The following is a 226,157-nucleotide window of genomic DNA, read 5'->3' on the forward strand; positions in this document are numbered from 1 at the left end:
CTGCGTAGCTGGCGGCATTAAATCCATCGACGATGCGGCGCGCATTCTCTCCTTCGGGGCGGACAAAATCTCCATCAACTCCCCGGCGCTGGCCGAACCGGAGCTTATCACCCGTCTGGCGGACCGCTTCGGCGTGCAGTGCATCGTGGTGGGCATTGATACCTGGTATGACGCCGACACTGGTAAATATCATGTAAATCAGTATACCGGAGATGAAAGCCGTACCCGCGTCACGCAGTGGGAAACACTGGACTGGGTGCAGGAGGTCCAAAAACGCGGCGCGGGCGAAATCGTCCTGAACATGATGAACCAGGACGGCGTACGTAACGGTTATGACCTGGAACAACTGAAAAAAGTACGTGACGTTTGCCACGTCCCGCTGATTGCCTCCGGTGGCGCGGGCACCATGGAACACTTTCTCGAAGCCTTCCGGGATGCCGACGTTGACGGCGCGCTTGCCGCCTCCGTCTTCCACAAACAAATTATCAATATTGGCGAATTAAAAGCGTACCTGGCAACACAGGGCGTGGAGATCAGGATATGTTAACGAAGCAACAATGCCGCGAGCTGGACTGGGAAAAAACCGACGGACTGATGCCAGTCATCGTGCAGCATGCGGTTTCCGGTGAAGTATTGATGCTGGGTTATATGAACCCGGAGGCGCTGGATAAAACGCTCGAAAGCGGCAAAGTAACCTTTTTCTCGCGGACCAAGCAGCGCCTGTGGACCAAAGGAGAGACCTCCGGTCACTTCCTGAATGTGGTGAGCATTGCGCCTGACTGCGACAACGACACCCTGCTGGTGCTGGTTAACCCGATTGGCCCGACCTGCCATAAAGGCACTTCAAGCTGCTTTGGTGACGCCAGCCACCAGTGGCTGTTCCTGTATCAGCTGGAGCAACTGCTGGCCGAACGTAAAACCGCTGACCCAGCCAGCTCCTACACCGCGAAACTGTATGCCAGCGGCACCAAACGCATCGCACAGAAAGTGGGTGAAGAAGGCGTAGAAACCGCGCTGGCCGCGACGGTGAACGACCGTTTTGAGCTGACAAATGAAGCTTCTGATCTCATGTATCACCTGCTGGTGCTGCTGCAAGACCAGGATCTCGACCTGACGACGGTGATTGAGAATTTACGCAAACGTCATCAGTAAGTTGCAGATATGAAAAACCGGGCACTGCCCGGTTTTTTGTTGTCAACTTTAGACTTACTCAGCTTTGGCTTTGTAACCACGCAGAGCATTTCGCCCCAGCACCACGCCTGCACCAATCATCCCACCGAGCAGAACCGCCAGCACGAGGGTAATCGCTTTTTTCGGGCTGTCACGACGAATCGGTAACGTTGGTTTCATCACATAGCGGTAGGCGTGTAACTCAGCCCCTTCAAGCTTAAGGCTTTCGATATCCAACAGCTTTTGTTTGGTCTGGAAGTAGTTATCAGACAATATCAAAGGGCGTGTAGATTCGTGCTCAATCATGGACTTCAGGGCATCACTACCCAACAGGAACATACTGTCCTGCGTCACATCCTGCGTCTGCTGAATTTGCGGCTTAATCACCCCGGCCTGCTCTGCATAACGCAGCGCTTCCTGAATTTGCTTAATTCGCAGATCTTTTTGCTCCTGAGCGACCACTTCCTGAGTTTTCAGAGAGTCTTGCAACGTGGTTGTTTGCAACTTGATATTATCAACCAGGTCAAGCTCCAGCTCTTTAGCAACCTTTTCATCTGTTTGTTGAATGTATTCGGCGAGCTGACGCTGAGCGTCTTCTGGTGAGCTACCCACATAAGAAACCGCCAACGGCAGCGGTTGGCCTTTAACAGATTGTTCAATTGACAGTTTCTGTGGTTCTTCCTGATTATCAAGCGTTTCAGCCAATGCAGAGAGAGAAGTACTGAAACGACCAACCACGTTTGTCTGCAGTTCAGTAGCCTTGGGGGCGCTGACACCATACAACACATTGAGGGCGTTGTTATATGTGGCGATCTGACCAACATCCGGTTGAGTAATAATGGCTGTTGAGGTCCATTTCTCCTTAGCAACTGCCAGATAGCCCACAGCAAGCACTATGGCAATAACAATCGCGATAACGATTGTTACTTTCCCACGCCATAACTGTACCAGTAAATCAATCAGATCAATCTGTTCCGGATCGTGACTGCGCCCGGACATGTTGTTATCACTTACAGACATAGAAACCCTAGATAAGGAAAGACTTAAACTGGGATTAGTTTAGCTATAAATTGAGGCAATGCCATAGGATTAATGATAAAAAAATCAAATTGTTTCAGGGATTTTGATTGGTTTTTCAAACACTACTGGAATACGATACGTTTAAAAAGTGGACTGATGCAGACACGCAATGGACCGTAGTGACGCGCAAGCCCGCGGCCAGCATGCGCCCTATCAGGTCGACAATATCGGCAATAGTTAACCGGTTGAGCTAATGGACTATATCCAAGCTCTGGAAGATGCACTGAGTATTGAAGCGAAGAAAAATATGCTACCGCTACTGCCAGGTGATGTGCTGGAAACCAGCGCGGACACTAAAGCACTGTATGAGGTAATTGGTTTTAAACCTGAAACCACGATAAAATATAGGGTGAAGAACTTTGTTGACTGGTACCGTGATTTCTACAAAATTTGATTACTGGCCTGATTAAAATAAAAAAGGCCTTATATTAAGGCCTTTTTTATGGAGACGAGATTAATCACTACCAAACAAATCGCGGGTATATACTTTTTCTGCAACATCAGCTAATTCTGACACCATGCGGTTAGAAATAATAATGTCTGCTTCATTTTTGAACGTATTAAGATCACGCACTACCCGAGAGTGGAAAAATTCGTCCTCTTCTACGACAGGTTCGTAAATAATCACGGGCACGCCCTTTGCCTTAATGCGCTTCATGATGCCCTGAATGGATGATGCACGGAAATTATCGGAACCGCTTTTCATAATTAAACGGTATACGCCAACTACTTTAGGTTGACGGGCAAGAATAGAGTCTGCAATGAAGTCCTTACGCGTACGGTTAGCATCAACGATTGCGCCAATAATGTTATTCGGCACAGAAGCATAATTCGCCAACAGCTGCTTAGTATCTTTCGGTAGACAGTAGCCGCCATAGCCGAATGACGGATTGTTGTAGTGATTACCGATACGCGGATCCAGGCACACTCCTTCAATAATCTGTCGTGAGTTCAGACCAAGGCTTTCGGCATAGCTATCCAGCTCGTTAAAGTAGGCCACACGTAACGCCAGATAGGTGTTAGCAAACAACTTGATGGCTTCGGCTTCAGTCGAGTCAGTAAATAAGGTCGGGATATCTTTCTTCACCGCCCCTTCCAGCAGCAACCCGGCAAAGCGCTCGGCACGTTCAGAACGTTCACCAATAACAATACGGGACGGATGCAGGTTGTCGTATAGAGCTTTACCCTCACGCAGGAATTCAGGGGAGAAGATGATATTATCTGTTCTATATTTTTGACGCATTGATTGAGTAAAACCGACAGGAACTGTCGATTTTATTATCATTATGGCATCTGGATTTATTTCAATAACATCCCGTATGACTGACTCGACACTGCTAGTATCAAAGTAATTAGTTTTAGGATCGTAGTCTGTTGGGGTTGCAATAATAACAAACTCTGCACTCTGATAAGCGTAGTATTTATCTAGTGTAGCTTCGAATTTTATATCTTTTGATTGCAGATACTGTTCAATTTCTTGATCAACTATCGGAGATATCCTATTATTTAGCATCTCGACACGTGAGGGAACAATGTCCAGAGCAATGACCTTATGATGTTGGGCGATAAGAAGACTATTTGACAGACCAACATACCCAGTACCAGAAATGGTGATTTTCATTTCATGCTCTCAGTATTATCTTAATATTTAATCATGATGCCGTACATCTTGATAAGAGGATAATGTTTTAACTTTTTTTTGAATATCATGTCAACGAAGGTTAAAACAATTAAGATTTTCTTTATCAGATTACGCCAGGAATATTAAGAAAAGATTAAGCAATCAACTTAAATCAATAGAATTTGAGATAAAAAAAAGCCCGGTCAAAAAACCGGGCTAGTGTACGTCAGAAGACTTACTCCATCCATTCGGTGTGGAATACACCTTCTTTATCTGTGCGTTTATACGTATGTGCACCAAAGTAGTCACGCTGGGCCTGGATCAGGTTAGCCGGCAGTACCGCAGAACGGTAGCTGTCGTAGTAGGCTACCGCTGCTGAGAAGGTCGGTACCGGAATACCGTTCTGCACAGCATAAGCCACTACATCACGCAGCGCTTGCTGATATTCATCAGCGATATTTTTAAAGTACGGAGCCAGCAGCAGGTTCGCGATGCCTTTGTTTTCAGCATACGCGTCAGTAATTTTCTGCAGGAACTGCGCACGAATGATGCAGCCCGCGCGGAAGATCTTGGCGATTTCACCGTAGTTCAGATCCCAGTTGTACTCGTCAGACGCGGCACGCAGCTGAGAGAAGCCCTGCGCGTAGGAGACGATTTTGCCCAGGTACAGCGCGCGGCGTACTTTCTCAACGAACTCGGCTTTATCGCCAGCCAGTTTAGCCTGCGGGCCGGACAGCACTTTAGATGCCGCAACGCGCTGGTCTTTCAAAGAAGAGATGTAGCGCGCGAATACAGACTCAGTGATCAGCGACAGCGGTTCGCCCAGATCCAGAGAGCTCTGGCTGGTCCATTTACCGGTGCCTTTGTTCGCCGCTTCGTCAAGGATCACATCAACCAGGTATTTACCCTCTTCATCTTTTTTGGTGAAGATGTCTTTAGTGATGTCGATCAGGTAACTACTCAGCTCGCCTTCATTCCACTCGGTGAAGGTGGTAGCCAGCTCTTCGTTAGACAGGTTCAGGCCGCCTTTCAGCAGGGAATAAGCTTCAGCAATCAGCTGCATGTCGCCGTATTCAATACCGTTATGCACCATCTTCACATAATGACCTGCACCATCAGCACCGATGTAGGTTACGCACGGTTCACCATCTTCGGCAACAGCGGCAATCTTGGTCAGGATAGGCGCAACCAGCTCATACGCTTCTTTCTGGCCACCAGGCATGATAGATGGTCCTTTCAGAGCGCCCTCTTCACCGCCGGATACTCCGGTACCGATGAAGTTAAAACCTTCCGCGGACAGTTCACGGTTACGACGGATAGTGTCCTGGAAGAAGGTGTTACCACCATCAATGATGATGTCGCCTTTATCAAGGTACGGCTTCAGGGAATCGATAGCAGCATCAGTTCCCGCCCCTGCTTTTACCATTAACAGGATACGACGTGGGGTTTCAAGAGACTCGACGAACTCTTTCACCGTGTAATAAGGAACCAGTTTCTTACCCGGGTTCTCGGCAACAACTTCTTCAGTTTTCTCGCGGGAGCGGTTGAAGATGGAGACGGTATAACCGCGGCTTTCGATGTTGAGCGCCAGGTTGCGCCCCATCACTGCCATACCGACGACGCCGATCTGTTGCTTGGACATTACATACTCCTGTCAGGTGTGGTACTGCGATACTTAACGCAGCTCAATATAGTATTAAAATAGCTCAGGATATGGAAATTAAATAACTAATTTTTTATACAGCAGATTAATATAGGAAGGACATAGTTCAATTTCATATCATTTGTATAAAAAATTTCAATTCTCTTTGCAAATGCCCTATAATGATTTCTTCAGATGAAATTATCAAAGCATCACTTACACATAGAAACTTTAAGAAACTTAAATGAAAAAAGCTGTAGATATTTAATTTCATTAATAGTCTATATATTTTAGACTATAGGCATAGTACTATTTAAATGAATCCACATGGAATAAAGACATAAGATAAAGCACTAAAATCGATGTAAACCACAATATAACCTCGTTATGAATCATTAAGATTAAGTCAATTACTAATAATCATACATAAACAGTTATATTATTGATATGGTCTTTTTATTTTTTAAAAAAAGATAAATGAATATACTTTTTATGTGCCATACAAAATTTTTTGAGAAAAATGAACGACTCGCTCTCTGTGCCAAATGAATAGCATAGTAATCAGTCAAGCAAGCTAATTGAATACCATTCGATTTAGCCCTATAGCAAATGTCAATATCTTCACAATACATAAAGTAGCGTTGATTAAACCCTTTAAGCTTCGAAAACAAAGGTGCAGTAAAGATCAAAAAAGAACCAGCAGCCCAATCGGCAGAAGATATACCATCTGAAATAGTTCTAAGAGTTACAGCATTTCTCTTTCCTAAAAAAAATGACTTTAGGAAATCAATAAAAACAGGAAAATTCCTAATCGATTCATCTCTCAGTGTTTTGTTTTCATCCAAATATAATGGAATAGTACATAATTGATGATTATCACGTTGCATTATAGAAACCAAGTCTAATATGGTAGTGCCATCCACAATAATATCCGGATTTATTACACAAAAGTAATCATCTCTATCAATTCCTATTTTATCACTTATATATTTAAACACATAGTTATTATTATGACCGAACCCTAACCCATAATCGCCATCATCAATAATAATGATATTTTTATTAAGGCGAAGCTTCGTTAATTTCCCTTTTGATAGTTGTCGATTATTTTTAATAATTACCGTTGCAACTTTAGATATTTCATCAAGAAGTGATGTACTAGATAGAATATCCTCATGCCCATGAGATATAATAGAAACAAATATAGTCATCTAACTATTAAACCTCTAATAACTCTTTAACAAGCAAACCATTACTATCTTTTTCAGAGATAATCAAATCATTTTCTGAAATAGGCCATTCAATATTAATCAAAGGATCATTCCAAATTAAACAGCATTCATCCGAAGGATTATAATACTCTGAACACTTGTATGAAAAATAAACACGTTCAGATAATGTTAAAAAACCATGGGCAAATCCAGGTGGTATCCATAATTGTTTATGTGTTTCTCCATCCAAATAAAAACCTTCCCAACCCAAATAAGTGCTAGAGTTTTTGCGCAGATCAATAATAACATCATAAATAGAACCTGACATCACTTGAATTAATTTACCTTGCGGGTTATGTTTTTGAAAATGCATCCCCCTTAGAACATTTTTAAATGAAAATGAAATATTATCCTGAACAAAATGATGGGAACCGAGAATATCCTCATATTTTCGGCGATTAAAGCTCTCCAAAAAGAAACCGCGTGTATCATGATAAACTTTCGGAGTTATTAGTTTAACATCATTAAGGGTACATTCAACTACGTCCATTATTTTTCCTTAAAAAGTAATCATCTAGAGATGAAAACAAATTATTATGGCCTTCAACGAATTTAGCACTAGTAAAAATTTGCTCAAACGATGTTTTTGCATTTTTGTTAAACCTATTATAATATATTTTATCTGAGCTTAACTTTTTAAGTAGATTACTTAACTCACCTTTTTCCAAATTAAATGGAATTGCAGCCTGAGTAAGATCGCATAATTTTTTATTACCACCTATAAAGGAAACTGCAACGGGACGTGATAAAGAAAGACATTCAAGTGGTAGTAAATCAAAGTATGTATGACGATTAGGAATCACAACAATATCGCAGGCATAAATCAATTCATTGATATCTGTTCTCCAACCATAATTCTTATAATTAGTCCTTTCCTCCTTTGTAATAGGACCAATACCAGCGGATATAAATAGAATATTTTCATTTTTCGTTAACTCTAACTCATCATAAAAATAATCATAACCTTTATGATAATTATATCTACCAAAAAAACCAACAACAAATTTATCACGTGGGATATCTAAACGTTCCCTGATCTCATTTTGCGGTATATCACACATCAATGGTGGTAAACCTGTTGTGACCTCAAACAATTTATGTTCATAGCTAACCTTTATGTCGGAATAGGATTCCAACCCTTCTTTCGCAGCGACAACTATAAAATCAGCAAGATAAAATATCCGATTCTCAAGATAACTCATTATTCTGAAATAGACAAATCTAAATAATAACGCGCCGTATTTTGCTTCAATATCATCCAGAGTTTCAACAGTATAGCTAACAGGGCCATGGGGCATAAAACCTATTTTCACTTTATCTTTCTTATAGCGTTTCAATATACGAGCGGCAACAGGGGCAGAGTGACATAAAACATATTTATAGTTATTAACGTTACCTTCCCCTGCAGTTGCTTTTAATCCAAGCAACGAGATTATATATTTAATACATAATAAATTTTTTAGCAAAAAATGAGGGATATTTTTTATTTTATTGTAAGAGGTATTACTTCTAATTTTACTTTCATTACTGTCATCGACAATGAAATTAGCATGAATGGATTTAGATGACTGATGAAGATTATAAAGATATCCTGCTGGCCCACCGCCGGGCCTTATACCCGAACAAAGGTGAAATATTTTATGCTCCATTTTTTTTTCCTCTCCTCTTGATTAAACTATATATTGTTCTTATATATGGATGTACACGTAAGATACCTAGCAAATATTTATAGTTATGTGTAAGCAAAAACTCCGAGAATAAAAAAGCACTTATTTGACAATAATTTTCTTTCGACTTAGATAGATCAGTTATTTGTAACTCATGACGACGGTAAGAATACAGTCGTTCAACCATATTCATAAATATAATTTTATTATCTCTAGCAAGCCTAATAAATAACTCATGATCTTCTGACATTAGCCCATATTTATAACCACCAACCGACATTAATATACTTTTCTTGCACATGATTGAAGCATGCACTATCGGATTTTTGTATGGTAGACAATTTCTTATAGACTCATTATCAGTGATTGATTTAAACTGTCTATTAGGCAGTTCTTCATCGTCTGGACCAATAAACTTACATGCAGTTCCCAATAATGAAATCGATTGATTTTCATTTAGAATAGAATATTGTTTTTCTAACCGATCAAAAGAACATATATCATCACCATCCATTCTGGCAATATACTCTGCCTTTGCTATGTTTATGCCATAATTTAATGCAAACGCAAATCCACCTAGTTTTGTACGATGTAGAACAATTCGTTTATCCATCTGTTCATATAATTTTAGCTCAGAAAACAAGTCATCATCACAACCGTTAGCAATAATTATAAACTCAAAATCTGTAAAAGATTGATTTAAAATACTATTTATTGCCTTATGTAAATAAGGAGTATACTTATTTATAGCCATTACAACTGATACTTTCGGCATTTAAGACCACCGTATTTTGTTTATACCAAATAAGGAAAAAAATAAAACACCAATAGATTGCGTAGGTGGGAGTAGAAAGCTTCAACAAAACAACGTTTATCAATAAAAAATCTTTAATTGAAAATTTGAGAATAAACATAAAAGTAACCAAATTAACAATCAAACCAACAACAATCCCATATAACGTAAAATTCGCGCCCCAAAATGTTAGATCGTATAATCCCTGATAATACAGTGGAAATGATTGGTTATAACCAACCAAACCATATCCAAACAACCATTTAAATCCTAAAAACAAATTTTTAATAGTATCTAGCTTTGTATTATTACTACCATCATCGCCACTTACAAACTGAATGTAACGCTCATGAATATTATCTTTAAAAAGAAAGATAACAATAAAACAAATAACACATGGAACAATTAAATTTCTTTTATTTTTGATAAAAAGACAACTTAAGAGTATAGCCTGGATGACTGCGATAAATGAAAAAGATAAAAACAAACTTGCTAATGTGACTGAAATTAAACCTGAGAACTTCCTTTCTTGCATATAAAGCATAACAAGTAACGCAACCATATGTAGAGAATATACTGCAGGCTCATCAAAAAATCCTGCAGCTCGAAACAGCTCTCCCCAATAAAAACGCCCCCCCAAGCCACCACTTAATAAATTGTAGTCAATCACATAATGAAAGAAATAATAGGAAACAAATTGTATATAAAAAGCCAGAAGATTTATAACGATAACAAATTTTATAGCGCTACTAAAAACATTATGATTAATTGAATTATCTTTATAAAACATGACTGCCATAAACATTCCAATCAATGACAGACATACATTATTAATAACCCTTGAATTATATATATCAAGAAAATAGCCAGACAAGCCAGCCATAGATATAATAAAAACCCCAAAGCTAGCGATTAAAAAATTCTTCCTATGAACAACTGGCTTTTTTAACAGAAAAAGACATAATGTTATCAATGGAATGGTTAACCAACTGATTATCACTCCCAATTTACTGGTTAATGCCACACCAGAAAATAACAAGTATAAATAGTTCATATGATGGCTTTTTAGTGATTTTTATTAATATAATTCAACGCGGATTTAATCACTTGATGCATATCATAATACTTATACTCTGCTAGGCGACCGCCAAAATGAACATTCTTTTCTTGCGAGGCTAACTCTCTGTAACGGGCAAAGAGCTCCATATTTTTCTTATCATTTATAGGGTAATACGCATCATCACCTCTCTTCCATTCAACAGGGTATTCCTTCGTAATAATAGTATGAGGGGTGTCTACATAATCAAAATGCTTGTGCTCAATAATTCTTGTATAGGGGATAGTACTCTCCGTATAGTTTATAACAGCATTCCCTTGGTGATTTTCAACGTTAAGTTCAGTATGTTCGAATTTTAGAGAACGATACTCTAATTCACCATGAGCATAATCGAAATACTCATCAATAGCACCAGTATAAATAATATTATTTGCTATTTTATTATACTCATTTTTATTTCTTAAATAATCTACACCTAATTCAACTTTAATACCATCCAGAAGTCCTTTGAAAATTTCCGTATAACCTCCAATTGGAATACCTTGATATCGATCTGAAAAATAATTGTTATCAAATGAAAATCTAACTGGCAGACGGCTAATAATAAAAGGTGGTAGTGTGGTTGCCTTACGCCCCCACTGTTTCTCAGTATAGCCCTTAATTAAAATGTTATATATATCCTCACCCACTAAAGATATAGCTTTCTCTTCTAAATTCGAAGGCGTCTTACCTAACAGTTTTGCACGCTGTTCATTAATAACCTCCATCGCCTCATGCGGTGTTTTTACCCCCCACAGTTGATAGAATGTATTCATGTTAAACGGTAAGTTATATAACTTATCTTTATGTATTGCTATTGGTGCATTAGTAAATCTATTGAAATCAGCATATTGGTTAACATAATCCCAAATCAACTTATCATTTGTATGAAAAATATGAGCTCCATATTTATGAACTTGTATGCCCTTTATATTATCAGTAAATGCATTTCCACCAATATGCTCTCTCTTCTCCAGAACTAAGACTTTTTTCCCTTTTTTATGTAATTCCCTAGCGCATACAGCACCATAGAAACCAGCTCCAACTATCAAATAATCATACATATGGCTTTACCTTTTAGATTAGATTTATTTTCTTCTTTTTTAAGAAAAAATACATCATTATTGTTACAAAAGACTCTGTTAGTAGCAGTGAAATGGCAGCGCCATTTTCTTGATAAAAATAAACAAGTGGAAAAATTATTGTAATGTTCATTACCCCGCTATAAATTAGAATCCTTCCAAATTCTTTTTTATAGCCATGAGTCAACATGGTTTGCACTCCAAATACATTACTTATAGCAACAATAAAGGGAATAAATGCCATCCATCTCAACACAGATACTGAATTTATATAACTACTACCAGCTACAATTTGAATGATTGGAGATGCAAAAAAGAATAAACATAAAGAACAAAAAAATGAAATACCACAAAAATATTTAAAAGTCTTTTTTATTAATTGCAATGCATTATTATAGTTATTACTAATCATAAAACATATTCGAGGATAGATTGCCTGGGCTATAGGATTTAATAATCCTTGAGTAGCACCTCGAATAGTATTCGCCGCATTATAGTAACCTACCGCAATGGGACTAATCATGGCTCCCAAGATTATTGCCGTGCTCGTTGTATATAAACTTATTGCTGATGTAGATACAAAAAGATGCCATCCATCAGTTAGACATTTTTTAATAATTAAAAAATCAAAATCAAAACCAGAAATCCATTTACCTCTAGCTATAATATATATTGAAATAAGTCCAGATAAAAACACTGCACAACTTTGAATTAGTGCAGCAATCCAAACATCACCCATATCTCTGACAAATACAAATGTCATTGGTATAACTATTATTCTAGCCAGTAAGGTAGAGATTGTAATCCACTTCATTTCTTCTATACCTTGAAAAAACCATACTGGATAAATTACATTCCCAATAATCAAAGGTAAAAAAGCAATAATCACAATAAAATTCTGATTAAAAATATCAAAAAGCATGCATATTACAAATAATAGAATTACTGAAATTATCGCCAATAGAGACTTTGCCCAAAAAAAACCCCAGAATAACTTTGTAAGAACAATTGTGTTATTTTTATTTTTTGCAACTGTTTCTGTTGCTGTCCAATTAAAACCGTACTCAATAAACAATATGAAATATTGAATAGTAGCTTGAAAAAAACCAAATAACCCGAAAGACACTGGACCTAATACCCTGAGCAAATACGGGAATGTTATCAGTGGAATAAGATAATTCCCGCCCTGCACAATAAAAAGGTAAAAAATATTTTTTTTCAACACTTGATTATACCTTTTTATTAACTATCAGCAATAAAAAACACAGCAATTAATATAATGATGATTTTGTCTATTCATATAATTTGCATATCCAAATATATAAAAACTATCTTTTACAACAATGATAGATATATGCCATATGCGCTTTTACCAAATTTTGAAGCAGCCATGTCTAACTGTTCCTTTGTAATATAACCTTTTCTGTAAGAAATCTCTTCTAAACAAGCGACTTTGAGCCCTTGACGCTCTTCTATTGTAGCAATAAAATTACTTGCCGCGATTAAACTCTGATGAGTACCCGTATCCAACCAAGCATACCCCCGTCCCATCATTGCAACAGATAATCTTCCCTGTTCCATATAAATTCGGTTAATGTCGGTAATTTCAAGCTCACCACGTGCAGAAGGTTTTAAGTTCTTTGCCATTTCAACAACATCGTTGTCATAGAAATACAACCCGGTTACTGCATAATTACTTTTCGGTTCGAGTGGCTTTTCTTCAAGGCTAACTGCTGTACCACTTTTATCGAACTCAACTACACCGTAACGTTCAGGATCGTTGACATGGTAGGCAAATACTGTTGCACCGCTTTCTTTATTTACGGCAGTATCCATTAATTTTGGTAAGTCATGTCCGTAAAAAATGTTGTCACCCAGAACCAGAGCACAATCATCATTACCGATAAACTCTTCACCAATAATAAATGCCTGGGCTAGGCCATCCGGCGTCGGTTGTACTTTATATTGTAAATTTAGTCCCCACTGGCTACCGTCACCCAATAACTGTTCAAATCGTGGGGTATCCTGAGGAGTACTAATAATCAAGATGTCTCGAATCCCTGCCAACATTAGCGTCGAAAGCGGATAATAGATCATTGGTTTATCATAAATCGGCAGCAGTTGCTTGCTTACAGCCATAGTGACAGGATAAAGACGAGTACCTGATCCCCCAGCTAAAATAATCCCTTTACGCGTTTTCATTTCATCATCTCTTTGTGTACAAAATGCCCGCTCACGGGCATTAAAAAGGTTCAAATCGCCGTCGTCGTGAACAACTCATTCAGCATACGTTTTACACCAACGTCCCACTGCGGTAATACCAGACCAAAGTTATTCTGGAATTTGTCGGAGTTCAGGCGAGAATTTGTTGGGCGGCGTGCGGGTGTAGGATACGCACTGGTCGGCACTGCATTTAACTGGGTCAATGCCAGTTCAATTCCTGCTTTACGGGCTTCGTCGAACACCAGTGCAGCATAGTCATGCCAGGTCGTGGTTCCACCCGCAACCAAGTGGTAGAGTCCAGCCACGTCGGGTTTGTTCATCGCAACACGGATAGCATGCGCCGTACAGTCAGCGAGAAGTTCAGCCCCGGTTGGCGCACCGAACTGGTCATTAATCACCGAAAGCTCTACGCGCTCTTTTGCTAGTTTCAGCATCGTTTTCGCAAAATTATTGCCTTTACCTGCATACACCCAGCTGGTTCTGAAAATCAAATGGTTGGCGCAGTGCGTCTGAAGCGCCTTTTCTCCCGCCAGTTTGGTTTCACCGTAGACATTAAGCGGCGCTGTAGCGTCCGTTTCGCGCCATGGTGTTTCGCCGGTGCCAGGAAAAACATAGTCCGTGGAGTAGTGCACCACCCACGCCCCGATTTCTGCGGCAGCTCTGGCAATTGCCTCCACACTGGTCATATTAAGCAACCGGGCAAATTCAACTTCGGACTCAGCCTTATCTACTGCTGTATGGGCAGCTGCGTTGACGATAACGTCAGGCCGGATACTACGTACGGTGTCTGCCACGCCCTGTGGATTACTAAAGTCACCACAATAATCAGTCGAATGTACATCTAACGCAATCAGGTTCCCCAGCGGGACTAGCGCACGTTGCAATTCCCAACCCACCTGGCCCGTTTTACCAAACAGCAGAATATTCATTACTGGCGTTCTCCGTAATTCTGTTCGATCCACGTCTTGTAGGCGCCGCTTTTCACATTTTCAACCCATTGCGTATTCGACAGATACCATTCAACAGTCTTACGGATCCCGCTCTCGAAGGTTTCCTGCGGCTTCCAGCCCAGTTCACGGCTGATTTTCTCAGCATCAATCGCGTAGCGACGGTCATGCCCAGGGCGATCCGCGACATAAGTAATCTGATCGCGGTAGGAACCTTCCTTCGGTATGATTTCATCCAGCAGGTCGCAAATAGTATGTACCACGTCCAGGTTTTTCTTCTCGTTATGACCACCGATATTGTAGGTTTCACCTACAACTCCCTGAGTCACAACTGTGTACAACGCTCGGGCGTGATCTTCGACATAAAGCCAGTCGCGAATCTGGTCGCCTTTGCCATAAATTGGCAATGCTTTACCTTCCAGCGCATTCAGAATCACCAGCGGGATTAGTTTTTCAGGGAAGTGATATGGCCCGTAGTTATTGGAACAGTTGGTGACAATTGTTGGGAAGCCGTAGGTGCGCAACCATGCGCGAACCAGATGATCGCTTGAGGCCTTTGAAGCAGAATATGGGCTACTCGGCGCATATGCTGTCTTTTCCGTAAACAGAGACAACACGCTACCGGCAGATACTTCGTCAGGGTGTGGCAGGTCGCCATATACTTCATCTGTGGAGATATGATGGAAACGAAATGCCTGTTTTTTATCTGCATCCAGCTCGTTCCAGTAGCCACGAGCAGCTTCCAGCAGTACATAAGTACCGACGATATTCGTTTCGATAAATGCTGCTGGCCCTGTAATGGAGCGGTCAACGTGACTTTCAGCTGCCAGGTGCATCACCGCATCCGGTTGATGAGTGGCAAAAATACGCTCCATTGCCGCTTTATCACAGATATCCGCGTGTTCAAAATAGTAGCGATTATTTTCGCTGACTTCGGCAAGGGACTCCAGGTTACCGGCGTAGGTAAGTTTATCGACATTAACAACGGTATCCTGAGTATTTTTAATAATATGACGAACTACTGCAGATCCAATGAAACCCGCTCCACCAGTAACTAGTATTTTCACGTTTAATTCCGAATATCGTTTATACGAATACTATTAATATGCTGGCACATAATGCACGTTTCTGGGCATTACGCACGCTACCGCCCCTGGCTTTGCAGCAACCAGAGCACTACTTAATGATAATGATGTAACTAGCCTCACCAGTTAGCGCGAAGCTATCTAAAATTCAAACGCTAATTGTCTTACCAAATGCGACCAGAAACAAGAAAAAATCCAACAAAAAACAGATTAAACTTGGTAGGTTAACTTATTGTAATCCTTCATTTTTAATATAAAAAACGACAGTAACATTCCATTGCTTAAAGCATAGAAGCTGGGATGTTAACTGCCGCTATTTTTTCTGGCTTGCCGTCACAAAGACGTGAACTTCTATTCGCTCAGTAGATTCTCGATGCTCTTACGGAACTTCGGACCTTCCTTCAGATTACGCAGTCCATACTTAACGAATGCCTGCATGTAACCCATCTTCTTGCCGCAGTCGTAGCTGTCGCCTGTCATCAGCATAGCATCAACAGACTGTTTTTTAGCCAATTCTGCAATAGCATCAGTTAACTGAATACGCCCCCAAGCACCTGGTTCAGTTTTTTCCAGTTCTGCCCAAATATCAGCCGAAAGCACGTAGCGCCCTACGGCCATCAGATCGGAATCCAGCGTTTGCGGTTGGTCGGGTTTTTCAATGAACTCAACGATACGGCTGACTTTACCTTCGTTGTCCAAAGCCTCTTTGGTTTGAATAACAGAGTATTCAGACAGATCACCTTCCATACGTTTAGCCAGCACCTGACTGCGCCCGGTTTCATTGAAACGTGCCACCATGGCAGCGAGGTTGTAGCGCAACGGATCCGCACTTGCGGTATCCAGAACGACGTCAGGTAATACCACGACAAACGGGTTATCGCCAATGATAGGGCGAGCACAAAGAATGGAATGCCCCAGACCCAGCAACTGAGCCTGACGAACGTTCATGATAGTCACGCCCGGAGGACAGATAGACTGAACCTCGGCTAATAACTGGCGCTTAACACGCTGCTCAAGGAGTGATTCGAGTTCGTAAGAGGTGTCGAAGTGGTTCTCAACCGCGTTCTTAGACGCATGAGTCACCAGAACGATTTCTTTGATACCGGCAGCTACAATTTCGTCGACAATGTACTGAATCATCGGCTTGTCTACGATCGGCAGCATCTCTTTAGGGATTGCCTTCGTGGCTGGCAACATGTGCATCCCCAGACCTGCTACCGGAATAACTGCTTTCAAATTAATCATTAAGTCATTCACCTATTCAATTGTTGCTGAATTATAGCTTTTTAGCTTGTTTTAGCCAGTATGAATTACATTACTCCGATGCCGCGTATGTTACGCCGCTTAACTGCGGAATGCAGTAATCTTAATCCCAGGCGGGTATAACTTTTGCCAGGAATGGTCGCAAAGTTACCTCCCCTGCCCCGGCAGTCGAAAATTCACCGCTTCGACATTCACCACCTGATGGTTTACCCGATCGATGTCAACTGAACTTTGCCCGCTTTCGTTTACCGCATGTACGTTGGCCAGTGAGAGTAGTGTGTCCTGTCTGGCCATAAACTTGCCGCGCACATCCTGGCGTAGATCGAAGTGCATCTTTAGCGCGGGTCCTGTTGCGGATTGCTGCATCACTCTGATGTTACGTAAAAAAAGGTGCTGCGGTTGGTTGTGCAACTCAAGCGTGGCTCGCTTCATCTCAACGTTGGTGATGGCCACGAACGACGTTGCATTACCTGATGAGATCTGAATGCCGCGTAATTTATATTCAAGTTTTGTGTTATCCAGATGGATATTATTTAACTTAAAGTTCTGCGGAATGGATAAATATCGTCCTTTAATAACACCGTAGCCAATGAGCATACCTGCGCTATTTTCCATATTGATATTATCAATCACGAAATTATCACAGCCATAAATAGCGATCGTCGCATTATCGATGCCCGCTTTCTTACTAAAATCTGGGGTAATATTTCGTGCAGTGATATTACGAATGATAAAATGTTTGCCGTTCTCTACATGGACTAGCTGTCGACAGTCGGTACCGGTGATATTCGCCACGACAAAGTTTTTTACCGCCAGTTCATCGGGATAGGTATTGTCATAGGTACTGCCCGCCAGTCCAATGCCGATGCCCCAGTTCACATTGCCGTTGGTACAGTTAATACGTTCAATGACATGATCAGAAATGAGGATGTTGCTGTCGTTGATCGCCACATTCCACTCAATGGCATCTCCCTGTAGATCGCTAAAACGGCAGTTTGTAATCTTTACGCCGTCCATCCGATTATGAAAGCCCTGACGCAGAATCCCATAGTTAGCACGTGTGACGGTAATATCCTGAATAGTCAGATTGCGCATCAGCCTCGGTGTTTTGCCGCCGATATAGATTTGCGTCACTGGCCCGAAACCACTCATGGCAATCCCTTTTATTACGCAGCCCGAACCGCGCACATCGAGGGTAACGTTCCTCAGGCTCCCGCCCTGCTCGCCCATCACCTTACATCCATCCTGCAGAATAAAGCGCCCTCGGCCATTGCCGCTTATTCGCCCTTGGAGGTGTAGCGTTTTGCCAGGAGGAATAACGATAGCGGTATTGAGATCCTTACATTCCAGTCCTTTGGGTACGACTACCGTTTGTCCTTCTTTGAACGCCTGCCTGAAAGAAGCGACCCAATCCTTTGGGTTGTAATCCTGAATGTTGACGCTGTCCGATGATTCAAGCGCCCGGACAACGGGAGAATGCAGCACGACAAGCGCAGAGCCTGCCGTCAGAAAAGTACGGCGTGAGAGTTTGTTCTCTGACATACAACCTCGATTTACATCGTTTGCAGCAGGCTGGCTAACTGTTTATTGATAGCTAACTGATTAAATTCAGTTTCAATTTTTTCGCGCGCGCACTGCACAATCGGCTGTACCTGCTCACTGTCGAGCAGGCTAAATGCCGTTAAACGCTCTGCCAGTGCCTGCGCGTCATTTTCCGGTGCCAGCCAGCCAGACTTGCCCGACTCGACCAGCTCAGGGATCCCACTGTGAACGGTAGAAATCACCGGAATACCTACCGCCATCGCCTCCATCAGCGCCACCGGGATCCCCTCCATATCGCCGTCTCTTCCGGTAATCGACGGCAGTAAAAATACATCCGCCTGCTCAAGCATCTCCTTTACCTGATGACTGGGCTTAAAGCCAGGCATCTCAATCACGTCATCAAGTTGATATTGCTCGATCAGCGTACGTAAACGACGCTCCCAAGGGCCGATACCCAGGATGCGATAACGAAATGAGACGCCCTGCTCTTTTAACTGTCGACAGGCTTCGATGGCGACGTGCAGTCCTTTTTTCTCGGTTAACCGGGCGACAGAGATAATTTCCAGCGGTGCAGCTGGTGCTTTCAGTTGGCGAGGGGTAAAACGCGTCATGTCGATACCCATACGCGAAACCGCGATTTTTTGCGGCGGGCATCCCATGTTTTTTAAACGTCCGGCCCAGAGATTGCTGATGGGTAACATCAAATCTCCACGTTGAAACAGTTGCTGATACTCAGGGGTATAGCGGGTAAGCACATCCCGATGCGAAACATCGACGCCGTGAAAAACCGTGGCGATTTTTCCGCGGATCATCCCAAGCTCACGCAGCTTGGCGGCGGTTACGCCTGCCGGCCCAAAATGAGCAATAAAGACATCTGCCTGAAACGCCTGCGGATTCCCGCCGCAAATAGCCGCCAAAATCAGATTGCGCGCCTCCTCGCCATAGCGTGCAACATTAAGCGCCTTCCAGGTCGCTGCGCGGGTGAGACCGTGCAGAGCCGCCGCGGCCCTATATTTCAGCTTCGCCAGTTTGCTTTCCGGTTCATTGAGCAACCAGCGCGTTTTTTCACCCAACCGGTAGGTATTAAATGAGGCATGCGTATTTTCAAGATCGCCCTTCTGCAAAGCGACAATCTCCACGTCGTAGCCCATATCGATAAATGCGGTTATCTGATTGAGTACAAAGGTCTCAGAAGAGAGCGGAAATTTAAGCAGGAAAAAGCCAATCTTCATTTTTCCCCCTCAATACGCGTTAAAACCGACTGCACCATGTGTACCCCGCGTTCGCGTTCGCGTGTCACAGCATCCCCAAGCCGTATGTTCAGATCAGGTAACTGTCCGAGGGTATCGGCGACCTTTCCTTCCAGACTGCCATCGAGCAGGTGGCGAATATCGACAGCCATCTCCGGTAACCCCAACTGTTGCATAATCCCTGCCGATTTATGCTCGTAGTTAATGGCGATGGCTGGCGTCATAAAATTCATCGAGATGATGGCCGAGTGCAAGCGAGTACCCACCGTCAGATCGCATGCTCCCAGAATCTTCCCCATCTCCAGATCGTTAAGTTCATCCATCACCACGTGATATCTGGACGAATCGTTAACATACTGGCGCAGGTTTAACGCCACCATGCGATCATCTTTGTTGTAACTATCAATACCGGTGCAGGTTGACAGTGCAATCACCTGGTAACCTTCATCGAGGATGCGGTTCACCACCCCGGCAAAGGCTTGCTCATAGGCCTGCTGCGTTGTCCCCAGACGCTTATCAAAAGGGGCCAACTCGCGTAATGTAATGGCAACGGTCTTCTGTTTAGCCGCCATATCTAACCAGTGCTGTACCGCATAACCTGGCTCAAAATCCTCATGATGATTGTCGACCAGCCAGGCCGTATCCACGCCTGTTTCAACTTTATCCGTGGTAATTGCGCTGCGCTTCATCAGATCAAGACTGACGGATTCACGTAAAATCAACGCATTACAGTGACCAAACACGTAGTTCGCCAGTTGATTAAACTGCTCATCCTGGAATGGCCCCACGCTGTGACCAATCATGTACAACGGTTTTTTCGCCATAAACGAACACAGGGCATGTTCAAACTGCGGTACGCCATACAGATCGACAAAGAACGATCCGCCGACCTGGATGATGGCGTCATAGCGCGACAGCAGACGAACAAAATCGGTAAAACCCTGGGCGATAGCGATATTGCGCAGATTACCGGAGTCGGTAACACGCGAGAGCAGTACCTGATGCTGATAGCGGCGACGCAGCACTTTCTTCACGCGCCCCATAACACCCGCTGCGTTGTTGTGTTGCTTCATCTGCGAATACAGCGGATCGCCCATCACCGGGCGGTTCAGCAACCATGAGGAGCTCACCGGGTAACGGCTCATAACATCCACTTCAGTCTCAGGACGCAACGCGTTAATGGCATCCAGCAAACCGCGCAGGATCGCGCTATCCCCTCGGTTCCCGCAGGTATGGTTGCCCAAAATTAATAGTTTCATTATGACCTCTTAAAGCGTTGTTCTTATCCTGCACGGAGCAAGGTTTTCATTTTTTCACTGCGACAGAGCTGGCGTTTTATTTCCACCACCAGCGGATGACGCGACAGCACCATCATTAGCGCAAACGCCAGCGCCCCTGCCGCTATCTGGCTCCCCAACAACACGCCCAACGACAGTTGCCCATGCAGCAACACACCCAGCGCATAACTCACCACAAGGGTTGGCAAGGAGAGATACAACGGCAGCCAAAGACTGAGCATGTACTGGCGGTAGCTGGGGCCAAGAACAGGTTTAATCATCACGAAATAGCTGAGGACTGTGTTAATCACCTGGACCAACAAAAAGCCCAGCGTCACGCCAATTGCCCCGGCCAGATGTCCACCGATGAAAATGGCGGGAATAAACAGAAAGGTTTTGAACACATTGAATTTAAAGCTGATATCAACCCGCGCTTTCGCCATCAAAAGCGATCCTATTGGATTCCCCACCGAGCGCAGCAGCCCAACAATGCACAGCAGTTGCAGGATGGGGATAATGCCGTTCCACTTCTCGCCGAATACCAGCGGCACCACGTTATTCGACACCACCATCAGTCCCAGCAGCGCCGGGAAGTTGATAATCCCAACCACCGACAGCAGCTTGTAAAAATTCACTCGCAGCTTTTCACTGTCGTCCTGGATTTTGGCAAACGCCGGAAACAGCACGCGGGTGATAATCGGGTTCAGTTTGATCGGGGGGACAACCGCCACATTCCAGGCGAGATTGAATCCGCCCGCCACGCCAGCTCCCAACGTGCGGGCTAAAACCAGCGTGGAAAGGTTGGTATTGATGTAATTGATGATGCTGTCTGCCGTCAGCCACGCACCAAAACACAGATTCGACGAAACCGATGCCAGAGAAAAATGCAGCCCCGGACGGTAAATCCAGCGACCAAAATAGCCGAACAGCAGCGTACGTAGCGTACTGTTTACCAGATACCCGAGAATGGCCGTCAGTGCGAGCGGCCAGAAATGGGCGCTGACTACGGTAAAGGTAAAACCGGCCAGTACCGAACTGGTTTCAATCATGCCAATTTTGTTGAAGGCCAGCTCTTTTTGCATCAGCGCGCGAAACTGCTGCCCGTGCGGTATCACCACAAACGCCAGTGATAAGGTTTTGATGAGCGGTGCCAGTTCTGGGTTATTGAGCACATGGGCAATCGTCTCGCTCAACAGAAACATCGCCACGCATACCACGATACCCATCCCAACGTTGAGCCAGTACAGCGTGGTCAGTTCAAGATAGCCAATCTCTTTACGCTGAATAATTGAGTTGGCGATACCAAAGTCAGACAACGTATCGGCCAGCGCGATGATCACCAGCGCCACGGTTAACAACCCGAACTGGTGGTTATCAATAATCCGTGCCAGTACGGTCATCTGGATAAGCCCCAGACCAATGATGATCACCGTGGCAATCGCCGACCACTTTGCGCCGTTAAGCGTTTTTTCTCGTAAACTCATGTTAATACGCCGCTTTGTTGACAAAGCCTTTGAATACCGTCAGAAAAACAATTTTGATATCGAACCACACGCTCCACTCGCGAATGTATTCGAGGTCAAATTCCACACGTTTTTCCATTTTTTCCAGCGTATCGGTTTCACCCCGCCAGCCGTTGATTTGCGCCCAGCCGGTAATCCCCGGTTTCACCTTATGGCGTAACATGTACCCCTCGATCAGTTGGCGATACTGTTCGTTATGCGCTACCGCATGTGGGCGTGGCCCGACGATAGACATGCCTCCGGTCAGCACGTTAATAAACTGCGGCAGTTCATCGAGCGATGTTCGGCGCAGGAAATTCCCCACAGGGGTAACGCGCGGATCGTTTTGCGTCGCCTGCGTCACCACCGCGTCGTTTTCCATCACTTTCATCGAACGAAACTTCCAGACTTTGATCGGTTTGCCGTCCATGCCATAGCGGGTCTGGCGGAAAATCACCGGTCCTTTGGAGGTCAGTTTTACCAGTAGCGCTATGCCACACAGCACCGGAGAAATAAGCAGCAGGATCAGCGAAGCCAGCACGATATCTTCCGCGCGCTTTAACAGACGATTAATCCCCGAGAGCGGCGTGTCATACAGCGGCACCACCGGAACGCCATTCATCTCCTCAATCCGTGAATGCAGAATGTTAAAGGTAAAGACATCAGGAATAAGGATCACCGAACAGGTGGTGTCGGCCAGCTCACGAACCAGTTTTTTGACGCTGGCGCCATCGCTCATCGACATGGCGATATAAACGTTATGAATACGAGAGGCTTTGGCGTCGTCCACCAGCTGTTGCAGATTACCGGCCCAGTCGCGGGAGTTTTTTCCAGGGATAGGATCGTGATAGACCCCCGCCACTTCAAATCCCAGCCAAGGTTCATGGCGAAAACTGTCCAATAGCATTTGTCCGGCGGGCAGGTCCCCTGCCACCGCCACCCGGCGCGTGTTATAACCGCGATTACGCAACCATCCCGCGCCGTAGCGAATAAACGAACGGCTCAACACCAGGCCAACGCTGGATAGCAGATACCACGCCAGCCAGACAGCGAGACGGTTATCAAAATCGTTATTAAAGGCGATCAGACCTGCGCAAAAAATCAGACTCAGCGTCCAGTTTTGCAGCAACAGCACCAGCTCAGTGGAAATTTTGACACCGCGCCAGGAGCGATAAAAATCCGTTATGCCACCGAGCATCTGAAAAACGACCAGCGTGATCAGCGCCACCAGCAGGTGCATGTACAGGAAAGGCAAACCGCTTAATTCGCAGATTACCCACAACCCGCCAAACATGATGGTGATATCTGAAAAGCGTTGCACCATCGAAATTAACGACGCATTGGTTTTGGCGCGTTCGCGCTTTTTTAGATGTGTCATCGTGGTTCCTGTTAGTCACCCTTTGCCCAGCTTCGGGCAAAGGAAGCACCAGCATTACTGATTCAGTAATGCCAGAAGAGTGCGCGTTCGCGCTTCCATCAACGGAATATCTCCGCGCGATTCCACGTTCAGGCGCACCACCGGTTCGGTATTGGATGAGCGTAAATTAAAGCGCCAGTCGACAAACGACATGCTGATACCGTCCGTTCTGTCCACCGACAACGCCTCACGGGAAAAATGCTGCTCCACGCGCGCAATCGCCGCCGTCGGCTCTGCCAGTGTACTGTTTATTTCTCCGCTCGCCGGGTAGGCCACCATCCGGTCACGAACCAGTTCGCCCAGCGACTGCCCTTTCAGACACAGCAGCTCCGCCACCAGCAGCCACGGGATCATTCCGCTGTCGCAATAGGCAAAATCGCGGAAATAGTGGTGCGCGCTCATTTCACCGCCATAAATGGCATCTTCACGGCGCATCCGCTCTTTGATAAACGCGTGCCCGGTTTTAGACATCACCGGTTTACCGCCTGCCGCCGTCACCACATCCACGGTGTTCCAGGACAGGCGTGGGTCGTGGATAATTTTCGCCCCCGGATTCTTCTCCAGAAACGCTTCCGCCAGCAGGCCGACAATGTAGTAGCCTTCAATGAACTGACCTTTTTCATCGAACAGGAAGCAGCGGTCAAAATCACCGTCGAAGGCAATCCCCATATCCGCGCCGTGTTCAATCACCGCATTGCGCGTGTCGGCCCGGCATTCCGGCAGCAGAGGATTGGGAATACCGTTGGGGAAGTTGCCATCCGGCATGTTGTGAATTTTGATGAACTCGACCGGCACGCCCAGCGCCTTAAAACGGTCTTCAATGGCGTCAACCACCGGACCTGCCGCGCCGTTGCCGGAATTGAGCACCAGCTTCATCGGTTTCAGATTGGCTGGATTGATGTAACCCAGCAGGTGGTCAATGTAGGCATCACGGGTAGTAATGCGCTGGTAGCGGCCACGTTTTGTCTCATCAACCGCCGGGAAGTCATTGGCTTGCGCCAGGCGCTGCACGTCGCGCAGACCGGTATCACCGCTGATGGGCCGAGCCCCTTCCCGCACCAGCTTCATGCCGTTGTAATCCATCGGATTATGGCTGGCGGTCACTTCAATACCGCCGTCAATGCCCAGGTGGAAAGTGGCAAAATAAATCTCTTCGGTACCCGACATGCCAATATCCAGCACATCCACGCCTGCATCCTGCAGTCCTTTCGCCAGCGCCAGCTTCAGCGTCTCACTGGTCAGGCGCACATCGCCGCCAAGGACAATCGTTTTTGGCTTCAGGTACTCGCCATAAGCGCGGCCAATACGCCACGCGATATCTTCATTCAGCTCTTCGCCCAGCCTGCCGCGAATATCGTAGGCTTTGAAACAGGTTAATTTCGTCATGATTTACCCTTCTTCAGGCAACAGTTAGCCCTCTCCTGAATGGAGATATTTTTCAAAAAATGACTAACCGTTCGTTTGTAGGCCGGATAAGGCGTACACGCCGCCATCCGGCAACGATGATGTTGTGTTAAGCGCGCCCGTATCTGTCCGCAAACCGCACCACATCATCCTCATCGAGGTAAGATCCGGAGCGCACTTCAATCAGATCGAGCGGGATTTTCCCCGGGTTCTCCAGACAATGGGTCGCCCCCAGCGGAATATAGACAGACTCGTTTTCAGCGAGCAGTTTAATGTCGTTATTGATTGTCACCTTCGCGGTACCAGCCACCACAACCCAGTGTTCAGCCCGGTGATGATGCATCTGCACGGACAATCCCTCACCGGGTTTAACGGTAATTCGCTTCACCTGGTAACGGTCTCCGGCATCAATAGAGTCGTACTTGCCCCATGGACGGTAAACTTCACGGTGAATATGGTGTTCATGGCGTCCGTCAGCTTTAATTTGCTCCACCACTTTTTTGACGTCCTGCACCGCGTTGCGATCGGCTATCAGCACCGCATCTTTGGTCTGCACCACCACCAGATCCTTCACCCCGACGGTCGTCACCAGGCCAGACTCGGCATACACGTAGCTGTTTTCCGTTTTATGGCTAATGACGTCACCATGATGCACATTGCCTTCAGCGGTATGGGCGCTGATTTCCCACAATGATGACCAGGAGCCAACATCGCTCCAGCCTGCGTTCATGGGCATCACCACCGCATCGGCCGTACGTTCCATTACCGCATAGTCCACAGACTCTTCCGGGCAGGCGAGAAACGCCTGTTCATCAACGCGGATAAAATCAAGATCGGGGTCAACCGTACTCATGGCGTTTTCGCAGGCCTCAAGAATGTCGGGGCGATATTTTTTCAGTTCTTCCAGATAGCGCCCGGCCCGGAACAGAAACATGCCGCTGTTCCAGTAGTAGTCGCCGCTCGCCACGTAAGCCTGCGCGGTTTCCAGATTGGGCTTTTCAACAAACTGCGCCACCTGAAAAGCCACGGCGTCAGTATTGGATGGCGAAACCTCGCCGCGACGTATATAACCATAGCCGGTCTCCGGCTGGTCCGGCACGATGCCAAACGTCACCAGCTTACCCGCGCTGGCGTAGGGTATTGCATTGCGAACCGCCTCGCGAAATGCCTCCTCGTCGGCAATCATGTGATCGGCCGCCAATACCAACAGCAGCGGATCTTCCCCCGGACTTTGACGTTTTGCCGCCAGCGCGGCCAGTGCTATCGCCGGTGCCGTATTGCGCCCGGCGGGTTCGAGAATAATATTCTCAGTCAGCTTGTGCAGTTGTCGTAGCTGTTCCGCCACAATGAAACGGTGTTGTTCATTACAGATAACCACCGGGCTTTCGCACTCCACGCCGTTCAGACGACAAATCGTTGTCTGCAGCATGGTGAGGTCGCCTTTCAGGCACAGGAACTGCTTTGGATACAACACGCGGGACAGAGGCCATAAACGGCTACCCGAGCCACCGGCCATCACCACCGGAAAGAGTTTGCTTTGACTCATCATGTCCCCCGAATATCTGCAATAAATTGGCTCAGCACGTTTTCTTTATCCAACGTGCGTTCGGCATACTCACGTGCCACCGTATTAACTTTTGGTATGGTTAGCGTCTGTTGAATCCCGCCAACCAGCGCATTCACTGATTCAGGCTCGACACACACCGCGATGCCTGGGTGAGCGTCACACAGCTGACCCAACTCGGTCTCCGGTTCGGCGGTAATCACCGCGTTACCGCCAACGGCGAGGATATTGGTCAGTTTGGAGGGCAATACGGCATCCGCCGCACCGCGCTTTTGTACCACCAGATGGCAGTCCGCCATCTTGAGCAGCGCAGGCAGCGCGTCATAAGATTGCAGCGGAAAGAACATCACATTGTTCAGGCCGCGTTCACTAGACATACTCTCCAGCCGCGCTTTCCCCCCGCCCTGCCCGACAATCACAAACAGCCAGGGCTGTTCGCTCAACAGGGCCGCTGCGTCGATCACACTCTCCAGCCCTTGCTTTTCACCGATATTGCCTGAATAGAGAATGATTTTTTTATCATCAGGCAAGCCCAGTTGCTGGCGCAACGCCAGAGCATCGGCATCGTTCACGTCACGAAAACGCGCTACTTCTGACCAGTTCGGAAAGAAAATGACCTTCTGTGCATCAACGCCCTTCTCCTGCGCTTTATTCATCATTGAGCGAGAAATGGTCGAAATATGATCCATATTCAACAGCCCACTGCGCTCAAAGGCGCTGGCCAGTTTTGCCACCGCGCCACGCTTGCCTTTGCCCGCCATGCCAAGCCCCAGCATGGCATCGACTTCGTAATCCTGAATATGCAGCAGCGTGCGCGCCCCGGACAGCTTCGCCAGCAGACGCATGCCCGGCGTACAAAACAGCGTCGGTACTACCCCAATGATGCGATCCGGCTTCCAGCGACGCTGCGCCAGCAGCGGAAAGAAACTACTCAGAGCGAAACTGCCTAGATGCAGCACACGCTTGAGCGTAGAAGGCTGCTCAGGCACATACAGCGGACAACGCCAGACGATGGCATCGCCCTCTTCACGACGATAGCGCCAGGATGAATAGCGACCGTTGACCTTCCACTGCGGATAATAAGGCGGCGCAGTGATCACCCGTACGTCATGCCCCTGTTGCGCCATCCACTCCACCATTTCACCGGTGTATTTACCGATACCGGTCAACTCCGGCGAATAGTTGATGCCATACACAAGGATCTTCATAGCCCGGGTACTCCGGCCTGACTCTTCTCACAGAAGTAAGCCCGGCTGTTGTCGTGCACGTGGTCACTGGTCAGAATCTCTTCAATTGCCAGCCAGCGGTACGCGTCATGTTGAACGTCAGGCAGCTGCAGGTCGTTTTCCGACACCCGCAGACGAAATCCCAGCACGATGTAATGCGTTGAGAAATCTTCCCCGGAAAAGTTGTCGTCATAGAAGTGCTGCCAGACCCCGTAAAACTCTGCAGCGGACAGCGGTAAACGTAACCCCAGCTCAGCGCCAGTCAGCCGCTCAAAGGCCGCGCGCAGCGGTTCATCTTTTTGCACCCGACCGCCGGGCACGAACCAGTACCCCTGCGCCGGACGATTGAGGCGCTTGCCAAGCAGAAATTCGCCGTGGGCGTTTTCCACGATCAAATCGATGGAAATCAGCGGAGTTGAACGTACAACGGTGGCAAAATCCTCATGACGTAAAAACATGCTTACCCCCGGTAACGCTGCTGGTTTTCAAGGAACCACTGATATGTACTGGCAAGCCCCGCTTCCAGAGATATCTCGTGATACCAGCCCAACTGATGCAGACGCGTAACGTCGAGCAATTTGCGCGGCGTGCCGTCCGGTTTGCTGGCGTCAAACACCACGCGCCCCTTGTAACCCACAACCTGCGCGATGGTCTGGGCCAGTTCACGGATGGTGCAGTCCACGCCAGTGCCCACGTTGATATGCGACAGCATTGGTTGGGTATATTCCTGCAACACTTCCTGAGCCAGCTCCATCACGTGGATACTGGCCGCCGCCATATCGTCGACATGCAGAAATTCACGCATTGGCGTCCCGCTTCCCCACACCACCACATCCGGCGTATTTTGCTCGCGAGCCTCATGAAAGCGGCGCAGCAGAGCCGGGATCACATGCGAATTACTCGGATGAAAGTTGTCATGCGGTCCGTACAGATTGGTCGGCATCACCGAGCGATAATCACGGCCATACTGCCGGTTATACGATTCGCACAGCTTGATACCGGCAATTTTGGCAATCGCATACGGTTCATTGGTCGGTTCAAGAGTCCCCTGCAACAGTTCACTTTCAGCGATTGGCTGGGTGGCTTGCTTGGGATAAATACAGGATGACCCGAGAAACAACAGTTTATTCACGTTATGCAGATGCGCTGCATGAATAATGTTGCTCTCAATCATCATGTTTTCATAAATAAAATCAGCAGGATAAGTATTATTTGCCACAATCCCCCCTACTTTTGCCGCCGCCAGATAAACCTGATCAATGTGTTCAGTGGCGAAGAACGCCTGCACCGCACCGGCGTCCAGCAGATTAAGCTGGTCGCGGGTACGCAGCACCAGCTCTACGTTATTTCGCTGCGACAATTGTCTGACGATGGCGGCCCCCACCATCCCGCGATGGCCCGCCACAAAAATACGTTGTGTCTTCATCCTTAGTACTCCAGCGCGATAGCGACCTCGTAACCGTGCGACTTGAGCAGGGAATGTTTCTTCGCCGCATCAAGATCGTTGGCAACCATTTCCGAGATCATCTGGCGCAGTGTGATTTCCGGTTTCCAGCCCAGTTTTTCATGGGCTTTGGCCGGATCGCCCAGCAGCGTTTCCACCTCAGCCGGACGGAAGTAGCGCGGATCAACGGCAATCATGACATCCCCGGGTTTCACCCCCGGCGCATCGTGTCCGGTCACAGAAACCACGATGCCTTTCTCATTCACGCCCTCACCTTCAAAGCGCAATTTAATCCCCAGCTGAGCGGCCGCCATTTCTACAAACTGGCGCACGGAATACTGCACGCCGGTGGCAATCACGAAATCTTCCGGCTTATCCTGCTGCAGCATCATCCACTGCATCCTGACGTAATCTTTGGCATGCCCCCAGTCGCGCAGTGAATCCATGTTGCCCAGGTACAAGCAAGACTCCAGCCCCTGAGCGATGTTGGCGATCGCCCGGGTAATTTTGCGAGTAACAAAGGTTTCGCCGCGGCGCGGAGACTCGTGGTTGAACAAAATGCCGTTACAGGCATACATCCCGTAAGACTCGCGGTAGTTGACGGTTATCCAGTAGGCGTACAGCTTGGCAACGGCATACGGCGAGCGCGGATAGAACGGCGTGCTCTCTTTCTGCGGGATTTCCTGTACCAGACCGTACAGCTCAGAGGTGGACGCCTGATAAAAACGGGTCTTTTTCTCCAGACCAAGGAAGCGGATCGCCTCCAGCAAACGCAAGGTGCCGATCGCATCAACGTCTGCGGTGTATTCCGGTGAATCAAACGACACCGCGACATGGCTCATGGCGCCCAGGTTATAGACTTCATCCGGTTGGACTTCCTGTAAAATACGGGTCAGGTTGGAGGAGTCGGTCAAATCGCCATAGTGCAGATGAAATTTGGGATTGCCTGAATGCGGATCCTGGTAGATGTGGTCCACACGTTCGGTGTTGAATGATGAAGCGCGACGCTTAATACCGTGTACTTCATACCCTTTTTCCAGCAGAAGCTCTGCCAGGTAAGAACCATCCTGCCCGGTTACGCCAGTAATGAGAGCGACTTTTGACATGTTATAACCTCTTCAGTGATCCCCTCAGGGAGTAACTTTCTCGACGCGTTCGCGCGTGACTACTGCGGGATTTCCCCGACAAATGACATTTGCTGGCAGCGATTTAAATACGCTGCTTCGTGCTCCAACGACGGTGCCATCGCCAATCGTCACGCCAGGCGCGACAAAGACATCTGTCGCCAACCAGCATTTAGCGCCAACCACAATCGGCGTGGCGTTAATATCAAAATGTTGACTGGCATAATCATGACTCCCGGTGCATAAATAACTTTTTTGTGAAATAACCGCGTGGGCGCCAATCGTAATATCACCTAACGTATATAAAACCGCGTCGTCACCCACCCAGGCATAATCTCCCAGGGTTAATTTCCACGGATAAGTAATTCTTACTGAAGGCCGAATGACTACGTTTTTTCCTATTTTTGCGCCAAACATTCGTAATAAAAATGCACGCCAGCGATACATGACCTGTGGAGACCAGCGAAATAATGTTGCTTGCACTGCCCACCATAATTGCACTTTAATAGCACCACCGCCGCGAAAACCTCCAGGCACTTCAAATCCGCTTAAATCTTGCATACTATGCCCTTACGTTTTCCCATATAAGGTTTTAGTTTTACCAGTTGTGCGCAGACGTAAATATTCTGACAATCCGGTCCAAAAACCTGGCATGTGTAATATCTGGCGCTGTACTTTTTTGGCATCCCGACACAATTCCAGATTATTCGTCGTTGACACTCCGCCCATGGAAAACTCCGATACCAACCCGCTCAGCTTTTTAAAAGCGTAACCGGACTTGTATAATTGTGCTGCCAACGCGTAATCAGACGATATTTTATATTGCAAATCATAATGCCAGACATTCAGTCCTGAGAGCGGAAAGAATATCGCCTGGTGGCTGGCGGGCAGGCTGTGATAAATATACCAACCTGGTTTTGCCCGGCGCTTAATTTTGTTGCCATTGCCGAAATCCAGCAACGCATCGCCAATGACCATGGTTTGGTCGCTCTGCGTTTTTAACTGGCGGATAAAATGTGCCGCATCCGCATGCAGAATATCCCCGGAGTTGAGGAACAGCGCGAACCGCCCGCGCGCCATCGCGATGCCTTTGTTCATCGCATCATAGATGCCGTTATCCGGCTCGCTGACAAACCGTAACCGGTGTTCCCCACTGAGTCCTTCAAGAAACGCCGATGTACCATCCGAGGAGCCGCCATCAACAACAATCCACTCAAAACTGATATCACCCGCTTGCGCCAGATGTGCCAGCGATGCGTGAGTTTTGACGATCCCTTCCAGATTGCGAAAGGCGACGGTAATGATACTGAGCAGCATGTGAGTTACCTCGCGATATTCAGCGCCTTGCGCAATATAAACGGACACACAATTAAAAATGCGTATTCCGGACTAAATACTGAACCTGTAAAAAACAGTGACAACGGTGTAAAAAGATAAAGCTGCACCCGATAATTCTGATTATCGCCAAACGCATTGATCATCATTTTCATGACCTTCCCCATGTACCACAGGGCTAATATCACCGCGAACCATGAAAAATAAATAATCAGCAGATACAAACCATTGTCTATTGTTTTACCGACATCTGCACCGTTAAAAATTCCGAATGACGCAACGTATTCATAAAGTGAGCCAAATCTCACTACGCCATCAACATTCAGTAATGAATAACCGACCATCACCAATGGTCCTACGATACGATAATACGATGACGAACCTTCAGTTCCTAAATCACCAAGCCGCGTTGCGATGTACGGAAAAGCAAATATCACCCCAACTAAAAACACGCTTAATGAGATTATCGCCAGCGGTAGCTTCTTTTTTATCGCATCCTTATTCAGGTACTGGAATGCCCACTCCAGGAGATAAAACAAAATAAACGTCATTACCCCTGAAAAAGATCCTGATAATATTACCCCTGCCAGAATCATAGCATCGGACTTAGGTGTTTTGATACCAAACTGTTTGATACTGAGCCAAATTGAGATTAACGCCAGAGCGAAGAATGCCGGTTCGAAATAGAGTGCGGTGGTACGTTTCCCACCAAACTTAATAAAATTCAGAACATAGCTGTTACTGTAAATAAGATATTTCGAAATAACTTCCATTAAACTGCTGCCGCCGCTGAGAATTATTTGTGCCATTTCAACCGCAGCTAACCCCACCACCAGCCCCACCACCAGCCAGAAAAAACGCAAAATCTTAATGTAGTTATGCGGTGAAATGGTTTTGAAGCGAATACTCCACACCATGCCAATAATCACCACGGTATAAACAAACAGCATCGCTGACGTTACGTACTTGCTGGCATCCAGTGATTGACCGAACAGGTAGTTAAACGCCGTCAGCCCGCCCCCCACACCCAGTGCGATCATTAATTTTTTGATATTGATGCGCTCGACAAACAGCAACAGCAGAACGGGCAAGAACGTGACGATGGTTATCGGGAAGCTCTCGCCAAGCTGGGCAAGTTTGACGTTAACCAGCAGATAAAGCAGTGGTAGCACCAGATAGCTACAGATTCTGATAGAACGAGACATATTCCTCCAGCATCTGTTGCCCACTGTATGCCACCCGACTGCGCTGGCTGAACGCGGTAAGGGACGTGTCAAATACCGCCTGCGCAATGTCTGATTTTTTCAGCTGCACCAGCTGCAATACGTCCGCTTCGCTGAACGTTTTGCCGCCTGATTTAGTCAGCACTTCCTGCGCGGCATCGCTGTGTGTGGCAATTACCGGTACGCCGATGGAAAGTGCTTCGCACAGAATCAGCGGGTAGTTATCGACACGGGAGCTGAACACCAGTCCATCCATCTGGTTAAGCGCACTCATCAACGTGCGCTTATCGCTCTCAAAACCGTGGTTGATGACGTTATCTCCCGCAAATGGCGAAAATTTGCCGAAGGTATGCAGCTCAATTTTGTCCCCAAGCGCGGCAATCGCTCGCACCAGTTGTTGACTGGTTTTGCCGTCATAGCGCAGGTCATGAGCCACCACGGCAATTTTCGGCCGACCGCTCTCCGCAGGCATCGCGGGCAGTTCGCCAAGAATGGCTTCAGTTGCCACATCAATGCCATTATTGATAATACGGCAGCGTCCCACGCCATACAGGCTGTTGAATGCGTCGGCCACATGTTGACTGGGCGAGATAAACTGGCAACCCAGCGCCAGCATGGCGCGAAACATCTGCCGCTTACCGGGCAACTGCTGATGGGCTTTATCGACTTTTACCGGCGGATAGTTGCTGAGCGTTGGGCATTTCTGACAGCCCGTTTTCCAGCCTTCGCAGCCATCGGTAAAGGCACAGCGCCCGGTCACGCTCCAGTGATCGTGCAGCGTCCAGACGAAAGTGATATCCGGTTTATGCGCCTTCACTTTTTGGCAAAAGGTCACCACCTCTTCCAGGTTCAACCAGTAGCTGTGCAACACGTGAAAATGCAGTACCAGCGGGCCGGAGGTGCGGGTAACTTCACGATATAACTTGTTGAGATTGCCAAACATGTCGCGGTTCGCGAAACGAAACAGCGCAATGTTCGCCGCCGACGTCAGGCGCGGCGTATATTTGATAACCTGCGGGAAATTCGCATGACTGGCGCTTTTTTTACCGCCTTTGCCATAGCCATAGACAAACCGCGACGACAGCCCTTTTTCCAGCGACCTCAGATGCAAATCTAACGCCACGCCTGCCGCCCCACCTTCTGCGAGTCGGACATTAAACTGTAATATCTTCATTTTATTACCTTCACCCGTGCCTTCTCGCCCACGACCAGCGTATTGTCCGGGACGCTATCCACCACAACGCTCCCGGCGCCAATCGTCACGTTATCGCCAATAGCAACGTCGCCGAGCAGGGTGACATTGGCCCCCAACTCAACGCCGTTACCGATGACCGGACAGGATGGATCGTTGGCACCAAGATTGCCGATAGTGACGCCGTGGCGTAGGGTAAAATCATCCCCCGCCACCACGTGTTTATTGATAACCACCCCATAGCCATGATGGATGGTGAAACGACGACCAATTGATGCAGCAGCCTGAATTTCATAGCCAAACAGGCATTCGGTGATAAGACGGTACATCACCAGCACCGGGGCGGCCCACAGGTTGTTTATGATATTTTTTTTACGCCAGACGGAGCAAAAATGGGCAATCCGATAGGCCGCCACCATGCAGCAGGGGCGCAGACTCCAGCCGTTCGCGCGTAAATCTTCCAGCATAATTAGCGTCCTCGCAGTCCGTCGGCCAGACGCTTACTGTTGCGAACAGAAAGCAGCGTCAGCAGCGTGCGCCAGTTCATCCGTTTGTTGCGGATCTGATAGAGGGTAAACAACTGATATTTCTTGCTGGCCCGGTCAAATTTGCCTTTGTGCTTGCGGTAAAACTGAAAGTAGCCGGAGAATTTATTCGGCGATGAGGTAATACGCATCTCGCCGTGATTCACATGCAGGATCTGCGTCGCCTCTTTGACCTTCCACGGTTTGCCATACGCCACCACCATGCGCAGGAAGATGTCGTAATCCTGCGCCGCTTTCAGCGTGGTATCGAACAGGCATGCTTTAAACCGCCATGCCCAGGTAAATACCTGATTACCAATGATGTTGCGCTTATAAAACCTGCGGCGTGAATAAACGGACTTCGGATAGAGCGGCAGACTGGTCGGCTGCGAATACACTTCGCCCTCACAGACATAGTCATTGGCATACAGAAACGCCCGTGTGACCAGTTGATGCCGATACTGCAGGAACACGCTCAGGCGGTTCGGCGTCCATTCATCATCATCATCAATCCCCGTAATGTATTGCCCGTTGGCCTGCATAATGGCCTGATTACGCACCGCACAGGCCCCGGAGTTGGTGGAATTATGTGTATACGACACGCGCGGATCGTTGAGTTCCTCAACAAACTGCTGCAACTGCTCATATGAGGAAGAGCAATCATCCACAATGATCATCTCCCAGTGAGGGTAGTCCTGGCGCAACACCGATTTAATCGCCCGAATGGCCAGCTGCTGGCGGTTCCAGGTTGGCATATAAATTGAAATTAGCGGGTTTTCTGTCGTCATTTTCGTTTCCGGATAGATACGCTTTTGTAGGCCGGATAAGGCGTTTTTGCCGCATCCGGCAGGGTTGGTGATTTATTTCGCATCCGACGTGTATTCGTATTCGTAGTAGCCGTAATCCTGATACCCGCTGGCACGACGGAAGATCGAGTTGAGGATCACCCCTTTAACCTGAATGCCATTTTGCTCGAAGCGACTCAGGCTGGTTTCCACCTCTTTCAGCGTGTTGACCGCATAACGCGCCACCATCAGCGTGGTGCCGACATGACGGCCAACAATCGCCGCATCGGTCACCGCCAGAATTGGTGGAGTGTCAATCAGCACCAGGTCATAGTGCGAGCTGGCCCAGGCAATCAGTTCGCCGAAACGCTCGCTCATCAACAGCTCGGAAGGATTGGGAGGGACTTGACCGCGAGGGATCAGATCAAAATGCGGAATCGATGTCGGTTTGGCGCTGGATGAGATATCCCCCTTGCCAATCAGGATCTCAGACAGGCCGTTGACGTTATTGGTCCCCAGTAGTTCGTGGGTATAGCCTTTGCGCATATCGCAGTCGATCAACAGCACGCGTTTGTTGGTCTGGCTGATGACTGCCGCCAGGTTGGCGCAGACAAACGTTTTACCAATCGACGGGCTGACGCCGGTCAGCATCAACACGTTGTTACGCGCCTGCATCATGGCAAAGTGCAGGCTGGTACGCAGGCTACGGACCGCTTCTATCGCGAGATCCGTTGGATTCCCCACGGCCAACAGCTGGCTTTGCTTGTAGCGTTTCACACCTTTAATGGTCTGAACGTTATCACGCGCTTTTTGCCATTCAGATAGCGGAATACTGGCATACACGCTGATACCATGCTCTTCCAGCGCCTGCGGGCTTTCAATACCGCGATTAAACAGAGAACGCAGCAGTACGCCCACCACCGAAAGCATTAAACCGAGAATGATACTGCCGAGAATAATCAGCGCCGTTTTCGGCTTCAGCACGCCAGGTTGGGCAATCGCGGGATCGACAATGCGCACATCACCGACCGTACTGGCCTCGGTAATCTTCAGTTCCTGTTGCTTGTTCAGCAACTGCATATAGACCTGCTGACCGGACTCCACATCACGCGTCAGACGAACAATTTCCTGCTGCGTTTTCGGCATCGCCGTTACGCGCCCGTTCAGCTTACTTTTCTCATCTTCCAGCGCCTGGCGTTTTTCCAGCAGCGTGCGGTACGCCGGATGCGCTTTGGTGAACAGCTTGGAAATCTCCGCTTCTTTGAAGGTCAGTTCATTCAGCTGCGCATCGATATTCACCATCGAATCCAGCACCGCTTTGGCTTCCAGCGGCAAATCCACGGAGTCTTTATCCTGACGAAAGGCGTTCAGCTTGTTTTCAGCAACGTCCAGCCGATTACGCACCTCAGGCAGTTGCTTTGCCAGAAACGCCAGACTTTTGGCAGCCTCTTCGGATTTACGTTCCACGTTTTGTTGCAGATAGTTGCGGGTAATACTGTCGAGAATCTGGCGGATTTGCTCGCGGTCTTCACCGGTAAAGGTCAGGCTCAATACGCCGGTGTCTTTGCCCGTTTCCGTCACCATCAGATTATTTTGCAGGGTGTTTATCATGCCCAGCGTGGAGAATTTGCTGACGGTAAATTGGCTCTCCGGGCTGGCATGAATCGCCTCAACCAACATCGTCACGCCATCGTGTTCCAACACTTTGCCGACTTGGCCCCGGGCGCTAAAACCCCCGTCACTCACCAGTTGATAGCTTTTGTCATTCAGCACATTGAGCGTGAAGGTCTGTTCATTCATTGCCTTTGGCAGCGTGAAGGTGGTCACATTAACCGTTTCGTTCTGGCGGCCCATCAGCCGGTCCCAGCCCGCGCCAAAAATAGGGAATGTATCTTTGGTAACGGCGATATCGAGGTTAAGATCGTCTACCGTTTTCCCTAATACCAGACGCGACTGGATGAGCTGAATTTCCGCTTCCGAGGCCGGCGGTTTGTTCGACAACGCCGAGCCAATATCCTGCACCAGTGAATTTCCGGTATTTTGCTCAATTTGCACCAGCGCGTCCGCACTGTAGATGGGTGTGGCGAACAGCGTGTAGACCGCGGCGCACAATGCAAAAGCCGCGGTAATGCCAAGTACCCACCAGCGGGCTTCCACCACCGTTGCAACCAGACGACCAATATCGATTTCATCATTGCCCGTTACCGGCGCAGCAGACTGTTTAACTTTTTCTGTCATTGTTTTCCCTGCTCTGCGTTCAGTGCCTGAGCCCATTGGCGGGCAGACCGTTCAAGTAATGCGTACACCGCGTCAAACGCATCACGGCTTTTACGATACGGATCGGGAATTTCGCGCTCGCTATCCCAGTGACCAAAAAGCATCACTTTGCCGCGCATCTCCGGCACCATTTCACACAGGGCAGAGATATGGCGCTTCTCCATGGTCAGGATCAGGTCATACTCCCGGCACATTCGTCCCGAGATCTGCCTGGCACAATGATTATCCAGTGACAGGTTGTGCGCCTGCGCCACGCTAATAGCACACGGATCCGCGCCTTTTCCGACCAGCGCCCCAAGACCGGCTGAAGAGACCGTTAACGCCGGATGAAATTGCCTTAATAAACGCTCTGCCGTCGGGGAACGACAAATGTTCCCCACACAGACAACTAAGATTTTGTTAAACATGATGATTACCAGTTGTGAAGGTCGCTGGCCGTGTCCGTCATATAGCGAACACCGCTAATAGTCGGCAGCAACTGATTGATCAAACGGTTCCAGCGAGCAACCGGCGCGGTAGTGACATACACCACATCGTATGGCTGGAGTCGGAATGATGTTGCCATCACCAGCGACGTCGCATCGGACATATCAAGCTGATAGATATTGGCGATCTTGCCGTTGTTCCCGCCCTCGCCTTTCAATGGTCGAATAACGAAAATGCCGCTGGCATTGGAGGTGGTCAGGTCGATACCTTCGGCATTGCCCAGCGCTTCGGTAAGCGTCATGCCGCTGAAGTCCATTTTGAGGGTGCTCTGTTTTTTTACTTCCCCCATTACGAAGACTTTCAGATCGTCATTACGCGGAACAAACAGAATGTCGCCAGGATAGAGCAGCCGGTTCTGGCTCAGGTCGCCATTTTGCATCAGCGCTTGCAGTGAAATACGTTGCTCCTGCCCTTTATGAGTCAGCACAACGTTGCGCCAGTCTGCTGCCTCGGTGAGACCGCCAGCGGCGTTAATGGCATCGAGAACGGTAAGCGGCACGTTGGTGATGGCCTGCTGGCCGGATTTGTTCACCTGCCCGGAGACATAGGCCTTCTGCGAGCGGAAAGCGGCGATATTAACGTCCACCTGCGGGTCAGCAATGTACTTCGCTAAGCGCCCGGTAATATCACTACGAATCTCTGCCAACGTTTTCCCTACCACGCTGACTTTGCCGATGTAGGGGTAAAACATGGTGCCATCAGGCTGCACCCAGTTGCCGGTATCGCTTGAGCTACGGTACTGCCCGGCTGGCGTGGTGAGTTCAGGATGGTCCCAGACGGTCACATTCAGGACATCCCCCGGGCCGACCCGGTACTGATATCCGGAAATCTCCTGGTCCAGCGACATATTAGGCTGTGCAACATTTGGTCGAGGACGTAATTGTTCGACCAGCCGTGGCGTGAGTGGATAAACATTCACCATGCGATCGATATCAAAATCAGCGTCCTGCTGTTTAATCACATCTTTGCCCATCGTAGACATATTGCTGCCCGGAAGCACGGTACAACCGTTTATCAAGATCACCGATACCAATACTGGCATCAATTTAAGTTTGGATTTCATCATTGATTATTTATCACTTTGGCAGAGTATTTATCACATGCAATCTAAATAGCGACTTCGCCTGTACGTATTTACCTTGCCGTTAATTGAAATGGAATTTAACTGGCATCAGTCCTAAAAAAAATGAATTCATCTGCGGTCTCTTGACAGAATAATTTAGGCTTGTTTCAGGCGACCAGACACGCTACCGCCCCTGGCTTCACTAGCTACCAATGCACTGATTAATTTAAATTTTTATCTTCTCCTTTATTTTCATCACATTTACAGCGTTAACGCATCGGGAATGGCGCCACTGATTGATGAGGAAATATTTATCTTTTGATTATTACCGCAAGAATTGTTGCAGCTATGCGAATATCAGGCAAGATAACAAACCGCCGATAGCTGGCTTTTAAGATTAATATTAAGCGTCGGATTTATATATTTTTAGGATTTTATTGATATTGACAATATTGATATAAAAATATTCCACCTGCGATATTTCCTAAATATGTTTAGATTAATAAAATCATTTCCTGTAGTTACATTAAGGCTATTATCCTGCGTCTGTTCTGATATAACCGACAGAGAAATCCCTTCTCGCCATTGCATTTTTCGCCAGTTTTACCCATGATCGAATTGTGACAATTGTCATACAACTATGGGTATAGCATTTACTATGGAATGGATTGCCGATCCGTCAATCTGGGCCGGACTGGTCACGTTAATCGTGATCGAACTTGTTCTTGGCATTGATAATCTTGTTTTTATTGCCATCCTCGCGGAGAAATTGCCTCCTGCCCAGCGGGATAAGGCGCGTATTACCGGGCTACTGCTGGCGATGGTTATGCGCCTGCTGCTGCTGGCATCAATATCCTGGCTGGTAACGCTGACCACGCCGCTGTTCAGTATTCGCGATCTCAGCTTCAGCGCCCGCGATCTGATCATGCTGTTCGGTGGTTTCTTCCTGCTGTTTAAAGCCACTATGGAGCTCAACGAACGGCTGGAAGGGAAAGACAGCGATAACCCCACCCAGCGTAAAGGCGCTAAGTTCTGGGGGGTGGTCGCGCAGATCGTGGTGCTGGACGCCATCTTCTCTCTGGATTCCGTCATTACCGCTGTTGGCATGGTCGATCACCTGGCGGTGATGATGGCGGCAGTCATTATTGCCATCAGCCTGATGTTGCTGGCCAGCAAGTCGCTGACGCGCTTTGTTAACAGCCATCCAACTATTGTTATTCTGTGTCTGAGCTTCCTGCTGATGATTGGTTTCAGTCTGGTGGCCGAAGGGTTTGGTTTCCATATCCCGAAAGGTTACCTGTACGCGGCCATCGGCTTCTCGGTCATGATCGAAGCATTGAACCAGTTGGCTATCTTTAACCGTCGTCGCTTCCTCTCAGCCAACCATACTCTGCGCCAGCGCACCGCCGAGGCGGTAATGCGACTGCTGAGCGGGCAAAAAGAAGATGCTGAACTGGATGCCGAAACCGCGGCGATGCTGGCGGATCATCATGAAGGTCAGATTTTTGCGCCTCAGGAGCGGCGGATGATTGAACGTGTGCTGAACTTCAATCAGCGTACCGTCAGCAGTATCATGACCTCGCGCCACGATATTGAACATATCGACCTCAATGCGCCAGAAGCAGAAATCCGCGCCTTACTGGAAAAAAACCAGCATACGCGTCTGGTGGTCACCGGCGAAGACGAGCAGGAGGAACTGCTGGGCGTGGTGCATGTCATCGATTTGCTGCAACAGTCTCTGCGCGGCGAGCCGCTCGACCTGCGCGTATTGATTCGCCAGCCGCTGGTGTTCCCAGAAACTCTGCCGCTGCTTCCTGCGCTTGAGCAGTTCCGTAATGCCCGCACGCATTTCGCGTTTGTAGCCGATGAATTTGGTTCCGTCGAAGGGATTGTGACGCTGAGTGATGTGATGGAAACCATCGCCGGCAATCTGCCAAACGAGGTAGAGGAAATCGACGCCCGCCATGATATTCAGAAAAACGCCGATGGTTCGTGGACCGCTAACGGACATATGCCGCTGGAAGACCTGGTGCAGTACGTGCCCATCCCATTAGATGAAAAACGTGAGTATCACACTATTGCCGGGCTGTTAATGGAGTATTTGCAACGCATTCCAAAAACCGGGGAGGAAGTCCAGGTTGGTGACTATCGGCTAAAAACCCTGCAGGTGGAAAATCATCGCGTGCAAAAGGTCCAGCTGATACCGCTACAAGGTGAAGAAGAGATGGATTACGAGGTGTAAGTCACGAGCCGGATGGGGCATTAGCCACCATCCGGCAATATGAATCAGAGCTTATCCAGCAACTTTTTAACATCTTTGCCGTTGCGGGAATCTTTATTGCGATCTGCCCAGTCATTCAGACGACGTTTTGCTTCATCCTGCAGATGCTTACGCAAAAGCTGATCAACTTGCAGACTGTAGTTCAGTGATTGCCACTGGCCATAGACCCTGAGAGGAACTGGGGTGGCCTTCAGGAAACTAATCAACTTACTTTCGCCATCCCAACCGCCCAGCACGCGAATGTTAAACAGCGTGTCGCAATTCTGCTTCACCAGATCTAACGTTCCTTTGCCGGTTAGCGCCAACATCGCGGACTCCCCTGCCATGTTATCCAGCGTCACCTCTCCGTTATCCAGCGTCATATCGGTTACAAAATGATCCAACCGGGTCACGTTATCGAGGTTTTGCTGAGATTTAACATCCCCACCGCTGCGTTCTACAGCCTGTTGAATCATCTGCTGGAAGTTCATCCCTTCCATTCGCGTATCGTTCATTTCGACATGAGCCTGCCCTTGCCAGCTATGGCGAAACGCCCGGGCATCAATATCTGAGCCGGAAAAATCCCCTGCCAGCGACAGCTTGCCGGTGAGTGCGATGGGGTAATCAAAGGCCTTCAAAATAGAGCCAATTTCCACACCTTCCAGGCGCGGATGAAAGACCGCTCGCGGTTCTCCCTTTCTGGCATCCAGTGTGCCGGGCAGTGAGATCAGCCCGCCATCACTTTTTCCCTGCAACTGCGCAATGTTCAGTAAGCCGAACCGGTTGTCTATTTTTGCCGAGACATTCTCAAACGCCATTTTCCGCCACAGCACTTTGTCAGCCTGCAAAGCGATGTCTGCCGAAAAACCTTTGAGTCCTTGATACGAAACGGCATCAACCTGGGAAGCAATGACGGGGCGCACCAGCGTTGGCTGACTCTGACCTTGCTGAACGTCACCGTTTGCTGTCGCCGCTGCGTCATGTTGTACGAGCAGATTATCCAGATTGAGCTGGCCAAATTTTAGGTCGACGGCCCATTCCGGTTTTTCCAACAAGGCCACATGCGCTTGCCCAGAGAAAGAAGAGTCATTAGCGGTCAAATTTATCTGGCTAAACGAAAGCTGTTTTTTCTCTTCCAGCCATTGCGCCTGAAGATGTCCCTGACCGTTGATTCCCTGCGGCGGCAGATCGGCCCCCTGCAGTTGCCAGCTTAACTGCGCAATATTCGCAGATAAGTTGTGCGGATAATCGGAGGCATCGACCGTGCCGTTAAAGGATAACGCGAGATCGCGCTGATCGCGGTTCACACGCCCGGAAAAATCAAACGTGCCGCGGTGCTGGCTATCTTGTTCCATCTCCAGACGAATATCACGAACGGTAACTTGTTCGTCGTCTTCATGCTGGAATACCAGAACACTGTCGGCAACCCGCAAACGGGCGATATCAAACGACCACCCTTTGTCTTCCGCCAGATCGGGCAACATATTGTCTTTTGGGGCAACGGGCGCATCTTTACCGCGCACCGCCTCAGTTTGCGGGGTCAGTTGAATCACTGCGCCTTTGAGCATCACCTGCTTCACGCTGAGCTGGTGGCTCAACAGCGGCCATAACGCAACGTCAAGACGCATATTGTCGGCACGAACCAGAGGTTCGCTGGCACCTTCAGCCGTTAACACCACTCGCCCTGAGAGGATACTCAGTTGCGGCCATACGTGCCAACGCAGGGGGCCATCCAACTGCAGCTGATATCCGCTACGTGCGGAAACTTGCTTGACCATATACGCGCGGAAATCATTCGGATTAACCAACAGTACTAACGCAGAAAAGCCGGCCACCAGCACGACCAGAAGAATCATCAGCGTCGTCAGAAATCGTCTCATGCTATCCCCAATGGACTGAAAAACACTCAGTCTTTATCGATCCGGCTGGCAACGGCGCCCTGCTGGTCGCGATACTTCGCATCCTGACGACGGTTGTATGGCCGCGCTGCCGGACCGGAAAGCGGTTCGAAACTTAACGCGCCAATCGGCATGCCCGGACGCAGAGCCAGGGGTAATTTTCCGGAGTTGTAAAACTCCAGTACGATACAGCCAGACCAGCCCGGATCGATACGGTGTGCGGTGACGTGTACCATCAGTCCCAGACGAGCCAGCGAAGAACGGCCATCTAACCAACCGACGAGATCGGAAGGCAGCGTCACAGATTCAAATGTTACTGCCAGCGCAAGCTCACCCGGATGCAAGAAGAATGCCTCGCCGTCCTTGAGGACGATTTCATCACTCATCACGCGATCCAGCGCGGCGCTGACTTCATCTTTCGGTCCGCTCAAATCGATATACGCCGCTGTATGACCGCGGAACGTACGGAATTTGTTGCCAAGACGCACATCTACCGTGGCGCCATTGATTCGCTCGACAGGAGGGCGTGGAGTGATCGACAGGCGACCTTCATCCAACCAGGTTTCAATATCTCGGTCACATAAACGCATGGCACTTTCTCCTTTCGTGCTTCAAACCCTTAATGCCAGGTGCGTTAAGGGTGAACCAGGTTATCACTGAACGGTACACAATTCGCTGAACTTATTCAAAGAACTGACTGATTTTAGCCTTCAGAATATCGATGGCGATGCGGTTTTTACCCCCGCGCGGCACAATGATGTCGGCGTATTGTTTTGAAGGCTCAATAAATTGCAGGAACATTGGGCGGACGGTTTTCTGGTATTGCGCCATCACCGAATCCATTGAACGACCACGTTCATTCACATCGCGCTTGATACGGCGCATCAGACAAATATCCAGCGGCGTATCAACAAAAATAGAAAAGTTCATCTCATCGCGCAAACGCGCATCCGTCAGCAGCAAAATGCCTTCCAGGATGATGACTTTCTTCGGTTCGATATGAATAGTGTCTTGCGTACGCGTGTGCTCAACATAGCTATAAACCGGCAGCTCAATGGCAGAGCCGCGTTTCAGCGTTTGCAGATGTTGAAACAGCAGGCTGTGGTCCATCGCGTTCGGATGGTCGTAGTTGGTTTTTACGCGTTCTTCCATCGACAGATGGCTTTGATCTTTGTAATAGCTGTCTTCGGGAATAACGCCAATATGTTCGTCACCGACTTGTTCACGCAATTCGCGATAAAGAGTACTGGCAATAAGGCTCTTGCCGGAAGCCGATGCGCCGGCAATGCCGATAATGACGCACTGATGGGACTGATCAGTCATAAATTTAGCGACCTGATTAACCTGGATGTAAGGAAGGGCGGCGCCGAAACGCCAAACGCGGCAATTATAGGGATTTCAGCGGCGCGATGCCACCCCAGGCTGCACCAATGCTGTCCCTGTCGCAAATTAAAATGGTCAGATTTAGAACAGCCGCTATATTTATTCACCTGCCTTAGGAATTAATAGCTTGGGAGTGTTAATTTATGAGCAGCTGGCGTATAAATTGTAAATTGTTTGTACTAGCATAATCCCAGATTAAATGTGATGCGTTCGGCATCTCTGCTGGGCGACAACGGCTATTTGGGTAGAGTGGTAATGAGTAAACAATCCCAACATGTTTTAGTTACCTTACCCCATCCTCTACTGCGCCTGGCCAGTTTAGGTCTGGTGGCTTTCATCTTTACGTTGTTTTCGCTGGAACTGTCACGTTACGGCGCACAGCTTGCACCGCTGTGGTTTCCAACCTCTATCATGATGGTGGCTTTTTACCGTCACGCGGGAAAGATGTGGCCAGGGATCGCGCTGGCTTGCTCATTCGGTAGCATCGGCGCCTCTTTACTTTTTTTCCCCGGACAGTCGCTTAATTTCTCCTATACGGTCATTAACATTATTGAGGCTGTTGTTGGCGCAATGTTATTGCGTAAACTGCTGCCCTGGTACAATCCCTTACAAAATTTGAATGACTGGGCGCGCCTGGCATTTGGTAGCGCGGTTGTTCCGCCACTGTTGGGCGGCATATTGATGTGGTTGTTGCTGCCGAAGGACACATCATTAAATACCTTTCTCATTTGGGTACTGTCAGAATCCATTGGCGCACTGGCGTTGGTGCCGTTAGGTTTACTGTTTAAACCACATTACCTGTTGCGCCATCGCGACCCGCGATTATTGCTTGAGACCCTGATCACCCTGCTGGTGACCTTAACGCTCAGTTGGCTGTCCATGATGTACATTCCATGGCCATTTACCTGCGTTATTGTCCTGCTGATGTGGAGCGCTGTCCGTCTGCCGCGTATGGAGGCGTTTTTAATATTCCTCAGCACCGTGATGATGGTTTCGCTGATGCTGGCTGCCGACCCTTCGCTGCTTTACACCCCGAAACCGAACATGATGACGGACATCCCCTGGTTGCCGTTTTTGATGATCCTGTTGCCCGCTAATATGATGACCATGGTGATGTACGCGTTTCGAGCCGAACGCAAGCACATTTCAGAAAGCGAGTCACGCTTTCGTAACGCCATGGAATATTCCGCGATTGGCATGGCTTTAGTCGGTACCGAGGGACAATGGTTACAGGCCAATAAAGCCTTGTGCCAGTTTCTGGGCTATAGCCAGGAGGAGTTACGTTCACTGACCTTCCAGCAATTGACCTGGCCGGAAGATTTGAACAACGACATTGAACAGCTGAACATGCTGGCACGCGGAGAGATTAATAGCTATTCCATGGAAAAACGCTATTACACCCGCGCAGGCGACGTCGTCTGGGCGTTGCTGGCGGTTTCGTTAGTGCGTCATAGCGACAATACCCCACTCTACTTTATTGCGCAGGTTGAGGACATTAACGACCTGAAGCATACCGAATGGATCAACAAACGGTTGATGGAGCGCATCACCCTCGCCAATGAAGCCGGGGGGATTGGGATTTGGGAATGGGAACTCCAGCCTGACGTGATCAGCTGGGATAAACGGATGTTCGATCTCTACGAAGTTCCTGCGCATATCAAGCCCAGTTGGCAAGTCTGGTATGAGTGCTTGGTACCCGAAGATCGTGAGTACGCCGAAAATGTGATTCGTGATTCACTGGCCGCACGGGCTCCGTTTAAGCTTGAGTTTCGTATCGCGGTAAAAGATGGCATACGCCATATCCGTTCGTTGGCCAACCGGGTACTGAATAAAGACGGCGAAGTTGAACGCTTACTTGGTATCAATATGGATATGACCGAAGTCAAGCAGCTTAACGAAGCGCTGTATCAGGAAAAAGAACGCCTGCACATTACGCTGGATTCAATCGGCGAAGCGGTGATTTGTATTGATGTCGATATGAACGTGACCTTTATGAATCCGGTCGCTGAGAAAATGAGCGGCTGGCAGCAGGACAGTGCCATCGGCATTCCGCTATTGACGGTACTACATATTACTTTTGGCGAGAACGGTCCGCTGATGGAAAATATCTACAGTGCTGACATGTCGCGTACGGCAATCGAACAGGAAGTGGTCCTGCATTGCCGTAACGGCAACAGTTATGACATTCAGTACAGCATCACGTCTCTCAGCACCCTCGACGGCGGCAGCATTGGCTCAGTGTTGGTTATTCAGGACGTCACAGAGTCACGGAAGATGCTCCGCCAGCTTAGCTACAGCGCCTCGCATGATGACCTGACGCAGTTGGCAAACCGGGTCAGTTTCGAAAACCATCTAAAACAATTGCTGCATTCGGTACACGATACGCACCAGCGTCATGTGCTGGTTTTTATCGATTTGGATCGTTTTAAAGCGGTGAACGATAGCGCGGGTCATGCCGCTGGCGATGCCCTGCTGCGTGAACTCTCAGCGCTTATGCTCAGCATGTTGCGATCCAGCGATATGCTGGCGCGCCTGGGCGGCGACGAGTTTGGTCTGTTGCTACCGGATTGTAATATCGAAAGCGCCCGCTTTATTTCAGGTCGCGTCATCAGCGCCATTAATGATTACCACTTCATGTGGGAAGGCCGCTTACACCGTATTGGCGCCAGCGCAGGGATTACGCTCATTGATGAGAAAAACCATGTCGCGACCGATGTGATGTCTCAGGCCGATATTGCCTGTTATGCGGCGAAAAACAGTGGGCGTGGACGCGTCTGCGTTTATGAACCGCAGCAAAGCCAGGGTCATGCCGCGCGTAGTCAACTGACATTGGATGAGCAAAGACACACCATTATGCACAACCCAATGCTGATGATCGCCAGAGGTGTGGCTTCCCCGCGTATACCGGAGACGTTTAGCTTCTGGCTTCTCTCGCTTCGCTTAGGCACCGCTGAAGGTGAAGCCATTGAGGAGCAAGCCTTCCGCGCCGGGCTGGTCGATCCCGCGTTAAGCAAGGCGCTTGACCGTCGGGTATTTAGCGAGTTCTTCCAGAATGCTGCCCAAGCAGTAGCCAGTAAGGGCCTCAGTATTGCCCTGCCCCTTTCCGCCGCCGGCCTGCTCAACACAGAACTTATCGATGAGCTGCTGGAGCACTTGCAACACAGTCCACTACCGCCGCGATTGCTGCATCTGACCGTTCCGGCAAGCGTCATCAAAACCAACCCAACGCAGGCGATATCCGCCCTGCATCGACTGCGTCAGTACGGTTGTCGAATTGTGTTAAGTCAGGTTGGTCGCGATTTAGAGCTTTTTGACAACCTGAAATATCACATTGTCGATTACCTGTTGCTCGACAGCGAGCTAAGTGCCAGCGCTCCCGGCAACCTGATCGACGAAATGTGGGTGTCCATTATCCAGGGTCATGCCCAGCGCCTGGACATAAAAACTATCGCCGGCCCGGTGCAGTTGCCACTCATCATGGATACGCTTTCTGGCATCGGTATTGATATGATTTATGGCGATATTATTGCCGATGCCCAACCGCTGGATCTGCTACTGAATACCAGTAATTTCGCCATCAACTGACGGCTGCCAGCCATCCGTATACCAGATATGCAACAGCGCATAGGAGCGCCAGGGTTTCCAGCGCTCTGCATACCGTCGGATCTGGGCCGGTGTCATGCCGGGAAAACGCTGCTTAATCAGATAATCATCCGGCAGAAAAACGTCCATCGCCTGCCAGCCGCGCAGTGCAAAGTAGTTGGCGGTCCAGCGTCCTATCCCGGGAAACGTTTGTAGCTGCTTAACGCCTTGTTCGATATCGGTAGGGGCTGTTGTCGCGAGCGCTCCCTCAAGCATTGCGCGAGCCAGATGAATCAACGCTTCAGCGCGTTTGAGCGGCATTCCTAACGCTTTCAGGTGCAGCGGATCGGCATTGGCAAGCGCTTCCGGCGTAGGAAAACACACATACTCGGGTGCATCCTCCAGCGCTTCCCCGTAAGCATGCGCCACTTTCGCCGTCAGTTTCGCGGCCATCAATACGCTGACTAACTGCCCTAAAATCGCCCGCACCCCTTGCTCAAACGCATCGACACATCCCGGTAGGCGCAGTCCAGGACGCGCCGCACCGAGGCTACCCAGCGCGGCGATAATTTGCTGCGGGCAACAGCCAAGATCGAACAAGCGCGTTATTTTTGCCAGGCACTCGGAAGCTACCGGCTGTAACCCTGTGCTCAATGTCACGTGTAGCACGTTGGCGTGCAGATCCGGGACAACGCGCACCAGACCACGATGTCCCCCTACGGACAGGCTTCTGACATAATCCAGCTTTCCTACGGTTTCGACACCTTCCACCGCACGGGCGGCAAGAAACCCCAGCATCCAGGGCCAGTCATAAGGCGGTTGCCAGCTCAGCGTGAACATTCAGTTTTCCTTTTTACGCAAACCTACAGCATAAACGGTATTCAATCAGTACGCCTTGCTTTCATATTCCAGTTGTCGGGGCGTCAACTATTCGTTAAAGTCACGCCCCTTCTTCACTGGCATGGGGATTTTACGGTGTTTATTGGTTTTGACTACGGTACGGCAAACTGTTCAGTGGCCGTTATGCGTGACGGGCAGCCTCACCTGCTCAAAATGGAAAATAACAGCACGCTGCTACCCTCAATGTTGTGCGCACCAACGCGCGAAGCGGTTAGCGAGTGGCTGTATCGCCATCACGACATCCCAACTACGGACGATGAAACGCAGGCGCTGCTTCGCCGCGCGATGCGCTACAACCGCGAAGAAGACATCGACGTTAACGCCAACAGCGTGCAGTTCGGTCTGGCATCGCTGGGTCAGTATATTGAAGACCCGGAAGAGGTGTACTTCGTTAAATCGCCAAAATCATTTTTGGGTGCCAGCGGTCTGAAGCCACAGCAGGTTGCGCTGTTTGAAGATCTGGTCTGTGCAATGATGCTGCACATTCGCAACCAGGCGCAAAGCCAGCTGCCGGAAGCTATCACTCAGGCCGTGATTGGTCGTCCCATCAACTTCCAGGGATTAGGTGGCGATGACGCCAACACCCAGGCGCAGGGTATTCTTGAACGTGCAGCCAAACGTGCCGGTTTTCAGGATGTCGTCTTCCAGTACGAGCCGGTAGCCGCGGGACTGGATTACGAAGCCACACTGCAGGATGAGAAACGCGTGCTGGTGGTAGATATTGGCGGGGGTACGACCGACTGTTCACTGCTGCTGATGGGGCCGCAATGGCATCAGCGCGCCGATCGCGAAAACAGCCTGCTGGGACACAGTGGCTGCCGCGTAGGCGGGAACGATCTGGATATCGCGCTGGCGTTTAAACACCTGATGCCACTGCTGGGTATGGGCGGTGAGACTGAAAAAGGGATCGCCTTACCGATTCTCCCCTGGTGGAACGCGGTCGCGATCAACGATGTTCCCGCGCAAAGTGATTTCTACAGCAGCGCCAATGGTCGTTTACTGAACGATCTTGTCCGCGACGCGAAAGAAGCCGATAAAGTCGCTTTTCTGCTTAAAGTCTGGCGCGAGCGTCTGAGCTACCGCCTGGTGCGCAGCGCAGAAGAGAGCAAAATCGCGCTTTCTGACCAAACCATTGTAACGGCGGCGATACCGTTTATCAGCGACACGCTGGCAACCGATATCAATCAACACGGACTGGAAGCCGCGCTCAATCAGCCCCTGGCGCGCATTCTGGAGCAGGTCCAGCTGGCGCTGGACAACGCGCAGGAAAAACCGGACGTGATTTATTTGACCGGCGGCAGCGCGCGTTCACCGCTGATTAAAAAAGCCCTCGCCCAGCAGCTTCCCGGAATCCCTATCGCGGGTGGCGATGATTTCGGTTCAGTTACCGCCGGACTGGCCCGCTGGGCTGACGTTGTTTTCCGCTAAGCCACTCGCATGGTGAAAAGTGTGCATATTGACATCATCCTTGCTGTGGCTTATTTTCAGGAGTGAGGGTTAGGGAGGGTTTCCCCTCCCCCTGGTGTCTTAGTAAGCCGGTAAGCTAATGACTAAGAGTATCACCAGTATGATGACGTACTTCATCATAACCCTTTCCTTATTTTGGCCCCTTCCTCGGGAGGGGCTTTCCCGTTCCAGCGTCCCGCTGAAATCTCTGGCTTTCCTCCTTTTTGCCTTGTCAGCACTCTATCGCACAATTGCGCATTCGCTATCTTCACCACCGATTGTTGCGTAACACCTCGCAAAGCCGCGTCAGCATTCAGACGAATCCCGACAGTGTTTCATAATTCCTCCATTTTTCTCCCTTGTTCACTGGCTAAACTAGTATCATTCCGCGAATCGTTTCAGGATGAGAAACTCATAACAATGAAAGGCAGTAATAAATCCCGCTGGGTGATAGCAATCGTGATCGTCGTGGCCGCCATCTGGTTCTGGCAAAGCCGCAGTGCATCCCAGGGAACCGCACCGGGCGCGACCAAACCCGCGCAGCACACGGCGGGGTCAGGACGGCGTGGAATACGCTCCGGACCGTTGGCTCCCGTGCAGGCTGCCACCGCCACCGAGGAAGCCGTGCCACGCTATCTGACAGGGCTGGGGACCGTTACTGCCGCAAATACCGCCACGGTGCGTAGTCGGGTGGATGGTCAACTCATCGCCTTACACTTTGAGGAAGGACAACAGGTGAAAGCCGGCGACCTGCTGGCAGAGATAGATCCCAGCCAGTTCAAAGTTGCTCTGGCTCAGGCGCAGGGACAACTGGCAAAAGATAAAGCCACGCTGGCGAATGCCCGTCGCGATCTTGCCCGCTATCAACAGTTGGTTAAAACCAATCTGGTCTCCCGCCAGGAACTGGATGCCCAGCAGGCGCTGGTCAACGAGACGTTAGGCACAATCAAAGCGGATGAAGCCAGCGTCGCCAGCGCTCAGTTGCAGCTCGACTGGAGTCGGATAACCGCGCCTGTCGATGGTCGTGTCGGCCTGAAACAGGTCGATGTCGGTAACCAAATTTCCAGCGGCGATACCACCGGAATTGTCGTCATTACGCAAACGCATCCCATCGACCTGATATTTACTTTGCCTGAAAACGACATTGCTACCGTGTTGCAGGCACAAAAATCGGGGAGCCAGCTGAAGGTCGAAGCCTGGGACCGAACCAATTCGCAAAAGCTCAGCGAAGGCGTCCTGCTCAGTCTCGACAATCAGATTGATGCCACCACCGGAACAATCAAAGTTAAGGCTCGTTTTTCCAATCAGGATGATGCCTTATTCCCTAACCAGTTCGTTAACGCCCGCATGCTGGTCGACACACAACAAAATGCCGTTGTGATCCCAACTGCCGCCCTGCAGATGGGCAACGAAGGCCACTTTGTCTGGGTACTGAATAGCGATAACAAAGTGAGCAAACATCTGGTGAAACCGGGTATTCAGGATAGCCAAAAAGTGGTGATCGCCGCCGGGCTGTCTGCGGGCGATCGAGTCGTGACCGACGGTATCGATCGTCTGACGGAAGGCGCAAAAGTCGAAGTCGTTGAGGCGCACGACGCCTCTGTTTCCGATGAGAAAACAGCGCCACGCGGATACGGCAAAAAAGGAGCCAACTCCTGATGCAGGTGTTACCTCCGGACAGCACAGGCGGACCATCGCGCCTGTTTATTCTGCGCCCCGTCGCCACCACTCTGCTGATGGTCGCGATTTTGCTTGCCGGTATTATCGGCTATCGCTTTCTGCCAATCGCCGCCTTACCTGAAGTGGATTACCCCACGATTCAGGTCGTTACGCTCTACCCCGGCGCCAGCCCGGACGTCATGACCTCGGCGGTCACCGCACCGCTTGAACGTCAGTTCGGGCAGATGTCTGGCTTAAAACAGATGTCATCACAAAGTTCCGGTGGCGCATCGGTCGTTACGTTACAGTTTCAACTGACGCTCCCGTTGGATGTTGCCGAGCAGGAAGTTCAGGCCGCGATTAACGCCGCCACCAATTTATTACCCAGCGATCTCCCTAACCCTCCGGTCTACAGCAAGGTAAACCCGGCAGATCCGCCGATCATGACACTGGCGGTCACTTCCAGCGCCATGCCGATGACGCAGGTGGAAGATATGGTCGAAACCCGCGTCGCGCAGAAAATCTCTCAGGTATCCGGCGTGGGTCTGGTAACACTTTCCGGAGGGCAACGTCCGGCGGTCCGCGTGAAACTTAACGCTCAGGCCATTGCCGCACTCGGTCTGACCAGCGAAACCATCCGTACGGCCATTACCGGTGCCAACGTCAATTCAGCAAAAGGGAGTCTTGATGGCCCAACGCGTGCCGTTACCCTTTCAGCCAACGACCAGATGCAGTCCGCAGACGAATATCGTCAGCTCATTATTGCCTATAAAAACGGTGCGCCGGTTCGTTTGGGCGATGTCGCCACCGTCGAACAAGGAGCAGAAAACAGCTGGCTGGGCGCATGGGCCAATAAGCAACAAGCTATAGTGATGAATGTTCAGCGCCAACCTGGCGCGAACATCATCTCCACGGCAGACAGTATCCGCCAGATGCTGCCGCAGCTTACCGAAAGCCTGCCCAAATCGGTTAAGGTAAGCGTACTTTCCGATCGTACGACCAATATCCGTGCGTCCGTAGCGGATACCCAATTTGAGTTGATGCTGGCGATTGCGCTGGTAGTCATGATTATCTACCTGTTTTTGCGCAATATTCCGGCAACCATTATTCCTGCGGTCGCCGTACCGTTATCGTTAATCGGTACTTTCGCGGTGATGGTATTCCTCGATTTCTCCATCAACAACCTGACCCTCATGGCGCTAACCATTGCGACAGGTTTTGTGGTGGATGACGCTATCGTGGTTATCGAGAATATTTCACGCTATATCGAAAAAGGCGAAAAACCGCTGACTGCTGCCCTGAAGGGCGCGGGCGAGATTGGTTTTACCATCATCTCTCTGACATTTTCACTGATCGCCGTACTGATCCCACTGCTGTTTATGGGAGATATCGTAGGTCGATTGTTCCGTGAGTTCGCTGTGACGCTGGCCGTAGCGATTCTGATTTCCGCCGTTGTCTCGCTCACTCTTACGCCGATGATGTGCGCGCGTATGCTGAATCAGGCCTCATTACGTAAGCAAAACCGCTTCTCCCGTGCCTCAGAGCGAATGTTTGATCGCGTTATTGCCGGGTACGGACACTGGCTGGCGAAAGTGCTCAACCATCCGTGGCTCACGCTCAGCGTAGCGCTCGGCACGCTGGCGCTGAGCGTTATGCTATGGGTCTTTATCCCCAAAGGCTTCTTTCCGATCCAGGATAACGGCATTATCCAGGGAACGCTGCAGGCGCCACAGTCCAGCTCATTTGCCAGCATGGCCCAGCGCCAGCGTCAGGTTTCAGATGTCATTCTGAAAGATCCGGCAGTAGAAAGCCTGACCGCTTTTGTCGGTGTGGATGGCACGAATACGGCATTGAACAGCGCGCGCTTACAAATCAACCTTAAGCCGCTGGATGAACGTGACGATCGAGTGCAGAAAGTGATTGCGCGCTTACAGGACGCGGTTGACAGAGTTCCCGGCGTTGACCTCTATCTACAACCCACTCAGGACCTGACGATTGATACCCAGGTCAGCCGGACGCAATATCAGTTCACGCTGCAAGCGACATCCCTTGATGCCCTCAGCACCTGGGTTCCACAGCTGATCGCAAAACTAAATCAGCTACCGCAACTGTCCGATGTTAGTAGCGACTGGCAGGACAAAGGGCTGGTGGCGTATGTAAACGTCAATCGCGACAGCGCCAGCCGTTTGGGTATCAGCATGTCAGATGTCGACAACGCCCTGTACAACGCTTTCGGCCAGAGACTGATTTCAACTATCTACACCCAGGCAAATCAGTATCGCGTGGTGTTAGAACATGACACCAACAATACACCAGGGCTTGCGGCACTGGATACAATACGTCTTACCAGTAGCGACGGTGGCATAGTACCGCTCAGCGCGATCGCCAGCATTGAACAGCGTTTTGCCCCGCTGTCGATTAACCACCTCGATCAGTTCCCGGTCACCACCATCTCGTTCAACGTGCCAGACGAGTGGTCGCTGGGTGATGCGGTACAGGCCATTCTGGATACCGAAAAAACGCTTAACTTGCCCGCAAATATTACCACCCAGTTCCAGGGCAGTACGCTCGCCTTTCAGGCCGCGCTGGGAAATACCATCTGGTTGATTGTGGCTGCGGTTGTCGCGATGTATATCGTCCTCGGCGTGCTGTATGAGAGCTTTATTCACCCAATTACTATTCTCTCCACGTTGCCGACGGCGGGTGTCGGGGCGCTTCTGGCGTTAATGATTGCCGGCAGCGAACTGGACGTCATCGCGATTATCGGCATAATTTTGCTCATCGGTATCGTCAAGAAAAACGCCATCATGATGATCGATTTTGCCCTTGCCGCGGAGCGCGAACAGGGAATGTCACCACGCGATGCCATTTTCCAGGCCTGTCTGCTGCGTTTTCGCCCGATCCTGATGACTACACTGGCGGCACTGCTCGGCGCGTTGCCGCTGATGTTGAGTACCGGCGTGGGCGCAGAGTTACGTCGCCCATTAGGTATTGGCATGGTCGGTGGGCTGCTGGTGAGTCAGGTATTAACCCTGTTTACCACCCCGGTGATTTATCTGCTGTTTGACCGTCTGTCGTTGTACGTGAAAAGCCGCTTCCCGCGTCAGGAAGAGGAAGCGTAAATGAAATTTTTCGCGCTTTTCATTCATCGTCCAGTGGCGACCATTCTCATTTCGGTAGCCATCACCCTGTGCGGCATACTCGGATTTCGTCTGCTGCCGGTCGCTCCGCTGCCGCAGGTGGATTTTCCGGTGATCATGGTCAGCGCATCGTTACCGGGTGCCTCACCCGAAACGATGGCGTCCTCGGTCGCAACTCCGCTGGAGCGCTCGCTGGGGCGCATTGCGGGCGTGAACGAAATGACATCAAGCAGTTCACTTGGCAGTACGCGTATTATTCTCGAATTCAAATTCGACCGTGACATCAATGGCGCGGCGCGGGACGTTCAGGCCGCGATTAACGCCGCGCAAAGTCTGCTACCCAGCGGGATGCCGAGCCGACCAACATATCGCAAAGCCAACCCTTCCGATGCGCCAATCATGATCCTGACGCTAACATCGGACACGTACTCGCAAGGTGAATTGTACGATTTCGCATCAACCCAGCTGGCGCAGACCATCGCACAAATCGACGGCGTGGGCGACGTGGACGTTGGTGGCAGCTCACTGCCTGCCGTGCGTGTAGGGCTTAATCCGCAGGCGCTGTTTAACCAGGGTGTGTCGCTGGATGACGTGCGTAGCGCAATTGACAACGCCAACGTGCGTAAGCCGCAGGGTGCTATCGAGAATGATACTCACCGCTGGCAGGTCCAAACCAACGATGAGCTGAAAACCGCCGCCGAATACCAGCCGATCATCATCCACTACAATAACGGCGCGGCGGTGCGACTGGGCGACGTTGCGTCTGTAACCGACTCGGTGCAGGACGTACGCAACGCGGGGATGACCAATGCCAAACCGGCCATTCTGTTGATGATCCGCAAGCTACCGGAAGCCAATATCATTCAGACGGTAGACAGCATTCGCGCCAAATTACCGGAGCTACAAACGCTGGTACCGGCCGCCATCGATCTGCAAATCGCCCAGGACCGCTCGCCGACCATTCGCGCTTCACTGGAGGAAGTCGAACAGACGCTGATTATCTCCGTGGCGCTTGTTATCCTGGTGGTCTTTGTTTTCCTGCGCTCCGGGCGTGCGACGCTGATCCCCGCGGTAGCAGTCCCGGTCTCGCTGATCGGTACCTTTGCCGCCATGTATCTGTGCGGATTCAGCCTGAACAACCTGTCGTTGATGGCGTTAACCATTGCCACGGGATTTGTCGTCGATGACGCCATCGTGGTGCTGGAAAATATTGCCCGCCACCTGGAAGCAGGAATGAAGCCGCTCCAGGCGGCGTTACAGGGTACGCGCGAAGTAGGATTCACCGTGCTTTCCATGAGCCTGTCGCTGGTAGCGGTGTTCCTGCCGCTGCTGTTAATGGGCGGATTGCCTGGGCGCTTGCTGCGCGAGTTTGCCGTCACGCTGTCGGTTGCTATCGGCATCTCACTGCTGGTGTCGCTGACATTAACGCCAATGATGTGCGGCTGGATGCTCAAATCCAGCCCCCCACGCGAACAGTCTCGCAAACGGGGTTTTGGTCGTGTGCTGGTTGCGCTGCAACAGAGTTACGGCACCTCGCTTAAATGGGTGCTGCGCCATACGCGACTGGTAGGCGTGGTGTTGCTTGGCACCATTGCGCTGAATATCTGGCTTTATATTTCCATCCCCAAAACCTTCTTCCCGGAGCAGGATACGGGTGTATTGATGGGTGGGATCCAGGCCGACCAGAGCATCTCATTTCAGGCCATGCGCGGAAAACTGCAGGACTTTATGAAGATCATCCGCGACGACCCGGCGGTGAATAACGTCACCGGTTTTACCGGTGGTTCGCGGGTTAACAGCGGGATGATGTTTATTACCCTCAAGCCACGCGATGAACGCCGTGAAACCGCTCAGCAGGTGATCGACCGCCTGCGCGTCGCGCTTTCAAAAGAGCCAGGTGCGAATCTGTTTTTAATGGCGGTGCAAGATATTCGCGTTGGTGGACGCCAGGCCAACGCCAGCTATCAATACACATTGCTGTCCGACGATCTCGCGGCGCTGCGTGAGTGGGAACCGAAGATCCGTAAGGCGCTTGCCGCACTGCCCCAACTGGCAGACGTCAACTCCGATCAGCAGGACAATGGCGCGGAGATGAATCTGATTTACGATCGCGACACCATGTCTCGTCTGGGGATCGACGTGGCAGCCGCCAACAGCCTGTTGAATAATGCTTTCGGACAACGACAGATCTCAACCATCTATCAGCCGATGAACCAGTACAAAGTGGTGATGGAGGTCGATCGACGTTACACCCAGGACATCAGCGCACTGGACAAAATGTTCGTCATCAACAATGACGGTAAAGCGATCCCGTTATCGTACTTTGCCAAATGGCAGCCGGCGAATGCGCCACTGTCTGTGAACCATCAGGGCTTGTCTGCCGCCTCAACCGTGTCGTTTAACCTGCCGACAGGTTCTTCACTGTCAGAAGCGACAGAGGCCATCAACAGAACCATGACCCAGCTCGGCGTCCCTTCCACGGTTCGCGGTAGCTTTGCCGGTACCGCACAGGTATTTCAGGACACGATGAATTCGCAGGTGATCCTGATTATCGCCGCCATCGCCACGGTCTATATCGTGCTGGGTATGCTGTATGAAAGTTATGTCCATCCGCTGACCATCCTCTCCACGCTACCTTCGGCTGGCGTCGGGGCGTTGCTGGCGCTGGAACTGTTCAATGCCCCGTTCAGCCTAATCGCCCTGATAGGGATCATGCTATTAATTGGCATTGTGAAGAAAAACGCCATCATGATGGTCGATTTTGCGCTGGAAGCGCAGAGAAACGGCAAGCTACAGCCGGAAGAAGCTATTTTCCAGGCCTGCCTGTTGCGCTTTCGCCCAATAATGATGACCACGCTGGCGGCGTTGTTTGGCGCGTTGCCGTTGGTGTTATCCGCAGGAGATGGCTCTGAACTGCGTCAGCCCTTGGGGATAACCATTGTCGGTGGGCTGGTCGTGAGCCAACTCCTGACGCTGTACACCACGCCCGTGGTCTATCTCTTTTTCGACCGTCTGCGTCTGCGTTTTTCGCGTAAAAACAGCAAACCGGTAGCAGAGTTATGACAGAACTTCCCGACAGCACCCGCTGGCAACTTTGGATTGTGGCATTTGGCTTTTTTATGCAGTCGCTGGATACCACCATCGTTAACACCGCGCTTCCCTCGATGGCGGCAAGCCTCGGGGAAAGCCCGTTACACATGCATATGGTCATTGTGTCATATGTTTTAACCGTTGCCGTGATGCTGCCCGCCAGCGGATGGCTGGCGGACAAAGTTGGCGTGCGTAATATCTTCTTCACCGCCATTATCCTGTTTACGCTTGGCTCGCTGTTTTGCGCCGGGTCCAGCACGCTCAACGAGCTGGTGATGGCGCGCGTCTTACAAGGCGTTGGCGGCGCGATGATGGTGCCGGTCGGCAGGCTAACGGTGATGAAAATCGTCCCGCGTGAGCAATATATGGCGGCAATGACGTTTGTCACTTTACCCGGTCAAATCGGCCCGCTGCTGGGCCCGGCGTTAGGCGGAATTCTGGTTGAATACGCCTCCTGGCACTGGATATTTTTGATTAACATTCCGGTTGGTATTGTCGGTGCGATAGCGACGTTAATGCTGATGCCCAACTACACCATGCAAACCCGACGTTTCGACCTCTCTGGGTTCGCGATGCTGGCGGTCGGCATGGCGGTACTGACGCTGGCGCTCGATGGCAGCAAAGGAACCGGCCTCTCCAGTATCACGCTGGCGGCGTTGGTTATCTGCGGGGTGTTGGCTATTGTGCTGTATCTGAAACACGCCCATCGTAATCCGCGTGCGCTATTCAGCCTGAATCTGTTTCGCACACCAACCTTCTCGCTAGGTCTGTTCGGCAGTTTTGCCGGACGCATCGGCAGCGGCATGTTGCCGTTTATGACACCGGTGTTTTTACAGATTGGCCTCGGTTTTTCACCTTTTCATGCCGGGCTGATGATGATCCCGATGGTGCTGGGCAGTATGGGCATGAAGCGCATTGTGGTGCAGGTCGTTAACCGCTTTGGTTACCGTCGTGTGCTGATTACTACTACGCTTGGCCTTTCGCTGGTCAGTCTGTTGCTAATGACCACGGCACTGCTGGGCTGGTATTACGCCCTGCCCTTCGTGCTGTTTTTACAGGGAATGGTCAACTCAACGCGTTTTTCATCCATGAACACGCTTACGTTAAAAGATCTGCCTGACGATCTGGCCAGCAGCGGTAACAGCCTGCTGTCGATGATCATGCAGCTATCGATGAGTATTGGTGTGACCATCGCAGGCCTGCTGCTGGGCATGTTCGGCCAACAGCATATCGCCATCGACAGCGGAAGTACGCATACCGTCTTTATGTATACCTGGCTGTGCATCGCCTTCATTATTGCGCTGCCCGCCATTATTTTTGCCCGCGTGCCGAACGACACGCAAACCAACGCGGTGATTTCACGGCGCAAAAGGAGCACCTGATGAAGTTCTGGCGGCCCGGTATCACCGGCAAACTGTTTCTGGCAATTTTCGCCACCTGCATTGTGTTACTGATCAGCATGCACTGGGCCGTACGCATTAGCTTCGAACGTGGTTTTATTGACTATATCAAGCACGGCAACGAGCAGCGGCTGCAAATGCTCAGCGACGCATTAAGCGAGCAGTACGAGCAGCACGGCAACTGGAGATTCTTACGCAATAACGATCGTTTTGTTTTCCAGATCCTGCGCTCTTTTGAACACGATAACGACGATGATAAACCGGGCCCAGGCATGCCGCCACACGGCTGGCGTACACAGTTTTGGGTTGTCGACCAAAATGCCCGCGTGCTGGTCGGCCCGCGCGGCCCAGTTCCTCGCGACGGCATGCGCCATCCCATACGCGTTAACGGTAGCGAAGTGGGCGCCGTGATCGCCTCTCCTGTAGAACGCTTAACGCGGAATACGGATATCAATTTCGACATGCAGCAAAGACGATCCAGTTGGCTTATCGTTGCGCTCTCCACGATCCTGGCCGCGCTGGCGACGTTTACGCTGGCGCGCAGCCTGCTGGCCCCGGTTAAGCGGTTGGTGGAAGGCACGCACAAACTGGCAGCGGGCGATTTCACCACTCGCGTTACGCCAACCAGTACGGATGAGCTGGGCAAGCTGGCGCAGGACTTCAACCAGCTCGCCAGTACGTTGGAAAAAAACCAGCAGATGCGTCGTGACTTTATGGCCGATATTTCTCACGAACTGCGTACGCCGTTGGCGGTGTTGCGCGGTGAACTGGAGGCCATTCAGGATGGCGTACGCCAGTTTACCCCTGACTCCGTTGCCTCGTTGCAGGCTGAAGTCGGTACGCTCACCAAACTGGTTGACGACCTTCATCAGCTCTCCATGTCAGATGAAGGCGCGCTGGCCTATCAGAAAACATCGCTGGACCTCATCCCCCTATTGGAAGTGGCAAGCGGCGCATTTCGTGAACGCTTCGCCAGCCGTGGATTGACCATACAGCTTTCGCTCCCCGACAGCATGACGGTATTTGGTGACAGGGATCGTCTGATGCAGCTGTTCAACAACCTGCTGGAAAACAGTCTGCGCTACACCGATAGCGGTGGCGGGTTGCATATCAGCGCCGAACAACGCGAACGCATGGTGTTATTAACCTTCGCAGATTCCGCTCCTGGCGTAAGTGACGAGCAGTTACAGAAGCTGTTTGAACGATTTTATCGCACCGAAGGCTCGCGCAACCGCGCCAGCGGAGGTTCTGGATTGGGGCTGGCGATTTGCGTCAATATCGTACAGGCGCATAATGGTCTGATTCGTGCCGCCCATTCGCCTTTTGGTGGGGTTAGCATTACAGTAGAGTTACCGCTGGAACGCGATTTACAGAGAGATGTATGACTGAGTTACCCATTGATGAAAACACACCGCGTATTCTGATCGTGGAAGATGAGCCTAAGCTGGGGCAACTGCTGATCGATTACCTGCGGGCAGCGAGCTATGCCCCTACGCTGATCAACCACGGCGACCTTGTTCTGCCTTACGTGCGCCAAACGCCGCCCGATCTGATCTTGTTGGATCTGATGCTGCCCGGTACCGACGGTCTGACCCTGTGTCGGGAAATCCGCCGCTTCTCAGAAGTCCCCATCATGATGGTAACCGCTAAAATCGAAGAGATTGATCGCCTGCTGGGGCTGGAGATCGGTGCTGATGATTATATTTGTAAACCTTACAGCCCGCGCGAAGTTGTCGCGCGCGTAAAAACGATCCTGCGCCGATGCAAACCGCAGCGCGAACTGCAACAAATGGATGCAGAAAGCCCGCTTATCGTCGATGAAGGCCGTTTTCAGGCCTCCTGGCGTGGGAAGATGCTCGATTTAACGCCCGCCGAATTCCGCTTACTTAAAACGTTGTCACATGAGCCGGGAAAAGTGTTCTCCCGTGAACAGTTGCTCAATCATCTCTATGACGATTACCGCGTCGTTACCGACCGCACCATCGACAGCCATATTAAGAACCTGCGACGCAAGCTGGAGTCGCTGGATGCCGAGCAGTCGTTTATCCGCGCGGTCTATGGCGTGGGGTATCGCTGGGAAGCCGACGCCTGCCGAATTGCTTAAACTCTCCTGCCCTTCAGGGCTCCGTGAGCCCTGGTAACTAGCAACTCTCCAAATATCGCTCATACTGTTTCTGACAATACTGTCGTCAATAACTGTTTGATATAAAACTTTTAATCAAGGAGTTCATATGGCTGGTTGGTTTGAATTAAGTAAGAGTAGCGATGATCAGTACCGCTTTGTTCTTAAAGCTGGGAACGGGGAAATAATCCTTACCAGTGAGCTTTACACTACAAAAGGCGCTGCAGAAAAAGGGATCGCATCTGTCCAGGCTAACAGCCCTCTGGATGAGCGTTATGAGAAAAAAACAGCGGCTAATGGCAAATTACATTTCAACCTGAAAGCTGCAAACCACCAGATTATTGGTAGCAGTCAACTGTATGCGAATGAACAGTCACGCGAGACCGGTATTGCTTCAGTTAAGACCAATGGTGCCAGTCAGACGATAAAAGATAAGACCTGATAATTACTCGCTCAGCCGGGTAACGCAACGCTGTCGCCCGGCGTTTTTCTTTACCTGACTTCCTCGCAGCGCTACAATGCCCGCCCTTAATATGGGGGCACTCCCCTAACCGCCTCATTGAGTGAGGCGAGTCTGACCTGTCATCAGAACGAGATAATTATGTTTAAACCGGAACTCCTTTCCCCGGCGGGAACGCTGAAAAACATGCGTTACGCTTTCGCCTATGGCGCAGACGCTGTGTATGCGGGCCAACCGCGTTACTCACTGCGCGTACGCAACAACGAATTCAACCACGAAAACCTGCAGCTCGGCATTAATGAAGCTCATGAACTGGGTAAAAAATTCTATGTGGTGGTTAACATTGCCCCACACAATGCCAAGCTGAAGACCTTCATTCGTGATCTGAAACCGGTGGTGGAAATGGGGCCGGATGCACTGATCATGTCAGACCCTGGTCTGATTATGCTGGTGCGCGAAAACTTCCCTGACATGGACATTCACCTTTCAGTACAGGCTAACGCCGTAAACTGGGCGACGGTGAAATTCTGGAAGCAGATGGGGCTGACCCGCGTGATCCTCTCCCGCGAGCTGTCGCTGGAAGAAATCGAAGAGATCCGCACCCAGGTGCCGGATATGGAGCTTGAGATCTTCGTTCACGGTGCGCTGTGTATGGCCTACTCCGGCCGTTGTCTGCTTTCTGGCTATATCAACAAACGTGACCCTAACCAGGGTACCTGCACCAATGCCTGCCGCTGGGAATACAACGTGCAGGAAGGCAAAGAAGACGTGGTGGGCAATATCGTGCATAAGTACGAGCCTATCCCGGTACAAAACGTTGAGCCTACGCTGGGTATTGGCGCACCGACAGACAAAGTCTTTATGATCGAAGAAGCCCAGCGCCCGGGCGAGTACATGACCGCGTTCGAAGACGAACACGGCACTTACATCATGAATTCGAAGGATTTGCGTGCCATTGCCCATGTTGAACGTCTGACGCAGATGGGTGTGCATTCCCTGAAGATCGAAGGCCGCACCAAGTCATACTATTACTGTGCACGTACCGCGCAGGTCTATCGTAAAGCCATTGATGATGCCGCAGCCGGTAAACCGTTCGACCCGCAACTGCTGGAAACGCTGGAAGGTCTGGCGCATCGTGGTTACACCGAAGGATTCCTGCGCCGCCATACACATGACGACTATCAGAACTACGAATACGGCTTCTCTGTTTCCAAGCGTCAGCAGTTTGTCGGCGAGTTTACCGGCGAACGTAAAGGTGAACTGGCAGCCGTACTGGTGAAAAACAAATTCACCGTCGGCGACAGCCTGGAGCTGATGACCCCACAGGGCAACATCAACTTTACTCTCGAACAGATGGAAAACGCGAAAGGCGAAGCGATGCCGGTTGCGCCGGGCGATGGTTACACCGTGTGGATGCCTGTACCGGAGGATATCGATCTGAATTATGCATTGTTGATGCGTAATTTTACCGGTGAGTCCACGCGCACCCCGCATGCTAAGTAGTTAATTACGGTTATTTTTCAGCGTTCGGAAGATTCTTAGAAATCGATCACATACCGTTTCGTTCATTAAGGGTATTATCCCCTCCGCTGAAAAACATAACCCATAAATGCTAGCTGTACCAGGAACCACCTCCTTAGCCTGCGTAATCTCCCTTACGCAGGCTTATTTTTTGCCTGCCGTTTAAACTCCCTGAATATCCCAATTCAAATCACTTTTATCAGGCGAAAAAAAACCGGGCATTACGCCCGGCTGATTAGGTGATTAAAGATTAATGTGCAGCTTCTGGCTTGTGCTTTTGCGCACTCTGGAAACCATAAGTCAGCTCATTTTTCTCTTTATCCAGCGCAACGGTCACCTGGCCACCATCCACCAGCGAACCGAACAGCAGTTCGTTAGCCAATGGTTTTTTCAGGTTATCCTGGACAACACGCGTCATTGGACGTGCGCCCATTGCGCGGTCGTAGCCTTTCTCTGCCAGCCAGTCACGTGCTTCCTGGCTCACTTCCAGAGAGACACCTTTCTGATCCAGCTGAACCTGAAGCTCGACGATAAACTTATCAACAACCTGATGAATCACCTCGGTAGAGAGATGATCAAACCAGATAATGTTGTCGAGGCGGTTACGGAATTCCGGCGTAAACACTTTTTTGATTTCGCCCATTGCATCAGTACTATTGTCCTGATGAATCAACCCAATCGATTTACGCTCAGTTTCACGCACACCGGCGTTGGTGGTCATGACCAGCACCACATTGCGGAAATCCGCTTTACGCCCGTTATTGTCGGTCAGCGTGCCGTTATCCATCACCTGCAACAGCAGGTTAAAGACATCCGGGTGTGCTTTTTCGATTTCATCCAGCAGCAGTACCGCATGCGGATGCTTAATAACAGCATCGGTCAGCAAACCGCCCTGGTCGAAACCGACATACCCCGGAGGCGCACCAATCAGGCGGCTGACGGTGTGGCGTTCCATATATTCGGACATATCAAAACGCAGCAGTTCAATGCCGAGTGCTTTGGACAACTGCACCGTGACTTCGGTCTTACCGACGCCAGTTGGTCCGGCAAACAGGAACGAACCGACCGGTTTATGCTCGTGTCCCAGACCGGCACGGCTCATTTTGATCGCTTCAGTCAGCGCCTCAATGGCTTTATCTTGTCCGAATACCAGCATTTTCAGACGGTTGCCCAGGTTTTTCAGCGTGTCGCGATCGCTCTGCGAAACGCTCTTCTCCGGGATCCGCGCAATGCGGGCCACAACGGACTCGATATCCGCCACGTTGACGGTTTTCTTGCGCTTGCTGACCGGCATCAGACGCGCACGCGCGCCCGCCTCATCAATCACGTCAATCGCTTTATCCGGCAGATGACGATCGTTAATGTATTTCACCGCCAGTTCGACCGCTGCACGCACCGCTTTGGCGGTATAGCGGACGTCATGGTGCGCTTCGTATTTCGGCTTCAGACCGTTGATGATCTGCACGGTCTCTTCTACCGATGGCTCAGTGACATCGATTTTCTGGAAACGGCGCGCTAAGGCACGATCCTTTTCAAAGATATTGCTGAATTCCTGATAGGTTGTGGACCCTATCACACGAATCTTCCCGCTGGAGAGCAGCGGCTTGATCAGGTTAGCCGCATCCACCTGGCCGCCCGATGCCGCACCCGCACCGATAATGGTGTGGATCTCATCGATAAACAGAATGCTGTTAGTATCCTGTTCCAGCTGTTTCAACAGCGCCTTAAAGCGTTTTTCAAAATCACCGCGATATTTGGTGCCTGCCAGCAGCGAGCCGATATCCAGGGAGTAAAGAGTACAATCAGCCATAATTTCAGGCACATCACCCTGGACGATACGCCAGGCGAGACCTTCGGCAATGGCGGTTTTACCGACACCAGACTCTCCCACCAGCAGCGGGTTGTTTTTTCTGCGACGGCACAGTACCTGAATGGCGCGCTCCAGCTCTTTGTCCCGGCCAATGAGCGGATCAATTCCGCCCACTCGGGCAAGCTGGTTAAGGTTAGTCGTGAAGTTTTCCATACGGTCCTCCCCGCCAGCTTGCTCTTCATTATTTGGCTGATTCCCAGAGTCAGAAGACTGGCTGGGTTCGTCTTTGCGCGTGCCATGAGAAATAAAATTCACCACATCAAGACGACTTACTTCATGCTTACGCAGCAGATAAGCCGCCTGAGATTCCTGCTCGCTGAAGATAGCGACCAGCACATTTGCGCCGGTAACTTCATTGCGCCCGGAGGACTGAACATGAAAGACCGCGCGTTGCAGTACACGCTGAAAACTCAACGTTGGCTGCGTGTCGCGCTCTTCCTCACTGGCAGGCAATACAGGTGTGGTCTGTTCAATGAAGGCTTCGAGTTCCTGACGGAGCGCCACCAGATCCACAGAACACGCTTCCAGCGCTTCGCGGGCCGATGGATTACTGAGCAACGCCAGTAACAAGTGCTCGACGGTCATAAACTCATGTCGGTGCTCGCGCGCTCTGGCGAAAGCCATGTTTAAACTGAGTTCCAGTTCTTGATTGAGCATAGGCACCTCCCCCAATGTTTATGCCTGCATTCAGGCTTTTTCCAGCGTACACAGCAACGGATGCTCGTTCTCCCTCGCATATTTGTTCACCATCGCTACTTTGGTTTCAGCCACTTCGGCAGTGAACACACCGCAGATAGCTTTACCTTGATAGTGAACTGCAAGCATCAGTTGCGTTGCACGTTCTACATCATAAGAAAAGAATTTTTGTAACACGTCAATAACAAACTCCATCGGAGTGTAATCATCATTGACTAATATCACTTTATACATAGATGGCGGTTTTAGCGCGTCGCGCAATTTGTCTTCCGCCAGCAGATCGAAATCCAGCCAGTCGTTCGTCTTACCCATTGTCAGTCGTCATCTTCAGTTACGGTTTCCGGCAGAAAATCTTGCCGCTGACAAGCAGCCTATGCGCACAATCAATCTACCTCAAGTATTAGATAACTATCATCTATTAGTGCCATCCGCGACATCTGTCACATAACCGACAATAGCGTTAACTGCTTCAAATTTTGATGCATTTTTACCCTATTCCGTCTGTATGGCGCTTGACGCCCCGCCTGATTTCTCTAAATTGTAGTTTCGAGAGTTGGCGAGGTTTTGAACAGCCCCCACTCCGCCACCGGTTCATTCCATCTTACTTATATAAGATTTACGAAGGATGTCGAAGTATGGAAACGGGTACTGTTAAGTGGTTCAATAACGCCAAAGGGTTTGGTTTCATTTGCCCCGAAGGCGGCGGCGAAGATATTTTCGCCCATTACTCCACCATTCAGATGGATGGTTACAGAACGCTAAAAGCCGGACAGTCTGTCCAGTTTGATGTCCACCAGGGGCCAAAAGGCAATCATGCCAGTGTCATCGTGCCTGTCATTGAAGCAGAAGCTGTCGCATAGCTCTTCTGTCTCATTGTGTACATCCCGCAGTCAAAATGCCAGCCCTTGCGGCTGGCATTTTTATCTCTGTGGCATTATTCCCGCGCCAGAGCATCTACCGGATCCAGACGAGCCGCATTCCGCGCCGGTAGCCAGCCAAACAACACCCCGGTTGCAGTCGAACACAGGAAAGCCGTCAACAGCGCGACGGGTGAAAATCCAATTTCCCAGCCCGGCAGAAATAGCTGTAGCGTAAAGGCGATCAGCATCGACAGGCTAATGCCCAACGCGCCGCCAACCAGACACACCAACACTGCTTCAATTAAGAACTGTTGCAGCACGTCACTGGCGCGAGCGCCAACCGCCATACGAATGCCAATCTCACGCGTTCGTTCGGTTACCGAAACCAGCATAATATTCATCACGCCAATCCCACCGACCACCAGCGAAATCACCGCCACCAGCGTCAGGAAGAGTTGTAATGTACGTGTGGTCTTTTCGGCGGTTTTCAAGATACCGTCCATATTCCAGGTGAAGAAATCCTTCTTACCGTGGCGCAACGTCAACAGTCGGGTCAGTTGCTGTTCGGCCTGGGCACTGTCAAAACCATCCTTCACCCGCACGGTGATCGAGTTCAGCCACGACTGTCCCATTATGCGCCCGGACATAGTGCTGTAAGGCAGCCAGACACGCAGGATCTTGCTACTGCCAAACATCGACTGTTTCTCTTCTGCAACACCAATCACCGTGGCAGGCATATTCCCCACCAGCACGACCTCGCCAACAACTTTCGCTTTGTTGGGGAACAACTGACGACGGGTATTGCTGTCGAGCACCACCACCTGAGCACGCCCCGCCAGTTGCTCGGCGTTAAAGGTGGTCCCTTCGCTAAATGTCATGCCGTAGACGTTGAAATAGTCGCCGCTAACGCCATTAGCACTGGCAGCAACATCGATGTTGCCATAGCGTAACCGCAGGTTCTTCGACACTGCAGGCGTTACTGAACTGACCCAGGGCTGCTTCTGTAGCGCCGTCAAATCGTCATACTTCAACGCCTGTTGATATTGCGGATCGTCGTCGCCGAAATCTTTGCCTGGATAGATATCAATGGTGTTAGTACCAATAGCGCGAATATCTGCCAGTACCAGCTGTTTAGCCGCATCGCCTACCACCACAATCGACACCACCGAAGCAATACCGATGATGATCCCAAGCATGGTCAGAAGCGTTCGCATTTTATTCGCGGCCATTGCCAGCCAGGCCATGGTAAGCGCTTCACGAAAACCGCTGACAAATTGGCTCCAGCCGGATGCCGTTTTCACCGTTGGCTCCGCGATATCGCGTCCGCCAGAGGGTTTCTGTGGCGGTGGATTGCGCACAATCTCGCCGTCACGAATTTCAATGACCCGTTCGGCCTGCGCGGCGACCTGGCTGTCGTGAGTAACGATAATTACCGTATGCCCGCGATCGCGCAGCTGATGCAAAATCGCCATCACCTCTTCGCCGGAATGGCTATCCAGTGCACCGGTGGGTTCGTCGGCAAGAATAACCTGCCCCCCGTTCATCAGCGCACGCGCGATACTGACCCGCTGCTGCTGACCACCGGAAAGCTGGGAAGGTTGATAGTCAACCCGGTCACCCAACCCCAGCCGCTGGAGTAATTCCTGCGCACGCGCCAGGCGCTGCTTACGTTCAGTGCCAGCGTAGACCGCGGGTACCTCAACGTTTTGTGCGGCGGTTAAATGCGACAGCAGGTGATAGCGCTGGAAGATAAAACCAAAATGCTCACGACGGAGTTGCGCTAGCGCATCGCTATCCAGCGTAGAGACATCGCGTCCGGCAACGCGATACGTACCGCTGGTTGGCTTATCCAGACAGCCGAGAATGTTCATCAGCGTCGATTTACCCGAACCCGACGCCCCGACAATCGCCACCATTTCCCCGGCCTGAATGCTCAAGGATACGTCCTTCAACACCTCAACCTGGCCTTCACCTGACGGATAGCTGCGGCGGATATGGCTCAGCTCAAGCAATGCTGTCATTTTGCAGCTCCAGCGTTGCCCTCACCGGTAATGACTTCATCCCCCTCTTCCAGCCCTTTCACGATCTCCACATCGGTGTCATTACGCGCGCCGATAACCACTTCACGTTCGCGGGTTTCGCCGTTACGCAGCAGCCTGACGTTATAACGATTATTGCCAATAGGATCGCCCAGCGCCGACAGCGGGATGGTCAGGACATTTTTGACATCCGTGAGCTGGATATGGACCTGCGCGGTCATATCCAGACGCAGGATCCCTTTCGGGTTTGGAACTTCGAAGCGGGCATAGTAGAAAATCGCATCATTCACTTTCTCTGGCGTCGGAAGAACATCTTTGAGTTTACCTTCATAGCGTGTTTGCGGATCGCCCAGCACGGTAAACCAGGCCCTTTGCCCTGGATGCAGGTGAATTACATCAGCCTCAGAAACCTGCGCTTTTACCAGCATGGTGCTCATATCCGCCAGCGTCAGAATATTAGGGGCCTGCTGGGCGGCAATAACGGTTTGCCCTTGCAGCGTAGTAATTTGCGTTACTTCGCCAGCCATTGGCGCAACGATGCGGGTGTAATCAAGGTTGGTTTTTGCCGTATCGAGTGAGGCCTGATTACGTTTAATTTGCGCGTCAATTGTGCCAATTTGCGCCTGTTTGACCGCCATTTCGGTGGCCGCCGTGTCGAGATCCTGCTGTGAAACAGCCTGGGTTTTCGCCAGCTGTTGTTGGCGGGAAAGAGTAACCCGCGCCAGCTTCCACTCAGCTTCGGCTTGTAAACGCTGGGCGCGCAATTCCATCAGCGTTGCTTCAACCTCTTTGATTTGGTTTTGCGCCTGTTCAGGATCGATAACGCCGAGCAACTGATCCTTTTTTACTTTATCGCCAATCGCAACCGACAGCGTTTTTAACTGCCCGCTGACCTGCGCCCCGACGTCAACTTTACGCAGCGCATCCAGCTTACCGGTAGCCAACACGCTTTGCTGCAGATCGCCAGGACGAACAATTAATGTTTGATACTGAGGTAAAGGCGCATTAAGCGTTCGCCAAAGTGCAATTACCGCCACAATAAGGATGATGGCGAACAGAAAATAGCGTTTTTTGATTTTTCCCTTGAGCTTCATAAATGTCCCAATTCCCCCAATACGTCCACCAGAGTGGAGTGCTAAACATCAACGTTAAATAAATCGCCGTTGAAAAGCGCAAGAATAACAGAGTTATTGATGAATGGTTAAGATCCGCTGTGCTGAAATTAGTACAAGGGTATCAATCGGATTTATATTATGAGCCAGCTAACTGAAAGCACTTTTCATTCTTCAAAACCAGTTACAAGTTTTAGCCTCTTTTGTAGCCTGATGACCGGACATTGGCGCCCCGGACAATTTTGGCATCAGCGTAGCTTTCGTCGTAAGTTTTTGTTGCGCTCAGCGCTTATGCCGCGATTAACGCGTGAATGGATGACCGAGTTGGCGCAATGGCCTGACCTTGATAGCATACTTGCACGCCAGCCACGATTGCCGGTTCGTTTGCATCGCGCCTATCTCGCGAAAAATCTTGACCACAAAACGAAACTGGATGCCGTGCGTTATCATTACAATGCTATCCGTAGCTTTTTTTCAGCCACTGAATTTAAGAATTATTTAAGTGAAGATGGATTACAACTAGCACAAATTGAGGGAAAAAATAGCGAAGTATTTAGCGTAATAATGACTTCATTCATCATACTGGATAAAGAAGGTGAAAGCACCATTCTGGTACGCAATTGCACTGGCGAGACTTTAGCGGAAATGACGTTTACGCTGTGCAATTATGAAGGGAGCAGTACACTGTTTATTGGCGGGTTACAGGGAGGCAGCCGATTACTGCCACATGAAGAAATTCAAAAAGCGACCAAATCATGCCATGGGATTTTCCCAAAACGTATTGTGATGGAAGCCATTTGCTGTTTTGCGGAACAATTAAATATCGAACAAATTCTGGCTGTAAGCAATGAACAGCATATTTTTCGCAGCCCGCGCTACGACGATAAAAACAAGGTAATCCTTTCCGACTACAACACTTTTTGGGAGTCGGTTGGCGGTGAGTGCGACAGCAACGGGTACTATCATATTCCGCGCACGCTGGCGCGAAAAAGCGAGGCGGATATTGCGAGCAAAAAACGCGCAGAATACCGCCGCCGCTATCAGCTACTGGACAGCATCCATTCGCAGCTGTCGTCGATGTTTCGCCACTAATCCGCTCTGCCGCGTGCCAGCCACAGCACGCGGGAAAACATTTTTCGCAGCAGCGTTGGCACCGCATCAACGCCCCGCCGCCCGGCTTCCATCGCCACCTCGATCGCCAGATCCGGTTTTGACGACCGATGAATCGCCTTGGAGATTATTTTGCGCATATTCATAGGCACGTTCTCCGGAATTTGCGCCACCCGGTGAAAGACGTCAGCAAACCCCTGGCGATACATAAAGTGTTCCATATCCAGCGCGGGGAGCATGGTCAAATGCTCGCGCTCTTCCTCTCTGTCGTCATTCAATAAGCTACGTACCGTGGCGGCGTACTTTTTCCCGGCTTCATCTCCATCGACCAGCACATGCCACTCTATTCCCATCCGGCGGGCGAATTTAACCAGCGGCTTAAGACCGGACTGGGCAAATTCAATGACTTTAATCCCTTCCGCATCAAAGTGGTGTCCGCACTGGCGGGCCAGTTCGTTAATCACCCAGGTTTCCGTTTCACCTTCTACCAGCAGCCAGCAGCGGGCAAACAACGATGACGCACGATTAAAACGAATATGAAATGCGATTCGCCGACCATCTTCTGCACTGATCCCACCCGGCCCCAGCCGCCAGGCAGCGACGCGGGATGATTCACGTACCAGACGAACAACATGTTCAACAGGCGTAAGGGACAGCAGCTCACCGGAGTTGGTGGTCGCCACTCGCTGCAGAGGCAGTAAATTCAACAAGTGCCAGGCCACCGACAGCATGATGGGATGTAAACGCGTTTCTGGATCTTCCACCAGCAATAAAGGTCGGGCGTCTTTATCCAGCCTTAGCGTGCCTTTGGCCTGCAACAAGGTCGAAAACAGGCCCAACAGAATAACCCGGTGCGTACGTCCGCCGGGTTTATCAATCATGCGGTTAATAATGTCCAGATAGCGCCAGCTCCGTTGTTCGTTATTGGAGCGACGGCGCATCAGACGGTAGCGGGACTGGCCAGCCCCCTGCTCGGAAAAATAGTGCTCCAACAGCTGTACCATGGCCGATAAACCCTGACGGATCTGCCCGTCTGTCAGGTTTTGCGGCCGGGTAGCCAGCTCACGCGCCAGAAAATCCAGTTGGCGGGCAGTGACTTCGACATCCGCCGAATCTGGCACCGTACCGTTGCGGATCCGTCGCATAAATCGCGCGTCACGCAGACGCAGTACTGGCATCAGGCGCACGAGGTGTCGCGCCTGATCGTTAATGTCATCGAGAGGTAATGGATGGCCGTCGCCGTCAAGAAAACTGCGCAAGGTCAGAACGCTACCGTCATCCGCACACTCGCCTTCCAGGCGATAAAAAATGCGGTGATAGCCATCCTGGCACGGCGTCCAGCTGGCTTCCAGAGGACGATAGCGACGCACCCGGTGACGACCTGGTTGGGATTCACGAAACGTCAGGATAATGTGCAGGTGGTGTTCCCGGCCCTGTATATCACCCGGCGGGAACCAGAAATCCTCGCGGACAAAATGATACAGGTCTGACTCCGGCGACAGCAGCAGAGTCAAGGCATCCAGCAGACTGGATTTACCCCACGCGTTCTCCCCAATCAGCACGTTGCTCTGCTCCAGCATCAACGACAGACGGTTAATACCACGAAATCCAACAATCTCAACGCGTTCGAGAATCATATAGCCTCCGGAAATGCTAACTTTTTCCTTCAAGTTATCAGGAGTATAACGGCAAGCGGGCGCTCAGGACACCCGGTATGATCAGGAGGTTAGTAGCAGAAATTGAAAAATATAAGAATATTCTTCTTATGTTTTCCTCGGAATATTATTTCTGAACTCAATCATCACCTTTTCCTAATTGAACTATGCTTCATTCATCCAATATTCATAAAGGAATAACAACATATTGCCTTAAATCAAATTTTTTCATCAATTTAACTGGCGAAGGGATGATGTTTTTTTCTAAAATACCCGCTCTTTCATCATCGTCCCTTTTTAGCGATGAATTACCGGGCAAGGAACTCGAACCCGGAACTTTTAATTGAGGTGGTTATGTTCAGGAAATTAGCAGCTGAATTCTTCGGTACGTTTTGGCTCGTCTTTGGCGGGTGCGGTAGCGCAATACTGGCCGCAGCATTCCCGGAGTTGGGTATTGGATTTGCCGGTGTGGCCCTGGCGTTTGGTCTGACGGTACTGACCATGGCTTTCGCCGTAGGACATATTTCCGGTGGACACTTTAACCCAGCGGTAACCTTCGGTTTATGGGCTGGCGGTCGCTTCCCGGCAAAAGACGTTATTGGTTACGTTATTGCTCAGGTTGTGGGCGGTATTGTTGCAGCTGCGGCACTGTATCTTATTGCCAGCGGTAAAGCAGGTTTTGATGCAACGGCCAGTGGTTTTGCTTCGAACGGCTTTGGTGAACATTCACCAGGCGGTTATTCCATGCTTTCTGCCGTCGTCATTGAAATTATTCTGACCGCAGGTTTCTTATTAGTGATCCACGGCGCGACCGATAAACATGCTCCGGCAGGTTTTGCACCTATCGCAATTGGTCTGGCGTTAACACTGATTCACTTGATCAGTATTCCGGTCACCAACACTTCTGTAAACCCGGCACGTAGTACCGCAGTCGCCATCTTCCAGGGCGGTTGGGCACTGCAACAATTGTGGTTCTTCTGGGTTATGCCGATCATCGGTGGGGTACTCGGCGGTCTTATTTACCGCACTCTGCTGGAAAAACGCGATTAATCGCTAACAAAAAGACCTGACTATTGTCAGGTCTTTTTTCTCCACGCTATATTTCCTTTTATTTGCAACTTTACTCCCCTCTTTGCATTGAGTAGTGTGTATACCCGTTATACTTCAAGTTGCAGATGTGTTGACTGCGCTCGCTCCCCCCAGTCACGTACTTATGTACGCTCCCGGGGATTCACTCCCTTGCCGCCTTCCTGCAACTTGAATTATTTAGGTTATAGTGACGCATTTCGTCTTACTTCTCAGCAAGGATCTGATTTTCATGTTTTCAGGGCTGTTAATCATTCTGGTTCCCCTTATTGTGGGCTACCTTATTCCGCTCCGGCACAGGACTGCATTACAACTTATCAATCGCCTGTTAAGCTGGATCGTCTACCTTATTCTCTTTTTTATGGGTATTAGCCTGGCGTTTCTGGATAATCTCGCCAGCAACCTGTTAGCCATTCTTCATTATTCTGCGGTCAGCGTGACAGTCATTATACTATGTAATATTGCGGCGCTGTTCTGGCTGGAGCGTTCGCTGCCCTGGAGACACAACCACAAGCAAGAAAAGCTCCCTTCGCGAATTGCAATGGCGCTTGAGTCGCTTCAGCTTTGCGGCGTCGTCGTCATCGGTTTCCTGCTCGGCCTCACTGGGCTTCCCATTCTGCAACATGCCACCGAAGCCAGCGAATATACGTTAATCTTTTTACTGTTCCTGGTGGGGATTCAACTGCGCAACAGCGGTATGACCTTAAAACAAATTGTGCTGAACCGTCGGGGGATGATCGTGGCCGTCGTCGTCGTCGCCAGTTCGATGCTGGCGGGGGTTATCAATGCCTTGATCCTCGGTCTACCGCTGAAAACCGCGCTGGCGATGGCATCAGGTTTTGGCTGGTATTCCCTGTCCGGTATTCTGTTAACCGAATCATTCGGGCCCGTAATTGGTAGTGCCGCCTTCTTTAACGACCTGGCCCGTGAGCTGATCGCCATTATGTTGATTCCAGGAATGGTGGGCCGCAGCCGCTCTACCGCGCTGGGATTATGCGGCGCAACATCAATGGATTTCACCCTGCCCGTTTTACAACGCAGCGGCGGTCTGGAAATGGTCCCGGCAGCCATCGTCCACGGCTTTATTCTGAGTCTGTTAGTGCCTCTGCTGATGGCGTTTTTCTCCGCCTGACGCCGGGACAAATACCTCTCTGGCGGTAGTCAGCTACCGCCAAAATTGCGCTAAATCAATCTCCCTGCAAGTAGTAGCAGAAATCCCTTTTATCCCTTCGCGCACAGGCATAATCTTAAACATGTATATTAAATATAACTTTAAAAGGTGTGACCATGTTTTGTGTGCAATGTGAACAAACCATCCGTACTCCGGCAGGAAACGGCTGCTCTTACGCGCAGGGTATGTGCGGTAAAACGGCTGAAACCTCCGATTTGCAGGATCTGCTGATTGCTTCCCTACAAGGTCTGTCTGCATGGGCTGTTAAAGCACGTGAATACGGCATCATCGACCATGAGGTTGATAACTTTGCGCCGCGTGCGTTCTTCTCCACGCTGACGAACGTTAACTTCGATTCCCCGCGTATTGTTGGCTATGCCCGTGAAGCTATCGCCATGCGCGACGCCCTGAAAGCGCAATGCCTGAACATCGACGCGAACGCAGCGGTCACCAACCCGATGGCCGATCTGCAACTGGTCAGCGACGATCTGGGTGACCTGCAACGTCAGGCCGCTGAATTTACTCCGAACAAAGACAAAGCAGCCATCGGCGAGAACATTCTCGGCCTGCGTCTGCTGTGTCTGTACGGCCTGAAAGGTGCGGCAGCTTACATGGAGCACGCACACGTTCTCGGTCAGTACGACAACGAAATCTACGCTCAGTACCACAAAATCATGGCATGGCTGGGTACCTGGCCTGCCGATATGAACGCTCTGCTGGAGTGTTCAATGGAAATCGGCCAGATGAACTTCAAAGTGATGAGCATTCTGGACGCCGGTGAAACCACCAAATACGGTCACCCAACCCCGACTCAGGTCAACGTAAAAGCGACCGAAGGTAAGTGCATCCTGATCTCCGGTCACGACCTGAAAGATCTGTACAACCTGCTGGAGCAGACCGAAGGTACTGGTGTTAACGTTTATACCCACGGTGAAATGCTGCCGGCGCACGGTTACCCGGAACTGCGTAAGTTCAAGCACCTGATCGGTAACTACGGCAGCGGTTGGCAGAACCAGCAGGTAGAGTTTGCCCGCTTCCCAGGTCCGATCGTCATGACCTCTAACTGCATCATCGACCCGACCGTTGGCGCGTACGACGACCGTATCTGGACCCGTAGCATCGTCGGTTGGCCGGGTGTGAGCCACCTCGAAGGCGACAACTTCGGTCCGGTTATCGCTCAGGCACAGCAGATGGCTGGCTTCCCGTACAGCGAAATCCCGCACCTGATCACCGTAGGTTTCGGTCGTCAGACCCTGCTGGGCGCTGCTGATACCCTGATCGACCTGGTGAGCCGCGAAAAACTGCGTCACATATTCCTGGTTGGCGGTTGTGACGGTGCACGCGGTGAACGTAACTACTTCACCGACTTCGCCACCAGCGTGCCGGATGACTGCCTGATCCTGACCCTTGCTTGCGGTAAATACCGTTTCAACAAACTGGAGTTCGGCGATATCGAAGGTCTGCCGCGTCTGGTGGATGCTGGTCAGTGTAACGATGCTTACTCTGCCATCATCCTGGCGGTAACCCTGGCTGAGAAACTGGGCTGTGGCGTGAACGATCTGCCGCTGTCTCTGGTGCTCTCCTGGTTCGAACAGAAAGCGATTGTTATTCTGCTGACCCTGCTGTCTCTGGGCGTGAAAAACATCGTCACTGGCCCGACTGCACCTGGTTTCTTCACACCGGATCTGCTGGCAGTTCTCAACGAGAAATTTGGTCTGCGTTCCGTGACCACCGTTGAAGAAGACATGAAGCAACTGCTGAGCGCGTAAGGAGTAAAGAATGACAATGCCAACTCATCAGTGCCCATGGCGGATGCAGGTTCACCACATCCATCAGGAAACGCCGGATGTATGGACAATTTCGTTGCTGTGCCACGATTATTATCCTTACCGCGCCGGGCAGTATGCACTGGTCAGCGTACGTAATTCAGCGGATACGCTGCGTGCTTACACCATTTCTTCAACGCCGGGCGTTAGCGAGTACATCACGTTGACCATCCGCCGGATTGACGATGGCGCAGGTTCACAGTGGCTAACCCGCGACGTGAAGCGCGGCGACTATATCTGGCTGTCGGATGCAATGGGTGAGTTCACCTGTGAAGATAAAGCGGAAGACAAGTTCCTGATGCTGGCCGCCGGCTGTGGTGTCACGCCAATCATGTCAATGCGTCGCTGGTTGGCAAAGTACCGCCCACAAGCGGATGTACAGGTAATCTTTAACGTTCGCTCGCCGCAAGATGTCATTTTTGCCGACGAGTGGCGCGAATATCCGGTGACATTAGTTGCTGAAAACAATGCCACAGAAGGTTTTGTTTCCGGCCGACTGACGACTGAACTGCTGAAAAGCGTACCGGATCTGACCTCGCGTACCGTGATGACCTGTGGCCCGGCACCGTATATGGATCTGGTCGAGAAAGAAGTCAAAGCGCTGGGCGTGACGCGCTTCTTTAAAGAGCAGTTCTTCACACCTGTTGCCGAAGCCGCCACCAGCGGTCTGAAGTTTACCAAGCTACAGCCGGCGAAAGAGTTCTACGCGCCGGTGGGCAGTACGCTGCTGGATGCGCTGGAAAGCAACAAGGTTCCGGTTGTCGCCGCATGCCGTGCAGGCGTTTGCGGCTGCTGCAAAACCAAAGTGGTTGACGGTAACTACACGGTCAGCAGCACCATGACGCTGACCGACGCAGAAATCGCTGAAGGTTATGTGCTGGCTTGTTCCTGTCATCCGCAGGGTGATTTAGTGCTGGCGTAATTGGCCGGTATCTGATGTGCAAAAGGCTGCCTGGCTGTACCGGGTGGCCTTTTTTATGCTGTCAGGCGTTGCAAAATTCTGATGTTTTCACGCTCCCCGCAAATTATCGACCACACTTACCCTGCGCAGATTAAACATAATCCCCGACTAGCACGTCGAACTTTCTACAAGGATCCCCATGAAAAAAGTGGCTATTGTCGGCGTCGGTCCCACCGGGATTTATACGTTTCATGCCCTGGTTGAGCGCGGTGAACCGCTGGAAATAGAGCTTTACGAGCAAGCTGAAGAGGCGGGCGTTGGCATGCCTTACAATAGCGACAACAACGCAGACCACATGCTGGCAAATATAGCCAGCATTGAGATCCCGCCGATCTATATCAGTTATCTGACGTGGCTTCAGAATCAAAGTGATGACTATCTGGCCCAGTTTCAGATTGAACGCGCGTCTTTGCATGAGCGGCAATTTTTGCCCCGCGTGCTCCTCGGCGACTATTATCGCGATCGTTTCTTAGCCATTGTCGAGAAAGCGCAACAAGCCGGTTTCACGATTCGCGTACATGAAGCAAGCGAAGTCACCGACCTGCGAGCAGACCCGAATGGGGTTTCTTTGTGGATCAACCACGCTTCACAGCCCGTTGAGGTGGATTTCGCCGCTATCGCCACTGGTCATCTGTGGCCTGAAACGGATGCTCAGGCACGCAAATTTTTCCCCAGTCCGTGGACCGGTCTGATGGACGCGCAGATTGGTGCTTGCCGGGTAGGGATTCTGGGCACCTCGTTAAGTGCTATCGACGCCGCGATGGCTGTGGCCAGTCAGCATGGCACCTTCACTACCAATACCGACCATTCACTGCAATTCACACCTAAATCCGACAGTCAAAACCTGAAACTGACCCTGATGTCGCGCAGCGGGGTACTGCCTGAAGCTGATTTTTACTGCCCCCTTCCGTATGAATCGCTGAATATCGCGACGCCAGAAGCGATTGAAGATGCCATTGCCCATGGCCAAAACGGATTACTGGACCGCATCTTTCAGCTTATGGCGCAACAACTGCAAGACGCAGCGCCAGGCTGGTGCCAACAGGTGGCGCTTGCGACGCTTAACGCCGACACGTTCCCCGAAGTCTATTTCGCCGACAGGCTCAGACATGACCCTTTTGACTGGGCGAGACGTAACCTGGTAGAAGTTGAGCGCAACAAGCAAAAACAACATACCGTCGCCTGGCGCTATACCTTGCTGCGCCTGCACGAGGTTATCGAGGAGATAGTCCCTCATCTTGATACCCGCGACGAAAAACGTTTCAGGTGCGGACTGGCGCGGGTATTTATTGATAACTATGCGGCAATCCCGTCAGAGTCAGTTCGCCGAATGCTGGCGCTGCACGAAGCCGGGCTGATTGAGATCCTCGCGCTTGGCACAGATTATGAGCGTATGAAAGAACAGGAAATGACGGTAATTTCCCACCACGGTCAGCGCAGCGAATTTGATGTGTTTATTGATGCCCGAGGACAACGGGCATTGCAGAGCAAAGATATCCCGTTCCCAACGCTACGCGATCAACTGCTGGCCTGTGGCGATGAGATCCCGGATGTCGGCGAAGATTACACGCTGCAAGCGCCGGAAAACGCCCGCAATCGCATCGCTTTTGGCGGGCTGCCGTGGTTGATGCACGATCGTCCGTTTATTCAGGGATTAGTGGTCAGCGCTGAAATAGGCGCCGCGATGGCAAGGGCATTGACGCAGCGAGCGCTGAGACGTCGGCACAAACTATGGAACAGTGACGACATAGATTAGCGACAGATTGAACGACGAGGCGGAGCAATGCTACGCTTTCCCGCCTCGGTATAGTCTCTCAGATGGTAACTATCGCCAGGCAGAATTTCCGGCAACGGAGTAACGCCCCGCCCCCAAAAACGCCACGGCCAGCGCGCCGATGAAGAAATAAACCAGACTTTCAATCGCCCATGCACCGGTTTTATCCAGTGTCCAGGTTTCGCCCATCCCGACCATCAGCCATGCCACAACCATCGTAAACGCCAGCCCCAACGCCGCCGGACGCGTCAGGATGCCAAGAATAATCAGGCACGGTGCCACGACCTCTCCCAACAGAACGCCATACGCAATAAAGCCAGGGAAACCTTTCGCGATCAACATACCGCTGATGCCATCAATACCCGCAAAGAGTTTATGCAGCCCATGAAACAGCATCAGCCCACCGACGGTAAAGCGTAACAATAACTTGCCAAAATCTTCGTGAGTCAGCACTCGGTTAACTGAATTTAATAGTTTTATAACCATTTGAATTTATTCCTTGTTTCACCATGTCCAAAACAAACTACGCTTAATACAGGTTAAATGAAACCTGCCGGAAATAAGGGGGAAATGAGAAGCATAACTATTATCTTCATCTAAACTTGTAACCGGTATCACATTAGAGGAGAAGGAAAACCATGAAACAAACGGTTGCCGCTTTTATTGCTAAAACACTCGAACAGGCTGGCGTAAAACGCATTTGGGGTGTAACGGGTGACTCGCTAAATGGTCTGAGTGACAGTCTGAATCGTATGGGAACAATTGACTGGATGCCAACCCGTCATGAAGAGGTTGCAGCCTTCGCTGCGGGCGCTGAAGCGCAGTTGACGGGCGAACTGGCCGTCTGCGCAGGCTCGTGCGGGCCAGGCAACCTGCACCTGATCAACGGGCTGTTTGATTGTCACCGTAACCACGTCCCGGTGCTGGCAATCGCCGCGCATATTCCCTCCAGTGAAATAGGCAGCGGTTATTTTCAGGAGACCCACCCGCAAGAGTTGTTCCGCGAATGTAGCCACTATTGCGAGCTGGTTTCCAGCCCAGAACAGATCCCACAGGTGCTGGCAATTGCCATGCGTAAGGCGGTGCTCAACCGTGGCGTCTCCGTGGTGGTTTTACCCGGTGACGTGGCGCTAAAACCTGCGCCTGAAAGCGCCACCACGCACTGGTATCATGCGCCGCTCCCGATGGTGACTCCACAAGAAGAAGAGCTGAGAAAACTGGCGCAACTGCTGCGCTACTCCAGCAATATCGCCCTGATGTGCGGCAGCGGCTGTGCCGGTGCACATAAAGAACTGGTTGAATTTGCGGCTAAAATCAAAGCGCCGATTGTTCACGCCCTGCGTGGTAAAGAGCATGTTGAGTACGATAACCCCTATGACGTGGGTATGACCGGGCTGATTGGCTTTTCATCCGGCTTCCATACCATGATGAATGCCGACACACTTATCCTGCTTGGCACCCAGTTCCCCTATCGCCCGTTCTACCCCACCGATGCCAAAATTATTCAGATTGATATCAATCCGGCGAGCATTGGCGCGCACAGTAAAGTTGATATGGCGCTGGTTGGCGATATTAAATCCACTCTCCGTGCCCTACTGCCGCTGGTGGAGGAAAAAACCGAGCGGCAGTTCCTGGACAAAGCGCTGGAGCACTATCGCGAGGCGCGCAAAGGGCTGGATGATTTAGCCAAACCCAGCGATAAAGCCATTCACCCGCAGTATCTGGCGCAGCAGATCAGCCACTTTGCCGCTGACGATGCCATCTTTACCTGCGACGTTGGCACGCCAACGGTGTGGGCAGCACGCTATCTGAAAATGAACGGCAAACGTCGCCTGCTCGGATCGTTTAACCACGGGTCGATGGCGAATGCCATGCCGCAGGCACTCGGCGCACAAGCCACAGAACCAGGACGCCAGGTTGTGGCAATGTGCGGTGACGGCGGCTTTAGCATGCTGATGGGAGACTTTCTGTCGGTTGTCCAGATGAAGCTGCCGGTGAAGATTATTGTCTTCAACAACAGCGTGCTGGGATTTGTCGCAATGGAGATGAAAGCGGGCGGTTATCTGACCGACGGCACCGAACTGCACGACACCAACTTCGCGCGGATTGCCGAAGCCTGCGGCATTACAGGCATTCGCGTGGAAAAATCCTCAGAGGTTGATGAAGCGCTACAAAGGGCGATGTCGATTGACGGCCCGGTGCTGGTCGATGTAGTCGTGGCGAAAGAAGAGCTGGCGATCCCGCCGCAGATCAAACTCGAACAGGCCAAAGGTTTTAGCCTGTATATGCTGCGCGCAATCATCAGTGGACGCGGTGATGAAGTGATCGAACTGGCGAAAACGAACTGGCTCAGGTAAAACATCCTTATTAAATCACACACAAAATCATTCATGATGCATCAAGGCGGCTAGCCCGAAAATCCCCAGTCACATAGGTATACTATGTGACTGGGGTTTAAGGGTGCGGCCAACGCCGAGACAGCTTGAAGGATGAAGTGTAATAAGGAGACACCATGATTGATTTACGCAGTGATACCGTCACTCGGCCGAGTCGCGCCATGCTGGAAGAGATGATGGCAGCCCCGGTCGGGGATGACGTGTATGGAGACGACCCTACCGTTAACGCCCTCCAGCAATACGCCGCAGAGCTTTCTGGTAAAGAAGCCGCTATTTTCCTACCCACCGGCACTCAGGCAAACCTGGTGGCGCTGCTCAGCCATTGTCAGCGTGGCGAAGAGTACATTGCCGGTCAGGGCGCGCATAACTATCTCTACGAAGCAGGTGGCGCAGCGGTGCTCGGTAGCATTCAACCGCAGCCTATCGACGCCGCACCGGATGGCTCCCTGCCGCTGGACAAAGTGGCTGCAAAAATCAAAGTGGACGATATCCATTTTGCCCGCACCCGCTTGCTCAGCCTGGAAAATACCCACAACGGCAAAGTGCTGCCGCGCGCGTATCTGAAAGACGCCTGGGAATTCACCCGTGAGCGTAATCTTGCCCTGCACGTCGACGGCGCACGTATTTTTAACGCCATCGTCGCCTACGGCTGTGAACTTAAAGATGTCACGCAATACTGTGATTCGTTCACCATTTGCCTCTCCAAAGGCCTCGGCACCCCCGTTGGTTCACTGCTGGTCGGCAGCCACGAGTACATCAAACGCGCTATTCGCTGGCGCAAAATGACCGGCGGCGGAATGCGTCAGGCCGGTATTCTGGCAGCAGCCGGACTGTATGCGCTGAAAAATAACGTGGCGCGTTTGCAGGAAGACCATGACAACGCCGCCTGGATGGCGGAGCAGCTGCGCGAAGCAGGGGCGGACGTCATGCGCCACGACACAAATATGCTGTTTGTTCGCGTTGGCGAAGAGCACGCTGCCGCGCTGGGCGAATATATGAAAGCGCAAGGCGTGCTGATTAACGCCTCCCCAATTGTGCGCCTGGTGATGCACCTGGACGTATCGCGTGAACAACTTGCTGAAGTCGTCGCCCACTGGCGCGCTTTTTTAACCCAATAAGGAGATGGGCGTGCCGCAACGGATTTTGGTTCTTGGCGCCAGTGGCTACATTGGTCAGCATTTGGTACAGGCGCTCAGTCAGCAAGGGCATCAGGTGTTGGCTGCGGCACGTCGCATTGAACGGTTGGAAAAGCAGCAACTGCCCAATGTCAGTTGCCACAAGGTCGATTTGAATTGGCCAGAAAACCTCACCCCGCTGCTGACGGGTGTTGATACGGTTTATTATCTGGTTCATGGTATGGGCGAAGGCGGTGATTTTATCGCCCACGAACGTCAGGTGGCGATGAACGTGCGCGATGCGCTGCGTAATACGCCAGTTAAACAGCTTATTTTCCTGAGCTCATTGCAGGCTCCCCGGCATGAACAATCCGATCATCTGCGTGCGCGACAGATAACCGCAGACACCCTGCGCGAGTCAGGCGTGCCAATGACGGAATTGCGCGCGGGCATTATCGTGGGAGCGGGTTCCGCTGCCTTTGAAGTCATGCGCGATATGGTTTACAACCTGCCGGTTCTCACCCCTCCACGCTGGGTACGCTCGCGTACCACACCTATCGCGCTGGAGAATTTAATGTACTACCTGGTGGCGTTGCTGGATCATCCCACACAGCATCACCGCGTCCTCGAAGCCGCCGGGCCGCAGGTGTTGAGCTATCAGGAACAGTTCGAGCATTTTATGGCGGTCAGCGGTAAACATCGCCTGCTCATCCCCATCCCCTTCCCTACCCGCTGGATTTCGGTCTGGTTTTTGAACGTCATTACGTCAGTGCCGCCGACCACGGCCAAAGCGCTGATCCAGGGCTTAAAACACGACCTGCTGGCTGATGACACCGAATTACGTGCGCTGATCCCACAAAAACTGATTGCCTTTGATGACGCGGTGCGCAGCACTTTGAAGGAAGAAGAGAAGCTGGTCAACTCCAGCGACTGGGGTTACGACGCACAGGCGTTTGCCCGCTGGCGTCCAGAATATGGCTATTTCGCCAAACAAGCTGGCTTTAGCGTTGAAACCTCTGCCAGCACAAAAGCACTGTGGCAGGTTGTGAATCGACTCGGCGGCAAAGAAGGCTATTTCTTTGGCAATATTCTATGGAAGACGCGCGCGGCGTTGGACCTGCTGGTCGGCCATAAGCTGGCAAAAGGTCGTCCCAAACACCCACTATTGCAAGTTGGCGATACCGTTGATAGCTGGAAAGTCATCATCGTTGAGCCGGAGAAACAGCTGACGCTGCTGTTTGGGATGAAAGCGCCGGGACTGGGTCGCCTGAGCTTCACACTGGAAGATAAAGGTGACCACCGACGCATTGATGTACGCGCGTGGTGGCATCCGCACGGTATGCCTGGCCTCTTCTACTGGCTGTTGATGATCCCCGCCCACCTGTTCATTTTCAGGGGGATGGCGAAGCGTATAGCCAAACTTGCAGAACAAATCACAGACTAATGATAAAAAGAGCCTGTATTCTTTCATGTTTCCCATTGCATACAGGCGTAATTCACGGAAGAATGCGCACGACGTTTTTTAAACACAGTGGATTGATATGAAGGTACTGGTTACCGGAGCCACCAGCGGCTTGGGCCGAAACGCGGTTGAGTTTTTATGCAGCAAAGGCGTCAGCGTCAGAGCCACCGGTCGCAACGAAGCGATGGGCAAGCTGCTGGAGAAAATGGGCGCAGAATTTGTGCATGCGGATTTGACCGAGCTGGTTTCTTCGCAGGCAAAAGTGATGCTTGCCGGCATTGACACGCTGTGGCACTGCTCCAGTTTCACCTCTCCATGGGGAACTCAGGAAGCTTTTGATCTGGCCAACGTTCGTGCTACCCGCCGTCTGGGCGAGTGGGCCGTAGCCTGGGGCGTACGTAACTTTATTCATATCTCCTCTCCGTCGCTGTATTTTGATTATCACCATCATCGCGATATCAAAGAAGACTTCCGTCCCCATCGCTTCGCCAATGAATTCGCCCGCAGCAAAGCGGCTGGAGAAGAGGTGATTGCGCTGCTCGCCCAGGCCAATCCGCAGACTCGCTTTACTGTCTTGCGCCCGCAAAGCTTGTTCGGACCTCACGATAAAGTCTTTATTCCCCGCCTCGCCCATATGATGTACCACTACGGCAGTATCCTGTTGCCGCACGGCGGGAGTGCGCTGGTGGATATGACCTATTACGAGAACGCAGTTCACGCGATGTGGCTGGCGAGTCAGGAAGCCTGCGATATGCTGCCGTCGGGTCGTGCGTACAATATAACCAACGGTGAACATCGCACCCTGCGCAGTATTGTGCAGAAACTTATCGACGAGCTGAATATTGACTGCCGTATCCGCTCCGTGCCCTACCCGATGCTGGACATGATTGCCCGCAGCATGGAGCGCTTAGGCAATAAATCGGCGAAAGAGCCAAAGCTTACGCATTACGGCGTTTCGAAGCTAAATTTTGACTTTACGCTGGATACCAGCCGCGCTCAGGAAGAGTTAGGTTATCAGCCCGTTGTGACGCTGGATGAAGGGATTGAGCGTACCGCGGCCTGGCTGCGCGACCACGGTAAGCTGCCGCGTTAGGCTGATATCCATTGCAGGGTGGCGGCACAAGCGCCACAAATACCTGCCAAATTAACCGTAGGCCTGATAAGCGAAGCGCCATCAGGCATTGGTGTCTGCGTTAACCCTGCCCGTATTTCTCCAGTAATGCTTCGGCAATCGCCTGTGTTTCCGCGTCCGCCACGCCATTCCACAACGTCGGGCGGAAGTGCATCTGGAACGCCATAATCACCCGCTGCTGTTCACGCGGCGTCATCTCGGGTTTTACCTCATAGCCATAGCGTGACAGTAGATCGAGCAATGACGCGGTTTCTACCGGCGTATGGGGCGCTCGTCCGGCGAGATAAAATGCCACACGCTGAGCATCCGGCCATGCGCCAATGCCCTGAACGGCCAGTGCTTGCCACGGAAACAGCGGACCGGGATCGTCCTTACGCTGCGGCGCAATGTCTGCATGAGCCACCACGTTTTGCGGTTTTATGTCGTAGCGGGCGATGATATCTTTCGCCAATGGGACTAACGCCTGAATCTGCGCGGGCTCAAACGGCGCAAAATACTTGCTGCCCGCTGATTTTTGCCAGCCGCGGTTTTCCAGCTCAATGCCAATTGAGGTATCGTTAATACGCGTAGCGCCGCGCCAGAAGCTAATCCCCGCATGCCAGGCCAGATCTTTTTCCGGCACCAGTTGCCAGATACGCGGCTTACCATGGTAAAGCGGCGGCACTGCTGGGATCAAATAGTGCGAACTGACGTTTTTATCGGTCAGCGTAGCCAGAGAAGAGTCAAAATCATCGGCCGTGTAATGGATAACCAGCACTTTAATGCGCGGATAAGCAGCCTGTGCCTGTCGGCGGGTATCTAACTGATACCCGTCTTTGTCGACAATCCCTTTTTCGCCAGCACATCCCACCAGCAACAGCGTAAATGCCAGCAGACACAACAGACGTTTCATCGGCGAGTTTTCACCGCGGTACCGCTGACGCTCACCATCAGCATGCTACCGTCTTTGCCTACGGTTTCGTAATCGATATCGATACCGACCACCGCATCAGCACCCAGCGCTTTCGCCTGTTCGCCCAGCTCCTGAAAAGCAATTTCACGCGCTTTACGCAGCTCTTTTTCATACGCGCCGGAGCGACCACCGACAATATCGCGAATGCCGGCGAAGAAATCGCGGAAGATATTCGCGCCTAAAATGGCTTCACCGGTAACAACACCGCAGTATTCCACGATGCTCTGTCCTTCCAGCGTAGGGGTTGTCGAAAACTGCATGGTTAATCTCCTTTTTGCGCTAAGAGCACGATCTCAAAAGCATTATCGAACCGATCCACTATCATTGAAAGGATATATTCTATCAACGTAGAACACTAATCGTAGAAAGCTAATAAGGAAATCATTATGCGCTACTCGAAACTCTCTCTGCTGGTTCCCTGTGCACTTCTTCTCAGCGCCTGTACTACCGTGACGCCGGTCTATAAAGATAACGGCACACGTAGTGGTTCATGCATAGAAGGTGGGCCAGACAGCGTGGCTCAACAATTCTATGATTACCGTATTCAGCATCGAAACAATGACATTACCGCCCTTCGTCCGTACCTGAGCGACAATCTGGCTAAACTGCTGACCGACGCCAGCCGCGATAATGCACACCGCGACCTGTTTAACAGCGATCCGTTCTCCAGTCGCGCTACGTTACCAGACAGCGCCAGTGTCGCCAGCGCATCGACTATTCCGAATAGTGATGCACGCAACATTCCGCTGCGCGTAGAGCTGAAACAGGGTGACCAAAGCTGGCGTGATGAAGTGCTGATGATCCGTGAAGGTCAGTGCTGGGTCGTTGATGATGTACGCTATCTGGGCGGCAGCGTACACGCGCCAGCCGGGACGTTGCGCCAGTCTGTCGAAAACCGCTAACCGCCCCATTCACACGCTTAAATCATAACCCCCATAAATTGTCTGGCATTCTGCATAGAATGCCGACAATTATTCTTACCCACTGGTGACCTCGCTATTTTGTGCTATGTTTAGAGAAGAATGCGGTTTGCATTTAACTTTTAACGCATAAATATTGCATAACTATTCTGTCAAAGGTAGTATCTGCGGCTTCAATAGCTATCAGACTGCCAGTATCGAGTGTCAATGAGTATTCAATTAAACGGCATTAACTGCTTCTACGGCGCACATCAGGCGCTGTTCGATATCACGCTGGATTGCCCTCAGGGTGAAACACTGGTGTTACTTGGCCCAAGTGGAGCCGGGAAAAGCTCGCTGCTGCGCGTACTCAACCTGCTTGAGATGCCGCGCTCGGGCACGCTCTCTATTGCGGGCAACCGTTTCGACTTCACGAAGACCCCGTCAGATAAAGCCATTCGGGATCTGCGTCAGAACGTGGGCATGGTCTTTCAGCAATATAATCTCTGGCCGCATCTCACGGTGGTGCAGAACCTGATTGAAGCGCCCTGCCGCGTACTGGGTCTGACAAAAGAGCAAGCGATGGCGCGCGCCGAGAAACTGCTGGAACGTCTGCGCCTCAAGCCTTACAGCGATCGTTACCCATTACATCTTTCCGGTGGCCAGCAACAGCGTGTAGCCATTGCCCGCGCGTTGATGATGGAACCGCAGGTGCTGCTGTTTGATGAACCGACCGCCGCGCTTGACCCGGAAATTACCGCCCAAATCGTCAGCATCATTCGCGAACTGGCGGAAACCAATATTACTCAGGTGATCGTCACCCACGAAGTGGAAGTTGCACGTAAAACGGCCAGTCGTGTGGTGTATATGGAAAACGGTCACATCGTCGAGTTTGGGGATGCGAGCTGCTTTGCCAACCCGCAAACCGAAGCGTTTAAAAACTATCTTTCTCACTAAGATTCGGGACAATACAATGAAAAAAGTTCTGATTGCCGCGCTAATCGCAGGTTTTAGTCTTTCCGCTACCGCAGCCCAAACCATTCGTTTCGCCACCGAAGCGTCTTATCCTCCGTTTGAATCTATCGATGCGAATAACAAGATCGTAGGTTTTGACGTTGATCTGGCAAACGCGCTGTGTAAAGAGATTGACGCTACTTGTACCTTCACCAATCAGGCCTTCGACAGCCTGATTCCGAGCCTGAAATTCCGTCGTTTTGACGCGGTGATGGCCGGTATGGACATCACGCCTGAGCGTGAAAAACAGGTGCTGTTCACCACCCCTTACTACGACAACTCTGCGCTGTTTGTGGGCCAGCAGGGTAAATACACCAGCATCGACCAGCTGAAAGGTAAAAAAGTCGGCGTTCAAAACGGTACCACGCACCAGAAATTCATCATGGATAAACATCCGGAAGTGACCACTGTGCCGTATGACAGCTACCAGAATGCCAAACTCGATCTGCAAAACGGTCGTATTGACGGCGTCTTTGGTGATACCGCAGTAGTAACCGAGTGGCTGAAAGACAATCCTAAGCTTGCCGCGGTTGGTGACAAAGTCACGGATAAAGATTACTTCGGTACAGGTCTGGGCATCGCGGTACGCCAGGGCAATACCGAGCTGCAGCAGAAATTTAACGCTGCGCTGGAAAAAGTGAAGAAAGATGGGACTTACGAGACCATCTACAACAAATGGTTCCAGAAGTAATATTTGATGAATGAATTTTTTCCTTTAGCAAGCGCCGCCGGGATGACCGTCGGCCTTGCCGTTTGTGCGCTGATCATTGGCCTTGCACTCGCCATGTTTTTTGCCGTCTGGGAGTCAGTAAAATGGCGCCCGGTGGCATGGGCGGGCTCGGCCCTGGTCACCATCCTGCGCGGTCTGCCAGAAATCCTGGTGGTTCTGTTTATCTATTTCGGTTCCTCACAATTGCTGCTGACGCTGGCCGATGGCTTTACGATCAATCTCGGGTTTGTACAAATCCCGGTTCAGATGCAGATCGAAAACTTCGACGTCAGCCCGTTCCTGTGCGGTGTCATTGCACTGTCATTATTGTACGCCGCTTACGCGTCGCAAACGCTGCGTGGCGCGCTGAAGGCCGTACCACTCGGACAATGGGAATCAGGTCAGGCGTTGGGTTTGTCTAAAGCCGCGATCTTCTTTCGTCTGGTGATGCCGCAGATGTGGCGTCATGCCTTACCGGGACTGGGTAACCAGTGGCTGGTATTGCTGAAAGATACCGCGCTGGTCAGCCTTATCAGCGTGAACGATCTGATGTTGCAAACCAAGAGTATTGCCACCCGCACCCAGGAGCCGTTTACCTGGTACATTGTGGCGGCCGCTATTTACCTGGTGATTACGCTGGTGAGTCAGTACATTCTCAAACGCATTGACCTGCGCGCGACACGTTTTGAGCGGAGACCAGGCTGATGCTTGATTATTTACCTGAATTGTTGAAAGGGCTGCATACCAGCCTGACACTGACGGTCGCCTCCATCGTGGTTGCTCTGGTGCTGGCGCTAATCTTCACCGTCATCCTGACGCTGAAAACGCCGGTGCTGGTGTGGCTGGTACGCGCGTATATCACGCTGTTTACCGGTACACCGCTGCTGGTGCAAATCTTCCTGATCTACTACGGACCTGGACAGTTTCCGGCATTGCAAGAATATCCGGTACTGTGGCATCTGCTCTCTGAACCCTGGTTATGCGCCTTAATTGCGCTGTCGTTAAACAGTGCGGCCTACACTACGCAACTGTTCTACGGCGCTATTCGTGCAATCCCGGAAGGTCAGTGGCAGTCCTGCGGAGCGTTAGGGATGAGCAAAAAGGATACGCTGGCGATTCTGTTGCCGTATGCCTTTAAACGCGCCCTCTCCTCGTATTCCAACGAAGTGGTGCTGGTATTTAAAAGTACCTCACTGGCTTACACCATCACGCTGATGGAAGTCATGGGTTATAGCCAACTGCTGTACGGTCGTACTTATGACGTTATGGTCTTCGGTGCCGCGGGTGTGATTTACCTGATCGTCAACGGCTTGCTGACGCTGATGATGCGCTTAATCGAACGTAAAGCGCTGGCGTTTGAACACCGGAATTAAGCATATGCCTGATGGCGCTACGCTTATCAGGCCTACGGTTCATGCACCTTTTGTAGGCCGGATAAGGTGCTAGCACCGCCATCCAGCAAATGTGCATAAGTAAAAAACATAAAGACGGACAACAACCTAAATTGTCCGTCTTTTTTCACACCAATAAAAATATTTAATCATTTTTATTGCATATAAATTCATTAAATGGCATTGTTACTCCACGCCGCAGACACGGTAATAATCATAAGATTGACAGACGGGAGTTCCACCATGAAAAAGTTAGTACTGGCCGCATTACTTGCTACTTTCGCCGCTGGCGCCTCAGCTGCTGATAAAATTAGTTTCGGTGTATCAGCCACATATCCGCCATTTGAATCACTGGACGCAAGCAATAAAATTGTCGGTTTTGACATCGACCTGGCAACGGCGCTGTGCAAACAAATGCAGGCAGAATGTACTTTCACCAATCACGCTTTCGACAGCCTGATCCCCGCGCTGAAATTCAAGAAATATGATGCGGTAATTTCCGGAATGGATATCACACCTGAGCGTAGCAAGCAGGTTGCATTTACTCAGCCTTACTATGCCAACTCCGCGCTGGTGATTGCGAAAAAAGACACCTATAAAACCTTTGCCGACCTGAAAGGTAAGCGCATCGGTATGGAAAACGGCACCACCCATCAGAAATACCTGCAGGATAAACATCCTGAGGTGAAAACTGTGGCCTATGATAGCTATCAGAATGCGATTATCGACCTGAAAAATGGCCGTATTGATGGCGTATTTGGCGATACTGCTGTGGTTAACGAATGGCTAAAAACCAACCCGCAGTTAGGCGTCGCCACTGACAAAGTAACCGATCCGCAATATTTCGGTACTGGCCTTGGCATCGCGGTTCGCCCGGATAACAAAGCCCTGCTGGAAAAACTGAACAGCGCGCTGGCGGCCATCAAAGCTGACGGCACGTACCAGAAAATCAGCGACCAATGGTTCCCGCAGTAACGTCTGCTCAATCTGAAAAGCCGCGCTCTGCGGCTTTTTTTATCTCTTCGCCTGCGCTTTCAGTCAGTTCTTACGCCATAAATGCTTTCCTGGCATACACTTGTTAAAACGAAAAAAAGTGAGGCAAACGGATGATAGCGTTCCCTGCCAGTTTACTGATCCTCAATGGAAAAAGTGCTGATAATCTCCCCCTGCGTGATGCCATTGCGAAGCTTCGCGATGAAGGCGTGGAAATCCATGTTCGCGTGACCTGGGAAAAAGGCGATGCCCAACGCTACGTTGATGAAGCTCGTCAGCTAGGCGTTGAAACGGTAATAGCCGGCGGCGGCGACGGCACAATAAACGAAGTTTCGACGGCGCTTATCCAGTCGCAGGGCGGCAATATTCCGGCGCTGGGTATTTTACCGTTGGGAACGGCGAATGACTTTGCCACCAGCGTTGGTATACCCGACGACCTTGATAAGGCGTTAAAGCTGGCTATTGCCGCAAATGCGACTGAGATCGACATGGTACAGGTCAACGATAAAACCTGTTTTATCAACATGGCGACTGGCGGATTTGGCACGCGTATCACCACCGAAACGCCGGAAAAACTCAAGGCCGCACTGGGCGGTGTATCGTATTTTATTCACGGATTAATGCGCATGGATACGCTCAAGCCCGACATCTGTGACATTCGTGGGGAAGATTTTCACTGGCAGGGTAAGGCGCTGGTGATTGGTATCGGTAACGGTCGCCAGGCTGGTGGTGGGCAACAGCTTTGCCCAACGGCGCTAATCAACGACGGTCTGCTGCAACTGCGCATTTTTACCGGCGAGGAACTACTGCCAGGGCTGCTTTCGGCATTAACGCAATCCGAAGACAACCCTAATATTATTGACGGCGCATCGTCGTGGTTTGATATCTGCGCCCCGCACGAAATTACCTTTAATCTCGATGGCGAACCGCTCAGCGGACAAGAGTTTCATATTGAAATCTTGCCCGCTGCGCTACGTTGCAGACTGCCGCCGGGTTGTCCGCTGTTGCGCTAACCCAACAACAATCCGAGGGATCAGGCAATAGTGACTTTGCTGTCCAGATAAACGTCCTGTACGGCGTTAATCAACTTAACGCCGTCGGCCATGGTTTTCTTGAACGCTTTACGCCCCAGAATCAGCCCCATACCACCCGCACGTTTGTTAATAACCGCCGTACGCACTGCATCGCTCAGGTCGGTGTCGCCGCCGGCCGCCCCGCCAGAGTTAATTAACCCGGCACGTCCCATATAACAGTTCGCCAGTTGGTAACGCACCAGGTCAATTGGATTCTCGCTGGTCAACTTGGTATAGACGCGATCGTCGGTGTAGCCAAAATTAACCGCTTTATACCCGCCGTTATTTTCCGCCATTTTTTGCTTAACGATATCCGCTCCGATAGTGGCAGCCAGATGGTTAGCCTGCCCGGTAAGATCGGCGGAAACATGGTAATCCACGCCATCTTTTTTAAACGCGGAGTTACGCAGATACGCCCACAGCACGGTAACCATACCCAACTCATGGGCGCGCTCAAACGCTGCTGAAATCTCTTCAATCTGGCGGCGAGATTCCTCAGAACCGAAATATATGGTTGCCCCTACCGCAACCGCACCCATATTGAACGCCTGCTCTACGCTGGCATACAGCGTCTGGTCAAAGGTATTCGGATAGCTGAGCGTTTCATTGTGGTTAATTTTAACGAGGAACGGGATACGGTGCGCGTAGCGGCGGGAGACAGAAGCCAGCACACCGTAAGTCGATGCCACGCAGTTGCACCCTGCTTCGATAGCCAACTCCACAATATTCTTCGGATCAAAGTACAGCGGGTTAGCGGCAAACGAAGCCCCAGCAGAATGCTCTACCCCCTGATCCACCGGTAGGATCGACAGATACCCTGTCCCGGCAAGTCGCCCCGTGTTATACAGCGTCTGCATATTACGCAGCACGGCAGGCGGCCGATTGTTATCCACCATTACGCGATCGACGTAATCATGTCCAGGCAGGTAAAGTTGGTCAGAAGGAATGGTCATACAACGATGCTGTAAAAGGCTGTCGGCATCTTTGCCAAGCAACTGCGCAATATCAGTCATAGCTATGCTCCCGTAAGTTCCGGTTTAAAACCGGAATATGGATTGTCCTGACCCGCCTTTTTGCGGGCAGCATTAAGCCTGGTACCGACTGCGCTTTTTTTCCATCTTTAGCGCACTTTTCAGCAACTTCTGCTGGCTCGATTCAGGAAAAAATAATGTTAAGACGGTCAAAGTTTAATCTCAAAGGTATTTTAAAGGTATTATTGAATGGTACTATCAGCACGTACCTTACCTGTCATGAAGGATTTAAAGATGAAAACTACAGTTAAGCTGTCGTTCATGATGTTTGTAGAGTGGTTTATCTGGGGCGCCTGGTTTGTACCACTGTGGCTGTGGCTGAGTAAAAGTGGCTTTAGTGCCGGAGAGATAGGCTGGTCCTACGCCTGCACCGCCATTGCGGCGATCCTGTCGCCCATTCTGGTCGGTTCAATCACTGATCGCTTTTTCTCCGCGCAAAAAGTACTGGCGGTGTTGATGTTCGTCGGCGCTATTCTGATGTACTTCGCCGCCCAGCAAACCACCTTCAGCGGATTCTTCCCGCTGTTACTGGCCTATTCGTTGACCTATATGCCGACGATTGCGCTGACCAACAGTATTGCTTTTGCCAACGTACCGGATGTTGAACGTGATTTCCCGCGCATCCGCGTGATGGGCACCATTGGCTGGATTGCCTCCGGTTTGGCCTGCGGTTTCTTACCGCAAATGCTTGGCTATAACGACATCTCACCCACCAATATTCCCCTGCTTATCACTGCCGGAAGCTCCGCATTGTTAGGTGTTTTTGCCTTCTTTTTACCGGATACGCCGCCAAAAAGTACCGGCAAAATGGATTTCAAAGTTATGCTGGGTCTGGATGCGCTGATCCTGCTGCGCGATAAGAACTTCCTCGTCTTCTTCTTTTGCTCTTTCCTGTTTGCGATGCCACTGGCGTTCTATTACATCTTCGCCAACGGCTATCTGACAGAAGTCGGAATGAAAAACGCCACCGGCTGGATGACGCTGGGCCAGTTCTCTGAAATCTTCTTCATGCTGGCGCTACCGTTTTTCACCAAACGCTTTGGTATTAAAAAGGTGTTGTTGCTTGGTCTTATTACTGCGGCGATCCGCTACGGATTTTTCGTTTACGGCGGTGCGGAAGAATATTTCACTTACGCCCTGCTGTTTCTCGGCATTCTGCTGCACGGCGTCAGTTACGACTTCTATTACGTCACGGCTTACATCTATGTCGATAAAAAAGCGCCGGTCCACATGCGCACCGCAGCGCAAGGGCTTATCACCCTCTGCTGTCAGGGATTCGGCAGCCTGCTCGGGTACCGTCTGGGCGGCGTGATGATGGAAAAAATGTTTGCTTATCAGGAGCCCGTTAATGGTCTCACCTTTAACTGGGCTGGCATGTGGGGATTTGGCGCGGTCATGATTGCCATCATTGCCGTGTTGTTCATGATTTTCTTTCGCGAATCAGACAAAGAAATCACCGCCATTAAGGTGGACGATCGCGATATAGCGTTGAAACAAGGGGAAGTAAAATGAAAGCAGAACGTATTCTCGGTGCTCTTTATGGGCAGGCGTTAGGGGATGCGATGGGCATGCCGTCGGAACTGTGGCCAAGAACCCGGGTAAAAGCACACTTCGGTTGGATCGACCGTTTTTTGCCCGGCCCTGCGGAAAATAATGCCGCCTGCTATTTTAACCAGGCGGAGTTCACTGATGACACGTCCATGGCACTGTGTCTGGCAGATGCCCTACTTGAGTGCGACGGCGAAATTGTGCCTGACGTTATTGGTCGCAATATTCTGGCCTGGGCCGAGCAGTTTGATGCTTTTAATAAAAACGTGCTCGGCCCGACCTCGAAAATTGCGTTAAAAGCCATTCGTGACGGTAAACCGGTCGCCGAACTGGAAAACAACGGCGTGACCAACGGTGCGGCAATGCGCGTTTCCCCGCTGGGATGCCTGCTGCCCGCCCGCGACCTTGATGCCTTTATCGATGATGTGGCACTGGCCTCCAGCCCGACGCATAAATCGGATCTGGCTATCGCGGGTGCTGTTGTCGTCGCGTGGGCGGTATCGCGCGCCATCGACGGAGGGACATGGCCGGAGATTGTCGACGCGCTACCTGCCATTGCCCTGCATGCGCAGCAAAAACGAATCACTACTTTTAGCGCATCGCTTTGTGCACGCCTTGAACTGGCGCTGAAAATCGTGCGTAACGCCGATGGCGTAGAGTCCGCCAGCGAGCAGCTGTATCAGGTTGTGGGTGCAGGAACCAGCACCATTGAGTCCGTGCCTTGCGCCATCGCCATGGTCGAACTGGCGCAGACCGATCCAAACCGCTGCGCCATTCTGTGCGCGAACCTCGGCGGCGATACCGACACCATCGGGGCGATGGCAACCGCCATTTGTGGTGCATTACACGGCGTGAGCGCGATCAACCCAGCATTGAAGCAGGAGTTGGATGCGGTTAATCAGTTGGACTTTACCCGCTACGCCAGTGGGTTAATGCGACTGCGTGAGCAGCGGGAGGCGCTATGAGCAACACGCATCTGCAACAACTTCTCTCGCAGTTACGTACACGGCGGCCAGTAACGGTGGTGGGTGCGGCGGTGATTGATGTCATTGCCGATGCGTATGCCCTCCCCTGGCGCGGCTGTGACATCGAGCTCAAGCAGCAAAGTGTTAACGTTGGCGGCTGCGCACTCAATATCGCCGTCACGCTTAAGCGTTTAGGTATCGATGCCTGCAATGCTCTACCGCTGGGTCAGGGAGTGTGGGCCGACATTATCCGCAACCGGATGGCAAAAGAGGGACTGCACAGCCGGATCGACAATGCCGAAGGCGATAACGGCTGGTGTCTGGCGCTGGTGGAGCCGGATGGCGAGCGTACCTTTATGTCTTTTAGCGGCGTTGAGAATCAGTGGAATGCCGCCTGGCTGGCACAGCTGGATATCCCGCGTCATAGCCTGTTGTATCTTTCGGGTTATCAGCTAGCGTCCCCGTGCGGTGAATTGCTGGTGCAGTGGCTGGAAGGTCTGGAAGAGGTGACACCGTTTATCGATTTTGGCCCGCGCATCGGCGACATTCCTGAGCCTTTACTGGCACGAATTATGGCCTGCCGTCCGCTGGTGTCACTTAATCGTCAGGAGGCGGAAATTGCTGCCGAGCGGTTTGCATTGAGTCAGGATGTGGAAGGTTTTGGCGCAGAATGGGTGCAGCGTTTCACCGCACCGGTGGTCGTGCGTCACGATAAAGACGGCGCATGGTATTTCAGCGCACAGACATCCGGCTGCGTACCGGCATTTGCAACGGCGGTCGTTGATACCATTGGCGCAGGTGACAGCCACGCTGGCGGCATGCTGGCTGGGCTGGCGGCTGGCTGGACGCTGGCCGACTCAGTGCTGTTAGGTAACGCGGTGGCGTCCTGGGTAGTTGGGCATCGCGGCGGCGATTGCGCCCCGTCGCGCGAGGAACTACTCCTCGCACACAAAGACGTATAGATCGCTACGACAGTAACTGATGCTGTATTCAATAGGCCGTTGCTGCTGGTCAAGCGCTACCTGCTTGATCACCAGTACCGGCACTTTGCTATCCATTTGAATGTGCGCCTGGAACTCTGCATCCGGCATTCTGGCGCTAACGCGTGAGCGCGTACGCTGTGGGAAAATATGCTGGCTACGAAAATAGTCATACAGCGAAACACCGATGGCATCCACATCATGAATTAGATGTGCGGGTACCCAGGACTCTTCAATAGAAACGGCATCTTCATCAACGTAGCGAATACGCTTGAGCAGGAAGACCTCACTCCCCACGGCGACAGCCAACTGCTGGGCCACCTCTTCCGGACAAGGCACAATGCGCTTGTTGACCCACAACGTATCCGGTTTTTTACCGCGCAACACCACCTGCTGAGAAAAACCGCGCGCTTCTTTGAGCGAGTACTCGAAGATATTGTTGATTTGCGTTCCGTAACCGCGGGCACGTGTTACTACACCTTCTTCTTCCAGGGCCTGCATCGCCTTGCGTACCGTAATCCGAGAAACGCCGGTCAACTGGCTGAGGTCGCGCTCGCCGGGCAGGATATTGCCGTGCTCCAGGATCCCACTGCGCACAGCATTCTTCACCGTCTGCGCAAATTTCATATACAGCGGCGTGTTATCCGCCGCTGAAATACGTTCATTCAGTTGTGCGATAAGCTGGGTATGCGCTTGTTCCATTTATCTTTTTCCTGGCCGCCGTTTCTGCAGCCAGTATACCCATTACCACCACGCGTGGAAATGATGGACCGGACCGATTCCTTCGCCAACTTCCAGCGTGTCGGCCTGTGCCAGCGCCGCTGAAAGCCACAGTTTGGCTTCCTGTACGGTATCGGCCCAGTTGTTATGGCGCGGACGCAGGGCTGCCAACGCCGCCGATAGCGTACAACCGGTGCCATGGGTATTTTTGGTCATCACCCTTGGTGCGGTAAAACGCTGCTCACCATCGCGAGTAAAGAGCCAGTCGGGGCTTTGTGCATCATCCAGATGACCGCCCTTCATCAACACCGCCTCGCAGCCCAACGCCCGTAGCGCCCTTCCCTGCTCTAACATCTCCTGCTCAGTCTGCGCATGCGATGCCCCGAGCAACGCCGCCGCTTCCGGTAAATTAGGGGTGATAATCGAAACCTGCGGCAGCAAACGGGTACGCAGCGTCTCTACCGCCGAGGGAGACAGCAATGGATCGCCGCTTTTCGCCAACATCACCGTGTCCAGCACCACATTTTGTACCCGATGGCGACGTAAACGTTCGGCGACAGCTTCGACAATGTCCGTCTCCGCCAACATACCGATCTTAGTCGTATCAATACGCACATCACTCAACACCGAATCCAGCTGCGCGGCGACAAAATCAGGTTCAATACGATACACCGACTGCACCCCGCGCGTATTTTGCGCCACCAACGCCGTGATAACCGAACAGCCGTAAGCGCCCAGCGCCGAGAAGGTTTTTAAATCAGCCTGAATACCCGCGCCACCGCTTGGGTCGGTTCCGGCGATCGTTAATGCGTTAATCCGTTTCATGCTTGCTCCTGGGCGTTCAGGTTATAGAGGGCGTCGAGAAATGCCGGGACAAAGCTACCCGGTCCGTTTGATTGCTCGGTGGCTATTTGCCCGGCCTGTTTCATCCAACTACAGGCGGAGGCGACGTTATCAAGTCGGTCACCACGCAAGGCACAACTGGCCGCAACAACCGCTGAAAGAGCGCATCCAGTGCCCACCACGCGAGTCATCAACGGGTCACCGCCGTCAACGCGGACGGTACGCTGACCATCGGTGACGTAATCCACTTCGCCGGTAACCACGACAATGGTCCCAATCTGACGAGCCAGCGCCTGCGCTGCCGGAAGCGCAGCAACAGCCGTATCGGTTGTATCCACGCCGCGTCCACCACCGTTCATGCCGGCCAGAGCAAGTATTTCCGAAGCGTTGCCACGAATAGCAGCAGGCTGTAGTGACAATAATTCCAGGCAGAAGTGACGGCGAAACTCAAGCGCACCTACGGCAACGGGATCGAGCGTCCACGGGGTTTTAGCATGATGAGCCTGCTTAACTGCGGCACGCATCGCCGCGGCCTGTTCCCGAGTTAAGGTGCCGACATTAACCAGCAATGCACTGGCAATAGCGGCGAATTGGCTGGCTTCCTCAGGCTCGATCACCATCGCAGGCGATGCGCCCAGCGCCAGTAATGTATTGGCGGTAAAGCTTTGCACGACCTCATTGGTCATACAGTGTGTGAGCGGGGATAAGGTTCTAAATTGGTGCAAAGTGTGAGCCGCGAGCGCGCGGCTGTGCAGGTCAGGCTGCATGGTTCAGCTCCTGCCCGCGCGAAGAAGGGACACGAGCAGTGTCAGACTTCCCTACGCTGGCATTATCCAGATCAGGTGGTACGGGTATTTCTCAGCCTTCACCAGAAGGGCACCCCGAGTCGTTGAAACACAAACGTAATACGCTGGTTTCAGTAACAGGATACTGCCTGTGCTTAACGATGTAAATTGGCGCACTCCCCACTCCCACAGTGAAACTACTGGTCAAGGTTGCTGCAATTCTGTACTTTCATTTACACTTTTTACGAAATGACTGGAGTGATCACAAAATAGTGCTTGTCAGACATCCGGTATGCCAGGAATGATACATGACTGATTTTGATGACCCGAAGAGGTAGAGAGGATGGGTATGAAGAATAAAATGTTGCTGGGTGCACTTCTGCTTGCAAGCAGCGTCGTCTGGGCCGCACCAGCTGCAACAGCTGCCCCCACCGGTATCGATAAGTATGAACTGAGCAGCTTTATTGCTGACTTCACCCATTTCAAACCCGGTGACAAGGTTCCACCACTGTATCTCACCGAAGAATACACCATTAAACAGTGGAATCTGCGCAACCTGCCCGCACCGACGGCAGGCACCCACTGGACCTACATGGGCGGCGCATATGTGCTGGTCAATGATGCTGATGCTAAGATCATTAAAGCCTACGACGGCGAGATTTTTTATCATCGGTGAAAAAACCCCCTCATTTCAGAGGGGGAAAGTGCAGACACCTTTTTTATTGTTATTAACGATGCATTGATTATTTGCCGATCAGTCATATTTTACATAAATTAATGCTGTAGCTTCGAGATTACCTGGTTTTACTTTACTCTTATCGTAGACATAATAGCTGGCAACAATAGGGATCATGACGGTATTACTATTTACGTCCTCACCCACTTTATCAACTTTCCACAGCGTTGATGCGGTTCCTTGGTCAGCCACACGTGAAATATTTACAGTTTGATTATTGTTCTCCAGTACAAACCCAACGCCATTATTATCATCACCGCGTAAAACGAAATTACTACCTGTCAGTAAATCACTACTGGAGAGATAAACTGCCATTTTGCGTGATGTCTGCTTACGGTCGCCAAACAAATTATCGCACTGCAAACGGATATTCTCTGTCGTACTTTTACTTGTTACCTTTCCGGATACAGGTAGTTCTGAAAGTGCAATATCTGGCAGGATAATGTTCAGGTCTTCCGGTTTGCAGGTAGTTTGTTTCCTGTTATAAGTTAAAATCAAATCTGAGGAGTAAAACCCAGCATCCTTTGCCAGTGAATTTCGGTAACTTGTTATGCATGGATCCCATCCTTTACCCGTAAATAGACAACCAAGCAAGGTCCAAAATGCGGCGCTTTGGGTAGTTGAAGAAGCGCTTGACAAAGAGGCCACGTCTTTTATATGTACGCTATTTCCGGCTCCTGCCGAAATGTTCACTGTCGCGCTGCTATTTGCTTGTGAAATATCCACTCGATATCCGGCTGTAAAATCCGTTTTCCCACTCGGCAAACTAATATCAGAACTGTTTAACCAAGAAAATCTCAACGTTAATTTAACCGTATTATCGTACAGTCCAACAACAATGTCTGATGTTTTTAATGGGCTAACCTTATTTGCCCCAGAGCAAGTCGAATCATTGAACTGATGGTTATATGATTCTGACTGCGAAGGATTAACTGCAAAATCTTCACGAAGAATCAAATTATCCTGAAAAGAAATATTCCCCTTACACCCAGCATAAGATGTCGGTAGCACAACCAACGCAAATATAAAAATAAAGAAATTTAATTTCATAAGATCGCCCCAAAATTAGCGACAGATATAAACTTTACTTTCATCAATCGTTTTATCGAAGGTGATTGAGCATGAAAGTCCCTGTTCTTTATCTACCGCCACGCTGACTTCGGGCGGAATTTCATTAGTACGAATAAAAAGCTGACTTCCTTGGCCGACAACGCCAACGTTATGCCCATGAATATCTTCCACTTCATAACCAAAACTCAGTGGCGAACCGTCAGAACGTTGGGCTTTAATAAACCACGGCTTGCGTTGATCGGTATCGAAACGCACCAGAAGTACCGCCCCACGGTAGGGCGCCACAATTTTTCGATTACCGTGTAACTCTGTTTCACTGCTGCTTTGTGAAACGTCCAGCACAAGGTGGTTTTCACGATTCGGCGTCAAATTATCGTAGACAACGGTCCCTTTTGCGTTAGTGGTACGATATTTTTGCCCATTAACGTATGCCCCTTCCAGGCCCGGAGCCTGCATGATAGCAAAAGTATCAGAAAGCCGATTCGACAAATTCACCCCACCAGACCAGGCCACCACGCCGCCTGAGATACTCCCTCCCGTCTGGGTATATTTTGTCGACTGGCTGTAGTTACCATTAATGATTGCAACAGGCGCATTCCAGGTTAAATTGGTCCCGACGATTGTTTCACTATCCTGCCGCTGATGGCTCAGATTAACGCCATAATTAAGCTGATCGCGCATTCCCGCGGTTCCGGTTATACCTGTGTTATTCGAAGCAAAACCATCATCATCAAATGTTGTTGAATTTGACACACTCAGATGACGACGAGGTGTTGTTATACCATCCCCCCAGTCAAAGGGAATGGAGATAAACAGGTTAAAACGCTTATCTTCATTGTGATCTTCATCGTATGTCTGGCTTGCTGAAAACGTATAACTAATACGTTGCCAGCTATTCGAATAACTAAATTGATAATCTTTGCTGCTACCACTGCGCCCCCAATAATCTCGCCACAAAGAGCTCAGTGAAACGGAACCCAAGCCTTCCGGCAACAACTGGCTCACATTTGCTGAAAAAGTGTTTTTACGACCAAAGTCATTCTGGTAATAATCAGTAATATCGTAGACGTCGTTTTCATCACGATGATAGCTGTTTTTGTTATTTGCCCAGACATGATCGTTGAAGGTACGGTAACCACGTGATGAATAACGATAAGCCGCAAGGCCAAAACGCGTCGAAGTCTGGTTTACGTATTTGTTATAAGCAATTTGATAGCTTTGGCCATCAAACACGTCGCCGTTATCCTGTTTGCTGTGCGATTGTGTGGCATCCACTGAGATTGCCCCAATACGCGTATTCCAGCCAGTCCCCAAAGTGAAAGCATTGTAGTGATTCGAAAACATGGTGCCGCCATACAGCGTCAACAGATTGTTTAGCCCATATTGATAGCTTGCCTGGGCAAAATCAGACTGATCACTGGCACCTTCAATATGACTGCGTCCGGCAACAACATCATATTTTGACACGCCTGGCTGCAACATATTGGGTACTGAAGCATACGGCACCAGATACGTTGTAACCGATCCGTCCGCTTCTCGTACGGTCACATCAAGATCTGCGCCCCCGCCTGCAAGTTGCAAATCAGCAATAGAAAAGGGACCGGGTGGAACCTCTTTCTGGTAAACAATAAAGCCATTCTGTTCGATGGTCACTAGTGCATTGCTCTGGGCAATCCCCTGCACCAAAGGCGTAAAATTTTGCTTAGAGTTAGGTAGCATTTGCATATCACGGAACAAGCGTATGCCTGTAAACCTCACGGAATCGAAGACATCCGAAGAGGAATACATATTCCCGGCACGCAACGTTCCCAGAATTTGGGCAAAACCACGCTCCAGGTACAGTGTATTGCTTTTCCATTCTCCACGACTGTCATCAGTTTTATTGAAGCTGGTATCCGCATGCGCTTGCCAACCCAGTATGTTCAAGCCGCTGTTAAACCGCACGTAAGTACTTTTGTTATTACCCGCATCTTTATAATCACTATAATACTGGCTGGCATAATAGGATGTATAAAAAGCGTTGATCCCACGCTCCCAGTTTTCAGGCAATACGTATCCTGATTCCACCTCAGTAACATATGCCTGTGGAACGCTCAGATCCAGACGGAAAACACCGATATCAAAAACATAACTGCCACTTCTGACAACACTCTTTAGTGTAATACAATGCCCTGCTGCCTGTGATTTCAGGCCATCGACCAGTACACCAAGCTTGCGCAATACCTCATCAGATATACATGTATCATCGGGTTCATCGCCTACTGTTATTTCATATTTACCGCGCCACTGTTTATTAACATAAATATCCAGATCATATTGCCCAGGAATTGGTTTATTTCCATCAAGTTGAAAATTTGATAATTTTTGATCTTTCATTCCACCCATCATAAAATGAGTATCGAATGTTTCTACTGCTACAGCCTGAGTCTGATATGCAAGCAGAACCAATACAGCCGATGCAACAGGCGTCATTCTTGGCATAATCAGCTCCTGTTTATTTTACATTGGTTTTACTGCTAATATAATTCCCGTTATCATCGATAATCGTTAATTCATATTGTTTTTCAGCAGCAGGTTTCATATCTACGCTCAGAGTAGATAATGGTGCCAACATAATTGTTTTATCGTTTATTTTTACCTGACCTGCCTTTACATCCGTGACGGTAATCCAGTTAGCAGTATCATTTTTCATTACCACTGCTCTATTATTACGAAAAACAGTAATGTGCTGAAAACTGTTTTTATTGACAGCAGCAATGCTCTTGGGACGCCAGATCAACTTTATTCTGTTCTGCATCGCAAATTTCAGTACGTTTTTACCGGCACTTTCAGGATTGTTAGGTGGAATATCCAGAACGTTTAGATAGAAAAGACTCTCTTTGTTCTCCGGCAGAGCGTTGAACATTTTTTTAATTTTAATTTGCTGACCAGACTCACCGGCAACACGCACCACAGGTGGTGTCAACATAAATGGGACCTGAATTTTTTCTGGTGGTAACGAGGTATCACCATCATCAATCCAGGACTGCACCAGTGATGCGCTCCCTCCTTGGTTCATTAATTGTACAACAACTTCTTTTTTCTCTGCCGGGTAAATCACACGCGTACCATAAATCACAATACCAGCATGCGAGGGAAGAATTATGGTAGATAATAATATTACAGCTAATCGTTTCATCATTACGCGGCCTTACTCAAAAATAACCGGCGGCGAATGCCGCCGGTGTAATACATCAGTCAGTGACAACAGTTAAGGTCAGAGTCGAATTAACGTCACCAGCTGCTACTTCCCCTGCTAAACGCGCATAGCGGGCGGAAAAATTGAGATCGTATAGGCCCTCTGAATTGGAATCTAATTCAACACCATCCTGTGGGTTAACTTTCTCAGTAGAATCACCATAATATACTGCAAAACCTACACCAGTGGCAGTTCCGTTATTATAGGTAATATTATTACTATCAAATTGAGTTGATGAAAATGTAATGCGGGGTACTTTATCTGGATCACATTTAATCTTCAGAGGGATTTGAGTGCTGTTCATTACATCTGTATAAACTGCACCTGCTTGCAGATCGGATAACTTATCTTTACCAATTTCGTTCAGGCTAATTTCAGCTGTATTGCTCCCGACAAACTGACAGGTCGTTCCTACAACTTTACCGTTAATTTTCAGAACACCAGAATCATAATCAACAGCAAAAGCCCCAGCACTCATAAATACAGTAGACAGTACAGCAGCAGAAATAATTGAACGTTTCATAGTATCTTCCTTAATTAAGTAATTTCTATTTATTAAGAGTTGTTATCTCTTGAAATTAAATTCGCACAACAAAAACGTTATCGCAATGTGAACACGTTGTTTTGTTGATTTAAAACAAGTTACTAATTGCAATATAATTGCAACAAATAAGTGAAGATAAACACTATTTATATATTTAATAAATTAGCGTTATTAATTGTCGTTTTTATTTGCTGGGGAAATAAAAAAGCACTCATCATTCATATAAATGATGAGTGCTTAATATAAACACTGAGATTCTTAGTTTAATCGTAACGGTTTAACACTATCTGTCGCATAGAACCCCCTGGTACAGAAACGATCTCGGTCACGACGCCCCTCGCTGGAACAGGATCCACATGACTGACATTTGAAAGATGAAGAGATTGACCGCATTTCTGTTGAACGTTGTTATTCACGACGTCAGCACTACAGGTTGGTTCAACGACTCGCCCACTGATTGTTAAGGTCGCAGTATCGGAAGCGAAGGTAGGGGCGCTCATTCCATAAGTCAGAGCTATAATTCCCATCAGTAAACTTTTTTTCATTTTAATCGTTATTCCTGTGGTTAGCATCAAATAGCATACAGAGGACCTGTTCAGCAGATTATGGGCATAACACCCTATTTGAACCAATTGAAATTGTAGATTAATGAGATAGATTTGATCAATTATAATGATGCATCGAGGTGATTTATTCGGAAAAAGGCATGAATTATAAACGCAGAATGAACAATATCGTAAGATTTTTAAATTTAATATATTCACCGCATCAATAATACATTGATACGGTGAATATCTGTAATGCTATAAATTACACCGCGCGGAAGGCAATCTCGCCCGGAATAACTTCTCCTTGCCAGTAGAGCTGTGCAGCCACTCGTCCTGCCAGGTCGCGGTAAATAGCAGTAAATTCGCTATCAGGACGGCTGATCACCGTCGGCGTACCACGATCGAGGTCCTCACGCAGAGAAATATGCAGCGGCATCTGTCCCAGCAGTTGAGTGTGATACTGTTCCGCCAACTTCTGTGCCCCACCGGTACCGAAGATCGGTTCATGGTGACCGCAGTTGCTGCAAATATGCATACTCATATTCTCAACAATACCCAGTACCGGCACTTCGACTTTTTCGAACATCACGATGCCCTTTTTCGCATCGATCAGCGCGATGTCCTGCGGCGTAGTGACAACAACCGCGCCCGTTACCGGAATGTTCTGCGCCAGCGTCAGCTGGATGTCACCGGTGCCCGGCGGCATATCCAGTACCAGATAATCAAGATCCGGCCATAAGGTTTCCTGCAACATCTGCAGCAGCGCTTTACTGGCCATCGGGCCGCGCCATACCATTGCGTTATCGTCAGTGACCAGATAACCAATGGAATTCGTTGCCAGACCATGAGACATGATCGGTGCCATGTGGGTACCATCTGGCGAGGTTGGACGCTGGTTTTCCGCGCCAAGCATTGTCGGGATAGACGGACCATAAATATCGGCGTCCAGAATCCCCACCTTCGCCCCTTCTGCAGCCAGCGCCAGCGCCAGGTTCACGGCGGTAGAGGATTTACCCACACCACCCTTACCTGAACTGACGGCGATGATGTTTTTCACACCATTAATACCCGGCTGGTTTTTCACGCGTTTCAGCGTCGCGATGTTATGCGACAGTTTCCAGTCGATCGCTTTCGCACCGGTAATACGCAGCAGATCGGCGCTACATTGCTCTTTTAAGTCCTCAAACGCGCTATGCCAGACAAACGGCATGACCAGCTCAACGTGCAACGTGTCATCCATCCAGGCGACGTGGTGCAACGCTTTAAGCGTCGTCAGATTATGCTTCAGGGTTGAATGCTGAAAATTCGCCAGCGTCCCGGCAACCATGGCGCGCAGGGTCTCTGGTGATTTGGCCTGGGATTGTGCGTTCATCCCGACTCCTTTTTGTTGTTCTGAATATACAATAGTCACCAGGTAGTTTACTCCAACCGCAACAATTATTCATTTACGGATAAATGCCCTTATCGCTTGGCGCAGTAATTACCATTTTGGTACTATCAAAGCCCTTTTCACTACAAAAGAAGTAATTGCCCACTATGACTCAAGTCGCGAAGAAAATTCTGGTAACGTGCGCGCTGCCGTACGCCAACGGCTCAATCCACCTCGGCCATATGCTGGAGCACATCCAGGCTGATGTCTGGGTCCGTTACCAGCGAATGCGCGGCCACCAGGTTAACTTCATCTGCGCGGACGACGCACACGGTACGCCAATCATGCTGAAAGCACAGCAGCTTGGGATCACGCCAGAGCAGATGATCGGTGAAATGAGTCAGGAGCATCAGACTGATTTTGCAGGTTTTGACATCAGCTACGACAACTACCACTCGACGCACAGCGAAGAGAACCGTGAGTTGTCTGAGCTGATTTATACTCGCCTGAAGGAGAACGGTTTTATTAAGAACCGCACAATCTCCCAGCTTTACGATCCGGAAAAAGGCATGTTCTTGCCGGACCGTTTCGTTAAAGGCACCTGCCCGAAATGTAAGTCTCCGGATCAGTACGGCGATAACTGTGAAGTCTGCGGCGCAACCTACAGCCCGACCGAACTTATCGAGCCGAAATCCGTCGTGTCTGGCGCAACGCCGGTGATGCGTGACTCCGAACACTTCTTCTTTGATCTGCCGTCATTCAGCGAAATGCTGCAGGCGTGGACACGCAGCGGCGCGTTACAGGAGCAGGTCGCCAACAAAATGCAGGAATGGTTCGAATCCGGCCTGCAACAGTGGGATATCTCTCGCGATTCCCCGTACTTCGGTTTTGAAATCCCGAATGCGCCTGGCAAGTACTTCTATGTCTGGCTGGACGCGCCAATTGGCTATATGGGTTCATTCAAAAACCTGTGCGATAAGCGCGGTGACACCACCAGTTTTGACGAATACTGGAAGAAAGATTCCGACGCCGAGCTGTATCACTTCATCGGTAAAGATATCGTTTACTTCCACAGCCTGTTCTGGCCTGCCATGCTGGAAGGCAGCAACTTCCGTAAGCCGACCAACCTGTTTGTACACGGTTATGTGACGGTGAACGGCGCGAAGATGTCCAAATCTCGCGGCACCTTCATTAAGGCCAGCACCTGGCTGAAGCACTTCGATGCCGACAGCTTGCGCTACTACTACACCGCGAAGCTTTCTTCACGTATTGATGACATCGACCTAAACCTGGAAGACTTTGTCCAGCGCGTTAACGCCGATATCGTCAACAAAGTAGTCAACCTGGCATCCCGTAACGCCGGCTTTATTGCTAAGCGTTTTGACGGCGTTCTGGCGGCTGAGCTGGCCGACCCGGCGCTGTATAAAACCTTCACCGACGCCGCAGCGGTGATTGGCGAAGCATGGGAAAGCCGCGAATTTGGTAAAGCGATCCGTGAAATCATGGCGCTGGCCGACGTGGCAAACCGCTACGTTGACGAACAGGCACCGTGGGTCGTGGCTAAACAGGAAGGCCGCGATGCCGACCTGCAGGCGATCTGCTCTATGGGTATCAACCTGTTCCGCGTGCTGATGACCTACCTGAAACCGGTTCTGCCAACGCTTGCTGAACGTGTTGAAGCTTTCCTGAACAGCGAACTGAGCTGGGATGCCATTGAGCAGCCACTGCTCGGCCACAAGGTCAACACCTTTAAAGCGCTCTACAATCGTATCGACATGAAACACGTTGAAGCGCTGGTTGAAGCGTCGAAAGAAGAAGTGAAAGCAGCTGCTGCACCGGTTACCGGCCCGCTGGCGGATGACCCGATTCAGGAAACCATCACCTTTGACGATTTCGCCAAAGTTGACCTGCGCGTAGCGCTGATTGAAAACGCCGAGTTCGTGGAAGGTTCCGACAAACTGCTGCGTCTGACGCTGGATCTCGGTGGTGAGAAACGTAACGTCTTCTCTGGTATTCGTTCTGCGTATCCAGATCCGCAGGTCCTGATTGGCCGCCAGACCATTATGGTTGCCAACCTGGTTCCTCGTAAGATGCGCTTCGGCATTTCCGAAGGGATGGTGATGGCCGCAGGTCCTGGCGGGAAAGATATCTTCCTGTTAAGCCCGGATGAAGGTGCAAAACCAGGCCAACAGGTGAAGTAAATCAAACATCTCAAGCGCTGCAACTGCAGCGCTTTTTTTTGCTACGCAAGTGCTTCCTCTAATCTCAACCCCTGCTCCATTTTCGGACTGCTTCGTTGTTAATATTAGATTTATTCTATACTGCTCTGGTATCAAGGTAGTCTGAGCTCACCAGATTCGTGGACGTTATTATTTAACATCCGATATTCATGAAATGGAGTTTTACATGAAAGCGTTACAAAAATTATTTTTTCTCGTCGTGGCATCGATTGTGGTTTTTTCCCTGGCGGGATGTGGTGATAAAGAAGAGACAAAAACATTCAATGCCAACCTTAATGGTTCTGATATCACCGTCTCTTACACCTATAAAGGTGATAAAGTCCTGAAGCAAATCTCCGAAAGTAAAATTAGCTATGCGTCAGTCGGTGCCAGCAATAAAGAGGAGGCAGCAAAAGTATTCGACGCATTAAGCGCCAAATATCAAAACATTACTGGCATAGAAGAAAAACTCACCTATTCAGATACCTACGCGCAAGAAAATGTCACTATCGATATGGAAAAAGTTGATATAAAAGCGTTGCAGGCTATTTCAGGGATGAAGCTATCTGAAAACGCCGATAAAAACATCAGCATGAAGCAAATGCAAACGGTAATGGAATCGGCGGGTTTTAAAGAAGTGAAGTAAACCATCGGCGACCCGATGTTAATCGGCGTCGCCCATTTTTTCTTTATGGCTTCGCGTTATGTACCCGTGATGTCAAACCACGCAGAAAATAACGCAGGAACTGATCGCCGCATTCGCGATAGTTCTTATGATCAGGTGCACGCATCATGGCGGTAATTTCCGGCATCGACACACGGAATTTCTGCTCGGTCATAATAGCCAGAATATCGTCGGTTTTCAGCGAAAAAGCGATACGCAGCTTTTTCAGCACCGTATTGTTATTAACACGACGCTCCAGCGCCAGTTCCGGTGCAGAATCATCTTTACCACGCAGATGATAAATCAGGCCGTTTAAAAAACCGGAGAGAATGATATCCGGGCAACGAACAAACCCTGCTTCATCTTCTTTTGTCATCCAGGTATCGAAACCTGCGGAGGTGGATTCCATGTCAGCGAGCGCAAGAATACGCACCATGTCGTTATTGTTCGCTTTTAGGGTGTAGCGCAGGCTACGAAGAATATCGTTACTTAGCATAGAGCCTTCAACTGTCGGTGATGCAATGGCGCGCAGTGTATCAGTTTTACAGTCCAATCGCCTCTTTTAGACTTTTAAGATAACGACGACTCACCGGAACGGTCAGTCCGTTACGCAAAATCAGTTCCGCCTGACCGTTGTCTTCCAGACGGATCTCCTGCAATTGCGCCATATTCACCAGATATTGCCGATGACAACGCAGCAGAGGAGTACGGCTCTCCAGCGTCCTGAGCGTCAACTCAGTGAAGCCTTCTTTACCATCGCTGCTCGTCACATACACACCACTCATGCGACTGCTGATAAACGCCACATCATCCATTTGCAGCAAATAGATCCGACTATGGCCGCTGCACGGAATAAACTTCAGCGCCTGCTGATTTTCTGGCAGCAGTGATACATCCTGCTTGGTGCGCTCCTGACGCAAACGGATCAGCGTTTTTTCCAGCCGTGTTTCTTCAATCGGCTTGAGCAGATAATCAAACGCATGTTCTTCGAAGGCTTTCACCGCATACTCATCAAAGGCGGTCAGAAAAACAATGTATGGACGATGCTCAGGATCAAGCATACCAACCATTTCCAGGCCGCTGATTCGCGGCATCTGAATATCAAGGAACAGAACATCCGGACGCAATTTATGCACCGCGCCAATGGCTTCCACCGCATTCGAACATTCACCGACAATCTCGATGTCGCTTTGCTCTTGCAACAGGATCCGCAGATTCTCCCGGGCTAACGGTTCGTCATCGACAATCAGCACTTTGATCATGCCAGTTCCTCCAGAGGAAGTCGTAAAGTGATTCGGGTAAAGCGGTCAGGTTCACACGCTACGCTGATGCCAAAATCATCGCCAAACCGCTCGCGCAGTCGTTTATCGACCAGATTCATACCCAGTCCACTGGCTTCTGAGGTTGGCTGATACAGCCCAGCATTGTCTTCAATATCCAGCATCAGATATTGCCCTTCGCGACGGGCGGTAATCGATACTTCACCGGTATCCAGTAACTGAGAAGTGCCGTGTTTGATGGCATTCTCCACGATGGGCTGCAGAGTAAAGGCGGGTAATTGCTGATGCGAAAGTTCTTCTGGCACCGTCAAGGTCACCTGAAGACGCGACTGGAATCGTGCCTTTTCAATTTGCAGATAAGCATTAACGTGTTCAATTTCATCGGCCAGCGTCACAATTTCCGACGGGCGTTTTAAATTTTTACGAAAGAACGTCGACAGATACTGCACCAGTTGGCTGGCCTGCTCGCTATCGCGTCGGATCACAGCTTTGATGGTGTTAAGTGCATTAAACAGAAAATGGGGATTGACCTGGGCGTGCAGGAGTTTTATTTCCGACTGCGTGAGCATCGCTTTTTGCCGCTCATACTGCCCGGCCAGAATCTGTGCCGAAAGCAGTTGGGCGATCCCTTCCCCCAGCGTACGGTTGATCGAACTAAAGAGGCGGTTTTTGGCTTCATACAGTTTGATGGTCCCCATTACCCGCTGGTTTTCACCTCGCAGAGGGATCACCAGCGTCGAGCCTAATTTGCATTGCGGGTGCAAAGAGCAACGGTAAGGAACTTCATTCCCATCGGCATACACCACCTCTCCGGTTTCAATCGCGCGTTGGGTATATGACGATGAAATAGGTTTTCCGGGTAGATGGTGATCATCACCAATACCGGTAAATGCCAGCAGTTTCTCACGATCGGTAATCGCCACCGCACCGATATCCAGCTCTTCATACAGCACCTGAGCAACCTTCATGCTGTTAACCTCGTTGAACCCCTGGCGTAAAATACCTTCCGTTGAGGCGGCAACTTTGAGTGCTGTGGCGGAAAAAGCGGAGGTATATTTTTCAAACATCGCCCGTTTATCGAGCAAAATACGCATAAACAAGGCGGCGCCCACGGTATTGGTTACCATCATAGGTGCGGCAATATTGCTGACCAACCGAAACGCATCGTCAAACGGACGGGCAATTAATAAGATGATCAGCATCTGCACCAGTTCGGCGACAAAGGTAATCGCCCCCGCAGTCAGCGGACTAAAGACTTTATCCGTACGACCACGACGGGTGAGCACGCTGTGCACCAGCCCGCCGAGCAACCCTTCCACAATGGTCGAGATCATGCAGCTAAGCGCTGTCATCCCACCCATAGAATAACGATGCAAACCGCCGGTAAGACCAACTAAGCCACCGACCACCGGGCCGCCAAGCAGCCCGCCCATCACCGCGCCAATAGCGCGAGTGTTAGCAATAGAGTCATCGATATGCAGCCCGAAATAGGTGCCTAAAATGCAGAAAATGGAAAAAGTAACATAGCAAAGCAGTTTATGCGGGAGTCGGATAGTCACCTGCATCAGCGGGATAAACAAACGCGTTTTGCTCATGAGCCACGCGATAACGAGGAACACACACATCTGCTGAAGCAGCAGCAACACCAGATTAAACTCGTACATACCCGCCAACCACACATCACTTAAAAGCGCGTAACATACATGGGCTGCGTGTAACTTTCTTTGAAGTGTTGCAAAAAAAGACGAATTTGTGAGAACGATCACTCGAAAGCGCGAGCATGGTTACAAACTCACCCATTCATAGATCAAAAAACAGACAAAACTACCTGGTTCGCAAAAGAGCGTCTAAAGTAAAACTGGGACCTCGCGAGCAAGAGTGAGACGACGATGGCGCTTTACACAATAGGTGAAGTGGCTTTGCTTTGTGATATCAACCCTGTCACTTTACGCGCGTGGCAGAGGCGTTACGGATTACTTAAACCGCAGCGGACAGACGGCGGGCATCGCCTGTTTAACGATGCGGATATTGACCGGATCCGCGAGATAAAACGCTGGATAAACAACGGTGTCCAGGTAAGTAAGGTTAAAATGTTGCTCAGCAATGAGAGCATTGATGTGCATAACGGTTGGCGTGAACAACAAGAGACGCTGTTGAGCTATTTGCAAAGTAATAATCTGCATAGCCTCAGACTATGGATCAAAGAGCGTGGCCAGGATTATCCCGCACAAACGCTCAACACCCATTTGTTCATTCCGTTACGCCGACGTCTGCAATGCCAACAGCCGATCCTGCAGGCGTTACTGGGGATCCTTGACGGCGTACTGATCAACTACATCGCGATTTGTCTGGCCTCAGCACGTAAGAAACAGGGGAAAGATGCTCTGGTGGTTGGCTGGAACATTCAGGATACGACCCGCTTATGGCTGGAAGGTTGGGTCGCCAGCCAGCAGGGATGGCGCATTGACGTCCTTGCCCATTCGCTGAACCAACTGCGACCGGAGCTGTTTGAAGGTCGCACCTTGCTTGTCTGGTGCGGCGAAAACCAAACGCCCGCTCAGCAGCAACAGCTGAATGAATGGCGCGCGTTAGGTCACGATATTTATCCACTCGGTATTTAGAGCCTGGCCCATTAGGGCTATTTTGCTTGCCATCTCGAACCAGGGCAGTGCTCAGACAACACTCAGAGAGTTTTGAACGCCCTTTAGGGCGGCCCGGAGGGTGAGCGTAGCGAATAATCCTCACGTACTACGTGTACGCTCCGGTTCTTCCGCGCTGGCAGTGCTCAAACTGTCTGCGCCAATAACGCCTACTGGTCCAGGCTCTTAATATTCTATTAACAAACGTGTACAATCCTTAAATTCACATAAGGAGTGCATAATGAGCGCAGCTAAAATCGGTGTCATTACCCTCTTCCTGCTGATGGCCATCGGCGGTATCGGCGGTGTCATGCTGGCAGGCTATACCTTTATTTTACGTGCCGGGTAAGATGTCTCGCTAATTTCTCAAACCCGCGGTCAACAATTACCGCCGCCAGCGCGACCAGCAGCGCCCCCTGAATCACATAGGCGGTATTGAACCCACTCAGCCCGATAATAATCGGCGTACCCAGCGTGTTCGCCCCAACGGTTGAGGCGATGGTTGCGGTGCCGATATTAATAATCACCGACGTGCGAATCCCGGCCAGAATCACCGGGGCCGCCAGCGGCAACTCGACTTTACGCAGCCGCTGCCCCTGACTCATGCCCATTCCGCTGGCAATATCCATCACGCTGGGTGAAATTCCGCCGAGTCCCGCCAGCGTTGCCTGCAAGATCGGTAATACGCCATACAGGATCAACGCGATAATTGCCGGTTCAGGACCAAATCCCATCACCGGTACGGCGATCGCCAGCACAGCAACTGGCGGAAAGGTCTGTCCCACGGCGGCGATGGTTTCCACCATCGGCCTGAATTCCGCGCCCCAGGGCCGGGTTACAGCTATACCGGCCCCGGTGCCAATAAGTACGGCAATCAGGCTTGAAATCCCCACCAGGCCAAAATGGCTCAGTGCCAGCACCGCAAAACTTTCCTGCTGATACACGGGACGCGGTAGCGCCGGAAATAGCGCACTGAACAAGGCCTGACTATGAGGCAACCCAACTAACAGGACCAGAAACAGGACAATAAGCCATAACAACGGATCAGCAAGACGTTTCACGGGTCGGCATCTCCGAAAGCAAATCACGAAAATGAAGCGTCCCGCAGGACACCCCCTGCGGGGTCACGACCGGCAAGACGTCGCAACCGCGCGCTACGAACACCGACAACGCATCACGCAGCGTCATTTCATCTACCAACGGTTCACCGGCGGTGTGTTCACCGCGACGGATAAAATCCCCTACCGTGCGAAGCGACAACAGACGTACGCCCAGTTCACTACGGCCAAAGAATGTTTGCACGAATTCGTTCGCCGGTGCAGTCAGCATCGACAGCGGCGTGCCTTGCTGTACTACCTTTCCTGCATCCATTAGAACCAGATGCTCCGCCAGCCTTAGCGCCTCGTCGATATCATGCGTCACCAGCACAATGGTACGCCCGAGCAGACGATGAATACGCGTCATCTCCTGCTGCAGCGCACCGCGGGTGACCGGATCCAGCGCGCCAAAAGGCTCATCCATCAGCAGTACCTGCGGATCTGCCGCCAAGGCACGCGCCACGCCGACCCGCTGCTGTTGCCCGCCAGACAGCTGATGCGGATAACGATGGCGCAAACTTTCCTCAAGACCCAGCAGCGCCATCAGTTCGTCTGTTCGGTCATCAATACGTGAACGCGACCACTTTTGTAGCTGCGGCACCGTGGCGATGTTCTGCGCGACGGTCCAGTGGGGAAACAAGCCAATAGACTGAATCGCGTATCCCATGCGCCGCCTTAACTCCAGCACCGGCAGGCTGCGGATCTCTTCCCCGGCAAAGCGAATCTGTCCGCTGTCATGTTCAACCAGCCGATTGATCATTTTCAGCGTGGTGGATTTCCCGGAACCTGACGTGCCAATTAACACCGAAAAGCTGCCCTCCCCCAACCGCAGATTAAGGTCGTCAACGGCTGTTTGCTGACCATAGGTTTTACTGACATGGCGAAATTCAATCATTGTTTGTTACCTTCAACAGCGCGAGCCCTAAATCAAACAGCGCATCAATCAATACCGCCAGTACCACAACCGGGATCACGCCCAGCAACACTAAATCGACGGCGCTACTGAGCAATCCCTGAAAGACCAGCGCGCCAAATCCCCCTGCGCCAATCAGCGCGGCAATCACCGCCATTCCCACCGTTTGCACCATCACCACCCGCAAACTGCGCAAGAAGACCGGCAGCGCCAGTGGAAACTGCACCGAGACAAATCGCTGGAAAGTGCTCATCCCCATCGCTCGGGCGCTTTCCAGCACATCGCGTGGAACCTGATGCAATCCAGCTACTACGCCGCGCACCAGCGGTAACAGCGCATACAGCACCAACGCAATAAGCGCAGGCGTCAGGCCGATTCCGGCGACGCCGAGTGAACCCAGCAAGGGAAAGTGCTTCACCAACCCGACAAGGGGCGCAATTAACAGGCCAAACAGCGCGACTGAGGGAATGGTTTGGATGATATTCAGTACCGCAAAAACCGGCCCCTGACGAGAGACAGAGAAAGCACACCAGATGCCCAGTGGCACACCAATAAGCAGCGCGGGCACCACTGTAGCGAACAGAATTGTCAGATGTTGTGCCAGGGCGTCGTTGAAGACATCCTGACGGTTGGCATATTCTTTTAGCAGGGAAAGATCGTTAAATGTGCCGGAGAACAAAAGCACCAGCGGAAAAATAAACATTTGCGCGTGCAACAGCCAGCGCCATGACGCCTGTTCGGTGATGCGACGAATGGCGTCACTGGCGGCCAGCAGCATCAGTCCTAGCCCCAACCAGAACCCGCTGCCCAGGCTGGTTCTGGCCAGTGGACTTCCCGTCTTGGCCAGATACGTTGCCGTTGTTCCTGCGGTTACCAGCGCTGCTATAACCAGCAACTGGCTAATAACAAGCGTCAATATATTGCCGGGCTTTCCCGGTACAAAGCACAGAAGAAACAGCAGCAAACAGGCTACTGCCAATCCCCACGCCATGTCGGGCCGGATATCCCAGAGTTGGCGCCCCTCACCAGAGACCAGGCGATTAGGCGCATAGCTAATGAAAGGCAGCGCTGCCGCCGCGAAGGTAAGAAGTACCAGTAACAACAGCACCCGATTAACTGAAATCTTTGACAAAACACCCACCTGCTGCAAACTCCGTTACTTCACCCATCCTTTTTGCTTCAGGTAGTCTGCTGCAACTTTTTTCGCATCCAGCCCCTCCACGGCAATACTGGCATTCAGCTGCTGCAACGTTTTTTCATCCAGGCTGGCAAAAACCGGTTGTAGCCATTCTCCCATTTGCGGGTAGTCTTTCAGCACCGATTCACGCACAACGGGTGCTGGCGCATAAATGGGCTGGACACCTTTTGGATCGCTTAAAGTTTGCAGACCGAGCGCCGCAACCGGGCCATCGGTGCCATAAGCCATCGCCGCATTGACGCCAGAAGTCTGCTGCGCCGCCGCTTTAATCGTCACCGCGGTATCCCCTCCTGCCAGCGACAACAGCTGGTTTTGATTCAGTTTGAAATCATAGGCTTTTTCAAACGCAGGCAGCGCGTCAGCCCGCTCGATAAATTCAGCAGAGGCGGCAAGTTTGAACGTTCCCCCGTCTTTCAGGTAACGGCCTAAATCAGCAAGGGACTCAAGCTTGTTCTTTTGCGCGATATCCTGGCGTACTGCAATGGTCCAGGTATTGTTGGCAGGAGCAGGCGTTAGCCAGACCAGCTTATTTTGCTCTGCGTCCAGCTTTTTCACTTTCTCGAATCCGGCCTGCGCATTTTTCCACGCGGGATCATTTTCATCTTTAAAAAAGAATGCGCCATTACCGGTATATTCCGGATAAATATCCAGCTCACCGGAGGTGATTGCCCCACGCACCACTGGGGTGGTACCCAGCTGTACTTTATTGACGGTTTTCACGCCATGGCTTTCGAGCACCTGCAAAATAATGTTGCCGAGCAGCGCCCCTTCGGTATCGATTTTTGAACCGACCGTGACGGGTGACGCGGCCTGTAAGGGCAGGCTTATCGCGGCTAACAGCGCCAGCGAACCCACCGATACTTTTGAGATTATCATGCTGTACTCCTCATCCTTTTGCGGCCCTTTTCAGAGACTTGAGGAAAAAGCATAGTCGAAAAATCAAGCCTTAACCTGGCTATTGGGTGGTAACGCTGAGAGTTATTAGCGGTAAGGCGATAATAAAATAAAAAAAATCCGGCAAACCCAATGTGAATTTGCCGGATGATACGATTTAGTCGGCCTGATAAGCATTGCGCCATCAGGCCTGCTGCATGAATTTACTCGTCAATTAAAGCAGTTCGAATTCGCCCTGCTTCACTCTGGCGGAATCCACACCGATAAAGACGTTAAACTTGCCAGGCTCTGCATCGTATTTCATCTGCTGATTCCAGAATTTGAGCGCTTCAATATCAATCGGGAAGCTGACGGTCTGGGTTTCACCTGGCTTAAGATTCACTTTTTCAAAACCTTTCAGCTGTTTTACCGGACGACTCATGGAGGCGGTCACATCCTGTAAATACATCTGAATCACCGTTGCACCTTCGCGCTTGCCGGTGTTGGTCACCTGCACGCTGGCCGTCACGGTTCCGTCACGCTTCATCGTCGGAGAAGAGAGCTTCACATCAGAAACCGTAAACGTGGTGTAGCTCAGGCCATAACCAAAGGGATACAACGGACCATTGGCTTCATCAAAGTAGCGCGACGTGTACTTGTTCGGCTTATCGGCGTTATACGGACGACCGGTATTGAGATGGCTGTAATAGACCGGGATCTGTCCAACAGAGCGCGGGAAAGACATCGGCAGCTTGCCTGACGGATTGTAATCACCAAACAGCACATCGGCGATGGCGTTACCGCCTTCCGTCCCGGCAAACCAGGTTTCGAGGATCGCATCGGCTTGTTGATCTTCCTTAACCAGCGCCAGCGGACGACCGTTCATCAACACCAGAACCAGAGGTTTACCCGTGGCTTTCAGCGCAGCAATCAGGTCACGCTGACTTTGCGGAATGGTGATATCGGTGCGGCTGGATGCTTCATGCGCCATGCCCTGCGCTTCACCGACTACCGCGACAACCACATCTGATTGCTTCGCGGCGTTAACGGCTTCATCGATCATCGCCTGCGGCGAACGCGGGTCAACCTTCACCGCTTCTTCATACAGGTTGAGGAAATCGACAATGCCTTTATCGTTGGTGATATTCGCCCCTTTGGCGTACAGCACTTTGCCCTGATCGCCGACGGCATTTTTAATCCCCGTCAGTACCGTTACCGACTGATCGGCAACACCAGCGGCGGACCAACTGCCCATCACATCACGCTTGCTGTCGGCCAGCGGACCGACAACCGCCACGGTGGCGGATTTTTTCAGCGGCAACGTTTCCAGACGGTTTTTCAGCAGCACCAGGCTTTCGCGTGCCACTTCACGCGCCTCTTTGCGATGCAAACGGCTTTCTGCGTTGGTGTCCTGTGGGTCAGATTCTTTGGCTCCCAGATGGCTGTACGGATCGTTAAACAGCCCCATATCATATTTCACGTTCAGCACGTGGCGCGCGGCGTCGTCCAGCTCCGCCATCGTCACTTTGCCGGATTTAATCAAGCCCGGCAGATATTTGCTGTAATACTCATCGCTCATACTCATGTTGATGCCGGACTTGATCGCCACACGCACCGCATCCTCAGGATCGGAGGCGGTACCGTGCTTAATCAGTTCCTTAATCGCGCCGTGATCGGAAACGGTAATCCCCTTAAAGCCCCATTCATCTCGCAGCACGTCTTTTAACAGCCAGGCGTCTGAGGTTGCAGGCGTACCGTTTAGCGAATTAAGACCCACCATCACCGCACCGCTACCGGCGTCCAGCCCGGCTTTATACGGTGGCATATAGTCGTTGAACAGACGCTGTGGGCTCATATCGACGGTGTTATATTCCTTGCCACCTTCAACCGCGCCATAGGCGGCGAAGTGCTTGACGCTGGTCATCACCGAATAGCGATCCGCCGGGCTTTTCCCCTGCATCGCTTCCACCATGGTTTTACCCATCGTAGCCGTTAAATACGTGTCTTCACCAAAACCTTCTGAAGCACGGCCCCAGCGCGGATCGCGAGAGACATCGACCATTGGCGCCCAGGTCATATTCAGACCATCATCGGCAGCTTCATACGCGGAAATACGGCCAACGGTTCTGACCGCATCGAGATTAAAAGAGGATGCCAGGCCGAGACTTATCGGGAACACGGTACGCTGGCCGTGCAATACGTCGTAGGCAAAAAAGAGAGGAATTTTCAGGCGGCTGAGTTCCATCACCTGATCCTGCATTTTGCGGATATCCTGGCGCGTGACGGTGTTAAAAATTGCCCCAACCTGCCCGTCTTTGATCATCTCGCGGATGGCTTCTTTCGGGTTATCAGGCCCGACGCTTATCAAGCGTAGTTGCCCAATTTTCTCATCCACGGTCATCTGTTTAAGTAAATCGGTAACGAATGCATCCCGCGCTTCTGGCGTCAGAGGATAGTTACCAAACAGCGTGTCCGCCAGCGCTGGTTGCAACGCCAGACTCACCGCGACACCTACAGAACATAGCCATTTCATGTTGATTCTCTCTTTATTTTTTCCCGACCAGGCAGCGAAAATATAACAAAAACCGCAGTTTGCCGTAAGACTAAACGGGAGTGATAAAGAAAGCTAAGGTTATTCTCCTAATTTTCAAAACCAGCGCGAATCAGTAGAAGACGAACCAGAGACAATATGAATGAGAAAGCGTATTGTCATACAAAGCGCTATGCTTGTTCCTGATATTGAGTCCCACCACAAGGAGTGGAGAATGTCTTCCATTACAACAGATAATAAAGCTTTCCTGAATGAACTGACCCGTCTGGTAGGTCATTCACACCTGCTCACAGACCCTGCTAAAACCGCCCGCTATCGCAAGGGATTCCGCTCCGGTCAGGGCGATGCACTCGCCGTGGTGTTCCCTGGCTCGCTTTTAGAACTGTGGCGCGTCCTCAACGCTTGCGTCGCCGCAGATAAAATTATCCTGATGCAGGCCGCCAACACTGGCCTGACCGAAGGCTCTACGCCGAGCGGTAATGATTACGATCGCGAGATTGTCATTATCAGCACCCTGCGCCTTGATAAGCTGCACGTCATCGGCAAAGGCGAACAGGTGCTGGCCTATCCCGGCACCACGCTTTATTCACTGGAAAAAGCGCTCAAACCGTTTGGCCGCGAGCCGCATTCGGTGATCGGATCTTCCTGTATCGGCGCTTCAGTGATTGGCGGTATTTGTAACAACTCCGGCGGCTCGCTGGTTCAGCGCGGTCCGGCATACACGGAGATGTCGCTGTTTGCGCGTATTGACGAGCAGGGTAAATTACAGCTGGTTAACCATCTGGGTATCGAACTGGGCCAGACCCCGGAACAGATCCTTAGCAAACTTGATGACGACCGTATCAAAGATGACGATGTGCGCCACGATGGACGTCATGCACACGATCACGACTACGTTACCCGCGTCAGAGATATTGAGGCGGACACGCCCGCTCGCTATAACGCCGATCCGGATCGGTTGTTTGAATCATCCGGTTGTGCAGGCAAGCTCGCGGTTTTTGCGGTGCGTCTGGACACCTTCGAAGCCGAAAAAAACCAGCAGGTCTTTTACATCGGTACCAACCAGCCAGAGGTGCTGACGGAGATCCGCCGTCATATTTTGGCAAAATTTGAGCATCTGCCGGTCGCCGGTGAATATATGCACCGCGATATTTATGACATCGCTGAGCAATACGGCAAAGATACGTTTCTGATGATCGACAAGCTCGGCACCGACAAAATGCCGTTCTTCTTCACCCTGAAAGGTCGCACCGATGCGATGCTGGAAAAAGTGAAAATTTTCCGTCCGCATTTCACCGATCGGGCAATGCAGAAATTTGGCCATTTGTTCCCCAGCCACTTACCCGCGCGCATGAAAAGCTGGCGCGATAAGTATGAACATCATCTGCTGTTAAAAATGGCCGGTGGCGGCGTGGCTGAAGCGCAAAACTGGCTAAGCGAGTTTTTCAAAACCGCTGAAGGCGACTTCTTTGCCTGTACGCCGGAAGAAGGCAGCAAGGCGTTTTTGCATCGCTTTGCGGCGGCTGGCGCGGCTATACGTTATCAGGCCGTGCATGCCGATGAAGTGGAAGATATTCTGGCGCTGGATATCGCGCTACGCCGTAACGATACCGAATGGTACGAGCATCTGCCTGCAGAGATCGACAGCCAACTGGTGCACAAACTCTATTACGGTCACTTTATGTGCTACGTCTTCCATCAGGATTACATTGTGAAAAAAGGCGTGGACGCGCATGCGCTGAAAGAGCAGATGCTGGAACTCCTGCGCGAGCGTGGGGCGCAGTATCCGGCAGAGCACAACGTCGGGCATCTGTATCAGGCGCCGGAAACCTTGACCCGTTTTTACCGTGAGAACGATCCCACCAACAGTATGAATCCGGGTATTGGGAAAACGAGTAAGCAGAAGTTCTGGAAAGAGTCGTAAACCAAAAAAAAGATAAGCGCCACCGGGCATGTTGCCGGGGGCGCTTCGCTTGCCCGGCCTACAGCCACATTAGTTTTGTGCAGGCCGGATAAGACGTCTTGTTTAATCGTTCTGTGCGGTTTGCTCGCCCGTCGCCGAACCTGCCGCCGCCATCTGCGCGGCTTTTTGCTTTTTATAGCTCAGCGCCGCCGCCGGAACCGGCATCACCTTGCCCGTTTCGATCCAGGTACGTAAACGGCTGGCATCGGCAAAGTGGGTATATTTACCGAACGCATCCATCACCACCAGCGCCACCGGTTTGTTATTGATCACCGTGCGCATCACCAGACAGTGTCCTGCCGCATTGGTAAACCCGGTTTTGGTTAACTGAATATTCCAGTTATCGCGGTATACCAGATGGTTGGTGTTACGGAATGGCAGCGTATAAGCCGGGTTGGCAAAGGTCGCCATATCTTCACGCGTGGTGCTTAACTGGCCAATCAGCGGATACTGCTTGCTGGCGATCAGCAGCTTAGTTAAATCACGAGCGGTCGATACGTTATGAATCGATAAGCCAGTTGGTTCCACAAAGCGAGTCTGAGTCATGCCGAGCGCTTTCGCTTTGGCATTCATGGCCTTAATAAACGCGTTATAACCGCCAGGGTAATGATGCGCCAGGCTCGCCGCCGCACGGTTTTCTGATGACATCAGCGCCAGCAACAGCATGTCTTTACGGCTAATTTCACTGTTCAGTCGCACACGAGAGTAGATGCCTTTCATTTCCGGCGTCTGACTGATATCAACTTTCAGTTTCTCATCCAACGGCAGTCGTGCATCAAGCACCACCATCGCGGTCATTAATTTGGTAATCGACGCAATCGGACGCACAAGGTCCGGGTGGTTCGAATAGATAACTTTGTTGGTATTCAGATCAACAATCATCGCGCTACCGGACGCTATCTCAGGTTGAGAAGCCGCTGCGGTAGTTGCCGTTTTAGCCACGGCTTGGGGTGCAAAAGGAACGGCCAGCACCAGGGCAAGGCTTAATAATGAAACTCGGAATTTCAGCATGATGAGATTTCTGATAATGGTTCACGCACGTCACAACGCACACCGCCAGAGACTAAGTATTATCTCAAGCTAGCTCAGGCATCATAGCGATCCAGCAGGTTTGCCGCCACAGGAGAATCGTCTCGAAATGCTGCGTTGCTGACTTTTACGTCAACAACGCAGCGCAGACAGGTTTATCCGTCAGAATAACCGATAGCCGTAACCCCACAGGATTACCGTAATCGCCAGCAGAACTTCCAGTACCAGCACACCGATCGCCAGCGTCGAACTGGAAAAGCTCAGGCCTTCCTCTTTAGAGATATTCAGGAACGTCGGTATGCCGAGATAAAGTAAATAGCCGGTGTAAAATAGCGCGATCGTTCCTACTAATGCACACAGCCAGACCAGCGGATAAAGTGCGACCAATCCGCTTAAAAACAGCGGCGTCGCGACATATCCTGCAAAGACCATACAGTGGGCCAACGACGGACGCTGCGGGTAATTACGTGCCATCCACCAGATAACCCGGCCCATGACAGCGACGCCTGCCAGCATGACCCCGTAAAACAGAATTGCCATCGCAAATCCGGTCAACAGAGATAACTTCAGGATATTGCCATCGCCAAAATTCCAACCGATTTGCGTTGTACCGATAAACGCGCAAACAACCGGGATTGCCGCCATCAGCAGTACATGGTGGGTATAGTGATGCGAAACACTTTCGTTTTCGCTGTTGATCACGTGCATTTCACGATCGGGATGGGAAAACAGCCCCCAGACATGGTTCATACCGCCCCCTTCTTGTCAGCTCCGGACCTCAACACTTCAAGTATAATTCAGCTTTTGATTATTTTATGTACACATGAAAAATACCGAAGCGCCGGGTTGTGCTTTTCCGGCATCAAATATTCATTGGGTGTATGCTATGACCAGTGGAGGTCATACAACGTATGGATATAACGCATTATGTTGCGCAATACGGCTATGCTGCGTTAATCATCGGCAGCCTGGCAGAAGGTGAAACCATTACCCTGTTAGGCGGCGTCGTGGCGCATCAGGGAGTCCTGAAATTCCCGCTGGTGGTGCTCTCGGTCGCGCTGGGTGGGATGATTGGCGATCAGTTGCTCTATTTACTCGGACGTCGTTTTGGCGGCAAAATTCTGCGTCGTTTCTCGCGCCATCAGGCGAAAATTCATTATGCGCAGAAAATGATCCAACGACGTCCTTACCTGTTTGTTGTCGGTACTCGCTTTATGTACGGCTTTCGCGTTATTGGTCCCTTACTGATTGGCGCCAGTCACCTGCCGCCGAAGATCTTTTTACCGCTGAATATTCTTGGCGCGTTTGTCTGGGCATTGCTATTTACCACCCTCGGCTACGTCGGTGGTGAAGTGATCGCGCCGTGGCTGCACAGCCTCGACCAGCATATCAAGCATGGCATCTGGCTGGTGCTGGTTATCGGGATAGTCGCGGGCGTCCGCTGGTGGATGAAACGTCGAAGCACGCGTAAAGCGCAATGAAGATGGCCCGACAGCGGAACACCGGCGGGCCGAACAATCAGGATGCGTGATAACCGCCACCCAGCGCGCTGGTCAACTGGATTGAGGCATCCAGCCACTGTCCTTGTAAAAGCAGACCGTTGCACTGCTCACGTAATGCCGGGATCTTTGCCTCGCTGACCCTGGAACCCGCAATAATACCTGCATTAAAGCGCGCCTGCGCCAGCCCCACTACGCGCTGAGCGTCATGTTCAATCTGCTGCTGATGCTGATTTTTCTGCGCCAGTGTTTCTACCTGCGATGCCGCACGTGCCACGTCATTCACCGCATCCACCACAGCTTTGTTGTAATTCGCCACCGTCAGGTTACTTTGCGCTTTCGTAATATCGAGATTCGCATTCAGTCTGCCGCTGTCAAAGATAGGCAGCGTCAGCCCGGCGGTTACACCCATTTGCTGCGCGGAATGGCGGAACAGGTCACTCAGATGTAACGCATCCTGTTGTAAAAATGCCATCAGATTCACATCGGGATAAAACGCCGCTTTCGCCGCATCAATGCTGCTCAGCGATGACTCAATGTACCAGTGTGCCGCCTGCAAATCTGGTCGACGGGCCAGAAGCGAGTAGCCCAATTGGGATGGGAGCTGACTTTCAACCACGGGCAGTTTGGTCGAATGGAGCTTCAGGGCAACGGACTGCGAGTTGCTCAACGCGCTTAAGCGCGCCTCAATCACCTTCATTTTACCGCTGACATCGTTCAGCTGCTGCTCTGTTTTGCTGGAATCGATATCGGTTTCAACACCTTCCACCGAAGAAGTAAGACCGTTTTGATACAGCTGACGATCGACGGTAATCACGTTTTGCTGCTCAGTTTCGATTTGCGTCAGCACGGTTTTCAGCGCGGCCTGCGTTTGCCATTCCCAGTACAGTCGAGACACGCCGCTCGCCAGCAGCTGTCGGGTTTGCTCACGCTCGGCTTCACGCGCCTTAACGGCCCCTATACGCGCCGTCACTTCAGCCCGATTCTTACCCCACAGATCCAGATTCCAGCCTGCGGTTAAACCAAAGGTGCCGTTGGTGTACCACGGCCCTGTCGTCCCGGCGGCCGGATCGGTAATGGCAAACGGTCCCATCAGCCCTTCGGCTGACATTCTCTGACGCTCAACGTCCGCGGAGAAGTCGATCTCCGGGCCATCCTGCGCCTCCACCGCCTTAGCCTGCGCCTCCGCCAGTTGAATGCGCTGTTCCGCGACCTGCATATCAGGAGAATTTCGCAACGTGCTGTCAATCAACGCATTAAGCTGGGGGTCGTGATATGCCTTCCACCACTGGCTGTCCGGCCAGCCATTTTTTAACGCGGTAGGCAATGTGGTATCGACATTTGCGGCAGGCGTCTGCTGTGACAGAGACTGGCGGTCATCATGCATCGGCGCGCAGCCAGACATCAGAACAAAAAGCGGCAACAATGCCGTCGTGACAAACACAGAATTACGATTCATGGAGATATACAGGTAAGAAAAGATGTGCAGAGATTACGACTTGTCGCTGTTGCTTTTTTAGTTACGCGTGGCAATACATCTTTGGCAATAAAAATATATAATCAGAAAAATATACACCTCGTGAATAATATAGATTAAATAATTTTAATAATTAATGGATGGAGATGTTATGTCACAGAATATCTATGACGATCCTGAGTTCTTTGCCGGATATGCCACGCTGGATCGTTCAGTAAAGGGACTCGACGGTGCGCCAGAATGGCCGACAATACAAGCGATGCTCCCCTCTCTTCAAGGCAAAAACATTCTTGATTTGGGCTGTGGATATGGTTGGTTTTGCCGCTACGCGCGCGATAATCAGGCAGCCAGCGTAATGGGACTGGATATTTCACAAAAGATGTTAACCCAGGCACACAGTATGACTCAGGGTAATGGCATCGTTTATCAGCGTGAAGATCTCGAAACGCTAACCCTGTCCCCAAATTCTTTTGACCTGGTTTATAGCTCGCTTGCCCTGCACTATTTGCACGATATAGAACGATTATTCGTAACCATTTACCAGTCATTAACACCAGGCGGTATGTTAGTTTTCTCTGCCGAGCATCCAATTTATACCGCACCGCTCAATCAGGGCTGGATAAAAGATAAAACCGGGCAGCAGTCCTGGCCGGTTAATCATTATCAGCAGGAAGGTGAGCGCATCAGTAACTGGTTTGCTGAAGGCGTCAAAAAACAGCACCGTAAGCTGGCGACCTGGATTAATGCGCTGATTGCCGCCGGATTCGAGATCGTTTGTCTCGATGAATGGGGACCTTCCGGGCAACAGATTGCTGAAAACCCGGCTTTAGATGAAGAAAAAGAGCGGCCGATGGTGTTTCTGCTCAGCGCACGTAAACCAGCATAACAACGCCCCCAGGCAGAATGATTGATACTTTCCTATACTCAATCTGAACTTACCAAAAAAAGGAAAGTTAATGAAAATTCTGCTGTGGGTAATTCTGATTATTTTTCTGATTGGGCTATTGGTGGTAACAGGCGTGTTTAAGATGATTTTCTGATGTCGTCATTTCGCCCAGGCCTGATAGCAGAAATCTCAGGCTATTATTCTCTCTGATGCCGGATGGCGGCGTAAACGCCTTATCCGGCCTACTGGAGCTGAGATCAGGCAGTAATCTCGATAGCCTGAATCGCTCGTGCGATATCCGGCGAATTATTTAACGCACGAATTTCCTGAAACAGTTCTGTTGCCTCTGAATATTCTTTGCGCAAATACCCTAACCACTGCTTAATCCGCGCTACATGATACAGCCCGGTGTCCCCCTGCTTTTCAAGGCGGGTATATTTTTGCAACAGCGTCACGACTTCAGGCCACGGCATACGCGGCTCGTTGTATTTCACCACGCGGCTCAGGTTCGGAATATTTAATGCGCCACGTCCGATCATCACCGCATCGCATCCGCTGATGGCCATACAATCCTGGGCGCTCTGCCAGTCCCAGATTTCGCCATTCGCAATAACCGGAATGGTCAGCCGCTGGCGGATCTCGCCAATCGCCTGCCAGTTAATATGTTCGGCCTTGTAGCCCTGCTCTTTGGTTCGGCCATGCACCGCCAGTTCGCTGGCACCGGCCTGCTGGACGGCATCGGCAATTTCAAACTGCCGGTCGCTGTTGTCCCAGCCCAGACGAACTTTCACCGTCACCGGAAGATGAGCCGGAACCGCCTCACGCATAGCTTTTGCACCCCGGTAGATAAGCTCAGGATCTTTCAATAACGTTGCGCCACCGCCGCTACCGTTCACCAGCTTCGACGGACAGCCGCAGTTCAGATCGACACCGTACGAGCCCAGTTCTACCGCGCGTGCGGCATTCTCCGCCAGCCACTGCGGATACTGTCCTAACAGCTGAATGCGAACCAACGTGCCGGATGGCGTCCGGCTGTTATTATGCAGTTCCGGGCAGAGTCGATGAAATACTTTTGCCGGCAGGAGCTGATCCACCACGCGCACAAACTCGGTGATGCACAGATCGTAATCATTAACTTCAGTCAGCAGCTCGCGCACCAGTGAGTCGAGCACGCCTTCCATCGGCGCCAGTAAAACACGCATATCGTCACCCGCAAAAAAAGAGGCGCTATGGTAGCGCCTCCGTTCGGGAGATTAAAGAGGCTCAGCGCGGCAACAGGCAGTTATCTTCTTTCCAACCGTACAGCCATTCCATACCGCGATAAAACTCCGCCTGCGATTTGTCTTTCCACAGCAGATTACGCACCTGCCGCTCGACGCCTGCGGCATGGTAGACACGGCCCATTTCACGCGTTGACCAGACGATGCGTGCGGTACGCGGAATACGCACCGACTCATACAGCGCAAAGGCAGCAGCCGCATCGCCATCACACTGCTGTAGCGCTTTACCGAGCGTTACCGCGTCTTCCAACGCCATACAGGCACCCTGCGCCATATATTGCGCCACCGGGTGCGCGGCGTCTCCCACCAGCGTGATGCGGTCGGTTCCCCATTTTTCTACCGGCTCGCGGTCGGCGGTGGACCAGCGCCGCCATGATGTCGGTTTATCCAGCATCTGGCGCGGGCGCGGATGGATACCCGCAAAATAGGAGAGCACTTCCTCTTTGCTGCCATCCTTCACGCCCCACTCTTCCTGCTGACGACTGTGGAAGGTCACCACCAGGTTATACTGCTTACCTCCGCGCAGCGGATAGTGCACCAGGTGACAGTGTGGTCCGGCCCACAGCACCGGTGCGTTAATGCGTAAATCTTCCGGCATATCATCACAATCAATCACGGCGCGATAGACCACGTGTCCGGTAACCCGTGGCGCATCGCCAATCAGAGACTGACGAACGACCGATTTTACACCGTCACAGCCCACCAAAATATCCGCCGTCCAGCTGTTGCCGTGCTCATCAAATACCGTCACGTCATTCTCTGTCTGGCGAATATCAACCACGTTAGTTGAAGTGCGATACTCAACGTTAGGATGCACCAGCGCCGCTTCCCAAACGCTGGCGTGAATATCAACCCGATGGATAACCGCATAAGGACCGCCAAAGTGATCGCGGAACGCCTGCCCGGTTTCAATGCGCACAACCTCTTTTGCGTTTACCGCATCCATCATCGTGATGTGATCGGTAAAAACAGCACGCTGACGGGCGACTTCCCCCACGCCAAGGCTGTCCAGAGCAGAGAATGCATTCGGCCCGAGCTGAATACCCGCGCCAATTTCACCAATCTCGTGCGCTTTCTCCAGCAACATCACTTTAATGCCCTGACGGGCCAGCGATAGCGCGGTTGCCGCGCCGCCAATCCCGCCACCCACGATAATTGCGCGTGTCACTTTAGCCATTGTCGTTCTCCTTATCAGGCTGGAATTTTATCTTGTTGATTCTCGGGCGCGGCGGCGATAAACGCCGGAAGCTGAGTACAGGCATCATATACCGCCTTACAGCGCGGATATCCGCTCAGATCGCAGCCCATACGTAACGCGTTCGCCCACTGTGGGATCAGACAGCAATCCGCCAGCGTCGGCGCATCACCTACGCAGAACTTACCCGAATGACTCTGGCGCAGCATCTGTTCCACCGCGCTTAACCCTTGCTGGATCCAGTGTGCATACCAGCGTTTTTTATCTTCTTCACTGACCTTTAACTCTTCGCTCAGGTAGCGCAGTACCCGCATGTTATTCACCGGGTGGATATCACAGGCGATGGCATAGACAATTTCCAGCACCTTACTGCGCACCGGGAAGTCGGCAGGCAGCAGCGGCGTTTGCGGAAAGTGGCCATCCAGCCAGTCAATTATTGCCAGCGACTGCCCAAGTGATTCTCCGTCATCGGTCACCAGCGTCGGCACCAGTCCCACCGGGTTCATCCGTCGGTAGGCCAGTTCGTTCTGCTGACCAATGCGAATGTTGACGCCCACCGTCTGGTAATCCAGCCCCTTCAGCGCCAGCGCAATGCGCACCCGATATGACGCCGAGCTATTAAAGAAACTGTACAGCTTCATCATCCACCTCAGACAATCTTCACGGCGATGGGGGTTAAACCGTCTACGTTTCCGGTGATCACATCCCCTTTCACTACCGCCCCCACGCCTTCAGGGGTACCGGTGTAGATCAGATCGCCCGGCTGCAGTTCGAAGAAGCCAGACAGATAGCTGATGGTTTCATTCACAGACCAGATGAGGTGGCGAATATCGCTACGCTGATGATCGTCGCCGTTGACCTGCAACCAGATTGGCGCATGGTTAACATCCACACTTTCGCTGGCTTTATGCAGCGGCGCGATGGGCGCGGAGAGATCAAACGCTTTGCCAATTTCCCACGGACGCCCCATCTGGCGCATCTCCATCTGCCGATCACGGCGAGTCATATCCAGACCGGTGGCATAGCCCCAGATATATTCGTGCGCTTTTTCCAGCGGAATATCACTGCCCTTTTTGCCAATCGCCACCACCAGCTCTATCTCATAGTGATAGTTATCGGTTTGCGATGGGTACGGCAGTTCGAGGGTCTGACCAGCCGCCACCGGGACTACCGCATCGGCAGGTTTACAGAAAAAGAACGGCGGTTCGCGATCCGGATCAAAGCCCATTTCACGGGCATGAGCGGCATAGTTACGGCCCACACAGTAAACTCGGCGCACAGGAAATTGTTCATCACAGCCAACAACCGGAACGGTAACAGGCGCTTGTGGTTCAAATACGTATTGCGTCATTTTCTCTCTCCCAAATTAATAACGTGCTTCGCGGAACAACCCCAGCGCTTCCTGAACCGGTCTGTCCGAAAAACTGAATAAGACGGTATCTTCGCGGGTCTGGAACGACACGCCGTGCCAGGTCGGCACCACAAAGATATCTTTTGGCGAAAAGTTGAAGGTCTCATTGCCGATGCTGACCTGCCCACTTCCTTCCACCACGTGGTAGATAGTGCTGTCGGTGGTACGCGCCATTCGTGAGGAAAAGCCCTGCGGCAACAGTTGCAGGAAGGTTCCCATTGAAGGCATGGGATAACCGCCGGTTACCGGGTTGACGTAACGCATCTTGTAACCGTCCCATTCATCGGCGTCACCCATGCGGGTCAGGTCATGCAGTGCCTCACGGCTGCGATCGTAGCGATAGTTAAAAATCGGCGATGAGTTACCTTTCTGATGACGCAGCGGCAGCATATTGGCCGCGTAGCGCGGTAAATAATCCCCTTCCTTGCGCGTGACCGGCTGCTGATCTTCCGGGTAGTCTTCCGCAAAGCCACAGCCCAGCAGGTTCACCAACGGCAGGTCCAGACCGTCCAGCCACACCACCGGTTCACTGCCCGGATTGCCGTGATCGTGCCAGCGCCACTGCGGCGTCAGAATAAAATCGCCTTCTTGCATCTGGGTGCGCTCGCCATCCACGGCGGTAAATGCCCCTTTCCCTTCGACAATAAAGCGCAGCGCAGACTGGTTGTGGCGGTGACTCGGCGCAACCTCGCCCGGCATAATTAACTGCAATCCCGCGTACAGCGTTGGGGTGATTGAAGACTGTCCGCGCAGCATTGGGTTTTCCAGCACCAGCACGCGACGAATCGCCTCTTTCGCGCCAATCAGATTGCCACTTTCTAACAGTAGTGGACGGATCTCCTGATAGTTCCAGTACGCTGGCGCGCAATGTGCGTTCGGAGTTGGCGGCACCAGACGATGCAGCGACTCCCACAGCGGGGTCAGATTCTGCCCGGAAATATGCTGGTAAAACTGCTGACGGCTGTTCTTAACATCCTGATTCAGTTCAGACATAGGGATTCTCCTTATTCATTCACAACACCTGCGCGAGGCAGAGTATTCGAGGCAGAGGCCGACTGGCGGATAACAACCGTCAGCAGCGTAAGCATCACCGCGCTGATGGCCGCCGGGACGGCAATAATGAAAAACAGGTTATCGAATGAGAAATTCATCGCCATCATCACGCCGCCGGAAAGCGAGCCGACAATCGCGCCGCAGCGTCCCACCGCATTAGACCAGCTGACGCCCGTCGCCCGGCTTTGTGTCGGATAAAGCGTGGCGGTTAACGCATTAAGACCAACCTGAGAACCGCTGATACCAATGCCGGTGCCAAAAATGGCCAGCGCCATCAGCCACAGGCCGTTCTCACTCAGACCAATCATGACGATGCATACCGCGCCCAGCGCATAGCTCACGGCCAGCACGCGGAAAGGATTGTATTTATCCATCAGCACGCCCAGCGCCAGCGCGCCAAGCGTACCGCCAATCTGGAAGGCAGCGGTCACCCAGGAGGCATGCTGCAGATCAATTCCACGGTGGTTTAACAGCGTTGGCATCCAGCTGGAGAGCAGATAAATAATCAGCAAGCTCATAAAGAACACTACCCATAGCATCAGGGTAATGGGCAGCTGTCGCCCGACGAACAGCTGGCGAATGCTGCCTTTAGCAATTGAGGTGCCCTCGTTGAGATAAAAATGGGTATTGTCATAACGTTCCCGGGTGATGGCGCTAACGGTTCTGGCAATCACGTTTTGCGGCAGCTGACGACGAACCTGCCAGCGTGGGGATTCCGGTAGCGCAAACAGCAGGGCCACAAACAGCATCAGCGGTAGAACGCCTCCCAGCACCAGGATGCCGTGCCAGCCAATCACCGGCACCAGCTGCGCGCTGACGATGCCGCCCATTGCCGATCCCAGGGTGAATCCGCAGAACATCATGGTGACCAGTGCCCCACGCCGACGCGCTGGCAGGTATTCAGACGTCATGGTGATGGTATTTGGCATCGCGCCGCCCAGACCTAAACCGGTCAGGAAGCGCAAAATAACCAGCGTTTGTAGATCGGGTGAAAAAGCCGAGATCAGACTTAGCGCACCGAACAATGCCACGCAGAGTTCTATCACTCTTTTGCGGCCAAAACGGTCGGACAGCGGGCCACAGAGCAGCGCGCCAGCGGTCAGTCCCAGCAGACCTGCGCCAAACAGCGGGGCCAGATCGCCGGCAGTCAGCTGCCAGTGAGTGCGAATGTCGGGTGCGATAAAACCAATCGCCGCGGTATCAAATCCGTCGAGCATGACAACCAGAAAACAGCAGATGATAACGCGCCACTGGGTCTTACCGACGGGGGCGGAATCGATCAGCGCTTGTAGATCACGTTGTTGAGTCATAGTGAATGCCTCAGTGCAGGTAGAGTAGATGTCTGTTTTGTTTTAGGTATGTTGCGACTTTGTATGTTTGGAGATGAAATGTACAATGGCTTTTCATGCAGAGGTATAACCTGGAGGTTATAGCAAATGGCAAACTGGGCGCAGAAACTGAAGTTGCACCACCTGCAAACGCTTATTGCACTGGGCGAACAGGGAAATCTGACTCACGTCGCCCGGATGATGAATATCACCCAGCCCGCGTTGTCGAAATGGTTATCACAACTCGAAGATGAGATTGGCATCACGCTCTTTGAACGTCATAGCAAAGGCTTGCGTCCTTCCGAAGGCGGCAAACTGCTACTGCAGCATGCCCAACGCCTAATCAATGATATGGAACGTTCGCAGTATGAGATCGCCCGTTTTAAGCAAGGCGGCCTTGTAGGGAGTCTGAAGATTGGCTGCTCGCCAGTAGCGACCGACTGTGTTTCTCAGGCAATACTGGGGTTGCTTAAAGAGTTACCAACCCTGCATCTTAATATTGAAGAGAAAGTGATGACCCCGCTGCTGCACGATCTGCTCGCGGGTTCGGTGGATGTCGTCGTCGGTCGCGTCGGTGGCCGGGCGCTTCAGTTGCCGCTCAATTACCAGGTGCTGTATACCGAGCCGGTCTGTTTCGTCGCCCGTCCCGATCATCCCCTGGCAAAATATCCCCTGCTCACCTGGCACGATCTGGCGAACTGGCGCTGGATTGTCTGGCCGACAGGAACCCCTATCCGGATAAGCATTGATAACGCGCTGGTTGATAACGGTGTCATGTTGCCGGAAAACATCATTGAATCGGCATCGATCAACGTCAGCACCAATCTGCTGCAAAGTAGCGACATGATCTCTATTCTTTCTTTGCGTCTGGCACAAAGGTATGCCGCCCAGGGACAGCTGGCTATCCTGAATCTGCCGAAGATTGAACAAAAAGGCAGCGTCGGCGTATTCTGGCGCAACAACGAAACGCCGACTACCGCCCTGAATCGTTTTTTGTATTATCTGGCACAGGTTTAGCGCGGAGAGTTAGGGCCATCGCCCGATGTTCCAGATATCTATTTCCTCTATGCTTAGAATTCATGATGTGATCGGTAGCACGTTTTTAAGTTTAATTGTATGATGAATGAGTCTCGTCAAGGGTTTCAACTATGAGCAAAGCACTGAACGTTATCTGGCAATATTTGCGCGCATTCGTCCTGATTTATGCCTGCCTCTATGCAGGTATTTTTCTTGCATCGCTACTCCCTATCACCATTCCGGGCAGCATTATCGGCATGCTGATCCTATTTGTCTTACTGGCTTTGCAGGTGTTACCGGCAAAATGGGTTAACCCTGGCTGCTACGTGCTGATTCGTTATATGGCCCTGTTGTTTGTCCCGATTGGCGTGGGGATCATGCAGTACTTTGACCTGCTCCGCGCACAATTTGGTCCGGTAGTGGTGTCTTGTACCATCAGTACGCTGGTCGTTTTCCTGGTGGTGAGCTGGAGCTCGCACATTGTGCACGGTGAGCGCAAAATCGTTGGGCAAAAAGAGGCTAAAGCAAAAAAATGATGTCGTATATCTGGTGGTCGTTACCTCTTACGCTGGCGGTATTTTTTGGCGCACGTAAGCTGGCAGCTCGCTTTAAAATGCCTTTGCTGAACCCTCTGCTGGTGGCCATGGTGGTAATTATTCCCATTCTGCTGCTGACCGGTATTCCCTATGATCACTATTTCAAAGGCAGCGAAGTGCTGAACGATTTGCTGCAACCTGCCGTGGTCGCGCTGGCCTATCCGTTATACGAACAGTTGCACCAGATTCGCGCCCGCTGGAAATCAATCATTGCTATCTGTTTTGCCGGCAGCGTTGTGGCGATGGTTACAGGTACAACAATCGCCTTGTTGATGGGCGCATCGCCGCAAATTGCCGCGTCAATCATGCCAAAATCGGTCACTACACCTATCGCTATGGCCGTGGGTGGCAGTATTGGCGGTATTCCGGCTATCAGTGCCGTTTGCGTCATTTTTGTCGGCATTCTCGGGGCAGTATTTGGTCATACGTTGCTTAATGCGATGCGTATTCGCACCAAGGCCGCTCGTGGGCTGGCAATGGGCACCGCGTCGCACGCCCTGGGCACCGCACGCTGTGCGGAACTGGACTATCAGGAAGGTGCGTTTAGCTCACTGGCGCTGGTCATTTGCGGCATTATTACCTCGCTGGTAGCCCCGTTCCTGTTCCCGATTATTCTGGCAGTGGTGGGTTAACCTTCATTTTTTAGCTATTTATTTGCGATGCGTTGCACATTTTTCATTTAAGTTTCATAAGTTGCATACACAATGAGATTTGGATCACATATAAAGCCATAACAGGCCCGTAAACTACGATTCCATTACATTGTTATGAGGCATCGCCATGCATCCACGTTTTCAAACTGCTTTTGCCCAACTCGCGGATAACTTGCAATCAGCCCTGGCCCCTGTTCTGGCGGATGCACATTTCCCCGCCATGCTGACTGCTGAGCAGGTCTCTTTGCTGAAACGCGAATCGGGACTGGACGAAGACGCGCTGGCATTCGCTCTGCTGCCGCTGGCTGCGGCCTGCGCACGTACTCCGCTATCCAACTTCAACGTTGGGGCAATTTCTCGCGGCATCAGCGGCAACTGGTACTTCGGTGGGAACATGGAGTTCCTGGGCGCGACCATGCAGCAAACCGTTCATGCCGAGCAAAGCGCCATCAGCCACGCCTGGCTGCGCGGTGAAAAAGGGCTCGCTGCCATCACCGTCAACTACACGCCGTGCGGCCATTGTCGCCAGTTTATGAACGAACTGAACAGCGGACTGGATTTACGTATTCATCTGCCGGGACGTGCACCACACGTGCTGCGCGACTACCTGCCAGATGCCTTCGGCCCGAAAGATCTGGAGATTAAAACGCTGCTGATGGACGATCAGGATCACGGCTTCGCGCTGCAGGGCGATACGTTGACTCAGGCGGCAATCACCGCTGCCAACAGATGCCATATGCCGTACAGCAAATCCCCAAGCGGCGTGGCGCTGGAGTGTAAAGATGGTCGTATTTTTAGCGGCAGCTATGCTGAAAATGCCGCCTTTAACCCGACCCTGCCACCGCTGCAGGGCGCGTTAAACCTGTTGAATCTCAACGGTTATGATTATCCAGATATCCAACGTGCTGTACTTGCTGAAAAAGCCGACGCGCCATTGATTCAGTGGGATGCAACCTCCGCCACGCTGAAAGCACTGGGCTGCGACAATATAGAGCGCGTACTTCTGGGTTAATCGACTCAATAACGCCAGTTCGTAGGCCGGATAAGGTGTTTACACCGCTATCCGGCACTATGCGCAATGCCTAAAATCCCCTCAATCAGACTGCTGTTTCTTGCGCTACGTCTTCCGGTACAGTAGCCTGATTGAAATTCCATCCAAATAACGAGTTTTCTGCATGTTAAAGCGCGTGTTTTACAGCCTGTTAGTCCTGCTAGGCTTGCTGCTTTTGACTGTGCTTGGACTCGATCGCTGGATGAGCTGGAAGACGGCTCCCTACATTTACGACGAACTGCAGGATTTACCCTACCGCCAGGTAGGTGTGGTTCTGGGCACGGCGAAGTATTACCGCACCGGCGTCATCAACCAATATTACCGTTACCGCATTCAGGGCGCATTGAACGCCTATAACAGCGGGAAGGTAAACTATCTGCTGTTAAGCGGCGATAATGCCCAGCAAAGCTACAACGAACCCATGACGATGCGTAAGGATCTGATTGCCGCAGGCGTCGATCCCGCTGACATCGTGCTTGATTACGCAGGGTTCCGGACACTCGACTCCATCGTGCGTACCCGCAAGGTCTTTGATACCAACGATTTCATCATTATTACTCAACGATTCCACTGTGAGCGCGCCTTGTTTATTGCGCTGCATATGGGTATTCAGGCCCAGTGCTACGCCGTACCTTCGCCAAAAGATATGCTCACCGTGCGGGTACGTGAATTTGGCGCCCGTTTTGGCGCACTCGCCGATCTCTACATTTTCAAACGTGAGCCCCGTTTTTTAGGTCCACTGGTGCCCATCCCTACTATGCATCAGGTACCGGACGATGCGCAGGGGTATCCGGCGGTCACGCCTGAACAATTACTCGAATTACAAAAGAAACAAGGAAAATAAGCATGGAAGGAAAAACGATCTTTATCGTTATTGGCGTACTGATGATTGTTCTCTGGACGTGCAGAGAAGGCCTGAAGGGACTACGTTCCGGTATCGTCGAGAAAACAGTGAAAGGTTCGCAGACGCCAATGATCATTTCTCGCGCTAAAGAACCCAGCACTTACTGGAGCTATATCATCGTTTATTTCGGTATGGCCATTGGTGCACTGTTCACTGGTATCTGGTTACTCTTTATCAAATAAAAAAACCGATGCAGAACGCCTCTGCACCGGTTTTATTTTTCTCTTCCCAGATTACTTCTTACGCGCGTACTTCAGTGAGTCCAGCGCGACCGCGAAGATAATAATGCCGCCCTTGATAATATACTGCCAGTATGGGTTCACGCCGATGTAGGTCAAACCGTAGTTGATGACGGTGAAGATAATCACACCGGTCACTACGCCAAACACGGTACCTACCCCGCCGCTGAACGACACGCCGCCAACCACGCACGCCGCAATCGCATCCAGCTCATACATAAAGCCGAGGTTGTTGGTCGCTGAGCCGATACGCCCGGCTTCGAGCAAACCGCCGAAGGCATAGAACACGCCAGACAACGCATAGATAATCAGCAGGTTCAGCGCAACGTTTACCCCGGACACTTTCGCAGCTTCCGGGTTTCCGCCGATAGCGAAAATGTTTTTACCGAAGCGGGTCTTGTTCCACAGCACCCACACAAAAGCCACCGCAATCAGCGCATAGAAAGTGATGTAGGAGAGTCGGAAACTGCCCAGTGCAATAAAGCCCTGCGCAAAGGTTGAGAATCCGCTGTCAAAGCCAGAAATTGGCGATGCGCCGACGAAGTCGTAGTACAGGGAGTTGATCCCGTAAACGATAATCATCGTACCCAGTGTGGTAATAAACGGTGTTACGTTCAGATAAGCAATGATAATACCGTTCACCAGACCGATAATGGCGCCAATCACGCAAACAATCAGCACCACTACAATGATTGGCATCGTCGCCATTTCCGGGAATACCTTGTTGGCATTCTCCATCGACTGCAACAGAGTTGCCGCCACCACTGCCGCCAGGCCAACCTGACGCCCCGCCGACAGGTCGGTCCCTTGGGTAACAATCAGTCCAGCCACACCCAATGCGATAATAATACGCACCGAGGATTGCGTGAGAATATTACTCAGGTTCAGTAAGCTTAAGAAAGTGGGATCCTGGAAAATAATAATCGCCAGCAAAACCAAAAGAACAACGTAAATTCCGCCTTCTTTCAGGTAAGTAAGAAAACTTTTCTTATTTAACGCACTCATGAGGAGCCCCTAATCTTAAAGGTGCAAAGACGCAAGACGGAGGATTTCGTTTTGCGTTGTTGTTTTAGTGTCAACAATTCCAGCAACGAGACCATTGCTCATCACCAGAATACGATCGGTAATACCCAGCAGCTCCGGCATTTCAGAGGAAATAATAATAATCCCCTTATCCTTTTTCGCGAGTTCGGCAATCAACTGATAAATTTCAAATTTCGCGCCAACATCGATTCCACGCGTCGGTTCATCCAGCATCAGAATTTCTGGCTGGGTTAATAACCAACGACCAATAACCACCTTTTGCTGATTTCCGCCAGAAAGTGAACCGATTTGCGTACGATGACCCGGTGTTTTTACCCTCATGGAGTCAATTACCCACTGGGTATCACTCTTCATGCGGGAATTATCCAACAGACCAACTTTGTTTTTATAGTTTTGGATATTGGAGATTAACGAGTTAAAACCAATGTCCAGATATGCATAAATACCGGTTGAGCGGCGCTCTTCCGTGACCAGTGCAAAACCATGGTTGATGGCTTCATTTGCACTGTGGTTATTAATTTTTTTGCCGTGTAGCGTAATCGTACCTGATGATTTCTCACGAATACCAAAAAGCGTTTCAACGATATCCGTGCGTTTTGCGCCTACCAGACCGGCAATCCCAAGAATCTCCCCTTTGTGCAAATCAAACGAGATATCACGAATCGACGGCTGGCGCAGCGAGGTCAGGTTACGCACTTGCAGAATGACTTCACCAGGTTTGTTTTCTTTATCCGGAAAACGTTGGTTCAGTGAACGTCCGACCATCATGGCGATGATCTTATCCATATCCAGCCCTTCCAGCGGCTGGGTCGCAATCCACTGACCGTCGCGTAGTACGGTAATTTCATCGCACAGCTGGAAGATTTCTTCCATTTTGTGAGAGATATAAACAATACCGCATCCACGCTCTTTCAGCTTACGGATGATGGTGAACAGATGGTTAACTTCTTTTTCAGTTAACGATGAAGTTGGTTCATCCATGATGACGATTTTGGCGTCATAGGAGAATGCTTTCGCAATTTCAATCATCTGCATTTGTGAAACGGATAATGTACCGACGCGCGCACGCGGATCGATATCAATATCCAGTTCATCAAATATCGCTTTGGTATCGCGGTACATTTTTTCCTGATCGACAAACATGCCTTTGGTGGGATAGCGTCCCAGCCACATGTTGTCCATCACAGAACGTTGTAATACCAGGTTTAATTCCTGGTGTACCATCGAAATACCATTTTCAAGCGCTTCTTTAGCAGAATGAAAATCGATTTCTTTACCCTGAAATAAAATACTGCCGGAATCTTTTTGATAGATGCCGAAAAGACATTTCAATAATGTTGATTTCCCCGCTCCATTCTCTCCCATTAGGGCGTGAATAGAATGCGGGCGAACTTTTAAATTGACATTATCAAGCGCCTTAACGCCGGGGAAGGACTTGTTGATGCCGGTCATTTCCAACAAGTATTCGCCTGACGACTGAGTATGTGTGCTGACCATAATTATACCTTGTTGGCCTTGCAGAGTGCATTATTAAGGGCGCAATGAAATTGCGCCCACATACGGAGTATTTATTTGTTGGTGAACTCTGCCAGATTATCTTTATCGACACCTACGTACGGAACGCGAACAATCTTGTTCTCAATTTTCCAGTTAGTGCCATCTGCCGCACCTTTGCCGTCAGCCAGGTTTTTCGCCAGATCGAAGGTGGCTTTCGCCTGGTTGTTGGCATCGTTCAGGACGGTACCGGCCATGGCGCCAGATTTCACCAGAGCCAGCGCTTCAGGCAGCGCATCCACACCAAATACCGGTACGCTGGTTTTGTTGTGCGCTTTCAGCGCTTCAACTGCACCCATTGCCATCGCATCGTTGTTAGCGATAACCACTTCAATTTTGTTCGCGTTTGGACCAGACATCCACGCATCCATCTTATCTTTCGCCTGAGCGGTATCCCACATTGCAGTATCTAACTGCAGCTGCTCAGTTTTAATGCCCTTGTCGTTCAGCTCTTTAATCACGTAAGTGGTACGTGCTTCAGCATCCGGGTGTCCCGGTTCGCCTTTCAGCAGAACAAACTGAATTTTGCCGTCTTTGTTCAGGTCCCAGTTCGGGTTAGCTGCCCAGTGTTTGGCAATCAAATCACCCTGAATAATGCCGGACTCTTTAGAGTCGGTACCGACGTAATACGCTTTGTCATAGCTGTCCAGCGCTTTACGAGAAGGTTCTTTGTTGAAGAACACGATCGGTACGTTCTGTCCGCGTGCTTTTTCAATGACCGTGCCAGCAGCTGCCGGGTCAACCAGGTTAATCGCCAGTGCTTTAACGCCTTTTGCCAGTAGCACGTCGATCTGATCGTTTTGTTTGGACTGGTCGTTCTGCGAGTCGTTCATCAGCAGCTGTACATCTGGTGCCGCTTTGGCATCTTTTTCAATAGCCTTACGTACTACAGACATAAAGTTATCGTCATACTTATAGATAGTCACACCAATGCGGGTATCAGCAGCGTGCGCAGCCGCGCCGAATAACATGCTTGCCATTACAGCAGACAGGGTCAACACCTTCTTATTCATGGTATCTCCGGTTTTATTATGCAGGGTAGTACTTGAGATAAATGCTCGGCAGGCAGAACGTTACTGAAGTGTTACTGAACGCCGAAGCTCACTTTTAAAAAATATTTCTTCCGTGTCTGGCAACGCTCCAAAAACAGGCTTTAATTTTTGTTTAAGGCACCTATACCTCGATGAAAGTGATTATTCACCGTTACATAGTAGTTACAGCGCAACAAACAGTGTCATCATAGCTATCGCATTGTTAATATACTGTGAATTTACTCACATATTGAAAGCGGTTACATCGCGCAACGTTATGAGTTAGTGATCGGTGCCGCATTCTGCCGCAGCGCTACTGAATGGCGACGCACCAGCGTTGGCATAAAACAATGCGACGCCTGCGGATCCAACGTGCCAGCCGCCCCCTGTAGCGCAAGCTCCGTCGCCATTTTTGCCATTGAAGCAATGGGATAGCGCACAGTGGTTAGCTGCGGATCGGTGTAACGCGCGATGGGAATATCATCGAAGCCAATGATAGAAAGGTGTAATGGAATAGCGATGCCGTTATCTTTTAGCGCGGTCAGCGCGCCGGCTGCCATATTGTCGTTATAAGCGAAGACCGCCGTCAGTTGTAAGTTACGCCCCAGCAGTTCCACCATCGCGGACTCTCCACCCTGCATATCGGGCGAACCGGTGCCGACCCAGCTTTCTGCCGCAACAATCCCCTGTTCTTTCAGAGCAGTTAACCACCCTTCTTTGCGCATGGCGTCATCTTCAATGCGGTGGCTTGATGCCAGATAACCGATGCGTTGATGACCATTATTTAGCAGCATTCGGGTAGCCATTTTGGCACCGCTGATGTTATCCAGGCAGACGCAACGGTGGGCGTAGCCAGGAACAAGGCGGTTGATCAGTACCATGCCGGGGATTTGATCCATAAACTCGGCCAGTTCCCGATCGCTCAGCGCTTTAGAGTGTACAATCAGCGCGTTACAGCGTTGGCGAATCAACACCTCAATGGCATGACGTTCTTTTTCCGCCTCATGGTAGCTGTTGCCAATCAGGACATACTTCTGATGCTGCTGAGCAACCATATCCACGGCTTTTACCAGCGCGCCAAAAAACGCATCTGATACATCCATGACGACAACACCAATCGTGTCGCTTACCTGCGTCGCCAGCGCTTGTGCGTTGGCATTAGGTCGATAGCCAAGCTGAGTGACTGCCTTTATTACCGCTTCACGCGTATCGGGACTCACCAGCGCACTGTTGTTCAGTACGCGGGAAACGGTCGCTACAGAAACGCCAGACTGCCGTGCCACATCACGAATGGTTACCATATTCACTGCCCTGTTTTAGATTGCGGCTGCCCGCAGACACCCCAGGCTGGGTATTTTGTCAGCACAATGAAACGGACTGCGTGAGTGATGTCACAGGAATGAAAGCGCTTACATCCATTTTGTTAATGAATGTGATCCAGATCGTTATCTGGATGTTCGTGGTAATGATGTCCCCGAAGCACGCAGGGTTAATTGACGCCACAGCCATTCCACCGGGCCCTGCCGGTAGAAACGCAGCCATATGACAGAGAAAAGTAAGTTAATCGCCCAGACCGGGATGACGAAAAGCAGCAGCTCCAGCCGGTCAAATTTCATAAATAAACCGGCCTGATAAAACAACGTGGTGCAGATTAAGGTCTGTAACAGATAGTTGGTTAATGCCATGCGACCCACACAGGCGACGGCAATGACCCATTTTAAGCGACTAAGCTGTGGCCAGAAACCAAACATCAGCGCGGCATAACCAATGGTCTGCAACGGCGCCCCCAGTTCTCGCGGAGCTTGCAACAGGAAGGCACACCAGCGGTAGGCCCAGTCCAGTTGCCACTGGGCGATGATAGCAGGCAGGTTAATCGCCATGCCGATAATAACCAGCAGAACGCCAGTGCGTCGATAATGCTGCAAACTGTACTGCCCTTTTAGCCAGCCGCTACGCATTAATGCCGCGCCGAGCAGCATCATCCCCGCCAGTTGCCAGCCATATTGCGCACCTAACGCCAGCAAGCTATTGGACATCATATCCACGCGATTACTGATTGCTTCCATTCCGCCGTTCACTTTCCAGTATTTTTCATACAGCAACGCTGAAGCATCCGGCGTCCAGGCCCGGCTGGTTTCGCTCCCGGAGATCACACCCAACAGCAGCAATACACCAACGCCCGCCAAATAAAGCACCACGCCGGTGTTAAACAAGCTTTTCACCGACGGCGCATCCCGGATCAGCCGCCAGCAAATCAGGCCGATCAAGCCATATGCCAGCAGGATATCGCCATCCCAGAAGAGTAAACCGTGAATGAATCCCAATAGCACCAGCAACGTAAGCCGCGACTGGATCCAGCGTTTACCACGCGGGAGCAGCATTTGCAGACCAGCACCAAACAGCAGAGCAAACAGGGTAAGGAATTTTACCTGCGCAAAGAGATCGAGCAGCGCCCAGGTCCAGGCGTCAGATAAGGTAATGTCGCCATACCAGGCGGGATTGAGGTATGCCGCCTTCGGCAGGCCAAAGGCGCTAATATTGAGAAGCAGGATACCAAGAATGGCAACGCCACGAATAAAATCCAGCGTGACATTACGCTCCATGGTTCCTGCCCTAATCAGTTGTGATGACGTACTGCGCGCAGGAATTCCTGACGCGTGTTCTGGCTGGACTTAAACAATCCGCCAAGAGACGTGGTGGTGGTCGCACTGGTCGCATCGCGAATGCCGCGCGCTTTCACACAGTAATGCACCGCATCAATCGATACCGCCACATTATTCGTCCCGAGCAGCGTTTGCAGCGCGGTGAGAATTTGCTGGGTCAGACGTTCCTGTACCTGCGGACGCTGTGCAAAGAACTGCACAATGCGGTTAATCTTCGACAGACCAATGACCGAATCTTTCGGAATATACGCCACCGTCGCTTTGCCATCGATAGTGACAAAGTGGTGTTCGCAGGTGCTGGTCAGCGTGATATCGCGGACCGTGACCATCTCGTCCACCTTCATTTTGTTTTCAATGACGGTGATTTTCGGGAAGTTGGCGTAATCGAGACCAGAGAAAATCTCATCGACATACATTTTCGCAATGCGATGCGGAGTTTCCATCAGACTGTCATCGCTCAAATCGAGATTGAGCAATTGCATAATCTCGGTCATATGGCCAGAGATAAGACGTTTGCGTGTTTCGTTATCCATCTCTTGCACAGGTGGGCGCAGCGGGGTTTCGAGACCACGCGCAACCAGCGCTTCATGAACCAGTGCCGCTTCTTTACTGAGTGATGACATTTCTTCTTCTCCTGCAGGTGGGGCGCCTCTGCCCTGCATGGGGCAAAGTTTTTAGGCTGTGTCACAGCCAGAACATTGTGCGTGAGGCGGCGCACATAATCCAGTATTCACCGTGATAATTATTGAAATTGGCACAGCCTTTCAGCGTCGCTGATTTCACTTGTCTTTCAGCCCGGTGACGTCGAGTGTTAATGTAAAGTTATATAGATGATGAAGTATGTTTGCTCAATGCGGAAGTGAAAGTTACTCACAGTGCTATGAATAATCTGTATTATGATGAGTTCGCAAACACATTCAGGTTCAACACAACAAGGAGCCACGCATGGAAATGCTTGAAGAGCACCGCTGTTTTGAAGGCTGGCAGCAACGCTGGCGTCACGACTCCACCACGTTAAATTGCGCCATGACCTTCAGTATTTTTCTTCCACCACCCCGCGATAACGCTCCGCCTCCGGTGCTGTACTGGCTGTCGGGCCTGACCTGTAATGATGAAAACTTCACCACCAAAGCAGGCGCGCAGCGCATTGCAGCTGAGCTGGGTATTGTTCTCGTGATGCCGGACACCAGCCCGCGCGGCGAGCAGGTTGCCAACGATGATGGCTACGATTTAGGTCAAGGGGCAGGATTTTACCTCAATGCCACCCAGCAGCCGTGGGCAACGCATTTTCGTATGTATGACTATCTGCGTGATGAGCTTCCGGCACTGATTCAGTCGCAGTTCAACGTCAGCGATCGCTGCGCCATCAGCGGACACTCCATGGGCGGCCACGGCGCATTGATTATGGCGCTGAAAAATCCCGGGAGATACACCAGCGTTTCCGCCTTTGCGCCGATCGTAAACCCTTGTCGTGTTCCGTGGGGTGAGAAGGCTTTTAGTGCTTATCTGGGCGAAGATAAAACACAGTGGGCAGAGTGGGATAGCTGCGCGTTGATGCTGGCCAGCAAACCCGCAGACGCGATCCCGACGCTAATCGATCAGGGAGACAGCGATCAGTTTCTTGCCGATCAGTTGCAGCCCGCGGTACTAGCCGAAACTGCCCGTCAGACCGCTTGGCCAATGACGCTACGCATCCAGCCTGGTTACGACCATAGCTATTACTTTATTGCGTCGTTTATTGAGGATCACCTGCGCTTCCACGCCCAGTATTTGCTGAAGTAATTTCTTAGTTGAGGGCGGAAGCCCTCTTCATTTCTCCATCATTCCTTCACTTTTTCTCCTTTTTTCTTCCCCCACTATCTTATTGATTAAAAAAGTATTTCACCCCAAACCATATCAAACACAAATGATTTCTATTATCATTTGTGTTTACAAATATTCATACTTTTGTACAATCCCCCCGCTTCTTTACTGAAAAGAGTCCTTAAAAGACAAATACATACAATTGTCATGGCCTTTCACATGACGCGCAGTTTGATTCATTTAAATGGAATGATACAAATGACTATACCTCACGTTAAGGCTGTAGCTGCCGCAGTATGCGTCGCCTGCCTCCCATCACTCGGCCATGCCGCTGAACAAGACACCGTGGTCGTTACCGCTACCGGTTTCGAGCAGAAAATTCAGGATGCCCCGGCTTCAATATCTGTTATTACCAAGCAGCAGATTGAGGACAAAGCCTATCGAGATGTCACCGATGCGCTAAAAGATGTCCCTGGCGTCGTCGTCACTGGCGGGGGGAGCAGTAGCGATATCAGTATTCGCGGTATGGCTTCGCAATACACGCTCTTCCTGGTCAACGGTAAACGCATCAGCACCCGCGGTACACGTCCTAACAGCGACAACTCAGGTATTGAGCAAGGTTGGCTGCCGCCGCTGGAATCCATCGAGCGTATCGAGGTAATCCGCGGCCCGATGTCATCCCTCTACGGCTCCGATGCGATGGGCGGCGTCATTAACGTCATCACCAAAAAAGTGTCGAATACTAAAGCCTGGACTGGTTCTCTGCACGGCGATGCCACTTTCCAAGAAGACAGAGACTCCGGCGATATTTACCAGACCAACGCCTATGCGTCTGGACCACTGATTGACGGATTACTTGGCGCGAAGGTGACCGGATTATTCTCCCACCGCGCGGAAGATGAAATCGTAAATGGCTACAATGAACAGCGTATGCGTAGCGGGGGATTAACCCTGAACTTTACGCCAGATGATAAAAACGACATCGATTTCGATTACGCACGTGAATTGCAGGATCGCGACAGTACGCCGGGCAAATCCATGGCCGAGGAAAACTGCCGCAACGGAAGCTGTAAGCCCAACAGTAAAAGCGAAAACAAGTATGTGCACACCACGTACTCAATAACCCACAGCGGTTATTACGACGACTTCAACTCCACCAGCTATGTCCAGCAGGAAGAGACCGACAACCCCGGTCGCCAGATGAAATCCTACAACACGATTTTCAATAACCAGAACCAGGTATTCCTTGGGGCGCACACCCTGACGTTGGGCGGGCAATACCGTTATGAAAAACTGCGCGATAATGGCAACCAGCTGCAAGCGGCTGATGGACTGAACAAACTGACTCGCTGGAGCTGGGCGCTGTTTGCTGAAGATGAATGGGCCGTTACCGATACCTTCACGCTGACCGGCGGTCTGCGTATGGATAAGGATGAAAACTACGGTGACAACTGGACGCCGCGCGGCTATGGCGTATGGCATCTGAGCGATCAGTGGACCTTAAAAGGCGGCGTTTCCGCGGGCTATCGCGCACCGGATCTGCGCCAGTCATCTGCCAGTTGGGGACAGGTCACCGGCGGCGGTCGTCTGAACGGAATCATTGTCGGCAACCCGGACCTGAAACCGGAGAAAAGCCTCAGCGAAGAGATCGGTTTACTGTGGGATAACGGCAACGACCTCAACGCAGGCGTTACGTTGTTCAATACCGACTTTAAAAACAAAATCACCGAAGTTCGCCGTTGTAACAGCAGTTCCGATCCGGCCTGCACCATCGGCGGCACCCATTATGACTTCGTCAGCGATCGCGTTAACGTCGATAAAGCCAATATGCGCGGCGTAGAATCCACCTTCGGCTGGAAAATAACCTCTGACGTCAACTGGACCGCGAACTACACCTACACAGAATCTGAGCAGAAAAGCGGTCAGTTCTCAGGCCAACCGTTGAACAAAATGCCGAAGCATATGTTTAACACGACACTGGACTGGCAGGCTACGCAGGATCTCGGTTTCTGGAGCCGTCTGAATCTGCGCGGGAAAACGTCTGAATACCTGAGCCGTACCTCCATGGCACAGGGCACCCCGTCCTATACTCAGGTCGACGTTGGTTTACGTTACTATGCTACCAAGGATCTGTTGATGACCGCTGGCGTGTATAACGTGCTGGATAAACAAATCGATTACGATACCTACGACACCGTCCTTGATGGACGTCGTTACACGGTTGGCATGACTTACAGCTTCTAAGTTAGGCGCAATAAAAAACCCCGGCACTCATCATGCCGGGGTTTTTGTTATGCTTTTTTATACTGTTACTTCTTTACGCGGCCCGGGAATTTCATTTCGCTGTAGCGAACAAAACGGGTTCCTTTGGTCAGCTTATAGCCAAACCAGATAATCAGGAACAGCGGGATACCGATATAGGTAGCCATCACGCCGCCCCAGTCAATGCTGTCTTTCAGGAACGCTTCGTAGTTCTGACCCAGGGTGATAATCAGGCACAGCACAAAGGCGAAGATCGGACCCAGCGGGAAGAAGCCAGAACGGTACGGCAGATCCTTCACATCGTGCCCCTGCAGTACATAACCGCGACGGAAGCGATAGTGGCTAATAGCAATCCCCAGCCAGGCGATAAAGCCCGTCATCCCGGAAGTATTCAGCAGCCACAGGTACACGGTCTGGTTGCCAAACATTGAAGTCAGGAAGCACAGCCCCGCCACCACGGTGGTCGCATACAGCGCGTTACGCGGTACGCCGCCACGAGACAGTTTGCCGAAAATACGCGGCGCTTTACCGTCACATGCCAGGGTGTAAAGCATACGCGTGGAGGCGTACATCCCGGAGTTACCTGCGGACAGCACCGCCGTCAGGATAACTGCGTTCATCACCGCTGCCGCAGACAGCAGACCCGCATGCTGGAATACCAGCGTGAACGGGCTAACGCTGATGTCTTTTACATCGTTACGCAGCAGGCTTGGATCGGTATACGGAATGATCAGGCTGATAATCAAAATTGCGAACACATAGAACAGCAGGATTCGCCAGAATACCTGACGTACCGCACGTGGAATGTTCTTTTCAGGATCTTCAGATTCGCCAGCCGCGATACCGATAAGCTCTGTCCCCTGGAAGGAGAAGCCGACTATCATCGCCACGCCAATCATCGCAGCAAAACCACCGGCAAACGGTGCATCACCGGTCGTCCAGTTGCTCCAGCCCACCGGCTGAGCGCCTTTGAAGATACCGAAAATCATCATCACGCCAACCACGATGAAGATAATGACGGTGGTAACTTTGATCAGTGAGAACCAATATTCCGCTTCACCAAACCCGCGAACGGAAATGTAGTTCAGCAGGAAGATAACGCCGAGGAACAGCGCACTCCAGATCCAGCCCGGCGTGTCCGGGAACCACCAGCTCATCACCAGCTGTGCGGCCACCAGGTCAACGGCAATCGTTACCGCCCAGTTGTACCAGTAGTTCCAGCCCAGCGCGAAGCCAAAGCCTTCTTCTACGTAGTTCTGACCGTAGGTGGAAAACGAGCCGGAAACCGGCATATAGGCAGCCAGTTCACCGAGGCTGGTCATCAGGAAGTACACCATCAGACCGATCAGAATATAAGAGAACAACGCGCCACCTGGACCCGCTGCAGAAATAGTTGCACCAGATGCAACGAAAAGACCTGTACCGATGGAACCTCCAATGGCAATCATCGTCAGGTGACGCGCCTTCAGTTCACGACGTAGCGTGGGCGCTTCTGTGGTTTTAGTTTCGGAAACCATGTGAAAATGCTATCCATCCAAAAAATGAGGCGCGATTGTAGCAGACGAAATGGCATTCTTCCGGCACAAATACGCTGTTATAAGAGACCTTCATGACTGGCCGCGGATTATAAGTAAAGCAGAAAATATGCGGTGTAAGGCGGTTAAGTTATAACCGCCGTTCTACAGAGAGGTGACATTACGACAGTAAGCGCCCTATTCGCCCAGCTCGACCTGATCGCTGTAATGTAAAAAACGCGTAATGGCATTGGAGATGTGTTTTTGCCTGTGATGCACGCGCCAGAGAGTACGGACTAAACGCGGCAGCGGCACGGGAACTTCGCTCAGCGTTCCCGCCTGCAACTGCTCCGCAATAACCCGACGCGACAAGCAGCTGATCCCGAGACCATGACGCACCGCATGCTTAATGGCCTCGGAGTTACCCAACTCCATTGCCATCTGAAATCTCGGCAGATGAGACAGCAGCAGGTAATCCACCAGTTCGCGCGTACCCGATCCTCGTTCACGCAGGATCCACGGCGAAGCAGCCAGTTGTTCCAGCGTAACAGGCCCCTTTGTGAGCGGTGACGACGGTGCGGCAAACACCACCAGCTCGTCTTCCAGCCACGGTTCAGAAATAATTTCAGTACTGTGACAAGGCCCTTCGATCAGTCCGATATCTACCCTAAAATCCAGCACCGCATTAATCACATCCTGACTGTTACCCACGCTCAGCTCGAGCGGCAAATCAGGAAAATCCTGCCGATAGCGGGCGATCATAGCAGGCAAGATATAGTTACCAATGGTGCTACTGGCATAGACCCGAATGGCACCATTATCTTCGCGAAAAAGCTGTTCGATTTCGGTTGTTTGCTCAAGTAACGCCAACGCTCGTGGGTAGAGCAAACGCCCGTGCTCGTTGACCACCAGTCGTTTACCGACACGGTCAAACAGTTGCACGCCGAGTTGCCCTTCCAGATCGGTAAGTGCCGCACTCACCGCCGACTGCGACAATGCCAACATGACAGACGCCTGGGTCGTTGAACCGCTTTTTAGTACCTCAGCAAACACTTCAAGTTGTCGCAGGGTGATATGCATAGTCGTTTTCCACCGGATAACCGTCACTTACCACTTATAGAGATTAATTATAAATATATAATCAATTTTATTTTTAAACCACTTCGCCGTACTCTTTTACCCAGATAAAGGAGAAGGATATGACAGAACTCACCTTGCAGACTCATCGTCGTACAGCGTGGCATTTTATTCCGGGGCTTGCCCTGAGTGCAGTTATCACTGGGGTTGCCTTATGGGGTGGATCGATTCCCGCCGTCGCAGGTGCCGGGTTCAGCGCCCTCACCTTAGCAATCTTGTTGGGGATGGTCCTCGGCAACACCGTCTATCCGCACATCTGGAAAAGCTGTGACGGCGGCGTGCTGTTTGCTAAACAACATCTATTACGTCTGGGGATCATCCTCTACGGCTTCCGCCTCACCTTCGCGCAAATTGCTGACGTCGGCGTCAGCGGTATCGTGATTGATGTGTTAACGCTGAGCAGTACCTTTATGATTGCCTGTTTCCTGGGGCAAAAAGTGTTTGGTCTGGACCGCCACACCAGCTGGCTGATTGGCGCGGGGAGCAGCATTTGCGGTGCCGCCGCCGTGCTGGCAACCGAGCCGGTAGTGAAAGCGGAAGCCAGTAAGGTAACCGTCGCTGTCGCCACCGTGGTGATCTTCGGTACCATCGCTATCTTCCTGTATCCGGCAATGTATCCGCTGCTGGCACACTGGTTTAGCCCAGAAACCTACGGTATTTACATTGGTTCCACCATGCATGAAGTGGCGCAGGTAGTGGCTGCCGGGCACGCCATTAACCCGGATGCGGAAAACGCCGCGGTTATTGCCAAAATGCTGCGCGTCATGATGCTGGCACCGTTCCTCATCCTGCTGGCAGCTCGCGTTAAACAACTGTCTCCGGTTACGGGTGGTGAGAAAAGCAAAATCACTATTCCATGGTTTGCCATCCTGTTCATTGTGGTCGCGATTTTTAACTCGTTCCACCTGCTGCCGCAGTCGGTTGTGAACATGCTGGTAACGCTGGACACCATCTTGCTGGCAATGGCAATGGCTGCACTGGGGTTAACCACTCACGTTAGCGCACTGAAAAAAGCCGGTGCCAAACCGTTACTGATGGCCCTGCTGCTGTTTGTCTGGTTGATTGTCGGTGGTGCTGCGATTAACGTCGCTGTCCACGCCCTGATGGCATAAACGATCACGACTCACCTCCATTAACCCGCTATACTCTCCCTTTTTGTATTTGAGTATGGCGGGTTAAATTTATGAAATACATCGGAGCGCACGTAAGCGCCGCTGGCGGTCTGGCTAACGCCGCTATTCGAGCCGCAGAAATCGAAGCGACCGCATTCGCCCTGTTCACCAAGAATCAGCGCCAGTGGCGTGCCGCGCCGCTGACCACCGAAATCATTGATGATTTCAAATCTGCTTGTGAGAAGTACCACTACACCTCTGCACAAATCCTGCCTCACGACAGTTACCTGATTAACCTCGGTCACCCGGTCAGCGATGCGCTGGAAAAATCGCGTGATGCGTTTCTTGATGAAATGCAACGCTGTGAACTGCTTGGCTTATCCCTGCTGAACTTTCACCCTGGCAGCCATTTGATGCAGATCCCGGAAGATGAGTGTCTGGCGCGCATTGCCGAATCCATCAACATCGTCCTCGCTCAGACCCAGGGCGTTACGGCAGTTATCGAAAATACCGCCGGACAAGGTAGTAATCTGGGATTCAAGTTTGAGCACCTGGCCGCCATTATCGACGGCGTCGAAGATAAGTCCCGTGTTGGCGTTTGTATTGATACCTGCCACGCTTTCGCGGCGGGTTACGATTTGCGTTCCGCAGAAGAGTGCGAAAAAACGTTTGCGGAATTTGAACGTATTGTCGGTTTCAAGTATCTACGCGGTATGCACCTGAACGACGCCAAGAGCGCGTTTGGCAGTCGCGTTGACCGTCATCACAGCCTGGGTGAAGGCAATATTGGCCATGATGCCTTCCGTTGGATTATGCAGGATAATCGTTTTGACGGTATTCCAATGGTGCTGGAAACCATTAATCCGGATATCTGGGCCGAAGAGATCGCCTGGCTGAAAGCCCAGCAAACAGAAAAAGCAGTGGCGTAACGATCTCCGCGCGCCAGACAAGCTGGCGCGTATCAAGTGAGCGTAACCAGATCCTCTGGCATATGGTTGTACAAAATCCGCCAGAAATGCTCAGCCGTTTTATTCAAACGGGTATCCATTCGGTAAATATAGGCCTGAATTGGCACCATCAACTCCGGCGTGTCCAGACAAACCAGGCGCTTATCGCGCAATTCGTTCACGATCGTCCACGCTGGCAGCCAGGCGATACCATGACCATCTAATGCCATATTCTTCAATAGCTCACTCATCGAAGACATAAACAGCGTACGCGCCGAAATACTGCCCACCTCCGCCAGGTGACGGTTAACCAATCTTCCCATGTAGGAAGTGCTGGTATAGTTCAGAATCGGCACCTGCGGCTGATAGATATCAAACAACGCCTTACCCTGTGCATCCGCAGCACAGACGGGATACAGCTCAGACTCAAAAACCTTCAAGCCGCAGAAAGGTGACTGCATTAAGTCTTCATCGCGAAAGGAGATAATAAAATCACTTTTCCCCTCGCGCAGCGTATTCACTGCCTGGACTACGTCAATCGCTTCGACGTGGTAAACAAACTCCTCGCCCCATGCCGACATTGAATGTACTAATCTGGGCAACATCGTCAGCGACAAAGAATGTGCCGCCGCTATTTTGATATTGGGAACGCCAAGCAGGTTGTGACCACTTAGCTCATCTAAATTGCATTCCAGTTGTTGCAGCAGGCTACGGGTCTGCGAATGGAATAACTTACCCTCCTCCGTCAGCTGCAGTGGACTCGTCGTACGGTCAAACAGCAGCACCCCAACAGCGGATTCGAGCGCCTTGATCCGCCGGCTAAATGCCGGTTGGGATAGGTTGCGCTCCTCCGCGGCCTGGGAAAAATGACGACACGCTTCCAGCGTCAGAAAATCATATAACCATTTTGTCTCGATATTTTTCATGCCTGTCACGCGGATGTTTAAATATGTCGATTAGTCTTAAGCATCATGCCTGAATATTCCCGGAGATGATATTCAACATCAGTATCTGGTGATTCGTTTTTTGCATAATACCTTCGTTTTTGACATTAACATGTTTCTTTACTCATCGACCACGACCGCTCCCCCACCGCGTAACGTCGGGCCTCTGGCTGATTGCCGGCCAGCTGAGGTGGTAAAAGACATCACACTCATGCGTTTTTTGCATTGAACCAAACATTATTGCATTTCTCCTCACGACACTCTGCTGTTAAACATAAGCACCAGATAGACACCAGCTCTGAATATTAAATATCGGTAAATAGAGGTATATATCGTGAAAGGTTTAATTGGCGTACTTGGTGGTATGGGGCCTGCTGCAACCGTCGATCTTTTTAATAAATTCGTCACCTTTACCGCAGCGCAACGCGATCAGGAACATATTCCATTAATTATTTCATCCATCCCTGATATTCCAGACCGAACTGATGCGTTAATGCATCATGGTCATTCCCCACTTCCGGCAATGCGTGATTATATGCACAAACTGGAAGATGCTGGTGCGGAGTGTATTGTGATCCCCTGTAATACCGCCCATTTTTGGTTTAATGAATTAAAAGAGTGCTGTCATACAGAGTTACTCAGTATCGTTGAAACAACCATGAATGAGGTCAAAAACTGCGGAAAATCACGTATCGGTTTACTTGCTACTAACGCCACCCTTTACATGGGACTCTACCAAAAAGGCATAGAATCTCTTGGTTTAACCTGCATCAGTCCTGATTCATCCGATCAGGAAAAGGTCATGGAAAGTATTTATTGCTTAAAAGCCGGCGACCTTAAGCGGGCACAAACGCTGATGAATGAACAGGCTGAAGTGCTCTTCTCACGCGGCGCACAAATCATTGTACTGGGATGTACTGAAGTCCCCGTCATTCTTGCCGACGCAGTCAGAAAGTCTCCAGATAAATATATTGACTCAACCGGATCATTAGTTCGCGCCGGTATTAAATGGTACGAAAAACGAGTTGGCAAACATCATCTTCTGGCGCAATAACAGCCATTACCAGATTAATAAAGCATTAAACAACCACTTATTTTAATAACAAATTATTCTCTGGCGGAGGCCATTATGGTTTGGTTAGAAATTATCGTCGTGTTGGGTGCAATATTTTTTGGTATCCGCCTCGGCGGAATAGGTATCGGTTTATGCGGTGGTCTGGGGCTGGCTATTTTAACGTTGGGATTTGATCTGCAAATTGGCTCGCCACCCGTTGACGTTATCCTTATTATTATGACAGTTGTCGTGGCAGCATCGGCGCTACAGGCCGCAGGAGGTATGGATTATCTGGTTCGTGTTGCCGGTAATTTCATGCGGCGTAACCCTAAATATATCAATATTATTGCACCGATTATCACCTGGTCGATGACCATAATGGCCGGAACAGGGTTCATTGTATTTTCTACCCTGCCAGTGATTGCCGAAGTCGCCAAAGAGTCCGGTATCCGCCCTTCTCGTACGCTCGCCGGATCCGTAGTCGCCTCCCAGGTGGCGATATCCGGTTCGCCGATCAGTGCCGCAATGGCGGCGATGCTGACCATTATGGAGGGCAACGGTATCACCTTTATTCAGGTCATGGCGGTATGTCTACCAGCTTCGTTTGTCGCCGCGATGGTTGCCGCTTTTATCGCCTCACGTCAGGGATGCGAGCTTCAGGATGATGAAGTCTATCTGGAACGCCTGCAAAAAGGATTAGTGCGTAAATATGAAGGGCAAAACAGCACCACGCCGGGTGCCAAACTCTCGGTCGCCCTGTTTATGCTGGCAACGGTCGTCATCGTTATTCTTGCCGCCTGCCCGCAGCTACGCCCTGGATTCGATGCAGGCAACCCAATGAATACCCGGGATATCATCATTATCTGTATGTTGGCTGCCGCTTGCCTGATGGTGGTGTTATGCAAAACATCAACCGATGCTATTGTCCTGACATCCACGTTTAGATCAGGGATGAGTTCACTGGCGGTCATTCTCGGGATTGTTACACTGGGAACGACCTTCATTGATGCCCACTTAGCGGAGATTAAGGATATCGCAGGCGATATTCTACGGGCTTATCCCATGCTGTTGGCACTGGTGCTGTTTGGTACCTGTGCGCTTCTCTACTCGCAAGGCGCCACCACGCCGCTGATCATCCCTCTGGCCGTTGCGCTCGGCGTGCCTACATGGGCAATTCTGGCCTCCTATGTGGCGGTAACCGGGGTGTTTGTTCTACCAACATACCCGACTTCGCTGGCGGCAATGGAGTTCGACACCACAGGGACAACGCGCGTGGGCAAGTATGTCTTAAACCATCCGTTTATGCTGCCAGGACTGGGTGGGATCATTGCTGGCGTTGCCTTTGGTTTTATCATCGCGCCAATGATTACCTGACCCGTTTTATTAAGGCTGGATGGATTATTGTGGCGATGCTGCAACGGTATAGGTAAAAGCATAAAAAAGGGGCAGAGAATTCTCTGCCCCTGGTATTGACGTTAAATCAGGCCGCCTTTGCCACAACCTCAGCTTCCGGGCGCTTCAGCACCGCGTAGGAGAGACCGGCTACCAGCGTACCGGCAATAATTGCCAGCAGGTATCCCAACACCGGCGTGATTGCACCTGGGATTAACAGGACAAACAGCCCGCCGTGTGGCGCCATCAGCTTCGCACCCACCGCCATCGAGATAGCCCCGGTAATCGCACCACCAACGATACAGCAAGGCAGAACGCGCATTGGGTCACGGGCAGCGAACGGGATTGCCCCTTCGGTGATAAAGCACAGGCCCAGTACCAGGGCAGCTTTGCCGCCTTCCTGCTGCGCTTTGTCGAACTTACGACGCGCAACCAGCGTAGCCAGACCCAGAGCCAGCGGAGGTACCATACCCGCAGCCATGATGGCCGCCATCGGCGCATAAGTTTGTGTACTCAGCAGACCCACACCGAAAGCATACGCCGCCTTGTTAACCGGACCACCCATGTCGGTACACATCATGCCGCCAAGAATCGCGCCAAGCAGCACCGCATTGGCCGTACCCATGGTTTGCAGCCAGTGAGTCAAACCTTCCAGAATACCCGCCACCGGTTTGCCGATCAGGTAAATCATGGCCAGGCCAACCACCAGGCTTGAGAACAGCGGAATGATCAGGATCGGTTTCAGCGCTTCCATACTCTGCGGGAGTTTCAGCTTCGTGCTGATAAGCTTCGCCACATAACCGGCAAGGAAACCAGCAATAATCCCGCCAATAAAGCCGGAACCGGTGCTTACCGCCAGCATACCGCCGATAAGACCCGGCGTCAGACCCGGACGGTCAGCGATGGAAAACGCGATATAACCTGCCAGTACCGGCACCATCAGCGCGAAGGCTGAACCACCGCCAATCTGCATCAGCGCCGCCGCCAGCGTACCCTGTTCTTTAAACGCTTCGATACCAAAAGCGAACGAGAGTGCAATACACAGGCCACCAGCAACTACCATCGGCAGCATATAAGAGACGCCCGTCAGCAGGTGACGATACGCCCCCGCGCTCTCTTTCTTACTTTCGGTTGCTGAAGTCTGCGCTTTACCGGTTGGCTGGTACGGTGTTGCTTCTTCCAGCGCTTTGTCCAGCTCCTGCTTGGTTTTCTTCAACGCAAGACCGGTAGAGGTGCGATACATCGGTTTGCCGGCAAACTTCGCCAGATCAACTTCAATGTCAGCTGCCACAATCACCAGATCAGCCTGAGCCACTTCTTCCGGCGTAATGGCGTTACCTGCGCCAACAGAACCTCGGGTTTCAACCTTCACCCACCAGCCACGTTTTTTCGCTTCAGTTTCAATCGCTTCAGCGGCCATAAACGTATGAGCAACACCGGTCGGACACGCCGTCACCGCCACCACGCGTTTTGGACCACTGCTGGCCACAGGTGCTGTTGTAACCGGGGCGCTGTAGGGTTTTGCATGGCCTTTAGCTTCGCTAAGGAAGAGTTCAGAATGCGCAACCGCACGACCAATGTCGCCCAGCCAGACTTTTTTGCCGTTCAGCGAACTGTCGGCAGGAAGCGTATCGCCCAGAACAATTGCCAGTTCGGCATCATTCGGATTATCAATAATTTCCAGATGTGCTTTCTGTGCCGCCGCTCCAAGCAGGGTTTTCGCCATGTAAGCGCGAGCCTGGCCGAGATTAGCGTCAATAATCAGCAGCGTTTTCATTATGCCTCTCCTGCTGTCAGTTAAACGGTTTTAAGTCGACACGCGCCATCATTGCGGCCAACTGAGGACGATCGGTAATGCCTACATTACTTTGGCTTACCGCCAGGGCGGCAACAGCCGTCGCCAGACGCAGGGTATGTTCGCTGGACTCACGCATCAGCAGGCCGTAAATCAGACCGCCAACCATTGAATCACCCGCGCCGACGGTGCTGACCACCTCAACTGACGGCGGTTTAGCAATCCACTCGCCTGAGGCGTTAACCCACAGCGCACCTTCCGCGCCGAGTGAAATCACCACATGAGCGATCCCCTGCTCACGCAGCGCATGCGCCGCTTCAATCACATCTTTCATTTCCGGCAGCTTACGACCGGCCCAGATTTCCAGTTCGCGACGGTTTGGCTTCACCAGCCATGGCGCCGCTTTCAGACCTGCTACCAACGCTTCACGACTACTATCAAAGATAATGCAAGGACACTGACTACGCAGGCGCGTCATCCAGTCGGTGAAGGCTTCCGGGCTCACGCCGGTTGGCAAACTGCCGCTGACGCACACCATGTCGAACTGGCCCAGCCAGCTCAGCGAATCATTTACAAAGCGTTCCCAGTCAGCCGGGGTGACTTCAAAGCCGGAGAAGTTGAAGTCAGATACTTCACCGTCTTTTTCGGTCAGCTTGACGTTAATACGGGTACGGCCCTGCACGACCTGAAAACGGTTGGCAATGCCCAGCTCGCTGAACAACTGCTGAAAACCATCCTGGTTGTCTTTACCCAGGAAGCCACCCACAGTGACATCGATACCTAAATCCTTCAAAACCTTAGCGACGTTGATCCCTTTCCCTGCCGCATGCAGACCGGTGGTTTTAACCAGGTTCACTTCACCGCGTTCAATTTCCGGGCAGAAACCCACCAGGTCGTAGGCCGGGTTAAGGGTGATAGTAGCAACACGTCTGCTCATTACGCGCCCTCCCCAAGACCTGCTGCGATGGCTTCGCCAATCGCCTTCAGCGCCTGTTCAGCATCTTCGCCCTGTGCAGTAAAGCGCAGGTGATGTCCTTTCTTCACGCCTAACGCCACAACTTTCATCAGACTGCGTCCATTCGCCGGCTTGCCGGTTCCATCAAGATTTGTCACGGTAATTTCACTGTTAAATTGTTTAATCGTATTCACCAGCATGGTGCCCGGGCGGGCATGTAAACCATGCTCATTGCGCACAATAAATTCGGCGCTCAGTACATCATCAGTTAAGGCGTCATCGCTGGTCAGCAGCGCCAGCACCGTTGCCGCATCAGCTTTCAACAAACGGTCAGCTTTATTATTCAGCAGCAGATCGCCAAGGCGCTTCAGCACAGCAACCGGTTGATCGTCATTCATGGCGACGGTCACCAACAGGGCGGCAACTTCACCTTGTACATCGAACGCTGTTGCTGCACGGCTGACCGCAACGGCGCTACGCACGTTACCTTCAGCACAGTCATTCAGCCAGATCCCCTGACCGAGATTCATCGGTTGCTCATTGATTGCTCTGGCCACAAAGGTGGCGTCAACCGCACCGACTTCTTTCAGCCGTGCCGCGTTGAGTGCCTGCAGCGTCACCAGCGAGTTGGCCACGACATCCAGCGACAGCGTTTCGTTATCAAGCTTCAGCTGTTCACTTTGCTTTTCACCCATCAGCAGCGCACGCAGTTCTTCCGCCGTGGTCGCAGATTTCAGCTGTTCAGCGACGGAGTCATCGCTCAGCACGTGTGTCAGCTGACGCAGTAAACCGAGGTGTTCATCAGAACTTGCGGCGATGCCGATTGCCACATAAGCAACCTGCCCTTCTCCCCAGGTCACGCCTTGCGGAAACTGAAATACCTGCACACCGGTTTTCAGTACCTGATCGCGCGTGTCCGTCGTACCGTGAGGAATCGCAATACCGTTGCCGAGGAACGTGGACGTCTGTTGTTCGCGCGCCAGCATGCCATCGACGTAGCCTTCCGCGACGTTACCCGCCTGCACTAAGGCAGCGGCAACCTGGCGAATAGCCTCTTCTTTATTCCCGGCCTGTTCGCCCGGGTGAATATCCTGAACAGATAACTGGAACATGATTCTCCTCTCCCGCTGAATTGAAACGATTCAGCCAACATGAGAAAAAAGGCGTCACCCGACTCCATCAGTTAAGGCAAGATGACGCTGAAACGTTTCAAGAAGTCTTGCTCTTTTTTCTTCAGCACACAAGTAAAGTTGACAAATTACTTGCTGAATTTAGAGATAACGCACATTTTCTCTGCGAAGAAGAAAAAAATGCTGACGCAAAAACGCCGTCAGCTTGTCAGATTCAGCAACGTCAGCAAACAGCATTCTTTGACTGAAATGCTATTTTGATTTTTGATGCCGATTTTGATTTGGCTCCCTGTTTATTTTCTGACAAGCGGCGTAAACTCCGCGTCTCTTCACATCATTGATATCAAAACATGCATAACACCCCCGTAGCCGCCACACCCAAGGCGTTTGATTTAACGTCTTCGGCGTTCCTGCTTGTCGCATTTCTGACGGGTATCGCCGGTGCGTTGCAGACGCCAACGCTCAGCCTTTTTCTGACGGATGAAGTCCACGCCCGTCCCGGCATGGTCGGGTTCTTTTTTACCGGTAGCGCTGTGATCGGTATTCTGGTAAGTCAGTTTCTGGCCGGACGTTCAGATAGAAAAGGCGATCGCAAGAACCTGATTGTGTTTTGCTGCGTGCTGGGGATGCTGGCCTGCGTGCTGTTTGCCTGGAATCGTAATTATTTTATCTTGCTGTTTGTCGGGGTATTCCTCAGCAGCTTTGGATCGACCGCCAACCCGCAAATGTTTGCTCTCGCCCGTGAACACGCCGACCGCACAGGTCGGGAAGCCGTCATGTTCAGCTCAATATTACGTGCGCAGGTTTCGCTAGCCTGGGTAATTGGCCCGCCGCTGGCCTACGCGCTGGCCATGGGATTCAGCTTTACAGTGATGTATCTCAGCGCGGCGGTGGCGTTTGTTGTCTGCGGCGTAATGGTCTGGCTGTTTTTACCCTCAATGAGTAAAAACGTGCCTCTCGCGACAGGCGCAGTTGAGGCCCCGCGCCGCAATCGACGCGACACGTTGCTGCTGTTTGTTATCTGCACATTAATGTGGGGAACCAATAGTCTCTATATCATTAATATGCCGCTGTTTATCATCAACGAACTGCATCTGCCGGAAAAACTGGCTGGCATCATGATGGGCACCGCAGCCGGTCTGGAAATCCCGACCATGTTGATTGCTGGCTATTTTGCAAAGCGTCTGGGTAAACGTCTGTTGATGAGAATTGCCGTCGTTGCCGGATTCTTCTTTTATGCCGGTATGCTACTGGCTCACTCTCCGGCGATATTGCTTGGCTTACAGCTGCTGAACGCGATTTACATCGGTATTCTCGGCGGGATTGGTATGCTCTATTTCCAGGACCTGATGCCGGGACAGGCGGGTTCAGCCACCACCCTCTATACGAATACCATTCGCGTGGGCTGGATTATTGCCGGATCGCTGGCGGGAATTGCCGCTGAAATTTGGAACTATCACGCGGTGTTCTGGTTTGCACTGGTGATGATCGTCGCCACCGTCGCGTGCCTGGCGCGCATCAAGGACGTTTAAGGCGCGGTTAGCGCTTCAAGCTCGATGAGATAAACCATGGCCTGGTGCGTCGTCCGCCCGCACATTTCCGCACTGGGCTGTAAACCGGCGCACACCTTTGGTCGTAGCGGCGACGCAAAAATTTTGCAACGCAGGGATTCATCCAACTGAACGCAGGGCGTATTAGCGGGCTTGCCATCAGGCATACCGGGGATGGGACTGGAGATTGAAGGCGCGGTGCAGCATGCACCACAATCCGGACGGCATTCCATACAGTACTCTCTTTATCGTAAACCATCGGATTGTGCGGGAAGGGCACAGTACCACCTTTTTTGCACCAGCAAAAGCATGAATTCCGCTTGCCTGAATGCCCCGGCGCGAGTAGTTTTACGCGATATTTTAGACACTCCTCACTACAGGATTTTTTCGATGCCAAGAGCGAACGAAATTAAAAAAGGTATGGTACTGAACTACAACGGCAAACTGCTGATTGTAAAAGATATCGATATTCAATCACCGTCCGCACGTGGTGCTGCCACGCTGTACAAAATGCGTTTTTCTGATGTGCGTACCGGTCTGAAAGTTGAAGAGCGCTTCAAAGGCGACGATATCGTGGATACCGTCACTCTGAGCCGTCGTGGCGTTGATTTCTCCTACGTCGATGGCAACGAATACATCTTTATGGATAAAGAAGACTATACCCCGTATACCTTCACCAAAGACCAGATTGAAGAAGAGCTGCTGTTCATGCCGGAAGGCGGTATGCCGGACATGCAGGTACTGACCTGGGACGGCCAACTGCTGGCGCTTGAACTGCCGCAGACTGTAGACCTGGAAATCGTTGAAACCTCACCGGGTATTAAAGGCGCTTCAGCGAGCGCGCGCAACAAGCCAGCAACCCTGAGCACCGGTCTGGTGATCCAGGTTCCTGAGTACCTAAGTGCGGGTGAAAAAATCCGTATTCATATCGAAGAACGTCGCTATATGGGCCGTGCAGATTAATTTTCTGCTGCGCAGTGACGGCAAGGGACAGCGCAGGCTGTCCCTTTTTTCATTTTCAGCACTGGTTGCTGAGATAAAAATCATCCATCAGCAATGACTCCAGATACTGTTCATCCTCTTGCATAAAACGCACTATCAGATTAACCGCCTGAGGATAAAACCCCTCGTTATCCCGCACCAGACAAGCGTCGCGAAATAACGGTGCCCAGCACAGAATATGATGATGCAAAAAGTAGTATTGCGCCGATAGCCTCTCCTCTTTAGCAACCATCCTCGCCATTAATGCCAACTGCACGGCAATATGATCGGAGGGCTCATTCTCTCTCGCTGCCAGACCTTGCTCAATCAGCAACACATTCATTTGCCGACGTTCTTCTGCCGCTGTCGTGTGTGGATAGTGCCCTGCATAGGGAGAAACACTAGCCGGCGGGGCCAGCAGAAACAGCGAGGCAAAATCTGCTGCCAGCTCCAGCTGTCGGGAGTCGCGCCGCAAAACCCGGCCCAGGCTACGCTCAAAACGTTTAACCTCGGCAGACACTCCAGGAACCGCCGCCAGTGAGGCAATCCAAGCCTGGCTATCGCCGTTTTCCAGACTGGCGAGATGTTTTTCATCCAGCTCCCGAAATAACAGTTGCGAAAACCACTGGTACACAGCTGCCCGCTGCTGATGAATTTGCTTATGCTGCACTGGTCCCCTCCTCTTTCACAATCTGCGGACCACCGAAAGCCGTCACTTGCGGGGCTTTCTGCTGATAACGCTCGACCTCCACCAGCACGGTATGCGCTGAAGGCCCCTGGGCCAATTGTGAAGTACCTATATCCGCGCTCAGCACGTTCGGGTCGCCATAGGTGCATAATGTCCCGGCTTTCCCCCCTTCCTGCGGGGAATACCACGCGCCTTCATGAATACGAATCACGCCAGGGGAAAAATCCGGACTGACAACCACGCCAGCCAGTACCTGACCACGAGCGTTATAAACGCGGGCGATATCACCGGCTTTTAAGCCACGAGCGGTGGCATCCTGTTCACTGATATAAAGCGGCTCTCTTCCGGCAACCGCATAGGTGTTGCGAAACGCCTCGCTAGAGCACAGTTGGGAATGCAGACGTTTATCCGGATGGCAGGATTGCAGATGCAGCGGGTATTTATCTTTTTTGCCGCTATGGGTACGCTCAAAGGGTTCCATCCACACGGGATGCCCTGGACAATCCTCATAGGCAAAGCCCGCGATGGTTTTGCTGTAGATTTCAATCAGACCTGACGGCGTTCCCAGCGGATTCAGGTCTGGCTGGTCGCGAAACTCACCGTGCCGTACCCACGGCTGACCCGGCGGATATTCAATATATCCGTCACCCTGCCAGAACGTTGTGAAATCCGGTAATGAGACACCGAGCGACGCTCCCATCTTCACGCCTTCATCATAAAGCACCTGTATCCACTGCATTTCATCACGGTTTTCACGGTACACCGCTTCCTTGTCAAAGCGCTTACACAGCCCGGCAAACACATCAAAATCATGTCGCGCTTCATATTGCGGTTTGACGATCTGATGCAACGCCATCAACCCTTTATTCGAATGCGTACCGAACTGCTCAATATCGTTACGTTCAAAGCGGGTGGTAACGGGCAGGACGATATCGGCGAATCGGCACGACGCGGTCCATTGATGATCCAACACCACCACGGTTTCCAGCTTCTTCCACGCGTCGATCATGCGATTCCTGTCCTGCTGCGCATGAAATGGATTTGCCGCACTGTAGATCGCCATTTTGATGTCAGGCCATGTTAACGTCTCGCCGTTAAAGGCAACTTTTTTGCCCGGCTCAAGCAGGCAGTCAACGATACGTGAAGTGGGGATATGCTCCGATGCGCCGCGAAAATCCGCGTTGTACTTTGCCTGCGGGGGATTCGTGATCCCTCCCAGTCCAGAGAGCACAGGCCCGGCGGATGTTACCGTACCTCCACCGTTGTAGTGCCAGCCAAATCCTACCCCGCCGCCGGGCAAACCAATTTGACCGACCATGCTGGCCAGCACCACCAGCATCCACGGATACTGCTCACCATGGTGCATGCGTTGTACGCACCAACCGCCCATAAACTATGTCCTGCCTTTCACCAACAGGCGGGCGAAGTCTCGAATCTGCTCTGCCGTCAGGCCGCAGATTTCTGCCGCCCATTCGGCATTTTTCGGCTGTTTATCGGCTTCGCCCAGCAGATACGGCAAAAACTGCTCAAAGCCGACGGTGTAATCGGTAATAAACGCCGTGTCGTACAATTTTTCTTCGTACAAGGTATGCGCCAGCGCCAGCATTAACGCCACATCGGTTTGTGGCCGCAACGCCAACTGCTCGCAGCCAAGAAAGTTTTGCGACTTGCTACGCACCGGATCGACACTGATAACGCGCATCTTACCCTGCGCTACCGCCTCTTTAATCTGCTGCCAGTAGCCAAACGCATCGTGATCGGGAACCAAAAACTCGATCTGCAGGTTCTTGATCGGATCGCAGCCCCACAGCACGATGGTATTGCTGTTTTCAATCACCAGCGGAAGCGACGTCTGCTGCTCATAAACTTCCAGCGAACCAATCACATGCGGTAAAATGACTTGTGCCGCTGCCGCAGAATAGTCGCCGACGGTTGTCACATAGCTACCATGCAGGCCAAGTCCCCGGTCCATCGCCCCGCCCGCTTTATGGTATTTGCCCACCATCTGCCAATCGGCAAGCCCGGTAAATACGCCTGATGAGCCATAGGTTTTTTGCACCCGCTCCAGCTCTTCGTAAAACAAATCCAGCGCCTGATCCCAACTAACCCGCACAAAACGGTTATCTCCGCGCTGGCTGCGATCCGACTTCTCACGCTTACGCAACCAGTCCAGACGCACCATTGGGTAGCGCACCCGCGACGGGTTGTAAACCACTTCACGCACCGCGTTCAGCATATCGCAGGGGTATTTGTCATGTTTGAACGGACGGGTTTCGGTCCACTCACCGTTGACCACTTTGGCTTCAAAAGCGCCATAGTGCGAACCAGATTGGATCCACTGTTCGGGATTTTCCCCCGCCGCCCACACTTTTGATATCAGCGGATTAGGCGCCAGTGCGCTGGCAGCCCCCACCGCCAGCATTCCGTTGAGAAAACGGCGGCGGGACGGATTAAAGTCATGAATATCCATACATTATCCTTACTTTTTGTTGGTTTCAGACACATCGCTGGCGTGGGTCTGGAGGTATTTCAACAACGTACGTTCCTCCACCGGATTAAGCCGGTAATAGGTCGACATGGCTTTCAGTCCGGCGATCCAGCCGTTAGCGGTATATCGGGTTGTAGGAGGAGTGCTATGACAGGCGCTACAGGTGGATTGCAGCATTTGATCTGAGTACTCCCAGATTGGCGCGAGCGTGTTGATAAAGTCCTGATCGGTGGTCCAGGCGGTGACGCTCACCTGCTGCCATTCCTGATGTGAGTCAGGATCGACCTGAGTTTGTAGCACTTTTACGTTCACCATCAGGGGCTCATCGAGAACGGCGGAGAAAACGCGTTTCCCCATATACTGGGTGATCACCCGTCCGCGTCCTTTGCTTTCACGCCAGCCCATGATTTCGAGCTGCACGTTACGGCCTTCTTTTTTCAGCACCTTGACCTCGGTGGCGGGAAATAACAGCGCCTTCCCGACCGGACTCCCTGCCGTTGCCGCCAGTGATTTTTCGCTTAATGAGAACAGCGTGGTCGCATCCGTTGGCGTATCTCCCTGACGCTGTAGTTGCTTATAGCGATCGCGAAAACCGCTGCTCATATCGGGTTTGTGATGGGCTATTCCTTTGTGACAATCGATACAGTTACTGTCTTTTGCTGCCGCTGCGGTCATTTGCGCCGCTGCATTTGCCGATTGCTTGCCATGATCCATTGCCTCATAGCTATGGCAGGATTTACACGCCGCTGAATTATTCGCGCTCATGCGCGCCCACTCCCGCTGGGCCAGCTCCGGGCGTTTGGCAGCAAACTTTTCAGGAGTATCGATAGAAGGAGAAATAAAGGTGTGATAGAGGTCGTTTAAGGCTTCAGTTTTACGAATAAGCGTTGGAATAACGCCCGGTGGAATATGACAATCCTTACACTCAGCCCGCACGCCAGATGCGTTGCGAAAATGCACGCTGGTTTTATATTCCTCTCCAGCCGTGCGCATCGAGTGACACGATAAACAAAATTCGGTGGTACTGGTGTAATGAACGCCTTGCCACGTTCCCCAAATAGCCAGGGCCATTGCCACCGCCCCAGCCAATACGCACCACAATGCGTTCTTTCTTATCCACGACATGCTTGCCTCCATTTTTTTAATAGCGACACGCTAAGGGATAATAAAAACCAAAAATAGAGACAGCGATAGCAAGTTATAGGAACAGCCACTACTCCATGAGGTGTATCAAATAGTAAAAACGAGAAATTCGTAATATAGTGGCCATATATTAATAAGGAATTCCTCATGCTTACATTAACGCTCAATAGAGAACTCCGCACTCCGCTGCAATTGCAAATTTTTCAATTTTATTTCCAGGCTATTCAGCGGGGAGATTTGCTTTGTGGCGATAAGCTTCCCTCTATTCGCGAGCAGGCTCAGGTATTGAACGTAGCCAAAATAACGGTAGTGATGGCCTATGATAAGCTTATGGCTGCAGGGTTAATCAAGAGCCGACACGGCATTGGCTATGAAGTGATATTCACAACGCCTGTACGTATAACACCAACGCTTGTGCCCGTTACCCAGGGTTCTCCGCCCACAAAACCTAAAGCTGCCGGGGTCTCTACCGATGTTTACGCCGAGCCTGGACGAGAGTGCTACTGCCGGATGGGCGTCCCCGATCCCAACGCTTTTCCCTGGTCAAGCTGGCGGAAATGGAATAATGCTCCAAGCATACTTAAAGAACAATTATTTACCCGATATCATTCACCAAATGGATTATTTTCATTGCGTGAGCAATTAGTCAGATACCTTAATTTATCCCGCGGAATTAATACCCGAGCAGAGAACATCATCATTACCAACGGGATTCAGGAGGGATTATCACTGCTCAGCCAAATATTTATTATTCATCATGCTGTCAGTCAGCAAAAAAAGTGCCATATTGTGACCGAATCCCCTTGTTATTCTGGCGCATGGCATCTTTTTAATTATTACGGTGCAGACATTACGTCAATCGCCGTAGATAACCACGGGCTGCAAACAGATAATTTACCCGAGTATGAAACCCAGCTTTGTTATGTTACTCCAGCGCATCAGTATCCGATGGGAAGTGTACTTTCGCTGGAGCGCCGTCAGTCATTATTAACGTGGGCGCAACGCGTCGGCGCTTACATCATTGAAGACGATTACGATGCCGTTTTTACCTATGGGGAAAATCCCCTTCCCGCGCTGAAAGCCATGGATTATCACAACCGGGTTATCTACATGGGGACATTTTCTAAAACGCTGGGGCCAGGCGCACGGCTTGGCTATCTTATTTGCCCTGATGAACTGCTTCCGGCGGTACAGAATATGAAAGCGCTCAATAACAACGGCAGTCAGTGGTTGTTGCAGCAATTTTTAGCCGAACTGATGCAAAATCAGGTGTTTTATACGCATCTCAGCAAGCTGGCCTGCAGCTATGCGACGCGCCTCGCCCTGTTACGCGATGGCCTTTCCACTCTGTTTCCCGAAGGGAAAATCGCTGGCGCAACGGCAGGTCTGCACCTCTCGTTACGCATTGCCAGACATACCGAATTCATCGCCAGGCTCCAACAAAGCTGCCTGTTGGCCGGGATCCGTTTCGACACTCTGCCGGATATAGAAAATGGATCAGAAGCCACATGGCGCAAAGAGAACAGCGATGCTGTTATGTTTTTTGGATTTGGTGGATTGCAGATACAGCAGATCAATAAAGTGCTGACAGTGCTGGAGCAGGCGCTTGCGCAGCCTTGATGAATAACAGGGATCGCGCCTGTCGCGCAATCCCTGCGGTTAGACTTACAGCAGGTCGCGGAACTGCGTTTGTTTCAGCGCCAGCTCAACGCCGCGGACTTCTGCCAGGCCTTTCAGGCGACCAATCGCAGAGTAGCCCGGATTAGTTTTCTTGTGCAGATCGTCAAGCATCTGGTGTCCATGATCCGGGCGCATCGGGATAGGACGCAGGTCGCCCGCCTTTTTACGCCGCTGCTCTTCGCTCAAAATGGCAGCCACCACCGATACCATATCCACATCGCCCTGCAGGTGCGCACCTTCATGGAAGGTTTTCGGGTTATCTTCACGACAGGTTGAGCGCAGGTGTGTGAAGTGGATTCGATCGCCAAAGGTTTCGATCATTTTCACCAGATCGTTATCAGCGCGCACGCCGTAAGAACCGGTGCACATGGTAAAACCGTTATTAATGCTATCGACCGTTTCTTTCAGCCACTGCATATCTTCGATAGTCGAAACGATACGTGGCAGGCCGAGGATCGGGCGCGGCGGATCGTCAGGATGCACGGCCAGACGCACGCCGACTTCTTCTGCCACTGGCACAATCGCCCGCAGGAATACCGCCATATTATCGCGCAGATCGTCCTTGCTGATGCCGTCATATTCAGCGAGACGCGCACGGAACTGATCCAGCGTATAGCCCTCTTCTGCACCTGGCAGCCCAGCAATGATATTGCGGGTCAGCTTTTCAATTTCTGCATCACTCATGGCATTGAAGTAGTCCAGCGCCTGGCGTTGTTCTTCGGCGGTATAATCCGCTTCAGCTCCCGGGCGTTGCAGAATGTGAAGTTCGAAGGCCGCAAAAGCAATCTGGTCAAAACGCAGCGCTTTGGAACCATCCGGCAGCTGATATTCGAGGTCGGTACGCGTCCAGTCGAGGATCGGCATGAAGTTATAGCACACCGTATCGATACCACAGGTCGCCAGATTACGGATACTCTGCTGATAGTTGGCAATCCACGTTTGAAATTGACCTGAACGCGTTTTGATATCTTCGTGGACAGGGATACTTTCCACCACCGACCAGGTCAGCCCTTTTTCAGCCAGAATGGCCTGACGCTGTTGAATTTCTTCTACCGGCCACACTTCACCGTTAGGAATATGGTGCAAGGCGGTCACAACACCCGTTGCGCCAGCCTGACGCACATCATCAAGCGATACCGGATCGTTAGGTCCGTACCAACGCCAGGTTTGTTCCATTGTTTCACCTCACAAGTTGTTATACCAAATTAAATCATCTTAATGACGACTACCATACAGGCATCCGTCAACTGATCAACACATTGCCGATGATTGGTTGATCAAGCTCACATTCCCCGGATAAATGAGGCACACCAATTCAATTTGTTGTCATATAACTTTATACTGCCATTGTTAATTTATGGTTAATCAGGTGTATTAAATGAAAACTATTGCCTCAGCGCCACTGGCGGAAAATGTCATGATTCCGCAATACGACCGCCAGCAATTAAAAACGCGGATTGTGCATTTTGGTTTCGGTGCTTTTCACCGCGCCCATCAGGCGTTACTAACCGACAGGGTGCTGAATGCGCAGGGTGGAGACTGGGGTATTTGTGAGATCAGTCTGTTCAGCGGCGATCGACTGATGAGCCAACTGCGCGAACAGGATCATTTATTTACCGTGCTGGAAAAAGGGGCCAACGGCAACCAGCCAATTGTTATCGGCGCCGTCAACGAATGTCTCAACGCCAGGCTGGATTCGCTGGCGGCCATTATCGAAAAATTCTGCGAACCTCAGGTGGCTATTGTCTCGCTAACCATCACAGAAAAAGGCTACTGCATCGATCCGGCGACAGGCTCGTTAGACCTCAGTAATCCACGTATTGCTCACGATCTGCAAACACCGACTGAACCGCACTCTGCCCCCGGAATTATTGTTGAAGCCCTACACCGCCGACGTGAACGCGGGCTACAGCCGTTTACCGTCCTCTCTTGCGATAACATCCCGGACAATGGTCATGTGGTAAAAAACGCCGTCCTTGGAATGGCGGAGAAACGTTCACCATTACTGGCAACCTGGATTCAGGAACATGTCAGTTTCCCAGGCACCATGGTCGACCGCATTGTCCCTGCCGCCACTGAAGAGTCACTGGCCGAAATTGCCCGCGAGCTGGGGGTTGCCGATCCTTGCGCAATCAGCTGCGAACCGTTTATCCAGTGGGTGATTGAAGATAATTTTGTGTGCGGCCGCCCACAATGGGAAACGGCGGGCGTCCAGATGGTCGAAAATGTGTTGCCGTGGGAACAAATGAAACTGCGGATGCTGAACGGCAGTCATTCGTTTCTTGCTTATCTCGGCTATCTGGCCGGGTTCCAGCACATCAGCGACTGTATGCAGGACAGCGCTTTTCGTGAAGCCGCTTACCGCCTGATGCTCAACGAACAGGCACCCACGCTGCAAATTACCGATGTGGATTTAGACCAGTATGCCCTAAGCCTGTTGGAGCGTTTTGCCAACCCAGCGTTGAAACATAAAACCTGGCAAATCGCGATGGACGGTAGCCAGAAATTACCCCAGCGCATGTTGGAAGGGATCCGCGTACATTTAGCCCGCCAAAGTGAGTGGCCACTGCTGGCGCTCGGCGTCGCAGGCTGGATGCGTTATGTGGGCGGCGTGGATGATTCAGGCACCGCTATTGATGTTCGTGACCCGTTGAGTGAGAAAATTGCCGCTCTGGTTAAACAGAGCACAGAGTCAGAACGCGTCAACGCCCTGCTTTCGCTACGCGAGATTTTCGCCACCGATCTCGTACAGAATCTGCAGTTTGTCGCGGCCATTCAGCAGGCCTGGCAACGCATTGCCCAATACGGTGCGCATCAGGCTGTCATTGAGACGTTAAAAAGTTAACGATTTCTGCCATTAAGCAGGACGAAGCGCCTCTTCGTCCTCTCCCCCCTTCTCTTTTTCCCCGTTTTTCGCCAGGATTGTTAAATGCCATTACGGTAATTTATGATTCTGGAGTAAATGTGACTAAAACCAATCTCATCACCGGTTTTCTCGGCAGTGGCAAAACCACCTCTATTCTTCATTTATTGGCAAACAAAGATCCTGCTGAGAAGTGGGCCGTGCTGGTTAATGAGTTTGGCGAAGTTGGCATTGATGGCGCGTTGCTGGCCGACAGCGGTGCGCTGCTAAAAGAGATCCCCGGCGGCTGTATGTGCTGTGTTAACGGCCTGCCAATGCAGGTTGGCCTCAATACGCTGCTGCGTCAGGGAAAACCCGACCGTCTGCTGATTGAACCCACTGGCCTCGGGCATCCCAAACAGATTCTGGATTTACTCACTGCACCGGTTTATGAGCCGTGGATCGATCTGCGCGCAACCCTCTGTATCCTTGATCCTCGCCTGTTACTGGATGAGAAAAGCGTCGCCAATGACAATTTCCGCGATCAGCTGGCCGCCGCTGATATCATTGTTGCCAACAAAACCGACCGTGCCACGACGGAAAGCGAAAACGCCCTGCAAAGCTGGTGGCAACACTACGGCGGTAATCGCCAGTTAGTTCATGCCGACCATGGGCAAATTGACGGACAGCTACTGGATTTGCCCCGACTAAACCTGGCGGAGCTTCCTGCAAGCGCGGAGCACGCCCATAGCCATGCCAACAAAAAGGGGCTGGCAGCGTTGAGCTTACCCGCACAGCAGCGCTGGCGTCGTAACCTGAACAGCGGTCAGGGCCATCAGGCCTGCGGTTGGATTTTTGACGCCGATACAGTGTTCGATACCATCGGTCTGCTGGAATGGTCGCGTCTTGCTCCTGTTGGACGCGTGAAGGGGGTAATGCGTATTAAAGAAGGACTGGTACGCATTAACCGCCAGGGAGACGACTGGCATATAGAGACGCAAAACGTCGCACCACCCGATAGCCGTATTGAACTCATCGCCGATACCGAGACCGACTGGAATGCGTTACAGAGCGCGTTGTTGAGACTTCGTTTAGACGCTAGCGCGTAAGGTTGCCTTCGTTTTTAGCAATGGTAAACGACGATGAAAACCCGATACCCTTCAATCCTCCTGCTAAATATTGCGGGCCTGGCACTGTTTATGTCCTGGTATATTCCAGTCGGGCATGGGTTATGGTCTTCACTGGATACGGGCGTTTTCCGCTTCTTTAATCATAAACTGGTGGAAAGCCCACTGTTCTTATGGGTTGTTGCTATTACCAATAATCGGGCATTTGATGGCTGCTCATTGCTGGCTATGGGCGCATTGATGCTGCACTTTTGGCTCAAAGAGACGTCGGAAGGTCGCCGACGTATTGTGGCTATCGGTTTGGTTATGCTGCTCACCGCAGTGGTATTAAATCAGCTGGGCCAGGCGCTTATTCCCGTTAAACGCGCCAGCCCGACCCTGATGCTGGATAATATTTATCGCGTCAGCGAACTGCTGCATATTCCGACCAAAGATGCGTCGAGAGACAGTTTTCCTGGCGATCACGGCATGATGCTGCTTATTTTTTCCGCATTTATGCTGCGTTATTTCGGAAAAGTCGCAGGAATAATCGGCCTTATTATTGCTGTGGTTTTTGCCTTTCCACGCGTAATGATTGGCGCTCACTGGCTCACTGATATCGTGGTTGGTTCCATGACTGTGGTCTTGATTGGCCTTCCCTGGTGGCTAATGACGCCATTAAGTGACCGATTAGTCACTCTGTTCGTGAATTATCTCCCCGGCAAAAACAAACAATTTTTAAACAAATAACGCAGAGTAATTAACATCATCAGGGATACTTCTGATTCCCTGATGATGCCGGGCAATATTTCATCATTCTGATTGTCATTCCCTTGTCATCTTATTCATGTTTAAAATGAGTAGGTTGCGTATTTTTTACCCTGATTGTTCTTAATTTAGACAATGCCGTTTATTCACTTTCTGTATCAATTTTTCTTATAAGAAATCACGTAAAATCACTCGCATTGGCCGGAACGATCGGGTAATCTCGAACTCGTTTTGCCTCGCGGGATAATTATTCCCTTTCAGAATAAATTTGTGCGTTCTGCCACAGATTTGACCTTAAGGAATTGTCTCATCGTGCGATGGTAATTAGTCTCGTCACGTTTGGCATTTTTTATAACGATATTTATCGTTAAGGACTTCAAGGGAAAACAAACAAAATGGTCAAATCTCAACCGATTTTGAGATATATCTTGCGGGGCATACCCGCGATAGCAGTTGCGGTTCTGCTTTCTGCATGTAGCACAACGAACACCGCCAAGAATATGCATTCTGAGACGCATGCTGTGGGCAATGGAGATAACTCTTCACTGCAAGCCTCTCAGGATGAATTTGAAAATATGGTACGTAATATCGATGTTAAATCACGTATTATGGACCAGTATGCTGACTGGAAAGGCGTGCGTTACCGCCTTGGCGGCAGCACCAAAAAAGGTATTGATTGCTCAAGCTTCGTGCAGCGTACATTCCGCGAGCAATTTGGTTTAGAGCTTCCGCGCTCAACCTATGAACAGCAGGAAACGGGAAAATCCGTTTCGCGCACTAATCTGCGCACAGGCGATCTGGTTCTGTTCCGTGCTGGCTCTACCGGCCGTCACGTCGGTATTTATATCGGTAACAACCAGTTTGTACATGCCTCGACCAGCAGTGGCGTTATCATTTCCAGCATGAACGAGCCTTACTGGAAAAAACGCTACAACGAAGCTCGCCGGGTTCTGAGCCGCAGTTAGTTTCGTTTGGCAGCTATCCCTTGGCTATCCTGATGAGACATTCCAAAAGCACTGCTTCGGCGGTGCTTTTTTGTTTCACCCTGCGACTAAGAAAAATCTCACAACATGAGTCATTTCAGGTTATATTCATACAGAGTAAGCGGTTAAATCAGGTAAAATAAGGATCTATGTTCAGACGCTCTTCTTCATCCGGTCGGAAAATCCTGCTTTCCTGTATGTTAACGGGGCTTATCGTCGCAATACTCGTGAGTACCCTGCAGTTTTTCGTCACCTGGCATAAACGAGAAGTTAAGTACGACACGCTCCTTGCCGATATCCAGAATTACGTCAGCAGCTACTTCACCGACCTCAAAACCACCACCGATGCCCTTCAGCCGCTGGTTGCCAACAGTTGCCAACAAGTCAGCGCTAAACTGACCTCCAGTGCAGCCTTTAGCCTGAACGTTCGCGCTTTCTTACTGGTAAAAGACGGCATCGCTTTCTGCTCTTCCGCAACAGGTTCCATGTTCACTCCGATTTTAGATTTGATCCCGAACCTCGATATCAGCAGAAATATTGATGTGGAATTACTTCCCGGTACGCCCATGATGCCGGACAAACCAGCGATCATGATTTGGCACCGAAACGCGTCGTTCAATGATAGCGGCGTATTTACCTCACTGAATATCAATCTGGCGCCTTACCTACTCTATACCGCCCGGCAGGATGATTTTGACGGTATTGCTATTATCGTCGGTAATACCGCAATTTCGACATTCTCATCGCGAATCATCGATGTCTCCGCTCTTCCTCATACCTCCTGGCGGCAGGCCACTCTTGAAGGGATCCCGCTTAAAATTCGCTTATACGCACAAGAGTGGAACTATACCGACGTCTGGTATTCTATTTTGTTGGGATGTATGGCCGGGATTATTGCCTCCCTTCTCCTCTGGTACTACATCTACAGCATCCGTTTACGCCCAGGCAAAGATATCCTCAACGCCATCAAACATAACCAGTTTTATGTGGTGTACCAGCCCGTCGTAGAGATGCAAACGCTGGAAGTGAAAGGCGTCGAGGTCCTGTTACGTTGGAATCACCCAACAACGGGCGAGATCCCACCGGATGCCTTTATTCATTACGCTGAATCACAGAAAATGATCGTCCCACTGACTCAGCATCTCTTTAAGTTGATCGCCCAGGATGCCCCGACACTGCAAAAAGTGTTACCCGCTGGGGCAAAATTAGGGATCAATATCGCGCCATCGCATCTGCATGGCGAGACGTTTAAAGACGACATTCGCCACCTACAGGCCTCGCTTCCCGCAAACTATTTTCAGATAGTACTGGAAATCACAGAACGAGATATGCTCAATCAGCACGAGGCCACAAAGCTATTTGAATGGCTGCATTCCGCAGGTTTTGAAATTGCGATTGATGATTTTGGCACCGGCCATAGCGCGCTTATTTATCTGGAACGCTTTACCGTTGACTACCTGAAAATCGATCGCGGATTCATTAACGCCATTGGGACGGAAACACTGACTTCTCCGGTACTGGACGCCGTGTTGACACTTTCTAAACGTCTTAATATGCTGACGGTTGCGGAAGGGGTAGAAACTCCTGAGCAAGCCCGTTGGCTGCGCGATCGTGGGGTGCATTTTTTCCAGGGGTACTGGATTAGCCGACCATTACAGCTTGCTGATTTTGTGCGTTGGATGGCACAGCCCAATAAGCCGACGTGGTGATCGCAGTATGCGATTCATATACTCTCACTCGCCGCTACATCCCTTATCTTTCAGGCATGATGCCCGTCGGGTTGTGGCAGGAAAAGGAAATCGCTTTTATATGATCCCTCGCGTACTGCTACTGTTTATTACCCTCATCGGGTTTAGCGCCCAGGCGCAATCCATCAAAGAAAGCTATGCTTTTGCCGTACTGGGTGAGCCGAAGTACGCATTTAACTTTAATCACTTCGATTATGTTAATCCCGCAGCCCCTAAAGGTGGTCAAATCACCCTGTCCGCCATTGGCACATTTGACAACTTCAACCGCTATGCGATGCGCGGTAACCCCGGCGCACGTACCGAAACGCTTTACGATACGCTGTTTACCACCTCTGACGATGAACCTGGTAGCTATTACCCGCTCATTGCCGACAGCGCACGCTATGCTGACGACTATTCCTGGGTAGAAATTGCCATTAATCCACGCGCGCGTTTTCACGATGGCTCACCCATTACCGCCCGCGACGTCGCATTCACCTTCCACAAATTTATGACTGAAGGCGTGCCGCAGTTTCGTCTGGTCTACAAGGGAACAACGGTAAAAGCCATCGCGCCATTAACCGTACGCATTGAATTAGCCAAACCGGGTAAAGAGGACATGCTCAGCCTGTTTTCATTACCCGTGATGCCAGAGAAGTACTGGAAAGATCATAAGCTCAGCGATCCCTTATCATCGCCACCGCTCGCCAGCGGCCCTTATCGCATTACCAAATGGAAGATGGGCCAGTATATTGTCTATTCGCGCGTCAAAGATTATTGGGCCGCTAATCTGCCCGTCAATCGTGGACGCTGGAACTTTGATACCATCCGCTACGACTACTATCTGGATGATAACGTCGCCTTTGAAGCGTTTAAGGCCGGTGCGTTTGATCTGCGTCTTGAAAATGATGCCAAAAACTGGGCGACGCGTTATACCGGGAAAAATTTCGCGAATCATTACATCATCAAAGATGAGCAAAAAAACGAGTCCGCGCAGGATACCCGCTGGCTGGCATTTAATATTCAGCGTCCGGTATTCAGCGACCGACGGGTGCGGGAAGCCATCACGCTGGCCTTTGATTTTGAATGGATGAATAAAGCGCTGTTCTATAACGCCTGGAGCCGGACCAACAGCTATTTTCAGAATACCGAATATGCCGCGACAAAATACCCCGACGCTGATGAACTGGTGATACTCGCGCCCTTGAAAAAAGATCTCCCCTCTGAGGTCTTTAGCCAAATCTATCAGCCGCCAAAATCAAAAGGCGATGGCTACGATCGCGACAACCTGTTGAAAGCCGATACCTTACTGGAACAGGCCGGGTGGGTACTAAAGGGTCAGCAGCGCGTAAATAGCGCCAACGGTAAGCCCCTGAGCTTTGAACTGTTGCTCCCGGCAGGCAGCAACAGTCAATGGGTGCTGCCGTTCCAGCACAACCTGCAACGCTTAGGTATTACCATGAATATCCGCCAGGTGGATAACTCACAAATCACGAACCGCCTGCGCAGTCGCGACTATGACATGATGCCGAGGTTGTATCGCGCGATGCCGTGGCCGAGTTCGGACCTGCAAATTCTGTGGGCCTCTCAATATATTGATTCCAGCTACAACGCCCCCGGCGTACAAAGCCCGGTGATTGATAAACTGATCGACCAAATCATCGCGGCACAAGGTGATAAAGCCAAATTGATCCCACTGGGCCGGGCACTGGACAGGGTATTAACCTGGAACTACTACATGTTGCCGATGTGGTTTATGGCAGAGGATCGCATTGCATGGTGGGATAAATTTTCACATCCTGCTATTCGCCCAATTTATACTATTGGCCTCGACAACTGGTGGTATGACGTCAACAAAGCGGCGAAGCTGCCCGCAGCCAGGCGGCAGGGAGAATAAATGGGCGCTTATCTGATTCGACGTCTGCTGCTGGTGATCCCAACGCTTTGGGCCATCATCACCATCAACTTTTTTATCGTGCAGATAGCCCCCGGCGGTCCAGTTGAACAGGCCGTCGCCGCCATTGAGTTCGGGCAAAGCGGGGCATTACCCGGCGCGGGTAGCGAAGGCGTTCGTGCCAGCCACGCGCAAACCGGCGTGGGTAACATCAGCGACAGTAATTATCGAGGCGGCCGGGGTCTGGACCCGGAAGTGATCGCCGAAATCACTCGCCGCTATGGGTTCGATAAGCCCATTCATGAGCGTTACTTCAAAATGCTCTGGGATTACATTCGTTTCGATTTCGGTGACAGCCTGTTTCGTAGCGCCTCGGTGCTGACGCTTATCAAAGACAGCCTGCCTGTTTCCGTCACGCTGGGGCTGTGGAGTACGCTCATCATCTACCTGGTGTCGATACCGCTTGGGATCCGCAAAGCGGTGCATAACGGCAGCCGGTTTGATGTCTGGAGCAGCGCATTTATTATTATCGGCTATGCCATACCGGCCTTTCTGTTTGCCATTTTGCTGATCGTCTTTTTTGCCGGGGGAAGCTACTACGACCTGTTCCCGCTTCGCGGGCTGGTTTCCGCCAATTTTGACTCCCTGCCCTGGTATCAGAAAGTAACCGACTACCTTTGGCATATTACCCTGCCGGTGCTGGCGACGGTGGTTGGTGGGTTTGCCGCGCTGACTATGTTGACCAAGAACTCATTTCTGGATGAGGTGCGCAAACAATATGTCGTCACCGCACGCGCTAAAGGGGTCAGCGAGAAAAATATTCTGTGGAAACATGTGTTTCGCAATGCCATGTTGCTGGTGATCGCCGGCTTCCCGGCAACGTTTATCAGCATGTTTTTTACCGGCTCACTGCTGATTGAAGTGATGTTCTCACTTAACGGCCTGGGATTGCTGGGTTATGAATCTACCGTATCACGCGACTACCCGGTAATGTTTGGCACGCTTTATATCTTCACCCTGATCGGTCTGCTGCTGAATATCCTCAGCGACATCAGCTATACGCTGGTCGATCCTCGTATTGATTTTGAGGGACGCTAATGTCGCGATTAAGCCCCGTCAATCAGGCCCGCTGGGCGCGCTTTCGCCACAACCGTCGCGGCTACTGGTCGCTGTGGATTTTTCTGGTGCTGTTCGGCCTTAGCCTGTGTTCAGAACTGATTGCCAATGATAAGCCGCTACTGGTGCGCTACGACAATAGCTGGTATTTCCCCCTGTTCAAAAACTACAGTGAAAGCGACTTCGGCGGACCGCTGGCGACTCAGGCTGATTATCAGGACCCGTGGCTACAACAGCGCCTGGAAAACCAGGGCTGGATCCTGTGGGCACCAATACGCTTTGGGGCCACCAGCATTAACTTTGCCACCGATAAGCCCTTCCCTTCCCCGCCTTCCGCACAAAACTGGTTGGGAACAGACGCTAACGGCGGTGATGTACTGGCACGCATCCTCTACGGCACACGTATTTCTGTCTTGTTTGGTCTAATGCTCACCCTCTGTTCGAGCGTGATGGGCATTATGGCTGGCGCAATTCAGGGCTATTATGGCGGCAAGGTGGATCTGTGGGGGCAACGATTCATTGAAGTTTGGTCAGGAATGCCAACGCTGTTTCTCATCATTCTATTGTCGAGTGTGGTCCAGCCTAACTTCTGGTGGCTGCTGGTCATTACCGTATTGTTTGGCTGGATGAGCCTGGTTGGCGTGGTGCGCGCGGAATTTTTACGTACCCGAAACTTTGATTACATTCGAGCCGCTCAAGCGCTAGGCGTAAGCGATCGCAGTATTATTCTGCGTCATATGCTGCCCAACGCGATGGTCGCGGCCCTGACTTTTTTACCGTTTATTTTATGCGCCTCGATAACTACTCTGACCTCACTGGATTTTCTTGGGTTCGGTTTACCGCTTGGCTCGCCATCACTGGGAGAACTCCTGTTGCAGGGTAAAAACAACCTGCAGGCACCGTGGCTTGGCATCACCGCGTTCATCTCCGTTGCCCTGCTACTATCGCTACTGATCTTTATTGGTGAAGCGGTACGCGATGCGTTTGATCCCAACAAGGCGATTTAAAATGACACAACCTCTGTTAGCCATTGAGAATTTATCGGTAGGTTTTCGTCAACAAGAGACCGTGCGCACCGTAGTCAATGCCCTCTCACTACGGGTTGATGCCGGACAAACGCTGGCGCTGGTGGGTGAATCTGGCTCGGGTAAAAGCGTGACCGCGCTTTCTATCCTACGGTTGTTACCGTCCCCTCCGGTAGTTTACCCTTCCGGGGACATCCGTTTTCATGGTGAATCATTACTTCACGCCAACGAGCAGACGCTTCGCGGCGTACGGGGGAATAAAATCGCCATGATTTTCCAGGAGCCGATGGTGTCACTGAACCCGCTCCACAATCTGGAAAAACAGCTTTATGAAGTGCTGTCGCTGCATAGGGGAATGCGTCGGGAGGCGGCGCGGGCAGAAATCCTGACCTGCCTGGATCGCGTTGGCATCCGTCAGGCAGCCAAACGTCTCGCAGATTACCCGCACCAGCTGTCCGGCGGTGAACGCCAGCGCGTGATGATCGCCATGGCGTTGCTAACACGACCGGAGTTGCTTATTGCCGATGAACCGACCACCGCGCTGGACGTTTCCGTCCAGGCACAGATCCTGCAACTGCTGAGAGAACTACAGCGCGAGCTGAACATGGGATTACTGTTCATCACCCACAACCTGAGCATTGTGAAAAAGCTGGCCGATACCGTGGCGGTCATGCAAAACGGCCAGTGCGTTGAGCAAAATCGAGCAGCACAGCTGTTGGCTGCTCCAACGCATCCCTACACGCAGAAATTGTTAAACAGCGAACCTTCCGGCGATCCGGTGCCTGTACCTGCTGGGCAAGCTCCGCTGCTGGAGGTAGAAAAACTCCGCGTCGCCTTTCCTATCCGCAAAGGTATCCTGAAACGCGTGGTGGACCATAACGTCGTCGTTAACGACGTCAGTTTTTCCCTCCGGCCCGGTGAAACGCTGGGGCTGGTTGGAGAGTCAGGCTCCGGAAAAAGCACTACCGGACTGGCGCTTCTGCGGCTAATCACCTCGCAGGGAAGCATTGTGTTCGATGGTCTGGCACTGCATACCTTAAATCGACGCCAGCTGTTGCCGGTCCGTCACCGTATTCAGGTGGTATTTCAGGATCCCAACTCCTCGCTAAACCCACGCCTGAGCGTGCTACAGATTATCGAGGAGGGGTTGCGCGTTCATCAGCCTACCCTGTCAGCCGAACAACGCGAGGCACAGGTGAAAGCGGTGATGGCGGAAGTGGGATTGGATAGCGAAACGCGACATCGTTATCCTGCGGAGTTTTCTGGTGGGCAACGCCAACGCATTGCTATTGCCAGAGCATTGATTCTCAAACCTTCCCTGATCATTCTGGATGAACCAACATCGTCGCTCGACAGGACCGTACAGGCGCAAATCCTGACGTTGTTAAAGTCCTTACAGGAAAAGCATCGGCTAGCTTATATTTTTATCAGCCATGATTTGCACGTAGTACGCGCGTTATGCCATCAGGTTATTGTGCTACGTCAGGGAGAGGTCGTGGAGCAAGGGCAATGCGAGCACGTATTTAACGCGCCACAGCAAGCCTATACGCGTCAGCTGCTCGCGCTAAGCTGACGTTCAAAAAGGATTGTTGTTTGAAAACGGTTCTGCGATAGCCACGCCGAAGTTTTTCAGTCTGCAGGTCGCGGCAAATTCGTCCTGGCGATTCACAAACAGGCACGGCTCCCCTTCACATTCCAGTACGGAACAAGGAACCTCGATATCACTGAGGGCCTGGCTGAGCTTATGCATGACTGACCACGCGCTGTCACCATCAGGGCTGAGCAATTTGAGTGCCACCAGGCTGTTCTCATTACTCTGACCGTTTTGCGGAATCGGTTCAACTTTCGAACCTGCGAAACCCACCGACCAACGATAGCTCTGCGGCAGACGATGAACGATTGAGAGTTGTAATGTCATCACTTTCTTTCCCTGGAAGCACAATCACTTCACAATTATTTTACATCAATATTAACACATCATTGACAATACGTCTTTAGACAGTTGGTAAACGTTTACATCCAGTACTTATGCTGCTTACAGAACCCAGTAATTAAATTTATTCAACGGTTCTGGCATATTTCCGGGCTATATGTACTCGTTTCTGCGATCTAACTCAACCTTTTTAACTACAATGATGTGACTTTTTACATAAATTGATTTTACATAAAATAAACATAAGCAGGGGAAATGATAGATTTGCGGTTGATGTACATCAACTCTGGAGACCTTATGGCCCCCAGGTTGTGTAATAGATCACCGTTTTTGAGCGCGACTGGCGTAAAGATAGAAGAGAATTGAGCAGGTAGCGCAAAATGCGATCGACCATATCATTGGCCAGGCCGAGTTAAAGGTCGCCAGAGACAACAGGGCCCCGACAATGGCGCCAATGCCGAAGCGGAATGTCCCAGCCAGCGATGACGCCGTTCCTGCCATATGCGGAAATTCATCCAGGATAACCGCCATGGCGTTTGATGACACCATCGATACACAGCCAACAAACGCCGCAACGCCAACGACCAGAGCCCAGAACCCCAGCCCAAACAGTGCGCTAAAGACCATCCATCCCGCCATCACGAACTGGATCCACAGACCGGTACGGAACATATTCAATGCCCCAACCCGACGCACAAAGCGGCTGTTGATGATAGTCATCACGAACAGGAATACGATGTTAAGTGCGAAGTAATAACCGAAATGCTGCGGTGAAACGTGGTTAATCTCAATGTAAACAAAGGGTCCGGCGCTCAGAAACGAGAACATCCCGGCAAAGCTGAACCCGCTGGCCAGCATATAGCTCAGCACTCGTTTATGACGAAACAGCGAGGCAAAGTTGCCAATAGTGGTACGCAGGCGAAACGGCTGGCGACGCTCTACAGGCAGGGTCTCTTTGATTAGCGTAAAGATCATCACCGACGCCAGAACAGCCGCCATGGCGAGGATCCAAAAGATATAGTGCCAGCTAAGCCATACCAGCACCCAACCACCCACGATAGGTGCCAACAAGGGCGCAATTGTGGTCACCAGCATGACGAATGACATCATGCGCGAGAACTCTTCCTTCGGATAGATATCGCGCATCAGGGCGTTGATAACCACGCTCGCCGCCGCGGCAGCCAGACCGTGGAAGAAACGCATCACGATCAGTTGATCGATAGTTTGCGCCAGGGCGCAGGCAACTGCCGCCGCCGCAAACACCAGCGTTCCGCCCAGAATCACCGGCTTGCGCCCAATGCTGTCAGCCATTGGGCCATAGAGCAACTGCCCCACTGCAAACCCCAGAATATAGGTACTGAGGGTCATCTGCGCGCTACCCGCAGGCACACCAAACTGTTCTGAGATAACAGGTAGCGCCGGAAGATACATATCAATCGACAACGGCATCAGCATGGCTAACAAGCCAAGGATAAAGACTATGGCAATTGACGAGTTCTGCCGGGTGGTCACATTTAGCTCCTGAAATTAACGCGGGGTTAAGTTAACGCTGGCGATTTCTTCTTCGGTCAATGGACGGTATTCACCCGGCTCCAGATCGTCATCAAGCCTGATGTCACCAATTCGTTCACGGTGCAGTTCCACAACGTGGTTACCCACCGCGGCAAACATACGTTTTACCTGATGATATCGCCCTTCGCTGATGGTCAATCGCACCTGAGTTGGCGTAATGACCTCCAGAACAGCCGGTTTGGTCAGGTCTTTTTCATTATGCAACTGTACGCCACGGGCAAACTGCTCGGCGGTATCGTCTGCCACTGGCGACTCCAGCGTCACCAGATAGGTTTTCTCACAATGGTGACGAGGAGAGGTGATACGATGCGACCACTGTCCGTCATCGGTCATCAGTACCAGTCCGGTGGTGTCGATATCCAGACGCCCTGCCGCATGCAGTTTGTAGGCAACCGGTTCATCAAGGAAATAGAGCACCGTCGGATGATCCGGGTCATCCGTTGAGCAAACATAACCCTGAGGCTTATTCAGCATAAAATAGCGCGGGCCATTTTGTTGAACGAGGGAATTACCGTCATATTCGACGTCGTGTTCTGGTAGCAGCTTAAAGGCACTGTTTTTAACGATTTCACCGTCAACGGTAACGCGGTTAGCACGGATCTCACGCCCGGCAATAGCGCGGCTGACGCCGAGTTGCTGAGCGATAAATTTATCAAGTCGCATGAGTGTGATTTTTGCCTGTAAAAATACGAGAAGCGGGTTTACGCCCGAAAAGTGGGACTGTTATCCGCCCAGTATAGCGGTGTTACACCATCCCTCAAGGGAAATGATTCATGGCATACTATACATTGTTGCTGTTTACCTTAATGAGCTCATGATTTTTACTCTTCGCCCGTACCAAAAAGAAGCCGTGGACGCCACGCTCAACCATTTTCGCCACCACCGCACGCCAGCGGTTATCGTCCTGCCAACCGGCGCGGGCAAAAGTCTGGTGATTGCAGAACTGGCCCGCGTGGCACGTGGTCGCGTACTGGTACTGGCGCACGTCAAAGAACTGGTCGCACAAAACCATGCCAAATATTGTGCGCTGGGGCTGGAAGCCGATATTTTTGCCGCAGGCCTGAAGCGTAAAGAGAGCCACGGGAAAGTAGTCTTTGGCAGCGTACAGTCGGTAGCGCGTAATCTGGACGCCTTTCAGGGTGAATTCTCCCTGCTGATCGTCGATGAATGTCATCGTATTGGCGATGATGAAGAGAGTCAGTATCAGCAAATCCTCACTCACCTGACTAAAGTAAATCCCCACTTACGTCTGCTCGGGCTTACCGCCACACCTTTTCGTTTGGGTAAGGGCTGGATATATCATTTTCATTATCATGGAATGGTGCGCGGCGATGAAAAAGCGCTGTTTCGCGACTGCATTTATGAATTACCGCTGCGCTACATGATTAAACACGGCTACCTGACGCCGCCAGAACGCCTCGACATGCCGGTCGTGCAGTATGACTTTAGCCGCCTGCAGGCACAGAGTAACGGCCTGTTTAGCGAAGCGGATCTGAATCAGGAGCTGAAAAAGCAGCAGCGAATAACGCCGCATATCATCAGCCAGATTATCGAGTTTGCCCAAACCCGCAAAGGGGTGATGATTTTCGCCGCCACCGTTGAGCACGCCAAAGAAATTCTGGGCCTGCTGCCCGCTGACGACGCCGCGCTAATCACTGGAGATACGCCAGGCGCTGAGCGCGACGTGCTGATTGAAGAGTTCAAAGCCCAGCGCTTTCGCTATCTGGTGAATGTGTCGGTCCTGACCACCGGCTTCGATGCCCCGCACGTCGACCTTATCGCTATTCTGCGCCCAACAGAGTCAGTTAGCCTTTACCAACAAATTGTCGGTCGTGGGTTGCGCCTTGCACCGGGTAAAACCGACTGTCTGATCCTCGATTATGCCGGCAACCCGCACGATTTGTACGCACCGGAAGTGGGTGCTCCGAAAGGAAAAAGCGACAACGTTCCGGTACAGGTGTTCTGTCCTGCCTGCGGATTTGCAAACACCTTCTGGGGCAAAACCACGGCAGACGGCACGCTGATTGAACATTTTGGCCGCCGCTGCCAGGGATGGTTTGAAGATGATGACGGCCATCGCGAACAGTGCGATTTTCGTTTCCGTTTTAAAAACTGCCCACAGTGCAACGCGGAAAATGACATCGCCGCCCGCCGTTGTCGGGAGTGCGACGCGGTGCTGGTTGACCCGGATGACATGCTGAAAGCCGCGCTCAGGCTCAAAGATGCGCTGGTCCTGCGCTGTAGCGGTATGGTGTTACAAAACGGGCAGGATGATAAAGGCGAATGGCTGAAAATCACCTATTACGATGAAGATGGCGCTGACGTCAGCGAACGCTTTCGCCTGCACACTCCCGCGCAGCGTACGGCCTTCGAACAACTGTTTATTCGCCCGCACACCCGAACACCCGGTATACCCTTACGCTGGATAACCGCCGCCGATATCCTCAATCAGCAGGCGTTGTTACGGCATCCTGATTTCGTGGTGGCGCGTATGAAAGGTCAGTACTGGCAGGTCCGTGAAAAAGTCTTCGATTATGAAGGACGCTTTCGTCGGGCACATGAATTACGCGGTTAATCGTACTTTTGATTGATGTACCAGCCGTTTGAGTATAGAATCTCGCCCGCTTTTGCATACGCAAAGCAGATCACTTACCTGTTGCTGGGTCGCCTGTAGCAGGAATTATTAAAGAGAGATTTAAATGTTTACTATCAACGCTGAAGTACGTAAAGAGCAGGGTAAGGGTGCGAGCCGCCGCCTGCGTGCCGCTAACAAGTTCCCGGCAATCATCTACGGTGGCGCAGAAGCCCCGATTGCTATCGAACTGGATCACGATGCAGTTATGAACATGCAAGCTAAAGCTGAATTCTACAGCGAAGTTCTGACCATCGTTGTTGACGGTAAAGAAGTTAAAGTTAAAGCTCAGGCTGTACAGCGTCACCCGTTCAAGCCGAAGCTGTCTCACATCGACTTCGTTCGCGCGTAATCGCCAACAAGTTGAAGAAAAACCCCGCCTTGGCGGGGTTTTTTTATGGGATTTTTTTGGCGGTAAAGATGAAGCACGCTTGCCGGATAAGGCGTTTCCGCTCCATCCAGCAAACGGTTTTATTTCCCGCCCGACGTGCGGTGCTGCAGCTGGTCGCGCAGGTTCGGCGGCGTACCTTTGATGGTCAACGTATCTGTAGCCGGATCCCAGAAAATACGCTCACCCAATAACATAGCGTCGAAGTTAATGGTTAACCCACCGCCGCTGCCGGCAAATTTGGTTAACTGACGCAGCGTACTGCGATCCGCAGGGAAGCTCTCTTCCAGCTCGTAACCTTTATCAGCGGTAAATTCGCTGAAGCTAACTTCACTGACGCCGGAAAGCTCTTTAGACAGCGACTCCAGTTCGATCTCTTCACCAGCCTGCAGCTGCTCGTTACAGTAGCTATACACCTGCTGACGCACGTTCTGGCGTTCGGCTTTATCGAGTTGCGCCTCGGCAGTAAAGTCATCGACCGCCTGCAGCAGGCCACGGTTTTGCGCTTTGGCATTCAGACCTTCGCTGGCACCGAGGAAGTCCATAAAGAAATCGGCGACTTTGCGCCCTACCCGCCCTTTCAGGAACGTCAGATAGCGCGTGGACTCCGGGTTGGTTTCCCACTCGGTTAAATCAATGCGCGCCACGATGTCCGCATGATTGATATCCAGATAGTGCGTCGGATTGATATCCAGATTTTCATTGACGCGCATGCTGCTTAAATTGTTCAGCACAGCAACCAACAGATACTCTACCGCCAGATAGCGGTAATGGCAGAACAGAACAATACCACCGTCGGCAAAAGGATATTTCGCCAGTTCGTCCCGCAAGCGTCCGGTCGCGGCACGACTAAATGCCAGAAAATCCTCTTCACCCTGACGCTGTAAACGCAGCGTTTGCGCCAGTTCACTCTCTTCGCTAAACAGGCCATAGGCTTTATTCTTGGCGCTATACACCCGATGCAACTCAGCCATCATATCGACAACCGTCGCTGTCGGTTCCAGTAATGAATCGCGCAAGACCAGCTCAAGGTTCTGCTCGTCACGTTTGATAAGCTGGTGCAGGGCAATCTGGTTGATATCCAGACTCATGATAAACTCTCCTTTTAGACCGGGCGGTATTCAACCACCTGCCGGGCAGTGACGCAATAGAAGATAAAAAAGCAGAAAAAAAACTGTCTGTACGGTAATATGTTGCCCTTTCATGAACAGACTGATTTCGATTTATGCCACAAATTTCCCGCTATAGTGACGAACACGTTGAACAACTGCTGAATGAGATGCTCAACGTACTGGAAAAACATAAGGCGCCGACCGACCTTTCCCTGATGGTACTGGGAAATATGGTGACTAACCTTATCAATACAAGCATCGCACCGGCCCAGCGCCAGGCGATTGCCAACTCTTTTGCCCGCGCATTGCAGTCTTCGGTAAACGACGACCAAGCGCATTAAGAGCCTGCTCCGGGGAAACGAACAATAGTTTATGGTAACTCATCGTCAGCGCTACCGTGAGAAAGTCTCCCAGATGGTTAGCTGGGGGCACTGGTTTGCCTTGTTCAACATTCTGTTGGCCATGGTTCTCGGTAGCCGTTACCTGTTTGTCGCCGACTGGCCGACAACCCTTGCAGGTCGTGTATATTCCTACCTGAGCGTTGTCGGGCATTTTAGCTTTCTGGTGTTTGCCACCTATCTGCTAATCCTGTTTCCCCTGACGTTTATCGTCATGTCCCAGAGGCTGATGCGATTCTTATCGGCTATTCTGGCGACGGCTGGCATGACGCTGTTGTTAATCGACAGCGAGGTTTTCACCCGCTTCCACCTGCACCTCAACCCGATCGTCTGGGAACTGGTCATTAACCCTGACCAGAACGAAGCGGCGCGTGACTGGCAACTGTTGTTTATCAGCGTGCCGGTTATCCTGTTAATAGAAATGTTGTTTGCGACCTGGAGCTGGCAAAAGCTGCGCAGCCTGACGCGTCGTCGCCATTTCGCCAAACCGTTAGCGGCATTCTTTTTCGTTTCTTTTATCGCCTCGCATGTGGTGTATATCTGGGCTGATGCCAATTTCTATCGCCCGATTACCATGCAGCGCGCAAACCTGCCACTCTCTTACCCGATGACGGCGCGTAAGTTTCTGGAAAAACATGGCCTGCTGGATGCGCAAGAGTATCAGCGTCGCCTGATCGAACAGGGCAATCCGGAAGCGGTTTCCGTGCAGTACCCGCTCAGCGAACTGCACTATCGCGATATGGGCACCGGCCAGAACGTTCTGCTGATCACCGTAGACGGCCTGAACTACTCACGCTTTGAAAAGCAGATGCCTGCGCTGGCTGAGTTCGCCGGGCAGAATATCTCCTTTACGCGTCACATGAGCTCAGGCAACACCACGGATAACGGGATCTTTGGCCTGTTCTACGGCGTTTCGCCAAGCTACATGGACGGCATTTTATCGACCCGAACGCCTGCGGCGCTGATCTCTGCACTGAACCAGCAGGGTTATCAGTTAGGGCTATTCTCCTCGGATGGCTTTACCAGCCCGCTTTATCGTCAGGCGCTGCTGTCAGATTTCTCCATGCCGAGCGTGCAAACGCAATCAGACGAACAAACCGCAAGCCAATGGATTAACTGGCTGGGACGCTACGCGCAGGAAGATAATCGCTGGTTCTCCTGGGTCTCCTTTAACGGGACAAACCTTGATGACAGTAACCAGAAGAACTTTGCCAAACGCTACGCCAGCGCCGCTCAGGATGTGGATGCCAATATTAACCGTGTTCTTAGCGCCCTGCGCGACTCGGGTAAACTGGACAACACGGTGGTGATTATTACCGCTGGTAGAGGCGTGCCGCTGACGCAGGAAGAGAACAACTTTGCCTGGTCGCGCGGTCATCTGCAGGTTCCTCTGGTTATTCACTGGCCGGGAACACCTGCCCAGCGCATCAATAGCCTGACCGATCATACAGACCTGATGACGACGCTGATGCAGCGCCTGCTGCATGTCAGCACGCCGGCTAACGAATACTCGCAGGGGCAGGATTTGTTCAATGCTACACGCCGCCATTACTGGGTGACCGCCGCTGACGGCAGCACGATGGCAGTGACCACACCAGAGATGACGCTGGTACTGAACAACAACGGTAATTACCAGACCTATGATTTACGTGGCGAGAAAATTAAAGATCAGAAACCGCAGCTCAGCCTGCTGCTACAGGTTCTGACGGATGAGAAACGATTTATTGCTAACTGATTAATTATAAATCAGTTAGTGAGGCATCCTCTTGCATTCGTAGCGGAAAGCAGTAGTATTAGCAGCCATAGCGTCGGCACGTAGCGCAGCCTGGTAGCGCACCGTCATGGGGTGTCGGGGGTCGGAGGTTCAAATCCTCTCGTGCCGACCAAAAATCCCAGAAAAAACCAACCCTTGTGGTTGGTTTTTTTATGCCTGTTTTCTGAACGGGGATTAATCGGGGAAAAATCCCCAACGCAAAGCGTCGACTTCGCGGTAACATTTCAGCTATACACATCACCGGGAAGTCATCAACCTCGTTTATGAAAACGGAATTTTGATGGTCTGCCCGGTGCAAAAGATATCCTGAAGCAATGCTATTGTCAGAGAAAACGAATTTAAGAAACTCATCCTTTTGTTGCTTTTTCTGAAACAGTTGAGCTTCCCTTTCCACATCGCCATCATCTACCTATAGCTTACCCATTTCTGATATCGTAGACAATTTCCCCACAATGGTCTTCAACCACAGACCACTTCGTATTAGCAACGTCAAATTTACAAAGTTGCTAAAGTAGCCAACCATCGACTTAGCAAAGGCTGCTATTTTTGATTTACCATCACTTATCGTTTTCTGTCCAGCCAAATACACCGCATACAGAACGCTTCCCAAATGGAATGAAGCCAAGAAAGTTTTAAAGTCACATAGGCCCCAGCCCAATCATAATACCCTGCATTCACTTTGTAATGACAAGGCTGATTTATTCAGAAACCAGATGATTTATAGTAATTTAATTTTAAAGAATTCAGAATTTATCCCGGAAAGAAATATTCCCTATGCTTTAGGGTAGGAGTACGATTAGCGCATAAAACAATACAAATAATATGGATATGCTATGCCCGTTGACTGGACAATAAACCCCACGTCGGGAACTCCCATAGTCCCCGGAGGGGTCAGGCAACTTACAATAGGAGAGATTGCACTAGCCAGGACGCTGTTTGGTGGAAGTATTATCTATAGCAAGGTGTGGGTACACCTTGAAAGCTATCTCCCCTTCAATATGCAACCCATAAATGTTGCCATGACGCCAAACGGTGAACTTTGGTTTAGAGAGGGAACTTATTCACCTGATTTCTCTTTGGAACGTGACATACAGAAAAAACACAGATTCATGCATGAGATGGTTCACGCCTGGCAAGCACAGAAGGGAATGTTTGTTAGAACCAGAGGTTTGTTCTCTCGTTTCGCTGATTACAGTTACAGTTTAGATAAGGCTGATTTTCTTCATTACGGATTAGAACAGCAAGCATTAATAGCCAGTGATTATTGGTTACTTCTCACATATGGATTTAATAGTGGCACCTCATATTTATCTGTATACAGAGATTACAATCCTAATGAATCAGTTTATTCTTTAATATCAAAATATAAAGCTGTTATGAAAGGATTTCCAGGATGAAAAAGTCAACCATTGTCCCCTTAATATTTCTTCTGTCGGGCTGCCCCGGTGGAGGTGTACCAGTTTCACAGCAACGTAGTGTTTTTAAACAAGGCGATACTATTTGCTTCACTGTAAATAAAACAGATATTTTAGAGCGTTATAGTATCTACTATTCGCCTGACAGAAAATATACGGTTATTAAAGCAGATGATGGAATCTCTCTAAAATATCCTGACACTTGTTTTAAAATTAAATTAAAGAACGGATATATATATAATATATCTTATTCTCTCAATAATAAAAGCTATTCAGATTCATTCTTTATAGATAACGATGGAAACTATTAATCATGTCATTACCAGCTTATTTATTTTTATATGATGAAAACGGAATGCAGATTCCGGGAGATTGTTCATCTTTAGGCCGTGAAGGTGCCATAGAAGTCATGAATAGTAGTTACGGTGTTAGACAGCCTGTTGATAGCAACACTGGCAGCATGACAGGCTGCAGGCAGCATAATCCCGTAATTGTGCATAAGCAACTTGATAAAGTCAGCCCTTATCTGGCTGTAGCTGTTTGTGAAGGGAAGAGACTGCAAAAGGCAGTCATTAAATATTATGAGACTATAGAGGCAGGGATCGAAGTAGAGATTTATAATATTAATCTGGAAGATGTCGTTATATCCTCTGTAGATTTTACACATGTCTACTATCCCGGTAGTTCATCCCCTAATATGCATGAGGTAGTAGGTTTTAGATTCCGTGACATTGAATGGAATTATGTTAGAGGAAATATTAAACACAATGATGCCTGGATTAAATCAGTAAAGAAAGAACAGCAGCAATAAATAAAGGGGTATCACGCGCCCTCTATTTCATCAATAAATTTTAAACTCAACAATATCAGAACGTGGGTAACTTTTTTGTACCTGAGTACCCATTTCTGATGAAGAACGACGGCTGATGTGTAAAGACGTACGGGTCGATCCTCAATGCTCCAGATTGTTACACGTTGGTTCTCAATAAGGCGCTGTAACTATACATTACTGACAGAACCGTAACCGTATACAGGATCGGCCGATTGCAGATACTGAAAAGTTATGCCATAGCCTGATCCCATTTTCCACCCACCCCCAGCCCCCTCCCGGCTTCTTACCGTTCTTGAGCATCACATTGTCCAGGTATCCCCTCTCTCTTCAGCACAGGTTTTACTACTTACCCATGCATAAATTGGGGTAAAATTTATCTTCTCATCAGCGCGATGAATCTGGACGATTGATGCGCTGAAAACAATAATGATACTAATAAAAGCTCAGGAGAATAGTATGCCTGAAGTAACGCCTTTTCGGGTGCTGATTGTCGACGACCACCCGCTCATGCGGCGGGGAATTAGTCAATTATTGCAACTGGATCCCGCATTTGACGTAGTCGCTGAAGCTGGCGACGGCGCAAGTGCTATCGATCTGGCAAACCGTCTAGACCTTGATGTGATCCTGCTGGATCTCAATATGAAAGGTATGAGCGGGCTGGACACCCTGAATGCGCTGCGTCGGGACGGCGTCACCGCGCAAATTATTATTCTTACCGTATCGGATGCCGCCAGCGATGTGTACGCCTTAATTGATGCCGGCGCGGATGGTTATTTACTGAAAGATAGCGATCCTGAAGTCTTGCTGGAAGCCATTCGTAACGGCGCCAAGGGGGGTAAAGCGTTTAGCGCTCGCGTTAGCGAATATCTGCGCGAACGTGACCTGTTTGGCGCACAAGAAGATCCGTTCAGCATTCTCACCGAACGCGAGCTGGATGTATTGCATGAACTTGCTCAGGGGCTGTCGAACAAACAGATTGCATCAGTGCTGAATATTTCTGAACAGACGGTGAAGGTGCATATTCGCAACCTGCTGCGCAAACTCAATGTGCGTTCTCGCGTTGCTGCCACCATCCTGTTTTTGCAAACGCGCGGCATGCAGTAATCAATGAGATGCCGGATGACGACGCAGCAGCGTCATATCCGGCCTACAAAGCTCGCACAGGCCCGAAAGCAGCACGCCTTCGGGTAATCTGGACTCTTACTTCTCCTGCGGCGTTAGCTGCTCCATCGCCTGCTTAATGCTGCGTTCTATCACCACCCGACGGGTATCATTGGCCGGTAATAATTTCAGCATCATCTCCCACGCCGCAACCGCCTCACCAAAGCGCTGCTGTTCAAAAGCGTTAAATGCGTACATGCTGAGAACCCGCACGTTGGCATGCTCGCCGCGCACCAGCTGGCGTAACAGCTCCCCGCCCCTGCGATTATCGTCAAGATCGGATGAACGGGTCAGTGCTTCCGCATAACCCAGCGCCGCATCGCTGTTTTTAGGATCCAGTCGATATGCATTGGCATAGGCTTCAGTGGCCGTACTGGCATTACCGAGTACCATGCCAATACGGCCAAGCATGATCCAACCTTCAACGTTTGTAGGATCGGCTTGTAAACGCGTGCGCAGCCCCAGCGCCAGACGTGTCATATCCTCTTCATTGAGCGGGGCAGCTTTCGGATCCAATGCGCGTTCCAGCAGCGCCGGAGCCTGAGCAGTGGCCTGATGCCAGACCTGAACCTGCTTATAGCTGCCGGTTTCATAATAGCTCACCGCGCCAACGATCAGCGCCACCACGATGCCGGGCACAAACAACCCAAATCCACCGCGCTTGCCATCCGGGATAACGTCATCAGGAAACTCTTCCAGCCTCACCCGAACGCGTCGGCGAGTACGGGCAAAAATAATCCATCCGCCCAAACCAATCGCTACTACCGGCATCACCCACAAAAGCACTGTAAGCGGCGTCAACGGCGGATCGTAGGTGACGAAGTTGCCGTAGCGCGCCACCATATAATCAACAATTTCTTTCTGGCTTTTCCCTTCCTGCATCAGTTCGTACACTTTCTGGCGCAGGTCGGTGGCAATCATCGAGTTAGAATCAGCGATACTGTTGTTCTGACATTTAGGACAGCGCAGCTGTTCGGTAAGCTGACGGAATTGCTGCTCCTGCGCTTCATCCTTAAACTGCATCACATCGATGGTCGCCAGCGCAGATCCCGAGATAACCAGCATCAGCAGGCCCAGTAAAAATCTCATTGCGCAGCCTCCTTACTGTACTTATCCCACAACGGTTTGATCTCGCTCTCCCACACTCTGGCATTTAAATCACCGGCATGGCGATAGCGAATAATACCTTTACCGTCGATCAGGAACGTCTCCGGCGCGCCGTACACGCCAAGATCCAGACCGAGCATACCGTCACCGTCAAACAGGCTTAATGAGTAAGGATTGCCCAGCTCTTTCAGCCAGACAATGGCTTTCTGACGATCGTCTTTATAGTTCAGACCCACCACCCGCACGCCTTGTGCAGACAGCTGGTTCAGATACTGATGTTCGGCGCGACAGGTCGGACACCAGGTCGCCCAGACGTTCAGCAATACCGGTTTGCCCTGGGTCAGCACATCGGCCTGATAATGCTGACCTGGATTCTCCAGCGACTCCAGGCGGAATGTCGGAACGGGTTTGCCGATCAACGCCGATTCCAGATTCGTGGGATCGTCCCCCTGAGCGTTACGCGCCAGCTGCCACAGCAGCGCCGCCGCAATGATCAGAAAAATAATAAACGGAATTAACAGTGCGTTGCGCTTCATACAGCCTCCGACGCATTTTTTTGCACCGCGGCGCGAGGACGCGCGCGCTGACGATAGCGTGGATCAAACAGGCAGAACAATCCGCCCAGCGCCATCAGCAATCCTCCGGCCCAAATCCAGCGAATAAACGGTTTGTAGTACAGACGCACAGCCCATGCGCCGTTATCCAGTTCTTCACCCAGCGCGGCATACAGATCGCGCGTGAACCCGCCGTCAATTGCCGCTTCGGTCATCATCGAACTGGTGCTGTTATAGAAGCGTTTTTCCGCATGCAGCGTGGCTTCCGGTTTACCATCTCTGGTAACACCAATAATGGCGACACCGCCCCGGTAGTTAGGTCCGGTAATATCTTTCACTTCGCGGAACGTGAACTGATAGTTATGGATACTGACGCTATCACCCGCTTTCATGCGGACATCGCGTTCAACGCTGTAGTTCTGGCTGAAGGCAATACCGACAATAGTAATCGCCAGCCCAACGTGGCCCGACACCATACCCCAATAGCTTGGTGTTAACTTCGTTCCGCGGGAAACACGCAGGAATGCTTCGGACATCGCCAGCACGAATATCCAGCATGCCATCGCCAGCCCTACCACCGTCATAGCGGCAATGCGATCCTCAAACAACCACGGCAACAGCAGCGACAGAACAAGCGTGGTGACAAACGCGATAATCAGTAACGTTTTCAGTTTACGTGGTCGGTCACGGCCCCAGCGCACTAATGGCCCAATTCCCAGCAACAGCGCGAACGGCGCCATCAGCCAGGTAAACATGGTGTTGAAGAACGGTTCGCCAATCGAAATACTGCCCAGACCCAGTTGTTTGTGCACCAGCGGCAGCAGCGTGCCCAAGAGCACCACCAGCATGGCGGCAATCAGCAGAACGTTGTTGCCCAACAGCAGAGATTCACGCGACCACAGCGCGTTGTTTACCCGTGAACGGACCTTGTGACCGCGCACCGCAAACAGCAGCAGGGAGCCGCCAATCACCAATACCATAAAGGCCAGAATAAACATCCCGCGCGACGGATCGGAGGCGAAAGCATGCACCGATACCAACACGCCGGAGCGCACCAGGAAAGTACCTAACAGGCAAAGCGAGAATGCGCAGATTGAAAGCAGCAGCGTCCAGGCTTTAAAGCTGGCACGCTGTTCGGTTACCGACAGCGAGTGCATCAGCGCCGTTCCCACCAGCCATGGCATAAATGAGGCGTTCTCAACCGGATCCCAGAACCACCAACCGCCCCAGCCCAGCTCGTAATAAGCCCATGCCGAACCGAGCACAATACCCAGCGTCAGGAACACCCACGCCGCCAGCGTCCACGGACGCGAAAAACGGGCGAAAGTACTGTCCAGTCGTCCGCTCATCAGCGCAGCAATCGCAAACGCGAAGGCTACCGAGAAGCCGACATACCCCATGTACAGCAACGGCGGATGGAAAATCAGCCCTGGATCCTGCAACAGCGGGTTCAGGTCGCGCCCTTCAATAGGGAAGTTGGGCAACGTACGGGCAAACGGGTTGGAGGTAAAAAGAATAAACAGCAGAAAGCCAACGCTTACCATCCCCATCACCGCCAGCACGCGGGCAACGATGTCCAGCGGCATACGCTGGCTGAATGCCGCAACGGCGAACGTCCAGCCGCTCATCAGCAGCACCCATAGCAACAGCGAGCCTTCATGAGCCCCCCAGGTTGCTGCCACCCGATACCAGACCGGAAGCTGGGTATTGGAGTTACTGGCTACATAGGTGACGGTAAAGTCATTAACCACGAAGGCGTTGACCAGAATCAGGAACGCCCCCATCACGCAGATAAACAGAACCCAGGCAAAAGGCCGCGCGGAGGCCATCATTCGCACGTCGCCGCGCGCTACGCCCCACAGCGGATAGACCGACAGTAGTAACGCCACGCCTAGCGCAAGGCACAACAGCGCATTGCCAATTTCAGGCATCATGACGTTTTATCCTTATAAACACTTTCCGGGCGACGATGGTTTTCCTGCATCGCTTTTTCGACTTCCGGCGGGGTGTAATTCTCATCATGTTTGGCAAGAACCTCTTTGGCCTGCACATGATTTCCCTCGTCCAGTTCGCCCTGAACAACAACACCCTGCCCTTCGCGGAACAGATCCGGCAGAATGCCTTCGTAGGTGACATCAACCACACCTTCGGCGTCATAGATACTGAAATTCACCTTCAACGACTGCGGATCACGCTTTACGCTACCGGGCATCACCATTCCGCCCACGCGCAGGCGCTGACCGACTTCGGGCATCTGCTGCGTTTCGCGCTTACCGTAGAGTATCTCTCCCGGCGTATAGAACAGGTCAATATTAGAACGCAGCGCATAAAGCACCAGCGTAACGGTCAACGCCAGACCCGCCAGTACCGCACAGGCTATCCATAACCGATTTTTACGTCGAATATTCACGCCGCCTCCCGTTGCACTTGCGCCGCACGCATACGCGCTTCTCTCGCCCGCTGCTGCGCCACACCGCGTAAAATTGCGCGATGTTGTAACGCGGAATGCAGTACCAGCACCACCAGCGGGATAATGCTCATCGCTACGGCAAGCCAGACATACAAGGCGTAGCCGCCCATCGCGAAAAAATCACTCCATGATGCAAATGCAGGGGTCATTGGCGGCCTCTTTTTAAGATCAGTTCGCTCACCCACGGGCGGCGTTTTTCCATCATCAAAATCAGGTTACGCATGCGCATCAGCGCCAGCGTGACAAACAGTAACAGGTAGCCGACGATCGCCAGACGCAGCGGCGTACGCATCGCCGGATCGATGCTTTGCTGCATGCGGGTAGAACCCTGATGCAGCGTATTCCACCACTCAACCGAGTAGTGGATAATCGGTAAGTTGACCACGCCAATCAGCACCAGAATACCGGCGGCACGACCTGCCAGACGGCGGTCGTCAAAGGCATGCCACAGCGCAATGGCGCCCACGTAGAGAAACAGCAGCACCAGTTCAGAGGTGAGTCGGGCATCCCAGACCCACCAGGTTCCCCACATCGGTTTGCCCCATGCGGAGCCGGTCACCAGCGCAATAAAGGTAAACACTGCACCAATCGGCGCCATCGCAGCCAGTGCCAGATTGGCCATTTTCATCTGCCAGACCAGGCCGATAAACGCGGCAACAGCCATCGAGGCATAAATGCCCATCGACCAGATTGCCGCCGGAACGTGCAGATAAATAATGCGATAGCTCTGCCCCTGCTGATAATCCGCAGGCGCAAAACCAAAGCCCCAGACCCATCCCGTTATCAGTACCACCGCGCTGGCAATCGCCAGCCACGGGATAAACCAGCCACAGATCTGATAGAGCCGAGGGGGCATCGCCAATTGATGAAGTGTTTTCCACATAGTTCAGTCACCAGACTCCATAAATTAAAATCCGTTGTGCCAGAGCGCCTTGCCCGGCCTACACATCTAATTCTCGTTACTGCACGCTTATCCGTAACGCAGCGGCTGTGGCAAACGGGCTTAACGTGGCGCTGCCGACCAGCAACGCACCCAGAATTGCCATGTACCCTTCAACCGGTAAGTGCATAGAAGCCGCATCCATCGCGGCGGTTGCAAAAATCAGTAAGGGTATGGTGAGCGGGAGCACCAGCACGCTTAACAACACGCCGCCGCGCTTTAAGCCCACCGTCAACCCCACACCCGGCGCACCGAGGAAGCCCAGCGTCGGCGTGCCGAGTAACAACGTCAGCGCCATAATTTTCCAGCCGTACATATCCATGCCCAGCAGCAGCGCCACCAACGGCGAGAGGATCAACAGCGGCAGGCCGGTCACGACCCAGTGCGCCATCACTTTCGCCAGCACCACGGCCGGAAGCGGTAACGGCAGCAGCATCAGTTGCTCAAGGCTGCCGTCCTGCAGATCATCACGAAACAGGCGTTCCAGCGCCAGCAATGATGCCAGCAGCGCCGCAACCCAAATGATGCCCGGCGCAATGCGCGCCAGTAGCTGCGGCTCCGGCCCAATGCTCAGGGGGAACAGCGTAATAACAATCAGGAAGAACCATAAAGGATTGGCGATTTCCGCACTATGACGAAACGCAACTCGCAGTTCTAAACGGAAGATTCGCCACATCATTGCGTTACCCTCTCGCTGGTCAGCGCAATACGTCGCACTTTATCGGTTTCGACATTGAGCGGTTGGTGGGTGGTGAGAATAACAATACCACCCTGCTCTGTATGCTGCGCCATACGCTGAGTCAGTCGTTCAACGCCGTTCACATCAATGGCGGTAAAGGGTTCATCGAGGATCCACAGCCGGGCGCGGGTCAGCCACAAACGGGCCAGCGCCACACGCCGCTGTTGTCCGGCGGAGAGCTGGTTCACCGGGATATCTTCATATCCGGCAAGTCCCGCCTGCGCCAGCGCAGCCAGACACTGTGCAATGTCGCCGTCATGATGGAAGAAACGCAGGTTCTCCAACGCCGAAAGCCGGGTTTTTATCCCCGGCTGATGTCCGATCCACAGCAGTTGCTGATGGTAGTTGTCCCGCACGTGATGCAGCGGCTGCTCTTGCCAGCAAACCTCCCCTGCATCGGGACGCGCCAGCCCGGTAAGCAACCGCAGCAGAGTAGTTTTCCCTGCGCCGTTGCTGCCGGTAATTTGTACCCATTCCCCTGCGTTGACGCGAAATGACAGATTGCTGAACAGTATTCTGTCATCCCGCTCGCAAAGTAATTCTCTGGCTTCAAGCATACCTGGTTATCTACATCCTGTTAAAAGCCCGGTTTGACTTCGCGCATATCAGGCAGTTTGTGCGCTATCCCTTTATGACAGTCAATACAGGTTTGCCCGTCTTTCACGGCCTGGTCGTGCATTTTGGCCGCAACGCCTTTCTGGGCGGTTAAATCCATAAACTCGAAGTTGTGACAGTTTCGGCACTCTTGCGAATTATTATCTTTCATACGCCGCCACTCATTTTGCGCCATCGTCAGACGATGATCTTCAAATTTCTGCGGTGTATCTATCAGCCCCAGTGCTTTCGCGTACAGCTCTTTACTGGCCTTGATCTTACGAATCATTTTCGGGCCCCACTCATGCGGGACGTGGCAATCAGGGCAAGTCGCTCGCACACCACTGCGGTTGTTGTAGTGTACGGTTTCCATGTATTCCTGGTATACCGTATTGCGCATTTCGTGACAGCTAATGCAGAACTCTTCTGTATTGGCCTTTTCCATACCGGTATTAAAGCCGCCCCAGAAAATAATGCCGCCCACAAAGCCGATTAACAACAGCGTGCCGAGCGCCAGACGGCTGGGGCGACGCCACCATTGCCAGACGCGCTTAATCCAGCCTGGTTTACGGTTAGAATTTTCCATAATGACCTCTTATTTCCCGTAACCTTTCGAGGGGGTGAAGGTATTTTCAACAATCGGCGCGGCGTCAGCCTGCGGAACGTGACATTGCAGGCAGAAATAACGACGCGGCGCAACTTCAGCCAATACCTTACCGTCGCTGTCCATAAAGTGCGTCGGACTGATTCGCGGCGCACCGGTAGTGCGATAGCTTTCCACACCGTGGCATTGCAGGCAGCGGTTAGTGTTAGTCGTCACCTGATACCCTTCAACGCTATGCGGAACCATCGGCGGCTGATTCACATAGTTCAGCGGCATGCGCTCTTGCTCTTTCGGCATGCGAATCGCCCCTTCCTGTGTTCCTGAGACTTCCGGTGACTGGCTCAGATCCACTCCATTTGCAGCCCAAACGGCCCCACTGACGACCAGGGCAAGCAGGGCCGTCCATTGACACAGCGTCTTAATCAGGTCATGGCTTTTCATGATTTCGCTCCCGAACTCCATCGTGTTGTTATTGTAAAAACATCCTCAGAACAGACATCCACGCAACGACCGCAGGCCATGCAATCGCGGCTGGTTACCTGCACCGGACTTTGCTCATCCAGCACCGGCGCACGTAGCACATGCGGTTCCGGGCAAACATGAAAACAATCCATACAGCGGTTACATCTGTTACGTTCTTTTGCCGAAACGGTTAATGCCCCTTTGCTTCCCACCACGCTATACAGCGCACCCAGTGGGCAAAGATGCCCGCACCAGCCATGCTCAACGACCAGTAAATCAAATAAAAACAGCGCGAGGATCAGCAGCGCTCCGCTACCGAATCCCATTACCAGGCTCCGTCCAAGCAGAGAGACTGGATTTATCCACTCCCACAACAGCGTACCGGTCAGGGCGGAACCGACCAGGATAACCACCAGCAGGACGTACCGTATATGGCGCGGCAGGGTTGCGGACTGATTCAGGTCAAACCTTCTGCGCAACCAACTGGCTAAATCGGTGACCGGGTTCATAGGACAAACCCAACTGCAAAACAGTCGTTTACCAGCCAGGGCATACAGCACCGTGATGATGGCAGCCCCCGTTAACGCCACCGTCGCCGGCAGATGCCCGCTGGCCAGGCTTTGCAGAGTAATCAGCGGATCGGTGAACGGGATAGCGTCCAGCAACAGGCTGCTACTATAGTTGCCATGCAGGATCCACACGCCAAGCCACGGGCCGCTGAGGAACATTGCCAGGATCAGAAACTGACTCAGACGACGCAGCAGCAGCCAGCGGTGACTCTTCCACCATCCTTTTTTTGCCTGCGCTTCACGCCCGGCATCACGTTTACGATTTGCCATTGTTCCCCTCCAGCCAACCGAAGCGGTAATGGTGTCCTAACTCCCCTTTCGCCAGCGACAGCGGCAGTACTTTTATTGCTGGCTGCTCCAGTACGCAGACTTTTTCGCATTTCCCACAGCCGGTACAGGCATCGCTGTGCACGGTCGGAATAAACCGCGCATGCTTGCCGGTACGCATATTGCGGTCCAGCTCCAGGGTGATCGCCTCATCGATTTTCGGGCACTCGCGATAGCAAACGTCGCAGCGTAATCCCTGATAGTTGAGGCAGTTTTCGTGATCCAGCAGTACCGCCAGCCCCATACGCGAATCGTCAATGGATTCAATTTCCCTGTCCAACGCGCCGCTGGGGCAGACTTTGGCGCACGGAATGTCCTCACACATTTCGCAGGGAATATCACGGGCGACAAAATACGGCGTACCGGCCGCCAGCCCGGAGGCCAACGTTGCCAGTTTCAGCGTGTCATACGGACACGCCTGAACGCACTGACCGCAACGTACGCAGGCGCTGGCGAATGCCTCCTCGCTCAGTGCACCTGGCGGGCGCAACCGCACGCCGGTTGCGCGTGCGGTTTGTTGTTGCAACCCCAGCGCCACGCCAACGACGGCCAGCCCGCCCGCTGCGCGAACCATATCGCGCAGAAAGCGGCGGCGGCCATTTTGGGGTTTTGCTGACCGGGACATAACGCGTTACACCTTCGCCAGTTTCACGGCGCACTTCTTGAAATCCGTCTCTTTGGAGAGCGGATCCGTCGCATCCAGCGTCAGGTTGTTCACCAGCTGTGCGGCGTCGAAGAACGGCATGTACACCAGCCCCTGCGGCGGACGGTTACGACCGCGTGTTTCAACAATCGAAATCACTTCGCCACGACGGGAAATCACTTTGACCTTATCGCCACGGCGCAGATCGCGTGCTTTTGCATCCAGCGGGTGGATAAACAGCACGGCTTCCGGGAAAGCACGGTGTAGTTCAGGCACACGACGCGTCATACTGCCGGTATGCCAGTGTTCCAGCACACGTCCGGTAGACAGCCACAGGTCATATTCTTTATCCGGCGCTTCAGCAGCAGGCTCAAATGGCAGCGCGAAGATAACCGCTTTACCGTCCGGTTTACCGTAGAACTTGTAGTTTTCACCTGCTTTCACGTAAGGGTCGTTGCCTTCGCTGTAGCGCCACTGGGTCTCTTTACCCTCAACGACCGGCCAGCGTAAACCGCGCGCTTTGTGGTAATCGTCAAATGGCGCAAGGTCGTGCCCGTGGCCGCGGCCAAACCAGGCGTACTCTTCGAATAACCCTTTTTGCAGGTAAAAGCCCAGCTCGCGGGATTCATCGTTCAGTTGATCTTCAGCCAGTTCAGTCACTGGGAATTTCGTTACTGCTGGCGTAGCAAACAGTACGTCATACAGCGTTTTGCCACGCAGTTCCGGTTTTTGTGCCAGCAGCTCTTCCGGCCACACTTCTTCTGTTTTGAAGCGACGAGAAAATTGCACCAGTTGCCACAGATCCGATTTCGATTCGCCCGGCGCTTTAATTTGCTGACGCCAGAACTGCGTACGGCGTTCCGCGTTCCCGTAGGCGCCTTCTTTCTCGACCCACATCGCGGTCGGCAGGATCAGGTCAGCCGACAGGGCGCTGATCGTCGGGTACGGATCGGAGACGATGATGAAGTTGCGCGGATCGCGCCAGCCCGGCATACGCTCTTCGTTGATGTTCGGACCAGCTTGCATGTTGTTGGTACACATCGCCCAGTAGACATTGAGCTTGCCATCTTTCAGCGCGCGGTCTTGCGCCACGGCGTGCAGACCAACTTTTGCCGGAATGGTCCCTGACGGAATGTTCCAGTGCTTCTCGCAGATATCGCGGTGTTTTTCGTTCGTCACCACCATGTCTGCAGGCAGACGGTGAGAGAACGTGCCGACTTCACGCGCAGTGCCGCACGCGGAAGGCTGGCCGGTCAGAGAGAACGGGCCGCAGCCTGGCTGGGAGATTTTGCCAGTCAGCAGGTGCAGGTTATAGACCAGGTTGTTGGCCCACACGCCGCGGGTGTGCTGGTTAAAGCCCATCGTCCAGTAGGAGATAACTTTTTTCTTCGGATCGGCATACAGCTGCGCCAGCTGTTCCAGCTGATCTTTCGGTACGCCGGTCATTTCGGCCGTTTTATCCAGCGTGTACTCAGCAACGAAGGCTTTGTAATCCTCAAAACTCATCGGTTCAGAGGCATCGGATCCCGGGTTTTTCGCCGCTTTTTCCAGCGGATGGGTTGGACGCAGACCGTAGCCGATGTCCGTCACGCCTTTACGCAGGTTAACGTGCTTGCTAAAGAAATCCTGGTTAATCGCATTGTTTTGAATGATGTAGTTCGCGATGTAGTTGAGGATCACCAGATCGGTTTGCGGTGTGAAGACCATACCGTTATCCGCCAGCTCAAAGCTGCGGTGCTGGAAGGTGGAGAGAACCGCGACGTTAACATTAGGATCGGACAGACGACGGTTGGTGATGCGCGACCACAGGATCGGGTGCATCTCCGCCATATTCGCGCCCCACAAGACGAAGGCATCGGCATGTTCGATATCGTCATAGCAGCCCATCGGTTCATCCATACCGAAGGTACGCATAAAGCCGACTACCGCTGACGCCATGCAGTGACGTGCGTTCGGGTCGATGTTATTGGAACGGAAACCCGCTTTAAACAATTTGGCAGCGGCATAACCTTCCCAAATCGTCCACTGACCAGAGCCGAACATACCGATAGACTCCGGGCCTTTCTCTTTCATCGACGTTTTGAATTTCTCTTCCATCACGTCAAAGGCCTGGTCCCAGCTAATCGGGGTGAACTCGCCTTCTTTGTGATATTTGCCGTCTTTCATGCGCAGCATCGGCTGCGTTAAACGGTCTTTTCCGTACATGATTTTCGGCAGGAAGTAACCTTTGATGCAGTTAAGCCCACGGTTAACCGGCGCATCCGGATCGCCCTGGCATGCCACAACACGCCCTTGCTGCGTTCCGACCAATACGCCACAGCCCGTCCCGCAAAAACGGCACGGGGCTTTGTCCCATTTGATGGCTTCTTGCTGACCGACTACCGCGCGGGCAACGCCCGGCACGCTTAACCCGGCAGCCGCCGCAGCGGCCGCAACGGCGTTAGCTTTCATAAAGCTACGACGACTGAGTTTCATGGTGTTTCCTCACCTTGCTCATCCTGCTGGTGATAAACCAGCGACACCGCCAGTACGCCCGCAACGTTGCGTACTGACTCAATTGTTTTCATTAGCGTTTCACTTTGCTCAGCTTCTACCACCACAATCAACTGACCACTTTCCACATCACTGAGTGCAACTTCGCAACCGGGAAAGGAACGCAACTGCGTGGCGATATCGCTGATATGCTGGCTTTTGGCCTGAACGACCAGGCTGCAGACCTGCCAGTTATTGTCCATGGTTGTACTCCGCGTTAATGGCTGATACCGGGCAGATAGCGACACAGGCGCCACATCCGTTACAGTCCTGATTGTCGAGCTGCGGCTGATAAATGCCGGAAAGCGTGGGGCGAAAGGTTATTGCCATGGGCTCACAGCTATCCTGACAGCGGTGACATTCAACGGACTGATGTGCGAGACAGTTTTCCCCAATCGTAAAATTCAGATCCCATGCCCTGGTGTGGCGCGGAAGAAAAAGTGATTCGGGACAGGCTTCTGCGCAGGCATAGCAAAAGCTGCACTCGCCGTGTTTGAAATTTACGCTCGGGTAACCACCCTGGCCTCGCTGCAGGATGTCGGTTTCGCACGCCTGGATGCAGACGTCACAACGGAGGCAATGAGCCAGAAAGTGAGAGTCTTCCTTGCTCCACGGCGGACGGATCCCTGCGCTGGCGTTTCGCCAACTGCCTGTCAACATGCCTCGACGGGATAAATCAACCATGACATTGTCCTTCCATAATGACGCCCTCCCTCGGCGGGTTGAACGACATAAAAAACTGCACTATTTATGAGTAGTTATTTTTAGCCGTAAGATATTTCAGGATGTGTTAGAGGTGCATACCCCAATTGGGGTAAATGCTGTTGCCGGATCAAAAGAGTGTTGAGTTGGCGGGAAAAAATGCGCTTTTGCTCACATTTCAATGAGTTATATAACAATGTATATAACGATTTATTTAAAAAGACAAAGATCTCAGTATTAGGATAATTCCTGGAATATATCGCTACCTTGATAGTAAACCTCTATCTAATACACTTTAAATATAAGTAAATCCAGATTAATAGATTATCCAAATATGTTAATCTGCTACAGACTCGTTCATAAGACAGAAGAAAGGAAACACTGTGAACAATAAGATGAAGACAATTGTCCCTGCCGTACTTTTCGCCGCCTTTGCCAGCACCTCTGCATGGGCTGCCAGTAACGAAACCGCCGCTCAGCCGCTGGAAAAAGTCGCCCCTTATCCTAAGGCGGAAAAGGGTATGAAGCGCCAGGTTATCCAGCTTACCCCTGAGAAAGATGAATCTACTCTGAAAGTAGAACTGCTGATCGGACAAACGCTGGAAGTTGACTGTAACCAACACCGCCTGGGCGGAGAACTGGACAGCAAAACGCTGGAAGGTTGGGGATATGACTACTATGTCTTTGACAAAGTTACGTCTCCGGTTTCAACCATGATGGCCTGCCCGGACGGTAAGAAAGAGAAGAAATTCATTACTGCGCATCTGGGTGATGACGGTATGCTGCGTTATAACAGCAAGTTGCCGATTGTGGTCTATACCCCGGAAAACGTGGACGTTAAATACCGTATCTGGAAAGCGGAAGACAAAATTCAGGACGCAGTCGCGCGCTAAGTGAGAATGTGCCGGATGGCGGCATACCGCCTTATCCGGCCTACAGACGCATGAACCATGCCGGATAAGCGCAGCAGCGCCATCCGGCATTTTATTTTACAGCGCGATATCCGCGACGGCTTTCTGTTCAGGCTGCGGTTGTGCCTGAGGTTTCAGCTGTGGTTTCGGCGCTTCATCAGCAACCTGCGGCTTGTCATATTTCAGACCCAGAACCTCACTGGTGTACTGCAGCTCTTGTTCCGTAGCCTCAACGTTACCGTTCAGCTTAGTACCATAAGACGGAATAATGGTTTTCAGCTTCGCCTGCCACTCGGGGCTGGCTACTTTATCTTTAAACACTTTTTCCATCAGATGCAGCATAATCGGTGCCGCGGTTGATGCGCCCGGAGAAGCTCCCAGCAGCGCAGCAATCGTGCCTTCTTTATCGCTGACGACTTCAGTGCCCAGACGCAGCACGCCGCCCTTCTCCGCATCGCTTTTGATGATCTGCACACGCTGGCCGGCCTGCCATAAACGCCAGTCTTCTTTTTTCGCCTGCGGATAGTACTCTTGCAGCGCAGCAAAACGGTCGTCGTCGCTGAGCATCACCTGGCTCACCAGATATTTCACCAGATCGAAGTTATCCAGACCCACGTTGACCATCGGCATAAAGTTTGAGGTGGTGGTCGAGCTGAGCAGATCCCACAATGAACCGTTTTTCAGGAACTTGGTGGAGAATGTCGCGAATGGCCCAAACAGCACAACGCGCTTGCCATCAAGGATACGGGTATCGATATGCGGTACGGACATCGGCGGCGCGCCAACGGAGGCCTGGCCGTACACTTTCGCCAGGTGGCGATTGACCACATCCGGGTTTTCTGCAACCAGGAACTGCCCGCCAACCGGGAATCCGGCATAGCCTTTCGCTTCCGGAATGTCGGTTTCCTGCAACAGCTTCAGCGCAGCGCCACCGGCACCGATAAAGACAAACTTCGCCTTGATATCATGTTCCGCTTCGTTATTTTTCAGATCGGCGACTGTGACAGTCCAGCTATTGTCGGCATTACGCTTAAAGCCACGAACTTCGGTGCTCAACTGCAGTGCAAAGTTGGGCTTTTTCTGCAATGAGGTAATCAGTTGGCGGGTGATTTCGCCGTAGTTCACGTCAGTACCAATCTCGGTACGCGTTGCTGCGACTTTCTGCTGCGGATCGCGACCTTCCATGACCAGCGGCGCCCACTCTTTAATCTGCGCATGGTCTTCGGAATAGCGCATACCACGGAACAGCGTGCTCTGCTGCAGTGCGGTGTAACGGGCACGCAGGAAGTTCACGTTCTCGTCACCCCAGACAAAACTCATGTGCGGAACGGTGGTGATAAACGAGCGTGGTTCATGCATTACGCCATTATTGACCTGATAGGCCCAAAACTGGCGGGAAATCTGGAAGGCTTCGTTAATTTCGACTGCCTTTTCAATGCTGATGCTACCGTCGGCCTTTTTAGGCGTGTAGTTCAGCTCCATCAGTGCGGAGTGGCCGGTTCCGGCGTTATTCCAGCCGTTTGAGCTTTCCTGCGCTACACCATCCAGTCGCTCAACCATGGTCATTGACCATTGCGGCTCCAGCTCCTGTAAATAGGTTCCCAGCGTGGCGCTCATGATGCCGCCGCCAATCAACAGTACATCCGTTTCCTGCTCTTCCGCCGCTTTCGCTTTTGCCGCCATCGAGACAACATTCAGCCCAACGGCCATGGTGAAGAGCATGGCAGTCACTTTTTTCATAATGTTAATGCCTTACTTTTAGTATCGCTTTTTTGCTTTTAATGCAGGTGAAAATCGAGCGGCACCAACGGTAACACTTAAGTAAAAATAATTAAATAAAGTTTATAAATTATATTTAATTTTTAAAAATGTTATTAATACGTTGATAGTTTATGCGGTTATTGACAATCATTTCTGGAAACCGGTCCATCTGACGGGTACTATGCTGCGCTTTGCTATTCACCGCACGGATGCCTGTCGGTCTGCTGTATCAGGCCATTTTTGACCTGAGTGTAACTATGTCTGCAACTCAACATTCTTCTGCCGCAGTCGCTGAACACGCGACCCGTGCCGTGCTCCGCCAACCCCGTCTGCTGGTTCGCGAAACGCTGGCCGGTGTGGTAACCGCCCTGGCGCTGATCCCGGAAGTGATCTCGTTTTCCGTGATCGCAGGCGTTGATCCTAAAGTCAGTCTGATCGCCTCCGTCGTACTGTGCCTGGCGATGTCTTTTTTAGGCGGTCGTCCCGCAATGGTTACCGCCGCTGCAGGATCGGTCGCGCTGGTGATTGGTCCGATGGTGCATCAACACGGCGTGCAATACATCCTGCCTGCAGTGGTGCTGGCCGGGATGATTCAGATCCTGTTTGGTGTATTGGGAATGGCACGTCTGATGCGATTCATCCCTACGGCCGTGATGACCGGCTTTGTTAACGCGCTGGGTATATTGATTTTCTTTGCCCAGGTCCCGCATTTCTGGGGCAAAAGCCCGCTCATCTGGGGGCTGTTTGTCCTGACGCTGCTGATTGTGCTGTGGGTTCCGCGGTTTATTAAAGCAATTCCCGCACCGCTTATCGCCATCGTGCTGCTAACCGTGTTCACTGTCACCAGCGGGCAACTGTTACCGACCGTCGGTGATGAAGGTTCAATGAGCGGCGGCCTGCCGGGTTTCACCGAGTTGTTGGTTCCGCTCAACCTGCAAACGCTGGCGAGTATCTGGCCCTGCGCGCTGAGTATCGCTTTTGTTGGTTTGATGGAGTCGCTGTTAACCGCCCGTCTGGTGGATGACCTGACGATGACGCCGTCGAATAAGAATCGCGAGAGTGCCGGGCTGGGGATAGCCAATATTCTGGCCGGATTTTATGGCGGCATCGCCGGGTGCGCGATGATTGGTCAAACCATCGTTAACGTCGAGATGGGCAAAGGACGCAGCCGCGTCTCGACGGTTGCCGCCGGACTGGTATTGCTCCTGTTAGTCACTGGGTTAAGCGAAGTGATGGCAGAAATACCCATGTCGGTGCTGGCAGGTATTATGGTGATTGTGGCGGTAAAAACCTTCAGTTGGCACAGCATCCAGCCCGCTACGCTGAGGAATCTCCCCGTCACTGAAACGCTGGTGATGCTGGTGACCGTCGCTGCCACGGTCTCAACCGGCAACCTGGCGATTGGCGTGGTTGCCGGGGTGATGACGATGCTCATTCTGCCGCGTATCGTCAGACGCAAACGGGCGACTACATCAGAAACAGCGTTGCCAGACCGAGAAAAATAAAGAAACCACCAGTATCAGTGATAGCGGTTATCATGACGCTCGAGCCGACCGCCGGGTCGCGCCCGAGCTTCACCATCGTCATCGGAATGATAACCCCCATCAACGCCGCCATCAGTAGATTGAGCATCATCGCCAGAGTCATCACACCACCGAGCGCCATATCATCGTACAGCCACCAGGTAATGCCGCCCATAATCCCGCCCCACACGAGGCCATTGATTAGCGCCACGCCCATCTCGCGCAGGATGAGAAACGTCAGGTTCCCCGGCTGAATATTTTGCAGCGCCAGCGCGCGGACGATCATAGTGATAGTTTGATTCCCGGTATTGCCGCCGATACCCGCCACAATCGGCATCAACGAGGCCAGCGCCACCAGTTGCGAAATCGTATGTTCAAAACCGTCGATCACCCGCGAGGCGATAAAGGCGGTACAGAGGTTAACAGCCAACCACGCCCAGCGGGTTTTTACCGCTTTGGTAACAGGCGCAAAAACGTCCTCTTCGGCGCTTAAGCCCCCCATTCGACGCAGATCGGTGTCGGTTTCTTCATAGACCACATCGACGATCTCATCGATGGTTAAACGGCCCATCAGTTTACCGGAAGGGTCAACCACCGCGGCACTAACCAGGTTGTCGCGTTCGAAGGTACGCGCAGCGTTTTCGGCGATATCTTCAGGAGAAAAGGTGAGCGGGTCATTTTCCATCACCTCGCTGACTTTTCGCTGCACATCATTGAGCAAAATGCAGGTTAGCGTCAGTTCGCCAACCAGCACTTTATTGCGATCGGTCACGAAAAGTTTATCGGTGTTCTCCGGCATTTTCCCCAGCCGCCGCAGGTAGCGTTGCACCACTTCCAGCGTCACGTCCGGACGCACGGTGATGACTTCGAACTCCATGATCGCGCCGACGCTATTCTTCTCATAGTGCAGCACCTGGCGGACGCGCGTCCTCTCCTCTGCCGGTAACGTCGCCAGCAGACGACCGGTAAGGTTACGAGGCAAATGTTGAACAAGGTAAATCTGTTCATCAATATCGAGGTATTGCAGCGCATCCAGCAGCTCGCGGTCGCTCATCTCATCGATCAGGTCGTCCCAGACGTTTTCAGACGCCTCAAGCAAGACGTTACCGCGCTTTTCATTTTCGACCAGTCGCCACAGGGCGTGGCGCTCTTCTGAGGGCAAAGCTTCGAGGGTGTCGGCAAGGTCAGGCGGTGGCAGGTGAGCCACCAGCGCCCCTACCTCAGCAATATCGTCGGCTAACGTACCGACGTCATATTGCTCAGCCAGGGTAAGCTTGCCCAACAGCGTTGAAATAATGGCTTTATCAGTGGTCAGCAGCCAGATGAGGCGCGCACGCTCTTCATCACGCAGTCTGGCGCTGTTTTTGTTTATTACGGACATTAATCATAAATCCATGATATGAAATATCATTAATCATGATGCCGATTTATGTAAATAACAATAAACAGTGCCGCCGGGTGTCTAAAAAACCGGCGGCACGAAGGTTCAGGCTGTGCGAGCCACCGCGTCGCGCGAGGCGGCGTCACGTTCATCGCCCAACAGTTCACTCAACTGTCCGTTACGCATTTCCAGCAGACGATCGGCGTGAATAAAATAGTGATCGTCGTGGCTGATGGCGAAAATGGTTTTCCCCATTTCCTGCATCAAAGGCAATAGCACCTGATAGAACTCCCGGCGGAAATGGGGGTCCTGATCGGCAGCCCATTCATCCAGCAGAATGATGTCGCGCTCCTCCGCCAGGGCCAGCAGCAGCGCCACGCGTTTCTTCTGCCCTTTCGACAGCTTCAGATTGAGGATACGACCATCGCTCAGCTCCAGCTTATGACCCATCTTCAGATGTTCCAGCCACTTCGCGACCAGCTGTGGATTAGCCTCTTTACCTTCCGGCCCCAGCAGTTTGTCGAACAGCCAGACGTCGGTAAACACGGCAGAGAATAGCTTGCGGTAGTCTTCCGGTTTTTCAACGGCAACGGCCTTACCATCAAGCAATATTTCGCCTGACTGCGGCTGGTATAGACCGGTCAGTAACATCGCCAGCGTAGATTTCCCGCTACCGTTGCCGCCAATCAAGAAGATCAGTTCACCGCGATGAATCGTCAGATTCACCGGCCCTACGGAAAACGCATTATCCTGATAGTGGAAAACCACGTTGCGCAGCTCCAGCGTTTGCCAGTTGGGAAACGCGGTTGGGCGTGGGAATTCGGCCTTAAAAGGTGCCAGCGCGAATTTATTCAGTTTGTTGAACGCCACCTGCGCGGTAAGCAGCGTCGGCAGCGCGCCAACGGCAGAGAGCAGCGGCGTTCGCAGGAATAACAGCGTCAGAGAATAGGTCGCTGCCACGGCGGTATCAGCCCATCCCAGACTGTTAGCCATCCAGAACACCAGGCCAATGGCACCCAGCATCATAATGTTCGACCAGTTAACCGCGCTCAGGTGGAAGGTATCGGCACGGATAATATGGTGGCGATACTCTTTGGCATCCGGGACGTACATCTGATTAAAGATATGCTCGGCGCGCTCGCGGTTAAGCGTCAGCTCTTTGCGCCCTTCCAGCACCGTCTGATAATCGTTGTACAACTTGTCTTCAGTTTCGCGCAAGGTGGCCATGTGTTTATACACCCGCGCCACCAGCACAAATCCGCCCCAGATGGTGATTGCCATCCAGATTGCCGTTACCAGCAGCATTTTGGTCGACAGCATCGCCAGATACGCCGCCGATCCGATGGTCAGGATAATCCCCTGTACCAGTTCAGGCAGACGAACAAAGGCGATGGTGATGTTGCGGATATCACTGGTTAAACCGGCCAGCAACGAGGCGCTGCCAAGCTGTTCAATACGCTCGACGTGAGTATCCAGAATTCGTTTGATAAATTCGCTACGCAGGCGGTAGACAAAGTGGTGACCCAGCGTGGTCAACGCCAGCTGAGAACCGAGGGTGACAACCATCAACAACAGCAGCAGGCCAAGAAACTCCGGTAGCACCATCAGCGTGGTGTCGACCGTTTCGATCAAGCGCTGGTTGATAAACGCAATCAGCCCAATCCCCAACGCGGCGCTGGCGAGGCTGAGCGCCATCACGCTGATAAATGGCCAGCGATACTGCCGCCAGACAAGAAGTAAAAGTTCCATGCACACAACCCGGACAAGTAATAACAGCCCGCAGTTTAAACATCTCTTCGCTGACAGCAATAATAATTCTTATTTTTATTCTTTTTTACCCGCCAGACGAAACGTCAGGTTGTAACGACAGTCTCCGGTTAATGGGTGATACCCTGTTTTAAGCGGCTGGATCCCATGATAAAACAGCCGCGAATTACCGCCCCACACCACGACATCGCCGTGTTCCAGCAGTAAACGCTTTAAAGGGTCATTACGGCGCAAGCCGCCAAATTGAAAGATGGCTGGTAGCCCCAGCGATACAGAGACAATCGGCGCCCGCAGGTCGGGCTCGTCTTTATCCTGATGTAAGGACAGCTTTGCCCCTGGCGTGTAGCGGTTAATCAGGCAGGCATCGGGTTGAAAATCAGCATAGCCCGCCGCCGTCGCCGCCTGTTGGCACAGATCAGCGAACGCATCCGGCAGCGGCGGCCAGTGCGTGCCGGTGAGTGGATCAAACGGAGAATAAAGATAGCCATGCTGATCCGTCGTCCAGCCCAGATGGCCGCAGTTGGTCATCGCCACCGACATTGTATAGCCGCCGGGCGTCACCATCTGGCGAAACGGCGACTGTCTGGCGACAGCCGCTATCGCCTGCAGTAAAGAGGGCGCAGAGTCAAAAGCGAAACGTCGCAGAATAACCGCACCTGACGCCAGCGGCTCCTGCCAGGGTTTCGCATCCGCAAAGAGATCGAGCATTATGTTTCCTCGCCAGTAGTTTCCCGTTGCAGTAACTGCGCCTTGCGCGCAATACCCCATCGGTAGCCCGAAAGTGCGCCATCGCCACGGATCACCCGGTGACACGGAATAACAATCGCCAATTTGTTGGCCCCACAGGCACTGGCCACCGCGCGCACCGCCTTCGGTTTGCCGATGGCGCTGGCCAGCTGTTGGTAGCTCACTGTTTCGCCGCACGGAATTGTGCGCAGCGCCTGCCACACCTGCTGCTGAAATGCGGTGCCCCGGATATCCAGGGGTAGCGATAGCGACGCGTCACGCGAATTGATCGCGACGATCACTTCGCGCACGCGCTGCTGAAAATTGGCCTCTGCAGGAACATCCTGCGCGGCGGGAAACAGCGCATGAAGATCCGCAACCAACGTAGCGTCATCATCGCCAAGCAAGATCGCGCAGATACCCCGCTCGCTTTCCGCCACCAGACAACGGCCCAGAGCGCAATCTGCGAGGGTATAGCGTACAGAAACGTTGTCGCCACCTTTACGAAATTGCTTTGCCGTCATGCCTAATGCTTGATCGGCTTTGCGGTAGTAGCTGCTGCTGTCGGGGAATCCGGCATTGAGAATCGCCTGTGTAACCGGAACACCTTTCGCCAGGGCATCACGCAGACGGCGAGCACGCCATGATTGTTGCCACACTTTCGGGGTCATGCCCGTCGTAGCTTTGAACAGGCGATGCAAGTGATACGGGCTCATTGCCACCTGCTGTGCCAGCTCGTCCAACGTAAGAGGTGACTCTTGCTCCAACAACTGACAGGCGCGGACAATTTTGTCCAGCCGATGCTGTTGCGCGCTGTCTTTATCCGGCTGGCAGCGCTTACAGGGGCGAAACCCGGCATCCTGTGCCTGCTGGGCATCGGCGAAAAAACGGACATTTTTGCGCAGCGCATGTTTTGCCCGACAGGACGGACGGCAGAAAATACCGGTAGTCTGGATGGCAAAAACAAACTGACCGTCGGCGTCAACGTCGCGATCCACAACGGACTGCCAACGGTCATCGTCAGTGATGCGTAAACGATTTTTCATTTCGGACTCCTTTGTTAAGCATAGCGCTTAGCCTCAGTGTGTCCCCATCGTCGGGCATAAAAACCCGCAATCTTGCTTTTTAATTATTTTCGCTGACCAGAAAGCTATTAAACTGCGGCGACATCCAGGTTTTAAACCCCTCACCCTCTTTCACAATCATATAGACTGCCAGCCCTTCACGACGCACGACTTCTTTGGCCTTTTCCGGGCCGAGCACCATCAATCCTGTATCCCAGCCATCTGCTTCCAGCGCCGTTGGCGCAATCACCGTTACGGATACCAGATTATGTTCGATCGGGCGACCGGTTTGCGGGTCGATAACATGGGAAAGGCGCTTCCCGTCCAGCTCATAATAGTTCCGGTAGCTGCCGGAGGTGCTAATGCCATGCCCATTAATGTCGACAATCGCCTGCACCGCGTTTTCACGATCGGTGGGTTTCTGGATTGCCACTCGCCACGGATGCCCTTCAGCATTCATTCCCCTGCTGTTCAGCGCACCACCAACGGAAACCAGATAACGGGCGATCCCCTCTTGCTCCATCAATCGAGCCAGATGATCGGCGGCGTACCCTTCGCCAACGGTTGAGAGATCAACATACAGATCCGGCAAGTCTTTTTGCAGGTAGTTCTGATGCGCTTCATTCACGACTTTCAGATGAGAAAGCCCGGTTTGCGCTTTTGCAGCGTCAATTTGCCCCTGGGTGGGAATATGCAACGGCTGCTGATCCGGGCCAAAGCCCCACAGGTTGACTAACGGCCCCACGGTGATATCCATGGCCCCATCGGTTTTTGCACCAATGCGTAGCGCCGAAGTCACTATATCCGCCATGGCGTCATTAACCGGCCACGGCGACAGACTTTTCGACAGGTTAAAGCGCATTAACGCAGAATCGTTTTTATAGGTGGAGAGCAGTTGATCATCGGCATCAAGCTGAGTCTGGATCTTAGCCTGCAGTTCCCTTGCGCGTTTGGCATCTACGCCTACCATACTGACCCGCCAGAAAGTGCCCATCGTTTTACCTTCCAGAACCGTGGCAGGAATTGTGGTCTGAGCAGGTTTCGAGGCCTCATCGCACCCGACAAAAAAGATGGTCACAGCCAGCAGTGCTGCGCGATAAAAATTCATTTCCATACGTAATTATCCTCATGCGAACGGGCGCAAGAGTACACCAAAAATCGTTGTTTGTACGGCGGAAAAACGACATTAAAAAAGGCCCCGCAGGGCCTTTTAACGACATGAGCGCAGATTAGAACTGGTAAACCAGACCCAGCGCTACGATGTCATCGGTAGCAATGCCAGCATCACGGGTGAAGTTGTTGTCATCCAGCAGGTTGATTTTGTAATCAACATAGGTAGACATATTTTTGTTGAAGTAGTAGGTTGCGCCAACATCAACATATTTCACGATATCCTGGTCACCGTAGTTGGTGAAACCATTGCTGATGTCTTTACCTTTTGACTGCAGGTAAGCGACGGATGGACGCAGACCGAAATCGAACTGGTACTGTGCCACAACTTCAAAATTCTGTGCTTTATCCGCGAAGCCATATGCAGCAGTCGGGTTGCTACCATTAGAGGTACCGAAACGGGTTGCGTTATAGGACTGGGAGTACTGTGCTGCCAGGTAAACGTTGTTAGCATCGTATTTCAGACCACCGGTATAAACCGTTGCACGGTCACCGCTACCGTACACGCCAACAGCATTCTGATCAGCAGTACGTTTAGACGTCGTGATAGCACCACCGACACCAAAGCCAGCGCCGATATCATAGGTCACAGATCCGCCGTAACCGTCGCCATTCTGGGTCAGCAGGCTACGACCACCTACGTTTTCACCGCTTACGCTGCCGTTTTTACCCTGGTACTGCAGGGCAAAGTTCAGGCCATCAACCAATCCGAAGAAGTCAGTGTTACGGTAGGTCGCATAACCGTTACCACGCTGCTGCATGAAGTTATCAGCACCGTAGGTGTCGCCGCCGAACTCCGGCAGAACGTCGGTCCAGGACGTTACATCATATGTCACGCCATAGTTACGACCGTAGTCGAAAGAACCTGCATCAGCGAATTTAAGACCCGCGAATGCCACACGCGTCCAGGCGTCGTTGCTCGCTTCACTCTGGTTACCCTGAATCTGGTATTCCCACTGGCCGTAACCGGTCAGTTGGTCGTTAACCTGAGTTTCGCCTTTGAAGCCGATACGCATGTAAGTCTTGTCACCATCATCACCTTTGTTGTCGGAGAAATAGTGCAGACCGTCGACTTTACCGTACAGATCTAATTTGTTGCCGTCTTTGTTATAAATTTCAGCCGCATTCGCTGCGCCTGCTACCAGCAGTGCTGGTACCAGGAGGGACAGTACTTTAACTTTCATGTTATTAACCCTCTGTTATATGCCTTTATTGCTTTTTTATGCCACTGCATACTGATTAAGGTCATTAACCAGTCGGCAACTTCATTCTCCGCAAAAACACAGAATAATCCAACACGAATATGATACTAAAACTTTTAAGGTGTTTCATTTATCGGTATAGATGTTTCAAAATATTAATATGAGGGAACTTTTTTAAAATCAAAAAACAGACAAAATAAGCACAAATAATCAAGAATCATTTTAATTAGCTTTATAATCAATGCATTACGCAAAAATATCTTATAGCACTGAATGACAAAACAAAATCTTCACTCGCAACTAAAATAGACCCGCTATCATCATTAACTTTATTTATTACCGTCATTCATTTATGAATGTCTGTTTACCCCTATTTCAGCCGAATGCTCTGCGTTCGGTTTTTTTTTACCCTTCTTTACACAAAACTTACCTTTCCGTGCTACCGATGCAAAACTATAACGACTATTAACTATCTCGGGCGTCACGATCAGATATAAGTTTGATAAATAATTTCTTGTTATTTAATGCTAAATGTATACATTCCGTACGAATATTTGTACCCGCCTTTATCTTCTGTACACCTTTGCATCGTAATGGCTGCAACAAAATCAGGCGCAAAGAATGCAGGCCAGGCGGCGTGGTGTAAGTGTGGTAATTCATACATTACCCTTTATACTGCCCTTTCATCTTTCGCGTCGTTTAACAGGTCATAAACACGAATGAGTCAGTCTGACACAACGGTTTCCACCCGATTCTCCCTGTTGCCAGGAAGTATTACCCGTTTCTTCTTATTACTGATCGTTGTGCTGTTGGTGATGATGGGTGTTATGGTCCAGAGCGCCGTCAACACCTGGTTAAAAGATAAGAGCTATCAGATTGTTGATATTACCCATGCCATTCATAAAAGGGTCGATACCTGGCGATACGTGACCTGGCAAATCTATGACAATATTGCCGCCTCAACCAGTTCGCCGGGTGCAGAAGGGCTGCAGGAAACACGTCTGAAACAAGACGTCTATTATCTTGAGAAGCCGCGCAGAAAGACTGAGGCGCTGATTTTCGGCTCGCATGACAGTTCTACATTGGAAATGACCCAGCGCATTTCAACGTATCTGGACACGTTGTGGGGCGCGGAGAATGTCCCATGGTCAATGTATTACCTGAATGGCCAGGACAACAGCCTGATCCTAATCTCAACGTTACCGCTGAAAGATCTGACCTCTGGTTTTAAAGAATCGACGATTGGGAATATTGTCGATTCCCGGCGCGCTGAGATGCTGCAACAGGCTAATGCGCTAGATGAACGTGAAAGCTTCTCTTCACTGCGCCGTCTGGCCTGGCAGAACGGGCATTACTTCACGCTACGCACGACCTTTAATCAGCCAGGACATCTGGCAACGGTTGTCGCCTTTGACCTGCCGATTAATGACTTGATCCCGCCCGGTATGCCGCTGGACAGTTTCCATCTGGAACCTGATGCCACCTCAACGACCGAGCACCTGAATGAAAAAGAGTCGCCTGACAGCGTCAGCATTAATTTCAACAACAGTAAAATTGAGATCTCTTCGGCGCTAAACTCAACGGATATGCGGCTGGTGTGGCAGGTTCCGTTTGGCTCATTGCTACTCGACACATTGCAAAGCATTCTGCTACCGCTTTTGCTGAACATTGCGTTACTGGCTCTGGCGCTGTTTGGCTATACCACCTTTCGCCACCTCCCTGCCCGTTCCACCCAGGTGGCGCCAAATCTTGCGGCAAATAATGAGTTGCGTGTTCTGCGCGCAATCAATGAAGAGATTGTTTCCCTTCTGCCGCTGGGATTACTGGTACACGATCAGGAAGCAAACCGCACGGTTATCAGCAATAAAATTGCCGACCACCTGCTGCCGCATTTAAATCTGCAAAATATTACCAATATGGCAGAGCAGCATCAGGGAGTGATTCAGGCCACCATCAATAATGAACTGTATGAAATCAGACTGTTTCGCAGCCAGATCTCCCCGAGAACGCAGATCTTTATCATTCGTGACCAGGACCGCGAGGTGCTGGTCAATAAGAAGCTGAAACAAGCGCAGCGGCTGTATGAGAAAAACCAGCAGGCCCGCGCGGCCTTTATGCAGAATATTGGCAACGCGCTGAAAGACCCCGCGAAAACGCTGGCTGCTAATGCCGCCGCGCTCAATACACCAGACAGCCTGAAACTGGCCAATCAGGCCGACGTTCTGGTGCGGATGGTGGATGAAATCCAGCTAGCCAACCTGCTGGAGAACGATGCCTGGAAAGGTGAATCCACACTGTTTTCCGTGCAGGCATTAATTGACGACGTGGTTCCGGAAGTTCTGCCGGCCATTAAGCGTAAAGGGCTGCAGCTACTGATTAAAAATCACCTAAGCGCCCATGACGAACGCCGTGGCGATCGCGATGCCTTGCGCCGTATTTTGCTGCTGTTGATCCAATATGCGGTAACCACCACGCAGATAGGTAAAATCACGCTGGAAGTCGACCAGGATGAGTCAGAGGCCGAACGCCTGACCTTCCGCATTCTGGATACCGGGGAAGGCGTCACATTAAATGAAGTTGATAATCTCCATTTCCCATTCATTAATGACACGCAGGGCGATCGGTATGGCAAAGCCAACCCGCTGACGTTCTGGCTGTGCGATCAGTTAGCCCGCAAGCTTGGCGGACACCTGAATATTAAAGCACGGGAAGAACTTGGAACACGTTACATCGTCCATGTTAAAATGCCGCTGCACGATCAACATGCTGATAGTGAAGAGCGCCTGTTGGATGACGTCTGCGTAATGGTTGATGTCACCTCAAATGACGTACGGAGCATTGTATTACGTCAACTGGAAAACTGGGGAGCAACCTGCATCACGCCCGATGAACGGTTGAATAGTCAAGAATATGATCTCTTTTTAACGGATAATCCGTCTAATCTTACTGCCTCGGGCTTGCTTTTAAGCGATGATGAGTCTGGCGTACGGAAAATTGGCCCCGGTCAGCTGCGCGTCAACTTTAATATGAGCAATGCTATGCAGGAAGCTGTCCTTGAGCTGATTGAAGAGCAGCTGGCACAAGAAGAGTTCCAGGAACTCCCCCTCGGCGGAGATGAAAACGCCGAACTTCATGCCAGTGGTTACTACGCACTCTTTGTAGACACAGTACCGGATGATGTTAAGAGGTTGTATACTGAGGCGGCTATCAGCGATTTCGCTGCATTAGCCCAAACGGCCCATCGCCTGAAAGGCGTGTTTGCCATGCTTAATCTGGTACCCGGCAAGCAGTTATGTGAAGCGCTGGAACATCTTATTCAAGAGAAAGATGCTCCAGGTATAGAAAAATACATCAGCGACATTGACGTTTACGTCAAGAGCTTGCTGTAGCAAGGTAGCCCAATACATGAACACTATGAACGTAATTATTGCCGATGACCACCCGATTGTACTGTTCGGTATTCGTAAATCACTTGAGCAAATCGAGTGGGTAAATGTTGTCGGCGAATTTGAAGACTCCACTGCACTGATCAACAATTTGCCTAAGTTGGATGCGCATGTGTTGATTACCGACCTCTCCATGCCGGGAGATAAATACGGTGATGGGATCACGTTAATTAAATATATCAAGCGTCATTTCCCGAGCCTGTCGATTATCGTTCTGACCATGAACAACAATCCGGCTATCCTGAGCGCGGTACTGGATCTCGATATTGAAGGGATCGTACTGAAGCAAGGTGCGCCAACCGACCTGCCAAAAGCACTGGCCGCGCTGCAGAAAGGTAAGAAATTTACCCCGGAAAGCGTGTCTCGTCTGCTGGAGAAAATCAGCGCCAGCGGCTATGGCGACAAACGTCTGTCACCGAAAGAGAGTGAAGTTCTGCGCTTGTTTGCCGAAGGTTTCCTGGTTACTGAGATCGCCAAAAAGCTCAACCGCAGCATTAAAACCATCAGTAGCCAGAAAAAATCGGCAATGATGAAGCTCGGTGTGGAAAACGATATCGCACTGCTGAATTACCTCTCCTCCGTGACGCTGAGTCCGTCAGACAAAGAATAATTCTTTATCACGTCAAAATGCCTGATGGCGCTGCGTTTATCAGGCCTACGAACACACAGCATCGTGCACGTTTCGTAGGCCGGATAAGACTAACGCCGCCATCCGGCTCTTTTATTCCCTATCCCCGCGTTTTTCTCACTCTTTCCGCATAGACCGCCAGCGTTTGCTTCAATACGTCTAAGGTCACCGGCTTGGACAGACAGCTATCCATACCTGATTCCAGACAACGCTGCTTCTCTTCGGCAAGCGCGTTTGCCGTTACCCCCACAACAGGCAGCGTTAACCCTAGCTGGCGGATACGCTGCGTCAGGCGATAACCATCCATATTTGGCATGTTGACGTCACTCAGCACAATGTCGATATGGTTTTTGCTGAGTACATTGAGCGCATCCACACCGTCATTCGCCGTTTTACACTGATATCCCAACGATCCCAGCTGATCGGCCAGTAAGCGCCGGTTGATAGGGTGATCGTCAACAACCAGGATCATCATGTCATCGTTCGTCGCACCGGCTTTATCCGGGGCTGGCAGCGCCGTGGAGAGATCTTCACTCCCCAGCTCTACACTGTATATATGCGCCAACAGCGCAGGCAGTTCGTGCGGTGACGCCACGCTGTGTACCCATTCTCCAGGCTTTCTTTCCAGCGGAATGCCAATATGGCGGCGGCAGAAAATCACCGCAGCCCGTCCCTGCCACGCCTGTTCCAGCACATCGTCAGCCACCAGCAGGTCATCCGCATCGGGCTGTTGTCCCTCATATCTCAGCACCGTCATCCCGTTACGCGTCAGGCTGGATTCGAGAAAATGGTACAGTGACGCATTACGTACTGCCAGCCAGCAACGCGTGCCAGCCAATCCTTCAACACCCTTTTTCAGCGGATACTGTGCGCCATACAGCGGAATACGTAGCGTAAACTGACTCCCCATTCCCGGCTCGGAATCGACGGAAATATCCCCATCCATCATGCTGATCAGTTTTTCACAAATCGCCAAACCGAGTCCCGTTCCCTGGAAATTACGCTGTACGCCAGTCCCCACCTGGAAGAAAGGATCGAACAACCGAACCACCTCTTTGGCAGGGATCCCTACACCGGTATCACGCACTCGAATGCTCAGGTAGTCGCCGCTGCACTGCACGTGCAGCACAATACAACCGGTATCGGTAAACTTGATTGCGTTACTCAGCAGATTAGAAATCACCTGTTGTAAACGCATCGGATCGCCATTCAGCGCCACAGGCACATCCGGGTCGATAAAGCAGTACAACCCCAACTGCTTGCGGACCACCAGCGGCAAATAGTTAGCCGTAATATGGTTCATGACTTCACGCGGTGAAAACTCTCGCGGCTCAATCTTCAGCTGTTCAGATTCAATTTTTGAGAAGTCGAGAATATCGCTGATAATTTTCAGCAGCAGACTGGAAGAGTTATTCATCGCCGTTACCAGACGATCCACCCCACTCGGTAACTCTTTGGTTTGCAACAAATCAAGGTTACCGATAATGCCATATAGAGGTGTACGTAGCTCATGGCTCACCGTCGCAAGGAACATCGATTTGGACTGGCTGGCCTGTTCCGCCGCCTGCGCCATCTCCTGCAACGACTCTTCCATTTTAACGCGCGCACTGACATCAACCAGGACACAAATTGCCACGTTTTCATTGCGATAGCGCGAGTGCACAAAGCTGATTTGCAGATTGGTATTGTTGCTGGTCAGCACATCAACAAAATTGACCTGTTGGCCGCAAATAATTTGCGTTAACCGCTGACGGTCTTCATGCGTCAGCATGTTCAGATAGGTGTGCGCCAGTTCGTTACTCAGGATGTTAATGCCATCCATCGTGCGCAGAATACAAATACCCACCGGCGCAGAAGCTACGATTTTACGGTTAAACTGCTCATGTTCTTCCAGACGCTGAGCATCGCTTTCCGCTGGAATAAAAATGCGCCGTTCATACATGCGCGTGAGCATAAACAATGCCGCGCCGACCAGCACGTTCAACAAGATAGCGTTCAGGATCATCATGCGGATCCGCTCCAGCACCAGATCGACCGGTACGGAGTACACGATGCTCAGGGAGGACGGAGGCAGATTCTTCTTCAATACCAGCTCGCGGAAACCCGGTGTGTAACCAAACCAGGAGCGTTCCTGCATCCAGTGGGGCTCAGCCTTAATATTCCCTTCAGGGCCAGTGAGAGAAATTAGCGCATGCCCATTTTCGTCGAGGATGGTCACGCCCATCGGTAAACTGCCCGGCGTGAAGAAATTCTCCATGCGAATTGGCTGCTCTACGCCCAACAGCGCCTGGAGGCGATTGGCGAGGTAAACCGGCGTCAGCGCATAGAAATACCCTACTCCCGGACGTGGCCCCTGGCTGATCCAGAACAAGTTGTTGCCATTTTCGTCTTGCGTAGCATTACGATACTTAATAATGCGCTCATGCAGCGCCTTCAGGGCCTCGTCACGTTCAACGGGCATATCACGCAAACCGAAATTGGCCATACAGAGGTTGTCGCTGCCGATCAGGAACACTCGATTTAAATCATAGGCGGCGGAAAAGTTGTCGCGCCAGTAGCGCATAAACCATGCCAGTGATTCCAGAGAACCTCGCCAGGCGTTGCCCATGACAGAACAGTCGGAGTCGGCAAACAACGGCTCAAAATTAGGCACGACGGTTTTATCATCTCGCGCCCGCAGCGACATCACACCGTTTTCCGCCGTTAAGCGATTCTCGGCAATATATTTCAGCTCTTTAATGACATCAGATGTGCGCTGAATGTAGCGCTGGGCCTGATCGGAGCTGAGATTAAGCTCCTGATGGATCTCAGACTCTCGCTGGTGCAGCGCATTCACAATGTAGAACACGGAAGCAAACGCAATCAGACACCAGATAACGAGCGCCAACGCTCTGAACAGGTAGCGTGAGACTTTTAGGGTTGAATGAACGGAAGCAAGGTATTTCAAAGGGGCGAAGCTCCGCCTCAGGGCATTAATAGAGTGTGGTTAAGGTAGCGGTAAATGTCTTTTGTCGCAATGCCATTAATAAATATCCTCCGGCATAGCCGGAGGTTTTTCTGATGCGCCTATAAGGCTCTGTTACCAGCCGCGCCCTAACAGGCGCATACGATCTGACATTTGCATCAGACTTCGTTACTTACGGCCCGTAAACGGGCTACCCGGATAAGGGATCGATAACTGCTCGCCCATTTTATCCTCTGCAAGCTGGTGCTTTATGTATTCCTGTATCCTTGCTGTGTTCTTACCCACCGTATCTACGTAATACCCACGACACCAGAACTCCCTGTTCCTGTATTTAAACTTCATATCACCAAACTGCTCATACAACATCAGACTGCTTTTACCTTTCAGATAACCCATAAAACCGGATACGCTCATTTTGGGCGGGATTTCCACAAGCATATGGATATGATCTGCACAGCATTCCGCTTCCAGGATCCGCACGTTTTTCCACTCACACAGCTTTCTTAATATGCTGCCTATCGCCCTACGTTTCTCCCCGTAGAATGCTTGTCTTCGGTATTTGGGCGCAAAAACTATGTGATATTTACAGTTCCATCGGGTGTGCGCTAAGCTCTTTTCGTCCCCCATTGGGACCCCCTTTTGATTTCTTGTTTAACCCTTGCAGTTGCCAGACCGCAAGGTGTTTTAACAAATCAAAAGG

At 51.3% G+C, this 226,157-nt stretch carries 197 protein-coding genes, 1 tRNA gene, 2 pseudogenes and 1 riboswitch (1 of these 201 only partly in view); of the genes and pseudogenes, 81 read left to right on the plus strand and 119 right to left on the minus strand.

Annotated elements, in window-relative coordinates; genetic code table 11:
- Together hisF and hisIE are read left to right on the plus strand one after the other, a co-directional pair.
- A protein-coding gene (hisF, locus tag OGY06_RS14370) for an imidazole glycerol phosphate synthase subunit HisF (protein ID WP_000880132.1) crosses the window boundary here: on the plus strand, nucleotides 1-547 show its 3' portion. The gene continues 230 nt to the left of window position 1, outside the view; only the last 547 of its 777 coding nucleotides appear in the window; its start codon lies off the left edge, out of view; its stop codon occupies nucleotides 545-547.
- A complete protein-coding gene (gene hisIE, locus OGY06_RS14375) occupies nucleotides 541-1,152 on the plus strand; it encodes a bifunctional phosphoribosyl-AMP cyclohydrolase/phosphoribosyl-ATP diphosphatase HisIE (RefSeq protein WP_000956425.1) in 612 nt (203 codons plus the stop codon). The genes hisF and hisIE overlap by 7 nt, the downstream gene beginning before the upstream one ends.
- A gap of 54 nt (nucleotides 1,153-1,206) precedes the next feature.
- On the opposite strand, the gene wzzB is transcribed toward hisIE, so the two are convergent.
- The gene (gene wzzB, locus OGY06_RS14380) at nucleotides 1,207-2,190 is read right to left on the minus strand and encodes an LPS O-antigen chain length determinant protein WzzB (protein WP_063940466.1); all 984 of its coding nucleotides are present in this window, start codon (nucleotides 2,188-2,190) and stop codon (nucleotides 1,207-1,209) included.
- A gap of 158 nt (nucleotides 2,191-2,348) precedes the next feature.
- On the opposite strand from wzzB, the pseudogene OGY06_RS14385 reads away from it, so the two are divergent.
- Nucleotides 2,349-2,644 (plus strand): annotated as a pseudogene (locus OGY06_RS14385) (protein CapI); the annotation flags it as partial.
- A gap of 60 nt (nucleotides 2,645-2,704) precedes the next feature.
- Here the strand turns inward: OGY06_RS14385 and ugd are convergent.
- From ugd to OGY06_RS14550, 33 genes are all read right to left on the minus strand, one after another.
- A complete protein-coding gene (gene ugd, locus OGY06_RS14390) occupies nucleotides 2,705-3,871 on the minus strand; it encodes a UDP-glucose 6-dehydrogenase (RefSeq protein WP_063940468.1) in 1,167 nt (388 codons plus the stop codon).
- Between the two features lie 235 nt (nucleotides 3,872-4,106).
- Complete coding sequence (gene gnd / locus OGY06_RS14395; protein ID WP_063940469.1) at nucleotides 4,107-5,513, minus strand: NADP-dependent phosphogluconate dehydrogenase; 1,407 nt, start codon at nucleotides 5,511-5,513, stop codon at nucleotides 4,107-4,109.
- A 434-nt stretch (nucleotides 5,514-5,947) separates the two neighbouring features.
- Complete coding sequence (locus OGY06_RS14400) at nucleotides 5,948-6,724, minus strand: glycosyltransferase family protein (protein WP_125112544.1); 777 nt, start codon at nucleotides 6,722-6,724, stop codon at nucleotides 5,948-5,950.
- A 7-nt stretch (nucleotides 6,725-6,731) separates the two neighbouring features.
- The gene (gene rfbC, locus OGY06_RS14405) at nucleotides 6,732-7,274 is read right to left on the minus strand and encodes a dTDP-4-dehydrorhamnose 3,5-epimerase (protein WP_125112545.1); all 543 of its coding nucleotides are present in this window, start codon (nucleotides 7,272-7,274) and stop codon (nucleotides 6,732-6,734) included.
- The gene (locus OGY06_RS14410; RefSeq protein ID WP_125112546.1) at nucleotides 7,261-8,433 is read right to left on the minus strand and encodes a glycosyltransferase; all 1,173 of its coding nucleotides are present in this window, start codon (nucleotides 8,431-8,433) and stop codon (nucleotides 7,261-7,263) included. Before OGY06_RS14410 ends, rfbC begins: the two co-directional genes overlap by 14 nt.
- On the minus strand, nucleotides 8,423-9,226 hold the full coding sequence (locus tag OGY06_RS14415; protein WP_125112547.1) for a glycosyltransferase: 804 nt from the start codon (nucleotides 9,224-9,226) through the stop codon (nucleotides 8,423-8,425). The genes OGY06_RS14410 and OGY06_RS14415 overlap by 11 nt, the downstream gene beginning before the upstream one ends.
- Nucleotides 9,192-10,298 carry a hypothetical protein gene (locus OGY06_RS14420; RefSeq protein ID WP_125112548.1) on the minus strand — a complete coding sequence of 369 codons (1,107 nt, stop codon included), beginning with the start codon at nucleotides 10,296-10,298 and terminating at the stop codon, nucleotides 9,192-9,194. The genes OGY06_RS14415 and OGY06_RS14420 overlap by 35 nt, the downstream gene beginning before the upstream one ends.
- Before the next feature lie 11 nt (nucleotides 10,299-10,309).
- Nucleotides 10,310-11,404, minus strand: a complete 1,095-nt coding sequence (gene glf / locus OGY06_RS14425; protein WP_125112549.1) for a UDP-galactopyranose mutase — start codon at nucleotides 11,402-11,404, stop codon at nucleotides 10,310-10,312.
- Nucleotides 11,405-11,417: 13 nt separating this feature from the next.
- Entirely contained in the window at nucleotides 11,418-12,647 is a 1,230-nt protein-coding gene (locus OGY06_RS14430; RefSeq protein WP_125112550.1) for a flippase, read from the minus strand.
- Between the two features lie 110 nt (nucleotides 12,648-12,757).
- On the minus strand, nucleotides 12,758-13,624 hold the full coding sequence (gene rfbA / locus OGY06_RS14435; protein WP_125112551.1) for a glucose-1-phosphate thymidylyltransferase RfbA: 867 nt from the start codon (nucleotides 13,622-13,624) through the stop codon (nucleotides 12,758-12,760).
- A gap of 50 nt (nucleotides 13,625-13,674) precedes the next feature.
- On the minus strand, nucleotides 13,675-14,574 hold the full coding sequence (gene rfbD, locus OGY06_RS14440; protein WP_125112552.1) for a dTDP-4-dehydrorhamnose reductase: 900 nt from the start codon (nucleotides 14,572-14,574) through the stop codon (nucleotides 13,675-13,677).
- The gene (gene rfbB, locus OGY06_RS14445; RefSeq protein ID WP_125112553.1) at nucleotides 14,574-15,659 is read right to left on the minus strand and encodes a dTDP-glucose 4,6-dehydratase; all 1,086 of its coding nucleotides are present in this window, start codon (nucleotides 15,657-15,659) and stop codon (nucleotides 14,574-14,576) included. Before rfbB ends, rfbD begins: the two co-directional genes overlap by 1 nt.
- Before the next feature lie 369 nt (nucleotides 15,660-16,028).
- On the minus strand, nucleotides 16,029-16,922 hold the full coding sequence (galF, locus tag OGY06_RS14450) for a GalU regulator GalF (protein WP_125112554.1): 894 nt from the start codon (nucleotides 16,920-16,922) through the stop codon (nucleotides 16,029-16,031).
- A 165-nt stretch (nucleotides 16,923-17,087) separates the two neighbouring features.
- Nucleotides 17,088-18,482: a colanic acid biosynthesis protein WcaM gene (wcaM, locus tag OGY06_RS14455; protein ID WP_125112555.1), complete on the minus strand. Its 1,395-nt coding sequence runs from the start codon at nucleotides 18,480-18,482 to the stop codon at nucleotides 17,088-17,090.
- 11 nt (nucleotides 18,483-18,493) lie between these two features.
- Nucleotides 18,494-19,714, minus strand: coding sequence for a colanic acid biosynthesis glycosyltransferase WcaL (wcaL, locus tag OGY06_RS14460; protein WP_063940480.1), 1,221 nt, complete (start codon nucleotides 19,712-19,714; stop codon nucleotides 18,494-18,496).
- Nucleotides 19,711-20,991 carry a colanic acid biosynthesis pyruvyl transferase WcaK gene (wcaK, locus tag OGY06_RS14465; RefSeq protein ID WP_003834242.1) on the minus strand — a complete coding sequence of 427 codons (1,281 nt, stop codon included), beginning with the start codon at nucleotides 20,989-20,991 and terminating at the stop codon, nucleotides 19,711-19,713. The genes wcaL and wcaK overlap by 4 nt, the downstream gene beginning before the upstream one ends.
- A 23-nt stretch (nucleotides 20,992-21,014) precedes the next feature.
- Nucleotides 21,015-22,493, minus strand: coding sequence for a colanic acid undecaprenyl disphosphate flippase WzxC (wzxC, locus tag OGY06_RS14470; RefSeq protein WP_063940481.1), 1,479 nt, complete (start codon nucleotides 22,491-22,493; stop codon nucleotides 21,015-21,017).
- 1 nt (nucleotide 22,494) lies between these two features.
- The gene (gene wcaJ / locus OGY06_RS14475) at nucleotides 22,495-23,889 is read right to left on the minus strand and encodes an undecaprenyl-phosphate glucose phosphotransferase (RefSeq protein ID WP_008785190.1); all 1,395 of its coding nucleotides are present in this window, start codon (nucleotides 23,887-23,889) and stop codon (nucleotides 22,495-22,497) included.
- Between the two features lie 54 nt (nucleotides 23,890-23,943).
- The gene (gene cpsG, locus OGY06_RS14480) at nucleotides 23,944-25,314 is read right to left on the minus strand and encodes a colanic acid biosynthesis phosphomannomutase CpsG (protein ID WP_164562617.1); all 1,371 of its coding nucleotides are present in this window, start codon (nucleotides 25,312-25,314) and stop codon (nucleotides 23,944-23,946) included.
- 127 nt (nucleotides 25,315-25,441) lie between these two features.
- Entirely contained in the window at nucleotides 25,442-26,878 is a 1,437-nt protein-coding gene (gene cpsB, locus OGY06_RS14485) for a mannose-1-phosphate guanyltransferase (protein WP_164563302.1), read from the minus strand.
- On the minus strand, nucleotides 26,878-28,104 hold the full coding sequence (wcaI, locus tag OGY06_RS14490; RefSeq protein ID WP_164562616.1) for a colanic acid biosynthesis fucosyltransferase WcaI: 1,227 nt from the start codon (nucleotides 28,102-28,104) through the stop codon (nucleotides 26,878-26,880). Before wcaI ends, cpsB begins: the two co-directional genes overlap by 1 nt.
- Nucleotides 28,101-28,580, minus strand: a complete 480-nt coding sequence (locus OGY06_RS14495; RefSeq protein ID WP_003834256.1) for a GDP-mannose mannosyl hydrolase — start codon at nucleotides 28,578-28,580, stop codon at nucleotides 28,101-28,103. The genes wcaI and OGY06_RS14495 overlap by 4 nt, the downstream gene beginning before the upstream one ends.
- A 2-nt stretch (nucleotides 28,581-28,582) precedes the next feature.
- Entirely contained in the window at nucleotides 28,583-29,548 is a 966-nt protein-coding gene (gene fcl / locus OGY06_RS14500) for a GDP-L-fucose synthase (protein WP_069219548.1), read from the minus strand.
- A gap of 2 nt (nucleotides 29,549-29,550) precedes the next feature.
- Nucleotides 29,551-30,672, minus strand: a complete 1,122-nt coding sequence (gmd, locus tag OGY06_RS14505) for a GDP-mannose 4,6-dehydratase (protein WP_003036748.1) — start codon at nucleotides 30,670-30,672, stop codon at nucleotides 29,551-29,553.
- Nucleotides 30,673-30,696: 24 nt separating this feature from the next.
- Complete coding sequence (gene wcaF, locus OGY06_RS14510; protein ID WP_003834258.1) at nucleotides 30,697-31,251, minus strand: colanic acid biosynthesis acetyltransferase WcaF; 555 nt, start codon at nucleotides 31,249-31,251, stop codon at nucleotides 30,697-30,699.
- 9 nt (nucleotides 31,252-31,260) lie between these two features.
- Nucleotides 31,261-32,007, minus strand: coding sequence for a colanic acid biosynthesis glycosyltransferase WcaE (gene wcaE / locus OGY06_RS14515; RefSeq protein ID WP_069219547.1), 747 nt, complete (start codon nucleotides 32,005-32,007; stop codon nucleotides 31,261-31,263).
- Between the two features lie 5 nt (nucleotides 32,008-32,012).
- On the minus strand, nucleotides 32,013-33,230 hold the full coding sequence (wcaD, locus tag OGY06_RS14520; RefSeq protein ID WP_125112559.1) for a colanic acid polymerase WcaD: 1,218 nt from the start codon (nucleotides 33,228-33,230) through the stop codon (nucleotides 32,013-32,015).
- A complete protein-coding gene (gene wcaC / locus OGY06_RS14525) occupies nucleotides 33,205-34,422 on the minus strand; it encodes a colanic acid biosynthesis glycosyltransferase WcaC (RefSeq protein WP_286605571.1) in 1,218 nt (405 codons plus the stop codon). Before wcaC ends, wcaD begins: the two co-directional genes overlap by 26 nt.
- Entirely contained in the window at nucleotides 34,419-34,907 is a 489-nt protein-coding gene (gene wcaB, locus OGY06_RS14530) for a colanic acid biosynthesis acetyltransferase WcaB (RefSeq protein ID WP_032943932.1), read from the minus strand. Before wcaB ends, wcaC begins: the two co-directional genes overlap by 4 nt.
- A 2-nt stretch (nucleotides 34,908-34,909) precedes the next feature.
- The gene (wcaA, locus tag OGY06_RS14535) at nucleotides 34,910-35,752 is read right to left on the minus strand and encodes a colanic acid biosynthesis glycosyltransferase WcaA (RefSeq protein WP_000206145.1); all 843 of its coding nucleotides are present in this window, start codon (nucleotides 35,750-35,752) and stop codon (nucleotides 34,910-34,912) included.
- 72 nt (nucleotides 35,753-35,824) lie between these two features.
- Complete coding sequence (gene wzc, locus OGY06_RS14540) at nucleotides 35,825-37,987, minus strand: tyrosine-protein kinase Wzc (protein ID WP_181641061.1); 2,163 nt, start codon at nucleotides 37,985-37,987, stop codon at nucleotides 35,825-35,827.
- Nucleotides 37,984-38,433: a low molecular weight protein-tyrosine-phosphatase Wzb gene (wzb, locus tag OGY06_RS14545; RefSeq protein ID WP_032949610.1), complete on the minus strand. Its 450-nt coding sequence runs from the start codon at nucleotides 38,431-38,433 to the stop codon at nucleotides 37,984-37,986. The genes wzc and wzb overlap by 4 nt, the downstream gene beginning before the upstream one ends.
- 5 nt (nucleotides 38,434-38,438) lie before the next feature.
- Nucleotides 38,439-39,578: a polysaccharide export protein gene (locus OGY06_RS14550; RefSeq protein WP_003834266.1), complete on the minus strand. Its 1,140-nt coding sequence runs from the start codon at nucleotides 39,576-39,578 to the stop codon at nucleotides 38,439-38,441.
- A gap of 655 nt (nucleotides 39,579-40,233) precedes the next feature.
- Here OGY06_RS14550 and OGY06_RS14555 point away from each other — a divergent pair.
- Nucleotides 40,234-41,817 carry a TerC family protein gene (locus OGY06_RS14555; RefSeq protein WP_286605575.1) on the plus strand — a complete coding sequence of 528 codons (1,584 nt, stop codon included), beginning with the start codon at nucleotides 40,234-40,236 and terminating at the stop codon, nucleotides 41,815-41,817.
- Nucleotides 41,818-41,861: 44 nt separating this feature from the next.
- Here OGY06_RS14555 and asmA read toward each other — a convergent pair whose 3' ends face one another.
- The 3 genes from asmA to udk form a co-directional block, all read right to left on the minus strand.
- Entirely contained in the window at nucleotides 41,862-43,715 is a 1,854-nt protein-coding gene (asmA, locus tag OGY06_RS14560; protein WP_286605577.1) for an outer membrane assembly protein AsmA, read from the minus strand.
- 26 nt (nucleotides 43,716-43,741) lie between these two features.
- Complete coding sequence (gene dcd / locus OGY06_RS14565) at nucleotides 43,742-44,323, minus strand: dCTP deaminase (protein ID WP_164562609.1); 582 nt, start codon at nucleotides 44,321-44,323, stop codon at nucleotides 43,742-43,744.
- Nucleotides 44,324-44,414: 91 nt separating this feature from the next.
- A complete protein-coding gene (gene udk / locus OGY06_RS14570; protein WP_003036776.1) occupies nucleotides 44,415-45,056 on the minus strand; it encodes a uridine kinase in 642 nt (213 codons plus the stop codon).
- 315 nt (nucleotides 45,057-45,371) lie between these two features.
- Here udk and OGY06_RS14575 point away from each other — a divergent pair, with 315 nt between their 5' ends.
- Complete coding sequence (locus OGY06_RS14575; RefSeq protein WP_286605579.1) at nucleotides 45,372-48,701, plus strand: diguanylate cyclase; 3,330 nt, start codon at nucleotides 45,372-45,374, stop codon at nucleotides 48,699-48,701.
- Here OGY06_RS14575 and alkA read toward each other — a convergent pair.
- Complete coding sequence (alkA, locus tag OGY06_RS14580; protein WP_286605580.1) at nucleotides 48,669-49,538, minus strand: DNA-3-methyladenine glycosylase 2; 870 nt, start codon at nucleotides 49,536-49,538, stop codon at nucleotides 48,669-48,671. The genes OGY06_RS14575 and alkA overlap by 33 nt on opposite strands.
- 135 nt (nucleotides 49,539-49,673) lie before the next feature.
- Here alkA and yegD point away from each other — a divergent pair, with 135 nt between their 5' ends.
- Nucleotides 49,674-51,026, plus strand: coding sequence for a molecular chaperone (yegD, locus tag OGY06_RS14585; protein ID WP_125112563.1), 1,353 nt, complete (start codon nucleotides 49,674-49,676; stop codon nucleotides 51,024-51,026).
- A gap of 99 nt (nucleotides 51,027-51,125) precedes the next feature.
- On the opposite strand, the gene OGY06_RS14590 is transcribed toward yegD, so the two are convergent.
- Complete coding sequence (locus tag OGY06_RS14590; RefSeq protein ID WP_106672390.1) at nucleotides 51,126-51,185, minus strand: type I toxin-antitoxin system Ibs family toxin; 60 nt, start codon at nucleotides 51,183-51,185, stop codon at nucleotides 51,126-51,128.
- 279 nt (nucleotides 51,186-51,464) lie between these two features.
- On the opposite strand from OGY06_RS14590, the gene OGY06_RS14595 reads away from it, so the two are divergent.
- The 8 genes from OGY06_RS14595 (at nucleotide 51,465) to trhP (ending at nucleotide 64,418) form a co-directional block, all read left to right on the plus strand.
- Nucleotides 51,465-52,703, plus strand: a complete 1,239-nt coding sequence (locus OGY06_RS14595; protein WP_286605582.1) for an MdtA/MuxA family multidrug efflux RND transporter periplasmic adaptor subunit — start codon at nucleotides 51,465-51,467, stop codon at nucleotides 52,701-52,703.
- Nucleotides 52,703-55,825: an MdtB/MuxB family multidrug efflux RND transporter permease subunit gene (locus OGY06_RS14600; RefSeq protein WP_003834274.1), complete on the plus strand. Its 3,123-nt coding sequence runs from the start codon at nucleotides 52,703-52,705 to the stop codon at nucleotides 55,823-55,825. Before OGY06_RS14595 ends, OGY06_RS14600 begins: the two co-directional genes overlap by 1 nt.
- A complete protein-coding gene (mdtC, locus tag OGY06_RS14605; RefSeq protein WP_267387943.1) occupies nucleotides 55,826-58,906 on the plus strand; it encodes a multidrug efflux RND transporter permease subunit MdtC in 3,081 nt (1,026 codons plus the stop codon). It abuts the gene before it with no gap.
- On the plus strand, nucleotides 58,903-60,315 hold the full coding sequence (locus OGY06_RS14610) for an MFS transporter (RefSeq protein WP_063940495.1): 1,413 nt from the start codon (nucleotides 58,903-58,905) through the stop codon (nucleotides 60,313-60,315). Before mdtC ends, OGY06_RS14610 begins: the two co-directional genes overlap by 4 nt.
- A complete protein-coding gene (baeS, locus tag OGY06_RS14615) occupies nucleotides 60,315-61,718 on the plus strand; it encodes an envelope stress sensor histidine kinase BaeS (RefSeq protein WP_003834277.1) in 1,404 nt (467 codons plus the stop codon). The genes OGY06_RS14610 and baeS overlap by 1 nt, the downstream gene beginning before the upstream one ends.
- A complete protein-coding gene (baeR, locus tag OGY06_RS14620; protein ID WP_003834278.1) occupies nucleotides 61,715-62,437 on the plus strand; it encodes an envelope stress response regulator BaeR in 723 nt (240 codons plus the stop codon). The genes baeS and baeR overlap by 4 nt, the downstream gene beginning before the upstream one ends.
- 127 nt (nucleotides 62,438-62,564) lie before the next feature.
- Nucleotides 62,565-62,897: a YegP family protein gene (locus OGY06_RS14625; protein WP_003834279.1), complete on the plus strand. Its 333-nt coding sequence runs from the start codon at nucleotides 62,565-62,567 to the stop codon at nucleotides 62,895-62,897.
- Nucleotides 62,898-63,056: 159 nt separating this feature from the next.
- Entirely contained in the window at nucleotides 63,057-64,418 is a 1,362-nt protein-coding gene (gene trhP, locus OGY06_RS14630; RefSeq protein ID WP_286605588.1) for a prephenate-dependent tRNA uridine(34) hydroxylase TrhP, read from the plus strand.
- Between the two features lie 268 nt (nucleotides 64,419-64,686).
- Here the strand turns inward: trhP and clpA are convergent, their stop codons facing one another.
- Nucleotides 64,687-66,963 carry an ATP-dependent Clp protease ATP-binding subunit ClpA gene (clpA, locus tag OGY06_RS14635; RefSeq protein WP_003036804.1) on the minus strand — a complete coding sequence of 759 codons (2,277 nt, stop codon included), beginning with the start codon at nucleotides 66,961-66,963 and terminating at the stop codon, nucleotides 64,687-64,689.
- 30 nt (nucleotides 66,964-66,993) lie between these two features.
- On the minus strand, nucleotides 66,994-67,314 hold the full coding sequence (gene clpS, locus OGY06_RS14640) for an ATP-dependent Clp protease adapter ClpS (RefSeq protein WP_003036810.1): 321 nt from the start codon (nucleotides 67,312-67,314) through the stop codon (nucleotides 66,994-66,996).
- A gap of 323 nt (nucleotides 67,315-67,637) precedes the next feature.
- On the opposite strand from clpS, the gene cspD reads away from it, so the two are divergent.
- Complete coding sequence (gene cspD / locus OGY06_RS14645) at nucleotides 67,638-67,862, plus strand: cold shock-like protein CspD (protein ID WP_003036813.1); 225 nt, start codon at nucleotides 67,638-67,640, stop codon at nucleotides 67,860-67,862.
- A 74-nt stretch (nucleotides 67,863-67,936) separates the two neighbouring features.
- Here the strand turns inward: cspD and macB are convergent, their stop codons facing one another.
- Together macB and macA are read right to left on the minus strand one after the other, a co-directional pair.
- A complete protein-coding gene (gene macB, locus OGY06_RS14650; RefSeq protein ID WP_048215946.1) occupies nucleotides 67,937-69,883 on the minus strand; it encodes a macrolide ABC transporter ATP-binding protein/permease MacB in 1,947 nt (648 codons plus the stop codon).
- Nucleotides 69,880-70,995, minus strand: coding sequence for a macrolide transporter subunit MacA (gene macA, locus OGY06_RS14655; protein ID WP_003834288.1), 1,116 nt, complete (start codon nucleotides 70,993-70,995; stop codon nucleotides 69,880-69,882). Before macA ends, macB begins: the two co-directional genes overlap by 4 nt.
- A gap of 159 nt (nucleotides 70,996-71,154) precedes the next feature.
- Here macA and OGY06_RS14660 point away from each other — a divergent pair, with 159 nt between their 5' ends.
- On the plus strand, nucleotides 71,155-72,105 hold the full coding sequence (locus OGY06_RS14660; RefSeq protein ID WP_003834290.1) for a VirK/YbjX family protein: 951 nt from the start codon (nucleotides 71,155-71,157) through the stop codon (nucleotides 72,103-72,105).
- Here the strand turns inward: OGY06_RS14660 and OGY06_RS14665 are convergent.
- Nucleotides 72,102-73,760 (minus strand): ATP-dependent endonuclease, encoded by a 1,659-nt coding sequence (locus OGY06_RS14665; RefSeq protein WP_003834292.1) that lies wholly within the window; start codon nucleotides 73,758-73,760, stop codon nucleotides 72,102-72,104. The two genes, OGY06_RS14660 and OGY06_RS14665, sit on opposite strands and share 4 nt — an antisense overlap.
- Nucleotides 73,761-74,132: 372 nt before the next feature.
- Here OGY06_RS14665 and aqpZ point away from each other — a divergent pair, with 372 nt between their 5' ends.
- From aqpZ to OGY06_RS14690, 5 genes are all read left to right on the plus strand, one after another.
- Nucleotides 74,133-74,828, plus strand: coding sequence for an aquaporin Z (gene aqpZ, locus OGY06_RS14670; RefSeq protein WP_003834293.1), 696 nt, complete (start codon nucleotides 74,133-74,135; stop codon nucleotides 74,826-74,828).
- A 268-nt stretch (nucleotides 74,829-75,096) separates the two neighbouring features.
- Nucleotides 75,097-75,996: a LysO family transporter gene (locus OGY06_RS14675; protein WP_016150624.1), complete on the plus strand. Its 900-nt coding sequence runs from the start codon at nucleotides 75,097-75,099 to the stop codon at nucleotides 75,994-75,996.
- 155 nt (nucleotides 75,997-76,151) lie between these two features.
- The gene (gene hcp / locus OGY06_RS14680) at nucleotides 76,152-77,804 is read left to right on the plus strand and encodes a hydroxylamine reductase (RefSeq protein WP_008785224.1); all 1,653 of its coding nucleotides are present in this window, start codon (nucleotides 76,152-76,154) and stop codon (nucleotides 77,802-77,804) included.
- 10 nt (nucleotides 77,805-77,814) lie between these two features.
- A complete protein-coding gene (hcr, locus tag OGY06_RS14685; protein WP_003834299.1) occupies nucleotides 77,815-78,783 on the plus strand; it encodes an NADH oxidoreductase in 969 nt (322 codons plus the stop codon).
- A 178-nt stretch (nucleotides 78,784-78,961) separates the two neighbouring features.
- Entirely contained in the window at nucleotides 78,962-80,578 is a 1,617-nt protein-coding gene (locus tag OGY06_RS14690) for an FAD-NAD(P)-binding protein (protein WP_286605590.1), read from the plus strand.
- A 69-nt stretch (nucleotides 80,579-80,647) separates the two neighbouring features.
- Here OGY06_RS14690 and OGY06_RS14695 read toward each other — a convergent pair whose 3' ends face one another.
- Nucleotides 80,648-81,082 carry a DoxX family protein gene (locus tag OGY06_RS14695; RefSeq protein ID WP_218667307.1) on the minus strand — a complete coding sequence of 145 codons (435 nt, stop codon included), beginning with the start codon at nucleotides 81,080-81,082 and terminating at the stop codon, nucleotides 80,648-80,650.
- Nucleotides 81,083-81,234: 152 nt separating this feature from the next.
- On the opposite strand from OGY06_RS14695, the gene poxB reads away from it, so the two are divergent.
- The 4 genes from poxB to OGY06_RS14715 all read left to right on the plus strand — a co-directional run bounded on the left by poxB (nucleotide 81,235) and on the right by OGY06_RS14715 (nucleotide 86,662).
- Nucleotides 81,235-82,953 (plus strand): ubiquinone-dependent pyruvate dehydrogenase, encoded by a 1,719-nt coding sequence (gene poxB, locus OGY06_RS14700; protein WP_003834304.1) that lies wholly within the window; start codon nucleotides 81,235-81,237, stop codon nucleotides 82,951-82,953.
- Nucleotides 82,954-83,108: 155 nt separating this feature from the next.
- On the plus strand, nucleotides 83,109-84,110 hold the full coding sequence (ltaE, locus tag OGY06_RS14705; protein ID WP_126317706.1) for a low-specificity L-threonine aldolase: 1,002 nt from the start codon (nucleotides 83,109-83,111) through the stop codon (nucleotides 84,108-84,110).
- 10 nt (nucleotides 84,111-84,120) lie between these two features.
- Nucleotides 84,121-85,551, plus strand: coding sequence for an SDR family oxidoreductase (locus tag OGY06_RS14710; RefSeq protein WP_003834310.1), 1,431 nt, complete (start codon nucleotides 84,121-84,123; stop codon nucleotides 85,549-85,551).
- Nucleotides 85,552-85,648: 97 nt separating this feature from the next.
- Nucleotides 85,649-86,662, plus strand: coding sequence for a 3-beta-hydroxysteroid dehydrogenase (locus OGY06_RS14715; RefSeq protein ID WP_063940500.1), 1,014 nt, complete (start codon nucleotides 85,649-85,651; stop codon nucleotides 86,660-86,662).
- Between the two features lie 100 nt (nucleotides 86,663-86,762).
- Here OGY06_RS14715 and OGY06_RS14720 read toward each other — a convergent pair whose 3' ends face one another.
- Both OGY06_RS14720 and OGY06_RS14725 read right to left on the minus strand, forming a co-directional pair.
- Nucleotides 86,763-87,593: an N-acetylmuramoyl-L-alanine amidase gene (locus OGY06_RS14720; RefSeq protein ID WP_003834315.1), complete on the minus strand. Its 831-nt coding sequence runs from the start codon at nucleotides 87,591-87,593 to the stop codon at nucleotides 86,763-86,765.
- On the minus strand, nucleotides 87,590-87,913 hold the full coding sequence (locus OGY06_RS14725) for a heavy metal-binding domain-containing protein (RefSeq protein WP_001160725.1): 324 nt from the start codon (nucleotides 87,911-87,913) through the stop codon (nucleotides 87,590-87,592). Before OGY06_RS14725 ends, OGY06_RS14720 begins: the two co-directional genes overlap by 4 nt.
- Nucleotides 87,914-88,039: 126 nt before the next feature.
- Between OGY06_RS14725 and OGY06_RS14730 the strand changes: the two genes are divergently transcribed.
- The 7 genes from OGY06_RS14730 to yegS all read left to right on the plus strand — a co-directional run bounded on the left by OGY06_RS14730 (nucleotide 88,040) and on the right by yegS (nucleotide 93,672).
- Nucleotides 88,040-88,555 (plus strand): lipoprotein, encoded by a 516-nt coding sequence (locus tag OGY06_RS14730; protein ID WP_003834409.1) that lies wholly within the window; start codon nucleotides 88,040-88,042, stop codon nucleotides 88,553-88,555.
- A 225-nt stretch (nucleotides 88,556-88,780) separates the two neighbouring features.
- Nucleotides 88,781-89,509 (plus strand): arginine ABC transporter ATP-binding protein ArtP, encoded by a 729-nt coding sequence (gene artP, locus OGY06_RS14735; protein WP_003027295.1) that lies wholly within the window; start codon nucleotides 88,781-88,783, stop codon nucleotides 89,507-89,509.
- Between the two features lie 16 nt (nucleotides 89,510-89,525).
- A complete protein-coding gene (artI, locus tag OGY06_RS14740; RefSeq protein ID WP_003027298.1) occupies nucleotides 89,526-90,257 on the plus strand; it encodes an arginine ABC transporter substrate-binding protein ArtI in 732 nt (243 codons plus the stop codon).
- 6 nt (nucleotides 90,258-90,263) lie between these two features.
- Complete coding sequence (gene artQ / locus OGY06_RS14745) at nucleotides 90,264-90,980, plus strand: arginine ABC transporter permease ArtQ (RefSeq protein ID WP_003027301.1); 717 nt, start codon at nucleotides 90,264-90,266, stop codon at nucleotides 90,978-90,980.
- Nucleotides 90,980-91,648, plus strand: a complete 669-nt coding sequence (artM, locus tag OGY06_RS14750) for an arginine ABC transporter permease ArtM (protein ID WP_003834415.1) — start codon at nucleotides 90,980-90,982, stop codon at nucleotides 91,646-91,648. Before artQ ends, artM begins: the two co-directional genes overlap by 1 nt.
- A gap of 261 nt (nucleotides 91,649-91,909) precedes the next feature.
- The gene (gene artJ, locus OGY06_RS14755) at nucleotides 91,910-92,641 is read left to right on the plus strand and encodes an arginine ABC transporter substrate-binding protein ArtJ (protein WP_003027308.1); all 732 of its coding nucleotides are present in this window, start codon (nucleotides 91,910-91,912) and stop codon (nucleotides 92,639-92,641) included.
- 131 nt (nucleotides 92,642-92,772) lie between these two features.
- A complete protein-coding gene (yegS, locus tag OGY06_RS14760; RefSeq protein ID WP_063940501.1) occupies nucleotides 92,773-93,672 on the plus strand; it encodes a lipid kinase YegS in 900 nt (299 codons plus the stop codon).
- 20 nt (nucleotides 93,673-93,692) lie between these two features.
- On the opposite strand, the gene fbaB is transcribed toward yegS, so the two are convergent.
- Nucleotides 93,693-94,745, minus strand: coding sequence for a class I fructose-bisphosphate aldolase (gene fbaB / locus OGY06_RS14765; protein ID WP_003834421.1), 1,053 nt, complete (start codon nucleotides 94,743-94,745; stop codon nucleotides 93,693-93,695).
- A 252-nt stretch (nucleotides 94,746-94,997) separates the two neighbouring features.
- Here fbaB and OGY06_RS14770 point away from each other — a divergent pair, with 252 nt between their 5' ends.
- From OGY06_RS14770 to OGY06_RS14780, 3 genes are read left to right on the plus strand one after another with little or no spacing between them, the layout of a single operon-like run.
- Complete coding sequence (locus OGY06_RS14770) at nucleotides 94,998-96,275, plus strand: nucleoside permease (protein WP_003834424.1); 1,278 nt, start codon at nucleotides 94,998-95,000, stop codon at nucleotides 96,273-96,275.
- Nucleotides 96,272-97,276 (plus strand): ADP-ribosylglycohydrolase family protein, encoded by a 1,005-nt coding sequence (locus tag OGY06_RS14775; protein ID WP_003834426.1) that lies wholly within the window; start codon nucleotides 96,272-96,274, stop codon nucleotides 97,274-97,276. The genes OGY06_RS14770 and OGY06_RS14775 overlap by 4 nt, the downstream gene beginning before the upstream one ends.
- Nucleotides 97,273-98,238, plus strand: a complete 966-nt coding sequence (locus OGY06_RS14780; protein WP_063940502.1) for a PfkB family carbohydrate kinase — start codon at nucleotides 97,273-97,275, stop codon at nucleotides 98,236-98,238. Before OGY06_RS14775 ends, OGY06_RS14780 begins: the two co-directional genes overlap by 4 nt.
- On the opposite strand, the gene OGY06_RS14785 is transcribed toward OGY06_RS14780, so the two are convergent.
- Genes OGY06_RS14785 through thiM form a run of 3 tightly spaced genes read right to left on the minus strand, consistent with a single transcriptional unit; the run spans nucleotide 98,212 to nucleotide 100,586 of the window.
- Nucleotides 98,212-98,958 (minus strand): GntR family transcriptional regulator, encoded by a 747-nt coding sequence (locus OGY06_RS14785; RefSeq protein ID WP_003834430.1) that lies wholly within the window; start codon nucleotides 98,956-98,958, stop codon nucleotides 98,212-98,214. The genes OGY06_RS14780 and OGY06_RS14785 overlap by 27 nt on opposite strands.
- Before the next feature lie 42 nt (nucleotides 98,959-99,000).
- Complete coding sequence (gene thiD, locus OGY06_RS14790) at nucleotides 99,001-99,801, minus strand: bifunctional hydroxymethylpyrimidine kinase/phosphomethylpyrimidine kinase (protein WP_003844369.1); 801 nt, start codon at nucleotides 99,799-99,801, stop codon at nucleotides 99,001-99,003.
- Nucleotides 99,798-100,586: a hydroxyethylthiazole kinase gene (gene thiM, locus OGY06_RS14795; RefSeq protein ID WP_286605594.1), complete on the minus strand. Its 789-nt coding sequence runs from the start codon at nucleotides 100,584-100,586 to the stop codon at nucleotides 99,798-99,800. Before thiM ends, thiD begins: the two co-directional genes overlap by 4 nt.
- Nucleotides 100,587-100,617: 31 nt before the next feature.
- Nucleotides 100,618-100,713: riboswitch (TPP riboswitch) on the minus strand.
- Between the two features lie 234 nt (nucleotides 100,714-100,947).
- Between thiM and OGY06_RS14800 the strand changes: the two genes are divergently transcribed.
- Nucleotides 100,948-101,280, plus strand: a complete 333-nt coding sequence (locus OGY06_RS14800; protein ID WP_003834436.1) for an RcnB family protein — start codon at nucleotides 100,948-100,950, stop codon at nucleotides 101,278-101,280.
- A 78-nt stretch (nucleotides 101,281-101,358) separates the two neighbouring features.
- Here OGY06_RS14800 and OGY06_RS14805 read toward each other — a convergent pair whose 3' ends face one another.
- The 6 genes from OGY06_RS14805 to apbC all read right to left on the minus strand — a co-directional run bounded on the left by OGY06_RS14805 (nucleotide 101,359) and on the right by apbC (nucleotide 108,113).
- Entirely contained in the window at nucleotides 101,359-102,390 is a 1,032-nt protein-coding gene (locus tag OGY06_RS14805) for a putative fimbrial-like adhesin protein (protein WP_286586985.1), read from the minus strand.
- Between the two features lie 15 nt (nucleotides 102,391-102,405).
- The gene (locus OGY06_RS14810; RefSeq protein WP_286605596.1) at nucleotides 102,406-104,892 is read right to left on the minus strand and encodes a fimbrial biogenesis outer membrane usher protein; all 2,487 of its coding nucleotides are present in this window, start codon (nucleotides 104,890-104,892) and stop codon (nucleotides 102,406-102,408) included.
- 13 nt (nucleotides 104,893-104,905) lie between these two features.
- Nucleotides 104,906-105,589, minus strand: coding sequence for a fimbria/pilus periplasmic chaperone (locus tag OGY06_RS14815; protein WP_286586155.1), 684 nt, complete (start codon nucleotides 105,587-105,589; stop codon nucleotides 104,906-104,908).
- Nucleotides 105,590-105,644: 55 nt separating this feature from the next.
- Entirely contained in the window at nucleotides 105,645-106,172 is a 528-nt protein-coding gene (gene yehD, locus OGY06_RS14820) for a fimbrial protein YehD (RefSeq protein ID WP_286605598.1), read from the minus strand.
- Between the two features lie 284 nt (nucleotides 106,173-106,456).
- Nucleotides 106,457-106,738, minus strand: a complete 282-nt coding sequence (locus tag OGY06_RS14825; RefSeq protein ID WP_257661816.1) for a DUF2574 family protein — start codon at nucleotides 106,736-106,738, stop codon at nucleotides 106,457-106,459.
- A 265-nt stretch (nucleotides 106,739-107,003) separates the two neighbouring features.
- Entirely contained in the window at nucleotides 107,004-108,113 is a 1,110-nt protein-coding gene (apbC, locus tag OGY06_RS14830) for an iron-sulfur cluster carrier protein ApbC (RefSeq protein ID WP_003027343.1), read from the minus strand.
- Between the two features lie 164 nt (nucleotides 108,114-108,277).
- Between apbC and metG the strand changes: the two genes are divergently transcribed.
- Nucleotides 108,278-110,311 carry a methionine--tRNA ligase gene (metG, locus tag OGY06_RS14835; RefSeq protein ID WP_286605600.1) on the plus strand — a complete coding sequence of 678 codons (2,034 nt, stop codon included), beginning with the start codon at nucleotides 108,278-108,280 and terminating at the stop codon, nucleotides 110,309-110,311.
- 205 nt (nucleotides 110,312-110,516) lie between these two features.
- Nucleotides 110,517-110,975, plus strand: a complete 459-nt coding sequence (locus OGY06_RS14840; protein WP_286605602.1) for a YehR family lipoprotein — start codon at nucleotides 110,517-110,519, stop codon at nucleotides 110,973-110,975.
- 43 nt (nucleotides 110,976-111,018) lie between these two features.
- On the opposite strand, the gene OGY06_RS14845 is transcribed toward OGY06_RS14840, so the two are convergent.
- Genes OGY06_RS14845 through OGY06_RS14855 form a run of 3 tightly spaced genes read right to left on the minus strand, consistent with a single transcriptional unit; the run spans nucleotide 111,019 to nucleotide 113,937 of the window.
- On the minus strand, nucleotides 111,019-111,489 hold the full coding sequence (locus OGY06_RS14845) for a YehS family protein (RefSeq protein WP_003834454.1): 471 nt from the start codon (nucleotides 111,487-111,489) through the stop codon (nucleotides 111,019-111,021).
- 46 nt (nucleotides 111,490-111,535) lie between these two features.
- Complete coding sequence (btsR, locus tag OGY06_RS14850; RefSeq protein ID WP_003834456.1) at nucleotides 111,536-112,255, minus strand: two-component system response regulator BtsR; 720 nt, start codon at nucleotides 112,253-112,255, stop codon at nucleotides 111,536-111,538.
- Nucleotides 112,252-113,937, minus strand: coding sequence for a sensor histidine kinase (locus OGY06_RS14855; RefSeq protein ID WP_003834458.1), 1,686 nt, complete (start codon nucleotides 113,935-113,937; stop codon nucleotides 112,252-112,254). Before OGY06_RS14855 ends, btsR begins: the two co-directional genes overlap by 4 nt.
- A 225-nt stretch (nucleotides 113,938-114,162) precedes the next feature.
- Here OGY06_RS14855 and mlrA point away from each other — a divergent pair, with 225 nt between their 5' ends.
- Nucleotides 114,163-114,894, plus strand: coding sequence for an HTH-type transcriptional regulator MlrA (gene mlrA, locus OGY06_RS14860; RefSeq protein WP_003027351.1), 732 nt, complete (start codon nucleotides 114,163-114,165; stop codon nucleotides 114,892-114,894).
- A gap of 259 nt (nucleotides 114,895-115,153) precedes the next feature.
- The gene (locus OGY06_RS14865) at nucleotides 115,154-115,261 is read left to right on the plus strand and encodes a protein YohO (RefSeq protein ID WP_003027354.1); all 108 of its coding nucleotides are present in this window, start codon (nucleotides 115,154-115,156) and stop codon (nucleotides 115,259-115,261) included.
- On the opposite strand, the gene OGY06_RS14870 is transcribed toward OGY06_RS14865, so the two are convergent.
- The 5 genes from OGY06_RS14870 to bglX form a co-directional block, all read right to left on the minus strand.
- Nucleotides 115,242-115,973, minus strand: a complete 732-nt coding sequence (locus OGY06_RS14870) for an ABC transporter permease (protein WP_003834464.1) — start codon at nucleotides 115,971-115,973, stop codon at nucleotides 115,242-115,244. The genes OGY06_RS14865 and OGY06_RS14870 overlap by 20 nt on opposite strands.
- A complete protein-coding gene (locus tag OGY06_RS14875) occupies nucleotides 115,957-116,904 on the minus strand; it encodes an ABC transporter ATP-binding protein (protein WP_149335149.1) in 948 nt (315 codons plus the stop codon). The genes OGY06_RS14870 and OGY06_RS14875 overlap by 17 nt, the downstream gene beginning before the upstream one ends.
- On the minus strand, nucleotides 116,897-118,063 hold the full coding sequence (locus OGY06_RS14880) for an ABC transporter permease (protein WP_286605604.1): 1,167 nt from the start codon (nucleotides 118,061-118,063) through the stop codon (nucleotides 116,897-116,899). The genes OGY06_RS14875 and OGY06_RS14880 overlap by 8 nt, the downstream gene beginning before the upstream one ends.
- A 15-nt stretch (nucleotides 118,064-118,078) precedes the next feature.
- Nucleotides 118,079-118,996 (minus strand): glycine betaine ABC transporter substrate-binding protein OsmF, encoded by a 918-nt coding sequence (gene osmF / locus OGY06_RS14885; protein WP_063940510.1) that lies wholly within the window; start codon nucleotides 118,994-118,996, stop codon nucleotides 118,079-118,081.
- 232 nt (nucleotides 118,997-119,228) lie between these two features.
- Nucleotides 119,229-121,526: a beta-glucosidase BglX gene (gene bglX / locus OGY06_RS14890; RefSeq protein WP_286605606.1), complete on the minus strand. Its 2,298-nt coding sequence runs from the start codon at nucleotides 121,524-121,526 to the stop codon at nucleotides 119,229-119,231.
- A gap of 232 nt (nucleotides 121,527-121,758) precedes the next feature.
- On the opposite strand from bglX, the gene dld reads away from it, so the two are divergent.
- On the plus strand, nucleotides 121,759-123,468 hold the full coding sequence (gene dld / locus OGY06_RS14895) for a D-lactate dehydrogenase (protein ID WP_063940511.1): 1,710 nt from the start codon (nucleotides 121,759-121,761) through the stop codon (nucleotides 123,466-123,468).
- Nucleotides 123,469-123,570: 102 nt separating this feature from the next.
- Here dld and pbpG read toward each other — a convergent pair whose 3' ends face one another.
- Together pbpG and OGY06_RS14905 are read right to left on the minus strand one after the other, a co-directional pair.
- Entirely contained in the window at nucleotides 123,571-124,518 is a 948-nt protein-coding gene (gene pbpG / locus OGY06_RS14900) for a D-alanyl-D-alanine endopeptidase (RefSeq protein WP_003027363.1), read from the minus strand.
- A 180-nt stretch (nucleotides 124,519-124,698) separates the two neighbouring features.
- Nucleotides 124,699-125,286, minus strand: a complete 588-nt coding sequence (locus OGY06_RS14905) for a Yip1 family protein (protein ID WP_003834475.1) — start codon at nucleotides 125,284-125,286, stop codon at nucleotides 124,699-124,701.
- A 161-nt stretch (nucleotides 125,287-125,447) separates the two neighbouring features.
- Here OGY06_RS14905 and OGY06_RS14910 point away from each other — a divergent pair, with 161 nt between their 5' ends.
- Nucleotides 125,448-126,017: a DedA family protein gene (locus OGY06_RS14910; RefSeq protein WP_003834476.1), complete on the plus strand. Its 570-nt coding sequence runs from the start codon at nucleotides 125,448-125,450 to the stop codon at nucleotides 126,015-126,017.
- Between the two features lie 37 nt (nucleotides 126,018-126,054).
- On the opposite strand, the gene mdtQ is transcribed toward OGY06_RS14910, so the two are convergent.
- Nucleotides 126,055-127,494: a multidrug resistance outer membrane protein MdtQ gene (mdtQ, locus tag OGY06_RS14915; RefSeq protein WP_240389223.1), complete on the minus strand. Its 1,440-nt coding sequence runs from the start codon at nucleotides 127,492-127,494 to the stop codon at nucleotides 126,055-126,057.
- Between the two features lie 169 nt (nucleotides 127,495-127,663).
- Between mdtQ and OGY06_RS14920 the strand changes: the two genes are divergently transcribed.
- Nucleotides 127,664-128,398 (plus strand): class I SAM-dependent DNA methyltransferase, encoded by a 735-nt coding sequence (locus tag OGY06_RS14920; protein WP_125112591.1) that lies wholly within the window; start codon nucleotides 127,664-127,666, stop codon nucleotides 128,396-128,398.
- A 70-nt stretch (nucleotides 128,399-128,468) separates the two neighbouring features.
- On the plus strand, nucleotides 128,469-128,552 hold the full coding sequence (gene yohP, locus OGY06_RS23325) for a small membrane protein YohP (RefSeq protein WP_015572324.1): 84 nt from the start codon (nucleotides 128,469-128,471) through the stop codon (nucleotides 128,550-128,552).
- Between the two features lie 103 nt (nucleotides 128,553-128,655).
- Here yohP and dusC read toward each other — a convergent pair whose 3' ends face one another.
- The 6 genes from dusC to mhbT all read right to left on the minus strand — a co-directional run bounded on the left by dusC (nucleotide 128,656) and on the right by mhbT (nucleotide 134,647).
- Entirely contained in the window at nucleotides 128,656-129,600 is a 945-nt protein-coding gene (gene dusC, locus OGY06_RS14925; RefSeq protein WP_003834483.1) for a tRNA dihydrouridine(16) synthase DusC, read from the minus strand.
- Between the two features lie 61 nt (nucleotides 129,601-129,661).
- Complete coding sequence (locus tag OGY06_RS14930; protein WP_063940515.1) at nucleotides 129,662-130,855, minus strand: 3-hydroxybenzoate 6-monooxygenase; 1,194 nt, start codon at nucleotides 130,853-130,855, stop codon at nucleotides 129,662-129,664.
- Between the two features lie 14 nt (nucleotides 130,856-130,869).
- Entirely contained in the window at nucleotides 130,870-131,514 is a 645-nt protein-coding gene (gene maiA, locus OGY06_RS14935; RefSeq protein WP_003834489.1) for a maleylacetoacetate isomerase, read from the minus strand.
- 8 nt (nucleotides 131,515-131,522) lie between these two features.
- Entirely contained in the window at nucleotides 131,523-132,224 is a 702-nt protein-coding gene (locus OGY06_RS14940; RefSeq protein ID WP_063940516.1) for a fumarylacetoacetate hydrolase family protein, read from the minus strand.
- 15 nt (nucleotides 132,225-132,239) lie between these two features.
- Complete coding sequence (gene gtdA, locus OGY06_RS14945) at nucleotides 132,240-133,277, minus strand: gentisate 1,2-dioxygenase (protein WP_240389222.1); 1,038 nt, start codon at nucleotides 133,275-133,277, stop codon at nucleotides 132,240-132,242.
- 11 nt (nucleotides 133,278-133,288) lie between these two features.
- Nucleotides 133,289-134,647: a 3-hydroxybenzoate transporter MhbT gene (gene mhbT, locus OGY06_RS14950; protein ID WP_240389221.1), complete on the minus strand. Its 1,359-nt coding sequence runs from the start codon at nucleotides 134,645-134,647 to the stop codon at nucleotides 133,289-133,291.
- A gap of 126 nt (nucleotides 134,648-134,773) precedes the next feature.
- On the opposite strand from mhbT, the gene OGY06_RS14955 reads away from it, so the two are divergent.
- From OGY06_RS14955 to OGY06_RS14980, 6 genes are all read left to right on the plus strand, one after another.
- A complete protein-coding gene (locus tag OGY06_RS14955; RefSeq protein WP_003834495.1) occupies nucleotides 134,774-135,682 on the plus strand; it encodes a LysR substrate-binding domain-containing protein in 909 nt (302 codons plus the stop codon).
- A gap of 131 nt (nucleotides 135,683-135,813) precedes the next feature.
- Nucleotides 135,814-136,218 (plus strand): CidA/LrgA family protein, encoded by a 405-nt coding sequence (locus OGY06_RS14960; RefSeq protein WP_003834497.1) that lies wholly within the window; start codon nucleotides 135,814-135,816, stop codon nucleotides 136,216-136,218.
- Complete coding sequence (locus tag OGY06_RS14965) at nucleotides 136,215-136,910, plus strand: CidB/LrgB family autolysis modulator (RefSeq protein WP_003027380.1); 696 nt, start codon at nucleotides 136,215-136,217, stop codon at nucleotides 136,908-136,910. Before OGY06_RS14960 ends, OGY06_RS14965 begins: the two co-directional genes overlap by 4 nt.
- Before the next feature lie 148 nt (nucleotides 136,911-137,058).
- Nucleotides 137,059-137,943: a cytidine deaminase gene (gene cdd / locus OGY06_RS14970; RefSeq protein WP_003834500.1), complete on the plus strand. Its 885-nt coding sequence runs from the start codon at nucleotides 137,059-137,061 to the stop codon at nucleotides 137,941-137,943.
- A gap of 163 nt (nucleotides 137,944-138,106) precedes the next feature.
- The gene (gene sanA, locus OGY06_RS14975) at nucleotides 138,107-138,826 is read left to right on the plus strand and encodes an outer membrane permeability protein SanA (protein ID WP_003027383.1); all 720 of its coding nucleotides are present in this window, start codon (nucleotides 138,107-138,109) and stop codon (nucleotides 138,824-138,826) included.
- Nucleotides 138,827-138,828: 2 nt separating this feature from the next.
- Entirely contained in the window at nucleotides 138,829-139,068 is a 240-nt protein-coding gene (locus OGY06_RS14980) for a DUF2542 family protein (protein WP_003834502.1), read from the plus strand.
- 51 nt (nucleotides 139,069-139,119) lie between these two features.
- Here the strand turns inward: OGY06_RS14980 and mglC are convergent, their stop codons facing one another.
- The 6 genes from mglC to folE all read right to left on the minus strand — a co-directional run bounded on the left by mglC (nucleotide 139,120) and on the right by folE (nucleotide 146,040).
- The gene (gene mglC, locus OGY06_RS14985) at nucleotides 139,120-140,130 is read right to left on the minus strand and encodes a galactose/methyl galactoside ABC transporter permease MglC (RefSeq protein WP_003027393.1); all 1,011 of its coding nucleotides are present in this window, start codon (nucleotides 140,128-140,130) and stop codon (nucleotides 139,120-139,122) included.
- Between the two features lie 15 nt (nucleotides 140,131-140,145).
- Nucleotides 140,146-141,666 carry a galactose/methyl galactoside ABC transporter ATP-binding protein MglA gene (mglA, locus tag OGY06_RS14990; protein ID WP_003027396.1) on the minus strand — a complete coding sequence of 507 codons (1,521 nt, stop codon included), beginning with the start codon at nucleotides 141,664-141,666 and terminating at the stop codon, nucleotides 140,146-140,148.
- Between the two features lie 71 nt (nucleotides 141,667-141,737).
- Entirely contained in the window at nucleotides 141,738-142,736 is a 999-nt protein-coding gene (gene mglB / locus OGY06_RS14995; protein WP_003027399.1) for a galactose/glucose ABC transporter substrate-binding protein MglB, read from the minus strand.
- Between the two features lie 293 nt (nucleotides 142,737-143,029).
- Entirely contained in the window at nucleotides 143,030-144,055 is a 1,026-nt protein-coding gene (gene galS / locus OGY06_RS15000; protein WP_003834506.1) for an HTH-type transcriptional regulator GalS, read from the minus strand.
- 144 nt (nucleotides 144,056-144,199) lie between these two features.
- Nucleotides 144,200-145,357: a DUF418 domain-containing protein YeiB gene (gene yeiB / locus OGY06_RS15005; protein WP_063940519.1), complete on the minus strand. Its 1,158-nt coding sequence runs from the start codon at nucleotides 145,355-145,357 to the stop codon at nucleotides 144,200-144,202.
- Nucleotides 145,358-145,371: 14 nt separating this feature from the next.
- A complete protein-coding gene (folE, locus tag OGY06_RS15010) occupies nucleotides 145,372-146,040 on the minus strand; it encodes a GTP cyclohydrolase I FolE (RefSeq protein ID WP_003027410.1) in 669 nt (222 codons plus the stop codon).
- Nucleotides 146,041-146,362: 322 nt separating this feature from the next.
- On the opposite strand from folE, the gene fghA reads away from it, so the two are divergent.
- Both fghA and OGY06_RS15020 read left to right on the plus strand, forming a co-directional pair.
- Nucleotides 146,363-147,199, plus strand: a complete 837-nt coding sequence (gene fghA, locus OGY06_RS15015) for an S-formylglutathione hydrolase (RefSeq protein ID WP_003834512.1) — start codon at nucleotides 146,363-146,365, stop codon at nucleotides 147,197-147,199.
- 279 nt (nucleotides 147,200-147,478) lie between these two features.
- Nucleotides 147,479-149,464 carry a ligand-gated channel protein gene (locus OGY06_RS15020; RefSeq protein WP_003834514.1) on the plus strand — a complete coding sequence of 662 codons (1,986 nt, stop codon included), beginning with the start codon at nucleotides 147,479-147,481 and terminating at the stop codon, nucleotides 149,462-149,464.
- 65 nt (nucleotides 149,465-149,529) lie between these two features.
- Here the strand turns inward: OGY06_RS15020 and lysP are convergent, their stop codons facing one another.
- Nucleotides 149,530-150,999 carry a lysine-specific permease gene (lysP, locus tag OGY06_RS15025; RefSeq protein WP_003834517.1) on the minus strand — a complete coding sequence of 490 codons (1,470 nt, stop codon included), beginning with the start codon at nucleotides 150,997-150,999 and terminating at the stop codon, nucleotides 149,530-149,532.
- Nucleotides 151,000-151,194: 195 nt separating this feature from the next.
- On the minus strand, nucleotides 151,195-152,076 hold the full coding sequence (gene yieE, locus OGY06_RS15030) for a DNA-binding transcriptional regulator YeiE (protein WP_003834519.1): 882 nt from the start codon (nucleotides 152,074-152,076) through the stop codon (nucleotides 151,195-151,197).
- A gap of 119 nt (nucleotides 152,077-152,195) precedes the next feature.
- Between yieE and OGY06_RS15035 the strand changes: the two genes are divergently transcribed.
- Complete coding sequence (locus OGY06_RS15035; RefSeq protein WP_003834521.1) at nucleotides 152,196-153,245, plus strand: YeiH family protein; 1,050 nt, start codon at nucleotides 152,196-152,198, stop codon at nucleotides 153,243-153,245.
- Nucleotides 153,246-153,316: 71 nt separating this feature from the next.
- A complete protein-coding gene (nfo, locus tag OGY06_RS15040; RefSeq protein ID WP_003834523.1) occupies nucleotides 153,317-154,174 on the plus strand; it encodes a deoxyribonuclease IV in 858 nt (285 codons plus the stop codon).
- Nucleotides 154,175-154,206: 32 nt separating this feature from the next.
- Here nfo and hypT read toward each other — a convergent pair whose 3' ends face one another.
- Entirely contained in the window at nucleotides 154,207-155,118 is a 912-nt protein-coding gene (hypT, locus tag OGY06_RS15045) for a hypochlorite stress DNA-binding transcriptional regulator HypT (RefSeq protein WP_020996669.1), read from the minus strand.
- A 352-nt stretch (nucleotides 155,119-155,470) separates the two neighbouring features.
- On the opposite strand from hypT, the gene cuyB reads away from it, so the two are divergent.
- Together cuyB and OGY06_RS15055 are read left to right on the plus strand one after the other, a co-directional pair.
- Complete coding sequence (cuyB, locus tag OGY06_RS15050) at nucleotides 155,471-156,190, plus strand: cysteate racemase (protein ID WP_003834537.1); 720 nt, start codon at nucleotides 155,471-155,473, stop codon at nucleotides 156,188-156,190.
- A gap of 75 nt (nucleotides 156,191-156,265) precedes the next feature.
- Nucleotides 156,266-157,564: an anaerobic C4-dicarboxylate transporter gene (locus tag OGY06_RS15055; RefSeq protein WP_063940523.1), complete on the plus strand. Its 1,299-nt coding sequence runs from the start codon at nucleotides 156,266-156,268 to the stop codon at nucleotides 157,562-157,564.
- Nucleotides 157,565-157,670: 106 nt separating this feature from the next.
- Here the strand turns inward: OGY06_RS15055 and fruA are convergent, their stop codons facing one another.
- The 3 genes from fruA to fruB are packed head-to-tail and all read right to left on the minus strand — an operon-like array spanning nucleotide 157,671 to nucleotide 161,444.
- Entirely contained in the window at nucleotides 157,671-159,359 is a 1,689-nt protein-coding gene (fruA, locus tag OGY06_RS15060) for a PTS fructose transporter subunit IIBC (protein WP_286605611.1), read from the minus strand.
- 16 nt (nucleotides 159,360-159,375) lie between these two features.
- On the minus strand, nucleotides 159,376-160,314 hold the full coding sequence (gene fruK / locus OGY06_RS15065) for a 1-phosphofructokinase (RefSeq protein ID WP_003834544.1): 939 nt from the start codon (nucleotides 160,312-160,314) through the stop codon (nucleotides 159,376-159,378).
- Nucleotides 160,314-161,444, minus strand: coding sequence for a fused PTS fructose transporter subunit IIA/HPr protein (gene fruB, locus OGY06_RS15070; RefSeq protein ID WP_125112606.1), 1,131 nt, complete (start codon nucleotides 161,442-161,444; stop codon nucleotides 160,314-160,316). Before fruB ends, fruK begins: the two co-directional genes overlap by 1 nt.
- Nucleotides 161,445-161,812: 368 nt before the next feature.
- Between fruB and setB the strand changes: the two genes are divergently transcribed.
- Nucleotides 161,813-162,994, plus strand: a complete 1,182-nt coding sequence (gene setB / locus OGY06_RS15075) for a sugar efflux transporter SetB (protein ID WP_003834548.1) — start codon at nucleotides 161,813-161,815, stop codon at nucleotides 162,992-162,994.
- On the opposite strand, the gene OGY06_RS15080 is transcribed toward setB, so the two are convergent.
- Complete coding sequence (locus OGY06_RS15080; protein ID WP_081364641.1) at nucleotides 162,991-163,245, minus strand: YkgJ family cysteine cluster protein; 255 nt, start codon at nucleotides 163,243-163,245, stop codon at nucleotides 162,991-162,993. The two genes, setB and OGY06_RS15080, sit on opposite strands and share 4 nt — an antisense overlap.
- Before the next feature lie 157 nt (nucleotides 163,246-163,402).
- On the opposite strand from OGY06_RS15080, the gene yeiP reads away from it, so the two are divergent.
- The gene (gene yeiP, locus OGY06_RS15085; RefSeq protein WP_003027452.1) at nucleotides 163,403-163,975 is read left to right on the plus strand and encodes an elongation factor P-like protein YeiP; all 573 of its coding nucleotides are present in this window, start codon (nucleotides 163,403-163,405) and stop codon (nucleotides 163,973-163,975) included.
- A 55-nt stretch (nucleotides 163,976-164,030) separates the two neighbouring features.
- Here yeiP and torD read toward each other — a convergent pair whose 3' ends face one another.
- The 3 genes and pseudogenes from torD to torC all read right to left on the minus strand — a co-directional run bounded on the left by torD (nucleotide 164,031) and on the right by torC (nucleotide 168,294).
- Nucleotides 164,031-164,663, minus strand: coding sequence for a molecular chaperone TorD (torD, locus tag OGY06_RS15090; protein WP_286605613.1), 633 nt, complete (start codon nucleotides 164,661-164,663; stop codon nucleotides 164,031-164,033).
- Nucleotides 164,653-167,151, minus strand: a pseudogene (torA, locus tag OGY06_RS15095) (trimethylamine-N-oxide reductase TorA). The gene torD and the pseudogene torA overlap by 11 nt, the downstream one beginning before the upstream one ends.
- 9 nt (nucleotides 167,152-167,160) lie before the next feature.
- Nucleotides 167,161-168,294: a pentaheme c-type cytochrome TorC gene (gene torC / locus OGY06_RS15100; RefSeq protein WP_206159686.1), complete on the minus strand. Its 1,134-nt coding sequence runs from the start codon at nucleotides 168,292-168,294 to the stop codon at nucleotides 167,161-167,163.
- 165 nt (nucleotides 168,295-168,459) lie between these two features.
- Between torC and pdxR the strand changes: the two genes are divergently transcribed.
- Nucleotides 168,460-169,932 carry a MocR-like pyridoxine biosynthesis transcription factor PdxR gene (gene pdxR, locus OGY06_RS15105; RefSeq protein WP_003834556.1) on the plus strand — a complete coding sequence of 491 codons (1,473 nt, stop codon included), beginning with the start codon at nucleotides 168,460-168,462 and terminating at the stop codon, nucleotides 169,930-169,932.
- A gap of 45 nt (nucleotides 169,933-169,977) precedes the next feature.
- Here the strand turns inward: pdxR and uxuA are convergent, their stop codons facing one another.
- Nucleotides 169,978-171,168 (minus strand): mannonate dehydratase, encoded by a 1,191-nt coding sequence (gene uxuA / locus OGY06_RS15110; protein ID WP_063940532.1) that lies wholly within the window; start codon nucleotides 171,166-171,168, stop codon nucleotides 169,978-169,980.
- A 202-nt stretch (nucleotides 171,169-171,370) separates the two neighbouring features.
- Between uxuA and OGY06_RS15115 the strand changes: the two genes are divergently transcribed.
- The 9 genes from OGY06_RS15115 (at nucleotide 171,371) to yejF (ending at nucleotide 183,026) form a co-directional block, all read left to right on the plus strand.
- On the plus strand, nucleotides 171,371-172,837 hold the full coding sequence (locus tag OGY06_RS15115; protein ID WP_286605615.1) for a mannitol dehydrogenase family protein: 1,467 nt from the start codon (nucleotides 171,371-171,373) through the stop codon (nucleotides 172,835-172,837).
- Nucleotides 172,838-172,956: 119 nt separating this feature from the next.
- Complete coding sequence (locus tag OGY06_RS15120; RefSeq protein ID WP_063940534.1) at nucleotides 172,957-173,943, plus strand: CobW family GTP-binding protein; 987 nt, start codon at nucleotides 172,957-172,959, stop codon at nucleotides 173,941-173,943.
- A gap of 33 nt (nucleotides 173,944-173,976) precedes the next feature.
- On the plus strand, nucleotides 173,977-174,690 hold the full coding sequence (locus OGY06_RS15125) for a phosphatase PAP2 family protein (RefSeq protein WP_063940535.1): 714 nt from the start codon (nucleotides 173,977-173,979) through the stop codon (nucleotides 174,688-174,690).
- A 413-nt stretch (nucleotides 174,691-175,103) separates the two neighbouring features.
- A complete protein-coding gene (gene mepS / locus OGY06_RS15130) occupies nucleotides 175,104-175,673 on the plus strand; it encodes a bifunctional murein DD-endopeptidase/murein LD-carboxypeptidase (protein WP_003834567.1) in 570 nt (189 codons plus the stop codon).
- Between the two features lie 167 nt (nucleotides 175,674-175,840).
- Nucleotides 175,841-177,400, plus strand: a complete 1,560-nt coding sequence (locus tag OGY06_RS15135; protein ID WP_032934501.1) for a cyclic di-GMP phosphodiesterase — start codon at nucleotides 175,841-175,843, stop codon at nucleotides 177,398-177,400.
- Between the two features lie 100 nt (nucleotides 177,401-177,500).
- Nucleotides 177,501-179,315 carry an extracellular solute-binding protein gene (locus tag OGY06_RS15140; protein ID WP_164562584.1) on the plus strand — a complete coding sequence of 605 codons (1,815 nt, stop codon included), beginning with the start codon at nucleotides 177,501-177,503 and terminating at the stop codon, nucleotides 179,313-179,315.
- Complete coding sequence (locus OGY06_RS15145) at nucleotides 179,316-180,410, plus strand: microcin C ABC transporter permease YejB (RefSeq protein ID WP_003834575.1); 1,095 nt, start codon at nucleotides 179,316-179,318, stop codon at nucleotides 180,408-180,410.
- Nucleotides 180,410-181,435: an ABC transporter permease gene (locus tag OGY06_RS15150; protein WP_286605621.1), complete on the plus strand. Its 1,026-nt coding sequence runs from the start codon at nucleotides 180,410-180,412 to the stop codon at nucleotides 181,433-181,435. Before OGY06_RS15145 ends, OGY06_RS15150 begins: the two co-directional genes overlap by 1 nt.
- Nucleotide 181,436: 1 nt before the next feature.
- Nucleotides 181,437-183,026: a microcin C ABC transporter ATP-binding protein YejF gene (gene yejF / locus OGY06_RS15155; RefSeq protein ID WP_149281480.1), complete on the plus strand. Its 1,590-nt coding sequence runs from the start codon at nucleotides 181,437-181,439 to the stop codon at nucleotides 183,024-183,026.
- 3 nt (nucleotides 183,027-183,029) lie between these two features.
- Here yejF and OGY06_RS15160 read toward each other — a convergent pair whose 3' ends face one another.
- The 3 genes from OGY06_RS15160 to rsuA form a co-directional block, all read right to left on the minus strand.
- Complete coding sequence (locus OGY06_RS15160; protein WP_085951589.1) at nucleotides 183,030-183,374, minus strand: YejG family protein; 345 nt, start codon at nucleotides 183,372-183,374, stop codon at nucleotides 183,030-183,032.
- Between the two features lie 333 nt (nucleotides 183,375-183,707).
- Nucleotides 183,708-184,898, minus strand: coding sequence for a Bcr/CflA family multidrug efflux MFS transporter (locus tag OGY06_RS15165; RefSeq protein WP_003834584.1), 1,191 nt, complete (start codon nucleotides 184,896-184,898; stop codon nucleotides 183,708-183,710).
- 15 nt (nucleotides 184,899-184,913) lie between these two features.
- Nucleotides 184,914-185,621, minus strand: a complete 708-nt coding sequence (gene rsuA / locus OGY06_RS15170; RefSeq protein ID WP_003834586.1) for a 16S rRNA pseudouridine(516) synthase RsuA — start codon at nucleotides 185,619-185,621, stop codon at nucleotides 184,914-184,916.
- Nucleotides 185,622-185,772: 151 nt separating this feature from the next.
- Here rsuA and radD point away from each other — a divergent pair, with 151 nt between their 5' ends.
- Together radD and rplY are read left to right on the plus strand one after the other, a co-directional pair.
- A complete protein-coding gene (radD, locus tag OGY06_RS15175) occupies nucleotides 185,773-187,533 on the plus strand; it encodes a DNA repair helicase RadD (RefSeq protein ID WP_032934604.1) in 1,761 nt (586 codons plus the stop codon).
- A 124-nt stretch (nucleotides 187,534-187,657) separates the two neighbouring features.
- Nucleotides 187,658-187,942, plus strand: coding sequence for a 50S ribosomal protein L25 (gene rplY / locus OGY06_RS15180; RefSeq protein WP_003027502.1), 285 nt, complete (start codon nucleotides 187,658-187,660; stop codon nucleotides 187,940-187,942).
- 119 nt (nucleotides 187,943-188,061) lie between these two features.
- On the opposite strand, the gene yejK is transcribed toward rplY, so the two are convergent.
- Nucleotides 188,062-189,069 carry a nucleoid-associated protein YejK gene (gene yejK, locus OGY06_RS15185; RefSeq protein ID WP_286605624.1) on the minus strand — a complete coding sequence of 336 codons (1,008 nt, stop codon included), beginning with the start codon at nucleotides 189,067-189,069 and terminating at the stop codon, nucleotides 188,062-188,064.
- 134 nt (nucleotides 189,070-189,203) lie between these two features.
- Between yejK and OGY06_RS15190 the strand changes: the two genes are divergently transcribed.
- The 7 genes from OGY06_RS15190 (at nucleotide 189,204) to narP (ending at nucleotide 194,613) form a co-directional block, all read left to right on the plus strand.
- The gene (locus tag OGY06_RS15190) at nucleotides 189,204-189,431 is read left to right on the plus strand and encodes a YejL family protein (RefSeq protein WP_003027506.1); all 228 of its coding nucleotides are present in this window, start codon (nucleotides 189,204-189,206) and stop codon (nucleotides 189,429-189,431) included.
- Nucleotides 189,432-189,462: 31 nt separating this feature from the next.
- The gene (gene yejM, locus OGY06_RS15195; RefSeq protein ID WP_003834595.1) at nucleotides 189,463-191,223 is read left to right on the plus strand and encodes an LPS biosynthesis-modulating metalloenzyme YejM; all 1,761 of its coding nucleotides are present in this window, start codon (nucleotides 189,463-189,465) and stop codon (nucleotides 191,221-191,223) included.
- 74 nt (nucleotides 191,224-191,297) lie between these two features.
- Nucleotides 191,298-191,374, plus strand: a tRNA-Pro gene (locus OGY06_RS15200).
- 721 nt (nucleotides 191,375-192,095) lie between these two features.
- Entirely contained in the window at nucleotides 192,096-192,659 is a 564-nt protein-coding gene (locus tag OGY06_RS15205; RefSeq protein ID WP_286605626.1) for a type IV secretion protein Rhs, read from the plus strand.
- Nucleotides 192,656-192,988: a putative T6SS immunity periplasmic lipoprotein gene (locus tag OGY06_RS15210; RefSeq protein ID WP_003834599.1), complete on the plus strand. Its 333-nt coding sequence runs from the start codon at nucleotides 192,656-192,658 to the stop codon at nucleotides 192,986-192,988. Before OGY06_RS15205 ends, OGY06_RS15210 begins: the two co-directional genes overlap by 4 nt.
- 2 nt (nucleotides 192,989-192,990) lie before the next feature.
- Nucleotides 192,991-193,488 carry an Hcp family type VI secretion system effector gene (locus OGY06_RS15215; RefSeq protein ID WP_003834602.1) on the plus strand — a complete coding sequence of 166 codons (498 nt, stop codon included), beginning with the start codon at nucleotides 192,991-192,993 and terminating at the stop codon, nucleotides 193,486-193,488.
- Nucleotides 193,489-193,965: 477 nt separating this feature from the next.
- Complete coding sequence (gene narP, locus OGY06_RS15220) at nucleotides 193,966-194,613, plus strand: nitrate/nitrite response regulator protein NarP (protein WP_003834605.1); 648 nt, start codon at nucleotides 193,966-193,968, stop codon at nucleotides 194,611-194,613.
- A gap of 96 nt (nucleotides 194,614-194,709) precedes the next feature.
- On the opposite strand, the gene OGY06_RS15225 is transcribed toward narP, so the two are convergent.
- From OGY06_RS15225 to napF, 15 genes are all read right to left on the minus strand, one after another.
- Nucleotides 194,710-195,759, minus strand: coding sequence for a cytochrome c-type biogenesis protein CcmH (locus tag OGY06_RS15225; RefSeq protein ID WP_286605628.1), 1,050 nt, complete (start codon nucleotides 195,757-195,759; stop codon nucleotides 194,710-194,712).
- Nucleotides 195,756-196,313, minus strand: a complete 558-nt coding sequence (gene dsbE, locus OGY06_RS15230; RefSeq protein ID WP_003834613.1) for a thiol:disulfide interchange protein DsbE — start codon at nucleotides 196,311-196,313, stop codon at nucleotides 195,756-195,758. Before dsbE ends, OGY06_RS15225 begins: the two co-directional genes overlap by 4 nt.
- Nucleotides 196,310-198,265: a heme lyase CcmF/NrfE family subunit gene (locus OGY06_RS15235; RefSeq protein ID WP_008785295.1), complete on the minus strand. Its 1,956-nt coding sequence runs from the start codon at nucleotides 198,263-198,265 to the stop codon at nucleotides 196,310-196,312. The genes dsbE and OGY06_RS15235 overlap by 4 nt, the downstream gene beginning before the upstream one ends.
- The gene (gene ccmE / locus OGY06_RS15240) at nucleotides 198,262-198,741 is read right to left on the minus strand and encodes a cytochrome c maturation protein CcmE (RefSeq protein ID WP_286605632.1); all 480 of its coding nucleotides are present in this window, start codon (nucleotides 198,739-198,741) and stop codon (nucleotides 198,262-198,264) included. The genes OGY06_RS15235 and ccmE overlap by 4 nt, the downstream gene beginning before the upstream one ends.
- The gene (gene ccmD, locus OGY06_RS15245; protein WP_003834621.1) at nucleotides 198,738-198,950 is read right to left on the minus strand and encodes a heme exporter protein CcmD; all 213 of its coding nucleotides are present in this window, start codon (nucleotides 198,948-198,950) and stop codon (nucleotides 198,738-198,740) included. The genes ccmE and ccmD overlap by 4 nt, the downstream gene beginning before the upstream one ends.
- Nucleotides 198,947-199,684 (minus strand): heme ABC transporter permease, encoded by a 738-nt coding sequence (locus tag OGY06_RS15250; protein WP_003027538.1) that lies wholly within the window; start codon nucleotides 199,682-199,684, stop codon nucleotides 198,947-198,949. Before OGY06_RS15250 ends, ccmD begins: the two co-directional genes overlap by 4 nt.
- 76 nt (nucleotides 199,685-199,760) lie before the next feature.
- A complete protein-coding gene (gene ccmB / locus OGY06_RS15255) occupies nucleotides 199,761-200,420 on the minus strand; it encodes a heme exporter protein CcmB (protein WP_003027542.1) in 660 nt (219 codons plus the stop codon).
- The gene (ccmA, locus tag OGY06_RS15260; RefSeq protein ID WP_003834625.1) at nucleotides 200,417-201,037 is read right to left on the minus strand and encodes a cytochrome c biogenesis heme-transporting ATPase CcmA; all 621 of its coding nucleotides are present in this window, start codon (nucleotides 201,035-201,037) and stop codon (nucleotides 200,417-200,419) included. The genes ccmB and ccmA overlap by 4 nt, the downstream gene beginning before the upstream one ends.
- Nucleotides 201,038-201,057: 20 nt before the next feature.
- Entirely contained in the window at nucleotides 201,058-201,660 is a 603-nt protein-coding gene (gene napC, locus OGY06_RS15265) for a cytochrome c-type protein NapC (protein WP_003027548.1), read from the minus strand.
- Nucleotides 201,661-201,669: 9 nt separating this feature from the next.
- Nucleotides 201,670-202,119 carry a nitrate reductase cytochrome c-type subunit gene (gene napB, locus OGY06_RS15270; RefSeq protein ID WP_003834627.1) on the minus strand — a complete coding sequence of 150 codons (450 nt, stop codon included), beginning with the start codon at nucleotides 202,117-202,119 and terminating at the stop codon, nucleotides 201,670-201,672.
- Nucleotides 202,116-202,979 (minus strand): quinol dehydrogenase ferredoxin subunit NapH, encoded by an 864-nt coding sequence (napH, locus tag OGY06_RS15275; protein ID WP_003027552.1) that lies wholly within the window; start codon nucleotides 202,977-202,979, stop codon nucleotides 202,116-202,118. The genes napB and napH overlap by 4 nt, the downstream gene beginning before the upstream one ends.
- Nucleotides 202,966-203,661, minus strand: a complete 696-nt coding sequence (gene napG / locus OGY06_RS15280) for a ferredoxin-type protein NapG (protein ID WP_003834629.1) — start codon at nucleotides 203,659-203,661, stop codon at nucleotides 202,966-202,968. The genes napH and napG overlap by 14 nt, the downstream gene beginning before the upstream one ends.
- Before the next feature lie 6 nt (nucleotides 203,662-203,667).
- On the minus strand, nucleotides 203,668-206,154 hold the full coding sequence (gene napA, locus OGY06_RS15285; protein ID WP_125112615.1) for a nitrate reductase catalytic subunit NapA: 2,487 nt from the start codon (nucleotides 206,152-206,154) through the stop codon (nucleotides 203,668-203,670).
- Nucleotides 206,151-206,414, minus strand: coding sequence for a chaperone NapD (gene napD / locus OGY06_RS15290; protein WP_003834633.1), 264 nt, complete (start codon nucleotides 206,412-206,414; stop codon nucleotides 206,151-206,153). The genes napA and napD overlap by 4 nt, the downstream gene beginning before the upstream one ends.
- Nucleotides 206,404-206,895 carry a ferredoxin-type protein NapF gene (gene napF / locus OGY06_RS15295; protein ID WP_003834634.1) on the minus strand — a complete coding sequence of 164 codons (492 nt, stop codon included), beginning with the start codon at nucleotides 206,893-206,895 and terminating at the stop codon, nucleotides 206,404-206,406. Before napF ends, napD begins: the two co-directional genes overlap by 11 nt.
- Nucleotides 206,896-207,308: 413 nt before the next feature.
- Between napF and eco the strand changes: the two genes are divergently transcribed.
- Nucleotides 207,309-207,806 (plus strand): serine protease inhibitor ecotin, encoded by a 498-nt coding sequence (eco, locus tag OGY06_RS15300; protein ID WP_032934607.1) that lies wholly within the window; start codon nucleotides 207,309-207,311, stop codon nucleotides 207,804-207,806.
- Nucleotides 207,807-207,902: 96 nt separating this feature from the next.
- On the opposite strand, the gene mqo is transcribed toward eco, so the two are convergent.
- Nucleotides 207,903-209,564: a malate dehydrogenase (quinone) gene (mqo, locus tag OGY06_RS15305; protein ID WP_003834639.1), complete on the minus strand. Its 1,662-nt coding sequence runs from the start codon at nucleotides 209,562-209,564 to the stop codon at nucleotides 207,903-207,905.
- A 278-nt stretch (nucleotides 209,565-209,842) separates the two neighbouring features.
- Here mqo and OGY06_RS15310 point away from each other — a divergent pair, with 278 nt between their 5' ends.
- Complete coding sequence (locus tag OGY06_RS15310) at nucleotides 209,843-211,090, plus strand: SulP family inorganic anion transporter (RefSeq protein ID WP_125112617.1); 1,248 nt, start codon at nucleotides 209,843-209,845, stop codon at nucleotides 211,088-211,090.
- Here the strand turns inward: OGY06_RS15310 and mgtE are convergent.
- From mgtE to OGY06_RS15340, 6 genes are all read right to left on the minus strand, one after another.
- Nucleotides 211,053-212,489 carry a magnesium transporter gene (gene mgtE, locus OGY06_RS15315; protein ID WP_125112618.1) on the minus strand — a complete coding sequence of 479 codons (1,437 nt, stop codon included), beginning with the start codon at nucleotides 212,487-212,489 and terminating at the stop codon, nucleotides 211,053-211,055. The genes OGY06_RS15310 and mgtE overlap by 38 nt on opposite strands.
- Nucleotides 212,490-212,594: 105 nt before the next feature.
- Nucleotides 212,595-214,238, minus strand: a complete 1,644-nt coding sequence (locus OGY06_RS15320; RefSeq protein ID WP_003834645.1) for a multidrug ABC transporter permease/ATP-binding protein — start codon at nucleotides 214,236-214,238, stop codon at nucleotides 212,595-212,597.
- A gap of 75 nt (nucleotides 214,239-214,313) precedes the next feature.
- Entirely contained in the window at nucleotides 214,314-214,964 is a 651-nt protein-coding gene (gene alkB / locus OGY06_RS15325; RefSeq protein WP_003834647.1) for a DNA oxidative demethylase AlkB, read from the minus strand.
- On the minus strand, nucleotides 214,964-216,028 hold the full coding sequence (gene ada, locus OGY06_RS15330) for a bifunctional DNA-binding transcriptional regulator/O6-methylguanine-DNA methyltransferase Ada (protein WP_286605634.1): 1,065 nt from the start codon (nucleotides 216,026-216,028) through the stop codon (nucleotides 214,964-214,966). Before ada ends, alkB begins: the two co-directional genes overlap by 1 nt.
- A 79-nt stretch (nucleotides 216,029-216,107) precedes the next feature.
- Nucleotides 216,108-217,160 carry an FAD:protein FMN transferase ApbE gene (apbE, locus tag OGY06_RS15335; protein ID WP_155848034.1) on the minus strand — a complete coding sequence of 351 codons (1,053 nt, stop codon included), beginning with the start codon at nucleotides 217,158-217,160 and terminating at the stop codon, nucleotides 216,108-216,110.
- Nucleotides 217,161-217,275: 115 nt separating this feature from the next.
- A complete protein-coding gene (locus OGY06_RS15340) occupies nucleotides 217,276-218,400 on the minus strand; it encodes a porin OmpC (protein ID WP_003834654.1) in 1,125 nt (374 codons plus the stop codon).
- Between the two features lie 737 nt (nucleotides 218,401-219,137).
- On the opposite strand from OGY06_RS15340, the gene rcsD reads away from it, so the two are divergent.
- Entirely contained in the window at nucleotides 219,138-221,807 is a 2,670-nt protein-coding gene (gene rcsD / locus OGY06_RS15345; RefSeq protein ID WP_003834657.1) for a phosphotransferase RcsD, read from the plus strand.
- Nucleotides 221,808-221,823: 16 nt separating this feature from the next.
- Entirely contained in the window at nucleotides 221,824-222,474 is a 651-nt protein-coding gene (rcsB, locus tag OGY06_RS15350; protein ID WP_003027592.1) for a response regulator transcription factor RcsB, read from the plus strand.
- A gap of 118 nt (nucleotides 222,475-222,592) precedes the next feature.
- Here rcsB and rcsC read toward each other — a convergent pair whose 3' ends face one another.
- Nucleotides 222,593-225,439 (minus strand): two-component system sensor histidine kinase RcsC, encoded by a 2,847-nt coding sequence (rcsC, locus tag OGY06_RS15355; RefSeq protein WP_003834660.1) that lies wholly within the window; start codon nucleotides 225,437-225,439, stop codon nucleotides 222,593-222,595.
- Between the two features lie 186 nt (nucleotides 225,440-225,625).
- Entirely contained in the window at nucleotides 225,626-226,084 is a 459-nt protein-coding gene (gene tnpA / locus OGY06_RS15360; RefSeq protein WP_057069660.1) for an IS200/IS605 family transposase, read from the minus strand.
- Nucleotides 226,085-226,157: the final 73 nt, after the last annotated feature.

The sequence above is a fragment of the Citrobacter sp. Cpo147 genome (genome assembly GCF_030332405.1).
Taxonomy (GTDB): Bacteria; Pseudomonadota; Gammaproteobacteria; order Enterobacterales; family Enterobacteriaceae; genus Citrobacter; species Citrobacter portucalensis.

Excerpts from the sequence above, each read along its gene's own strand:
- OGY06_RS14625 (WP_003834279.1), top strand. The coding sequence starts at position 62,565 with ATGGCTGGTTGGTTTGAATTAAGTAAGAGTAGCGATGATCAGTACCGC.
- fruA (WP_286605611.1), bottom strand. The coding sequence starts at position 159,359 with ATGAAAACGCTGCTGATTATTGACGCTAATCTCGGCCAGGCTCGCGCT.
- rfbC (WP_125112545.1), bottom strand. The coding sequence starts at position 7,274 with ATGGACGTAGTTGAATGTACCCTTAATGATGTTAAACTAATAACTCCG.
- pbpG (WP_003027363.1), bottom strand. The coding sequence starts at position 124,518 with ATGCTGAAATTCCGAGTTTCATTATTAAGCCTTGCCCTGGTGCTGGCC.
- wcaL (WP_063940480.1), bottom strand. The coding sequence starts at position 19,714 with ATGAAGATTGGCTTTTTCCTGCTTAAATTTCCGCTCTCTTCTGAGACC.
- fghA (WP_003834512.1), top strand. The coding sequence starts at position 146,363 with ATGGAAATGCTTGAAGAGCACCGCTGTTTTGAAGGCTGGCAGCAACGC.
- yejF (WP_149281480.1), top strand. The coding sequence starts at position 181,437 with ATGACACAACCTCTGTTAGCCATTGAGAATTTATCGGTAGGTTTTCGT.
- ccmA (WP_003834625.1), bottom strand. The coding sequence starts at position 201,037 with ATGCTTGAAGCCAGAGAATTACTTTGCGAGCGGGATGACAGAATACTG.
- rsuA (WP_003834586.1), bottom strand. The coding sequence starts at position 185,621 with ATGCGACTTGATAAATTTATCGCTCAGCAACTCGGCGTCAGCCGCGCT.
- yieE (WP_003834519.1), bottom strand. The coding sequence starts at position 152,076 with ATGCATATCACCCTGCGACAACTTGAAGTGTTTGCTGAGGTACTAAAA.
- OGY06_RS15115 (WP_286605615.1), top strand. The coding sequence starts at position 171,371 with ATGAAAACTATTGCCTCAGCGCCACTGGCGGAAAATGTCATGATTCCG.
- galS (WP_003834506.1), bottom strand. The coding sequence starts at position 144,055 with ATGGTAACCATTCGTGATGTGGCACGGCAGTCTGGCGTTTCTGTAGCG.
- rfbA (WP_125112551.1), bottom strand. The coding sequence starts at position 13,624 with ATGAAAACGCGTAAAGGGATTATTTTAGCTGGGGGATCAGGTACTCGT.
- wcaE (WP_069219547.1), bottom strand. The coding sequence starts at position 32,007 with ATGCTGCTCAGTATCATTACCGTCGCCTTTCGCAATCTGGAAGGGATC.
- rcsB (WP_003027592.1), top strand. The coding sequence starts at position 221,824 with ATGAACACTATGAACGTAATTATTGCCGATGACCACCCGATTGTACTG.
- sanA (WP_003027383.1), top strand. The coding sequence starts at position 138,107 with ATGTTAAAGCGCGTGTTTTACAGCCTGTTAGTCCTGCTAGGCTTGCTG.
- wcaJ (WP_008785190.1), bottom strand. The coding sequence starts at position 23,889 with ATGACACATCTAAAAAAGCGCGAACGCGCCAAAACCAATGCGTCGTTA.
- cspD (WP_003036813.1), top strand. The coding sequence starts at position 67,638 with ATGGAAACGGGTACTGTTAAGTGGTTCAATAACGCCAAAGGGTTTGGT.
- OGY06_RS14495 (WP_003834256.1), bottom strand. The coding sequence starts at position 28,580 with ATGTTTTTACGTCATGAGGATTTTGCCACCGTTGTACGTTCAACTCCG.
- fruK (WP_003834544.1), bottom strand. The coding sequence starts at position 160,314 with ATGAGCAGACGTGTTGCTACTATCACCCTTAACCCGGCCTACGACCTG.
- thiM (WP_286605594.1), bottom strand. The coding sequence starts at position 100,586 with ATGCAGCCTGACCTGCACAGCCGCGCGCTCGCGGCTCACACTTTGCAC.
- mglB (WP_003027399.1), bottom strand. The coding sequence starts at position 142,736 with ATGAATAAGAAGGTGTTGACCCTGTCTGCTGTAATGGCAAGCATGTTA.
- OGY06_RS14960 (WP_003834497.1), top strand. The coding sequence starts at position 135,814 with ATGAGCAAAGCACTGAACGTTATCTGGCAATATTTGCGCGCATTCGTC.
- OGY06_RS14775 (WP_003834426.1), top strand. The coding sequence starts at position 96,272 with ATGAAAGCAGAACGTATTCTCGGTGCTCTTTATGGGCAGGCGTTAGGG.
- poxB (WP_003834304.1), top strand. The coding sequence starts at position 81,235 with ATGAAACAAACGGTTGCCGCTTTTATTGCTAAAACACTCGAACAGGCT.
- mdtC (WP_267387943.1), top strand. The coding sequence starts at position 55,826 with ATGAAATTTTTCGCGCTTTTCATTCATCGTCCAGTGGCGACCATTCTC.
- OGY06_RS14965 (WP_003027380.1), top strand. The coding sequence starts at position 136,215 with ATGATGTCGTATATCTGGTGGTCGTTACCTCTTACGCTGGCGGTATTT.
- wcaF (WP_003834258.1), bottom strand. The coding sequence starts at position 31,251 with ATGCAAGATTTAAGCGGATTTGAAGTGCCTGGAGGTTTTCGCGGCGGT.
- clpS (WP_003036810.1), bottom strand. The coding sequence starts at position 67,314 with ATGGGTAAGACGAACGACTGGCTGGATTTCGATCTGCTGGCGGAAGAC.
- hcp (WP_008785224.1), top strand. The coding sequence starts at position 76,152 with ATGTTTTGTGTGCAATGTGAACAAACCATCCGTACTCCGGCAGGAAAC.
- OGY06_RS14415 (WP_125112547.1), bottom strand. The coding sequence starts at position 9,226 with ATGCCGAAAGTATCAGTTGTAATGGCTATAAATAAGTATACTCCTTAT.
- setB (WP_003834548.1), top strand. The coding sequence starts at position 161,813 with ATGCATAACACCCCCGTAGCCGCCACACCCAAGGCGTTTGATTTAACG.
- fbaB (WP_003834421.1), bottom strand. The coding sequence starts at position 94,745 with ATGACTGATATTGCGCAGTTGCTTGGCAAAGATGCCGACAGCCTTTTA.
- yejK (WP_286605624.1), bottom strand. The coding sequence starts at position 189,069 with ATGAGTCTGGATATCAACCAGATTGCCCTGCACCAGCTTATCAAACGT.
- OGY06_RS14800 (WP_003834436.1), top strand. The coding sequence starts at position 100,948 with ATGGGTATGAAGAATAAAATGTTGCTGGGTGCACTTCTGCTTGCAAGC.
- mlrA (WP_003027351.1), top strand. The coding sequence starts at position 114,163 with ATGGCGCTTTACACAATAGGTGAAGTGGCTTTGCTTTGTGATATCAAC.
- OGY06_RS14420 (WP_125112548.1), bottom strand. The coding sequence starts at position 10,298 with ATGAACTATTTATACTTGTTATTTTCTGGTGTGGCATTAACCAGTAAA.
- artP (WP_003027295.1), top strand. The coding sequence starts at position 88,781 with ATGAGTATTCAATTAAACGGCATTAACTGCTTCTACGGCGCACATCAG.
- OGY06_RS15205 (WP_286605626.1), top strand. The coding sequence starts at position 192,096 with ATGCCCGTTGACTGGACAATAAACCCCACGTCGGGAACTCCCATAGTC.
- ccmD (WP_003834621.1), bottom strand. The coding sequence starts at position 198,950 with ATGACCCCTGCATTTGCATCATGGAGTGATTTTTTCGCGATGGGCGGC.
- OGY06_RS14720 (WP_003834315.1), bottom strand. The coding sequence starts at position 87,593 with ATGAAACGTCTGTTGTGTCTGCTGGCATTTACGCTGTTGCTGGTGGGA.
- OGY06_RS14845 (WP_003834454.1), bottom strand. The coding sequence starts at position 111,489 with ATGCTAAGTAACGATATTCTTCGTAGCCTGCGCTACACCCTAAAAGCG.
- artM (WP_003834415.1), top strand. The coding sequence starts at position 90,980 with ATGCTTGATTATTTACCTGAATTGTTGAAAGGGCTGCATACCAGCCTG.
- maiA (WP_003834489.1), bottom strand. The coding sequence starts at position 131,514 with ATGAAGCTGTACAGTTTCTTTAATAGCTCGGCGTCATATCGGGTGCGC.
- apbC (WP_003027343.1), bottom strand. The coding sequence starts at position 108,113 with ATGAACGCACAATCCCAGGCCAAATCACCAGAGACCCTGCGCGCCATG.
- mgtE (WP_125112618.1), bottom strand. The coding sequence starts at position 212,489 with ATGTCCGTAATAAACAAAAACAGCGCCAGACTGCGTGATGAAGAGCGT.
- OGY06_RS14855 (WP_003834458.1), bottom strand. The coding sequence starts at position 113,937 with ATGTACGAGTTTAATCTGGTGTTGCTGCTGCTTCAGCAGATGTGTGTG.
- OGY06_RS15250 (WP_003027538.1), bottom strand. The coding sequence starts at position 199,684 with ATGTGGAAAACACTTCATCAATTGGCGATGCCCCCTCGGCTCTATCAG.
- artJ (WP_003027308.1), top strand. The coding sequence starts at position 91,910 with ATGAAAAAGTTAGTACTGGCCGCATTACTTGCTACTTTCGCCGCTGGC.
- gnd (WP_063940469.1), bottom strand. The coding sequence starts at position 5,513 with ATGTCCAAGCAACAGATCGGCGTCGTCGGTATGGCAGTGATGGGGCGC.
- napD (WP_003834633.1), bottom strand. The coding sequence starts at position 206,414 with ATGGACAATAACTGGCAGGTCTGCAGCCTGGTCGTTCAGGCCAAAAGC.
- tnpA (WP_057069660.1), bottom strand. The coding sequence starts at position 226,084 with ATGGGGGACGAAAAGAGCTTAGCGCACACCCGATGGAACTGTAAATAT.
- OGY06_RS14815 (WP_286586155.1), bottom strand. The coding sequence starts at position 105,589 with ATGAAACGATTAGCTGTAATATTATTATCTACCATAATTCTTCCCTCG.
- cpsG (WP_164562617.1), bottom strand. The coding sequence starts at position 25,314 with ATGACGAAATTAACCTGTTTCAAAGCCTACGATATTCGCGGCAGGCTG.
- btsR (WP_003834456.1), bottom strand. The coding sequence starts at position 112,255 with ATGATCAAAGTGCTGATTGTCGATGACGAACCGTTAGCCCGGGAGAAT.
- OGY06_RS15320 (WP_003834645.1), bottom strand. The coding sequence starts at position 214,238 with ATGGAACTTTTACTTCTTGTCTGGCGGCAGTATCGCTGGCCATTTATC.
- folE (WP_003027410.1), bottom strand. The coding sequence starts at position 146,040 with ATGTCATCACTCAGTAAAGAAGCGGCACTGGTTCATGAAGCGCTGGTT.
- OGY06_RS15310 (WP_125112617.1), top strand. The coding sequence starts at position 209,843 with ATGTCTGCAACTCAACATTCTTCTGCCGCAGTCGCTGAACACGCGACC.
- mglC (WP_003027393.1), bottom strand. The coding sequence starts at position 140,130 with ATGAGTGCGTTAAATAAGAAAAGTTTTCTTACTTACCTGAAAGAAGGC.
- artI (WP_003027298.1), top strand. The coding sequence starts at position 89,526 with ATGAAAAAAGTTCTGATTGCCGCGCTAATCGCAGGTTTTAGTCTTTCC.
- OGY06_RS14940 (WP_063940516.1), bottom strand. The coding sequence starts at position 132,224 with ATGACGCAATACGTATTTGAACCACAAGCGCCTGTTACCGTTCCGGTT.
- fruB (WP_125112606.1), bottom strand. The coding sequence starts at position 161,444 with ATGTTCCAGTTATCTGTTCAGGATATTCACCCGGGCGAACAGGCCGGG.
- metG (WP_286605600.1), top strand. The coding sequence starts at position 108,278 with ATGACTCAAGTCGCGAAGAAAATTCTGGTAACGTGCGCGCTGCCGTAC.
- OGY06_RS14690 (WP_286605590.1), top strand. The coding sequence starts at position 78,962 with ATGAAAAAAGTGGCTATTGTCGGCGTCGGTCCCACCGGGATTTATACG.
- hcr (WP_003834299.1), top strand. The coding sequence starts at position 77,815 with ATGACAATGCCAACTCATCAGTGCCCATGGCGGATGCAGGTTCACCAC.
- wzc (WP_181641061.1), bottom strand. The coding sequence starts at position 37,987 with ATGACAGAAAAAGTTAAACAGTCTGCTGCGCCGGTAACGGGCAATGAT.
- wcaI (WP_164562616.1), bottom strand. The coding sequence starts at position 28,104 with ATGAAGATCCTTGTGTATGGCATCAACTATTCGCCGGAGTTGACCGGT.
- dld (WP_063940511.1), top strand. The coding sequence starts at position 121,759 with ATGTCTTCCATTACAACAGATAATAAAGCTTTCCTGAATGAACTGACC.
- OGY06_RS14980 (WP_003834502.1), top strand. The coding sequence starts at position 138,829 with ATGGAAGGAAAAACGATCTTTATCGTTATTGGCGTACTGATGATTGTT.
- OGY06_RS14785 (WP_003834430.1), bottom strand. The coding sequence starts at position 98,958 with ATGGAACAAGCGCATACCCAGCTTATCGCACAACTGAATGAACGTATT.
- OGY06_RS15215 (WP_003834602.1), top strand. The coding sequence starts at position 192,991 with ATGTCATTACCAGCTTATTTATTTTTATATGATGAAAACGGAATGCAG.
- clpA (WP_003036804.1), bottom strand. The coding sequence starts at position 66,963 with ATGCTCAATCAAGAACTGGAACTCAGTTTAAACATGGCTTTCGCCAGA.
- osmF (WP_063940510.1), bottom strand. The coding sequence starts at position 118,996 with ATGATAATCTCAAAAGTATCGGTGGGTTCGCTGGCGCTGTTAGCCGCG.
- OGY06_RS14875 (WP_149335149.1), bottom strand. The coding sequence starts at position 116,904 with ATGATTGAATTTCGCCATGTCAGTAAAACCTATGGTCAGCAAACAGCC.
- aqpZ (WP_003834293.1), top strand. The coding sequence starts at position 74,133 with ATGTTCAGGAAATTAGCAGCTGAATTCTTCGGTACGTTTTGGCTCGTC.
- OGY06_RS14865 (WP_003027354.1), top strand. The coding sequence starts at position 115,154 with ATGAGCGCAGCTAAAATCGGTGTCATTACCCTCTTCCTGCTGATGGCC.
- OGY06_RS15190 (WP_003027506.1), top strand. The coding sequence starts at position 189,204 with ATGCCACAAATTTCCCGCTATAGTGACGAACACGTTGAACAACTGCTG.
- macA (WP_003834288.1), bottom strand. The coding sequence starts at position 70,995 with ATGAAGCTCAAGGGAAAAATCAAAAAACGCTATTTTCTGTTCGCCATC.
- OGY06_RS14400 (WP_125112544.1), bottom strand. The coding sequence starts at position 6,724 with ATGACTATATTTGTTTCTATTATATCTCATGGGCATGAGGATATTCTA.
- yegS (WP_063940501.1), top strand. The coding sequence starts at position 92,773 with ATGATAGCGTTCCCTGCCAGTTTACTGATCCTCAATGGAAAAAGTGCT.
- wzzB (WP_063940466.1), bottom strand. The coding sequence starts at position 2,190 with ATGTCTGTAAGTGATAACAACATGTCCGGGCGCAGTCACGATCCGGAA.
- OGY06_RS15055 (WP_063940523.1), top strand. The coding sequence starts at position 156,266 with ATGGTTTGGTTAGAAATTATCGTCGTGTTGGGTGCAATATTTTTTGGT.
- wcaB (WP_032943932.1), bottom strand. The coding sequence starts at position 34,907 with ATGCTGGAAGATTTACGCGCGAACGGCTGGAGTCTGCGCCCCTGCTGC.
- OGY06_RS14660 (WP_003834290.1), top strand. The coding sequence starts at position 71,155 with ATGAGCCAGCTAACTGAAAGCACTTTTCATTCTTCAAAACCAGTTACA.
- OGY06_RS14675 (WP_016150624.1), top strand. The coding sequence starts at position 75,097 with ATGTTTTCAGGGCTGTTAATCATTCTGGTTCCCCTTATTGTGGGCTAC.
- OGY06_RS15125 (WP_063940535.1), top strand. The coding sequence starts at position 173,977 with ATGAAAACCCGATACCCTTCAATCCTCCTGCTAAATATTGCGGGCCTG.
- wzxC (WP_063940481.1), bottom strand. The coding sequence starts at position 22,493 with ATGAGTTTACGAGAAAAAACGCTTAACGGCGCAAAGTGGTCGGCGATT.
- OGY06_RS14840 (WP_286605602.1), top strand. The coding sequence starts at position 110,517 with ATGAAAGCGTTACAAAAATTATTTTTTCTCGTCGTGGCATCGATTGTG.
- hisIE (WP_000956425.1), top strand. The coding sequence starts at position 541 with ATGTTAACGAAGCAACAATGCCGCGAGCTGGACTGGGAAAAAACCGAC.
- OGY06_RS14825 (WP_257661816.1), bottom strand. The coding sequence starts at position 106,738 with ATGAAAAAAAGTTTACTGATGGGAATTATAGCTCTGACTTATGGAATG.
- OGY06_RS15225 (WP_286605628.1), bottom strand. The coding sequence starts at position 195,759 with ATGAGATTTTTACTGGGCCTGCTGATGCTGGTTATCTCGGGATCTGCG.
- OGY06_RS14695 (WP_218667307.1), bottom strand. The coding sequence starts at position 81,082 with ATGGTTATAAAACTATTAAATTCAGTTAACCGAGTGCTGACTCACGAA.
- wcaA (WP_000206145.1), bottom strand. The coding sequence starts at position 35,752 with ATGACGACAGAAAACCCGCTAATTTCAATTTATATGCCAACCTGGAAC.
- nfo (WP_003834523.1), top strand. The coding sequence starts at position 153,317 with ATGAAATACATCGGAGCGCACGTAAGCGCCGCTGGCGGTCTGGCTAAC.
- uxuA (WP_063940532.1), bottom strand. The coding sequence starts at position 171,168 with ATGGAACAAACCTGGCGTTGGTACGGACCTAACGATCCGGTATCGCTT.
- ccmB (WP_003027542.1), bottom strand. The coding sequence starts at position 200,420 with ATGATGTGGCGAATCTTCCGTTTAGAACTGCGAGTTGCGTTTCGTCAT.
- OGY06_RS14920 (WP_125112591.1), top strand. The coding sequence starts at position 127,664 with ATGTCACAGAATATCTATGACGATCCTGAGTTCTTTGCCGGATATGCC.
- OGY06_RS14665 (WP_003834292.1), bottom strand. The coding sequence starts at position 73,760 with ATGATTCTCGAACGCGTTGAGATTGTTGGATTTCGTGGTATTAACCGT.
- yeiP (WP_003027452.1), top strand. The coding sequence starts at position 163,403 with ATGCCAAGAGCGAACGAAATTAAAAAAGGTATGGTACTGAACTACAAC.
- trhP (WP_286605588.1), top strand. The coding sequence starts at position 63,057 with ATGTTTAAACCGGAACTCCTTTCCCCGGCGGGAACGCTGAAAAACATG.
- napG (WP_003834629.1), bottom strand. The coding sequence starts at position 203,661 with ATGTCCCGGTCAGCAAAACCCCAAAATGGCCGCCGCCGCTTTCTGCGC.
- napB (WP_003834627.1), bottom strand. The coding sequence starts at position 202,119 with ATGAAAAGCCATGACCTGATTAAGACGCTGTGTCAATGGACGGCCCTG.
- OGY06_RS14410 (WP_125112546.1), bottom strand. The coding sequence starts at position 8,433 with ATGGAGCATAAAATATTTCACCTTTGTTCGGGTATAAGGCCCGGCGGT.
- rfbD (WP_125112552.1), bottom strand. The coding sequence starts at position 14,574 with ATGAATATTCTGCTGTTTGGTAAAACGGGCCAGGTGGGTTGGGAATTG.
- OGY06_RS15140 (WP_164562584.1), top strand. The coding sequence starts at position 177,501 with ATGATCCCTCGCGTACTGCTACTGTTTATTACCCTCATCGGGTTTAGC.
- OGY06_RS15020 (WP_003834514.1), top strand. The coding sequence starts at position 147,479 with ATGACTATACCTCACGTTAAGGCTGTAGCTGCCGCAGTATGCGTCGCC.
- bglX (WP_286605606.1), bottom strand. The coding sequence starts at position 121,526 with ATGAAATGGCTATGTTCTGTAGGTGTCGCGGTGAGTCTGGCGTTGCAA.
- OGY06_RS15340 (WP_003834654.1), bottom strand. The coding sequence starts at position 218,400 with ATGAAAGTTAAAGTACTGTCCCTCCTGGTACCAGCACTGCTGGTAGCA.
- pdxR (WP_003834556.1), top strand. The coding sequence starts at position 168,460 with ATGCTTACATTAACGCTCAATAGAGAACTCCGCACTCCGCTGCAATTG.
- OGY06_RS15145 (WP_003834575.1), top strand. The coding sequence starts at position 179,316 with ATGGGCGCTTATCTGATTCGACGTCTGCTGCTGGTGATCCCAACGCTT.
- OGY06_RS14955 (WP_003834495.1), top strand. The coding sequence starts at position 134,774 with ATGGCAAACTGGGCGCAGAAACTGAAGTTGCACCACCTGCAAACGCTT.
- cpsB (WP_164563302.1), bottom strand. The coding sequence starts at position 26,878 with ATGAGTCAAAGCAAACTCTTTCCGGTGGTGATGGCCGGTGGCTCGGGT.
- napH (WP_003027552.1), bottom strand. The coding sequence starts at position 202,979 with ATGGCAAATCGTAAACGTGATGCCGGGCGTGAAGCGCAGGCAAAAAAA.
- mglA (WP_003027396.1), bottom strand. The coding sequence starts at position 141,666 with ATGGTCAGCACACATACTCAGTCGTCAGGCGAATACTTGTTGGAAATG.
- cdd (WP_003834500.1), top strand. The coding sequence starts at position 137,059 with ATGCATCCACGTTTTCAAACTGCTTTTGCCCAACTCGCGGATAACTTG.
- OGY06_RS14805 (WP_286586985.1), bottom strand. The coding sequence starts at position 102,390 with ATGAAATTAAATTTCTTTATTTTTATATTTGCGTTGGTTGTGCTACCG.
- artQ (WP_003027301.1), top strand. The coding sequence starts at position 90,264 with ATGAATGAATTTTTTCCTTTAGCAAGCGCCGCCGGGATGACCGTCGGC.
- OGY06_RS14555 (WP_286605575.1), top strand. The coding sequence starts at position 40,234 with ATGGAATGGATTGCCGATCCGTCAATCTGGGCCGGACTGGTCACGTTA.
- hypT (WP_020996669.1), bottom strand. The coding sequence starts at position 155,118 with ATGAAAAATATCGAGACAAAATGGTTATATGATTTTCTGACGCTGGAA.
- asmA (WP_286605577.1), bottom strand. The coding sequence starts at position 43,715 with ATGAGACGATTTCTGACGACGCTGATGATTCTTCTGGTCGTGCTGGTG.
- wcaK (WP_003834242.1), bottom strand. The coding sequence starts at position 20,991 with ATGAAACTATTAATTTTGGGCAACCATACCTGCGGGAACCGAGGGGAT.
- wzb (WP_032949610.1), bottom strand. The coding sequence starts at position 38,433 with ATGTTTAACAAAATCTTAGTTGTCTGTGTGGGGAACATTTGTCGTTCC.
- OGY06_RS14910 (WP_003834476.1), top strand. The coding sequence starts at position 125,448 with ATGGATATAACGCATTATGTTGCGCAATACGGCTATGCTGCGTTAATC.
- dcd (WP_164562609.1), bottom strand. The coding sequence starts at position 44,323 with ATGCGTTTATGTGACCGAGATATTGAAACCTGGTTGGATGAAGGTCGC.
- glf (WP_125112549.1), bottom strand. The coding sequence starts at position 11,404 with ATGTATGATTATTTGATAGTTGGAGCTGGTTTCTATGGTGCTGTATGC.
- rplY (WP_003027502.1), top strand. The coding sequence starts at position 187,658 with ATGTTTACTATCAACGCTGAAGTACGTAAAGAGCAGGGTAAGGGTGCG.
- OGY06_RS15035 (WP_003834521.1), top strand. The coding sequence starts at position 152,196 with ATGACAGAACTCACCTTGCAGACTCATCGTCGTACAGCGTGGCATTTT.
- OGY06_RS14715 (WP_063940500.1), top strand. The coding sequence starts at position 85,649 with ATGAAGGTACTGGTTACCGGAGCCACCAGCGGCTTGGGCCGAAACGCG.
- torC (WP_206159686.1), bottom strand. The coding sequence starts at position 168,294 with ATGTCGTGGATAAGAAAGAACGCATTGTGGTGCGTATTGGCTGGGGCG.
- alkA (WP_286605580.1), bottom strand. The coding sequence starts at position 49,538 with ATGTTCACGCTGAGCTGGCAACCGCCTTATGACTGGCCCTGGATGCTG.
- OGY06_RS14610 (WP_063940495.1), top strand. The coding sequence starts at position 58,903 with ATGACAGAACTTCCCGACAGCACCCGCTGGCAACTTTGGATTGTGGCA.
- dsbE (WP_003834613.1), bottom strand. The coding sequence starts at position 196,313 with ATGAAGCGCAACGCACTGTTAATTCCGTTTATTATTTTTCTGATCATT.
- baeR (WP_003834278.1), top strand. The coding sequence starts at position 61,715 with ATGACTGAGTTACCCATTGATGAAAACACACCGCGTATTCTGATCGTG.
- ltaE (WP_126317706.1), top strand. The coding sequence starts at position 83,109 with ATGATTGATTTACGCAGTGATACCGTCACTCGGCCGAGTCGCGCCATG.
- rcsD (WP_003834657.1), top strand. The coding sequence starts at position 219,138 with ATGAGTCAGTCTGACACAACGGTTTCCACCCGATTCTCCCTGTTGCCA.
- baeS (WP_003834277.1), top strand. The coding sequence starts at position 60,315 with ATGAAGTTCTGGCGGCCCGGTATCACCGGCAAACTGTTTCTGGCAATT.
- narP (WP_003834605.1), top strand. The coding sequence starts at position 193,966 with ATGCCTGAAGTAACGCCTTTTCGGGTGCTGATTGTCGACGACCACCCG.
- OGY06_RS14780 (WP_063940502.1), top strand. The coding sequence starts at position 97,273 with ATGAGCAACACGCATCTGCAACAACTTCTCTCGCAGTTACGTACACGG.
- macB (WP_048215946.1), bottom strand. The coding sequence starts at position 69,883 with ATGACAGCATTGCTTGAGCTGAGCCATATCCGCCGCAGCTATCCGTCA.
- alkB (WP_003834647.1), bottom strand. The coding sequence starts at position 214,964 with ATGCTCGATCTCTTTGCGGATGCGAAACCCTGGCAGGAGCCGCTGGCG.
- udk (WP_003036776.1), bottom strand. The coding sequence starts at position 45,056 with ATGACTGATCAGTCCCATCAGTGCGTCATTATCGGCATTGCCGGCGCA.
- OGY06_RS14770 (WP_003834424.1), top strand. The coding sequence starts at position 94,998 with ATGAAAACTACAGTTAAGCTGTCGTTCATGATGTTTGTAGAGTGGTTT.
- mqo (WP_003834639.1), bottom strand. The coding sequence starts at position 209,564 with ATGAAAAAAGTGACTGCCATGCTCTTCACCATGGCCGTTGGGCTGAAT.
- apbE (WP_155848034.1), bottom strand. The coding sequence starts at position 217,160 with ATGGAAATGAATTTTTATCGCGCAGCACTGCTGGCTGTGACCATCTTT.
- fcl (WP_069219548.1), bottom strand. The coding sequence starts at position 29,548 with ATGAAGACACAACGTATTTTTGTGGCGGGCCATCGCGGGATGGTGGGG.
- OGY06_RS15235 (WP_008785295.1), bottom strand. The coding sequence starts at position 198,265 with ATGATGCCTGAAATTGGCAATGCGCTGTTGTGCCTTGCGCTAGGCGTG.
- thiD (WP_003844369.1), bottom strand. The coding sequence starts at position 99,801 with ATGAAACGGATTAACGCATTAACGATCGCCGGAACCGACCCAAGCGGT.
- OGY06_RS14595 (WP_286605582.1), top strand. The coding sequence starts at position 51,465 with ATGAAAGGCAGTAATAAATCCCGCTGGGTGATAGCAATCGTGATCGTC.
- napF (WP_003834634.1), bottom strand. The coding sequence starts at position 206,895 with ATGGTTGATTTATCCCGTCGAGGCATGTTGACAGGCAGTTGGCGAAAC.
- mepS (WP_003834567.1), top strand. The coding sequence starts at position 175,104 with ATGGTCAAATCTCAACCGATTTTGAGATATATCTTGCGGGGCATACCC.
- OGY06_RS15210 (WP_003834599.1), top strand. The coding sequence starts at position 192,656 with ATGAAAAAGTCAACCATTGTCCCCTTAATATTTCTTCTGTCGGGCTGC.
- napC (WP_003027548.1), bottom strand. The coding sequence starts at position 201,660 with ATGGAAAATTCTAACCGTAAACCAGGCTGGATTAAGCGCGTCTGGCAA.
- yohP (WP_015572324.1), top strand. The coding sequence starts at position 128,469 with ATGAAAATTCTGCTGTGGGTAATTCTGATTATTTTTCTGATTGGGCTA.
- eco (WP_032934607.1), top strand. The coding sequence starts at position 207,309 with ATGAAGACAATTGTCCCTGCCGTACTTTTCGCCGCCTTTGCCAGCACC.
- OGY06_RS14600 (WP_003834274.1), top strand. The coding sequence starts at position 52,703 with ATGCAGGTGTTACCTCCGGACAGCACAGGCGGACCATCGCGCCTGTTT.
- OGY06_RS15150 (WP_286605621.1), top strand. The coding sequence starts at position 180,410 with ATGTCGCGATTAAGCCCCGTCAATCAGGCCCGCTGGGCGCGCTTTCGC.
- dusC (WP_003834483.1), bottom strand. The coding sequence starts at position 129,600 with ATGCGTGTTTTACTGGCGCCGATGGAAGGCGTGCTCGACTCACTGGTG.
- napA (WP_125112615.1), bottom strand. The coding sequence starts at position 206,154 with ATGAAACTCAGTCGTCGTAGCTTTATGAAAGCTAACGCCGTTGCGGCC.
- OGY06_RS15080 (WP_081364641.1), bottom strand. The coding sequence starts at position 163,245 with ATGGAATGCCGTCCGGATTGTGGTGCATGCTGCACCGCGCCTTCAATC.
- OGY06_RS14725 (WP_001160725.1), bottom strand. The coding sequence starts at position 87,913 with ATGCAGTTTTCGACAACCCCTACGCTGGAAGGACAGAGCATCGTGGAA.
- OGY06_RS14930 (WP_063940515.1), bottom strand. The coding sequence starts at position 130,855 with ATGGCTAAAGTGACACGCGCAATTATCGTGGGTGGCGGGATTGGCGGC.
- radD (WP_032934604.1), top strand. The coding sequence starts at position 185,773 with ATGATTTTTACTCTTCGCCCGTACCAAAAAGAAGCCGTGGACGCCACG.
- gtdA (WP_240389222.1), bottom strand. The coding sequence starts at position 133,277 with ATGTCTGAACTGAATCAGGATGTTAAGAACAGCCGTCAGCAGTTTTAC.
- OGY06_RS14810 (WP_286605596.1), bottom strand. The coding sequence starts at position 104,892 with ATGCCAAGAATGACGCCTGTTGCATCGGCTGTATTGGTTCTGCTTGCA.
- mdtQ (WP_240389223.1), bottom strand. The coding sequence starts at position 127,494 with ATGAATCGTAATTCTGTGTTTGTCACGACGGCATTGTTGCCGCTTTTT.
- wcaM (WP_125112555.1), bottom strand. The coding sequence starts at position 18,482 with ATGTCAGAGAACAAACTCTCACGCCGTACTTTTCTGACGGCAGGCTCT.
- OGY06_RS14575 (WP_286605579.1), top strand. The coding sequence starts at position 45,372 with ATGAGTAAACAATCCCAACATGTTTTAGTTACCTTACCCCATCCTCTA.
- wcaD (WP_125112559.1), bottom strand. The coding sequence starts at position 33,230 with ATGTCTCGTTCTATCAGAATCTGTAGCTATCTGGTGCTACCACTGCTT.
- mhbT (WP_240389221.1), bottom strand. The coding sequence starts at position 134,647 with ATGACTCAACAACGTGATCTACAAGCGCTGATCGATTCCGCCCCCGTC.
- yeiB (WP_063940519.1), bottom strand. The coding sequence starts at position 145,357 with ATGGAGCGTAATGTCACGCTGGATTTTATTCGTGGCGTTGCCATTCTT.
- ada (WP_286605634.1), bottom strand. The coding sequence starts at position 216,028 with ATGAAAAATCGTTTACGCATCACTGACGATGACCGTTGGCAGTCCGTT.
- ugd (WP_063940468.1), bottom strand. The coding sequence starts at position 3,871 with ATGAAAATCACCATTTCTGGTACTGGGTATGTTGGTCTGTCAAATAGT.
- lysP (WP_003834517.1), bottom strand. The coding sequence starts at position 150,999 with ATGGTTTCCGAAACTAAAACCACAGAAGCGCCCACGCTACGTCGTGAA.
- yehD (WP_286605598.1), bottom strand. The coding sequence starts at position 106,172 with ATGAAACGTTCAATTATTTCTGCTGCTGTACTGTCTACTGTATTTATG.
- OGY06_RS14905 (WP_003834475.1), bottom strand. The coding sequence starts at position 125,286 with ATGAACCATGTCTGGGGGCTGTTTTCCCATCCCGATCGTGAAATGCAC.
- OGY06_RS14730 (WP_003834409.1), top strand. The coding sequence starts at position 88,040 with ATGCGCTACTCGAAACTCTCTCTGCTGGTTCCCTGTGCACTTCTTCTC.
- OGY06_RS14550 (WP_003834266.1), bottom strand. The coding sequence starts at position 39,578 with ATGATGAAATCCAAACTTAAATTGATGCCAGTATTGGTATCGGTGATC.
- galF (WP_125112554.1), bottom strand. The coding sequence starts at position 16,922 with ATGATTAATTTGAAAGCAGTTATTCCGGTAGCAGGTCTGGGGATGCAC.
- wcaC (WP_286605571.1), bottom strand. The coding sequence starts at position 34,422 with ATGAAGATATTACAGTTTAATGTCCGACTCGCAGAAGGTGGGGCGGCA.
- yejM (WP_003834595.1), top strand. The coding sequence starts at position 189,463 with ATGGTAACTCATCGTCAGCGCTACCGTGAGAAAGTCTCCCAGATGGTT.
- gmd (WP_003036748.1), bottom strand. The coding sequence starts at position 30,672 with ATGTCAAAAGTCGCTCTCATTACTGGCGTAACCGGGCAGGATGGTTCT.
- OGY06_RS15135 (WP_032934501.1), top strand. The coding sequence starts at position 175,841 with ATGTTCAGACGCTCTTCTTCATCCGGTCGGAAAATCCTGCTTTCCTGT.